This window comes from Hymenobacter sediminicola (assembly GCF_014250515.1).
Lineage (GTDB): Bacteria > Bacteroidota > Bacteroidia > Cytophagales > Hymenobacteraceae > Hymenobacter > Hymenobacter sediminicola.
On the sequence record NZ_CP060202.1, the window covers coordinates 245,001 to 475,686 of the forward strand.

The following is a 230,686-nucleotide window of genomic DNA, read 5'->3' on the forward strand; positions in this document are numbered from 1 at the left end:
GGGCTTTTGTGGCCTGATAGCGTGCCTTTTGCATAATGAGCCTACGAGTTACTCCTCTCTGGCAAGGTTAAATGACTCAAGTCATGGAGCCGCAGCGAAAGCGAGTCTGAATAGGGCGCAGAGTCAGAGGGGGTAGACGCGAAACTTTGTGATCTACCCTTGGGCAGGTTGAAGGTTGGGTAACACCAACTGGAGGACCGAACCAGTTTCCGTTGAAAAGGATTTGGATGACCTGAGGGTAGGGGTGAAAGGCCAATCAAACTGAGAAATAGCTCGTACTCCCCGAAATGTATTTAGGTACAGCGTCGGCGTTGAGTTATGTGGAGGTAGAGCTACCGATAGGACTAGGGGGTGTCACAGCCTACCGAATCCTGACGAACTCCGAATGCCACATAATATAGCCGGCAGTGAGGCTTGGGGTGCTAAGGTCCCAGGCCGAGAGGGAAAGAACCCAGACCATCTGCTAAGGTCCCTAAATTCGGACTAAGTTGAACAAAGGAGGTCCACTTGCTTTGACAGCCAGGAGGTTGGCTTGGAAGCAGCCATTCCTTTAAAGAGTGCGTAACAGCTCACTGGTCGAGCGAGAGGGCATCGATAATACGCGGGCATCAAGTCCGGTACCGAAGCAATGGATTTAGTCGTATGACTAAGTGGTAGGGGAGCATTCTAGCAGCGGTGAAGGTGCGTCGTCAGGCGAGCTGGAGCGGCTAGAAAAGCAAATGTAGGCATGAGTAACGATAAGGCGGGTGAGAAACCCGCCCCCCGATAGACTAAGGTTTCCTGCTCAACGCTAATCGGAGCAGGGTTAGTCGGGACCTAAGGCTACGCCGAGAGGCTACGTCGATGGACAGCTGGTTGATATTCCAGCACCTAGGATTTGGAGTGATGCAGTGACGCAGTAGTGAAAGCAACGCGGGCGGACGGAAGTGCCCGTTAAAGTGCGTAGGTATAGGAACGGTAGTTAAGTACGCCGATCTTGCTGAACCATGATAGTACTCTACGGCCTCGGCCACGGAGATAGTTTGCCTAATCAGACTGCCAAGAAAACCTGCTAAGCGTTTACTGAATTCTAGCCCGTACCGCAAACCGACACAGGTAGTCAAGGAGAGTATCCTGAGGGGCTCGAGTGAATCATGGCCAAGGAACTCGGCAAAATGGTCCTGTAACTTCGGGAGAAGGGACGCTTCCTTGCAGCAATGCAAGAAGCCGCAGTGAAAAGGCCCAGGCGACTGTTTAACAAAAACACATGGCTTTGCGAACGCGCAAGCGGAAGTATAAGGCCTGACACCTGCCCGGTGCCGGAAGGTTAAGAGGGGAACTTAGTCGCAAGGCGAAGGTTTGAATCGAAGCCCCGGTAAACGGCGGCCGTAACTATAACGGTCCTAAGGTAGCGAAATTCCTTGTCGGGTAAGTTCCGACCTGCACGAATGGTGTAACGATCTGGGCGCTGTCTCAGCCATGAGCTCGGTGAAATTGTAGTCTCGGTGAAGATGCCGAGTACCCGCCACGGGACGGAAAGACCCCGTGCACCTTTACTATAGGTTGACATTGACGCTGGGTAACACATGTGTAGCATAGGTGGGAGACGTTGAACCAGGGCCGCTAGGTTTTGGGGAGTCGCCGTTGAAATACCACCCTTGTGTTGCTTGGTGCCTAATCTGGCAACGGAGACAGTGTCTGCTGGGTAGTTTGACTGGGGTGGTCGCCTCCAAAAGAGTATCGGAGGCTTTCAAAGGTCCGCTCAGTACGCTTGGTAACCGTACGCAGAGCGCAATAGCAGAAGCGGGCTTGACTGTGAGGCCTACAAGCCGAGCAGGGTCGAAAGACGGATATAGTGATCCGGTGGTTCCGCATGGAAGGGCCATCGCTCAAAGGATAAAAGGTACGCCGGGGATAACAGGCTGATCTCCCCCAAGAGCTCATATCGACGGGGAGGTTTGGCACCTCGATGTCGGCTCGTCACGTCCTGGGGCTGGAGAAGGTCCCAAGGGTTCGGCTGTTCGCCGATTAAAGTGGCACGCGAGCTGGGTTCAGAACGTCGTGAGACAGTTCGGTCCCTATCTGTGGTGGGCGTTGGATATTTGACAGGACCTGACTTTAGTACGAGAGGACCGAGTTGGACCAGCCGCTCGTGCACCGGTTGTATCGCCAGATGCAGCGCCGGGTAGCGACGCTGGGATGAGATAAGCGCTGAAAGCATCTAAGTGCGAAACTCACCTGAAGATGAGATATCCGTTAATAAGAGTCGTCGGAGACCACGACGTTGATAGGTCCTAGGTGTAGAGTCCGAAATGGCACAGCCGAGGGATACTAATGACTCGAACGCTTCTGTAGTACACCGCTCACGCTTACCCGTTTTCTTTCTTGTCCTTGCGTCAACGTTTTACAGTCGCGCTGCTGCCTGCGGGTAGTGGCTGTGGACTGCACCAGTAATGGTGGCTTTAGCCCGGGTGTTCACCTCTTCCCATTCCGAACAGAGTCGTTAAGCCCCGGAGCGCCTATGGTACTGCCTTCATCGGTGGGAGAGTCGGTCGCCGCCAACCTTACTGTATTTGCCCGTCGCCCCTGGCTGCACGCGTCCCCTTCCGGATGCCGCGGCCAGGGGCGACGTCCGTTTGTTTCTATATACCTGAAGAAAGGGAGCGAGCCGGGGATATGCTAGGGGCTATTATCGAACCATTATACAGTTGTGGAATGAAACTACGACAGGTTCATGCTTCAGCGTGTGTTCTTCTTAGCTGACACAATAAAACAGGAGGGCCCTTGCCGAATTTAATGGCGAGGGCCCTCCTGTTTTATTGTGTCAGATCTAGTATATACTGCGTGTAATGCCCATTTCCAAGCCCCGTAGTTCGGCCAGCCCGCGGAGGCGGCCGATGGCCGAGTAACCGGGATTGGTACGTTTGTGCAGGTCGTCTAGCATCTGGTGGCCATGGTCGGGGCGCATGGGCAGGCTGGTGCGGCGCTGGCGCATAGCTTGCACCAGTTCACGCATTACGGCGTACATGTCTACGTCGCCTTCCAGATGATTGGCCTCGTAGAAATTGCCGGCCGCGTCGCGCTGAGTGCTGCGTAGGTGGATGAAGTGGATGCGTTCGGCAAACTGCCGGACCATCTGCGGCAAGTCGTTGTCGGGGCGTACGCCGAACGAGCCGGTGCAGAAGCACAGGCCATTGCGGACGGATGGTACGGCATCCGCTAGGGCCTGCACGTCGGCGGCGGTGCTCACCACGCGGGGGAGCCCCAAGATGGAGTAAGGTGGATCATCGGGGTGAATTGCAAGGTTGATGCCGACTTCTTCCGCCACCGGCACTATTTCCTGCAGGAACAGCACCAGATGCTCGCGCAGTTTCGTGGCGTCTATGCCGGCGTAGGTGTCTAGGGCCTGTTGGAACTGCTGGAGCGTGAAGCTTTCCTCGGAGCCTGGCAACCCGGCAATGATGTTGCGCTGGAGTTGCTGCTTTTCGTCGTCGCTCATAACAGCCAGCCTAGCTTCCGCCTGAGCCAGTTCCTGAAAAGAATACTCTGCGCGGGCACGGGGGCGCTGTAGCAGCAGCGCGTCGAAGGCCACGAAGGCAGCGCGCTCGAAGCGTAGGGCCCGGGAACCATCCTCCACTTCGTAGGCCAGATCGGTACGGGTCCAGTCGAGCACCGGCATGAAGTTGTAGGTGACGGTGTGGATGCCGCACTCAGCCAAGTGGCGCAACGTCTGCTGGTAGTTGCGGATGTGGCGTTGGAAGTCACCAGTACGAGTTTTGATATGCTCATGGACTGGCACGCTCTCTACCACGCTCCAAGTCAAACCGGCCGCGGCAACTTCTTGCTGACGTTGCTGAATTTCGGCTATTGGCCACACTTCACCATTGGGAATGTGGTGCAGGGCCGACACTACATCAGTAGCACCCGCTTGGCGGATATCAGAGAGACTTACGGGGTCTTGGGGGCCGTACCAGCGCCAGCTTTGGATTAAGGGCATTGTATTGAGCGGTTATTAAGGACTACTAGAGTTTGCCATGCACAGAGCAGAGCGAGGCATGGCATTCATCTTACCCACACATGAAATTACACGCCACTGTAGGCATTGAAGCCGCCGTCGACCATTACTGTTTCGCCGGTGACGAAGCGGGAGGCGTCGCTGAGCAAGTAGATGAGGGTACCGGTGAGCTCCTCGGGCTGGCCGAAGCGTTGGTAAGGTGTGGCGGCAATGAACTTGCGGGCGCGGTCGGTGTGGCTACCGTCGGGCTGGACGAGGAGGGAGCGGTTCTGCTCGGTTAGGAACACGCCGGGGGCTATGGCGTTCATGCGCAGGCCGCCACCGTAGCGTAGGCCCAGTTCCACAGCCATCCACTGCGTGTAGGCTTCCACGGCTTTTTTGGCCATGGTGTAACCCAGCACCCGCGTTAAGGGGCGTTGCGCGGTTAGACTCGACACGTTTACGATTGAACCCTTGCCCTGCTCAGCCATTACGCGGCCAAACACGGTGGTAGGTATCACGGTGCCGAACAAGTTGAGGTCTACGGCGCGACGAGTGTCCTCGATGCCAAGGTCAAATATGTCTTGGTCGGGGCCGATGGTAGCACCAGGCATATTGCCGCCCGCCGCATTCACCAGCCCGTCGATGCTGCCCCAGGCCTGTACGATTTCGTCGCAGGCGGCTTGCATCTGGTCTTTATCCAGCACATCGGCCAGCACCGCCATGGCTTCGCCGCCCACAGCCTCGATGGCGGCTACCCGCTCGGCGGCTCGGCCAGCATTGCGGCCCAGAATGGCCACACGAGCCCCTGCTTCGGCTACGGCCAACGACAGCGCCTTACCCAGCACACCGGTAGCCCCGGTGATGACGATGACTTTTCCGTGAAGTGAAAACTGGTCGAGAGCAGACATTGAGCGAGGAGTAGAAATAGGTGCACTAGCAGTAGCTGGCCCAGAAGAAATTGGTGTCATAAATACGTTAGGGAAGGAGCGTGAGCTTGCTTTCGAGGCGGATATCATCGGAGGCTGACCCTAGCATCAGCTGGAAGTCGCCGGGCTCGGCCTGCCATTGCAGCTGGCGGTTGTAGAAGGCCAGCTTGTCGGGGGTAATTGTGAAGGTGACCGTTCGGGTTTCGCCAGGCTTGAGCATGATTTTCTGGAAATCCTTCAGCTCTTTGAGGGGCCGTGCTACCGAGGCCACTAAGTCGCGCAGGTAGAGTTGCACCACTTCTTCGCCAGTGGCTTTTCCGGTATTCGTGATGGTGCATTGCAGCGTTGCAGTCTGGCCAGCCGCTAGACTCGGTTGGCTGAGCTTGAGGTTGTCGTACTTGAACGTGGTGTAGCTCAGGCCGTGCCCGAAAGCATAACGCGGCGTGTTGGGCGCGTCGATGTAGGCTGATTTGTAGCGGATGTCGCCAGGCTTCGTGACGGGTCGGCCAGTATTGTACTGCTGGTAGCTGATTGGAATCTGGCCCACCGCGCGCGGAAAGGTGCTGGGCAGCTTGCCGCCAGGGTTGTAGTCGCCATACAGTACATCGGCGAGGGCTGTGCCACCTTCCGAGCCCGGAAACCAGCCGTAGAGCACAGCATCGGCTTGGTCGGCAATGGTGTTGAAGATGAGGGGCCGGCCGGCCATCAGCACCACTACCACAGGCTTGCCGGTGGCTTTAAGCGCCTGAAATAGCTCTTCCTGCACACCGGGCAGCCGGATGTCGGTGCGGGATTTGGCTTCTCCACTCATGTCCCAGGTTTCGCCCACGGCCAATACCACAACATCAGCGGCTTTGGCGGTTTCTACTGCCTGTGCGAAGCCGGCGCGCGAGTCGCCCTGTACTTCGCAGCCTTTCGCATAGCGGATTTGGGTGTTTTTGCCGGCACGTTTAGCGAGGCCGTCGTGCAGGGATGTAATCTGGGTGGTGTCGGCCAGCACAATCCAACTGCCGGCCAGGTCGCGCTTGGCTTTAGCCAGCGGCCCGATTACGGCAATAGTACGCTGCTGCGCGAGCGGCAACGTGTTGTTCCGGTTTTCGAGTAACACGACCGACTTGCGGGCTGCGTCGCGGGCCGCTAAGCGGTGCTGCGGGTCGTTGAGGACTTTCTTTTCGCGTTTCAGGTCCGAGAAGCGGTACGGGTCATCGAACAGGCCCAGTTCGAACTTCTTGCGCAGAATGCGGCGCACGGCATCGTCCACAAGCTTTATATCGGCTTTGCCTTCTTTCACCAGTTGGGCCAGTGTGGTGTGGTACGCGTCGCTTTCCATATCCATGTCGGAGCCAGCGGCTAGGGCTTTCTGAGCGGCTTCGGACTTACTTTGAGCGTAGCCCCACGGTACCATCTCGGCAATGCTGCCCCAGTCCGATACCACAAAACCCTGGTAATTCCACTGGCCTTTCAGAATGTCGCGCTGCAGGTAGTTGCTGCCGGTGGCGGGCACACCGTTCAGGGTGTTGAACGAGTTCATGAAGGTAGCCGCACCGGCATCGGCGGCAGCTTTGAACGGGGGCAAATACACTTCCCACAGCTGCTGCTCGCTCATGTCCACGGCGTTGTAGTCGCGGCCGGCGAGAGCGGCACCGTAGGCGGCAAAATGTTTGGCGCAGGCCATGATGGCATCGGTACCGCCCAGTTTTTCGCCCTGGAAGCCCAGCACCCGGGCCCGCGCAATCTGGGAACCGAGGTAGGTGTCTTCGCCGGCGCCTTCCATCACCCGGCCCCAGCGCGGGTCGCGCCCGATGTCTACCATGGGCGCAAACGTCCAGTGGATGCCGGAGGCGGCAGCTTCCCGCGCCGCTACGTGTGCCGACTCGCGAATAGCGGCTAAGTCCCAAGAGGCGGCTTCGCCCAGCGGAATCGGGAAAACGGTCTGGTAGCCATGAATTACGTCGAGCGAAAACAGCAGCGGAATCTTCAGCCGCGACTTCAGCGCCTCGGCCTGAATAGTGCGGGTGTCAGCTACGCCTTTTACGTTCAGCATAGAGCCCACCTGCCCGTTGCGGATGCTGTTGAGCAGGTCGTTTTTGCGGTTGCTGGCTGGCCCCGTCACCTCGCGCCCGGAATACTGATTTAGCTGACCGATTTTCTCCTCCAGCGTCATTTGCTGGAGCAAGGCATCGATGCGCTGCTCGATGGAAGCAGCGGTTGGCAGCTTGGCTTTCTGAGCTGTGGCGGGGCTGCCGGCCGTGAGCAGCAACGCAGCGAGGAAGAGAGACTTGGTGGTAGAAGAAAGCATTCGGAAGAAGTCGAAGAGCGGGTAATGGCAGTCTGGAGTAGGATAAGTGTAGCGCGGTTGTCATCCCCCCTTTCCACAAGCGCAGCATTCCCACAGGCTGGCTTGCAATTCGGAGACATCCGGCTACACTTTCCTTTTTCCAGGCTGATACTGTTTGAACGTCACGCCTGGCTTTGGCTCACTGCAGACCTTCCACGATGCCGTCGTAGGCCGGTTTGCGTTGGTAGTTATCGTCGAAGGGGAGGGGCCATTCGGGGCAGCTGCAGTCGCCACGCTTCCAAGTGTCGGCGTCGGCCACGTTCCAGGTAGTGATGCCGTAACGCTGAGCAGCCGGTAGCGCCTTGAAGGTTTGGGTGAGGGCCTTGTACTTTACTTTTTGGGCGGCGGCCAGTGCGTCGGTGAAGATGGCGGTAGCCGTACGGCTGGGGTTCATCGAAATGTCCAGCTCGGCTACGTGCACTTTCAGGCCGGTAGCGGCGGCAGTAGTAATGGCTTCGGCAATACGCGAATCGGAAATGTTGCTGCTGGTGTGCATCTGCAACCCGATGCCGTGGATGGGCACGCCGCGGTTTTTGAGAGTATTAACCAGGTTTAGGATGCCGGTACGGCGGGTGGTGCTATACTCGTTGCCATAGTCGTTATAGAATAGTAAGGCGGCAGGGTCGGCGGCGGCGGCGTACTGGAAGGCCCGGTCGATGTACCGGTCGCCGAGGTGCTGACGCCACACGCTGTTGCGCAGGTTGCCGGCATCATCAATGGCCTCATTCACCACGTCCCAGGAAGCTACCTTGCCGCGGTAGCGCGTCACCACGGTTTGGATGTGAGTGCGCATCAGGTTTTCCCAGGCCGCGGAGTCGCCCTGAAAGTTCGTTACCCAGCTTGGCAACGAGTTGTACCACAGCAGCGTGTGGCCGTGTACGCGCATGCCGTTCTGCTGCGCGAAATCCACGAGGTAGTCGGCATCAGTCCAATTATACGTGGTAGCTGACGGGTGTAGCGCACCGAACTTCATGGCGTTTTCGGCCGTGATGCTGTTGTATTCGGTCGTCATTACCTGTCGGTAAGCAAGGCGGTTTTTCAGCAGATTGATATTCACGGCTGCTCCTACCGGAAATGGCGCCACTGACTTCAAGCTGGCTACAGGCTGCGGCGGTTCAGGCGCTGTACTGCCCGCTTCTTTTTTGCCACATTGTGTCAGTAAAGTCAGGCAACAGGCACTCAGCAGGATAGCAGCTTTCATAGGTGGGTGACAGTTGGCAGCGGAATGACAATTACTGAGCAGAGCGTTTCCGGGAATTCTGGAGGCGCAGCATGGCCGCAGCGTAACGTTGGCCCATGAGCCGGGCCGACGCGGCATCGAAGTGCGTTTGGTCGCCGATGTGGTGGGTGCCCACGGCTGACACGTAAGCGTAGTGCGGAACCGTGCGGCCCAGCTTAGCTACCGTGGCGTTGATGCGGCGGGCCGCTGCGTTGGATCGTGGACGGTTGGCGCTGTCCAGCTTTAGAATCTGAAATTTGGGGAGTTGCCCCGCCACAAACGGCACGTTCGGCGCCTGCAAATCCTGGCGGAAACGGGTAATGAGAGCCGTTAGATTTTGCCCGTAGGCCGCGCTGCTGGCCGGGTTGCTATCCGATTCGCCTTGGTGCCAGATAACGCCGGCCAGCGTACCGCTCTGTATGGCGGTGCGGGCGCGCCGGATGGCATCATCGTAGGGGTTTGTTTTGGTGGCCGGGTAGAACGCGCCCGGCTGCCAGTAGCTGATGGCCGAGCCGCCCACCGCGCACGGAATTAGCCCAATAACCACGCTTGTATCCTGCGCTGCCAGCATCCGGCCAAACGTCAGGCCCGGCCCTACGCCTGCCACGCTCTTGTCGAAATGCATCGGGTCTTTAGCTACTTCCCAGTGGCCAGCCGGGTTCAGGCGCAGCACGTGGCCATTTGGCACTGTGTCCTGCGCCTCCACTGTACCCCGTCCCGCCATATTCGACTGGCCCACCAGCAGATACAGCCGGAACTTCTCCTTGCGTACTGGCGGCGCCACCTGCTCCCGCGTTTTCGGCCGCAAACTTTGCGCCCCCGCTGAACCAGTCAGCAGCGTTGTAAGGCTTAGAAGCAGGAGGGTGAGGCTGTTCATATGAAACTGTAGAGACGCGACACTTCGCGTCTCGGCGTTGCTGATGTTGTTTACTCTGGTGAGCCCAGCGGCACGGACGCCGAGACGCGGGTACGCTTCTCTACATTGCGCTACCGTACCGTGGGTTGGCGTTTGTCGAAGTAGTCGGCCAGTGGGTACATCTGCTGGTTTAGCTCGCGCATCTTGTCGAGCAGGGGCGTGTAGGGCTCCAGATAGTTGTCCACGATGCCCTTGTTGGCGTTGGTGTTGGACGGTTCCGCGCCTACGATGGTCGGGTCGTTATCCTGGTATTTGAACCAGTGCCAGCCCACGCAATTCTTCGATTCCAGCAAGCCCAGCGTGAAATTCTGGTAGAATAGGCCCCGGTCGGCCTGGGTGCGTACCACCCAGCCCGCGCCGGCCGTGTTGGCCAGGCCCGGCGCGTCTTCGCCCTTCACGTACCACTCCGTCACGATAAATGGCTTGCCCGCTGCCTGCTCCCACTCGCGCACCCAGCGGGGCTCGGGCGTCCAGTTGTTGTAGTAGTTGATGCTCACCGCATCAAGGTATTTGCCGGCCACACGCATCAGCTCGGGGTAGTAACGCTGAGCCCCGTGGAAGCGGCAGCCGAGGTACATGTGGTTGGGGTCATACTTCTTCATGGCCTTGGCCACGATGCTGAAGTAGCGGTCTGCCACGTAGGTCAGGAAATCCTGGCGGTGCTGGTCGGTGATGGTTTCGAGGGTAATGCCTCGTTCATCGGCCCACTTTTTGGCCGCCTGGTAGCCGGGCTCTGTTGGGGGAAGTTTCAGGTAGCCGTCCAGGTTTTTGCGCAGCAGGGGCATCTCATTGTCGGAGAAATAGCCGAACAGGTTCTTGTCGTTGCGGTACTGGGCCAGTTGCTTGGCGTGCCCCTCGGCAAAGGTTTCAAAGCCGGGGTCGAAGGCGAAAATCACGTCGTTGGGGTAGCCTTTGTGGCCGGGCTGCACGTAGGTGCCGCCGCGCTTATCCCCGTACTTGCTCATGAAATCCAGGTTGATGGTGTAGGCCAGCGGCTTGTCGGCCCGGGCATTTTCTGCCTGAATATCCTTGGTGGCCGACCATGCCCCGGTGCCGTTGAAACCGTTTTCGAGCAGAAACTCGCGGGTACCGGCCATCCAGCCGGCTTGGTCACCGAACTTCTGTTTCAGCGCCTGTTGGGTGCGCTCCGAGCGGCCAGCCTGCACGTCGTTGGGGGCGTTGTGCAGGTAGTAGTAGCCCTCGGGGTCCACGGCCCACCAACGGCCGTTCAGCTTCTCCACATGAAAGAAGCCCGTAGCCTTGGTGCGCTTGTCCAGCCGCCCGCCGTACTTGCTCAGCTTCACCGTACCCGGCCGGAAGCCGGGCAGCTGGGCAATGGTGCGCGTGGGGTAGCTTTTGTACGCCGAAAAGCCGGCCTTGCCGTCAAGCTGGGAGTTGTTGATGGTCTTTTTCGCATCCACGCGCAACGTGTACTCAGTGGTGTCGAGCTGCTGGGCGTGGGTGGTTTGGGCGAAGGCGAGAAGTACAGCGGCTAGTACAGAACTCGTCAATCGAACGTCATGCAGAGCAGAGCGAAGCATCTCGTATGCTGACGTTGAGTTAGTAGTGCAATGACCGCACGCGAGATGCTTCGCTCTGCTCTGCATGACGTTCTTTCTTATAGGTAGCATGATTATTTTCCGTCGTACTTCTGGGCCATTTGGCGGTAGAAATCCTGCAGCACATAGAAGGCTTTTTTCTTGACGCCGGTGCTGGAAATCAGGCCTTTGCGGTTGAAGCCGTTCTGGTACACCGGGTGCTGGCGGCGGGTGGCGCGGAAGTCGGCCAGAATCCAGGGAGTCATGCCGCGCAGGTTCTTGATGGTACTCAGCATCTTGAGTTGGTTCACGTACAGCGCCTCCTGGTATTCCTCGCTCCAGCGTGTGTCGGCGTCGCCGTGGTAGCCGGCCAGGGCGTCGCCGCCAAACTCACTAATGGTGACGGGCTTGTTGTACTTGATGTCGAAGGTGTATTTGGTGATTTCGCTGGGCTTGCCGCCCCAGTACCAGCCGGCGTACTCGTTGATGCTGGTCAAATCCAAGAACTCGCCCAGCGGGTCGTCCACGTGAATTACGTTGTCGGGGGTACGGTGCAGTTCCAGGGCGGCCGAAATCAGGCGGGTATCGTCCAGGGAGCGGGCTTTCTGGGCCAGGCTGCTCATGAATTTCAGCCGCGGCTCACCCAGCGGCGTTTCGTTACCCACGCTCCACACCACCACGCTGGCGCGGTTCTTCCCCATAGCAATCAGGTCGGAGAGCTGCTGCTCGGCGTTCTGGTAGGTGGCGGGGTTTTCCCAGGCAATGGTCCAGTACACCGGCACTTCGGCCCACACCAGCAAGCCCATTTCGTCGGCTAGCTTGAGCATGGTTTCGTTGTGCGGGTAGTGGGCCAGGCGCACGTAGTTGCAGCCCAGCTCCTTGGCCCAGGTAAGCAGCATGCGCAAGTCCCCCTCGCCCCGGGCCCGGCCCGGAATCAGTGGGTTTTCATCGTGCATGCTGATGCCGCGCATGTAAATGCTCTTGCCGTTGAGCAGGATATCCGCGCCCTTGGTTTGAATCGTGCGGAAGCCAATCCGGTCCTGCACCGCGTCCGAGCCGCTCGTGAGGCGCACGGCGTACAGCTTCGGGCTCAGCGGCGACCAGCGGGCCAGCTTTTTGGCCGGCAGGCTGAACGTGGCGCGGCCTTCGCCATCGGTTTTCACGGTGTGCTTAATACCCGCTTCACTGATGTTCAATGTCACCGATTGACCGGCCTTGCCCGCGCCGGCCAGCTGCACGTAGCCCGCCAGCGTGTTTGGGTCGTTTTTGGCCAGCTGCACTTTGTAGTCGCTGATGTAGGTGTCGGGGGTTTCGGCAATGAACACGTCGCGCGTGATGCCGCCGTAGTTCCACCAGTCGGTGTTGATGGTGGGTACTTCGTTGGGGCGGCGCGTGTTGTCGGCCTTCACCACCACGAAGTTCTCGCCGGTGCCGCTGAGCTGGTCGGTGATGTCATACTGAATCGGAGTGAAGCCGCCCTTGTGCATGCCCAGCTTCTTGCCGTTCAGGTACATGTGCGACTCGTAATTAATAGCCCCGAAGTACAGGAAATACCGTTTGCCGGGCTTGGGTGCCAGCGTGAAGCTTTTCTTGTACCAGATGGTACCCTCGTAGTACAGCAGCTCCGGCCGCTGCGAGTTCCAGTCGCCCGGAATCTGCATGGCCTGCGACTTGTCGAAGTCGTACTCAATCAGCTCGGCCTCTTGCTTGCTGCTCGGCTTGGCGTTGTCGTAGTAGCCGCCCTTGCCGCTCTTCGACTGGTCGAAAGCCTCCCGGCGGTAGTCGTAGAAGCCGTTTTCGTAGGGGTCGATGATGTAGTTCCAGCTGCCGTTCAAGCTTAGCACCTGCCGGCCCGGCATGTTCTGAATCAGGATGGACTGGGCCTGCAGCGGCCGGCTGCTGAACGCGCCCACGAGCAGCAACGCAGCCGCCATTAGCGTTTTCATCAGGGTGGGTGAAGTCATAATAGAGTGGAAAGGGTGCAGTAGAAGAGGACCGAAAACGTGCGCCAACGCAGCCCGACCCTTGCAGTGGCCTGGCTGCGTTTTGCTCACACTTTTTCACTCACTCTCACTAGTTGTAGCCCGGGTTCTGGGTCAGAATAGGATTGGTCTGGATTTCCTGAATCGGAACCGGGAACAGCAGGTCGTTCTGGTCGATGCGGGTAGCAACATTGGCGCGTGTGAAGAAGGCGTTCATCACCGGAATGGCGCGGTCGGTACGCACCAGATCAAACCAGCGGTGGCCTTCGAAGCTTAGCTCCAAGCGGCGCTCCAGCTCCAGACGGGTGCGCAGTGTGCCTTGCGTAGTGCCGGCCGGCAGGTCGACGGTGGCGTTGGCAGTGCCCACAGGCAGGTTGCGCGAGCGGCGGATTACCTGGTTTACGGCCGTCAGGGCGGCAGCGGTAGGGCCGCCCTGCTCATTTACGGCTTCGGCGTACATCAGCAGTACATCGGCGTGGCGCAGCACAATCCAGTCGTTGTCGGCGTCGGTGGCACTGGTGGGCGTATCGATGTACTTCTTGGTGTAGTATTGGCTGGTAGCTACCGGATTGATAGGCAGTGTGTAGGACGTAGCCGCGCGCACATCGGTCGTGCCGCTGGCCGTGAAGGCCGCTACCAAATCCGTATCCACGGTGTTGAACTGCTGCCCGGTAAACGATGCCCCAATCAGGGCCGTGGTTTGCGCAGCCGTGTAGGCCGGCATAAACCAGGTGGTGAAGGCACTGCCCACGCCCAGCGCCCCTTTGGTATAGCGCACGGCGAAGATGATTTCGTTATTCACCTCGTTGGTGGTAGCGAAAACGTTGGCGTAGACGGGCAACAGCGTGTAGGTGGAGCCCGTGGCCAGCGGCTGTAGCTTGTCGGCGGCCTGCTGGTATTTCTTCTGAGTGAGCAGCACCTTGCCCAGCAGCGCCGTAGCGGCGCCTTTGGTGGCGCGGCCCAGGTTTACACCGGTCTGGGTAACGGGCAGGTTCTGTTCGGCAAATGCCAGATCCTGCTCAATCTGAGCGTATACTTCCGTTACCGGGCGGCGGCCAAACTGATAGGCATCGGGGATGGTTTCGATTTCCTGAGTCACCAGGGGTACCTCGCCCCAGATGCGCACCGCGTTGAAATAGGCCAGCGCCCGGATAAAGCGCACCTCGGCGTAGTAGCGGTTGCGGGTGGCATCGGTGAGCTTGATGGCGCCGGCCCGGCCCAGCACAATGTTGCAGCGGGCAATGGCGCGGTACGTCGACAGCCAATAGCTCTGTACGTTGTTGTTGTCGCTGATCAGGGTGAAGTCGTTAAACTCGTTGAGTCGTTCGCCCGAGGTAACGGTGAAGCTGTTGTCCGACGGAATTTCGCCGAACACAAAAATGCCGCGGCTGCCACCTGCGCGGCCATACAAATCCTGCAGCGACGAGTATGCCGCCGTCACGCCGTTGAAAATGCTCAGCGAATCGGTGTAGCCTTCGGTGGTAGGCAGGCGCGTGGGGTCGTTCAGTTCGATGAAGTCCTTGTCGCAGGAAGAAGTGCCCAGCGCCAGGCCCAGCAGTGCCGCAGCACCGGCCCCTTTGAAAATATGTTTGAAGTCGATAGTCATGGTGGGAAAGGGAAGTGAGTTGTTGAGGATAGGCTGTCAGGCGTCGGATTATTCGGCTTCAATAGCCTGCTACCCAACGATTGGCAACCGCCAACTCAGAGTTAGAAACCAACTTGGATGCCCAGCGTGAGGGTGCGGTTCATGGGGTAAGAGCCCTGATCCACGCCGTAAGTGGGGTTGGTGGTGTTGCCGTAGTTGTTGGCTTCGGGGTTGTAGCCCACATACTTCGTGAAGGTGTACAGGTTCTGCACCGAGGTATAGATGCTGGCGTTCTGCAGACTGGCCTTTTTGGCCCATTCAACGGGCAGGTTGTAGCGCAACGTCACGTTGCGCACCCGCAGAAACGAGCCGTCGTGGATGAAGTAGGAGTTGAAAACCGTGCGCAGTGAGCCGGATGAAGTAGCGCGCGGTGTTTTGCCGTCGCCGGGGTCTTCGGGGCTGCGCCAGCGGTTCACCAGCTCGGCGCGGGCGTTGGTCTGGCCCGGCGAGTTGAAGGTGTACCGGTCGCCGCCGTACAGCACGTCGTTGCCCTGCGAGCCTTGCAGCGTAACGGCCAAGGACAATGCCTTGTAGCCAAACGTGTTCTGCAGGCCGTAAGTGAAGTCGGGGAACGGGTTGCCGATAACGCCTACGTCCTGGGTGTTGATCTGGCCGTCGCCGTTTTTGTCTTTGAATTTGAAGTCACCGGGCACAACAGCTTGGTTGCTGGCTGTCCATCTGGGGCTACTGTCCACATCGGCCTGGTCGCGGTACACGCCCTCCTGCTCGTAGCCGTAGAACACGCCCAGCGGCTGGCCCGGCACCACCCGAATCGAACCAGTGTAGCCGAATACAGCATCGAAGGTGATTTGCTCATTGGCCCCAGCTAAGGCAATGACTTCGTTGCGGTTCAGGGAGAGGTTGGCCGCCGTGCTCCAAGTAAAGTCGCCTTCCAGGATGTTGGCCGTATTCAGTTGGAACTCCAGGCCGCGGTTGCGCACCTCGCCCACATTAGCCAACGCCCGCGACGAATAGCCCAGCAACGACGGAATGTTGCGGTTCAACAGCAAGTCGGTGGTATTGCGCTGGTAGGCAGCCACGGTCAGGTAAATCCGGTCGCGGAACAAGCCCAGGTCGAAGCCGGCATCAACCTGTGTATTGGTTTCCCAGCCTAGGTCCCGGATGGCGACGCCGTTGGGCGAGAAGCCGTAGAAGCGCGTGCCGGCGCCAGCGCCAAACACATAGTTGGCGGCCGTCTGGTAGCTCTGGTAGTTGTAGTCGCCGATGTTGTTGTTGCCGGTCACGCCGTAGGAGGCGCGCAGCTTCAGCTCCGAAATGGCTGGAACAGCTTTGATGAAGTTCTCTTCTCCCACGCGCCAGGCCAGTGCCACCGAGGGGAACGTAGCGTAACGATTGTCGGGGCCGAAGCGCGAAGAGCCGTCGGTGCGGAGGGCCGCCGTCAGGATGTAGCGCTCCTTGAAGGCGTAGTCGAGGCGGCCAAATACGGACGTCAGCGAGTTGGCCGAGTAGTTGGCCTGTCCGAACAACTGCCCGGCAGCCGTGGCGTACTCAATGTTGGTGTTGGTGTAGGTGCCGGTCTGGCCCAGGACGGTGCTGCCCTCGTTGGTGTTGCGCTGCGCCGAATAGCCGGCCAGCAGCGTCACGTTGTGGTTCACGCCCAGCGTCCGGTTGTAGGTGGCTGTGTTTTCCCACACCCAGTTCAGGTTGGTGGAGTTGCCCTGCCGCGCATCAATGTTGTTGAGCACGGGGTTGCTGATGTTGGCCGCCTGGTTGCTGTTGGTGGGCAGCGTGGCCGGCACATAGATGGCCCGGCGGTTGCTGAGCAGTTCGGCCCCGAAGTTGGTGCGCAGGTTCAGCCCCTTGATAATTTCAAAGTCCAGGAAAGTTGAACCCAACGCCCGCACGGCGCTGGTGCGGTCCTGATACAGGTCGATGGTAGCTACCGGATTGAGCAGGTCGCCGGGGGTAGTCAGGCCAGAGCCCGAGTTGCGGATGGCGCCGTAGTCGCCGTTGGGCAGGAATACCGGAATAACGGGCGGCAGAATAAGGGCCGAGGTGACGATGGCCGTTTCGCCGCCGGGGCCGCCGCCCTGAATGTTGCCGCCGTTGTAGCTGCCCGAAATTGGCAGTACGTCGGTGCGCGAGAAGTTAGGGGCCAGGCTCAGACCCAGTTTCAGCTTCTTGCTCAGCTGCGCATCGTAGTTGGCGCGCAGGGCAAACCGGTCGAAGCCGGTGTTCTTTACCACGCCGGTCTGCTTAAAATAGCTGCCCGAAATGTAGAAACGCGAGAGGCTAGTGCCGCCCGAGGCCGACAGCTGGTATTGCTGCTGCATGCCCGTGCGGAATATTTCGTCCTGCCAGTCGGTGTTGGGCAGCTCGGGGGCTCCGGCCTGCAGCGTGGCCGGAATGGCACGGTTGCCGTTGGTGAACGACTCACGCAGATAGTCCAGGTACTCGTCGCGGTCCATCAGGTCTACGCGCTTAGCCACCTGCACAACACCGGTGTTGGCCGTGAAGTTGAAGCGCGTTTTGCCGTCGTTGCGTCCGCGCTTGGTGGTCACAATCACAATGCCGTTGCCACCGCGCGAGCCGTAGATAGCCGAGGCCGCCGCATCCTTCAAAATCTGAATGCTCTGAATGTCGCCGGGCGGAATCTGGTTGTAGCTGTCGGCACTGTTCAGAGGGTATCCGTCCACCACGTACAGTGGCGAGTTGCCGGCCGAAATAGAACCTAGCCCGCGAATCCGGATAACGGCCCCGGCGCCCGGCTCGCCCGAAGGCTCCGTAATCTGGGCACCAGCCACCAAGCCCACCAACGCCTCGTTGGGCGAGGCCACCGGTATCAGTTCTACTTGTTTGGCCGAAACAGTGGCAATAGAAGTGCTCAGTAGCTTTTTCTCCTGCACCCCATAGCCCACCACCACTACCTCACTCAGCGTTTTGTTGTCGGGAGCAAGCGAGATATTAACCGTGCTGCGTCCTCCTACGGCCGTTTCCTGGGGCAGGTAGCCAATAAAGCTGAAGACCAGCGTGGCATCGTCGGCGGCCGTGATGGAGTAACGGCCGTCCGTGTCGGTTTGGGTACCGTTGCTGGTGCCGCGTACCACCACGTTCACGCCGGGTAATCCGGCTCCTTTTTCGTCCACTACTCGGCCTTTCACGGTGATGTCGGCTGCGGGCATGCTGCTTGTGAGTGAGTACTCAATAGGCGTATGCACTGCAGCCAAGGCCGTGCTGTACAGAAACCCTGATGCCGGCAGCAGCAGCAAGGGCCGGGCCAGCTGCCGAAAACGCGAGTGAGGTAGAGAAGAGGGCATAGAAAGGGAATTTAGGTGTGGGTTTTTATCGAAGGCGGGTGCCAAAGCCAGCCGGAAGTAGGCTCGCAAAAGGGCAGCCGAAGGCAGAGCCTACCGTGCAGATGGCTTTTTGAGCGTATAAACTGGATGTGGCAATTCGGCAACAGGGCCGGAATGTATTCCGAAAGCGGCGTCCTGCTAGTAGCTATGCTTTTCTAATCGTTGCGAAGAAAGCAGGCTAAGTCTGGACAAGGACATCAGGCCACGCTACGGACGGACAGCAAGGTTCCGGGAACGGCAACCAAGCGGAAGAAGGGGTGGGACATTGCTAGTGAGTAAGCACTTGTGGGGAGGACTGGGACCGAAAATACAGCACTCACCAGCCGATAGGTTAGGACGGGGCCGTGTTTATTTACGAAAACGTTTGCGGGATTCTGTTGAATTTTCCGGTGAGCATCTTGCCTCGCTGGCAACTAAGACTTGGCTATTTAGCCCGAAAACCTGCCTGACGCCCCCGGAATGCCTGCCGCGCGTGAAGTAAATCCGGGATTAGGTTGTTACTTTATTGACAGAATGCTGCTTCCGCCGCACATGGCCGGGCGCATGAGCCGGAACCTCTCCAGCTTGATAACCCGCCGCTTACCGCATGAAATCAACCAACCTGAAAAGGCTGGCGCAGGAGTTGAACCTGTCCATCTCCACCGTATCGAGGGCGCTGAACGACAGCTACGAAATTGCGCCTGAAACCAAAGCCCGCGTGAAGGCGCTGGCCCAACTGCTCAATTATGAGCCGAACCCGTATGCCAGCAGCCTGCGCAAGCAGAAAAGCCAGACCATTGGCCTGATTCTGCCGGAGGTAGCCAATAACTTTTTCTCGCTGGCCATTGATGGTATCGAGGAAATAGCCCGGGCCAACGACTACCATGTGCTGGTCTACCTCACGCACGAAAGCCACAGCCGGGAAGCCGCCATAGTGCAGCACTTGGCCAGTGGCCGAGCCGATGGTATTCTGGTATCGGTGGCTAGTGAAAGCCCTGACTTCACGCATTTTGACCTGCTCACGGAGCGCGGTATCCCAACCGTGTTCTTCGACCGGGTGCGCGACGAGGAAACCATTACCAAAGTAACGACCGACGACAGCACTAGTGGCTACAAGGCCACCAAGCACCTGATAGATGCGGGCTGCCAGCGTATTGCGTATCTGCTCGTGTCCGATACGCTTTCCATTGGCCTGCGGCGGCAGCAGGGCTACGAGGATGCCCTGCGTGATGCCGGCTTGGCGTACGACCCGGAACTAGTTCTGCTGGGCCATCCTGACCGCGAAGAGAATATCATTCTGATTCGGGAGTTGCTACAGAAGCACCCGGATATTGACGGTATTTTCGCCTCCGTAGAAAGCCTGGCTATGTGTAGCTACGAAGTCTGCCAGGAGCTGGGGAGGCGCATTCCGGAGGACGTGAAGGTTATCAGCTTCTCGAATATGGCCGTCGCGTCACTACTGTCTCCGGCCCTCACAACTATCACTCAGCCCGCCTACGAAATGGGTCGGGAAGCAGCCCGGATCCTGTTTCGGTCCATCAGCAAGAACAAACCGGTGCTGCCCAGCCAGAGCATGGAGCTTCAGTCGCAACTGGTAGTGCGCCGGTCTACGCAGGCAAGCTGAACAACGCAAAAGGGCCGCATACGCGGCCCTTGTTGCTGGAGATAGTGGCGGAAAAAATTGCTAGAATGGGTAGCCGATGGCAATATTCAGGCGGGGGGCTTTGTCGTCGGGCGTGCCGTAGGGGGCACGTATTGGCATGGCCGCATCGAAGCGGATAACAAAGAACTGCACATCAATCCGGATGCCGGCGCCGGCCCCAATAGCCAGCTGGTTCAGGAATTTTGACGGCTCGAATTTCCCTCCTACGCGGGCTGGGTCTTCGTTTACCAGCCAGATGTTGCCGGCATCCACAAACAAAGCTCCCTTCACATACGGAAACAAGTCCTGGCGGTATTCGGCGTTGGCTTCGAAGCGCAGGTCGCCTACCTGGTCATAGAAATTGGTCTGCTTCTCCGTATCGGGCTTGTAAGTGCCTGGGCCAATACCACGTGCGGCATAGGCCCGCACACTGTTGGGGCCACCAATGCCGTACTGCTTGAGGTAAGGCAGCACGCGCGAGTTCTGATAGGGTAGGCCCGCCCCAATCAGGAGGCGAGTGGCAATTTTGTTGCCACTGGTGGGGTCGGCGGAGATGCGGAAGTAGTTGCGGAATTCTAGGTCTACTTTGGTGTATTGCGAAAACTGCTGGCCGATGAGCGTGTAGGCCGTGCTGCCGTCGGGGTTGGTTTCTTTGGGCTGGCTAGTCAGGTTACTGAACAGGTAAGCCAGATTGCCGGACAACTCTACCCCACCGCTGAAATACATCTGGTTGCGGCGCTGTTCCAACGCCTGCTGGTTGTAGGTGTAGCGGTAGCTGCTACCCAGAATAAACTGCTGGCGGAAGCTGTTGGCCAGGAAGGCATTGTCATCAAGCAGCTTCTGAAAAACATCCGACACGGTTCCCAGTCGCAGGTATTGCAGGTCAATGGGCCGTAGCTCCTGCTCGTTGGTGATTTTGGTTTTCCAGGTGTAGCCGTAGTTCAGGCTGAACGCGTCCTGCCGGAAAGCGTCTAGGCGCTGCACGTATTTATAGCCGGCTCCAAAGGTAGTGCGCGGCTGAAAGTCGGAGTTGCGCAGCTGGATATCAAAGGGCGGCGTGATGAGACGCGGCACAATAAGCTGCGCGTCGGCGCCCAGCTCGTAGGATGTGAGGCCAATGGCGTTGGTGCCGGTGCGGGTTTGGTTCTCAAAGGCTCCCGTTACGTTCACCAGCAACTGTTCGGCGCCGCGCAGGGCCGAGCGGTTGCGGAACTGAATGCGGAAGCCCGGCCCCACAAAGCCATTGGACTTGCTCACCAGCAGCACTTCCGCCCGCAGGCTCTTTTTGGGCACCTGGGTCATGCGCACAAACGCATTCAGGTGGCCGTATTCGGCGGAGTCGGGCTGATTGCGGGCGGGTCGGAACCGGATATCCACGAACTTGAACGTACCCAGGCTCATAAGGCGGCTCAGGGTCTGGTCGGCGCGGCGGCGGCGGTACAGGCTGTCGGGGTAGAGAAAGGTGGCGTTGGTAATGGCCTTCGCCTTAAACATTTTCTCATCCGGGTAGTAGCGGTACTTGTTGTAGATGATGGGTTGGCGGCCTGCCGAAGCTGTGTCCGATAGTGAGTAGTCAGTGTTCAGGCTTACGCGGTTGAGCACATACGGCTGGGCCGCGCGCTTCGGAATCGAGCCTTTCACCTTCAGGTACACATTCACCTGGTTGTCGAGGGTACTATCTACCTGATACAGTAGGTAGTCGGGCGTGAAGTAGTAGTAGCCCTGGTTTTTGAGCACGCCATCAATACGGATTCGTTCGTTGATAAGCGTCTGTAGATTGTAGGGGTCACCTACTTTTAGCAGCGACGCCGACTCAGTGGCCCGAATGGCGCGGTCAAGCAACGTGTCACGCTCCGGATAGCGAATTTCCTTGATCAGGTAAGGCTTTCCTACCCGCGCCAGATAATCGACGGTGGCCGTCTGGCCCTTTTCCTTCACCTTACTGTGGACCACCGGCTTGAAATAGCCGTTGTTGTTGAGACGGTTGGCCATCAGGTTTTTCACCCGTTGGGTGTCTACCTCGCTCAGCAGCACCGGTTTTTCACCGTACTTGTCGGCCAGCCACTTACCCAGCCCTTTGGTTTTGCCTTCGCCCAGGCTCCAGAAGTAGAGTTTGGGCCGCATGCCCAAGATAGAGGCATTGGGCTTTGGCGCAATAACCGATTCCAACTCCGTCGTCAAGGCGCTTTCGTTTGGGACCGGCGCTTCCGACTGCACTTTCACAGTGCTTCCGGTGTAGAGCTTGCTGCCTTCCGGAATGTATTTGGTGCCCGAGCAAGCCGCCGACAGTGCCAGCATGCTCAGGGCGGCCCACTTTCGCAGCCATGGCCCCGCGGCCTTTCCTGGCAGGAGCCGGCGTGCTGCCGGACGACTTTCGGAACGGGAGGAAGAGCTAAAAGGCATGAACAGAGCTGGTTTCTGGAAAAGGATACTGGAAAGAAGTGCCGGCGGACACCACGCCTGAAACGGGAAGGCTTGCTAGCGGCCGGAAGTGGTGGGGCGCCCGGCTACACGCGTGGTGTCGCGCCGCTGGTCCGAGGCCAGGGTCTGCGTCGAGTCCTGGGCCGCTTTCTTTTCGCGGCGCTGCTGGCGGCGGTTCTGCTTCACTTCTTCCTTCACCACGTCGTCAATACCCTTGAACAGGTCGGCCAGGTCGCGGTAGTCGCGCTGGAAGATGAGCGAAGCACCGGTGCGCACAAACTGCCCGTCGATGTCGCCATAAGCATTGTTGCGGAAGGCCCGCAACCGGATTCGACCATTGGCCAGCACGTTGTATTCCACGCTCACATCACCCGCAAACGAGCTGATACCGGCCTGATTCTGTCCCTGGCTAGCCTGGTTGCCGCCACCCAGCGGCACATCGGTGCCGAGGCGCACGGTAAGACGGTTATTGAGCAGCTGGCGGCGCACGGCCACGTTCAGGTCGGTACGGGTTTTCTCGGCGCCGCTGCTGTAGTCGGCATAGGAGTTCACGCCTAGCTCCACGCCCAGGTTGGACAGGTAGGAGCCAGTGAGGTTATTGAGCTGCTGCGTAAGCACTTGGCTGGCCGAGCCGCGCAACTGGTCGGCTACGATGTTGCCGCCGCTGCTCTTGAACGGGTCATCGGTCATGAAGCGGTTCAGGACCAGCAGCGAGAATACCTGCTTGTTCAGCTCCGAAACCTCACTGGGCTGGCGCAATTGGGCTAGGCGGGCCTCAATTGGGCCGCGCAACTCCGAGCGGCTTTCCTCTGGCAGCTTGATATCGAAACCAATAATAGGCTTGAGCAGCTCGCCGGTCACGTTCAGGAACACCTGGAACGGCAACTGGTTGCGGCCCACAGCGTTCAGGGTTTCGTCGGCGAGGCCCTGCGAGGCCAGCAGCTCGGCTGGGGCGGCCTTCACGTTGTAGATAGCCGCAATGTTTAGCTGCGCGTTGTACGGGTCACCGCTCCATATAATAGAGCTGCCCTGCCCAATGTCGAACTTGCGCGACGCCAGATCATAGAGCGACATATTGTAGGTGCCGTCTGTCACGTCGAGGCGGCCGGTAAGGGTAATGGTACCCGCTGGGTCAATGGCCGTATTGAGGGTGCCGGCTGCCCGCACTTTCAGGTTGTCGCCGGAAATTGGGTCGATAACAAGTGTGAAGGGTGTGTTGTCGTTGACGGTGACGCGGGCTGTGATGTCGAAGCCGGCGGCGGTTTTGGCCGAATCCAGGGCTACCTGGCGCGCCAGCATCGTATCGAGTGGGGCGCTTTTATCTACCCACTCCACTATGCCGTCGGTGGCTACCAGGCCGGCCTCATCGTTGGGCACCACAATGGTCAGGTCGGAGCCTTCCACCACTACCACGCGCGTGTTCACCACCGGCAGGTTCATGTTGCCGCTGATACGGGTATCGGAGTCCAGCACCAGCTTGCCATAAAACAGCTCGTTGTCGGTGGCGCGGCTGTTCACGGCCAGGAACCGGTCGGTGGTGGCGTTCAGGTTGAAGCGGTAGGTGTTGACGTCGGCCAGATTAGGCATCAGAATGCGGCCGTCTACCACCGCTTTGTTGTTGAGCGAATCGAGGATGGTGAAGTTGTCGAAGCGCATGCCCTGCGGATCGAAGCTGATGGTCTGGCCGGGCATCCGGAAGTCGGAGCCCAGCTGCGTAAGTGTCAGGCCGGCATCCTGGGTAGTCGTGAGCGTGCCGTTCATGATGGGCTTACTTGCCGTGCCCGTCACGACCATGTTGCCCGTAATTCCGCCCGTGGCTTCGCGTAGCTGCCCGACCGAGAAAGGCTCGGCAGCCTTCAAATCGAAGCGGTTTACGGTTATATCGAACCGGATGGGGTCGGGCGGAGTAGCCAGGTAGTAACCTACGGCCCGTACGTCGGTGCCCTGCTGGTTGGTGAGGCGTACATCTACATTGTAGCGGTCGGGGGTAGGGTTGGTAGCTTTGAGCGTCACGTCGCCTACTACCGTCTTATTATACACCAGATTGCTCAGCACAGCATCGGCCGTAAAGGCCTGCCGGGGCTGGCCCAGGCTCAGGGCCAGTGCCTGACCGTTCAGAGTGCCGGCTACCAACGAATCCTGCATGCCAGCAGCGCGGGCCAGGCTGTTTAGCTCCAGGTTCTGCATGTTTAGCTGCAGCGGATACTGCGCACCGGGCAGGGTCTGCAGCTTCAAGGAGCGGTTGTTGCGGCTGAACTCCACATTATTGGCGAAAATGGCGCCTGTGGCAGTAGTATAGCGCAACTCATTGCCAGGTGTTACGGCCCATTCCACACGGTCCAGCATCAGCTTGGGGTCGAAGCTGAACGCATAGGCGTCGCCACTGTTAAGTACTCGCAGCACACCGGCCATATTCAGCCGCTCGGCGCTATCTGACTCCGCAATGCGCAGGCGGGTGCCAATCTGGTTGTTCTGGATGCTGCCAGCCAGCGTAGGGTTCGGGATGCGCAGGGTGGTGTCCTGGCTGATCTGACGCAGACCCAGTCCGTAGTCCAGCTTTTGCGGATCAGACTGCACGTTGAATTTCAGCGAGTCCAGCGCATAGCCCATGTACACGATGCGTGGAATGCGGGTGTTCATCGTGAGGTTGGCGGCGCGGCTGTCGAAGGAGCCCGTAAGTTTGAACGGTGTGAGCTGCTTGAGGTCGGGCACCAGTTTCTGCAGGGCTGCCGTGTTTTTCACGTTGGCATCGAAGGTGAAGCGGCGGTCGGCCTTAGAGGGGCGGTATTGCACGTCCGGTAGGTCAAAATATCGGTCGATGTGCTCCTGCAGGGCCGTGGCAATGTCGCCGAGGCGGGTGTTGCCGTTCAGGTTCAGATCTACAATGTTGGAGTTGAACACAACTTCGGTACGGCCCGGTACCTGCACAATGCTGCCCCGCACCGAGTCCAGCGCAAATGGCTGGTTGTCGCGCACGATGATGATGTTGTTGCCGGAGAACGTGCCGTTTATGGTGTTTAGGTCGGAGCCGCGCAGTTTGGCGGTCAGGTCGCCCTGCACGCGCAGGTCGCCGCCGGTGTAGAAGCCCAGGGCCGTAAGGTTGGCGCCGCGCAGGTTGAGGCGGTCCACGGTGTAGCTCGGGTTGTTGGCGTCGCGCAGGTTCACGGTGGCCAGCAGGTCCAGGTTCAGGTTGGGGTCTTCTGTGCTGCGGGCATCCACCACGTACAGGTTCCGGTCAATGTCCACGTTGGCTGTGATGCCGCGGTAGGTATAGCCGTTGTAGGTGGCGCGCTGCACGTTGGCCGTCAGCTTGCCGCGCAGCATATTCGGGTCGAGGCCGCCGCGGCCGTTCAGGCGGCCGTTGGCTGTCACCTTGCCAATGGTCGGGTCGCGCAGGATTTTGCCCACGTCCAGGTTTTGGGTGCTGAAGGTGGCAGCAATAGGCTCCTGGCCTTTCGGACCGGCGCCCAAATCCACCTTCGCTGCTACATTCCCGAAAGTGGTGGTAGCACGCAGGTCAGCATCAAACAGCATAGCTGTAGGGCGGCCCCGGAACGTGCCGGCCACCGTCATGCGCGGCGAAATGCGGTACTCATTCGGAATCGTGCCCTTAGGCACCAGGCTGCGGATATCGGCCTCAGTAGTCGTGAACTGCTGAATGTTGAGGTCGGTGTAGAGGCGGCGGTCTGTTTCGGGCAGGCCCTGAATCCGGCCGCTGGCCTTCACGATGGTGTTGCGGAAGCCCACAAACTCCAGCCCTTGAATCCGCATATCGCCCACGCGCCCACTCACGCGCCCACTCAGCAGGATAGACTGGTTGGGACCCGTATTGAACGGCGGCGTGCCGGCTAGGTCGGGGGCCAGATATAAAATGTCGCGGAAGCCGAGGCGCACATTGCGCAGGTCGCCCTCAATACCGAGGTTGGGCAACTGCTTCATATCGGCCAGCGCATCGAGGCTCTTGTAGCGCATGCCCAGCGTCTGGCGGATGCGGGTGTGCGGCGTAACCAGGTCGAGGTTGGTCAAGCGCGTCTGCACCGAGTCAAATACCACATCAGCCTTCGCCGACTGCACCTGGAAGCCGCTTTTCTCCTTACCGGCCAGTTGGTTGATGCGGCCGGTGGTGCTGTTTTCGGAGTAGCGCAGGCTCTCCAGGTTCAGCGTCAGGTCCGTAAACTTGAGGTGGTTGTAGTCCATGGCCGGCACGCGGGTGCGCTGCGTCGGCTCGTTAAAGTTGTCGAAGGCCACGTCCACACCGCTGATGTCGGAGCGGTTCAGGGTCACTACCCAGTTGGCGGGCTGGCCGGTGGCGCCTTCCACGGCATCGTTCAGGTCGCGCACCACTTCGGCCGGATTCACGAGGCGCTTTTCTACCGGTACGTTTTCGTTCTGGGCGTAGGCAATGCTGGTGTTGCGTAGCTTCACCGTGTTCAGGGCTACCCGCGAGTTGATCAGGTCGATGTTGTCGGCCGTAATTTCGGCCTCGCCCACGCGGGTGCTGATGAACTGCGCCGACGGGTCGTTCTTATACGTGAGGCTGACGTTGCTCAGGTTCGCCCGGTTCAGTCCGAACGTCAGGGCCAGTGGTTCCGCTACGGCCGTGTCCGGCGGCGCAGTTTTGGTTTGGGCAATGCTGATGCTAGTGTTGCGCAACGTGGCTTCGTCCACCTTATAAATAGACTGGTCCACGTCCACAGCATCCATGGCTACGGCCAGCTCGCCTACTTTCGTGCGCAGGTTCATACCCTCCACCTGGTCGTCGTAGGTGAGGTGAATGTTGGTCAGGCGCAGGTCGCCGATGTCGTATTTGAAGCCTGAGCCGGTCGTGTCGGCCGGCGTGGTTGTGGTGGTGTCGCCGGCCGCAAAGGCATTCACGATGAAGTCGTAGTTCGATACGCTGTCGGGCTCGGTGCGCTTGATGGCCAGCCGCCCGTCGTTCAGCTCCAAGGACTTCAGGTTGATTTCTGATTTGGTGAGGCCCCACAGGTCCAGGTCGACGCCCAAGTGGCCCACCGACAGCAGTGTATCGCCTTGCTGATCTTCGATATACACGCCGTCGAGACTGAGAGCGTGCTTGAAATCGGTGCGAAACTTGGCTATCCGGACTTCCGTGCCAATTTTATCTTGTAGGTAGCCAGCCGCTTTGCGGGCCGCATAGTCCTGCACCGACGGAAATTGTAAGGCAACTACAATCCCGACGACTAGCAGCAGCACAAAAGCCACAAGCCCAAGGATAGTATACAGCGCACGACGAGCGTAAGTAGGCAGAGTAGTAATAACCAGACACAGTTAGGGTTCAATGAAAACCAAACGGTAGAAATGGCCCTGGGGTTGGGAAAAAGCGTGCTAAGTCGTTGTAGCGCTACACTCATGGCACCCGATGGTGGTTTGACCGGGTAGCGCCGGCACCAGCCAGATTATGGCCAATAGCGCACAATACCGCGGCAGCTACTTATCTTTCGGACTTATTCTTTTCGCCCCATGATTCTCCGTTTTTCCCTGCCCTACCGCACCGCGTGGGGCCAGCGGCTGGTAGTGTGCGGTTCTGAGCCAAGCCTTGGCCAATGGAACCTCGACCACGCACTCTCACTGCAATACAACCCTGAGCTTGGCCGCTGGAGCCACGAAATCAGCCTGCCTGATGACGTAGTCGGCACCGTGGAATATAAGTACATCCTGCTCGACGACCAGGATGGTGGCAAACACTGGGAATGGGGCCCCAACCGCAGCGTCCGGCACGACGGCAGCCAGTTCAGCCGCATCGTGCTGGAAGACTTTTGGCGTGCCCCGGCCCAGCCCGAAAACGAATTGTTTACGTCGGCCTTCACAGAAGCACTGCTCCGCCGGCCGGCCGCTGCCAAAGCGGCTAAGCCAGCCAAAGCCGCCCGCGTTGCCGATGCGGTAGTGCGGTTTCAGCTGGCTGCCCCGCGCGTAGAGCCTGGCCACCAGCTGTGCGTGCTGGGTTCCGATGCCGCCCTCGGTGCCTGGGATGCCCGCAAAGCCGTGCTGCTTTCTGATGCTGACTACCCCACATGGACTGCCGAAGTGGCCCTGGAACAGCCCGACCGGGCTGTGCAGTATAAGTATGGTATTTGGGACCCGACGGAGAAGAAAATCGTGCTGCTGGAAACCGGCGACGACCGGATTCTGCCGCCTTCCCAGGACCGCAGTACCCTGCGCGTGCGCGCCGATGAAGGCTTCCGCTACCCCAGCACCTGGCGCGGCACCGGCGTAGCGCTACCCGTGTTTTCACTGCGGAGCCAGCGCGGCCTGGGCGTGGGTGAGTTTCCCGACCTGAAGCTGCTTGTAGATTGGGCCGTGGCTACTGGCATGAAGCTGGTGCAAATTCTGCCCATCAACGACACCGTAGCCACGCACACCTGGGTCGATTCGTATCCGTACGCGGCCATTTCGGTGTTTGCGCTGCATCCGCAATACCTCCACCTTGAAGGTATTGCGCCGCTCAAGGATAAAAACGCGCAAAAGGAACTAGATCAGCTGCGCGAACAGCTGAATGCCAAAGACTTCGTGGACTATGAGCCGGTGATGCAGGCGAAGTGGAAGTTTGCGCGGTTGCTGTATCAGCAGGAGAAAAAGCAGTTCCTCGCCGACCCGGCCTTCCTGGCGTTCCGGGAGGCGCAGAAGTCGTGGCTGGAGCCGTACGCAGTATTCTCCGCGCTGCGGGACCAGTTCGGCACCGCCGACTTCCAGCAGTGGCCCGGAGAGTACCGGACTCCGGCAAAAGTAGCGGAGCTGATCCGGGAAGATGCGCCCAACTTCGATGAAGTAGCGCTACACTTCTTCACCCAGTTCCACCTCGACAAGCAGCTGCTTGATGCCGTCGAGTACGGCCGCCAGCACGGGGTGGTGCTCAAAGGTGACTTACCCATTGGTATCTACCGCCATTCCGTAGACGCCTGGACCCAGCCCGAGCTCTACCACATGCACCAGCAGGCCGGTGCCCCACCCGACGACTTCTCTACGACTGGCCAGAACTGGCGCTTCCCAACCTACAACTGGGAACGAATGGCCGAGGATGGCTACGCGTGGTGGAAGCAGCGCATGAGCACCTTGGCCCGCTACTTCGATGCCCTGCGCATCGACCATATTCTGGGCTTCTTCCGCATCTGGGAAATTCCAGGGCATTCGGTGGAAGGCCTGTTGGGCCATTTCTCCCCGGCTCTGCCGCTGCATCAGCATGAAATAGAGCAGCGCCTTGGCTGGTTCAACTATGGTCGCCTCTGCGAGCCGTATATCCGCTGGCATATTGTGCAGCAGCTCTTTCACGGGCAGGCGCAGGTCGTGTTCGACGAGTTTATGGAAGACGCCGGCTACGGCGCCATCCGGCTGAAGGAGCACGTGCGTACCCAGCGCCAGATGGAAGCCGTGTTTGAGCAGAAAATAGCCGCGGACCCCGCCAACACCGACCACTACAAATGGCTGCGCACCGGCCTCTATAGCCTTGCCAATGAAGTACTGTTCGTGCCCGACGACCTGCGGCCCGACCACTATCATCCGCGCATCACGGTAGACAAATCGGTATCGTTCCGGGAGTTGAATGGGGAGGATCAGCACCGTCTGCGCGACATCTACAACGACTTCTTCTTCCGGCGCCACGAGAACTTCTGGCGGGAGCAGGGCCTTACCAAGCTGCCGCCCGTGCGCTACGCCACCAACATGCTCATTTGCGGCGAAGATCTGGGCATGGTGCCGGCCTCGGTACCGGGCGTAATGAAGGCGCTGGGCATGCTGGGTCTCAACATTCAGCGCATGCCTTCCGACCCGAAAGTAGAGTTTGGCCACCCCGATGCGGCTCCTTATCTGTCGGTGGTGAGTCCTGGTTCGCACGACATGAGCACGCTGCGCGGCTGGTGGGAAGAAGACCACGCTACCACCCAGCGTTTCTTCGAAACCATATTGGGCCACTGGGGCGAGCAGGCCCCGTACCAGTGCGAGCCATGGGTAGCCCGCGAAATCATTGTGCAGCATCTGCACTCGCCAGCTATGTGGGCCATTTTCCCGCTACAGGACCTGCTGGCTACGGATGCTACCTTACGTCGGGCTGATTCGCACGAAGAGCAGATCAATGTGCCGGCTAATCCGACCCATTTCTGGAAATACCGGCTACACCTCCCCTTAGAAGAGCTGTTGAAAAAATCTGTGTTTAGTAATGAAATTTTAGGACTAAACACGTCAAGCGGTAGGGTGAAGTCTTACTGAGTGTTGTAGCATTTCTGGCCCCTATTCATTAAAAAAGAGCCCTGTCGCATCGACAGGGCTCTTTTTATTTTTTTTCATAGTGGTAAATCCACCCGGTTGAGGAAAATCGTATGGCTCCCGGATTTTGTATGAATCTCCTAAGGCCATCGACTTAAAGTGGGACTTTTCTTGATTCCCGCGGTGGGAATGATGGTTCATCCTGTAAAAAGCAGTGTTGGGCGAAAACCTCCCGCACGTGCCTCCAGTGCCATCTAATTTTGGTGACAGGTAGCATACTGCCAAGGCGCTACTTCGCACTTACACCTCCTGATACAAACACTTTTGTTTTTCTATGAGAACAACCTTACAACTTGCAGTGATGCTACTGGTTGGGCTGGCCTTGCGGCAGACAGATGCCCAAGCTCAGCAGCCCGCCAGCAGGATATCGGCAGCCCGAACACCAGTTCAGGATGTGCTGTTTTTTCCTGGTGCCCGGGCTACCTCTTCCACTACAGCCAACCGAGTAGCGGCCCGCACCTGTAGCGACGTGAATTCGGCTGATTTTTCTGGTCGCACCATTGGTGAAGACTGGAAAGTGAGCCGCACGTTGACCACCGAAGGGACTAGCGTCAGTTCCGCTGGCTACACATCCAACCCGACCAACGCCACGTCGGCGCTGGCTGTGCAGGATGTGGTGTATGGCCGAGTGCTGTATTGGACACAGGACTTTTCCAGCAACGGAACTCTCGCCACAACCAACACGAATGTCAACCGGACGACTCTGACCCTCAATCTAAACCGCAGTGTTAGTGGTTTTGCGCTGACTATCAACGATATTGATAGGGTGGTAGGCAACCAGACCAACAACGGTTGGACTGACTTGGTGCAGTTTGATGGCTACGCTACGGCTACCTCTACTACCCCCATCACGCTGACTGCGGCCGATGTGACGCTGGGTACGAACAACACGAATGCCTGGAATGGCAACAACCAGGTAATCGGCACCAACAACAACGGAACGGTAGATGGCAACGTGACGGTGCTGTTTCCGTCGGCCGTAACGAAGGTGGTTATTACCTATAAAAACGCGCAGACAACTTATGCGGACCCCGGTTCGCAGATTATCGGTATTGCCGACTTTAGCTGGTGCGCCTCGGCTGATGCCTACACCACCCTGACCGGGCCAGGCTCCCTTAGTGCTGGCGTGGTTTCGGGCAACTACACTGCTACGTTCGGTAACAACGGCCCTGATAACCTGGCGACCCAAACGCGGGTAGTTTCGGTTCCAGCCAATACGGCTTCCGCCGTGTCGGCTCCGGGCGCTACGGTAACTGGCAGCCAGGCAACTGGCTGGACACTAACCTACCCTGCGGCTACCGGCGTAGCAGCAGCTACCTCTACCAGCTACAACTTCACGATCAGGCCGCTACCGGGCACCGGCAACATTGCCGTTACCAGCACGACGACCACCACGACCAACCAAACCAGCACGACCAACGACCAGGCCACAGTTACTTATCCCGTAACGCAGATAGCGGACCTGACTACTACACTGACAGGCCCGGGTTCATTAGCGGCTCTTCCGACGGCAACTCTGCCATCTGGCAACTACACCGTCACGTACACCAACAATGGTCCGTCGATAGCGGCCAGCGTAACGCGCACGGTAACTATCCCAACTGCTTACGTTTCGGCAGTAACACCCTCGGCAGGTTCTGTTGCTACCGTAGGCAGCAATTTCGTGATTACCTTCCCAGCGGCTACCAACGTGGCCTCTGGCAACACGGTGTCGTACACGTTCACGGTTACACCGAAAAACTCTGGCACTAGCGCCGGGCAGACTATTACGGCTACCAGTACCACTGCAGTAGGCACTGGCGGCACCAGCCAAGGTGCCAACACTGCCCCTGACCAGGCCAGCGTATCGTACATTGTAAACAACACGGCCGATATTTCGGCTGCGTTTACCAGCCCTACAGCTGCCAGCACTACTGCCACTGCGGGTACTACCGTTAACTACACGGTGCAGTACACCAACGCTGGCCCGGCCACCGCCAACAGCGTAACCCGTACTGTAAGCATTCCTGCCGGCGTACCAGGCGTGACGGCTCCGGGCGGCACAGTAACCGGTGACCAAACCAATGGCTGGACTATCACCTATCCCGGCGGTAACTTCTCGACAGGCAACTCGGTTTCGTACAGCTTCAGCATCGTAGCGCCGGCCACCGGCCCGATTACGCTGACGGCCAACACAACTACGACTTCCGGCCAGACGAACACCGGCAATAACTCCTCAACGCGCACCCTGAACGTCACCCCAATTGTACTGAGCGGCACTATTTTCGATGACGTGAACTACGGTGGCGGCGCCGGGCGCGACTACGCTACGGCCAATACTTCGGCCCGAAATTCCGCCTTCGCGGACGGCGCCATTCGTCGGCCAGGTGCTACCGTAGAACTCTACGATGCTGCTGGCGACTATGTAGCTTCGACTACTACCAACGCTGCCGGTCTGTACTCGTTCAACGTGCCTTCGGCCGCTACTTACCGGGTGCGGGTGGTGAATTCCACCGTAACATCAGTGCGAGCCAGCACGGCCACTGGCCTGCTGGGCACCCAGACGTACGTATATAACGACGTAAACCGGGTGGGCGGCGAAGAGCCCGCGTTGCTGGATGCTCCAGCCAATACCACCGATGCCAACCTGTCCTCGCTCACGGCTGGCACAGGTATTACCGCCACCACGGCTCAGTCCATCAAGCAGGTGGTTGTGCCTACCGCTGGCCTGACTACGGTTGACTTCGGGTTCAACTTTGATGTAATTACCAACACGCGTGATTCTGGTGCTGGCTCGTTGCGTCAGTTCATCACGAATGCCCGTGCACTGTCCAACACCAACCTGGCTCAGGTAGGCCAGACGGCAGGAGTAGAAGCCTCTATTTTCATGATCAGCAACGGCAGCACCACTACGGTGCCGGCCGGTATGCGCAGCGGCGTAAGCGGCGGTGCTGCGTCCAATGGCGTAGCAACTATCACGCTGGCCTCGGCATTGCCTTCTATTACGGGCGCCAACGCCGGAGCTACTACGCTCACCGGCTTGACGCAGTCTGGACTGTACGGCAACCAGAGCCAGCCAGTATCCGAGCAGACGACGGGCCCTGAGGTTATTGTGGACTTCAATGGCGCTAATGGTTTCGGTATCTCGGCCGCTAATGCCCGCGTTATCAGCATGGGTTTCACGGGTGCCAACCCAACGGGCGGTTCTACCACGGCGGCCATCAGCATCACGGCCGGTGCCACAAGCGCACTGCTACAGGACAACACGTTCTACAACAACGGTTCTAACCTGCGCATCAATGGCGTAGGCGGCGCTACCATCACCGGCAACATCTCCCGGAATGCGCTGGCCAACAACTCGGACGGTATTGAAGTAACCGGCTCGTCGTCGAACACCATTACCAACAACCAGTTCATCAACAACGCAGGTTACGGTATCGACTTCATTGGCGGCACCAGCACCGGCAATACCATCACCGGCAACCTCTTTAAGAGCAACGGCCAGACGACCAGTGACGGCCAGACGGCAGGTATTGGTATCCGGAGCACCGGCGCTGCCAGCAACAACATCATCGGCAACACCTTCACAGCAAACGTCGGCGATGGTATTTCGTCGAGAGGTGGTTCGAACAACATTTTCTCGCAAAACAGCTTCTACGCCAACGGCGACTTGGGCATTGACCTGACGGCCACGACCAACAACGACGGCGACGGCGTAACGCTGAACGAAACCGACGACGTAGATGGCACCACGACGGCCAACGGCCTGATTAACTTCCCGGTTATTACGGCCGCCACCATCCGCAACGGCAACCTGATTGTGCAGGGCTTTGCCCGGCCGGGTGTCACGGTAGAACTGTACGTAGCTGCTCCTGATGGTACCGGCTTCGGCGAAGGCCAGACGTATTTCCGCACGTTTGTGGAAGGTTCTGTAGATGATAAGGATGCCGGCACGAGTACCTATGCCGGTCTGATTAACGACATCGACCAGGGCACGGACAACACCAACCGCTTCACGGTATCTATTCCGCTGGCCTCCCTCACGGCAGACCAGCGCACGGCCCTGACGGCCAATAACGCGCAGCTGACGGCTCTAGCTACCCTGGCGACTAACACGGCCAACAACTACGGCACGTCGGAATTCTCGGGTACGGCTCCAGTATTCCAGGCTCCCGTTGCCAACAACGATGCTGATAGTACGACCCCCGGCACGGCCATTACGCTGACGGTAACGAGCAACGACCAGTATAGCATCGACCCCGCAACGGTAGCCCTAAACGGGCTGGCCGCTGGCAACACCACGGCTGTAGCCGTAACGGGCGGCACGTTCCAGTTTCTGAGCAGCGGGCAGGTGCAGTTCACGCCGGCTGCCGGTTTCACGGGCATTGCGACGGTTCCTTACACGGTTAACAATACCTCGGGCACGGTTTCGAACACGGCGTACATTTCGGTGGAAGTCCGCAACCCCGCCATTGATCTGGCCACGACTATTTCGGCTCCGGCTAACAACACGGCCATCAACGGCGGCACAGCCCTTACTTACACGGTAGCCGCCACCAACAACAGCGGCACGGCCGTAAGCGGCGTAGTAGAAACCCTGCAACTGCCGGCTGGCCTGACCACAGGCGGTGCTACCGTAGCCATTGCGGGCGGTGCCAATGCCGCTTCGGCCACTTACGACAATGCTACCGGCCTGGTAAGCATTCCAGTAGGCACGCTAGCAGCTTCCAGTACGCAGACCTACAGTGTGGCGGTATCGGCTATGCCGGGCAGCGGCCCGATAACGGCTACGGCCAACATCAGCGGCAGCGGCACCGAAACCAATACGGCCAACAACACGGCTGCCACGACGGTAACCATCAACCCGCGCTATGATGTGGCTACGACCCTCAGCGGTCCGGCTACGGGCGTGGTGCGCGGCAACGAGGTGACGTACAGCGTGACGACCAGCAACCTAAGCACTACCGCCGGCTCGGTGTCGGTGGCTCCGAACGTTATTCAGACGGTACAGCTGCCAATGGGCCTGACGGGAGTATATGCTTCTAATGGCGGTACGTACAACTCCGGCAACGGTGTGGTGACGTTCCCGGCTATTGCGGCGCTGCCAGTAGGCCAGACGGTGGTGAATTCCATCAGCTTTGTGGCACCTTCGGCCAACTTCGCGGCTCTCACGGCCACGGTAACCGCCGGTGCCAGCAGCAACAACGCCGGTGACATCAACTCACCTACCAGCGGCACCACGAACAACAACGCGGCTAATCTGAACAACTCTACTGCCGCTGTTGCAACGGTAGCAGGCAGCAGCGCCGTGAACGTGTATACCACCATCAGCTCGTCGGCTTCAGTTGTGGCGCCAAGCGGCTCCGTAACCTTGACTGTAGTAACCGGTAACGCTGGTCCTGCCTCAGCCGCTGGCGTGATTGAAACCCTGCAACTCCCAGCCGGCCTGACGGCTAATGGTGCCGTGACGGTTTCGAACGGTGGCTCCTACAACAACACGACGGGCCTCGTGACCTTCGCCTCTATCGGGACGCTGGCTTCGGGCGCTACCAATCCGGTAGCTCAAACGGTAACTTTTGTGGCCCCAACGCAGGGCTTCGTGCTGGCTACGGCCACGGCCTACACCACCTCCGCCGACGTATTGCCTGCTGACAACCTCGCGCAGACCAAAGTGGAAATCACGCCCCGCGCCGACGTAGCAACTACGCTGGCGGGTCCGGCCACGGTGGTTCCCGGCCAGGTTGTGACCTACACCGTCACGACCACCAGCAACGCGGAAGGCACGGCCTCCGGCGTAGTGCAGCGCGTGCTGCTGCCGGCCGGTCTGACCGGCGTGACCGTATCGAACGGCTCGTATGATGCCGCTACCGGTATTGTAACTATTAGCTTCCCGAATGCGCTGGCCAAAGGCTTCACGCAGACCAACTCCATTTCCTACACCGTGCCGGCAGGTGCCACCAGCTACGTAGCCACGGCCAACGTAAGCAGCAGCACTCCGGAAACGGTTCTGACCAACAACTCGGCTGCTGTAACGACGACGGTACAAGCCGCTGTTGATGTGCAGGTGGCCGTGAGCGGTCCGGCTTCGGCCCCTGCGGGTAGCCCCGTAACCTACGTGGTAACTTCTACCAACAACGGCCCGTCGGTGGCCACCGGTGTAGCTACTACGCTGCAGCTGCCGGCCGGCCTGACTGTCGGCGGTACCGTAACGGTAACGGGCGGTGGTAGCTACGATAACGCCACTGGTCTGGTGAGCTTCACGTCGGTGAGCGTACTGGCCAATGGCGGTAGCTACTCTAACTCTGTAACGGTGGTAATGCCCGACGCCAGCCAGCTCAGCGGCGTAGCCCGCGTAAGCTCGACTACGGCAGAAACTAACCTGGACAACAACGTGGCCTCGGTGGCTACAACCGGGACTACGCCTACGGGCACTACTGCTGCTACCACGGCCAACCTGGCGACTACCATCACGGCTTCGGCTACGTCGGTAGCCCCTGGTGCTTCGGTAACCGTAACGGCTAACTTCTCGAACGTAGCTGGTTCGGCTACGGCCAGCACCGTAACCCCGAGCATTGCCTTGCCTGCTGGGCTGAGTGCTTTTGGTACCGTAACGGTAGCTGGTGGCACGGGCGGCAGCTACGACAACACAACGGGTCTGGTGACCTGGAACAGCGTAGGTACGCTGGCCGGCGGTGCTTCCCTGCCTGCCAACAAGTATAAAGTGACCTTCAATGCGCCGCGGAACGGTGCAGTAACGGCTACGTCGGTCGTGGCATCAGCTACGTCGGATATCGTGCCGGACAACAACGTACAGTCGACAACGATTAACGTAACGGCTACCGCCGACCCGGCAACCAGCATCAGCGGCCCGGTTTCGGTGCAGCCCGGTGCTACGGTTTCCTATGCCGTCATGACGCTGAATAACGGTGTCTCGCTGGCTTCTTCGACCCAGGCGGTGACTATTCCGAGTGGTGCTACCAACATCACTTACTCGGGAGCTACTGGCCCGGTAGCCGTTGCCAACGGCACCACGCTCATCACCTTCCCAGCCATCAGCAACCAGGTAGCAGGCCTCGCTGGCGAAATCACGAATTACGTGACCTTCACGGCTCCCGCCGCCAACTACACCGTGACGGCCACCCTGACGCCGGCCAGCGCCACTGGCGACGTAACCGGTAACAACACAGCTGCGGTTGCAACGGCCATCAACCGTACTCCGGTAGCGTACAATGTGGTGAACTCGCTGCAGACACCGGAGGCTAACACGGCTGGTTCGTTGCTCATCTCGCCGCTGGCAGCTACCGATGCGGATGCCACTCAGACGCTGACCTACGCCATTACGTCGCTGCCAGTCGCCACGTCCGGCGACCTGTACCTGGGTACCACCAAAGTAACGGCCCTCAGCCAGGTAGCCAGCCTCTCTACGGCTCAGATCAGCACGCTACGCTTCGACCCGGCAGCTGGCTTTATCGGCAACGCCTTCTTCACGTACACGGCTACCGATAATGCTACTACTGCTACTGGTACTTCCATTGCAGCCACTTCCAACACAGCTACCTACACTATTGCGGTAGGGCAAGATGTGACTTCGGTATACACCAGCACGCCGCTGAAAGGAGGCGCAAACCCCTACCAGAACAACGATGTTATTGCGTATGTGACGGACACTAATGGGGCCCGCTACACCAGCGCTGGTGTTGTGTATAACGCCACAACGGGCATTCTGGAAAGTGGTGCCAGCAATGGCCTGCCTACTACCGGCAACAACGTTTCGACGGACGCCGCTGGTACTGCACTGCTGGCGAGCCTGGGCCTGGGCCTGAACACAACGACCGGCCAGATCTACGTGGTAGACCGCACGAAACTACGGACGTCTGGCTCGTACACCATTTCGTTGACGACGGTGGACGTGAATGGTGGTACCAACACGCAGACCATAGGCTTCAGCATCGGTACTCGTCCGCTGCCCGTAGAGCTGAAAGCCTTCGACGTAACGGCCCAGAACTACGACGCCAAACTGGCCTGGAGCACGGCTTCAGAAAAAGACAACGACCACTTCGATGTGGAGCGCAGCTTCGATGGCCGCACGTTCGAGCGTATCACGCAGGTGCGCGGCCAGGGTACTACCTCGCAGACTACTACCTATGCCTTCACCGATGCCAACGTCGGCAGCAAGCACCAGGGCCTGATATACTACCGCCTGCAGCAGGTAGATACGGATGGCACGGCAGTCTACAGCCCGGTTCGCACGGTGAGCTTCTCGGCTCGCACGGCCACCGAAGTGAAGCTGAGTGTGTTCCCGAACCCGGCTACCAGCCAAGACCGCACTGCTACACTGGACCTGTCTACGCTGCCAACCGGCGCTTACCAGGCTACCTTGCTCGATGCCACTGGCCGGAGCATGGGCACTTACCAAGTACAGGGCGGCGTGAATAAGGCGCTGGATGTCCAGAGCCTGCCCAGCGGCACCTACATCGTGCTGGTACGCGGCAACAACCTGAATCTGAACGTGCGCCTGATCAAGGAATAACCCCCTTCCAGACGCAACATGTGAAAAGCCCTGCCGGTATCCGGCAGGGCTTTTTTGTGGCTCCAGGTGTAAGAGCAGCTGCAAAGCAGGCCAACTTAACCTATGTGCCCATCATTCGGTATATGTAGGCTGTTTTCCTTCGTCTGCTACCTATTGCCCTATGTCTGATTCCGCTATTCTGCCCCCGTCCGCTGCTGCCCGTCCCCGCCGTCATCGGCCCCCGGCCACTCCGCTGCTCGATTTTGATGTGGTGATTATAGGCGCGGGCAGTGCCGGGCTTAGCGCGGCCTTGGTGCTGGGCCGTAGCCTGCGCCGAGTGCTGGTCTGCGACGGAGGAGCCCCGCGCAACGTTTCTTCGCCGGGTGTACACGGCTTCCTCACCCGCGACGGCGCCAAGCCTGCCGACTTGCTGCGCTTGGGCCGTGAACAGTTGCAGCCCTACACTACCGTTGAACTCCGACCGGCGCGCGTGCTGGCTGTTGCGCCAATGGCGGTAGGATTTGAGTTGACGCTGGAAGGCGAAACCGGCCGGAATAGCACCTGCACGGCCCGCAAAATATTGCTGGCTACCGGCGTAGAAGATGAGTTGCCGGTAGTGGAAGGCATGCGCGAATTTTGGGGTACTGGCGTGCTACATTGCCCGTACTGCCACGGCTGGGAAGTGCGCGACCAGCCTCTGGCCGTGTACGGCCGCGGCAAAACCGTCACCGGCCTGGCGCTGCTGGTCAGCCGCTGGAGCAAAGATGTGGTGGTATGTACCGATGGACCCGGTGGCCTCACTGACAATGCCCGTCGTCGTTTGCGTCGGCAGGGCATTCAGGTGCGAGAGGAGGAAATTCGGCAGCTGGCCGGAACCGGTCGGGGCGAGTTGCGGCACATCGTGTTCCAGAACGGCGAAAAGCTGCCCCGAACAGCTGTCTTCATTCATGCCCACCAGCATCAGCGCGCCCAACTGGCGGAGCAACTGGGCTGCCGGTTCACTAAGAAAGGCAGCGTGTGGGTCGATAAGAATGCCCAGACGACGCTGCCCGGCCTCTACGCTGCCGGCGACAACACGCCCGGCACCCAACAGGCGTTGCTGGCCGCCGCCAAAGGCAGCCAAGCTGCTATTTGCATCAACGAGCAACTCACCCGCGAGGAGTGCCCCAAATAGAGAGGCTGGGAATTGTTGAGCCGGCTACGGAGCTGAAGCGCAACCCGCATGAACACAGATAAGCCCTTACTACACACATTGTAGTAAGGGCTTATCTGTTTTAAAACCGGCCTATTATAGCAGGTAGCCCGTTTTCGCTTGTGCGAAAACGAGCTATTCCACTACCACGCGGCGGCTGGTGGTCTGGCCCTCAGTGCTGAGGCGGAGCAGATAGATGCCAGGTGCCAGGTTGCTCGTGGAAAGCTCCGTGCGTGAGGTACCGAGGCTGTGGCGCGCCTGCTGGTGATGCACCGGGCGGCCCAAGGCATCCAGCACCTCTACCTCCAGCACACGGGCCGGACCGGTAATTTCCAGCGTTAGCGGGCGGGTGGCCGAGGCCGGGTTGGGGAAGAGGCTCAGGCTCAGGTCGCGCAGAGCGGCCACCGTAGACTGCGGCTGCCGGATAGTGAGCGTGACGGTAGTGGCGCTGCTCACGCAGGTATTCACCGAATCAACCACATAATAGGTGTAGACTCCCACGGCCGTGCGGCCCGTGGCATACGAGTCTCCGGCGAATAGGCGCTGCGTGAGGGCGGCATTGCCGTACCACACCCGCGTGCCCGCGCTGCCAGTGCTGGCCGTAGCCGTAAGTGGTGGTACCACCTGGCCGAAGTCGATGACTTGGTTGGCGGCGGTGGGGGCGGGCAGGGCCGTGGGCGTGAATTCCAGCGCTCCAATGTCCGGCGTGGTAGCGTTTCGGGTAGAGCCCATGAAATCAACCGGGAAGTTCGGAATCGGTCGGGCCCGGCCGTTCAAGTCGCAGCTGCGGTTAAACACCGGGTTGATGGAGCCCGGTATGTTGCTTGCCAGATACACACGCGTAGCCACACTGGCTTGGTCTTGGCCGGTAGCCGTGCGCAGGGCCGTCAGTGTAGGGCGGGCGGCGCCATTCACGTACGCCAGCGTGCTGTTTGGCCCCACTGCCGAGTAGGCGTTGTTGTCGATGACGCTGAAGGGCGAGGCCGCAGAAGCCGAGTAGAGGGCGTAGGTCTTGCCGGCAGTGGCGGTGGTCGTTTGCTCGTTGGCGAGGATGTTGTTGAGCATTTTTACACCCGTTACGCCCGTGTTCAGGGCTACGGCCGCCGTAATGGGAGTAGCGCCGTTGGGCAGGTTGCCGGTCATCCAGATGGTGTTGTAATAGAGCTCGTAGCCTCCACCCGACGCTGCATAAATACCATGCGGCGTGAACGTGAAGCTTTCATCCCCGTTGCTCTGAATGCCCGAAATCATGTTGTTCAGTACCGTGATATTGGCCGCCGTGCCTGTTGCTGCCAGCCGGATGCCATAGGCCCCGTAGGTGTCGAGCGTCGCGGTACCGGTCTGGGTGATGTCGGAAATGCTGTTGGCCGCAACGATGCCGTTGCTGCTGGTGGTGCCCACCACAATACCGGCGGTAGAGCCGCCGCTGGCCCGCGTGATGCCGGCAATGGTGTTGTTGAACAGCTCAAAGCCGGTGGTAGCTAGCACCACTATGCCGCTGGCACCCACTTTGTCGGCCGCTACCGTGGAGCCGATGAGGTTGTTGTTCGCAATGAAAATAGTGCTGTTGCCCTGGGCCTGAATGGCCGTGGCCGTCCGGCTGATGGCCGAACGCCGGATTCGGCTGCTGGCCGTGCCGTTGAACGCCACGCCATACGCCGTAGTTGGGCTGGCTGCTTTCAGGTTCAAGTGGCTCAGCAGCACGTTGCTGCCCGACACGAACAGCACACCGCTGCTGGCCGCCATACCATTGTTGGTGAAGGAAAGCCACCGGCTGCTGGAACTGCCCGCATCTTCCCCCGTAATCGTCACGTAGCTGGCATCCACGATGAGCAGCGGTGTAGTGGTGGTGGCCGGCGCTGTAAACGAGGTGGCCGACAGCCCGGCCCGCCACGAGAGGATGGTGACGGTATTGACCCCACTGGAACCCGGGTTGGGGTTGATGGTGATGGGGTAAGTTTCGTTGGGGTAGATGGCATCGAGCAGGCGCAACGTCAGGGCCCCGCCGAGTTGTGCGTTGTTCAGAGCCGCTACAGCGGCCGTCAGCGTGGGGTAGTCGGCGGTAGGATCAGTGCCGACGGTCTTCACGCCGCTCAGCAGGCCCAGGATCTTGTAGAAGTTCGGCCGAGTGGGCGCGCTGCTGATACTGGCCACCGAGGTAGCTGCAAAGCCCGCGCCGGGCGAGGCACTCACGTTGGCCGGCACGCTCAGGTCCTGCGCCGTCACGAAATACTGAATCGTGTCGCCGATGACGGGGGCCGAGCGGAGCTTGTTCACCTCAATCGTAAAGCTGTAGCCGGGGCCGGGAGGCGCACTTGGGCCCGCATTCACCCATTTCCAGCCGTTGCCGGTGGCATCGTTCGGGGCCGTGAAGACGTTGGCATCGGTGCTCTTCTTATAATAAAGACGTGGGCCGGTAGCCGCCGAAACGTCCACACCCGATGGGTCCTGGATGGCTACGTTGCCCAGGGCGCGGTTGCCGGTGGTGGCGCTATTGCCCAGTGGCTGATACGCAATGGTGGGGCCACTAATATCCACGGCCACGAAGGTGCCTTCATCGGCACCCAGGTCGGGGCGGGCAATGGTGCGGGCGTCGCCGTCGATGTCCGTCGGGACGGGTAGGGACGAGGCTGCCAGTGAGCTGCCGCCGCCTTCCACCTGCGTAGTAGCGCCGGGCTGGATGTGTGGGTCAGTAGCAGGATTCACGAACGGTACGTTTTCCGTAACGGAGCCTTGCTCGGCCGGAGCGGCCCGCAGCTTGTACTGCGCCAGCGTCTGGTCGACGGCGGGCGTGGTAGCTACGCCATAGAATATCGGTTTCTCAGCCGATGGTGGGCCGGCGTAATACAGGTTGTTGCCGGAAGTAGCAGCCAGATTGGTGACTACAGCCGTGCTTTTGAAGAAAGCCGCCGCTACCCCGCCGCCGCCAGCCGGCAGCCCGGTCACGAGGTTCACGAAGATGTTGTTGCGCAGGTCTACCGGTGGCGTGCCCGAGATGTAGAAAGCGCCGCTTTTGTTGCTCGCCACTGTGGCGGCGTAGGTCAGCACTACCGTGTTGTGGTAGCAGTAGTTGTTGGTGCCGCCCCGGAAGCTCAGGGCCCGTACCGAGGTGCCCGCCGTGCTGCCCGGCGCCTTCACATCGTACACGAAATTGTTGAAAATGTAGTTAGTGGTGCCGCCGTTAATGTCCATGCCCGAAGCAAAGCCGTTGGCCCCACTCGAGAGAATGTCATAGGTGCGGTTGCGGCCCACGCGGTGCAGCACGCCGCTGTTCACGAAAATGGCCTGCGCCGCCGAGGTACTGCCGGTGCCTACCAGAGCATGTACCCGGTTGTCGAGAATGTCGGCCGTGTTGCTGGTGCCCGTCGAGTAGATACCATACACCGCGCTGGCCCCGTTGAGCGTGCTTATTTCGGTGTTGGAAACCTGCGCGTTGGTCTGGGAACGAAGGTAGATGCCGTACACCACGCCTGTCGCGCCGCCCGTCGTCGCCGCTCCAATGTTGAGCACCCGGCTGGGCGCGCCGCCCGGCAACTGGCCCACTTCGTTGCCATCGTCGGAGCTGCTGGTAGTGGCATCGAGGTTGTAGCCGTAGTAGCAGTCCTGCACCGTGTTGGACAGGAAGCGGTTTTGGTTGTTGCCGCCGTCCTGCACGTTGATGCCGTAGGTGCGGGTAGTGTTAGCGCGGTTCAGGTCCACGGTAGCATTCTGGACCGTATTGTTGGTAGCGCCGTTTTTCAGCCAGAAGCCGTATTCCAGCTGCTGCGCGGCTGTGGTGTTGGCCGCTGCATCATTCACATCAATGCCGTCGAAGGTCACATAGTCGGCGCCGTCCAGCGTCACGGCTGCATCGGTGGTGCCGGTGCCGGTGCCTTCCAGCTTCGGATTGGCCAGCGTGCCGTCTTTGCGGAAAAGGATAGGATTAGTCGCCGTGCCGCTGGCCGTAATAGCCGGCACCAATTCCGGAAACGTGACGCCGCTTTTCACTAGAAACGTGACGCCGCCCGCGCCCACACCCTGCGTGTTCAGGGCCGCTACGGCCGCCCCGAATGTGGCGTAGTTGCTGCTGCCGCTGCCGCCGGGGTCAATGGTGCGGGTACCCGTAAGCTGGGCCATGGCCGCCGGGCTAATGCCCAACGCCAGAAGTGCGTAAAGGAGTTTTTTCATACAGGCAAATAGAGTAGGTGGTGTAGAAGGAAAGGTAGAAAAAACTGGCTAATACAGATTGCTAATAAACCGCAAGCAAACCTAGACGCAGCCGTGCCGGACATTTTTGCGTAAGCCAAAGTCCACTTTGTACATCCTGCTATGGCCGCCAAAAAAGCTACCACCCCTTCTAAAACTGCTGCCGCGTCTAAACCGGCCGCTGCTGCGCCCGCCAAGAAATCTGCTGCTACTCCCGCCGCCAAGAAGGCCGCCAAATCGGCTGCTGTGGCTCCTGTACCCGTGAAGAGGCCCACAGCCAAAGACATGAAGCAGCACGCGCAGAAGCTGCCGTATCCGGCCAAACAGGCTGATATGAAGCTACAGCCGGGTATGGCGTTCAGCACCTACCGCCCCGCCGGCAAGCTCCAGGACAAAATTGCCCTCATCACCGGCGCCGACTCCGGCATCGGGCGGGCCGTGGCGGTGGCCTTTGCTATGGAAGGGGCCCACGTGGCCGTGCTTTTCAACGAAAACGTGGTGGACGCTGAAGAAACCAAGCGGCTGATAGAAGCGCAGCAGCGCAAGTGCATTCTGCTGCAGCTGGATGTCCGGGACCCGGAGCAGTGCCGGCAGGCTGTGCGCCGTACCCGCGCCGAGCTGGGCGGCCTCAACATCCTCGTCAACAATGCCGCCTTTCAGATGAGCCAGGAGAAATTCGAGGACATTCCGGAAGAGCAGATCCGCCGCACTTTCGATACCAATATCCTGGGCTATATCTGGATGGCACAAGCCGCCGTGCCGCACCTCAAAAAAGACGACTGCATCATCAACACGGGCAGCATCGTGGGCCTGACGGGTATCCCGATTCTGATTGACTACGCCTGCACCAAGTCCGCCATCCATGCCCTCACCAAGAGCCTGGCCACCCATCTCGGCGAGCGGGGCATCCGGGTGAACTGCGTGGTGCCCGGCCCGGTCTGGACGCCCAATATTCCCGGTACCATGCCGCGCGAGGAAATCGAGAAGTTCGGCTACGAAGTGGCCCTGGCCCGCCCCGGCCAGCCTGAGGAACTGGCCCCGGCTTACGTGCTGCTAGCCTCGCAGGACGGCTCATTCATGACCGGCTCACTCGTGCATGTCACGGGGGGCAAAATGAGCAGCGACCAATAGAACAGCCCTGTTTCCTATCGGCGCCTTAGGTGCCAGCAGAAGTGCTTTCCCAGCTTTGGGAAAGCACTTCTTTTTGTCATTGAATAACTTTTTCCGGCACGGACTGGTACTGACGTAAGCTCCGCTGTACAGTTGTTCTGTTTTTTTATGCCGCACTATCCTGAAGGCACCGTCCGCACGCTACTACAAACCGACCTTGTAACGCCCGCCACACGCGCTGCGCTGAATGCCCGGCTGGATGCGCCGGCGCACTACGAGCCGCAGTTTTTCGATGCCGATACCTATGCACTGCTTCGCGCCGTGGCGGCCCGCATCTTCCCGCAGCCCGACCGAGAAACTCCCATCGAGTTAGCTCCCGGCATCGACAAGCGGCTGCTGGCTGGCACCGCCGATGGCTGGCGCTACGACGCTATGCCGCCCGACCGGGAGGCGTACCGGCTGGGGCTGGGCGGCATCAACCAGGCAGCAGAAGTACAATTCAACCAGCTGTTTGTGGAGCTGGATACGGCCAAGCAGGATGCTGTTCTGGAGCTGCTGGCTGCCGGCAAAGCACCCGGAGAAAACTGGGTTCAATTGCCGCAGAACCGGTTTTTTGAGGAAATGCTGGCCGAAATGGCAGAAGGATATTACGCTCATCCGCTGGCCCAGGAGGAAATTGGGTATGTAGGAATGGCCGATGTGCCCGGTTGGCAGCGCATAGGCCTGAATGAGCACGAAGAACGAGAGCCGGAAGAAAGGGCAGCGGGTGATAAATAACACATGATTGGTTTACGAGCCTATCCGTCCCACGTACCTGTTGCATCTTACCTGTCACATGCCACCACGAAAATGCCCGACGAAGAACTACTGGAAGAAGGCGTACTGAATCCGGTTCAACCCGAAATACAGGACCCGCTGCTCAAAAGCCTGCTGGCTGAAAGTGAAGCCACTGCTGCGCCCACCGAGCAGGAGCAGACCGCCCCACTTCCTGGCCCGACCGATGAGGTAGACTGCGTGGTGATTGGTACCGGTGCAGGCGGAGCGCCTTTGCTGGCACGCTTGGCCATGGCTGGCCTGAAGGTAGTGGCCCTCGAGGCCGGCCCCCGCCGCGACCCGAAAACTGAGTATGCCACCGATGAAAAAGCCCAGAACTTCCTGTTTTGGAACGATGAGCGACTTTCAGCGGGCCAAAACCCGGTGGCTTTCGGCAAGAACAATTCCGGCACCGGCGTTGGAGGCTCCACGCTGCATTATACTGCCTACACCCCCCGTGCCCACCGCGGCGACCTACAACTGTTCACCGACTTCGGCAAAGGCGTCGACTGGCCTTTCGGGATGGAGGAGCTGGAGCCGTATTACGAGGAGCTGGAGCATTTTCTGGGTATTTCGGGCCCCACGCCTTACCCCTGGGACCCTACGCGCCGCAAAGGCTACCCATTGGCGCCGCTGCCGCTGAATGGCGCCGCCCAGCTTATGCAGCGCGCCTGCCAGCAACTCGGTATCCAGACGTCGCCGGCGGCTAACGCAGCACTGTCGGCACGCTACTACCAGGAGGGCATTGGCTGGCGAGAGGCCTGCACCAACCGGGGCTTCTGCCAGGCCGGCTGCAACCGCGGCGCCAAGGCTAGTATGGACGTCACATTTCTGCCACTGGCCGAAAGCTACGGCGCCGAAATCAGGGCCGATGCGTTTGTGACGGAGATTGAGCGTGATGCCCAGGGCCGCGTGACAGGCGTAGTATACGAGCAGCACGGCCAGACCGTGCGCCAGCGCTGCCGGCACCTGTTTTTGTGTGCCGGAGCTGTAGAAACGCCGCGCCTGCTGCTGCTCAACGAGCTGGCTCTCACCAGCGGGCAGGTTGGCAAACACTTTATGGCTCATCCGGGCATGCAGGTCTGGGGTACGTTCGAGGAAGACATTCGGCCCTATAAAGGCATTCCGGGTGGGCTGATTTCCGAAGACACGCACCGCCCCAAAGACGCCGACTTCGCTGGCGGCTACCTGCTGCAAAGCATCGGCGTGATGCCCGTTACGTTTGCCACCCAAATGGTGCGCCAGCGCAAGCTCTGGGGCCAGCCGTTGCGCGACTACATGCGCCAGTACAACCATGTGGCCGGCATCAACATTCTGGGCGACTGTCTGCCGCACGCCGACAATTTCCTGGAGCTAAGCGACGAGAAAGATGCCCGCGGCCTGCCCAAGCCGCGCCTGCACTTCACAGCCCAGGAAAACGAGCAGCGCATGAACCGCCACGCCGAAGCACTAATGCGCCAGATCTGGGAGGCCGCCGGCGCGAAGGATATCTGGGCCTTCGAGCGGTATGCCCACGTCATCGGGACGGCGCGTATGGGCCTGAGTGGCGACGACGCCGTAGTGAATGCCGACGGACGCGCCTTCGATGTGCCCAACCTCTACATCTGCGACAACTCGTTGTTTCCCAGCGCCCTCAGCGTGAATCCGGCCCTTACCATCATGGCCCTGAGCCTGCGCACCGCCGACAAGTTTTTGGCGTCGTTGCGGTAGGAAACGGGGGATGCCCGCTTCCTGCTTTTCACTATAAAGCTAGCAGCCAACAGCTATTAGCTCTAAACCCGGCTAACAGCTCAACAATGAAGTCTTTCCTCAGTCATATCAAGGAGAATTTTGGCGACGGCCATTACGAAGGTGACCAATTCGGTGGGGCCGGTGGGCATGACGGAACAGGCCTGCCCACCGGCACGGCCGGCAACTTTATGTTTGCTACTGGCATCGAGTGTTCCTATCCAACCATTGCCAATGGCACCATCCGGCGTGATTTGCTGGCCGAAACCGACCACTACAACCGCTACAAGGAAGATCTGGGACTGGTGAAGGAGCTGGGCCTGAAAGTGCTGCGCTACAACCTGCCCTACTACCTCATCCACAAAGGTCCCGGCCAGTTCGATTGGGAGTTTGCGGATCTGGCCATGGCCGAAATCCGGCGCCTCGGCATCACCCCCATCATCGACCTGATGCATTTCGGCGTGCCCGACTGGGTGGGCAACTTCCAGAACCCTGAGCTGCCGGTGCACTTCGCCGAGTACTGCGGGGCAGTAGCCCAGCGCTATCCGTGGGTGCGGTTTTATACGCCCGTGAACGAGATATACGTCACAGCCCGCGCTTCTGCCAAAGACGGTATCTGGAACGAGCAGCTCAAAGACGACCGGGCCTTTATTACGGCCATGAAGCACATTACGGCTGCCAGCATCATGGGCAACCAGCAGATTGCCAAGTACCGGCCCGACTGCATCATTGTGCAAAGCGAGTCGGCGGAGTACATCCATGAAATGCGCGCCGTGGAAAGCGACGCAGTGCGCCTTACCAACAAACTGCGCTTTCTGTCACTGGACCTGCTTTACGCCCATACCATTGATGCCGAAGTGCTGCTCTACTGCCTCGACAACGGCATGACCCGCGAAGAACTAAAGTGGTTCATGGCCGGTGAGCCACCTGGCTACCAGATCATGGGCAACGATTACTACGGCCGCAACGAGCGGATTATCAAGCCCGATGGTAGCTGGTGCGCGGCGGAAGATGTGCTGGGCTGGTACACCATGACCCGCCAGTACTACGAGCGGTACCGCAAGCCCGTGATGCACACCGAAACGAACACCTTCAACGCCAAAGATGCCGAATGCTGGCTCTGGAAGCAGTGGGTGAACGTGCAGCGCATCCGTCAGGATGGAGTGCCCGTTGTGGGATTCACTTGGTACAGCCTGCTCGATCAGCTCGACTGGGACATCAGCCTCGCCGAAAAGCGCCTGTCCGTGAATGCCTGTGGCTTGTATGATCTGGACCGGAAAATTCGGCCGGTGGGGGAGAGCTACAAAATGATGATCCGGGAATTTGGCCAGATTACCGTCATGCCCCACGGCGAGATTTTTGAATTCACCACCCGCCCCGCCATGCTGAAGGTGGAAAAGTAACCCTCGGCGCTTCAGTAGGCAAATGAACTAACAGTAGCTCTTGTCTACCATCAGGCAAGTAGCAGAACATGGTTGGCATCCAGGGAAAGGTGCCGCGTACAATCCTTTTGGGCTGAAGATCAGAACCGTTGGGCTATATGTGGTTTCGCTAATTCTTTCCGCAGGATTGTGTAGGTTGGAAGCGTTTTCCGCTATTCTTCAACTCTACGCAATCTTAGTTATGAAAAAACGTGTTTCCCACGGCCGGCATCTGGCGTGGGTAGCTGGCCTGCTCGCCTTGGGTGCCTGCAGCCCCAAAGCGGCTTCCGTCGCGACGACCAGCACCACGCCGCCACCTACCGCTGAGGTGGCTCCGCAGCCTGCCGCTTCCAGTTTTCAGATTCCAGTGGAGTACTACACGCTGCCCAACGGCCTGAAAGTGGTGCTCTCGCCCGACCACACGGCGCCTACGGCCACGGTTGCAGCCTACTACAACGTCGGCTTCCGCAACGAGCCCCGCGACCGGACCGGCTACGCCCATCTGTTTGAACACCTGATGTTTCAGGGCTCGCAGAACCTGGGTAAGATGGAGTTTATCCAGCTGATTCAGAAGAACGGCGGCGTACTCAACGGCTCCACGCGCTTCGATTTTACCAACTACTTCGAAGTGGTGCCCTCGCACAAGCTCGAAACCATGCTCTGGGCCGAAGCTGACCGGATGCGCGGCCTCGCCATCACGCAGGCCAACCTGACCAACCAGCAGGGTGTGGTGAAAAATGAGGTGCGCGTAAACGTGCTCAACCAGCCTTACGGCGGCTTTCCGTGGCTGGACATGCCGCAGTTCGCCAACAAAAACTGGAACAACGCCCACAACTTCTACGGCGACCTGAAGGACCTCGACGCCGCCACGCTCGCCGATGCGCAGCAGTTCTTCAAGACCTTCTATGCACCCAACAACGCGGCCCTGGCCGTAGTCGGCGACTTTGAGCCGGCGGAAGCCAAGGCCTGGATTGAGAAATATTTTGCGAACATCCCGGCTGCCACGCAGCCGCCCAAGCCCGATGTGAAGGAGCCGCGCCAGGAGCAGGAGCAGCGCTTCACCAAGGACGACAAGCTGGCCACCAAGCCCGCGCTGGCCTTCGCCTACCACATGCCCGACCGCAACACGCCGGAGTACTACGCTCTTATCCTGCTCGACCAGATTCTGCTGCAGGGCAAAGACAGCCGCCTGTATCAGGCTATGGTGCAGAAGCGCGGCCTCACCGACAACGTGAATGGCGGCATCAACTACCTCGGCAACGCCTTCAACTACGCCGGCCCTATGCTCTGGATGGGCGACCTGATCTATGACCAGTCTGTGAAGTCTGATTCCGTGGTGAGCGTGCTTGATCAGGAAATCAGCCGCCTCGCCAAAGGCGGCATCGACCAGAGCACGCTGGATCTGGCAGTAGTAAAGCTGCGCTCCAGTCTCTACGACCAGCTCTCCGGCTCCGACAATTTCGGGCGGGCCGATATGCTGGCCTCGTTTGCGCTGTTCGACAACAATCCGGCCCGCATCAACGAGCTGGAAAACGAATTCCGGAAGGTGACGCCTGCCATTATGCAGCGCACCATTCAGGAGTATCTGCGGCCCACCAACCGGACCATTCTCATTGTCAATCCGCTGGCTAAAAGCTAACTTATCATATGAAAACGCTTTATTATGGGCTGCTCAGCGCAGCTCTGTTGACTGCCGGACCGGTAGCCGAGGCCCAAAAAGCACCGGCTAAAACACCCGCCAAGAAACCAGCCACTTCTGCCGCCGCTGCGGCCCCTACTACGCCCAAAGAAACTCCGCCGCCCGGTGGTACGCCCCGCGACTTTACGCTGCCGGCCAAAGAGGAATTTACGCTCAGCAACGGCCTCAAAGCGCAGCTGGTGCCCTACGGCGAAGTACCCAAAGTCACGATGATGGTGGCCATTCAGGCCGGCAACGTGCATGAGGCGGCCAACGAAGTAGGTGCTGCCGACTTGTTAGCTCGGCTGCTGCGTGAAGGCACGCCCACACTGTCGGCCACACAACTAGCCGACAAGATTGCCCGCATGGGTGGCTCCCTCGATATTTCGGCCGGCGCCGACCAGACCAACTTGTGGGCTTCCTGCCTGAGTGAGTATGCGCCGGAACTGGCCGCGGTGCTGGCCGATGTAGTGCAGCACTCCACACTGCCCGAAAGTGAGTTGCCCCGCATCAAAGCCGATTTTAAACGCCAGATGAACCTGGCCCGGGCCCAGCCCGGCACGCAGGCCCGCCAGAAGTTCTCGGCGGCGCTCTACGGCAGCCACCCCTACGGCCGCCCCCTGCCCACCGACGCCGAAATTGATGCCCTAACTATGGCGCAGGTAAAGGCCTTCTATCAGAACCAATATGGCGCCCAGCGCACCGCCATTTTTGTGGCCGGTAAGTTCGATAAAGTCGCCCTGCGCGACGCCATTACCAAAGCCTGGGCTGAGATGCCGCAAGGTCCGGCGCCGCGCATTGAAGTAGCCAAATCCCAGATCCGGCCCGACGTGACCACGCTGGACCGGCCCGGTGCGCCGCAGTCTACCATCGTCATCGGCATGCCCGTCGTGGATCCGTCGCACCCCGACTACATGCGCGTGCGGGTGATGAATTCGCTGCTGGGCGGCTCGTTTGGCTCGCGCATCACGCGCAACATCCGCGAAGATAAAGGCTACACCTACTCGCCCTACAGCTACCTCGAAACGCACTACCGCACCGGTAACTGGAGCCAGAACGCCGACGTGACGACGCAGGAAACCGGCAATTCGCTCAAGGAAATCATGTATGAGATTGAGCGCCTACAGAAAACCCCGCCCACGGCCGAGGAACTGAAAGGTATCCAGAACTACGAGTCGGGCCTGTTTGTGCTGCGCAACTCTACCCCCAGCGGCATAATCGGCCAGCTTAATAGTCTGAACCTGCACGGCCTCCCCGACAGCTACCTCACCGAGCAGGTCAAGAATATCAACGCCGTGACGCCACAGCAGGTGAGCGAAACTGCCCGCAAATACGTCCGTCCCGAGGCCATGACGATTGTGGTTGTCGGGGATAAGAAGATTATTGATCCGCAGATCAAGAAGTTTCAGGCAAGCCGGAAGAAGGCTCTATAAACGGCCCTTTTACGCCGACGAAAAAGGCCGTTCCGGATATCCGGAACGGCCTTTTTATTTCTGTGGCAGCAGGCCTTATACAGCCGCCGCGGGAGCGTGTTCCATCGGAATTTCAGCGTCGACGCCCAAGCCTTTGGCAATGGCCATGCCCAGGCGGATATCAGCCCGAAACCAGTGGCACAGCTGGCGCTGCGTGATGAGGTCTTTCTTCGGGCCTTCGATGCCGCTCATGGCGCCCACCACGTTGTTGATGAGGTTCTGCTGCGCCTGTTTGTCCAGGAGGCGGAACAGGTTGCCGGCCTGCGTATAGTGGTCATCGTTGCCGGGGCCTTCGTTCCGGTCGTAGCGCGCGGCAAAGCCGTCGAGTTCCTGCGCCGGTTCGCCCTGCGTCTTGTCCTCAACTGGGCCATCGAAGGAGTTGGGGAAGTAGTTGGGGCCGGGGCCGCCATTGTCGCCAAGGGCCATGCGGCCGTCGCGCTGGTAATTGCTGAAGCCGAACGGGCAGGCATTCACAGGCAGGTGCTCGTAGTTGGCTCCCAGGCGGTAACGGTGCGCGTCGGGGTAGCTCAGGATACGGCCCTGCAGCATTTTATCAGGCGAGTAGCCTATGCCGTCTACCACGTGCGCCGGCGCAAAGGCAGCCTGCTCCACGTGTGCGTGGTAGTTTACGGGCACTTCATTCAGCTCCATCACGCCTACCTCCTGCAGCGGAAACTCGCCCTGAGGCCACACTTTGGTTAGGTCGAAGGGGTTCCAGCGGAAGTCACGGGCCTGCTCCTCGGTCATGGTCTGGATGAACATCGTCCAGCGCGGGAAGTTGCCGTTGTCGATGGCGTCTACCAAGTCGTGCTGGGCGAAATCGGCATCCTTGGCCTTCATCAGCTTAGCTTCCTCGTCTGAGAAGTTCTTGATGCCCTGCTGGGTGCGGAAATGGAATTTCACCCACGTCCGCTCGTTGGCAGCATTGATCAGCGAGAAAGTATGTGAGCCATAGCCGTGCATGTGGCGGTAGCCGTAAGGGGTGCCGCGGTCTGACATCAGAATCGTGACTTGGTGCAAGCTCTCCGGATTCAGGCTCCAATAGTCCCACATCATCGTGGGGCTCTTGCGGTTGCTGCGGGCTTCGCGCTTCTGGGTATGAATGAAGTCAGTGAACTTCAGCGGGTCCTTCACGAAGAATACCGGCGTGTTGTTGCCTACCAGGTCCCAGTTGCCGTCTTCGGTGTAGAATTTCAGCGCAAAGCCCCGGGGGTCACGCTCCGTATCGGCCGAGCCTTTCTCGCCACCTACCGTGCTGAAGCGGGCAAACATCTTGCACTCGTTGCCGACTTTGCTGAACAGCTTGGCACGGGTCAGATGAGTGATGTCATGCGTCACGGTGAATTTGCCGTAAGCCCCGCTGCCCTTGGCGTGCACTACCCGCTCCGGAATCCGCTCCCGGTTGAAATGGGCGGATTTCTCATGCAGGAAATAATCCTGGAGCATCAGTGGGCCACGCGGGCCTGCCGACTGAGAGTTCTGGTTGTCGAAGATTGGTCGGCCGGAAGCGGTGGTCAGCTTCTTAGGTTGGGTTGATTCTTCCATTGGAGTGTCGGTTGGAATGAAAAGGCCAGTCGCTTATCCGCTAACGGTGCAGTTAACGGTTGAGCTGATACGAGTCCAAAGGTTGAGCTTAATATCTTATAATGAAAATCGATATTTCTGATACCTATATAGGTTGTAGTGATAAACACGGCACAACGCCCCGCCCATGCTGCATGCAGGCTGAGCGGGGCGTTGTTGCTGAGTGCCAGCAACCCTATTGGCCTTGGGCCCGGAATAAGTAGATAGTGGCTTGGCCCGACTTTTTGCCGGCTTCAGTAGCTACATACAAGTCGCCGCCGGGAGTGAAGGCTAAGCCTTCTGCTTGCGGAAACAAATCGGCGGGTAGGGGTTGGGCGGCCACCAATTGCCCGCGCTGGTCGAGCTCCACGATACCGTTTTGCTTGGCCGACAATACGAAAACATGCTGAGTGAGAGGGTGCACGGCTATGGCCGAAGGAGAGAAGTTTTTGCTGGAATCCTTCTTCTTTCCCTTTTTGCCCGATTTGCCCGACTTCTCAAGTTGGCCTTCCGTGGTTGGCGACGAGGCGTGAATGGCGGCTACATCCAGCACGTAGACAGGCTGGGCTTCGGCTCGGAAAGTGCCGGGCTGCAGACGGTAGATGGCCCGCTGCCCACCCGACAGGCCCGCACCCGGCTCCCCTTTGCAGGCCACTAGCAGGGTTTTGGAAGCCGCGTCGTACGTCAGGCCCTCGGTTTCGTTGGCGAAGCTCAGGCCGGTTTCAAACTCCTCGGTTTTGCCACCGGAGTAGCGGAACAGTTTTCCGTCGCTACGCATAATAAACCAGTCGGAGCCTACTCGGGCCACGTCTTCGTAGTCGCCGCTACCGCCGAAGGGAATGACTCGGTCAACTTTTTTGGTGCTGAGATTATAGTCGTAGAGGTTGCCGGTTTCGTCTTCGATACCGGTAATGTGGGTGGGGCCGGCCAACGCAATACCCGACAGCTCGGCTAGTTCGGCGGGCATAGGGTAGGTGGCGGCGGGCCGGGCAAAATCATAGGCCATAGACGTGCCACGGGCCGGCGGGGCAGACTTTTGACTTGCAGCGTGCACAGGTAGCTCGGGGCCCGACGCGACGGAGTTGGCGGCCGGAACGCTGCACCAAGCAGGCAGCACGAGCAGGGACAACAGCAGGTTTTTCATGGGAATAGGGGCAGAGGTGAAGAACGAATTGAGTTACTGGCTGACAACCTGATGCAGTACCGGAGCCACCGCGCGGCCTTGACACTCGGCCAGTTGCCGACGCGTCTGACGCAGCTCTTCGCTCAGGGCCACCCAGGAGGCATCGTCCTCCTCGTTGGAATCATCGTCATCATCGTTGTCGTCGGGAGCAGAAGTGCTGACCATGCGGGTAGTACCAACGGAGACTGATTGCCTAGGAGCGGCAGGCGCTACCAGCAGGTACACGTTGAGCCCTACTGATAGCAGCAGCGCCACTATCCAGGCCATTACTGGGGGAGAGGCATTCGGAATGGAGTCCATAGGGTGCTTAGCGTAAGTACCCAGCAAAGGACCGGCCCCGACATTAACGTCGTCTGACTACCACATTAAAACAACATGAACGGGCCCGGCTGGCTAGGCGGCGGGCAGCAGCACTGTAACCTGGGTACCCTCCCCCAGACGCGAATGGAGCCGGAGCTGGCCCGTGTGCACCTGAATAATTTTCTGGGTGATGGCCAAGCCCAGACCATAGCCGGGTTTGTCGTGGCCGTTGTGGCCCCGGAAGAGCGGCTCTAGGGCGCGGGCGGCTTCCTCGGGTGGCAGGCCTGGCCCGGTGTCGGCTACGGTGAGGCGCAATGTGTGGCGCGACTCGTAGGCTAGTTCCACGCGCACGGCCTGCTCGGAGTATTTGCAGGCGTTGTCGAGTAGGTTTAATACCGCCGTTTGCAGTAACTGAGCGTTACCGCGCATCCCGAATACTTCTTCCACCGACGCGGGCCAAGCGCCAAAATCGACTTGGATGGTGCGACCAGGGTAGCGCAGCTTGCAGGCGTCCACGGCTTGCAGCACCACGTCATCGAGCGAAACAGGGGAGCGAGCAAAGGAAGTATCGTCGGCTTTAGCCAGGGTCAGCAGGCCGTTGGTCAGGTCAATTATTTTCTGGATTTCCTCCACTGCCGAGTCAATGCTGCGCTTGGCAGCGGGCAGCTCCGTGTCGTAAGCCGAGGCCGTTTCCAAGGTGCCCAGTACGTTGGCCAGTGGGGTGCGCAGCTCGTGGGAGGCGTGCGACAAAAAGCTCCTCTGGTTTTCGAACGCCTGCTCTAAGCCGCTGAGCATCTGGTTAAACGTCATGGCTAACTGAGCAATTTCGTCTCGCTGGTTGCCCTCATCTACCCGCCGTCGCAGGTTGGAAGCCGTGATGCCCTTCACTTCGGCTACCATGCGCTGCAAGGGGCGCAATGAGCGGACGGCAAACAGCCAAGCTGCCCCGATGATGAGCACCAGCGCCCCTAGGTTGCCCCAGAGTAGAATCGAAGTCAGCGTGTCGAACTCTCGCCCCCCGAACTGGTCACGCCCGGCCACGAACACCCGGTACTCGCGCTTGTGGTGGCGGTACAGAATACCCAGCGTTTCGACCTTGCCTTCACGGAATCGGGCTGGCTTCTTACGAGTAATCTGGTCGAAGTACTCTAGGTCGCGGGGCGAGGCGGGCTCGTCTTCCTGAGCCAAGTGAAATACCAGCCGCCGCTGCGCATCATAGATGCTGATCCGCTCATTGTGCATGGTCAGCAGGTCCTTCTTGCGGAAGCCACGCAGTACGTCGGGGTCGAGGTCGAGGCGGTGAATCAGCAGGTTGGCGGTCTGCTCGGCCTTGCCCTCCAGGCGGTGATAAAAGCGCAATTCCCGCGCCCGGGCACTGTAGTAATAGATAAACCCTGTGAGACACAGCTGAATGGCAAACACCAGCACCATGAACCGCAGAATAAGCTTATTGCGAATCAGCATGTATTTAGTGCGCTAATGTGGGTTTACTGTGCTGATATGCTAACTTCTTGCTATTGGTAGTGCGCATCGTGTTGTATTGCCTAGCACATCAGGCCCACTGGAAAAATTATTCTTCCCGCATCACATAGCCCATGCCAACTACGGTGTGGATGAGCTTGGGCTCGAAGCCTTTGTCGAGCTTGCGCCGCAGATGACTGATGTACACATCAATGACGTTGGTGCTGGTGTCGAAGTCCAGTTCCCAGACCCGCTCGGTGATATCGACGCGGGAAATGATTTTGCCCCGGTTCAGCAGCAGGTATTCGAGCAGGGAGTATTCCTTGGCGGTCAGGTCGATGCGCTGGCCGTTGCGGGTCACGGTTTTGCTTTCCAAGTTCAGCTCCAGGTCGGCCATGAGCAGGGTACGCTTCACGGCGGCTTCGGTGGCATTGCGCTTGGTTAGGGCCCGGGCCCGTAGCAGCAGTTCCTGAAACTTGAAGGGCTTGACCAAGTAATCATCCGCTCCGGCCTCGAAGCCGGCGGTTTTGTCATCGAGGCTGTCGAGGGCCGTGAGCATAAGCACGGGCACACGGGCATTGTCGGCCCGGATAAGCTGGCAGAGCGCAAAGCCGTTGATGTGGGGTAGGTTCACATCAAGTACAATCAGGTCGTAGGCATTCTGGCGATACAACGACAGGCCCATTTGCCCGTCGAATGCCACGTCTAGCTCATATCCTTCGTTTTGAAAGCCCTTTTGAATAAACGAAGCCAGCTTGGGCTCATCCTCGACCAGTAATAGTTTCATGCGGCTACAGTGCAGTAATACCCAAACTACGGTTGGGTTGCGGGGTTGTTGTATAAGAAACGCTGATAGATTTTCCGTACAGCATAAGCATCCTTTATTTTCGCGTCATGACTGTACAGCAGCTTGAGTACCTCGTAGCCCTCGATACGCACCGGCAGTTTGTGCTGGCTGCCGAGAAGTGCCACGTCACGCAGCCTACCCTAAGTATGCAGCTACAGAAGCTGGAGGAGGAGCTAGGCGTGCTGCTCTTCGACCGGAACACTAAAGGTGTACGCCCCACCGCAGTAGGCGCCAAAGTGGTGCAGCAGGCTCGCCAGGTATTGCGCGAAGTGCAGCAGTTGCGCGACGTGGTGCAACTAGAGAAGAATGAGTTGGTTGGAGAACTTCGGCTGGGCATCATCCCAACGCTGGCGCCCTACCTGGTGCCCTTGTTTCTGGTAGAGCTGGTGCAGCGCTATCCGCAGCTGCAGGTGCAGGTAGAGGAGTTGCAGTCGGCCCAGATTATGCAGCGCCTCAAGGATAACCAACTGGATGTAGGCCTGCTCGTGACGCCTCTCGACGACCGGCAACTGCACGAAGTTCCGGTGCTGGAAGAGCCCTTTCTTGGCTACATCTCCCAAGACCACTCCTTATACGGCCGCACCACTATCAGCCCGCAGGACATGGGCGAGCCAGGGTTGTGGCTCTTGCAGCAGGGGCACTGTTTCCGGCATCAGGTTCTTAATATCTGCGCGCCCGCTCCGGCGCATACCAACCGGCCCTTCACCTACGAAAGCGGCTCGATAGAAACGCTGAAAGAGCTGGTGCGCCACAACCATGGCTACACGCTGGTGCCGGAGTTGTCGGTGCTGCAGGAGCTGGACAACCCCATGGTGAAACGGTTTTCCGCGCCCGAACCGGTGCGCGAAGTGAGCCTGGTCGTGCACCAGGGCTTTGTGCGGCTGCCGCTGCTGCACACCCTCCGCGACAGTATTCTGCGCAAGGTACCGGAGCGGCTATGGGCGGGAAAGGCCGGACAGAAAATCCGGTGGCGGTAGTCAAAAGCCTTGGGTGAGAACGGCAGCGAGGCCAATATTTTTTACTACACGCTTAAATAAAGAAAAAACAGCTATACAGCACCTATAGTGGGGTTTTTCTGCGCGAGACCTATGGTAGTGTCTATATAGAAAATATTGTGTTTCTTAGAGAAGGTATTACCTTAAAACTGTGTTAGCCACCCTGGTAGGGTGGTGCCTACTTTTATTCCCTTCTCTTTTCACCCTTTTCATCAGTTGCATGATAACAAACCTCTACTCTTCCGCTTCCTGGACATCCGGCAGACTGCGGACACGGCTGACAGCGCTGGCCGCTGCGCTGCTATTGGCTCCGGCTGCGTGGGCCCAGGCCCCGGCCAATGACAACTGTACGGGAGCCATAGCCCTGACTCCCGGCGCAACCTGCACGGTAGTGACCGGCACCAACGAAAATGCCACGGCCAGTACGGCTCCTGTTCCCTCGTGCGGTGGCACTACCACCACGGGCAGCAACGACGTGTGGTACAGCGTAATAGTGCCGGCCGGCGGCGCCGTAACCGTAACTACCAGCTCTATCACTGGCAGCCCCTTCGTCGATTCGGTAATAGAGCTGTACTCTGGTACCTGCGCCAGCCCTACCTACTTGACTTGCAACGATGATGCTACCGGCCTGTTTTCCAGTGCTACAGCTACCGGCCTCACGGCTGGCAGCACCGTGTATGCCCGGGTAATGAGCTACGGCACTTCCCCTACAGGGCAGTTTGGTGTTTGCGCTACTATTCCGGCCGCCGTTCCGGCCAACGACAACCCAACGGGCGCCGTTGCCCTAACGGTTGCAGCTACCTGTACTCCGGTGAATGGCACGAACACCGCTGCTACCACCACTACAGCTAATGGCTACGCCAACCCTGGTGCTGCGCCTTACAGCTGCGGTATTGCCGTGACGCCTAAAGATGTTTGGTACCGCTTCACGACGGCGGCCAGCGGAGCCGGCAGCACGTCGGTGAGCATCCAGGTAACGGGTAACCCGGCCGGGTATCTGCGGGCCTTCTCGGCTGCTAGCGCGGCCGGTCCGTTCACGGAAATTGGTTGTGCTTCAGGCGGTGCCAACAATGTGGTATCAACTCCCCTGAACCTGTCCGGTCTGACGCCCAGCACTACCTACTATGTGTCGGTAGCAGGGTACGGCTCCGCCGATACGCAGGGTGCCTTCACCATCTGCGCCAGCAGCACAATAGCAGCCGTTTGCGCCGCTCCTACAGCCATATCCATAGGCAGCATCACGACCACCTCGGCTAGCTTGGTTTTCACGCCCGGTAGCGGCAACACCAGCTACACCGTAACCTACTACCCTACGGCCACTCCAACCGCCGTTACTACCGTAACTCCTACGCCTACTGCATCGCCGGTAGCTATTACCGGGCTCACGGCCGGCACTGCTTACACAGTTACGTTGCAGGCTATCTGCGCAGGTGGCGGTACTACAGGCCTGATTACGCGTACGTTCACGAGCAGCGCACTGCCTCCTGCCAACAATGAGTGCGCCACTGCCGTAACCCTGACGCCCAGCGCGGCGGGCGGTGCCTGCACAGCCACAAACGGTACGGTAGCCGGCGCTACGCAAAGCAATGCTCCTATTCTCTGCAACGGCTTCACGGCCACTGCTGCCCAGGATGTGTGGTATAGCTTCGTGGCCACTGCTACGTCGCATACCGTTACGGTTACCGGCAACTTCGATGGCGTTCTGGAAGTGCTGAGCGGTGCCTGCGGTGCCCTCACCAACGTAGGGTGCGCCGATGCTACCGGCACCAGCGAAACCCTGAATTTGACGGCGTTGACTGTAGGTACTACCTACCGCATGCGCTACTACCCTTACACGTCTAACCCTGCCAACGGTGCTTTCACCATCTGCGTGACAACTCCGGTTCCGCTGCCAGCCAACGACGCCGCCGTGCAAACTGTTTATACGGTAGGAAAAGCGCCTGTTTCGGCTCCGCAGGTAGTACAAGCGGTAGTCCGCAATACCGGCTCGGCCGCGCTGCCTGCTTTCCCGCTCAACCTGAGCGTGGCTGGTGCCAACACCTTCACCGATGCCAAGATTGTGCCGGCACTGGCAGTAGGCGCTTCTACTACCATCACATTTGCCGCCTACACGCCTACTGCCATCGGCACCAATACGGTAACCGTAACGGCTCCGGCTGACGGACTGGCCTCCAACAACACCTTGGTGTACACGCAGGCGGTAACGGCAAACAACCTCTCGTACATCGACGACAGCCAACCCCTGAATGCAACCGGCATCGGCGTTTCTGGCACCACGCCGAATGGCATTTTGGCTTCTCGGTTCACCATCAACACCGCTGCCGTTATTGGCGAAGTACGTGTGAACCTAGCCCCGGTGACTACTACCACCTCCACGTACCAGGTCGTAGTGCTGAATGCGGCTGGCACGGGAGGGCAGCCCGGAACAATTCTGTTCACGTCGCCTACGCAAACCCGCACGGCCGCCGGCGGTGTAACCACCGTTCCTGTAACGGGCAACATCTCGGTAAACGGGACTTTCTACGTTGGGGTGAAAGAAATTTCCGGCAACGTGCAGCTCGCTTATCAGGTTGAGTCACCGTTGCGCCCAGGCACACACTACTTCCAGGGCGGAGGCACTACCACGTGGACGGACGTAAGCACAGTGAACATCGGCACTCCGCCTGCTCCGGCCGCTACCCGTTTGGCTATCGAAGTAGGTTTCAGCTCCCGTACGCTGTCTACTAACAGCGCGGCGCTATCGAAAGCCATTTCGATGTTCCCGAACCCGAGCAACGGCCACGTAACGCTGGATATTCAGGGGGCACAGGCAAAAGGCTCGATGCAGGTAGAAATCATCAACATGCTCGGCCAGGTTGTGCATACTTCTGCTGTAAGAGACAATGCGCAGAATAAGCTGGACCTTTCAAGCCTGTCGAACGGCATGTACACGGTTCGGATAAAGTCTGGCTCGGAGTACACTATTCGTCAGCTGGCCCTGACGAAATAAGCACTACGTAGCTCCGCTACAACACAAAAAGCCCTGCCTCTTTAGGCAGGGCTTTTTTATGCTACTACCCCAAAAGTAGAGTGGTCATCTCAACCGGATTTTCAATGGCAACAGGGTGTTGCTATGCTGCCAACGCGCAGGCTGGTATTGCCGTTAAGGAACGAATCTGATTTGTGTTCCCTTGCCCTGATGCCCGATAGTAACCCACTTACCTTTGTTTGCCTGCATTATTGGGCCGGAGCCGGCCACGAGTTCCAGGCCATAGCCGACTTGCTGACGCCAGAATACCGGCTGGTATCACCTAACCTGGGCGGTTTCGGAGGCGCACCTGGCCCGTTGGGAGGCTACTCCGTGGATGCATACGCTGATGAGGTAGCGGCTTTCATTCAGACTCAGGGACTACACCGCTATGTGCTGGTCGGCCACAGCATGGGCGGCAAAATTGCGTTGGCCCTGGCGGCTCGTCAGCCGAAAGGGCTGCGCGGCCTAGTGTTGCTGAGCCCTTCGCCACCCTCGCCAGAGCCCATGACCGACGAAGACCGCAAAGCTAGCCAGCAGGCCTGGGGGCAGCGTATCCGGGCCGAGAAAACCCAGCAGAAAATTACGGCCCGTTCACTTCCTGAACCAGTGCAGCAGCGCATTGTGGAGGATAATCTGAGCAGTTCCAAAGCCGCCTGGGATGCCTGGCTGCTACACGGCAGCCGCGAAAACCTGGCCGCCCGTATGTGCGAGGTACGGGTGCCTTGCGCCATCGTGGCCGGCGACCAGGACGCAGTAATGTCGCCCTCGGTACACGGATTGGAAACGCTGCCCCTGCTGCCCGAAGGCACACCCCTAGAAATAGTGCCCGGCGCGGGCCACTTGCTGCCCTACGAAGCTCCAGAAGAGGTAGCAGCGCTCCTACGGGCGTTTGCTGAGAAGATTCACTAATCTTTAGGTATCAGTATTGCAATACCGGTTCAGGTAGAGAGTGTGCCGCCTACTCACTAATTACGGCATACTCACTATGCAACCAAAAAGAGGGTGAGGTTCCGACAGCGCTGTGCGTGTAGTCGGAACCTCACCCTCTTTTTGATTTTAATCGGCCGGTTGCTTAGTCCAGGGCCCTCTCACGGAACAGTACGTAGCCAATGTGGGCAAACACGCCGAACTGGTGGTCAGGGTCATCGTAGTGAATGAACTGCAGGGCAGCCGGCCCAACGGGAGTTTGGTACACGAGGCCGGTCATGGCCGTTAGGTAAGGACGGCTGACGGTGGGGCCACGCCGGGGCAGCAATGGATTGTCATTTTCCCGTTCCCAGGGCCGAAACAAGGTGTGTACGTAGGCCTCAGTGCGCCATTCCAGAGAGCCCACAATGGCCTTGATGTACTTCAGCCCCACTGCAGCATAGGCTGTGCCGCGGTAGCGGTCCAGGAACTGCGTGCGCGAATCGGGTAGGGGCAAAAACGCCGGTGCTGACGTCAGGGACGAGCGGTAGGTGGCAAAGCTGCCCTGCGTGGTGGCTACCGCATCAATGGTGTAGCCCCAGGCATGCACCCGCCGGCCCACCGAATCGACCTTGTGAAAAGTGAAATACTGCTCGGTATACGCCCGGGCCTGCACCCATTTGTGGTCTTTGGTGCGGCCATTCAAGCCATTTGCTGTAGAGCCCGGTGAGTAGTCTTCCTCGGCCAATATACCTCGGAAGGAAAAATCAGCCCGGCGTCCGCTCACGGCGTATTGGCGGCGGTTCAGAGAGTTGCGCTGGAACTGCAGGGCGGCCGTGAGACCATCCAGCCGGTTCTGGTCCAGTTCGGCGCCAGAGCTTATTTCGTTGGTATTGGCAAACCGGTCGCGGCTCGTAAACACGCCCCCGCTCAAGATGTAGCGGCTACGGTAGTTGGGGCTATAACCAATCTGCAGGTAGGTTTTTAGGTCGCGCTGCTGCAGCTGCGTGTTCTGGGCCGTGCTACCCAGCAGGCCACCAGTGTCTTGGTAGTTGAAATTATTGAACGTGACGGTGGGCTCGAAATAGAGCGGTGCCCGGCCCGGCACACTCACCCGAAACGACCCTTGGGCCCCGTTGTAGAAGCGCCCAATAGTTGCATTGGCCTTGATGGTATAGAGGTAGCGGTTGAGGTAGCGGTAGGCGCCGCCCAGGTAGAAATTGCTCATGGACCGCGACGACAGCAGCACGCCCAGATCAGTCGTTAGGTTAGAGTTCTGGCGGGCATCCAGGTTGAGTTCGTAGCCTTCCAGCTTGCTGTCGTAGCGCACCCGTGGGTACACGTTGTTGAAGAAGTCGTTGTTGACGAGGCGGTAGTAGCCCTCTTCCACATCACCTGGCGAGTAGGAAGAGCCAGTGCGCTGGAAGAAGCGCCGTACGAATTCCTGCTGTTGCTTCGGCACGCCCTGCACCGTAATCTGCTTGAAATCGGGCTTAGGGGCACGCTCCTGAAACGCCCGGCGCCGCTGCTGCAATGCCAGCGTGTCTTCGCGCCGCTCAATACGAGTCAGCAGTAGTTCTAGCTTGCGCTCAGTGGCTTGCTGCCCCAGGTTTACCAGTTGCTTTACCTTGTTGAAGTCAGCCGCTGTGATACCCTCCAGGTTGGGTTGTATGAAGATACCGTTGCGGCCTACTGAAGCAGTATCGGCCACGTTGGAACCCAGAAACAGCAGAGTGCTGGTGAGAAGCGCATCGTCTTTGCCCTTGGGATATTTATTGAAGGCCACGTCGCCTACGTTCACCCCAATCATGATATCGGGCTTGAATTCCTCGCGCATCACGCCAGTCGGGAAGTTGTCCACCACGGCGCCGTCGAAGAGGTAGCGGCCATCTTGCTGCCGGATCGGGCGGAAAGCCAGCGGAAAAGCCATGGAGTTGCGCACCGCATCGGAGAGTGAGCCGCTGCGCTGCACTACCCGCTCCCGCGTAAACACCTCGGAGGCCACACTACGGTAGGGCACCAGCAGTTTGTTGAAATCGTAGCCGGAGATGGCGCCGGCCGGGGCCAGCATAGTGGCCAGTACGTAGTTGAGCGTGACGTCATCTACGAGTTTAGGCGTTACGCGCGCTTTCAGGGTCGAGTCGATGGCCAGGCGCAGGTGCAAGGCGGCGGGGTTGTAGTCGCCGTCGTAATAGTTGTACACCTTGCCTTCCAGTGGCTCGCCCGAAACCCAGTTCTGAAACTCGGGCTTGAGCACAATTTCCTCAATCTCGCGGGGCGAATAGCCAGCCGCATACATGGCTCCCACAATTGCGCCCATACTCGTGCCCACAATGTAGTCGATGGGGATGCGGTTCTTCTCCAGCACCTTCAGCACTCCCACGTGGGCCAGGCCCTTAGCCCCACCTCCCGATAGTACCAGACCTACCTTTTGTGCCTGCACCGTTGGCACGGCCAGCAACAGACTTATCAGAAAAAACTGTAGAAAGCAGTACGTTTTACGCATATAACGGAAGCAAAAGCCCCACAGTGGGGCGTGGCCTTCCTACGCAATGATTGGGGAGTGGTTGCCGGGTCCGGCAGGGGCGAGGTGGTTATTTATATAGATATGAAAATATAAAGCGCTGCAACCCTTCTGACGCGCCATATGTGGCTGTTCAATGGCATAAGCAAAGGGCTGTTTTTCGGCAACCAAAAGCATCACCGAAGCTGCCAACAGGGTTTCTGGTTGCAGTGATAAACCACAACCGGATTAGGGTGCCAGCCAAGCGCCAAGCGGGCCAGGTAGGTTGCGCAAAATGCAGAAGGCAGTAGCCATTGCTATTATTCCCCAGCCAAGCGCCGGGCTATACAAGAAGGTCAGGCGCCGGGGCGTGCCGGCCAAGTAGCCGCGAGCCTCTTCCAGCAACCCTAGCATCACTACCGGCGACAGCAGTGCCGCCAGCAGATTGAATCCTGCCGCCTGCACCACGTGCCCGTGCAACAGGGCATGCAATGCCCGTTGCGTGCCGCAACCGGGGCAGTGCAGCCCCGTCAGCCAGTGCACCGGGCAGCGCGGAAAAGGGTAGTGCGCTGGGTCGAGGCGAAAATAAAGAACGGCCAGCGCCAGCCCGGCCAGCAGGCCGAAAGCAGTGGCACCAGCCGTTCTTCGGGTCAGTAGCATTGGTACTACAGCAACGAGTTGTTTAGTCGTTGAAAGCGCCTAACAGGCCGCCGCCAATGCCCATAATCACAACCAGCAGAATGTAAAGGCCAAAGAGGACAGCCGAGCTGATCAGCGCGTATTTCACCCATTTGCCAGCATTGCGGGATGCCTCTTGGGCACCGGCGTAGTCGCCTACTGATAGGCGGGAGTTAACGTTGGCTGCGTTGATAATAGCCACGATACCAAAGGGCAAGCAGCAGAAAATAGTCACCAGAATAGATTCAACGAGCCAGTTTTTGGGCGGAGGACCACCAACTGGGGGCACACCGGTAGGCGAAGCGTAAGGTTGTTCCATGCAGGAAAAGAGGAGATTAAGTGAATTGGATGGCGGAAAGTAAATATTCCTTTTTCAATCCCCAACTTCTGCACTAGCAAGTCACTATTTCTTAAAGAGGACAATACACAGCTGCTACCTAATAGCCTGTCATCCTTCCTGCCTACAGAAAGCGAGAATACGTCAACGACAGATCAGACTGTTGTAACTTGTATTGAGTCCGCTCAGTTGGGCTTCCTATGTTCATGCTCTGCATATGAATTCCTAAATCCAGTAGACCGATGGCAGTTCTATAGGTAATTCCGCCACCACCACGCACCAATACATGCCACTTATCCATTCCCAAATCATAGGCACTCGGTTTATCATAGGTGGCTTCTGGAATGGCCTGGTACCATGCCCGTGAGCTCAGCAGGTAACTGATTCCACCACCACCTTCTATATAGGGGTGTACCCGCCGCTCATTGCGCCCCACCTGCCAACGCAGCATAAGAGGAAGTTGCAGCAGTTCTGCTTTGAGGTCCGCACTCCGGACAAAATAGTTTACAGCTGCTGTTGGTTGGTCTCGCACCACCACGTAGGAGTGCGCTTTGGTATAGATGCCCTCCACTACAGCCCGCAGGCTGCCACCAATTGGAAGTACGAGTTGTATGGCTGCTGTGAGGTTCGTATTCGAAGCAGGTCTCCGAAAGCCGAAGTCATGGTTGTTGTCCAGATACCATAGTTGACTGCGCTGTAACCCAGCCCGAATTCCTATGGCTACGGGTTGGCCAACTCCCGGATAGTACCGCTTCGGTACAGTAGTGGGCTGACAATCATTATACTGATTAACAACTTTTGCCAGAGGAACCCGGGCATATAGCAGCCGTTGTTTGCTACGGTCTGCCACGACAAGGCTAGGGCACTGCGCAACTACGTTTTGCAGCATCGGCTCAAATTGGGTGCGGGCCAGCGGCAATACGTTGCCACCAGCCTGCTCCAGCATAAAATCAACGGCCGGGAGCGGCGAGTAGCCAGTGTATAAGCTAAGTGGCCCGCTGCTGATAACTTCCAGAATGCGTAGGCTGTCACCGGTTATCATTCGGGTGCGAAATGCCTGACGCCCATCGGTGGTGCCTGCGGCACTTAGCTGCGCTGCCCGAAGAGTTTCTGTCGAGGCATTGGGAGTTGCACGGAAACGAACCTGGCCCAACAGGCGGGTGGCACGCAAAACATCAACATAGCCGCGTACTGTGTCGGTAGGAGCGGTTCGGCGCACGATGTAGCCGGGTTGGAAAACAGACTGTTGAGCAGTTGTCAGGAGCGGTAGTAAGCTCAAGACGCCCAAGCATAGGAAACGACGCATGTTTTGAGGAAGTATAATTTCTCAAAACTACCGAATTAGTCTGCCCGCCTTACCATTTCTTGAAGATGACATATACAGCTGCTACCAGCAAGCCGAAGCCCAGCAAGTGGTTCCAGGCCAGTTTGTCGGTTTTGAACACATACACGGCGCACAGTGTGAAAACCGTCAGGGATACTACTTCCTGAATGACCTTGAGCTGAAACAGGCTGAACGGCCCACCGTTTTCCTCGAACCCAATGCGGTTGGCCGGCACCTGAAACACATACTCGAAGAAAGCCAGGCCCCAGCTCACCAGTATCACGCCCACCAGACCCAGCCCGTGCAGCCACGAAATCTTTTTGAACTGCAAATGCCCGTACCAGGCAAACGTCATGAACAGGTTGGAAATGGTAAGCAGCACAATGGTGGTCAGGCTTTTCATGAGAGTAGGCAGATAATGGGAGTGCAAAGCACGGTATCTGCTGCCAGCTTGCCTAGCGCGGGCCGGTTAGTCTTCGTGGCCGGGTATGGCGGCTTGGGGCGCGGCCTGTTGCAGCTCTTTGGCTTCGCGGGCGAGGCGTAGCTTTTCTTTCTCTGAGGGCTGCTTAGGCAAGGCGTCCAGGTCGGGCTGGCCAGCATCTACCCAGCAGGTGTACCAGAAAGCCCCAATCAGGCGCTGGGCCAGGCGCATCTGCCGCTCCACCTGCCCCGTGAGCCGCTGGTGGTACTCGCGGCTGAACTCGCGCGAGTACACACGCACGGTCTGGTTGCCGCGCTCCTCAAACCCAAACTTCTTGTCCTCGGGCATCTTGGCTGTCAGGTCCCGCTCAAACGTCAGCACCGAATCGACGGCGGCATTGGAACGGGCCACGGCCGCCCAGATGGTTTCGGAGGGCCGCTCGATGTACGGGGCCGGACCGGTAAAAAAATCGTAGTTGGCGGCCAGTATTTCGGGCAGCCGAGACTCCCAGAGGCCATGAATGCCACGCTGGCCTGTGAGTTGGCCATTGTAGTTGTGGGTAGTGTGCAGTGGCACGCAGGCATCAGCAATGTAGTGACCCATGTCGGCAGAGAGGCTCAGAATCCGGTCGGCGTCGCGCTGGCGGAAGGCCTCCGTAAGCTGGCCTTTCATGCGTATCACTTGCCAGGGCACAATGCCGTGCTTCATCAGCGAGTCTTCCCCGAATTTGGCCACTGCATCGGCGTAGGAGCGGGGCAGCCGGGCCAGGGCCGAGTCTCCATATACATCTACGTCAAGAAAGTGGCGGGCCGCCTCACCAGGCACCACCGAGCGTCGCGAGTCGGGCCGGGTGGCATTTTCGGTCAGGTATTCGATGTTGGTTTTGTAGAAGCCCATCATGTCGGGCGGCAGCGTAAACACGGCCAGCCGATTGATAAGCCGGTGCCCGAAAAATCCCCACGCCTGGGGCCGCTGCGGCAGCAACAATAAAAAGGCTAAAAGCAGCAGTATACGAGGCATAGCGTCTGGAACACAACGGATAGAGGCGAGGAAGATACACGGAGTTATTGAGCCAGACAACATCCCAACTCCCGAACGGCTCAGGCCCGGTCGCGCACCACCTGATACAAGGCTTCGCGGTAGGTTTCGCCCACCGGAATGGCCTTGTCGCCTACATACACCGTGTTGCCGTCTACCATACTGATTTTGTCCAGGGAGATGATAAACGACTTGTGCACCCGCAAAAACGGCGGCTGCGGCAACTGCTCGGCCAGTTCCTTGAGCGTCTGGTAGGTCACGAGGCGCTGGCCCGGAAGTACCAGCGTGAGGTAGTTGCCCAACGCTTCGGCGTAGAGAATATCGGCGTGGTTGACCCGCAGAAACTTGTTCTTGCTTTCGCCTTTTACAAACAGGTGGCTGACTGCTGTAGCACTGGCTGGGGCGGCAGTTGAGCCGGCAGCAGGAGCCGGCACTGCCGGCACTGGCTGGGCTTTTTGGGCGGCGCGCAAAAACCGGTCGAAGGCAATGGGCTTGAGCAGGTAATCAACTACATCATATTCGTAGCCTTCCAGCGCATACTCGGGGTAGGCGGTAGTCAGGATGACTTTGCAACGGCCGCCGCAGAGCTTCAGGAACTGCAGACCGGTTAGCTCGGGCATCTGAATATCCAGAAAAACCAGGTCGGCGCGGCCTTCCTGCACCCATAGCAGCGCCTCAATGGGGTTGGTAGTGAGGCCCGCCAGCGTCAGAAACGGAATTTTCTCGATGTAGCTGGCCAGCAGCCGGCCGGCGTAGGCTTCATCATCCACCACAAGGCAGCGCAGCATAACAACAGCAGTAAGTAAAACAGGAAATACACGGCCCGTAAAGCTGCAGAATCCGCCGCAAACCGCCGCCCGGTTCTCTACAGCTCCAGGTCCAGGGTTGTGTGGTAGACCCCGGCCGCCTGCTGCACCCGCAGCTGATGCCGGCCCGGATACAGCAGTTCCAGCCGCCGCCGGATATTGGCCAGCCCGATTCCGGTAGTGTGGTCTTTCTGGTTCTGGCTGATGTAGTTGTGCACCTCAAACCGCAGCCGCGTCGGGGCGGGCAGCGTTAGGCGGATAGCAACCGGCTGCTCTGCGCGGTTCACGACACCGTGCTTCAGCGCATTTTCCACGAACGGAATCAGCAGCAAAGACGCCACCCGTTGTCCGTTGAGGCCAGCCGGCGTCTCAAAAGTCACAAAGAAGTTGTCTTCGAAGCGCAGCCGGTGTAGCGCCAGAAAATTCTCCAGGTACTCCACTTCCCGGCGCAGCTCCACTTTGCCGTCGGGGCTTTCGTGCAGCATGTAGCGCATCAGGTCTGAGAGGCGCAGCGTAGCCTCAGCCAGCGGCTCCGAAACTAAGTAAGCCTGCGCGTAGAGGTAGTTGAGCGTGTTGTAGAGGAAATGCGGATTGATCTGGGTTTTGAGAAAGGCCAGCTCCGCCTGCGTTTTTTCCTGCTGCAGCTGTTGGGTTTCGCGCTGCTTTTCCCGCAAGAAAGCATCCTGCACGCCCCAGGCGGCGGCGGCCACCATCATCATGGGCAGGCCCCGCTCGGCATTGTCGCGGAAATACGCCAGCAGATCTACCTCGCCGGTGTAGTTGCTGAAGCCAAACAGCAGCGGCAGCAGCACCTGTTCCAGCGCGTAGCGGGTAGCCGTAAACACCACCGGCGCCAGCGCCAGCCCCAGCAGTAGTTGCGGAATGCGGGTTTTGCGCAGATAACGCGGAAATAGTACCAGAAAGCAGTAGTAGAAGATGCTCATCATGCTGAGCCGAAACGTGAACTGCAACACCAGCAGCACGCCTTGGTTAGGCAGATGCTGCCCATAGATGCCCACAAAGTCGTAGGCCAGCAGCAACGCCCAGCCCAACCCATGAAACAGCCGCATTTGTCGGTTCATCATCCGCCAAAACTAGCTGCTTAGGGTGGCATTATGCGCTATTTTATGGCAACCTACCGGTTGCTTATGTCAAGCCATGCATTCGGCTGATAACCTAGCTATCTGGCCGCGCGCCGTGGGTTGGCATCAGGATTTGAGGGGTTGGCATAATAAAGTTTGGGCTGCAGGTCAAGACTAGCACTTTTGGGTATTCCTCCACGTAGCTGCTCGTCATGTCTGTTTCTCGTCTGTTTTTGTCTGTTCTGCTGAAGCGGCTGTTGGGGCTGTTTCTGGCCGTTGCTGTGCTGCCCGCCGCCGCACAGGCTCCGCTGGAAGTGCTGGTGGTGGCATCGTCGCACGTCAATGGCAGCCCGGCCGAAGAATACCGCCCCATCATCGACAAGCTGAAAGCCTACAAGCCCGACATGGTCTTCAGCGAAAATGTGTCGGCGGCCGAAATGCAGCAGCTTCCCACAGATGGCTACTCCCGGCAGATGTTCGGGCCGCGCTATCAGTATGTGCAGCGCCTCAGCCCCCGTGCTAAGCCGTTGTCAGATAAGGCCGTGGCCAAAACGGAAAAAGCCCTAGTTGGCTTTCCGTACTACCACAACGCCCGCACCGACCTGGCCCGCCACTATGTATTGAACTACGACCGGTCGGGCGCTGAATACCAGCTTTACGTGCTGGAAACGCACATGAAGCCCCGGTTTGGCAAACAGGAGCTGGCCTACTACACCACCGTTTTTGGCAGCTCAGATTCGTTGCGCGCTAAGAAGCTGATCCGTCCTACCAGTGAATATCAGACAATCTATTTTCCGCTGGTCTATGAGCTGAACCACCCCCGGATTTACCCCATGGACTGCCAGCTCTACGACGAGCCCTGGAGCCTGGCCTGGCAGCGTACGCAGAAAAGTGTGGAAGCCCTGCTGGCCCGTGCCAAAGCCGACTCAACGCTGCCCGAAGCCGCAACGGCGCGGAAAATAGCCGCCTCGAAAAAAGCCTACAGCCACTTCTGGAACGACATCAACACCAGCCTGGATGCCTATCTGGCCATGAGCACGCCCCGCTACGATGCGCTGGATGAGGCCTTCAACTTCTACGGTGGCGAAGCTCTGTACGGCGCTCCAGGTTTCCCTACTGAAGAGGTGAAAGCCATGAAAGCCCAATGGCTGCTGCGCAACCAGGGCATGTGCGCCAACATTGTGCGACAGGCGCGTGCCCAAGGCGCCCGCCGTGTAGTGGTGGCCGTGGGAGCTTCGCACGGTCAAATCCTGCGGGAGTTGCTGGCTCAGGTGCCGGGCGTGAAAGCCATCCGCTTCACCGAGCTGCCCTAACGCCCTTTGCATTATCAATGTGAGCTATACGAGTGCAGATGAGCACGTGACCAATACCTTGTGCCGATAAAAAGGCCTGCTGCAGTAGCTACTGCAGCAGGCCTTTCCTTTTTCAGAAGCTGCGGTACGTGCTACCGCCGGCCCTGGCCCGCGAAACGCATACGGTAGTCAGCATTCACGTCGCCCTTACTGATACGCGTAAGCTTGCCTTTGATGAGCTGCTTTTTGAAGCCCGAAATCTTGTCGGTAAACAGCACGCCTTCCAGGTGGTCATACTCGTGCTGAATCACGCGGGCTGTCATGCCCGAGAACGTGTCTTCATGCACCTGGCGCTGCTCGTCTTCGTAGCGAATGACAATGGTTTCGGGGCGGTACACCATTTCGCGCACACCCGGGATGCTCAGGCAGCCTTCTTCAAAGCCCCACTCCTCGCCGGTTTCGCTCACCATCTGGGGGTTAATGAAAACGCGCTTCACACCTTGCTCAGCATCGGGCAGCGGTTCGCCGGTTTCTTCGTCTTCTGAGTCAATCATTGGCTCCGAGTCGATGACGAACAGGCGTATGCTTTTGCCCACCTGTGGAGCAGCCAGCCCTACGCCGTGTGCGTGGTACATGGTATCGTACATGTCCTGCACAATCTGCTTCAGGTCGGCCGCCGGAAAGTCTTGCGGAATATCTTTGGCGCGGGCTTTCAGTACTGGGTCACCGAAAGCAACTATGGGGTAAATCATCGGGATTCGAGGAAAGATTGCAGAATAAGGGTCGCCGACACCCGGTCGACGGTGGCTTTGTCGCGGCGGTCCTTTTTGCTGAGGCCGCCGGCCAGCATGGCGGCGTGTGCCATGCGTGAGGTATACCGCTCGTCTATCTCATGTACCGGCACCTCCGGAAACTGCTTCCGCAGGCTGCGTATCAGGCCTACTACGGCGCTGGTACTGTCAGTGGCTTCGTTGAGCAAAGTGCGCGGCATTCCCACAACCAGTGCGTCTAAAGGCTCGCGCTGGTGATAGGCTTTCACAAAGGCCAGCACATCTTTGCTGTGCACGGTGTCAAGAGGGGTGGCAATAAGCTGGAGCGGATCCGTAACTGCCAGCCCCACACGCTTGTGGCCATAGTCGATAGCAAGAACACGGCCCATTGCGGAACAGGATGAGGAGTAAGCAGAGTGCAGCCGGTACGGCCGCCGCCCCAAAGATACGACGCCCTGCCAGAACCGGTAGTAGCCAGCTAGCAGTCTGCCGATTGAGCAATCCGGCTCACCGAGGATTTCGTACACTTCACCGAAGTGTTTTAATCTTCATATAATCATAAACATACCTTTGTTTTGGCTGCCGGAGAGTTTACGCAGATTTGCACTCAATTCGACCCAAAATGGGAATATATTGGGCTAAAGAAAGATGAAATTGCATTGTTATCGGATAATTCATATTGCCTAATAGATGCCTTGATTTTCTTGGAAAAGTTTCAATAGATTTGAAATTCTGTGCATCTCCTCAAGTTTCTTTTATAGCCCAAACCACTACTCTCTCAGTATCTTATGGCAGTCGAGTTTAAGCCTCAGCCGATGGTTTCTGTGGAGCCCGAGCCGCGCAATGCGCGGCGTCGGGTGCAGCAGCCGTTGTTGTTGGCATTAGTGCTGGCATGTGGGGTACTGCTGGGAGCCAACCCCTTCCGGCCGTCTGACCAGAATCCGAATGGCACGGCTCGGGGCTACCTGAAGTTCAAGGAGATTCTAAGCTACGTAGACCGCGACTATGTAGACTCCGTGGATGCCGAGGCACTGTCTGACTATGCCATCGGGCGTATGCTGGAGCGGCTCGATCCGCACTCGGTGTTCATTCCGGCCAAGCAGCAGCAGCAGGCCTCCGCTTTTCTACAGAGTGATTTTGACGGGGTAGGGGTGGAGTTCAACATCTTCCGCGACACCGTGACGGTGGTAGCACCGCTCAGCGGCGGCCCCGCCGAACTGTCGGGCCTGCAGCCCGGCGACCGTATTCTGGCCGTAAACAACGAGCGGGTTTCCGGCAAGCAGCTGTCTACGGAACAAGTGTTTGGCAAGCTGCGTGGTCCGCGCGGCTCCAAGGTGCTGCTGCAACTGCTGCGCCGCGGCCAGGCCAAGCCTCTGAACGTCATGTTGACCCGCAACCGCATCCCCAACAACTCGGTGGATGTGGCTTACCTGCTCGACGCGCAAACGGGCTACATCAAAATCAGCCGTTTCGCCAGTGGCACCTACGACGAGTTCAAGCAGGCGCTTGGCGACCTGCGCCGCCAGGGCATGACCAGTCTCGTGTTGGATTTGCGCGGCAACCCCGGTGGCTACCTCGACCGCGCCACTAAGCTGGCCGATGAGTTCATTGGGGGCACGCGCAAAATTGTATACACCGACGGCAAAGGCGACCAGTACGACACCCAGACCTATTCGCGGGTGCTCGGCGAGTTTGAGGAAGGCCCGCTGGTAGTGTTAGTAGACGAAGGGTCAGCCTCAGCAGCCGAAGTGGTGGCCGGCGCCCTGCAGGACCATGACCGCGCGCTAGTGGTTGGCCGCCGCACCTTCGGGAAAGGACTTGTGCAGCAGCCCATTGCCCTCAACGATGGTTCGGAGCTGCGCCTGACTATTGCCCGCTACTATACGCCTTCGGGCCGGAGCATCCAGAAATCATATAGCCACGGCCTGGCGGCCTACGAGCAGGACCTGCAGAACCGGCTGCGCCACGGTGAGTTGTTCCACGCCGATAGCATCCATTTCGCCGATTCGTTGCGCTACCAGACGGTGCACGGGCGCACAGTGTATGGTGGGGGCGGCATTATGCCCGACCTGTTTGTGCCGCGCGACAGTTCAGCTTACTCTGCGTACTACACGCGGCTGCAGAGCCATAATCTGGTGCGCGAATTCGCTATCAACTACTTCCAGAGCCACCGCCCCGAACTGGAGGCGTTGCGCCCGGAGCAGTTTCTGAGCACCTTCCGTATTTCGGATGCGCAACTGCAGGAACTGGCTGAAATTGCGGCTCGCGACGGTATGCCAGCTAACCCTTCGCATCTGCGCCGCTGCGCCAACCTCCTCCGTAATCAACTCAAAGCGTATATTGCACGTAGTGCCTACGGCAAACCGACGTATTACGCGGTGCTGAAGGAGCAGGACGCCGAGTTAAAGCTGGCCCTACAGGCCGTTGCCGACGGATCGGCTAATCCCATGCAAAAGCTGTCAATGAAATAATAGTAGTTAGAATTAGGGGAAAACTATACTGCAGAACGGCCGGGGTGGGGACTCCGGCCGTTTTTGATTTTAACAACTGTTACTGCCCCAGATCCTGATACCGAAACTCCCGCGTCACACCATCGAATGGCTTGCCATCTACTTCGGCGTAGGGGTAAATGAAATAGTTGAGCGGCTGGCCTTGCTGAGACGGCCTAAGAGGTACATCGCGGCCTCGGGTGAATTCGACGCGGTTTTCGTCGTGGGCGCCGAAGAAGTAGGCGCGGCGGCTGGGGTCTTTGGCCGCTTCCGAGGCATCGACGGGTACCCAGCCAGTTTGCTTGGTGTAAAACTCAGCCCAGCAATGGTAGCCTTTGATTTCGCCTGCGCCACGCTCCGCAGGTAGCGGAAACCCTATGCTGAAACGCGCCGGGATACCCAGAGCACGGCAGTAGCCAATGAACACAGCGTGAAAATCGGTGCAGTTGCCGCGGCGGGCGTCGCAGGCATAGTAAATGTCGCCGCGGCCCCAGCCTTGGCCGGTTTTGTCGTACGTGACGGTGCTGACGACGTGCTCATAAATGGCGCGTGCCTTTTCGAGGTCGGTTTTGGCCCCAGCTTTGGCCACCACTTCCTGCGCCCAGGTTTTGATTTTGGCATCCAGCGGCACCAGTCGGTCGGGGGCCAGCCAGCGGGCCATGTCGGGATCCGTAGGTTCGATGGAGCGGGTGTTGCGGACCTTCGCCTCTTTCGACGGTGAGAGGAACGGGTTCAGATGTTCGCGCCGTGTAGCCTCAAAACGCATAGCAACGCGCAGATTGGCAGCCTGAGAAGCCGATACTTTTAGGTGCAGCACCTGGTTGCCGTAGGGGGCTGCAGCAAGCTTGTAGGGCGCCGAGGCCGTGATTTTCAGGTTTCGGATGTCCTGCGAAGCGTCGGGGTGAGGCACCGGCAGCCACAGCTCCAGCGAGTCGGCTCCGGCTGGCAGGGCGGGGACGGTGGCCGCGTAGTCGAAGGTGAAAACGCGGGTGCGCGGTGCCGGGGAGGGCGCGGCGGCCAGCAGTGCAAAACCAACCGGCAGCAGGCTACGAAAACGAACAGGGCGCATAAGACAGTGAAACAGCGAAGGCCAACAAGCAAGCCATAGCTACCCAAGACGCAAAAGAGGGTAGTTACGTTCCGGTACTGCCGGCCCTGCTGCGCCATGGCGGAGCAGGAGCGTGGGCTTCTGCCAAACTTCTTACCTTCACGCTACAGACTCCGTACCTCATTTCCCACCCGCAACGCTCGTTTTCCGCATGGCTTACTACCACCGCCTCGGCCAGATTCCGCGCAAGCGCCACACCCAGTTTCGCCAACCCGACGGCTCGCTGTATGCCGAGCAGCTGGTAGGCACGCTGGGTTTTCATGGTGTGTCGTCTTTGCTCTATCATAAGCATCTGCCCACCGAAATCCGCACGGTAGGCACGCCTGAACCGTATAGCCCCAAGTTGCTGAAAGACCGGCCGCTGGAGCCAGCTCACCTGCGCACCTTGTCCCAGACTACCACCGGTGGCGACTATCTGCAGGCCCGCCAGACCATGCTCGGCAACGCCGACGTAACGCTGAGCATCTGCAACCCCACGGAAAAGCGGATGCAGTACTATTACAAAAACGCGCTGGCCGATGAGGTGATTTTCGTGCACGAAGGCCGGGGCGAGCTGTGGAGCCAGATGGGCAAAGTGGCCTTCGAGCCCGGCGACTATATCGTTATTCCGCGCACCATCATCCACCAGCTGCACTTCGAGGACGGGCCCGTGCGCCTACTCATCATCGAGTCGTTTAGCCCGGTGGAAACCTGCCGCCGCTACCGCAACCATTTCGGGCAGCTGCTGGAACACTCGCCTTACTGCGAGCGGGACATTCGGCCGCCCCACGAGCTGGTGACGGAAGACGTGCAGGAGTCGGGCGAGTACTTGGTTAAGATAAAGAAGGAAGGCCAACTGCACCACCTCACCTACGGCCATTCGCCGTTTGATGTGGTAGGCTGGGACGGCTATTTCTACCCCTACGCTACCAGCATCCACGATTTTGAGCCCATTACGGGCCGCCTGCACCAGCCACCACCCGTGCACCAGCATTTCGAGGCCAACAACTTCGTCATCTGTTCGTTCGTGCCGCGCCTCTTCGATTACCACCCGCTGAGCATTCCGGCTCCTTACAACCACTCCAACGTCGATTCAGACGAAGTGCTGTACTATGTGGCCGGCAACTTTATGTCGCGCAAGGGCGTGGATCTGGCCTCATTTACGTGGCATCCCAGCGGCATTCCACACGGGCCACACCCCGGCACCGTAGAGGCCAGCATCGGCAAGAAGGAAACCCACGAGTTGGCTGTAATGGTGGATACATTCCGGCCGCTCTACCTGACCGAAGCGGCGTTGCCTTACATAGACCCGCGCTACCCCATGAGCTGGCAGCCCGGCTTCGTTCCCGACCCGCCGCGCTCCGCCGACATGATGGATTAGCAGTTGAGCAACATTGAGTTGTACGGCTTCCTGAATTTTTTCGGGAGGCCGTTTTATTTGCCGAAACCGCCAAACCACCCAGCGGTGTGGCGCGTATTTTCGGGGCAAAATTCAACTGCCATGAAAAAAATACTGTTTGTTCTGCCGCTGCTGGCCTTGGTGCTGGCAGTGGGCTGCAAGAAGATTGATAAGCTGCTGACCTTCTACATCGAGGACTCGCAGAATATCCGCATTGCCAGCAACTTTCCCCTTGGTACGCTCGTCCCGCTGACGCCTATTTCAGTGCCTACCAAGTCTGAAGAGCGGTTTAGCAATGAGGGCACCCGCGCCGACCTGGTTAAAAACGTGAGCCTCAACCGCCTCACGCTTACCATCACTGACCCCAGCAGCGAGAACTTCGACTTTCTGCGCCGCATCGAAATCTACATCAGCACCGACCAGAACGACCAGGTGCTGCTGGCCTCGCTGGCGCAGGTACCTGCCGGCCAAACCAGCATCGAGCTGACGCCCACCAACGCCGTGCTCGACAAGTATATCAAGGCTAGCAGCTACACGCTCACGACCAAAGCCGAAATTGCCCGGCCCATTTCCCGCGACATTACCGTGCGCTCCGATTCTCGCTTCAAAGTCACGGCTGACCCGCTGTAAGCTCATCCCCACCACAATAAAAAGCCCCGACCATGAAGATGGTCGGGGCTTTTTATTGTGGTGGCCTATTCTATCGGGTCGTCGCTGGCAATAGTGTTGTATAGCTCTACCATTTTTACCACGTCTTCCAGCTTATCGTAGCGCCAGCCCATAGCTTTAATCTGCTGCTCCATTTCCGACGCATGCTTTTTAAAGAGCCGCATGATGGATCGGTCAGGCGTCAGCTCAACAGCTACATCTGGTTTTTCGGGCTGTATGGCATACAGGGTAGTAGTCTGGGTCTGGTATGCCGGGCGCATTTCGGTGTTGAGCGCCAGGTTCATCTGGGGGCCGTGCTCCACATACACATGGCGCGCCAACAGATGGATTGCCCCGGTTGTGTTGAGAACCTGCAGCATACCGCGGCCGCTGCCTGACCGCAATGAGCGGTACTTGACCTCCCGAAACTGCAGTGGCACCTGTCCGGCCGCCGGAATCAGCGTAAAGCCTTTCAGAGTGCCACCTGTATAGACCTTTATTCCGTCTGGCGCTGCTGCATCCTGCGCCTCCAGCCATTGCAGCTTCAGGTTGTAGCGCAACCCCGACACCGGGCTGGTTTGCCCGTCAAGCTGCTGGATGGTTCCGGCATGCCAGCTTTGTTTCTGGCCATAGTAGCCTAGCACCGGTGTGCCCGCAATGGCGGCTGCTCTGTCGCTGCTACGCTGGTTCAGGTTTTGGGTAGAAACGGTACGGCCACTCACAATGTCGGCCATATCCAGGGCATTCAGACCATTTTGGGCAACAGAAGTAGTGGGATGCACAAGGCAGATGGCCAACGCCAAGCCAGGCACCAGAATACGTTTAGCTGTCATAGAAGCTGAAGTTGAAAAGAACTACTTCGCCGGTGCAGCCGGCAGAGTGTTGTAGTAGTCCACCATCTTCAGCACGTCGTTCAGCTTGGCGTAGTCGAGGTTATTGGTTTTGGCGTAGGCGTCCATCTCGCCGGCACGGGCCTTGAACACGCGCATGATGCCGCGGCGGTCTAGCGTCAGCTCGGCGGCAAAATCGGGCTTGGCCGACTGGGTGTAGAACAGGCTCGTGACGTGCAACTGCTGCGCTGGGCGCACCACTGTATTCAGGGCCGGGTTGATTTCGGCAGCGCGCTCCTCGAACGTATGGCGGACCAGCAAGCGCACGTCGCCGGTGCGGTTCAGCTCTTCCATATAGCCGCGACCCGAGCCGGTGCGCGTAGAACTGTACTTGTACTCGCGGAACAGGTGCGGTGCCTGGCCAGCGGCCGGTACCAGCGTAAAGCTTTTGAGAGTACCCGATGGATACACCCGGATGCCGCCCGGTACAGTAGCATCCTGCGCCTCCAGCCATTGTAGCTTCAGGTTGTAGCGCAACCCCGAAACCGAGCCATTTTCTCCGTCGAGCGGCTGCACAGTGCCTGCGTTCCAACCTTGGTTGTAGTAGCCCAGCGCCGGCGTACCCGCAATGGCCGCCTCCTTGTCGGCGGTGCTCATATTGAGGTTGCGGGTGGAAGTTGGCCGGCCGCGTGTGATATCGGCCATATCGTAGGAACTCATGCCAGCCTGCGCCATAGCCGAAGTGGCCGCAAAAGTCAGTGCAAACAAGACCGGGATAATAGGTTTCATACAGCTAAAATGATTGAAATACAGACGGTAAATATACGGCTTTCCCAGGCTCATAAGTTCCTGGCAATGGCATAAGTCGGGCCTATAAAACGTTCGTCCGGGCGGAAGCGGAATCTAGGTGCTGGCACCCGATTCTACTCCCGCCCGGACGGTTCTGTTTGTCTGCAAGGTTACTTCCGCTACCGGTTGCGGCCGTACTGCTCGTGGCTACTCACCCAGTCGGAGCTGCTGATGGCGGCGCCCAGGCTCAACTCACCGGCCAGCACTACACCGGCCACTATTTCCGCAAACTTATTCACGGTGCCGCGGCCCACGCAGCCCAGCATCCGCAGGCACTCGTTCTGGGTGGCTAGGCCGGTGCCGCCGCCGTGCGTGGCCACTATCAGACTCGGGATGGTAATGCTGATGTACAGGTCGCCTTCGGGCGTGATTTCCGAGTATAGCACGCCCGCCGACGACTCCGATACGTTGGCTACATCCTGGCCGGTGGCAATGAACAGGGCCGTAATGCCATTGGCCGAGTGTGCCCCGTTGTTGTTGGCGCCGCTCAGAAACGCACCCACATTGCTCACCTGCCCGTGGTAAGCCAACTGCTCGGGCGTCACGCGCATACGCTGCTGCAGAATGTCGCGCTTGATGACGGCCTCCGCTACTACCCGCTTGCCCCGGGTGCGCATCACGTTGATCTGAGACGCCTTTTTATCAGTGGCGAAGTTCGATTCGAGGTAGAAGTGGCGAATGGGTACGCCTTTGTAGTTCTCCAGAATCCAGGAGCAGGCCGCGAAGGTGGCACGGCCCACCATGTTCTGGCCGGCCGCGTCGCCGGTGCTGTAGTTGAAGCGCAGAAAGGCAAACTTGTTGCTCAGATACGTATCAATGTACTGCAGCTTGGCCACGCGGGAGGTGCTCTCGGCCTCGGGCCGGATCTGGTCGATATTCTCCTCTACCCAGCGGCCAAAATCTCGCGCCCCCCGTGCATCGTCAAACACAAATACCGGGGCCCGCTGCATGGCGTCGCCGATGACGGTGCACTTAGCCCCTCCGCAGAGGTTGAGGAGCTGAATACCGCGGTTGTAGCTGGCCACCAGCGTGCCTTCGGTGGTGGCCATCGGAATCAGGAAGTCGCCGTCGGCGTGCTCCCCGTTCACGCGTAGCGGCCCAGCCAACCCTACCGGAATCTGGGCCACGCCCGTGAAATGCTCACAATTGCCCTGCAGGTCGTGGGCATCGAAGGAGTAGTGCTTGAGGTGCTTGAACTCCTGCCCCGAAAACTCCTCGGCGAAGCGCTGCCGGGCCTGAATAGCCGCGTCGGAGTAGTCGTCTTGGTCTTGGCGCGGAATGCGGTTTTTGTTTTCCTGCTGCTGCGCAATGGCGTCTTCCACCTCCACGGTCAGGTCGCCGAACGGGTCGGCGGCAAACTGTACCTGCACCGTATGAATACCTTCCTTGAGGTGCTCGGTGGCCAGATGGAACGTGGCCGCCTGGCCCACCGGCAGCGTGAAGCCGGCGCTGTCGGCGTTGAAGGTAGTGGCGGGCCGTACGTCGCCCTCGCCCAGGTCCAGTGCAATCTGCTCCACGCCAATCTTCACGCCGTCAATCTGCACATGGTCGATGCGCGTGATGCGCACCGTATCGAGGCGGTTCTTGATGCTAAAGGCTACGCCTTCGGGCGTGTTGTGCAGGCTGCCGCGGGTGTAGAGCAGCTTGAGGAGCATAGGGCTGGGCGTGAAGACCATGGGAATTGCGCTTAGGACGATGAACGGGTAAAGTGCGAATTTTTCCCGGAATAGCGGAGTTCCACAAGAGGGTATATGAAGCGCTGCCTACTTCAGAGAATAGCCAATGGTATTGCCAAGGTAACGTAGGCATCGAGAGGCTGGCCGTTGTAAGTAGCAGGTTTGAAGTGACCATTTAGTAGTTTAACTACCCGTATTACTTCCTCATCCCAGGCTAGGACAAAGCTCTTTTGTGTCGTTGGGTTGCGAATCATTCCCTGCGTATCGATGATGAACCGCACCGTGGTGATGCCCTCATTATATGACCTGAGAAAAAGGCGAGGATACTGTAAATGCTGTATGAAAAACTGCTGCAGCCCTGCACTGCCGCCCTGTTTAAAGCAAGGCAGTTCTTGCCTTATCGGGAAGCAATGATTAGCTACAGTTGCTCCAGCCATTCCCACTGTCGCAGGCTTGGACGATAAGCCAACCGTGTCAGCATCCGCAATGAAGGCAGTCTGAAAAGGATGCTGGGCGGCAGCAGTCTGGCCAAAAAAAACCGGCAGGGCGAATAGCGGCAACAGGAGCAGCACTTTCATGTCTACTTATGACTGAAGGTAATGGGCAGTGTAAAGCTCACCTCCATCGGGCGCTGCCGGGGTGGATGCACCCAGCGGGGCATTTTTCGCACTACCCGCAATGCTTCAGCATCCAGAGTTGGGTTGATTCCTTTCAACACTTTGACCTGTGTGATGTGCCCGGTTTTCGTGATAATAAAGCCAAGGAACACTTTCCCTTCGGCTGTAGTGGAGGCCGGGTAGCGCAGTTCTCTTTTGAGATAAGCTACCAATGAATCCTGCCCGCCCGGGAAAGAGGGCATGATTTCAGGTGTGATAAATCCGACTACAAGATTCTCCTGCCGCTGAGGAATGGATGGCGCAGCGTCTAAACCTAGTGCTGACGCTGATGCATCAGAAATAGTCCTAGACTCAGTAATGACCTGTTTCGTGCAGGAAAAAAATTGCCCTACTGCCTCCTGGCTCGTCAGCCCCAGCCCGCACACTAGCACCAGCGCCACCAGAAACTGGCGCAGTTTCGGACGCAGGCGGGGCGGGCGGGCCAGCTGCTCCGTCCGGAATCGACCACACATCCGGCCATCGGGAGAGTCGGCGCGGACGGCCTCGAGGTCTGATTGGGTAGCATGGGTGAAGTCCACGACGGTGCGCTGGCAACTGGCGCAGTAGTGGCCCTGCGCCACAGGTGTCATCTGCTGCCAGTCTTCATGGCAGGGCTGCAGGTGCACATTGAGGATAGGAAGGTCGAGCATAGTAGATGCTGTTACTTCGTGACGAACGGTACGGCCAGCGTGTAGTACACCGGCACCGCCCAGCCATTCTGGTGGCCCGGCAGAAACTGCCCGTCCAGCAGATGAATTACGCGTAGCGCTTCGGCATCGAGGGTGGGGTTGAGGCCCTTCACCACTTCAGCACCGCGCACCGCACCCGTATCCGTCACGATGAAGCGCACGAATACCTGGCCCTGCGTTTTCCATTGCTCCCGCGCAAACTTGCGGTTGCGCTCCACAAACTGGGCCAGCGCCGCACTGCGGCCGTGGCGGTAGGTAGGCATTTGCTCCACATAGGAATACACCGTAGGTGTGGCCGGTGCGGCTGGTTCCTGAGCGAAAGCGGGACAGGATAGGAGCCACAGCGAAACAAGCAGCACTAGGGGCTTGCGGGGGGCAGGTGCAACTGGCAGCAGCGGAGCCAAAACCAGTTGGCGAAACAGTGGGAAGGAAAGCAGCATCGTATTGGGCAGCAGGGTAGCAGATGGAACAGGGGGTAGCCTGTCCGGGGTAAGATACATACTACGCCCTGTGCCCGATAATAGTGCCTAGCGCTCCGGCATCTTTATCAGGCTCAATCTTTCCAGAACTCCCGCCCTTTGCTGTTGATGTAGCCTGTTTGGCCGGTGCTGGTGGTTACGCGGGCCACGTCGGCCACAAACGGCTCGGCGGCGGCGTATTTCACGTCAGTCAGCAGCTTGCCCTCGTGGCTGAGGTAGCCGAGGCGGCCAGCCTGCTCCACTATCGGATACAGAAACCCGTTGGCGGCCGTGGCCCGAATGGCGTCATACTCCAGCGGCAGCACGAGGCGGCCTTTGGCGTTGAGCACGCCCCATTTGTTGCCCTGGCGCACCAGCAGCAGGCCACTGTGATGCAGGTCCCGGACTTCGTCGTACTCGGCGGGTACCACGGTGCTGGAGCCGCTCGTGAACCGGAAGCCGACTTTACCCTGGCGGCGCAGCAGGTCGCCCTGCTCCAAGTAGTCGGTTTCGGGTTCCGGTTCGGCGGGCGTGGTCAGGCGGTGGCCCGTTGGCCCGATGGCAAAGGTGTCGCCGCGCAGCACCACGGTGGCGCGGCCGGTAGGGCTGAAGTTGCCAGCGTAGCTGTACTGGGCCGGTATCAGAGCATTACCATTGCCATCGATGTAGCCGTAGAGCGGGCCCTGCCGCACCCAGGCCAGCTCCTGCACAAAGGGGCCAGCCTCATCATAGGCCAGCGGCAGCACAAGACGACGGTTTTGGTCGGCGTAGCCCCAGCGGCTGCCATTGCGAAAGGGCACGAGGCGGCTACCCGCCGTTTGGGCCGGGGCAGGCTCGGGAAGCAGCAGGCTCAGGGCACATGGCACCAGCAGCAGCCAGCCCGGCCGCAGCAAACGAAACCGGAAACCAGACATTGCGGCTAAGGTACGAGGGCCGGCCAAAACCTGTGTGCCGGTTCCTGGGTTTCATCAGTTCTTCACAGCAGCACGTGCAGCTTGCTGCCTTTTCCGCGGCCGGATTGCAACCCGACGCATGGGGCGGCGCCCTCCTACCTTGTATCTTTGCGCCTGCGGGCGTACTTCCGGCCGCTACGGCTACTATGGCTTCTCTACCACTACCCTATCCGCGCTTTACTCTCGGTTCTGCCCTCACTACCGAACAACTGGACTTCTTCCGGCGCTACGGCTTCCTCCATTTTCGCGCTTTCGCTGGTTTCGAGCAGGTGCAGGTACTACTGCGGGCCACGGAGGCCGTGCAGCAGCAGTGGCTAGCCGAGGGCGTGCAGAAAGTAAACGGCGTGCCCATCAAATATGGCAAAGATGTGGATGGCTCGCCTCTTGTGCAGCGTTTCGCCTTTGCCTCGCACTACAGCCCCGTGCTGGCCGAGTTTCTGCAGGATGCCCGCTTTCGGGCCCTGTTTCCGCTACTCGAAGCCCCCGGCGGCCGGGTGGGTATCAACGAAAAGGATGGCCTCGTCATCAACCACTACGTAAACGTGCCGGGCTCGGAGTTTTCGCAGATGGGCTGGCACACCGACTCGCTCCGGGACGTGTTTTACGGCAAGCGCATCGGCCCCATGCTCAACGTAGGCTTCCACCTGGACGGTACGCCCGCCACCAACGGCGGCCTACGTCTGATTCCAGGCACCCACCACCAGCCGCTGCGCGAAATGCTGTTTCGTAAGAAATACTACAAGGACGTCAGCGCCGACGACCACGAAATAGCCGTGGAAACTGAACCCGGCGACCTAACCGTGCACGATGGCCGCATGTGGCACCGCGTGGCGCAGTCGCCGTTGGTGGGGGAGGCCTCGCGCCGCCGCGTGATGTACGTGCCCATCTTGGCTGGCAAGTATCAGCCCAAGCACGAAAACAGTCCTACGCCGTTCTACCTGCGGTTCCTGCACTTAGTAAAGTAGCAGAGCTAAGGCTTACATGAAGTTCCGTCATCCTGAGCGGAGCGAAGGACCTTATCACGTTGAACAGAGTCGGTCTGCGGTGGTAAGGTCCTTCGCTCTGCTCAGGATAACAGACATTATACAAACCCAACCAACATGCCTACTGCCCTCATTACTGGTGCTTCCCGCGGAATCGGGCGGGCTTTTGCCGCCGAGCTGGCTCGCCGGGGCTACAACCTGCTGCTGGTGGCGCGCTCCAAAGACCAGCTAGAGCAGGCCGCCACTGAACTGCGTGCGCAGTCGGGCGTGGAGGTGGCCGTGCTGGCGCAGGATCTGGCCGCCCCCAATGCTGTGGAGCAGGTGGCCGAGTGGGCCAACAGCCAGACGCAGGAACTGGCGGTGCTGGTGAATAATGCGGGCTACGGCATGTGGGGCCGGTTTGAGGAGCTGGGGCTAGCCGAGCAGCAGAGCATGCTGCAGCTGAACATGCATGTGCCGGTAGCCCTCACGCACCGGCTGCTGCCCACGCTCCGGCAGCAGGGCAAGTCCTTTATCCTGAACGTGTCGAGCACGGCGGCCTACCAGGCGGTGCCCACGCTCACGCTGTATGCGGCCAGCAAAGCATTTCTGCTCAGCTTCTCGCGCGGGCTGCGCTACGAGCTACGCGGCTCCGGCGTGTCGGTCACCTGCCTCAGCCCCGGTGCCACCACCACTGACTTCGCCGACCGGGCCGGCATGAGCGCCGGCTTGCAGGAAACCGCCAACAAAGTATCCATGACGCCCGAGCAGGTGGCCCAGGCCGGTATTGCGGCCATGCTGGCCGGTGAGGCCGAGCTGATTCCAGGTGCTCTAAATAAAGTGTCGGCCCACCTGACCGGCCTCGTGCCCAAGTCCCTGACCGAGAAAATAGCAGCCGGCATCTACGAGAAGCACCTGAAGTAGCAGGGTTACAGCGCCGGCGCCGCGTGCTTTCCTGATGTTATTCGGCCAGCCAGCCAGAAGCAGAAAGCGGCAAAGAGCGGGGCGGCCAGCACGTCGTAGGTGTAGTGCGCGTGTTGCACCAGCACCAGCAACCCCACCGCCACGGCGCCCAGCACCAGCCAGCGGCGCAGCCGAACCGGCCCTACCGCCAGCGCCAGCAGCGCTACGGTGGCGGTGTGGCCCGAGAAAAACAAGTCTTTGGTGATGGGAGCCGGGGCAGCGTAAATGAGAGAGTCTACCAGCGGGTCGCGCAGCAGCACCAGGCCCACCGGAGGCTCCAGCGGCAGCAGCCACAGCAGCAGACAGCGGCACAGGTGCAGCAGCCAGTAGGCCCACAACGCCCGCAGCAGTAGCGCCGGCCGCGGCAGCAGATACACCACACACGCCCCAATGCTCAGGTAGATAACCGCAAATGTGGGCCCCGACACATCGTGCGCGGGCAGCAGCGCCAGCAGCGGGTCGGGCAATACCACGCCGTGCCGGGCCTGAATGAAGGCGAAAAAGCGCGGTAGCAACGTCACAAGCCCCAGCAGCAACACCAGTACGCCCAGCAGCCGCACCCGAAAGCTCGTATTGCGCCACGCAGCAGGCCAGCGCAGCGGCGCAGAGGCAACAGGGGTAGCAGTGACGGTGGTGAATGACATGCGGCAAAGGTAAGGCCGCGCCGCCTGGCACCGCACTGCCGTTTCGCACCTAGGTAACGTTTCGCAGCTGAGGCGCCGGATGACTGTGAAAGCCGTTGCGGCACCGTCTGCTGGCGAACCGGCGCGGGCGTTGTACCTTTTGGGGCCACTTTCTACGTCTGCTGCATGAAGCGTCTGCTCCTGTTACTTCCCCTGGCTTTCTCCCTCACCCGTCCGGCCGCTGCCCAGAATGCCGCCCTCAATGCCCGCATTGCCAAGCTCTCGGCGCAACAGGAAACCCAGGTAATTGCCTGGCGGCGCGACATTCATGAGCACCCGGAACTGGGCAACATGGAAACCCGCACGGCTGGCATTATTGCAGCGGAGCTGAAGCGGCTGGGACTGGAAGTGCAAACCGGCGTGGCCCGTACCGGCGTGGTGGGTATCCTGCGCGGCGGCAAGCCCGGCCCCGTGGTGGCCCTGCGCGCCGACATGGACGGCCTGCCCGTCACGGAAAGTCCAACGCTGCCTTTCGCCTCCAAAGCCCGCGCCCAGTACAACGGCCAGGAAGTAGGCGTGATGCACGCCTGCGGCCACGACACCCACGTGGCCATGCTGCTGGGCGCGGCCAACGTGCTGAGCCAGGTGAAAAAAGACCTGCCTGGCACCGTGAAGTTCATCTTCCAGCCCGCTGAGGAAGGCTCGCTGCCCGGCGTGACGGGCGGGGCCAAGCTGATGGTGCAGGAAGGCGTACTCAGCAACCCCAACGTCGATGCTATTTTCGGGGTGCACATCAACGCCCAGACCGAGGTAGGCACCCTTCGCTACCGTCCTGAGGGCGAAATGGCTTCGTCGGATGTCTTCACTATCAAGGTGAAAGGTAAGTCGGCGCATGGTGCTTACCCATGGCTGGCCGTGGACCCGGTGGTAGCCGCCGCCCAGATTATTATGGGCCTGCAGACCATCGTGAGCCGGCAGGTGCAGCTGACCGAAGATGCCGCCGTACTGACCGTGGGCATGGTGCACGGCGGGGTGCGCAACAATATCATTCCGGAGCAAGTGGAGTTGACCGGCACTATCCGCACGCTCAACAAGGAGATGCAGCAGCAAATCTGGACCGCCGTGCGCCGCACTGCTACCAACATTGCGGAAAGCACCGGCGCCACCGCCGAAGTAGACATCGTGAACTATGCGCCCGTGACCTACAACGAGCCGCGCCTCACCGAGCAGATGCTGCCTACGCTGCGCCGCGTAGCCGGCCCCGAGCATGTAGAGCTGCAGAAGGCCGTAACCGGGGCCGAGGACTTTGCCTATTTCCAGGAGAAAGTGCCGGGCGTGTTCCTATTTGTGGGCGGCATGCCCAAAGGAAAGAAGACCGCCGATACGGCCCCGCACCATACAGCCGGCTTTTTCGTAGACGAAAGTGGCCTGACGCTGGGCGTGCAGACCCTCGCCACGCTGGCCGCCGATTATCTGACTATGAAAAAGTGAGCCGTGATGAGGTGATGGAGTAATGAGGTGACGAGTGCTCGGAACACATCCGCGACTTCGCACGGCCTTGCCTCATTGCTTCAGCGCCTCCTTACTCTACTACCCCCGTACTGTATGAATATTGCGCTTGTAACCTGCGAAACGCTGGCCCAATACGCCGCGCCCAACGTCGATGATGAGGACAACCTGCTCACGCGCCACCTGCGCCAGCAGGGCCACCATGTTGAGCCGCGCATCTGGAGCAACCCGGCCGTTGACTGGCTGAGCTACGATGTGGTGGTGCTGAAGTCGCCCTGGGATTACTTCGATAGGGTGCAGGAATTCTACGCCTGGCTTGATAGGATAGAGGTTCAGGGCGTGCGCCTGCTCAACCCCGTGAAAACCGTGCGCTGGAACGCCGACAAGAAGTATCTGCGCGACATGGAGCAGGCCGGCGTGCGTATTGTACCCACGCGCTGGCTGGTGCAGGGCAGCGCTTTTCAGGCCGATGAGCTGTTTGAAACGCTTGGCTGTGAACGGCTGGTGATGAAGCCCTCCGTGAGCGGCGGGGCAAAAAACACCTTCGAACTGACCCGCACCGAAGCCGTCCGCCGTACCCCAGAACTGACGGAGCTACTGCGCCACGAGGATTTTCTGGTGCAGCCGTTTCAGCCCCAGATTCAGGAGCAGGGCGAATGGTCGCTCATCTATCTGGGTGGCGAGTACAGCCACTGCGTGCTGAAAACGCCTAAGCCCGGTGACTTCCGGGTGCAACACTACCTCGGTGGCGGCATTGCAGCCCGCGAGGCACCCGACTACCTGCGCCGCGCCGCCGACCGTATTGTGCACGACTTTGCCCAAGGCTGCCTCTATGCCCGCGTAGACGGAGTAGAGGCCGACGGCGAGCTGCTGCTCATGGAGCTTGAGCTGATTGAGCCTTTCCTCTACCTCGCCTCCGCCGAAGGCTCCTTAGTCCGCTACGAACAGGCGCTGACCCGGCTGTAAGCCGATTTTAAGGCGGTGATGTACGATTATCACGCCGCTACATCAGTCATGCTACACCCCAAGCGAGACTTGCCGCCCGGCAAGTCTCGCTTGGGGTGTAGTTGTCCGAAAACTCCTGGAAATCCAGCGAAAATCAGGGCTCAGAAGCCATTTACGGAGAAGCCGCCGTCTACACTCAGGCACTGGCCGGTGATGTAGCTGGCGGCGGGTAGACACAGAAACGCCACGGCGGCGCCCACTTCTTCTGGCTCGCCTACCCGGCCCTGAGGCGTGCGGCTCACCACCTGCTCCAGGTATTCGGGGTTGCGCAGCACGGTTTCGGCCAGTGGCGTGCGGATATACCACGGCGCCACAGCATTCACCCGGATGCCAGCCGGTGCCCATTCTGCGGCCAGGTTGCGACTGAGCTGAATGAGAGCCGCTTTGGTCATGCCGTAGATGGAGCCGGTGCGCACATGCTGCAGCCCCGCCACCGACGACACATTGACGATACTAGCCGCCCCGGCCGCTTTCAGCATAGGATATGCACCCTGGCACAACCCAAACGTCGATTCCAGGTTGGTAGCCAGCAGGTGCTGATACTCGGTGGGGCTGTAGTCGGTGGTGGGCTTGCGGATGTTGGTGCCCACGTTATTGACCAGAATATGCAGCACGTTGCCATGTGCAGCTACTGCATCAAGTACCTGCCGGCGGCCGGTTTCGGTGCTTACATCGGCCATCACGGCGTGCGCATCTAGGCCCTGCGCCCGCCACGCGGCTACCTGTGCTTCCAGTTCGGGCGCCTGCCGCGCCACGGCCAGCACTGTCGCGCCAAAGCCGAGTAGCTCGGTAGCTACTGCCGCGCCGATGCCTTTGGAAGCGCCCGTCACGACGGCAAGCTGCTGCGCAAGGCTCCAACGGTTACCCAATTGAGAAGAAGAATCATCCATTTCAGAGGCAGATCAATGTGTAAGATTTTGTCGGTGTGATACGCTGGAAATTTGATTTTGGAGATATAATAAGCCGTGTTTTGGTATTAAATACCGGATAAGTTGCATTCAGTTTATATTGTAAAATGTTGTGATAGTTGCAATAATACAGGGGCATGGGAAATAAATTTTCAATAAAATGCTGTTGGTTTTGGAAATACTATAAATTGACGGCCTGTTTGATGGAAATCATACAGTCCGATCTTTCCTCACTCCTACAACCACACAACATGCTCAACAAGTACTCTGCGGCAGCGCTGATGCTGCTCGGTGGCCTAAGCTCAACCGGCTTGGCCCAGGACCTTTCTCGGGTGCAAAGCAAAGACCTCAACGACAACGGCACCCCTTATTTGGTGCAGTTCAAAGCCGATGTGGCCGCCTACCAGCTCAACCAGGCTAGCCAACTGCTGCGCGACCAGTTGCAACTTACTACCGACGACCAGCTGCTTCCCCTCAAATCGGAAGCCGACGAGCTGGGCTTTGCGCACGAGAAGTTTCAGCAGTATTACAAAGGCATTAAGGTAGAGCATGCTACCTACTCAGTGCACGCCCGCGGTGGTAAAGTGCAGAGCATCAGCGGACAGTTTGAGCGGGTGCGTGGCCTCAACCCGACTCCCTCACTTTCCTCAGACGCTGCATTGCAGCGCGCTATGTCGTTTGTGGGAGCTCGCAAATACATGTGGCAAGACGACCGGGAAGAAGCCAGCCTGAAGCAGCTTGAAAACAACCCCAACGCCACCTACCGCCCGCAGGGTGAGCTGGTGGTGGTGCGTAATATGCGCACCACCAATGCCGCGCTGGCCGGCAAACCCACGCTGGCCTGGAAGTTTAACGTTTATGCGCAGGCTCCTATCAGCCGTGCTTACATCTACGTAGACGCGCATTCCGGCGAAGTAGTAGGCCAGGACAACATCATTAAGCATGCGGCGGCTACGGCCACATTTGCCACGGCCTACAGTGGCACCCGCGCGTTGGCCAACGGCACCGCTACCGGCGGCTACAACCTGCGTGAAGTCACGCGCGGTCTGGGCATCGAAACCTACAACTGCAAACGCAGTAACAGCTACACTGGCGCCGCCGACTTTGTGGATGCCGACAACAACTGGACGGCCGCCGAGTACAACAACACCAACTTCGATAACGTGGCCGGCGATGCGCACTTCGGCGCGCAGGCTACCTACGACTACTGGAAGCTGGTGCACAACCGGAATTCCTACGACAATGCCGGAGCCAAAATCAAAAGCTACGTGCATTTTGATGATGTGCCAGGTGGAGCCGGCTACGAAAACGCCTTCTGGGATGGAGTGCGCATGACCTACGGCGACGGGGCCAGCACCTTCAAGCCCCTGACGGCCATGGACGTATGCGGCCACGAAATCGGGCACGCTGTCTGCGAAAAAACGGCCAACCTGACCTACCAGAACGAGTCGGGCGCTATGAACGAAGGCTTCTCCGACATCTGGGGCGCTTGCGTGGAAGCCCGCGCTGTAAGCACCTATGGTCTCACCGGCAAGAGCACCTGGCTCATCGGCGAAGAAATCATGAAGGCTGGCGGCGCGCTGCGCTCCATGAGCAGCCCCAACACCTACGGCCAGCCCGATACTTACAAAGGCACTTACTGGAGAGCTACTACTACCAGCCCTACGCAGTCGAATGATTACGGCGGAGTGCACACCAACTCGGGCGTGCTCAACTACTGGTTCTATCTGCTGAGCCAGGGTGGTTCGGGCACCAACGACATCGGGAGTGCCTACACGGTGGCAGGCATAGGCTTAGATGATGCCGCCAAAATTGCCTACCGTGCCGAAGCAGTATACCTGTCGGCTTCTTCTACTTATGCCAATGCCCGCACGGCCGCTATTTCGGCCGCTACGGACTTATATGGTGCCGGCTCGGCGCAGGTGACAGCCGTTACGAATGCGTGGTACGCCGTGGGTGTAGGTGCCGCCGCAGGTGGCGGTGGTACGCCCACAACGCCTGTTTATTGTGCCAGCAAAGGCACGAACGTGTCGTACGAGTGGATTGATCTGGTGAGCCTGGGCAGCATCACCCGCAGCTCGGCCAGCAACGCCGGCTACTACGACGGCACGGCCCTGACCACGACCGTGACGGCCGGCTCCTCGCAGACGATCAGCTACAGCGCCGGCTTCGCCTCCACGGCCTACACCGAGTACTGGAAAGTGTACATCGACTACAACCAGGATGGTGACTTTCTGGACAGCGGCGAGACGGTAGTCAACCGGGCGGGCACGAGCAGCGCCACGACGCTGAGCAGCACGTTCACGGTGCCGGCCACGGCCAAGAACGGCAAGACCCGCCTGCGGGTGGTGATGAGCGACGCCTCGGCCACGAGCAGCTGCGGCAGCTTCAGCTACGGCGAAACCGAGGACTATTCCATCACCATCTCCGGCGGCGCGGCTATTGCCGGCAACATGGGCAGCAACGCCAGCATGGGCATTACCCAGAGCGTTTCGCGCAGCCTCGAGCTGTACCCGAACCCCGCTACCGATGTCGTGAACATTATCATGCCCGACAACGCCCCCGTAGTATCCGTGACGCTCACGGACTTGCGTGGTGCCAAGGTAACCGGCCTGCGTATCAGCGGCGACCAGCTGAACGTGTCGGCTTTGGCCAAAGGCATCTACACTCTCACCGTCAGCGACGGGCAGAAAGTGTTCCATCAGCGTTTCGTGAAGCAATAGTGTCTGCTTCACGCTAGCAAAAAAGGCCCGTCGAGCGACGGGCCTTTTTTATTGTTGCTTGTAGCTGTTTGCAGTATTCTGGCAACTGCCATCAGCCGGCTACCGGCCCCAGGGAGCGTATTCCAGCTTCAACTCTACCAGGCCGTAGCCGTCGTTGAGGCTGGAGCTGGAGCGGCCGCTCACCGGGCTAACGTCGTCGAGCTGGTCGGTGGTGGTGAAGAAGTAGGCTGCTTCGGCCGTGGCATTGAGCTGCGGGGTGAGCCGGAATACGATGCCGAAGCCCACTGGTGCCGTAATGGCTAGGGCCGGATAGTCGTTGCGCTCCGGCGCCAGGAAGCTGGTTCGGTCGTCTGGTCGCAGTGTACCGAGATACGACTTGGGATTGTAGAGTAGGAAGCCGGCTCCAGCCTTCACAAACGGTTTGATAAGGGCAGCCGGGCGCTTCGGGCTGGCAAACTCGCTTTCGTCGCGCAGCAGCTCGTAGCGCAGAAACGTGATGCCACTCACATTTCGCCCCCGAAATGCCAAACCCCGCTCAACCAACTGGTCTTTGGCCCCGAGCTGGAAATACGTGGCCTCGCCGCCAATAACCAGTCGTGGCCGCACTAGATACAGAATGCCCAGGCTGCCGCTGCCGCCGGGTAGGTTGTTGCCCAGGTCGCCGGCCAAGTCGCCGTTGTAGAGGGCCACGCCCCCGCCTGCCGTAAACCGAACCGGGCCCCGATAGTACGCCCGAGCCTGGCTGCTGTAGTGGCGGCGGCGACGCTCCGGCCCTTCCTGAGCCGCAACAGAGTGCGCCAGCATAATACTGGCCGCGAAAGAAGAAATCAGCAGAACGTGCTTCACGCAGGGACGAGGTTAGGTGAGGTAGTAGATAGTTGAGTAGAGAATGGAAATAAAGAGGGTATAGCAGGCAGGCAAAAGTGCGAAACGCGTGGTACGCGGGAAATAGGTAGGGGTTGCAGTGGCCGGCACAAGGCCGGCTCCTGGCCTCACCTAGCTTATTTGAACTTGCCTTCCGGATCGGGCATCTTTGCCATCAGGTCGCTGAGGAAGTTGAAATCGATGCTGGTCATGTTGATGTTCTGGCCCTTATGGACCGCCTCCCAGGCTTTCGTGTAGTCTTCCTGTAAGTAATGAGCCAGCGCCATTTGCTGCCAAGCAATGGCATTGTTGGGGTCGGTGGCAAGGGCGCGCTGCAGGTAGCTGATGCCGGTTGTCAGATCTTTTTTCTTTTTGGTCTGCTCGTACCGAATCAGGTAGCTGGACCCCAAGTCGGAGAGCATCAGGGCGTTTTCGGGTGCCAAGGCTAAGCCCTTCATGAGCAGGTCGATGGCCTGATCGGGGGCAGGGTTCTTACTGGCCACAATGCCCAGGCCGCGGTAGACCTCCGGGTTTTTGGCATCGAGCAGCCACGCCAGGTTGAAGCGGGTAACGGCTGTATCGGCCTGCCCTTCGCTGATGTACTCATAGCCTTTGCTGGAAAAGAAACGGCTGGCCTCGGCCCGGGAGCTGAAGCTGGCGGCCACTTTTTCTACGTAGCCGGGAGCCAGCAGACCTTCAGCCTGCGCTGCCGCAATACCTCCGAACAGCGGCTGCAGGCGGCTGGCGGCTGTTACGGCCTCATCCTTGGTTTTGATTTTGGTTTTGCGTTGCGCCTGCGCTGGCAGAGCCAACAGCCCAGCAAAGCCCAGAGCTACGAAAAAGGGGTATTTCATGTAAAAGCAAGTCGAAAATAACTTCTGCAGCGGGCCTCCGCTGTCGGTTTCAGACAAATATAACGCTCCGGGCGGCGGGGTTCGTGCGTGTAGCAAGCCATTATGTGTGGGTGCCCCTCCCATCCGGCCGCCGCATGCGTGCGTAGGTGCAGGGCGCAGTCAGTTTCCGTGCTGCCTATTTTTGGTTTGCTTCTATGTCTATTTCCCGCCATTGGCTCTGTCTGCCGGCCCTGTTATTGTTGCCATTGCTACTAGGCCTCGCCAATGAGTATGCTGTGGCCCGGCCCAGTCGGCGCACCCAAGACCTAGCCTATGTGCCGGCCAACGACCCCACCTATGATGCCGAACGACACCGCCTTGATGTGTATGCGCCCAAAGAAGCCTCGGTCGCACTGCATCCGGTAGTGGTATTCATTCATGGCGGTAGCTGGAACAGTGGCAGCAAGGGCTTTTACTCGTTCATTGGGCGGCGCCTGGCCAAGCAGGGGGTAGTGGCCGTTATTCTCAACTACCGGCTGGCTCCGCAGGTGGAGGTGCCTGCCATGGCCGACGACTGCGCCCGGGCCGTCATCTGGACTACCCAGCACATTGCTGACTATGGCGGCGACCCGCAACGCGTCTTTGTTATGGGGCACTCAGCTGGTGGCGGCCTGGCGGCGCTGCTCACCGCCGACAACCGCCTGTTTCAGCGCCATGGGCTAGCTCGCAACCCCATCAGAGGCGCTATTCTGGACGACCCGGCCGGATTGGATATGTATGACTATCTGCAGAAGATGGAGTATCCCAATGATGCGCAGTATTTGGTGCCGTTTGGGAAGCAGCCAGAAACATGGCGCGAGGTATCGGCTATGTACCACGTTACGGCTACTACACCACCGTTTCTGATTTTTGTGGGTGGCAAAACGTATCCGTCTATCAGCGGGAGTAGCCGAAAGTTTCGGGAGAAGCTAACGGCGCTGGGGCGGCCTCCCCAGTTTGCAGTGCTGCCCGGCAAGCACCACATTCCGATGGTATTGCAGCTCTACTGGCAGCACAATGTGCTATATCAGCAGCTACTGAAGTTTGTGGGAGTATAAAATAAGAGCGGTGCTACCCGCAGCGGCACATGCTGTTTCAAAACAAGGAGGCCTGCACAGACGGCTGCTCAAACTCCAGTAGCCACTTCTTGCGCGGCAGTCCGCCAGCGTAGCCGGTCAGTTGGCCGCTAGCCCCGATGATGCGGTGGCAGGGCCACACAATGGCCAGCGGATTCTGCCCGTTAGCCGCGCCCACAGCCCGCACTGCGGCCGGGTTGCCCAGCTGCCGGGCCAGGTCGAGGTAAGAAGCAGTGCGGCCGAACCCCACATCCGTCAGCGCAGTCCAGACACGGCGCTGAAACTCCGTGCCCTGCTGCACATCGTAGGTCAGCGTGAAGTCACGAAGTTCCCGCCCAAAGTAGGCGCGCAGCTGCCGGTATGCTTCCTGCAGGCTTTCCGGCACTTGGTGGGGAGGCGTTTGGGCATGCACATCATCGTTGAGAAACTCCACGGCTGCTAGGCCCGCATCGGTGCCGCGCAGGCGTAGCAGCCCAACCGGCGAGGAGAGAAAAGCAACAGTTTCAGACATACAGATAGACGAAGGCCGCAAAAATGCAAAAAAGCTGCCCGACAAGTTGTGAAGCGTAATTTTAGAACAACAATATACTATACAAAGGAAAAAATTGGAAATGAACAAGTTGACGGGTAATGCACGAGGCTGGTCGTGAAAGAATGCTTTATATTGCTTCAGCCTCGCTTAAGGAGGAGGTTAGAATAGTACTTCCCTAAGAAGCTTTTGCTGCTTACTGCTTCATTTCATCCGTTCATCTCTAGACCTAACGCATTGTGCGACACCTACTGTTCTGTTTTGTAGCCGGGTTGCTCTCTACCGGCTCTGCGCTGGGCGGACTGCCTGCCTCGGGCCCCGCCACACAACCAGGTACGCAGGCTGCTACTACCCTCGGACCGGGCGAAGGCACCGGCCTGACGGGCTCCTATTTCAACAACGGCACCCTGGCCGGTACACCGCTGCTGCGTCGCGTCGATGCTGTTGTCGATTTTGAGTGGAAAATGGGTATTCCGGCCCCTGGCCTGCGTAGTGACAACTTTTCGGTGCGCTGGGAAGGACAGATTGAAGCCCCCGCCACAGGCCGCTACAAGTTCATTACCAAATCCAATGATGGGGTGCGGCTGTGGATAAACGGCAAGCAGATTCTCGACAACTGGAACGGACAGGGCAGCACCACTACTTCTACCAGTGCCGAGGTAAGCCTGGCCGCCGGTGAGCGAACCACCATCAAAGTGGAATACTATGACCAGGATGGAGACGCCAACGTGCGCCTGCAGTGGGTACGCCCAGGGCAAGGGGCACAAACCGTTCCTTCTGTATACCTCTACCCGCTGGAAGGCCCCGGCATGCCGGTAGCAGAGGCGCCCACTGTACTTACTGTTGCGCCTGCGCCGGAACCCGCTGCAAAACCGGCCAAAGCCACGGCCGCTGCTAAAACCCCAGCAACGCCCAAAGCAGCTCCTGCTGCCAAAGTAGCTGTAGCTGCAAAACCAGCGGCCCCCAAACCAGCTCCGGCTCCGAAGCCTGCAAAACAGGCCGCTCCTACGTCTGCCGAAATTGCCAAGGCGCTCAGCATTCCTGGCGTGTTTACGCTTATGGCCCGCTCCGACGGAAAACCGTTGGAAGTACAGGGCGACGCCCCGGTGTCGAAAGAGCCAGGCCTGGCAACGGCACCTACCGGAGCGCCCCAGTGGGAAATTGAGGAAGCAGGTAGTGGTTACTACAAGCTCACAGTGCAGGGCGGACGCAAGGTGCTGGAAGTGCTAGGCAGCGAAACCTCTAATGGCGCGGCCCTGAGCCTCTGGCCTTACTATAGCGGAAACAACCAGCTCTGGAAAATAGAGGAAGCCGGCGAAGGCTATTACAAACTCACAGCCAAGCACAGCAACAAAGCCCTGACTGCCGGCACCGAGGAAGAAGGCGGCCTGCAGCAGCGCCGCTACGCTAGCCGCCCCACGCAACAATGGAAGCTGGAAGCTGCAGCCCCAAAAGATGCCCAGCTGGCCGGCCCGATAGCCGCCAACGTGCCCGTAACTGGTTCCAACCGCTTGGCAGTATATCCCAATCCCTCCAACGGGGTGGTGCAGATGGCATACCAACTGGGAGAAGCGCAGCCGATGGGCTGGGTACTCTATGACCAGCGGGGCTCGGCAGTTCGCGTATCGGACTACCGCCGCCAGAACGCCGGCCCTCACCACCAGACTCTCGACTTCACGGGCCTTCCCGCCGGCGACTATAACCTAAACCTAACCGTAGGCGCCACCACCACTAGGCAGCTGGTGAGCATCCGCCGGCCAGGTGCCGCCACCGCTGAACCCGCTGCTGAGGCCGCTAAATAGTCTCATCTAGTAACTCTTTATAATAGAAAAGCGCCGCCTGTTCTGTAAGAGCAGGTGGCGCTTTTCTATTATAAAGAGTGCGTTTCAGCCTCCGAAAGGCTCCAGGGAGTCCCAGAGCCGCCCGAATTCCTGGTTGTAGCGCCGCACAATAGCCTCGTCTTCTGTGATGAGCAGATTCTCAAGATTCAGCTCCGCCGCCGACCGGGTCCAGTTGTAGGAACCGGTTAGCACGGTCCGGCTGTCGGCCACGGCAAACTTGTGGTGCATATGGTCGGTGGTACGGTCGACGTGCACGGGCAGGCCAGCCGCGTGCAGTTGGCGCACATCGGAGCCTCGGTCAAAGAGCTTGTCGTTATCGGTAAGCAGGCGTACCCGCACCCCGCGTTTGTGCGCGGCCAGTACAGCGTCGGTCAATCGGTCATCAGCAATTGTGAACACACAGATATCGAGGGTATGCGCGGCCTCGCCTAAAAAGCGCCGGATGGCGGCCACGCAGTCGTCGTTGGGGCTGAAGAACACCTCGGAACGGGCGGCGCGAGCCGGTGGGCCAGCCGGAGGCAACAGCAAGGCACTGGCTGCTTCCAGCCATTCTATCACGGCCTTGTCCTGAAAACTGTTGAATCGGTCACGAGCCATCCCAAACAGGCGGTGGCGCAACTCGTGCAGGCCTTCGCCATGCTGGCCATGCTCTGCCAGCCGCTGGCGCAACAGGCGGGCTTCATCCAGCGAGAGAGTAGAATCAGCGAAGGCGCGTTTGAAGTGATGCAGCAGGTCGGTGGTATCGGCGGGTGGTCGGTTCATGCTGGCTAAGATAAAGAAAGCGCCAGTGAACTGACGAGCTCCGGAGCTATGGCCTCAGCCACCAGCTGCTGGCCTGCCAGCAGCGCATCGGCGTAGGGCTGGTGCAACACGCGCAATGGCGGCTCGTTGGGCCGTAGCACAGCATCCCAAAGACCTGAGCGGTGCCATTCCTGGTCCAGGAAATCCCAGTCTGGCCGGTCGAGGATGGGGTAGAGGCACACGCCCCACAGCGGCACGCCTTGGCGCAGGGCTTCGGCAGATTCTTCAGCTACCATGCGCATCCAGTGTGGCCGGTCGAGGCCGGGGTGGCTGGTTTCGCTCACCACAATCGGGCGGCCGTACCGTTCGTAGGCCTGGCGTAGCAGGTGGTGTAGTGGGCGCCAGCGCGGGTCGTAGGGCTCGTTCACCCAAGGCAGGCGGTGGTGTGTGTGAATTTCCCACTGGTTGTTGTAGTAGTAGTTCACCCCCATGATGTCGAAAAACTCCGGCCGGCCACCCAGCTCGGGGCAGAGCCGGCCGCAGAGCATATCCACACTCTGATACTGGTTATCGGTCCATTCGCGGGCCTGTTTTTTCTGGGCCTTGGTGGCGTTCAGCGGCGGCACGATATGGATGAGGGGCTCGGTGGTCAGAATACGGATGTTCGGGTCCAGCTCGCGCATGGCTGCTACGCCCTCGATGTAGGCGCGCATCAGTCCGTACTTCACCTCCCAGCCCTGCCCCACGCAATAGGGCGAAGTCCCGCGCGCGTCGCCGCCCAGCCAGCTCATAAAGCTTACCTCGTTAATAGGGGTTACAATCAACTCGCCCTCGGGGCGTATTTCCCGGTACATGAGCACGAAAGCCCGGCACAGCGCCGCAAACCGGCGCGCAAACAGCGGGTGTAGCGGTGTTAGGTCGTCGGGGTAGCCGAAGTGGCACAGGTCCCAGACCTGCTGAATGCCGTGGTGCTGACCGGCAGCCAGCATGGTGCGCACCGTAGTCCAGTCGTACTGATAAGGCGCTTTTTCGATCTGGCTCCAGCGGATACCTTCGCGCACGGTGCCTAGGCTATACTGCTGGAGTCCTTGGTAATCGTCGTCGAGGAGTTGCAAGTGGCCTGTCAGCGGCAAAAAATCAACCCGGTTGCCGAAGCAGTTGAGCTGGTCGGTACACTCATAGCCGGCCATCCAGAACGATTGAAACGGGTTAGAGCGGGTAGCAACAGGGACCATAAACGCAGATATTGGTGAACAAAAAAGCACAGTAGTGCGGCCCCATCGGCGCCGCACTACTGTGCCGTGTACCGCCAAACTGCACCTTAGGTTAAGGTGGAGCTTGCCGCGCTGGTCAGATTTGGGGCGAAATGGGAGGTTGCAGAGCCGTTTCGCGCTGCTTGCCGGCCAGTCCTTTGGCCTCGATAAAAATGCGCTTGAACTCCGGATGCTTGGCCCGGATGGCATCCTGCAACTCATCTACAGCGTGCTCCACTTCTACCGCCGACAAGTGGTCATGAAACTCCACGTCAAGCGCCAGCACCACATCCTGCGGGCCCATGTACATGGTGAGCGGGCGGCGCACCTGCTCTACACCGCGCTGCTGCCGCGCAATAACTTCCAGCGAGTCGAGGGTTTCGTCGTCCACCCCTTCGCCTACCAGCAGCCCTTTGGTCTTGTAAATCAGAAAAATAGCTACCGATACCAGCAGTATGCCAATGCAGATGGAGGCGCCGCCATCGAAGTACGGATTGTTGAGCGCATGCCCGAAGTACACGCCGGCCAGCGCTATGCCCAGGCCTAAAAGTGCGGCCAGGTCTTCCATGAGAATTGCGAAAACCGAAGGGTCTTTGCTGCGGCTCAGTGTAACCCAGAAGCCCAAGTCGCCACGGCCTTTGTTGAATTCGCGGAAGGCCAGGAAGCAGGAAATTCCTTCGAATATCAGCGAGAGGCCCAGTACCCAATAGTTCCAGGTGGGGTCGGTGATGGGAGCTGGGTGTTTGAGGTGCTCAATGCCTTCGTAGAACGACATGCCGCCACCGACCGAAAACACCAGCACGGCCACAATCAGGGACCAGAAATACAGCTCCTTGCTGCGCCCGAAGGGGTGGCGGGCATCAGCGGGATTCTCGGACTGCTTCACGCCGTAGAGAATCAGCAGGCCATTGCCACTGTCCACGAGCGAGTGAATGCCTTCGGAAAGCATAGCTGAGCTGCCCGTGAAGAAAGCGGCTACAAACTTGGAAGCGGCAATAGCAATATTGGCCCCAATGGCCCCGTAGATGGCAATTTTGGATGAACCGGCGGACATAAAGAAGACGAACGTGTGCCACTCGTACGCGCCCCGGGTTCCGGGGGTTGGCAAAGCCGGACGAAGGCCAACTAGCTAGCGGGCAGTACAGCCGAAAAAGCATCTGGGCCTACGGAAAGCAGAAGTAAGGCCCGAATCTGAACATTCGGTATTTCTACGACTTTTACAGCTCTAGCTCTCTGTATGGCCCACCTCGACTCCGCCGATTCTTCTGCCACCACCGCTCCATTGCGCCGCCGTTTGGGGCTGGTGCAAGCCACGGCGCTCAACATGATAGACATGGTGGGCATTGGGCCCTTCGTGACGCTGCCGCTGGTCATGGGCTTTATGGGGCCGAATTTCCTGCTGGCTTGGGTGGTAGGAGCTGCTCTGAGCTTGTTCGATGGCCTAATCTGGAGCGAGCTGGGAGCCGCGCACCCGGAAGCCGGCGGCTCCTACCGCTTCCTCAAGCTGGCTTACGGCGAGCATACCTGGGGCCGGCTGCTGTCGTTTCTGTATGTGTGGCAAACGCTGGTGCAGGCGCCACTGGTGGTGGCTTCGGGCGCCATTGGGTTTGCGCAGTACTTCGGCTACCTCGTGCCCCTCACAGAATGGTGGCAGTCCAAACTGGTATCAGGCGTGGTGGTGTTGCTGCTTATTGCGCTGCTCTACCGCCGCATCGAGGACATTGGGCGGCTTGGCGTGCTGCTCTGGATGGGCGTGCTGGGCCTGATGGGCTGGCTGATTTTTGGGGGCGTGACGCACGCTACCCATGAGGTTGCGTGGCTGCCGGCCGGCGGTTTTTCGGAGCTGCCGGGCGTGCTACTCTCGGCCGCTATGGGGCAGGCTACCGTCAAAACCATCTATAGCTACCTCGGCTACTACAATGTGTGCCATCTGGGTGGCGAAATCAAGGAGCCGCAGCGCGTGATTCCGCGCAGTATTTTCCTGAGCATTCTGGGCATCATGGCTTTGTATCTGCTGTTGAACTGGAGCGTGGGCACCGTCATTCCGTGGCAGGAAGCGCAACACTCGGAGTTCATTGTCAGCACGTTTGTAGAGCGGCTGTACGGGGCCGGGGCCGCCAAGGCTGCTACGGCGCTGGTGCTGTGGGTGGCGTTTGCCTCGCTGTTTGCGGTGCTGCTCGGCTACTCGCGCATCCCGTACGCCGCTGCCGCCGATGGCGAGTTTCTGCCGGTGTTTGCCAAAACCCACCCCACTAAGCATTTTCCGCACGTGTCGCTGCTGGTGCTGGGCGGCGCGGGTTTCGTATTCAGTCTGCTGTTCCGGCTTGGCGAAGTCATTTCGGCCATCTTGGCCATGCGGATTCTGGTGCAGTTTGTGGGGCAGGCCGTAGGGCTGGTGCTGCTTCGGCGGCGGCGCGGTGCACAGGGGCTGCCCTTCCGGATGCCGCTGTATCCGCTACCCGTCATCATTGTTATTGTGGTGTGGTTGTGGGTGTTCTGGAGCATCAAAGACGGCATCAGCTTCTCGCTACAGTCGGGCAGCTTCTTCCTCTCGTTTCAGGTAGCAGCCCTGCTGATGATGGCCGTGGGCACCGGCGTATTTCTGCTCTGGAGCCGCCGGCTGGGCCGCTGGCCTTTCGGGCAAAACCGGGCCTAACGCCGACGGCTAGTCCAGCCGCTTCTCGTAGCAGAAAAACCGCAGGCCCGGCCGAAACGCCAGCGTGATTTCGCCCGCAAACCGGTAGCCCAGTTTCGGAAACAGACGCTGTGTAGCAGCGTTTTCGGAGTTGGTGTCCACACGGAGTGTGCGCAGGCCCTGCGCGGCGGCCAGCGTTTCGGCGTGGCGGAGCAGGGCTTCGGCCAGACCATGCCCCTGAGCCGCCGGATCTACGACGAGGCGGTGCGTCACGAGGGCCGGCTCCGCAAAATCCCAGTCGGCTTGGGCATATTCGGGGTCCTGGTCGTTGTGGGTAAGGGCTGCCACGGCGGCTACCTCTTCGTTCAGTTCGGCTACCCACAGGTGCCCCTTTTTTATATCACGCCGAAACACGTCCTCGTTCGGGTACTCGGTGGTCCATTGCCAGTTGCCGGCAGCATTCATTAGCGGCACCACCCGGCGCACAATGTGCAGGATGGCAGGCAGGTCGGGGAAGGTGGCGAGGCGAATGATGGGCATGGGCAGAACTAGCAGCAGTGGCAGATGCGCAAAAAAAGAACGCGCCGAAGCGCGTTCCTAATTTTCGGGTTGAAAGTAGGCCCCAGACTTACCCGCGGCGCAGCACTTCGGCTGCTTCCTTGGCGAAGTAGGTCAGGATGGCGTCGGCACCGGCGCGCTTGATGCTGGTCAGCACCTCCATCATAGTTTTCTCGCCATCGAGCCAGCCGTTCTGGGCGGCAGCTTTCACCATGGCGTACTCGCCCGACACGTTGTAGGCCGTTACGGGCAGGTGCGTGTTGTCCTTCACCGACTGAATCACATCGAGGTAGCTCAGGGCCGGTTTAATCATCACCATGTCAGCGCCTTCGGCCTCATCGAGGGCCAGCTCACGCAGTGCCTCCCGCTTGTTGGCCGGGTTCATCTGGTAGCTTTTCTTGTCGCCTTTTTTAGGCGCCGAGTCCAGCGCATCGCGGAAGGGGCCGTAGAAAGCCGAGGCGTATTTGGCCGTGTAGCTCATGATGCTCACGTGTGAAAACGCATTCTGGTCGAGCACTTCCCGGATCCAGGCTACGCGGCCATCCATCATGTCCGAGGGGCCGATAATATCGGCGCCGGCGCGGGCCTGCGCCAGGGCCATCTGGCCCAGCACTTCCAGCGAGGCATCGTTGAGAATCTCGCCCGACTCCACGTCCACTACACCGTCGTGGCCGTCAGAAGAGTAGGGGTCCATGGCTACATCGGTCATCAGCACCACCTCCGGAAACTGACGCTTGATATCGGCTATAGTCTTAAGGTATAAGCCTTCAGGGTTAGCCGATTCGCGGGCTAGCCGGTCTTTCAGCGCATCATTGATAGCCGGAAACGGAGCAAACGTGTTGATGCCCAACTCCACGCAGCGCCCAATTTCGTCGATAATCCGGTCGGCAGAGAAGCGGTGAATACCGGGCATCGAGTGGATTTCCAGCTGCTGGTTCTGGCCTTCAATCAGGAAGAGCGGGTAGATAAAATCGTGGGTAGTAAGGCGGGTTTCCTGCACCATGTCGCGGATAACCTGAGACTTGCGGTTGCGGCGCGGGCGGTGCGTGGGGACGTTGGGCATTGTTGCTTTCAATTGGTAAGACGAAATAGAACAGCTGCCGCAAAGGTAAGGTTGCGGGCGGGAGTGCATTTGCCGCTACGGATGGCTGCCGTAGGCTTTGCTCGCCAGCAGATAGCCTATCCCGAATAGAAGCAGTGCGAGCAGCAACCCGCTACTGCCGCCAATGGATATTCCGATAATCAGGCCTGCTAGCACCAAGGCAGCTCCACTAAAAAACAATACATCATTGGCCCCATCTACCGGCTGCCGACAGATCAAAAGTTGATGTTCGGCTGCAGTTGGCTTTTCTGAAACTGAAGTGTTTCCAGACTTCCTCCCCTGCTGCTCACTTAAGTGAATAGTTTGTACAGCGTGGCGATACTGCGGCTGGCTATTCCGGATTATTCGTTTAGCACTAGCTATGGTGGGTACTGGCTGTATCAAACTGCCGCTTGGGACTGTGTAATAGCTGGCTGACGCTATTCGCGTGGCTGTGGTTTCTGCCCGCACTATGTTCAAAATCGGTTGAGCCGGCCGAAACTGAAACGCCATCTTTTCGCTGCGGCAACTGGCCAGCAACCCGAAAAGCATTAGCTGAAGCCAAAGTCGCCGTAGCATTTCTACATGTTAAAAAATTCCTGGAACACCTCTAGCCACGCGTGCTTTCCCCCAATGCCCACGCCTACAAAGTAGTAGCCTAGTAAAACTACTAAGGCGCCCACACCCAGGCCCAGCCAGCCGCCTAGCAGAATACCACCTACCACGCCGCCGGCTATCAGCGCTGCGCCTAGCACGAAAGCCGCCGTGTGTTCCAGTTGCGGCTGCTGCGGCCTCTCGCCCAAGTGCTTGGCAGCAGCGTACGGTCTCGCAACGGTTGCGCGGGCCGCCGTCTGATAGAGTGCTGGCCGACGTATGAGCAGTAAGCGGCGTATTCCGGCAGGCCTTGTGCGAGAAGCTGGCGCGGCCGGTGTGGCGTAGGTCGCCGCTACTACAGTGGGAAGTGGCGTGGGGGCAACAGCAGGTACAGATAACGCCGGGGTAGCCACCTTGCCCGTTGCGGGCTGAAACTGAAATGCCACTTCCTGGCTACGGCAGCTGGCTAGTAACAGGAGCAGCAGGCTGCTCAAGAGGGTAATAGATTTCACAAACAACCACGAAAAGTAAGTCGCCCAAGATAGGCAGGGACCGGGAGTTCGAGCCGACAAACGGTTCGGAACGCCGCGCCGATGATGCTCGCAATGCTACGTCAGCAGGGCGTACAGTGGCGAGTGAACGTATAGAATGGCTCCGGCTCCCGAAAAACGGTGCCTTACAGGGTGTCAGGAGCACCATTGCTTTATCTGGGAAGCTTACGTAACACGTTTTTACCTGCCGCAACAGAATGTTGTGTATAGTAAGTGGCAGATTATATGGGTGTTATATTCTGGTGTGCGCGTTGAGTCGCCATAACACCATGCCTATTCTGTACAGCTAGATAACAACTCGGCAACTGGCGGCTCAATAGCGGTACAATTTGTTGCCTGCGTGCCCAACGGTAGACACAGAACGATGCCGATGCCTTGGAATAAGAAAAATTGCGACAGAAAACAGATACTGTCTGCGTTGTGTGTGCTAGAATAGTATAATTTTATATCTATTTTTTGCTTATTATATGCGTCATGTGTTTGATAAATTATAAAATGAGTCCTGTAAGGTGAGCTGCTGCTGTCATAAATTTTCAGAGTAAGCTGCACATTCGTTTCTCACTCAAGTCAAAGGTTTTGTAGTATTGCGTACCGACAAAAACGGATGCAGCCCGTGGCAGAAACCCGTTTTTCCAGCGCTGTATAGTTCACTCTCCGGACACAGAACAGCCCCGGTTCGGCTCTTTAGTGGCATTTTGATGCGCTGAGCCTCTGATAAGCACTGCTCCAGCCCCGTAAAGGCCAGCCATACGCCTTTCCTGCCAAAACTGCCCTTGTACCTCGCGTTTTACCATGCGTGCATGTTGGGGAAGCTGACACGGTCTATTGGGCCTGCTATATTTTTCCGGGTTGCTGTGCCTCAGTCGTTTGCTCAGAGTGGCAGCTTTGCAGAATACGCCATTTAATCGGCCTGAAGCGTAACGCTTGGGTTTCGCTTTGTCTATTCCATCCTCTCTTTCAATTCCCGCATGAAACGAGTTTTCACAACTGCCCTGCTCATGGCGCTGGGCTTGCTCACTCCGCAACTGCAGGCTCAGAAGTCAGCCGCACCTGCTCCCGCATCCGCCAGCGCCCCAGACCCGAAGATGATCAAGTTCATCGACGACCTGATGCAAAAGATGACCCTGGAAGAGAAAATCGGCCAGCTGAACATGATAACGGTCGGGTTTGATGTGACGGGGCCCGTGGTGAGCAAGGACGTGGACGCGCATATCCGCAAAGGCAATGTTGGCTCGGTACTGAATACGTATACGCCAGTAGCGGCCCGCAAACTCCAGGAAATGGCTGTGAAAGATTCGCGTCTGCACATCCCGCTGTTTTTCGGCTACGATGTTATTCACGGTCACCGCACCATATTCCCTATTGCATTGGGGCTGGCTTCCAGCTGGGACCTGACGGCCATTGAGCGCAGCGCCCGTATTGCGGCCGAAGAAGCTTCCGCGGACGGCATCAACTGGGTGTACTCGCCCATGGTAGACCTGGCTCGGGACCCGCGCTGGGGCCGCATTTCGGAAGGCTCCGGTGAAGACCCATACCTCGGCTCCCAGATTGCCCGCGCTATGGTGCGCGGCTACCAGGGCGACGACCTGAGCCGCAACAACACAGTAATGGCCTGCGTGAAACACTTTGCGCTATATGGTGCCGCCGAAGCCGGCCGCGACTACAACACCACCGACATGAGCCTGGTGCGCATGTACAACGAGTATCTGCCTCCCTACAAAGCCGCTGTAGAAGCAGGCGCAGGCTCCATGATGTCGTCGTTCAACGATATCAACGGTGTGCCGGCTACCGGCAATAAGTGGCTGATGACCGAGCTGCTGCGCAACCAGTGGGGATTCAACGGCTTCGTGGCCACCGACTATACTGCCATCAACGAAATGACGGCCCACGGCATGGGCAACGATGCGCAGGTTTCGGCCTTGGCGCTGAATGCGGGCATCGACCAGGATATGGTAGGGGAGATTTTCCTGAAGAATCTGGCCCAGAATCTGAAGGATGGCACCGTGAAACAGGAGCAGATTGATGTAGCCTGCCGCCGCATTCTGGAAGCCAAATGGAAGCTGGGTTTGTTCAAAGACCCCTACCTCTACACCAACGAGAAGCGGGCCAAGGCAACCATGATGAAGAAGGAATTCATTGCCGAGGCCCGCGACATAGCCCGCAAAAGCATGGTGCTGCTCAAAAACAGCAACAATACCTTGCCGCTCAAGAAAACGGGTACTATTGCCCTCATCGGTCCGCTGGCCACCCGCCAGCACGACATGCTCGGGAGCTGGAGTGCTGCCGGCGACTGGAAACAGGCTGTTTCGCTGGAGCAGGGCCTGAAGAATGCGGTGGGCAATTCCGTTCGACTCGTGACGGCACAGGGTGCCAATTTTACCGACGACCAGCAACTCGTTGACCGTCTCAATGCCTACAACGGCGAGATAAAGCCGGACGCGCGTACCTCTGAGGCTCTCATTCAGGAAGCGGTGCAGCTAGCGCAGGGCGCCGATGTGATTGTGGCCGCCGTGGGCGAGTCGCAGGGAATGTCGGGGGAAGCGGCCAGCCGCGCGGATATTGGGTTGCCGGGCCAGCAACTAGAGCTGCTGAAGGCGCTGAAAAAAACCGGCAAGCCCTTGGTAGTGGTGCTGATGAGCGGCCGCCCTCTAACGCTGCCGTGGGAAGACAAAAACGCCGATGCTATTTTGGAAACCTGGTTTGCGGGCAGCCAGGCTGGCAACGCCATTGCCGACGTGCTGTTCGGGGCCTACAATCCGTCGGGCAAGCTCACGGCTACTTTCCCGCAGTCGGTGGGCCAAATTCCGCTCTACTACAATCACAAGATGACTGGCCGGCCCTACGTCGGGAAGCAGCTAGATAAGTACAAGTCGCGCTACCTAGACATATCAAACGAGCCGCTTTATCCTTTCGGCTACGGCCTGAGCTACACTACGTTTCAGTACGGCAAGCCTGAGCTAAGTGCTGCCACGCTGCCCATGAATGGCACGCTGGAAGTGAAAGTGACGGTGCAGAATACCGGGAGCTACGATGGCGAAGAAGTTGCCCAGCTCTACATCCGCGACGTAGTGGGCTCCATTTCCCGGCCTGTAAAGGAGCTGAAAGGCTTCCAGAAGGTGCTGCTGAAAAAGGGGGAAAGCCGTACGCTTACGTTCCGGCTAACGCCCGAGGATCTGAAGTTCTACAACGCCGACCTGAAGTTTGTGGCCGAGCCCGGTGACTTCCAGGTATTCGTGGGCGGCAATTCCCGCGACGTACAGATGGCCGCTTTCACGCTGGCCCAGAACTAAGCGGCGAAATACAAGTGCACAGAAAAGCCCGCCATGCTCAGCACGGTGGGCTTTTCTGGTAAAAAGGTTTCCGTTTTAGAACTCCAGAATTACCTGCTCAATGATGTCGCAGGCCTCGTGCAGTTGTTCTTCGTTGATGACCAGCGGCGGGGCAAACCGGATAATGTCGCCGTGGGTGGGCTTGGCTAGTACGCCGCGCTCCATCAGAGTCACGCATACGTCCCAGGCCGTGCGGCCATCGGCGTGCGGCTTAATAACCACGGCGTTCAGCAGGCCTTTGCCGCGCACTAGCTCTACCACTTCCGGGCGCTTGGCCTGCACGCGGCGCATCCGCTCCCGGAATACCTCGCCCAGCGCACGGGCATTCTCCGTGAGCTTTTCGTCCAGCAGTACATCCAGCGCCGCCCGCATCACCACTGCCGCCAGTGGGTTGCCCCCAAACGTGGAGCCATGCTGACCGGGCTGAATGGTGAGCATGATTTCGTTGCGGGCCAGCACTGCCGATACCGGCAGCACGCCGCCGCTTAGCGCCTTGCCCAGAATCAGAATATCGGCATGCACGGCTTCGTAGCACACGGCCAGTAACTCGCCGGTGCGGCCCAAGCCCGTCTGAATTTCGTCGGCAATAAACAGCACGTGGTGGGCTTTGCAGATAGCCGCGGCCTTCGTCAGATAGCCTTCCGACGGTACCATTACGCCGGCCTCACCCTGAATCGGCTCCACCAGAAAAGCACATACATGCGGCTCTTTCACGGCTTCTTCCAGGGCCTCCAAGTCATCATAAGGTACTACCTGGTAGCCGGGTGTATAAGGCCCGAAGCCACCTGTCGAGTCAGGGTCAGTGCTGAAGGAGATGATGCCAGTAGTACGCCCGTGGAAGTTGTGCTCGGCCACGATGATGCGGGCCTGGTTTGGAGCAATGCCTTTCTCCTGGTAGCCCCATTTGCGTGCCAGCTTGAGGGCCGTTTCCACGGCTTCAGCTCCCGAGTTCATCAGCAGGGCCTTATCATAGCCAAATAACTCGCAGAGCTGTTTTTCGGCTGCGCCGAGCTGGTCGTTGAAGAAGGCCCGGCTGGTCAGTGTCAGCTTTTGCGCCTGCTCCGTAAGCGCCCCGATAATGCGCGGGTGGCAGTGGCCCTGGTTTACGGCCGAATAGGCGGAGAGGAAATCATAGTAGTGCTTGCCTTCCACGTCCCATAGATGCACGCCTTCGCCGCGGCTCAACACCACAGGCAGCGGGTGGTAGTTGTGGGCACCGTACTGGTCTTCGAGAGCCATCAGCTCCTGGCTGCGGCTGGTATGCGTGGTGGGAATGGTTTGCATAGGACAGAAAAGGTTGGTAGCTCAAAAATACGCAAAACCCCATGGTACGGCCAGCCAGCAGCTTTGGAAATAGCCCGGTTTCGAGGACGGGTAGTAGTTTTAGCATCCGTGCATGCCGCTTGTCTCTGATTTTATGCCCTATTCCTTACCCTTTCCACGATTCCGCCAGACGTTGGGGCCATTACTGCTGGCTATAGCCACGGTGTTATGCCTGCTGCCTTTTGTGGCGCTGTGCTGGTACGCCCACCCCTCCGCCGACGATTTTCTACAGGCCACCGATGTGCATAAGCATGGCCGCTGGGGCTACATGCCACATATGTACCTGACCTGGACAGGCCGCTACACTTCCATTGTGCTGTGGGCGCTGCTGAACCCGGTGCAATATGGCGGCAATATCACGGGAGGCTATGGCGCCATTTGTCTGCTGCTGCTGCTGGCGCTTCCGGTGGCGTTATACGTGTTGCTACGCACCCTGCTGGCTGACGAGTTTCAGCGCCGCACGCTTTGGCTGAGCAGCGGCGTCCTGATCAGTCTGCTGCTATGGCAATTGCCAAGCCCGGCCGAGGCTTTTTACTGGATTGTAAGCGGCTACAACTATCTGCTGCCGGCACTGCTCACACTGCTGTGGCTGGCGGCGCTGGTGCGGTATGCTGGGGCTACTAACCCGGCTGCAAGGCGCAAGTGGCTGGGGCTGGCTGGAGTATTGGCCGTTGTAATTATCGGGTGCAACGAAACCAATGCCGTGCCTATAGCTGTCGGCGTTGCGGGCTATACGGCCGTACGCTTTCTGCAGCGGCGGCGCATCGAGTGGGCGTATGTGTGGCTGAGTGCTGTAGTAGGCGTGGCGTGCGTCGCCACGTTTCTGGCACCTGGTAACTTTGCTCGGGTAGGGCCGGCCCATGAATATTCCATCGTGGAGTCGCTAAGCAAAGCCGCCCTTTCAGCCTACCGCTATGTTTGCAACTGGCTCGGCAACGGCGTACTGCCAGCACTTACGCTGCTTTTGCTGCCAGTCAGCTACCGGCTGCGGCGTTTGCCAAATCTGCCATTGAACCGCTTGGCTCAAAACCCATTGTTTATTACGCTGCTGATGGCCGTAAGTCTGGTATTGGTAACGTTTATGGGCTGGCGCTTCAACAACCAGGCGCTGCCGTTTCGCTCCCGCAATATTTTGTATCTGTTTTTCCTGGTTGGCTGGTTTCTGAACGCCCACGCTTGGGCACAGTACCTATGGCGCCGTACGGAGCGGCCCACGTTTGCACTACCTCTCCTCGTGCGGACCGGGCTGGTGCTCTGGATACTAGGCGCTTTCATAGGCGGACATACATTGACGCTACGGGGCCACGAGACCACCGACAACTACAACAACGTGCTGATAGCCTACCAGGATTGGCTGGGCGGTGCCGCTGCCCGCTACGATGCGCAGCTTACAACCCGCTACTATGCCCTGCAGCAACCCGGCTGGTTCCCCGATGAAACGGTGGTAGAACCCCTACAGGAGCCGCCTTACACCATCCTCTTCGGCGACATTACCCCCGATGTCTTCGACTGGTCAAACCAGGCATATGCCGAATATTTTGGCAAGAAGACTATCCGCACTAATTAGCGGCCGGCGCTATGCTTAGCGGGGACCAGTCAGGCTGCCCAGCCGTTCCTCCAGGTCCAGAAATTTACCTACGTAATTGCCTTCTTCTGCCCCATCCTGGTGCAAAATCATCCAGTCAACTATTTCACTTTCGTCAAATTCTTCCTTGTTATTGCCATCCGGCAGGTTAGAGCCCACTAAGCGGCCCATCAAGCGGCCATCCTGCCAGGTTTGTACCTGCACAAGCTGCGGTACGCGGTTCGCGGCGTCGTTGAGAAGAGTGGCCGCTATATACAGCGTCTCTCCCGGATTCAGGCCCCGATTGAAGCGCTGCCGGGCTTGGGCAAGCGTACGTCGGGCCTCCTTTAGCGGAGCAGGTGGTATTGTTTCCAGCGTAGTCAGTTGCAACGCCAGCCGCACAGCCGGAACGGCTATTTCGGGCTGTTGCGCCTGCGCTGCTGGTAGCCCGGCCACCCCAGTGCCCAGTAGCATTAACGTCAACATCCAGTACCGCATCTGCCAGCGAAAGAAAAAGTGTAAAGCGAAAAGTCTAATTTGGTAATGGAAAGATACTAAAAATATATAGTATACGTAGTCTTTGTGGGAGCCGACGTACATTGCAGAGCATTTCTATCTATTTGTGTCTTCCTTCTCAGCCCAACCGCTCCAGCCCGGCGACTTTTACTTCACTCCCGAAGGCCTTATGGTTTTTACGGAGCAGTATCACCGCCGGCGCGGTAGTTGCTGTGGCAGCGGCTGCCGGCATTGTCCTTGGCGCTTGGGCAAACCCAAAAAGTAATCGGCCTGCAGAGGGCTCCGGAGCCATAACGGCTTATTTTTCAGCCTTCCGGTTTGCTTCTGTCAAACTTATGCCGATATTTGCGTCCCTTTTTCCAGCATTGAAACCTTTAAGTTCCTGATACCATGGCCCGAGTTTGTGATCTGACCGGCAAGCGTACCCGTGTAGGCAACAACGTGTCGCACGCCAACAACAAGACCAAGCGCAAGTTCTACCCGAACCTGCAGAAAAAGCGCTTCTACATCCCCGAGGAGGATGCTTGGGTAACGCTGAAAGTAGCGACCAGCACCATCCGTACCATCAACAAGAACGGCATCATGTCGGTCCTGAAGAAGGCGAAGGAGCAGGGCTTCATCGTTTACTAACGAGCCAACGGCCGTTCTTCGGCACGAATTTATTTCAGACGCGTACCCGCCTCGAAAAGCAATTTTTGGGAGCGGGTACGCGTCTTTGTTGTATTCACCTTCTCCCTGCTATTATGTATCTGACTTCTGCTCTTCGTGTGATGCGGTGCGTGCTGCTGGCGCTTAGTCTGGCACCAGCTGCCCAGGCCCAGCGAGCCGCTGGCCCTGGCCGCCCCGCCGATTTTCTGGACCCAGCTTTCCATCGGAGCCGCCGCGAGCTATTGCGCCAGGCACTGCCGGCTGGCTCAGCAGCGGTACTGTTTGCCAACCCGGTCCGCAACCGCGCCAATGACGTCAACTATATCTTTCATCAGCATCCGGACTTATACTATCTCACCGGCTACGATGAGCCGGATGCGGTGCTGGTGCTGTTCAAGGAGCCCCAGACGGTAGGAGGACAGGCTGGCATCACGGAAGCGCTGTTTGTACAGCCTCGCGACCCAAAAGCCGAACAATGGACTGGCCGTCGCCTCGGTACCGAAGGCACCCGGCAACAGTTGAAACTGCAGTACGTGGCCGATAACAAGGATTTCGCTGGAGCCGGCATCCGCTGGGCTGATTTCAAGCACATCCATTTCCTGGAACTCCCAACAGATGTTCGTGACGACAGCCGCAACCCTGCTGACCTGTTTGATCTGGTCGCTACGTTTCGTCGGCAAGCGGCTATTCCGGCCGACTACGACGCCCGCCGCGATGCACTCTATACCACTGTGCAGCGCTACGGAATGGTGAATGCCGCCGGCATAAAGAGCTATGTAGAAGGCTTGGCGAAGAACCAGCCAGCATTAGCAACGGATGCTTATCTGCAAGGCTACCTCAAGGCCACCACCGATGCTGAACGGCAACAGGCCGTGGCCGCCCGTCCTGTCAGCCGCTTTGAGGTAGGCTCCCTCAACGATGCACTAGACGAGTTGCGGGCCGTGAAGACTCCCGAAGAACTGAAGCTGCTGCGCCAAGCCGTGCGAATTAGTGCCGTGGGCCAGCAGGAGGTGATGAAGGCGCTGAAACCCGATATGGGTGAAATGGAAGTGCAGGGCCTACACGAGTATGTATACAAGAAATACGGAGCCGAATTTGAAGGCTATCCTAGCATTGTAGGTGCCGGCAGCAACGGTTGCATTCTGCACTACGAAACCAACGACAAGCCTCGCCTTGGCAACGACTTGATTCTGATGGACTGCGGGGCTGAGTACCACGGCTACACCGCCGATGTCACCCGGACTGCGCCGCCTTCCGGCAAGTTCAGCCCCGCCCAGCGCCAGATTTACGAGTTGGTGCTTGCCGCACAGGATGCCGGCATCCAGGCGTGCAAAGCCGGCAACGAGTTTCAGGCTCCCAACAAAGCTGCGCAGAAAGTGGTAGCGGAAGGCCTCATTAAGCTTGGCATTATCCAGACACCCGAGGAAATGCGCAAGTACTTCCCGCATGGCACCAGCCACTACCTCGGCCTCGACGTGCACGACCGGGGCAATTACAAGCCGCTGCAGGCTGGCAACGTCATCACGGTAGAGCCCGGCATCTATATTCCGGAAGGTAGCCCCTGCGATAAAAAGTGGTGGAACATTGGGGTGCGTATCGAAGATGATATCCTGATTACGGCTGACGCGCCCGAAAACCTCTCAAAAGAAGCGCCCCGCACCGTGGCCGAGGTAGAAGCCATGATGGCTAAATCCAGCGCACTCGACAATTTCAAACTGCCTGCCCTGAAGTAACACACCTAGCATTTGTCTGAGGCGGCTTTACGTTCTCCTCGTTGAACGCAGTTCTGAAGCGGAGGAGTGCGCAGTGAAAATGTGGGGCACAAAGCCCTGTTATTTGAGCGGACTGCACCTGTAGTCGGGACCATTACTGAAGCTTTCTTCGGCAGTGGCCCCGCTTATGTGTATATTTGAGCGGTATATATCGAAGGGCCGAAGCCCTGAATATCAAATTGATATTTGCCCGCGGATTATTCGCCTGACTGTTTGTCTATTCCGAAAAGACGCGTACCTTTGCAGTCCTTAATCCCAAAAACCCCGTCGAGATGGCTAAGAAAGGCAATCGGGTGCAGGTGATCCTTGAATGCACTGAGCATAAAAACTCGGGGCAGCCCGGCACCTCGCGCTACATCACCACCAAGAACCGCAAGAACACTCCTGAGCGCATTGAGTTGAAGAAGTTCAACAACGTGCTCAAGAAGATGACCGTTCACAAGGAAATCAAGTAATTGAGCAATGGCTAAGAAAGTAGTAGCAACCCTGAAAACTCCAGGCGGCAAGGACTGGGCTAAAGTCATTCGTGCCGTGAAATCGGAGAAAACCGGTGCCTATACCTTCCGCGAGGAGATGGTGCCCGTTGACAAAGTACAGGATTACCTCGCCACCGGCGTTAAGTAATTCGGTGCCCCCTGTGGCAATCTGAATAAGTGAAGAAGTCCCGCCATCGTGGGACTTTTTTGCGTTGTAGCACGAAGCTCCAGCTTGGTGCCCTGTTGAGTGGCTGGCCTACTGCCCGTAATACGCCATCTGCTTTACCTCAGCAACGACGCGCGAAGCTGGAGCTTCGCGCAACATCCTGACCGAATGGGACTTTTCGATTTTTTCAAGAAGGATAAGGAAAGCAAGGAGCAGCAGCAGGCTCTTGATGAGGGACTGCAGAAAACCAAAACCAACTTCTTCGACCAACTCAGCAAAGCGGTAGTAGGCAAGAACACGGTAGACGAAGCGGTGCTCGATGACCTCGAAACGCTGCTCGTGCACGCCGATGTGGGCATCGACACAACGGTGAAGGTCATTGACCGGATTGAGAAGCGCGTGGCCCGCGACAAGTATGTGAATACGTCGGAGCTGGACCGCATTCTGCGTGAGGAAATCGTGGAGCTGCTGGACCGCAACAGCGCCGCTACCGGTTCTCGCGCCATTCTGGACCGCCCCGACAACACCGGTTCGCCGTTTGTGATAATGGTAGTGGGTGTGAATGGCGTGGGCAAAACCACCACCATTGGGAAGCTGGCGCACCGTTTCCACTCAGCGGGTAAGAAAGTAGTACTAGGCGCTGCTGATACCTTCCGAGCTGCAGCCGTAGACCAGCTTATCATCTGGGGCCAGCGGGTGGGCGTGCCGGTTATTTCGCATGGCATGAACACCGACCCGGCCTCGGTGGCCTACGATGCGGTGCAGAAAGGGGTGGAAATGGGCGCCGACGTGGTAATTATTGACACGGCCGGCCGCCTGCACAACAAGGTGAACCTGATGAACGAGCTGAGTAAAATCAAGCGCGTGATGCAGAAGGTAATTCCCGATGCGCCCCATGAGGTGCTGCTAGTACTTGATGGGAGCACCGGCCAGAATGCTTTCCTGCAAGCCAAGGAATTTACCAAGGCAACGGAGGTGTCGGCCCTGGCCATCACCAAACTCGACGGCACGGCCAAAGGCGGCGTGGTTATCGGCATCAGTGACCAGCTCCAGGTGCCTGTGCGCTATATTGGAGTGGGAGAGAAGATGACCGACCTGCAGCTATTCGACCGGCATACGTTCGTGAATTCGCTGTTTAAGAAATAAGGATTACTAAAACGGTCATTCCGCGCGAAGTGAGGAAGTAGGGTACATCGTTAAGCGGTAACCCCCGATTCCTCGTTTCGCGCGGAATAACCATTTATACCTGCCTCAACCTACCCATTGCCATGCGCCTACCCGCTGCCCTAGTCCTGTTGTTCTGGATGCTACAGTTTTCCTTGCAAGCCCAGACGATGCAGCAAAAAACCGTGGCTGGTCGCATTGAGCACATCGAGAGCTTCGCATCCAAACTGGTAGAGCCACGGACCGTGGATGTGTGGCTGCCAGCCAACTACGACGGGAAACGACGTTTTGCGGTGCTGTACATGCACGACGGGCAGATGCTGTTCGACAGTACCACCACCTGGAACCACCAAGCCTGGAACGTGGACGACGTGGTAACCCAACTGCAACGGGACGGGCAGCTGCAGGACGTGCTGGTGGTAGGCGTCTGGAATGCCGGGGCCCGTCGCCACGCCAACTATTTTCCCCAGAAGCCTTTTGAACAACTGACTACAGCGGAGCGCGACACCGTGGTTCAGCAACTGCGCCAGTCGGGCCGTAGTACCGAGCAGTTTCAGCCCAATTCCGACGCCTACCTCCGCTTTCTGGTAACGGAACTCAAGCCTTTTATCGACCGCAAATACCGTGTGTACTCCGACCGTCAGCATACGTTTGTGGCCGGCAGCAGCATGGGCGGGCTGATTTCGATGTATGCCCTGTGTGAGTACCCGGCCGTGTTTGGTGGGGCGGCCTGCCTCTCCACGCACTGGCCCGGGACATTCACGGTGCGCAACAACCCCATGCCCGCTGCCTTTCTGCGTTACCTGCGTACCGCCCTGCCTGACCCGCGCACGCACAAGCTCTACTTCGATTGTGGCGACCAGACTTTGGATGCGCTGTATCCGGCCATTCAACGTGAGGTAGATGCCGTAGTACAGGCCCGGGGCTATACACCAACCTCTTGGCAGACGCGCTACGTGCCGGGGCAAAACCACAGCGAAAAAGCCTGGAACCAACGACTTGATAAGCCGCTGCTGTTTCTGCTGGGTAAATAAACCAGCCAGATACTATTGCTACAGAGGTGCTCTGCGCAGACGTTAAGCGCATCCGTTGCCGCTCCAGAAAAGGAGGCGAAAACTACAGGGCCCGGCGCACAAAGAAACTTCCTCAGTAGGAAAAGGCGTTGCCTACTGCGTACCTTTGCGGTCCGATTTTCGTCGCGGGCCGTCGCGGGCAACTTTCTCACTGATAAGAAATTGCCCGGCCGCCCGCCTACCCAATCCAGCATGAAAGTAAGAAGCCAGCAGGCCAATAAAGTCAACGTCATCACCCTCGGCTGCTCCAAGAACATCGTGGACTCGGAGGTGCTTATGGGCCAGCTTCGCGCCAACCAGTTTGAGGTGACGCACGAAGCCGAACAGAGCGACGCCAACATCGTCATCATCAACACCTGCGGCTTTATCGACAATGCCAAGCAGGAAAGCATTGATACCATCCTGCGCTACGCCGACGAGAAGGAAGCCGGCAAACTGGACAAGCTTTACGTGACGGGCTGCCTCTCCCAGCGCTATAAGGACGACCTGGAGGTGGAAATTCCGCAGGTAGATGCTTTCTTCGGCACCTTGGAGCTGCCGCAGCTGATGAAGACGCTGGAGGCCAACTACATGCACGAGCTGGTGGGCGAGCGGCTGCTGACCACGCCCAAGCACTACGCCTACTTCAAGATTGCCGAGGGCTGCAACCGGCCCTGCTCGTTCTGCGCCATCCCGTTGATGCGCGGTAAGCACATGGACCGCCCCATCGAGGACTTGGTGAAGGAAGCCAACCGCCTCGCCTCCATGGGAACCAAGGAGTTGATTCTTATTGCCCAGGATCTGACCTATTACGGCCTGCAGCACTATGGCGAGCGGAAGCTGGCCGACCTGCTCCGCAACCTGTCCGACGTGAACGGCATCGACTGGATCCGGCTGCAGTATGCCTACCCCTCGCAATTCCCGATGGATGCCCTGGACGTGATGAACGAGCGGGACAACATCTGCAAATACCTGGATATGCCGCTGCAGCATATTTCCGATAACATGCTGAAAACCATGCGCCGCGGCATTAGCAAGCGTCGCACCGTGGAGCTGGTGGATACCATCCGGCAGCGGGTGCCCGACATTGCGCTCCGTACCACACTCATTGCGGGCCACCCCGGCGAGACCCAGCAGGATTTCGAGGAACTGTACCGCTTCGTAGAGGAAACTCGCTTCGACCGGTTGGGCATCTTCAACTATTCGCACGAAGACAATACGCACTCCTACACGCTCGAAGACGACGTGCCGGCCGAGGTGAAGCAGGACCGCGCCGACCAAATTATGGAGCTGCAGCAGGGTATTTCGATGGAGCTGAACGAGGAGCGCGTGGGCCAGACCCATAAGGTGCTGTTCGACCGCAAGGAAAGCGGCTACTTTGTGGGCCGCACTCAGTACGACTCGCCGGAAGTAGACAACGAAGTGCTGGTGCCTGCCACCAAAGACACCTACGTGCGTCTCGGCGACTTCGCACAGGTGCAGATTACGGAGGCCTCGGACTTCGATTTGTACGGCAAGCTGGTATAAGGTTCGGCTTGCCAGCTGCCAGGCGGACATACCAAGTGAATGAGCTTGTAGTAGCTCCCGGTGCCCCAAGTGCCGGGAGCTATTATTTTGTAACGCTTTGACTAGTAGATGGAAAATGCCAATCAGCAACCCCAACTAAAAATACCCAGTTACTTTGTGGCAGCTGGCTGGTTATAGCCCGATTATCCCTCTCTCGTATGTCCGTCACGACTCTCTCGTACGCCGAAACCGGCGCATTTTCTTCCCTGCTCACCGATTACCTGGCCCGTCACGAAGGCTTAGCTCCTTTCTATCATCGGTTCCCGACGCTAGAAGCATTTGGTGAGCAACTGCAGGAAAAACAGACGCACTACACCCCGGACGCCCGCCAGCGGCTGGTAGCAGCACTCCGGCAGCAGTACGCCACGCTACTGGCCGTGCACCCGGCCGTGCAGGCGAACATCGAGTTGCTTGCCAAGGACACGACGTTCACTATCACCACCGGCCACCAGCTCAATCTGTTTACCGGGCCGCTGTATTTCATCTATAAGATTGTGACGGCAGTAAAGCTGGCTCGCCAGCTGAAGGAGCACTATCCGCAGTACGATTTTGTGCCAGTGTACTGGATGGCTACCGAAGACCACGACTTCGCGGAAATCAACCACTTCAACCTGTTCGGCAAGAAATACGAGTGGAACGCCGCCGAAATAGGAGGCCCTGTAGGCCGCCTGCCGCTGGCCGGATTGAAAGAGGATTTATTGGACCAACTGCCTAGTGACATTCCAGCTCTGTTCCGGCAGGCGTATGAAGAATCGGGTACGCTGGCGGCCGCCACCCGCCGCCTCACCCACGACCTGTTCGGGGAGCTGGGTTTGGTAAGCCTTGATGCTGATGCTCCCGAGCTCAAGCAGGCACTGGTACCGGTGCTTAGAACCGAAATTCAGGAGCAGGCGTCCAACAAAGCCGTGCAGGCGGCTAATGCCCGTCTGGAAGCCGCTGGTTATAAGCCACAGGTGTACTCGCGTCCTATCAATCTATTCTTCTTGACCGACGCCGGCAAGCGGGAGCGGCTGGAGTACGATGCGGCCCAGGACTGCGTGCAGATTACGGTGCGCAATACCGGCCGCTGCCATACGCAACAGGAAGTGCTGGAGCTGGCGCAGCAGCATCCCGAGCAGTTTAGCCCGAATGTGGTGCTGCGGCCATTGTATCAGGAGTTGCTGCTGCCCAACCTGTGCTACATCGGGGGTGGGGCAGAAGTGGCATACTGGTTTCAGCTGAAAGGTGTATTTGAAGAAAGCGGGGTGCCTTTCCCGATTCTGCTGCTCCGCAACTCGGCACAGTACATCGGCAAGGCCAATGCGGCCAAGCTGCGCAAGCTGGGCCTGACTTCTCTGGATGTGTTCCGGCCGCTGCCCGAGCTCAAGAAACAGGTAGGTATCACGTTGGGCCAGGAAGAGGTGAGCCTGCAGCAGCAGCAGCAGCAACTGGCAGAAGCTTTCCGGCAGGTAGCCGATCTGGCGCAGCGCCTCGACCCAACGCTGGTGAAGACCGTAGCGGCCGAGCAGCAGAAAGTAGCTGGCATTGTAACGGGCCTCGAAAAGCGCCTGAGCAAAGCCGCTGAAGCCAAGCATGAAACCGCCTACAGCCAGCTCACGGCTCTCAAAGACAAGCTGATGCCGAACGGTCATCTGCAGGAGCGGGAAGACAACGTGTTGAGCATCCTCATCAATAACCCCGACTTCATCAACCAGTTGCTGGATGCCTTCGACCCGCTGGCGCTGGAGTTTACGGTGCTGGAAGAGGAGTAAGTAACAATGAAAGACTACGTGGCTGCGGTATATCCTGACAGTCAGTGGATAACGTGCCAGATGCGGGTGGCGTTTCAAACGTTTGGTATGCTGAAAACCGACTTGCGCCGCGCAGCACTAGCCCGCCGCCGCGCCCTTCCGGAAGAGGAAGTTACCCGTCGCAGTGACGAGCTGCGCAGGCAGCTTTTCCGTCACTTCCCGGTGGCAGAGTGGCAATGGCTCCATTTGTTTCTGCCGATTCCGCACCATAAAGAGCCTGATACCTGGCCCATCGTTATAGAAATCTGGGGTGAAGATCTGCCGGTGCAATTGGCTGTGCCCGTGGTACAGCCTGATGGCCAGACACTGCGCCACTACCACCTCACGCCCGACACCCAGCTTCTCGACAACAAATGGGGAATTCCGGAGCCAGTAAAAGCCCCGGAGGTGCTGCCGACACAGCTGGATGCCGTGCTTATTCCGCTGCTGGCTTTTGATGAACAGGGCCACCGCGTAGGCTATGGCAAAGGATTCTACGACCGATTTCTGGCCGAATGCCGGCCCGATACGCTACGTATCGGGCTGAGCCTAGAGCCACCGGTGCCGCGCATTGTTGATGCCTGGGACGGCGACGTACGCCTGCACGCCTGCATCACGCCAGAGAAAGTGTGGCGGTTCTGAGACGTGCGGACTATGCAATAAGCCGGAGCGCCAAGCCGTTGAGTGAATATCAATTCACTATATACCATTTGTGTCATGGCTGAAATCCAATCCTCCGCGCCGGCTGCTCGTGGCCACAAGCCTCGCATCAAGAAGAAAGCTTTCCGCCTCGACATGACACCAATGGTGGACCTGGCGTTTCTGCTGCTAACGTTCTTCATGCTGACCACAACGTTCAGTAAGCCCACCACCATGGACCTCACGATGCCGACGAAAGGGCCGGTTTCAGATGTGCCGGATAAAAACGCCCTGACATTGATTCTGGGCAAAGACAGCAAAGTGCACTACTTCTTCGGGCTGAACCGCGCCGACGTGGAGCAGCCCGAACTTCGTACGACCACCTTCAGCGCCGAAGGGTTGCGACAGGTGCTGCTCCGGCGCCAACGGCAGCAGCCGGCTCCTTTTGTGCTCATCAAAGCTGGCCCTGATGCAAAATACCGCGACCTGGTAGATGTACTGGATGAAATGAACATCACCGACCAAGGCAAATACGCGCTGGTAGACTTCACCTCTGCTGATCAGGAGCTACTGGATAGTAATTCCCTATAAAGCGCTGTTTGTAATGTAAGCGTTTGTCAATCAGATGAATGGATGTGAATCTGCGCCATTTGTCTGACTTGCTATTCCTTAGCTACTTAGGGCGCAAAGCTGGCAGCACCTCTACCTGCGAAATGCGGGCCTGCCCCCACGGGGCCACACTAATGTGTACTTGTAGCGGCTGCTGGCGCCGAAGCTTGCGTCGGGTTTCTTCAGGCACGTAGTAGCGTTCCAGACCGTAGCGCAGGCGCATACTGCGGCGCCACGTATCGGCCACCCAGCCGCGCAATACCGTTTGGCCCGGTGCCGTTTCTGGCCGCTCCGGATATACTGCCACAGCTTCGAACACCCCGGCACGGGGCTCCAAAACTACATACACGGGGTCTTTGCGGCGGGGCAGCGTGCTACCTTTCCACAGATGACCCGGCAGCAGACTAATGGTATAGTTCAGCTCTACATAGTCGCTGAAGCGCAGGTCGCGCGGGTCAACGGGTGTGGTGCGCAACAGCACCACGCTCCCGAAACGGCCGGTAGCGTAGCCGGCCGCTGCTACCGCTAGCACAAACAGTAACTGCGCGCCCACTAGCCACAGCAGCCACCGCTGCCGGTGCGGTTTGGGGAGCGGAGGGTGGCGTACGGCTACTGTGTCGTTGTTCGGCGCCATGGGGAGAGGTGTGCTCATGGCTGGCCGGGAGTTTCGGGAGAGGAAAATGTGTGCGCGGCGCGCCGGCGCAGAAACCAGCTTAGGCCCAACAGCAGCGAGCCGCCCAGCAGGAAAAACAGCGACTTATCCATGAAGCCCCAAGTGAGCTTGAAGTAAGCTACAGCCGTCGTCAGGATGAACAGCACCGTGCCCAGCGTCACCCGGTCCTGGTTGCGCTCCTGGTGGGCGCGCCACAGCACGGCCCCCGAATAGGCATAGAGCACCACCAGCGTGGCTATGGCCAGTGGCAGCCCACCCGGTAGGTAGAAACCTGGCAGTAGCAGCAGCCAGTCGGTGGCACTGCCCAGGCGGCCGCGGCGCTGCTTACCCCAAAGTGAAAGCGCCAGCACCGCGCCCAACACCCCCAGATACGCCAGCAGCGGCGGCCGCAACTCTCCGGTATAAGTATCCGACTCGCCGAACAGTGCCAAGCCTAACGTAAACAGGAAGGCCGCTACCAGCGGCGGACCCTGCATAGCACGGCCGGCGGGCCGGTCTTCCTGCCAGTCGCCGAGGGCGTAAATCAGCATGGCCGGGCCGAAGAACCAGGTGATTTTAATGTGCAGGAGGCTGACCAGCAGTGCGGTTTGCCAGAGCAGGCCGGTAGCCAGCACCGCGCCCAGCAGCGAGTCGGGGCGTCGCCACCAGTAGTAGCCCAGTCCGCCCGCCGTGAGCACCGCCGTCAGGTAGCTGAACGCGCCCAACTGGCCTGTGTTATAGCCTTGCACGATACCGCCAATAGCCACTGTCAGGATGAACAGAAAGCGGCTGCGGTACACCCATGTCAGGGCCACGCCAGCCACGGCCCAAGCTACCAGCCCCGTTAGGTCGTAGCCGATGAGCTGATACATCTGGCTGGTCAGAATAATGCTGATGCCGAACAGCAGCAGCCCCAGCCCCACCAGTCCCATGCCCAGCGACTCATACTGGCGGCGCAGGAAGTACTCGGCCCCGGCGTAGGTGCCGGCCAGTGAGCCCAGCAGGAGTCCCAGCCGCACTGCTTCGGGCAAGCTTTGCCAGTTGGCTGCTACCAGGCTTAGCGCACTCAGTAGAATCAGGAGGCTTCCGAGTAGCGGCAGCAGCCCGATAGCCGGGCGCTCCTCGGGATACAGCGCCAGCAGCTGCGCCCGCTGCGCCTCCGTCACGATGCCCTGCTGCACCCATTCCAGCCCGTCTGTTTCCAGTAGTTTACGACTCATAACTGCTGCAACTTACGGAGGATGGTGCAATGTGGGAGGTTAAGGTCGAGTTACAGCAGGTAGGCGCTTCAGGTCGTGGCTGGCCAAAGAAGCATCGGTTTTTAGCTGATGGTTTTGGAAAAAGGTGTGCAGAGCCAGTAGTCGTTGACGGTTGTTGTAGCGGCATGTCCAATAGAGCTTGGTCTGGCATTCGGAGCAAAGGCGGTTTGGTGTACCGTCAGTTTCCGCTAGACTATTGGTGCCGTTCATGGCGCAGCGCGCGAAGGTGCAGTGGCGCAGGGAAAACATGTGTCCCAGCTCGTGGGAGGAAAGGTTGAGCAGGCGGGTTAGGCAGCGGGTGTAGTTGGCCGCTGTCAACCGGGTATCCTGCAGCCGATACAATGAGGTAACTCCCACACGGTCTGGGTACGAGGCCAGCCCGAATACGTAGTTCCACTCAGGCTTCGGATATAGGTCTCGGGGGCTAAGAGCCATTAGTGCCAAGCCATCGGGCGGTAGCTTTCCGGCGAGGTGGTGCGTGAGGATGTAGGGAGCCAGAAGTTGCTCCTGCCCCTCAACTCCCCGGCGCCGGGCCACCTTCGGCACAAACGTATCCGGTACCGCCGCCAGCAGTGTCACCGGCAGCTGAAAGAAGTGCTGCAGATACTGCCGAGTAGCCTCCAGCACCTGCTTCTGCAGCGGTGAAAAGTGTCCAATCGGCAGCAGATACAACGTCCGATGTACCGAATCTGGTCGGGTAATAGCCAAATCTTGGTACTGCTCCAGCGTTTGGCCCGGCTCGTGGTTCTCATGTCGCCACTCACCGGGCCGAGGCGTTTTCAACGGCTGGTCATTGGCTTTGATAGCATCGAAATACGCTCGCGCTTCTGCCGAAAATTCTGGGTAACTGGGCCAACCACACGCCAGTGCTAAGCTGATGCCTACCAGACCTACTACTCCCCAAACCAGCCGAAGAAGTCGACGGAATACTAAGAAGCCAGACACTATATTCTACCCCCGTTTCCAGGCGCGCGTCATTTCGCGCTTGCCTACCGGGCCGGGCACCTTTTCAACCAGCCAGCCGGCAGCTTTCAGGCTGCGCCGAAACGAGCCTTTGGCGCAGTAACTCACTAGGCAGCCACCGGGCGCAGTAGCCGCATACAACTGGGCAAATACTTCATCGGTCCACATGTCGGGCTGCTTCTCCGGCGCAAAAGCATCAAAGTAAATAACCTGATAGGTGTCCTCAGCCAGCAGCGTATCCTGCAGGGCGCCGGCCATTTTCAGCAGCGCAAACTGCGGTGTGAGAGCTACCGGTGTACCCCACGAGGCGGCATGAATCTGCTGATGGTAGTCGAGTAAGTCGGGGTTCAGCAGGTAGCGTTCCGCGCCTAGTTGCTCAATAATGGCTTCCGAAAGCGGGTATTTCTCGATAGTGTCATAGAAGATGGGCTGGGCACTGTCTAAGCTGCGCTCCAGCGTAAGCAGCGCATTCAGGCCCGTCCCGAAACCCACTTCCAGCACCCAAACCATGCTCGTTGCTTTCGAGAGAACCGGCTCTAGGCCGGCCGCCAGATACACGTGCTGGGCTTCCTGTACCGCACCATGCGTGGAATGGTAGTGCTCATCCAGGGCTGGCACATATAGCGTGCTTGAGCCGTCGGCGGTAGTGCGGACTTCTACTTTAGGGTTGGACATTGGGGGAAGCGTGGAAATGGGGGAGTGGAAGCGGGTACGGCGCGGCGCCCGGAAAAGATGTTGCAAAAGGAAGCAAGAAGAAGCTACTGAACCGCCCAGCCTGCAAGCTGTGCGTATGTATGCCATCCGCTTTTCTTTTGCCCCAGATACATGGCTCGCGTTAAAGTAAATCTACCGGAAACTTTCCTGTTTTCCATCGAAATGCCCGTCCGGATTACGGACCTCAACTACGGCGGCCACCTCGGCAACGATGCGCTGCTCAGCTTGCTGCACGAAGCCCGTGTGCAGTTTCTGCGTCACGTGGGCCTTACCGAGTTCGACCCTGCCACCGGGCGCGGCACCATCATGGCCGATGTGGCCATTGAGTACAAAGGCGAGGGGTTCTACGGCGACGTGCTGCACATCCAGATGGCCGCCGATGACCTCTCGAAATACGGTTTCGACGTGGTGTACCGGGTGCGCACGCAAGCTGGCCGCGAAATAGCCCGCGCCAAAACCGGCATGCTCATGTTCGACTACAAAGCCCGCAAACTGCAGCTGCTCGGCGAGGAAGTTGCCGGTCGGCTGCGCGGTGAAGCAGGTTAGCGCTGGCGGGTGGTTTTCGGGGTTACATTAGCCCGAATGAAACGACGTGCTTTTCTGCTCTGCTTATTGTTCTTGTTTGCAGGGCGGCGAGTCTTCGGGGAGGCATTCAAGAATGGTACGGTAGAAGACTTTCTGGGGGCGGCCCTGCTGCTTATGTTCGGTGCTCCGGTTGCCATCGGGCTGGGCGTGTACGGGCTGTTGCGCCTGACCGACTACGAGCACACCGCCAATCTGGTGATAACAGTGTTTCTGGCCTGTTTGGCGTGGTGGTTTGGGCTGTTTATCTTGTTTGATATGCCCGCCAATCCGGGCCGCTTCTGGTTTATAGAGCTGTGCATGAGTGCAGGAGCCGCGGCCGCCGGCTACTACGGAAGCCGGGAGGAGAAATCTGATGCGTAACGCCCTTTGTAGCACCCGGAAACTGTGGGCGCTGGGCCTGGAAGCAGAAAGCAGCTTGCGCGGCGAATAGCAGCTATTTGCGGAGAAGCACAACGGCTGCCTCACTTCTACAGCACGTGCTGGCTGACCGCGTACCCGAGAATAGCAAAAACCGGGAACCCAACTGCCTCTGGCGTTGTATCTTTGCGCTATGATGATTGAACTGCCCGTAGTTTCCAAGCGCGACATCCGCAAACTCACCCCCGACGAGCTCAAGACCTTTATGGTGGAGCACGGCGAGAAGCCGTTCCGTGCTAAGCAGGTGAGCGAGTGGCTCTGGAAGAACACGGCTGGCTCGTTTGAGGAGATGAACAACATCTCGCTGGCCACGCGCGAGTTGCTAGCCCAGCACTTTGTCATCAATGGCGTGCAGGTGCAAAACCAGCAGCTCAGCAACGACGGCACCATCAAATCGGCATTCCGGCTCTACGACGGCAACATCGTGGAAGGCGTACTGATTCCGCACGATACGCGCATGACGGCCTGCATCAGCTCGCAGGTGGGCTGCTCACTTACGTGCAAGTTCTGCGCAACCGGCTACATGGAGCGCAAGCGCAACCTCGACGCCGCCGAAATCTACGACCAAGTGGTGCGCATCAAGGAGCAGTGCGAAGCCCAGTACGGCACGCCGCTCACCAACATCGTGTACATGGGCATGGGCGAGCCGCTGCTCAACTACGCCAACGTGGTGAAAAGCATCGAGCGGATTACGGCGCCCGACGGCCTGAACATGGCGCCGCGCCGCATCACGGTCAGCACTGCCGGCATTGCCAAGATGATCAAGAAGCTGGCCGACGACGGCGTGAAGGCCAATCTGGCCCTTTCGCTGCACGCGCCCAACGACACGAAGCGCAACGAAATCATGCCCATCAACGAAGCCAACTCGCTGGCCTCGCTGAAGGACGCGCTGAAGCATTACCACCAGGTAACGGGCCGCAAAGTCACCTACGAGTACATCGTATTCGAAAGCTTCAACGACACGCTAGAGGACGCCGAGGAGCTGTTCCAGATTTCGAAATGGATTCCCTGCAAAGTGAATCTCATTGAGTACAACCCCATCGAAAACGCCGACTACAAAAACACCGGCGAAGTGAAGCTGATGGCGTTTCTGAAGTATCTGGCCGACCGGGGCGTGCAAACCAACCTGCGTCGCTCGCGTGGCAAAGACATTGACGCTGCCTGCGGACAGCTGGCCGTGAAAGAGAAGCCGGAAGTAGCGGCCTAATTTTCCGTCACTTCATCCAGGCCCATCTGCATCAGATAGTTGGGGCACTGGTCGGCCAACAGCAGGCCTATTTTGCGCCCCACGGTTTCCATGTGGCTGTTGTTCTGGATCTGCTTCAGGCCATAGTAGTTGGATAAGGCTTCCAGATGCTTGAGCATAGCGCCCTGCATGGCGTTTTCGATGACTTGCTTCCGCTCGGTCTTAGGGCGGCTGGAAATGGCCGATTTTGCGTTTTCGGTATCCAGCCGCTGGCAGATTTCAGCAGAAACGAGCATCAGCACCGGCTTCTCTTCCGGCGCAATCGTCGGCTTATCCTTCATGGCCGATACGCCCACCGACGCGAACAACTGCTGACTAAGCGGGCAGTTTTGCAATAGCACCACTACCACTTCGCGCCCCACCATTTCCCCGAACTTGCGCGGCTTACTTACTTTATTGGCCTTCATGATAGCCGCCATTTCATCAATATGGTCCTGCATGCTGGTTTGCAGTACATCCGTGAGCAGGGCCTGGCCTTCCTCGGGAGAGAGTTTATTGAGCGGCTTCTTTTTCTCTTCTTCGTTGAGCTTGTTGCAGACTGACTGCGAAACGTGCTGAATAAATAGCTTCTGGCCTTTCAGCGTATCGGCGGCTGTGGGAGTAGCATAAATGCGCCCCGAGAGGAGAAGTAAGGCGGATAACAGCAGAGTAGATAGTGTTTTCATCCTTGCAAGATAGCGCACCGAAACGAACCCGCCCGCGCTTTGCAACTGCTTGGATAAATTTTTTTGACCGTTGCCGACGGGGCAGTACCAGCCTATGCTGGCTCGGAAAACGGCGCAACGAATGTGGCTTACTTTGTTGCTATTGCCTGCTCGCTAGTTCTTCCAGCGTCCTTCGGAGCGGGGGCGGCCCGTCGTAATTTCCTCCTTTGATTCGCCCTCCGGTACTTCGCGGGTTTCGATGCGGACGGCGTGGGCCTTTGGCTGCACTTTCTGCCCGAAACCGTCGGCAAACTCCTGGGTGAATTCGGCCCCGAAAAAGATAATGAGCGACGAGTAGTTCACCCACAGCAGCAGCAGAATGGCCGAGCCCGCTGCCCCGAAAGCCGAGCCCGGATTGGCATAGGCTATGTAAGCCGCAATCAGGTACTTGCCCAGCATAAAGAGCAGCGCCGTAATGAACGCCCCGATGCCCACGTCGCGCCATCGGATGATGGCATCGGGCAGGAACCGGTAGATGAGGGCAAACAGCAGCGAGGTGATGAAGAGCGACAAACTGAAGTCAATCAGCCGGATCAGGATAATCGTAACTTCGGGCAGCAGCCGTTGCAGATAGTCGGTGAAGACGGAGAGCATGGCGCTGATAACGAATGAAATAAGCAGTAGTAGAGCCACGCTCAGAATCAGGCCAAACGAGAGCAACCGGTCCCGCACGAACTGCCAGATACCGTTGCGGGGCTTCACTTTCAGATTCCAGATGTCGTTGATGCTTTCCTGCAGCGTCACGAAGAAGGTAGTGGCGGCGAAAATGAGGGTGCCGATGCCGATGATGGCCGCCGCACCGCCTTTCTGCTGCTTGGTAAACTCGGCAATGGAATCCTGCAGAAACTTGGCCGAATCGGCCCCGACGAAGCCTCGTAACTGTCCGTAGACCTGGCCGGTTACGGCTTCGCCGCCATACATGGAGCTGGCCACCGTAATGACGATGAGCAGCAGTGGCGGCAATGAGAAAATGGTGTAGTAGGAGAGGGCCGCCGCATGGCGAAACGAGTTATTGACCATGAACTCGGCAGCGGTAGTTTTGAAGATATTGACGATATCAGAGAAGCGGTAGTGCGTGGCCATAAAGCAGAAAAATCAGGAGCAGAAGCTCTGGTAGTACGGCCGGATGGCAAAGGCGTTCGGTTGAGCTGGCCGAATCGGGCACTTATGCGTAGAACAGACGGCTTCATCCGATTCTCAAAACCTGCTGCTTATGCCTCGTTCTACTCGCTCTTTTTCCACTAGCCGATTCCTGTTTTTGCTTATTCCAGCAGCGCTGCTGGCGGGCCTGAGCGGCTGCAACCCAACTGCCGACAAGCCGGCAGCGGCTACCACAGAAGTGGCTGCCGCCGATAGCACGGCCTCGTATCCGGCCGCCGACGGCTTCGACCGGGTAGGCTCCGATGATCAGGCGCTGGCCCTGGCCGACCGGGTGATGCAACACATGGGCGGCTATCCGGCCTGGCAGCAGACTCGCCTGCTGGGCTGGGACTTTCTGGATGGCTCCTACCAGCTCTGGGACAAGCAAACCGGCGACTTCCGTTGGCAGAAAGACAGCTTGGTGGCGCTCTATAACTTAGGCACTAAGCAAGGGCGTGTATACCGGAGCGGCGAGGATATTTCGGCTACGCCCGACGGCCGGAAGCTGCTGGAAAACATGTACCCGATTTGGGTGAACAACTCGTGGTGGCTGCTGATGCCCTTCAAGCTGAAAGACTCCGGCGTTACGCTCACTTACCAGGGAGCCGGCAAATTCATGGATAGTACCGCCGCCGAAGTGCTCAATATGAGCTTCCGCAACGTAGGCGTGACGCCTGACAACCGGTACCAGCTATTCGTGAACCCCAAAACCAGCCTCGTGGAAGAGTGGGCCTACTACAAAGAAGCCAACGACTCGCTGCCCGCCTTCCGCCGCCGCTGGTCCGACTACCGCCGCTACGGCAAACTGCTGCTTGCCTCCGACCGCACCGATGGCAAAGACGGCCGCCACCTCGACCACATTGTGGCCCTGGACTCTGTGCCGGCCGGCATCATGACGAATCCAAAGCTGATACAACCTCTATAGTCCCTAAATGGCTACGGCTGTGCGCTGAACTGCCACGTCAGGGTTTCGATGGGTGCCTTGCGTAGCGCGGTGGCCAGTTCCCCATCGTCCTGGAACTGGAGCTGCCGTACCTGCAGGGCCTCCACACTCACGTCAAACTGTTTGTCCCGGAACGGCCAGGGGTGCACCGTTACGGGGCCATCAGGCTGAGGCTGCTGCACCTCATAGCGCTGCCCGTTGGGGCCGGTATATATTTCGAGGGCGCGGCCCATTTCCGGTAGTTCGTGCCGGCATAGAATCAGGCTGAGCCGGTCGCACCAGTGTAGCAGGTCGTAGGCCTGGCGGGCTTCGGCCTTCGTGACTTTTAGCTCCCGCAGCCATTTTTTCTGCTGCGCCTGCTGCTCATCCAGAAAAGAGGCCAGCTCCTTTTTTTCGTCGCGCAGGTCTTCGTAGAGGGTGCTCAGGTGCATGCTGGTGAGCAGGCTGCGCCAGCGCCCCTGGAAGCGGGCGGCCTGCATCAGGCGTGTGGCCTGTTCCAGCGAAAAGTCCTTCATCGTGAAGTTGGCGGGTGCGCCCGCCGCCGTAATGCCGTAGTGTCCGTCCCAGTGCTGCTGCTCATCGTCGTGCTGAGCGGTGGCCGCCAGCAGACCCACCCATCGGTCGGGCGGGCCCAGCGGCGGCCATTGCCAAGCCAGCTGGCTTGCTAGCAGCGCATGCATCTGCTGGTAGATGATCTGCCAGCCATCGGGCGTATGATTGACTATCATGGCGGTGGTGATGAGGGAGTGAGGTAGCCGATAACAGGAACGCACCAATTGCCGGCAGGTTTACTACGGATGCGCCGAAAACGAAAACGCCCCACCGGCTAGGGTGAGGCGTTGTGCTTATGAAGTGGAAGGCTGTTACTTCAGCACCAGCGCTTCTTTCAGGTGTAGCAGCATGTCGTCGGTCATGCGGTTCAGGTCGAAGCCGGGCTGCCAGTTCCAGTCTTGGCGGGCTTGGCTGTCGTCGATGCTGGCGGGCCAGGAGTCAGCAATCTGCTGGCGTGAGTCGGGCTGGTACGTCACCCGGAAATCGGGGTAGTGGCGCTGAATGCTGGCCGTAATTTCAGCCGGCGAGAAACTCATGGCACCTAAGTTGTAGCTGCTGCGCACCTTGATGTTCTCGGTCGGTGCATGCATCAGGTCCAGGGTAGCTTTCAGCGCGTCGGGCATGTACATCATCGGCAAGTAAGTGTCCTCTTTCAGGAAGCACTCGTAGGCCTCGCCGGCCACGGCCTTGTGGTAGATGTCCACGGCATAGTCGGTGGTGCCGCCGCCGGGCAGGCTCTTGTAGCCGATCAGGCCGGGGTAGCGCAGGCTGCGCACGTCCAGGCCATGCTTGCGGAAATACCACTCGCACCACTGTTCGCCAGCTAGTTTGCTGATGCCGTACACCGTGTTCGGGTTCATGACGGTAAGCTGGGGCGTATTTTGGCGAGGTGTATCGGGGCCAAACACGGCAATACTGCTGGGCCAGTACACCTGCTGCACGCCTAGGTCCACGGCTGCATCCAGCACATGAAATAGGCCATCCATGTTCAGCTGCCACCCGAATTTTGGGTTCTTCTCGGCCGTAGCCGACAGCAGCGCGGCCAGATGGTACACTTGCTTGGGCTTATACTGGCGTACTACTTCTTCCAGGCGGGACTTATCCAGTACGTCCAGCAGCTCGAAGGGGCCGGCTTCCAGGGTTTCGGCGTCTTTGGGCGCGCGTACGTCGGCGGCTACCACGTTGGAGGCGCCATAGATCTGACGCAGCTCGTGGGTGAGTTCTAAGCCAAGCTGACCGCCGGCGCCAATAACAAGAACGGTGTCGCCGGGGGTGGTGGGAGAGGTGCTGGAAGTTGCCATGGGCAGAAGTAGGGGGGGAAGTAGGTGGTGGGGCCCGCAAAGATACGGGAGCCGCTGCTTTTGGTGACGGTGCCGCGCTTCTATCGGCCGCGCGGTTCGGCGCGCCCTGCAACCCTGGCCAGCCCTTGTGCTATCTTGGCGCTACCATATCGTTTGCTTTATGCGCACCATCTTTTTTCTATTCCTGTCTCTTCAGCTGGCCGTAAAGGGCACTGCCCAACCAGCTTCAGCAACCCCACCCGTCTACCGCAACCTAGTGATGGAAGGCGGGGGCATCCGGGGCATAGCCTACGGCGGGGCACTAGCCGAGCTGGAGCAGCGGGGCGTGCTGGCCGGTATCCGGCGGGTAGGTGGCACTTCGGCCGGGGCCATTCAGGCGGCGCTGCTGGCCGTAGGGTACTCGCCCAAGGAGATTATCGAGGTAATGAACAACACGCCGGTACAGCGGCTTAATGATGGCCGGCTTATCTTCTTCGGCGGCAGCACCCGCCTCATTAAGCAATATGGCTGGTACCGCGGCGACCAGTTTACGCAGTACCTAAGCGAGCTGGTGGCGCGCAAAACCCACGACCCGAACCTTACGCTGGGCCAGCTCCACACCCTGGTTCGGCAGGACTCGCTGCACTACCGCGACCTATATACCACCGGCACCAACCTCACTACGCAACGGGTGCAGGTGTTCAGCCACGAAACTCACCCCGATATGCGCGTAGCCGACGCTGTGCGCATCAGCATGAGCATTCCGCTGTATTTCCGGGCCGTATTGCTCGATAAGCAGGGCCACGTGGTGCGGCAGCCCGCCAAAGGGCAGGCTGTGGAAGTGCTGGTAGATGGCGGGCTGCTGGCGAATTTTCCCATCGATTTGTTCGACGACGCGCGTTACCTGAGTGCTTTGGCATCGGACACGCTGCCGGCAGCCGGCCCGTTCGCCAACCCCGAAACCCTGGGCCTGCGCCTCGACCGGCCCGAGCAGCTACCTTATGACCGCCAGCCCGGCGGCCGGCAGCAGCTCGCGCCCTACGCCATTCAGGATTTCGGCTCGTATATGGGCGCGCTCTACAACGTGGCTATCGAAAACCTGAATCCGGCCCGGCCCGGGGACTGGGTCCGCACCATCAGCATTAGTACGGCTGGCTTCAACCCCAAGATAAAGCGGATGTCGGCGGAGCAGAAGCAGCAGCTCATGGACAGCGGACAAGCGGGCGTGCAGGCATTTTTTGCGCGGTAATCTTGTTGGTCGTTCTGCGCTCCGCTCAGGATAGCAGATAGTATCTTTGCCCAACTTCCTCCCACTCACCGAATCACTAGTTTACCACGCAGTCTATGTACACCACCCTCCAGCCCGACCTCACCCAGCAGCTTCAGGAAATCAAGGATGCCGGCCTTTACAAGAAGGAGCGCATCATCACAAGCCCACAGGGTGCGGAAATTGAAACGCAGGAGGCAGGCGAGGTGCTGAACTTCTGCGCCAATAACTACCTGGGCCTGTCGTCGCACCCCGAGGTGGTGAAGGCCGCCAAGGAAGCTATTGATACGCACGGCTACGGCATGTCGTCGGTGCGCTTCATCTGCGGTACCCAGGATATTCATAAGCAACTGGAAGCCAAATTGGCCGAGTTTCTGGGCACTGAGGACACCATTCTGTATGCCGCTGCCTTCGATGCCAACGGCGGGGTGTTCGAGCCGCTCTTCAACGAGCAGGATGCTATTATTTCGGATGCCCTGAACCATGCTTCCATCATTGATGGGGTGCGGTTGTGCAAGGCCCAGCGCTACCGCTACGCGCACAACGATATGCAGGACCTAGAGCAGCAGCTGCAGGATGCCGTAGCGAAGGGCACGCGCCACCGCATTATCGTTACGGACGGGTCTTTCTCCATGGACGGCACCATCGCGCAGCTCGACAAAATCTGCGACCTGGCCGACAAGTACGAGGCGCTGGTAATGATTGACGAGTGCCACTCAATGGGTTTCCTGGGCAAAACCGGCCGCGGCACGCACGAGTACCGCAATGTGCTCGGCCGCGTCGATATCATCACGGGCACGCTCGGCAAGGCGCTGGGCGGAGCCATGGGCGGCTTTACGTCGGGCCGCAAGGAAATCATTGACATGCTGCGTCAGCGCAGCCGCCCCTACCTGTTCTCGAACACGCTGGCCCCGGCCATTGTAGGGGCCAGCCTGCGGGTGTTGGAGTTGCTCACCGAAAGCACCGAGCTGCGCGACCGGCTGGAAGAAAATACGAAGTACTTCCGCGAGAAGATGACAGCGGCCGGCTTCGACATCAAGCCCGGTGAGCACCCGATTGTGCCCGTTATGCTGTATGACGCCAAGCTAAGCCAGGATTTCGCGGCCAAGATGCTGGAAAAAGGTATTTACGTGGTGGGGTTCTACTTCCCGGTAGTGCCTAAAGGTCAGGCCCGCATCCGGGTGCAGCTCAGCGCCGCCCACACCCGCGCCCACCTCGACAAGGCCATTGCCGCCTTTATTGAAGTAGGCAAGGAGCTGGAAGTGCTGAAATAGCCCCGCCGTGGCGCTGATGCCCCGCACCGGAAATGCCCGCGCGACACGCGTGGACGCTTCCGGTGCGGGGCATCATTGTGTAGTTACGGCTGGCGAAGTGCCAATACCTGTTGTTCGGTAAGCTGAGCCGTGAAAACCGGCGACTCTACTACATGGGAGCCTAGTTTGGCCACTGCTTTACAAGGTGTTGGAATGGAACCCCGAAAGAAGGTGTACACATCTATATCCATTGCCATGTAGGAGCGCGGAGGCAGTGTGTCCTGCCAAAAACTGTTACCACAGACGCTGAAAGGCAGTGTTTTGAAAGATTTCCACTGGCCGTCCGACTGAAAGAGCAGGGTTATACCGGTTACGGTATCGTCGGAACGTTCAATCTCAATAGGCGCAGGGTCCGGATTGACCAAGTAAATGCGCGCATACTGCACGCCGAACCGCCCCTGAACCAGCAAATCGGGCAGTGTTCTTAGTTGAATCCCATCCGACGCCTGTACTGCAAGCGCCTCGCGTAGTTGCGGCGTTAGAGCACCCTGCTCCTTGAACCAAGCGCTGTGCCCCAACTCATAATACGGCTTCTGAGAAACTACCGCAGAAGGTGCAGCAGATGCTGCCGTATTCGACTGGGCAAACACCGGTGGGAGTGTGCTACATAGAATAGCGGATAGTAGAGGTAGGAGCTTATAAAACATATAGTTATAGCATTGCGGATTGCTACGCCGCTACTTCTGCTGCCGAGGAAGTCGGGGAGGAAGCGGCTGGCTTGGGCGCGGCATCAAACAGGAACTCATTGAGGCGGGCACGCAGGTCGGCGGGCGCCAGGTTGCGGAACACTTCACCACCGCGCACCAAGGAAATCTGGCCGGTTTCCTCGCTCACTACCAGCACCACCGCATCAGTTACTTCTGTGAGGCCGATGGCCGCGCGGTGACGCAGCCCCAAGGCCGCCGGAACGTCAGGGTTTTCGCTCACGGGCAGAATGCAGCGCGCTGCTTTGATGCGGCCCCGGCTGATAATAACTGCCCCATCATGCAGTGGGGAGCTTTTATTGAAAATGCTCAGCAGCAGGCGTTTGCTTACGGCAGCGTCAATTAGGTCGCCCGTGTCGCCGAAGGGCTTGAGGTCGGAAGCCAGGCTGAAAGCAATGAGCGCGCCGGTCTGCTTACCGGCCAGACTTTTAGCGGCTTCCACGAAGGGTGTCACGCTGAGCCGCTCGGCCGCCTCGGTGTCGCGGCGCCACGGAAACACGCGCATCCGCTCAAAGGCCGTGGCCTTACCGATATTGAGCAGAAACCGCCTGATTTCCTGCTGAAACAAAATGATGCCAGCCAATACGCCCACACTCATAAACTGCCCCAGAATGCTAGTCAGCAGCTCCATGCCGGCAGCTTTTACTACCAGATAGAACAGGTAGATGGACATAAAGCCCAGGAAAATCTTCAGCGCCACGCTCCCTGTTAGCAGCTTATACAGCTGATAAAACAGCACCGTGACCAGCAGAACGTCCACGACGTCTATCCAGCCAATGCGCAGGAAGCCGATGGAGAAGGAGCCAATCACGACGAGAGCTGCGGGTAAGTGGTGGAAACAAGCTGCACGGTTTGCACGGCTTCCGCCACATCATGTACGCGCAGCAGCCGCGCCCCGTTGAGCAGCGCCAGCGCATTGACGGCAATAGTACCCGTAAGGGCTGCATCGGGCGAGAGGCCAAGCGGCTTGTACACGAGTGTTTTCCGCGAAAGGCCCGCCAGAATGGGCAGCCCCAGCACCCGCAGCTCTGGCAGCCGCCGCAGCAGTTCGTGGCTTTGAACTGGCGTTTTAGCAAACCCGAAGCCAGGATCCAGCACTACATCTGTAACGCCAGCAGCGCGCAGTATGGCCAGCTTGTCGCGGAAGTAGCGCACCATTTCCAGCACAATGTCGCCCTCGTAATGGGTCTGCTGGGCCATAGTCTGGGGGGTGCCACGCATGTGCATAAGGATGTAAGGCACGCCCAGGCGGCCGGCCGTGGGCAGCATCTCCGGGTCCAGCTCACCGCCGCTGATGTCGTTGAGAATGTCGGCGCCGGCCGCCACTGCTTCTGAGGCCACGCCGGACCGAAACGTATCGGCGGAGAGAATTGCTTCCGGGAAAGCGCGGCGCACGGCTTCTACAGCGGGCAGCAGGCGGCGCTTCTCCTCGTCTTCCGAAATATCCTCGGCGCCAGGTCGGGAAGAGTAGCCGCCCAGGTCGAGCACAGCGGCACCAGCCTGTAGCATGGCTTCGGCCCGACGCAAGAGTTCATCTGTGCTGCCAATCCGGTTGCCCTCGAAGAACGAGTCTGGCGTCAGATTCAGGATGCCCATCACCTGCGGCCGGCGCAAATCGAGCACTCGTCCGCCGGGGCAGCGCAGGGTTTGCGCAGCCGGGAAACACGTATCTTGCACGGCCTGGAGCATGGTTTCGGGCGGAAAGGAACGTTGGGCAGCGCGGAGCATTCCGCTGGCTAACGTTGCAGTGGTACTTACATTACTTACGAGCGAGATACTTCGCTACGCTCAGCACGACGGGCGGTGCGGTTTCTCAACAAAATAGGCTGAAAAACTTGGAGAATCAAACCCAGCACGACTACGACCGGATAATAGCGCAGTGCCGCACCCTGTTTCTGGCTAAAACCCACGACTACGGCACGGCTTGGCGCATTATGCGGCTGCCGAGCATCACCGACCAGATTTACATCAAGGCCCAGCGCATCCGCAGCATCCAGGAAAAGGGCACGCAACTGGTGGCCGACGACGTGGATGGCGAGTTCGTGGCCATCATCAACTACTGCGTTATTGCCTTGATGCAGCTGCGCCTGCCCGCTGATGCGCCGTTGGACCTGGCCCCGGAAGAAGTAGCAGCGGCCTATGAGGAGGAAGCGGCCGAAAACCGCCGTCTGCTGTTCGCCAAAAACCACGACTACGGCGAAGCCTGGCGGCAAATGCGGATTGAAAGTATCACCGACATCATTCTGATGAAGCTGCATCGCACCAAGCAGATTGAGGACCTGGCCGGCGCCACCCGCGTATCGGAAGGGGTGGAGGCCAACTACCGCGACATGCTCAACTACGCCGTGTTTGTGCTCATTAAGCGGGGCTGGGCCAGCGCTGCACCCGTTCCGCCAGCCGCAAGCAGCCACTAGCCCCAGCGCTGCGTATTTGATGCGTGGCCGGAAACAGTGCTTTGGCAGTGCTGTTTACTGGCGGGTTTGCAGTTTCTTTGCTTTACTTACCCGCGGCAACCGCCTGTTGCAGAGCCGTGCCCGCTCCATCTGTTCGTTACTCCGTCACCTCACACCGTCAATGAAACTATTCACGAAAGTCTGCTGGCTGCTGCTGGGGGCGCTGTTTATCTTCTCCGGCCTGATTAAGCTGAACGACCCGGTGGGCACGGCCCTGAAGCTGGAGGAATATTTTGAAGTATTTGCCGTCGACTTCGGTAGCTTTTTTCTGATTTTCAAGGACTATGCCCGCACCATCAGCATCTTCCTCAGCTCGCTGGAAGTAGTGCTGGGTGTGGCGCTGCTGCTGCGCTGGATGCTGCGCCAGACGATGTGGGTGTTGCTGGGCCTGCTCCTCTTCTTCGCCTTCCTGACCTTCTACTCGGCCGCCTTCAACAAGGTGACGGATTGCGGCTGCTTCGGTGACTTTATCAAGCTGACCCCTTGGCAGTCGTTTGCCAAGGATATGGTGCTGCTGGGCATGTGGCTGGTGGTGTTTTTCAACTACCGCTACCTGCGCTACAGCTTTGCCAAAGGCCAGTTGGGCGTGGTGTATATCACGCTGGCTTGGGCCGTAGCCATTGGCATTGGGGTACGCGCATTGGGCCACTTGCCCTATTTTGATTTCCTGCCTTATAAAGTCGGCAACGACATTGGCAAGCTGATGAAGCCCTTGGAGCAGGCCCGCTACCAGTATGTAATGGAGCGCAACGGCGAAACCAAGACCTTCGACCAGTACCCCACCGACTCGACGTGGAAATACAAGAGCATGGAAGTGCTGAACCCCGAGAAATCCAAGCCGCTCATTACCGATTTTGAGGTGTCGGATGTGGATGGCAACTCCTTTACGCAGGAGCTGCTGACCGGCAATAAGCTGGTGCTCATTGTGCAGAACACCAACAAGACCGACCGGGAGCGGTTCAAGGTCATCAATACGCTGCTAGCAGAAGCGGCGAAGTCGCGGCGCAAGATTCAGGTCCTGACCATCACCAGCACCAGCCCCGCCAAGTTCGATACGTTCCGCCACGATGTGAACCTGGCCACGCCCTACTACTTCGCCGACGCCACCGTGCTTAAGTCCATGATTCGCTCGAACCCCGGCCTGATGGTGCTACAGGACGGTAAAGTGCTGGCCAAATACCACTACCACGACATTCCGGCGTTGTTCAACGTCGAGAAGTTGTTTTAGGGAAGGAGGCAGATAGGGTAGTATCACTACCTGTTTGCTTCATCACCATTCACCCCTTCCAATGCTCTCCTTCGTTCTGCGCCGGCTCGGACATGGCCTGCTGATTCTGGCGGGCGTAGCTCTCACGGTATTCTTCCTATTTCAGGTGTTGCCCGGCGACCCGGTGGCCCTGCTGGCCGGCCAGCGTTCTGACGCGGCCACTCGCGCCGCCATTGCCGCCGACCTTGGACTCGACCAGCCCATGCCCGCGCAGCTGCTCGGCTACCTCAACGATGTGTCGCCGCTGGGCGTGCACCCGCGCGACTCGGCTGGTACTGCCAAATACGGCGGCTTCACGCTGCTCCCGCTCGGCGACAACGCTGTGGTGCTGAAAACGCCCTACCTGCGCCGCTCTTTCCAGAGCAACAAAGAAGTACTGACCATTCTGCTCGACCATTTTACGGGCACGCTATGGCTGGCACTGGCCGCCATGCTGCTGGCCGCCGTGCTCGGCATTACGTTCGGCATAGTGGCAGCCCTCAAGCCGCATTCCTGGCTCGATAGAGCGTTGATTACGACTTCAGTGCTCGGAATTTCGGTTCCTTCATTTGTAGCGGGCATCCTGATTGCCATTACGTTTGGGTTCTACTGGAGCCACTGGACCGGCCTCAACCTGACCGGGCAGCTATTTGAGAATGATGCTTTCACGGGCCGCCACTTGGTGCTGCGCAATCTGCTGCTGCCGGCCTTTGCGCTGGGTATCCGGCCGCTAGCCGTCATCACGCAGCTTACCCGTTCCTCTATGCTCGATGTGCTGGGCCAGGACTACATCCGCACGGCACGGGCCAAAGGACTTTCCAGCTACCAAACGGTAGTGGGCCACGCCCTGAAAAATGCGCTGAACCCTGTCGTAACCGCTGTATCGGGCTGGCTGGCTTCGCTGATGGCGGGGGCATTCTTCATTGAGTACATTTTCAACTGGAAGGGCTTGGGTACGGTTACGCTGCGGGCCGTCGAGAACCTCGATTTTCCGGTCGTGATGGGCGCTACCATATTCATTGCCGCACTGTTTGTGCTGGTCAATATTGCCGTAGACGTGCTCTATGCTGTCCTCGACCCGCGCGTCCGGCTTTCCTGATTGCACATGCGTCCTGTTCCTCCCTTTCACCAACTCCACCTGATTGGCATGCCTGGCGCCGGCAAAACCACGCTGGGCCGGGCGCTGGCTGTGGCTTACGAAGTGCCGTTTCTGGACCTCGACGAAGAAATAACTCGTCGGGAAGGCCGAAGTGTAGTCGATATTTTTGCGGTAGAAGGCGAGGCGTATTTCCGGGAGCGGGAGGCTGCGGTACTGCGGGAAGTGTTGCAACAGCCGGGTAGCTTCGTGCTGGCCACGGGCGGCGGTACACCCTGTTTCCACCAAAACCTGGAAGCACTGCTGAAGAAGGGGCTGGTGCTGTATCTGGAGGTGCCGGTGCCCGAATTGGTACGGCGCATTCTGCACACGGACGCTACCCGACCATTGCTGGCAGCGGCCCCTACGGCCGAGGCGCTGAGTAGGCGCTTAGATGAAACCTTGCGGGCCCGAAAACAGTTTTACGCCCGTGCACCGTTGTGCTGCACAGCGCCATCCTGCACCTTAGAAGATGTGCGGCGCCTGCTCAGCGCTTATCAGACAACGGGCTGATTTCCTCTTTGCGCCACGGGTTTACGCAATGCTGCGTACTTTTGGCCCTTGAATCAGATACTTGCTTCCATGAACCAGACTGCTTCCGCTGCTCCTCCCTCTGACACGAAACCCCGGCCAGCTGCTGCTGCGGGCCCGGTGAAACCGAAACATAAAGGTTCGGCCCAGCTGTTCGAGAATCCGACGCTGGAGCGGCTCACGCACACGCATATTGCCGCTCCGCTCAGCATCTTTTTCGCGGTGGCGGCCGTGAGCCTCTACTACAGCCTAAGCCGAGGACTACTAACCGGCTTGGCCGCTTTCGGGCTGTTTCTGGCCGGGTGGTTCCTCTTCACGCTGGTCGAGTACCTGATGCACCGCTACGTGTACCATATCAAGGCTGATACGCCGGGTAAGGCGAAGTTTCAGTATACCATGCACGGTGTCCATCATGAGTATCCGAAGGACAAAACCCGCCTTGCCATGCCGCCTATCCTGACGGTATTCGTGGCGTCATTGCTGTTCTTTATCTTCTACTTCACATTCGGTAATGCAGGCTTTGGTTTGCTGGCAGGTTTCGTGTTCGGGTATGCGCTGTACCTGTTCGTGCACTATGCCATTCACGTTTATTCACCGCCGAAGAACTTCCTAAAAGTGTGGTGGCACCACCACGCCCAGCACCACTACCGCCAAGACGAAATTGCTTTTGGTGTAAGCACCACACTCTGGGACCATATAGTAGGTACCATGCCAGATAAAAAGAGCTAAGTACCTAGAACCTCCAAATGCACAAAACGCCTGCCGTCTTCACGGCAGGCGTTTTGTGTTTTATGACTGGTATACCGGCTATAGCCTACTCAATGGCCGGTGATGTAGTGGTAAAAGACGCCTTCGTCCTCAACAGGACTGGTGTGCTCCTTGGCAACTACGGCTTGGATATGCAGCGTGATGCAGTCATAACTGGCTACTCGTCGACGGATTTTGTAGTTACTAACAGAACCGGGAACTGCGGCAGTTAGTGAAGAGCAATGCCAGTACTGTCATTTTCACAGTTGGCTCGTCTACCAGTTATATGCCGGCCTTGCTGCAACAACCTGCCAGCACTATGGCCCGCAACGAAGAGGTATTTTCTGTGCTATTGTAGCTAGCGCCGTATGCGGCTTATCACGAGCCAGAGCAGCAGCACTACCAGAAACACACCAATAATGCCCGTCCAAGCACCGGCTTTGAAGATAGTACCAATGGCGTCGCAGCTGCTTAGAGAAAAGGTGAGCAGCACCAGCAGGGCCAAAAAGAGAGGAAATCGAGTGCGCAACATGGCAGGGAGAGGAGAAGTGAGGTAAAAGGCGGCCGCAACAACTGGCAGCGCTATACAGGCATACTACGCTATTCTCAAAAAGGTTAGCACAGCCCTAGCCAAGCTTGAAAAGGAGGCGGCAAAATGCTGGAAGCGGAATGCCGGATTGGCGGCTCAAGCCTAATGATTCACCCACTGCCAAGTAGTGACACGATGCTCCAAGTGGTTCGGTCTGCCATTTCCGGGCGTTAGTCGAGTCCATAGCGGGCAGCAGGTAAGCCTGAGCTAACTAGCTACCGCGCAGAAGAAAGCTCCTGTCGCCACCACGCCTGTCATATCCCGATTCGCTATGAAAACCATTGCCGAAGGCGCGCTGCTGTACGAAAACAGCCTCGGCCGTATTACGCACGAGCCGTTGGGCTACCTGCGCCTGCATTGGCAGGAAGGCTTGCGCGGCTCCGAGTCAGTCCGGGCGCTGTTTGCCCAATTGCTACGGGCGCAACTACGTACCGGCTGCCGCCACCTGCTGATTGATGAGCGGCTGGCAGCGCCTTTTCAGGAAGCTGATAAGGTATGGCTGGCGGGGTATTGGCTGCCAGAATGGGTACAGCAGGTGGGCTGCCATCATGCGGCTCATCTGGCGGCCACCGACGTATTTGCCCGGTTGTCCAGCGTCGGGATACTGGCAAAGGCTCGTAGCATGGCGCTCAGCCAGCGCTCCTTCACTACCGAAACGGAAGCGCTACAATGGCTCCTGAGCCAGCCGGTATCTGCCGTATCAGGGCCCAAAAACGCCTTAATGCGGTAGTTTTTCGCGCAGCGCGCTATAAGTCCAGGTCCCCGCCAAAGCCGACACAATTAGAATGGCAGCAGCGGCCGTGCCGCTGCCTAACTGCGCAAACAAGGGGCCAGGGCACGCCCCGGTGATGGCCCAGCCCACTCCGAAGATGATGCCGCCCAGCCAGGTGCCGTGCGTGTACTGCTTATCGGCAATCCGGATTTCTTCGCCACTCAGGCTCCGTAGCCGGTAGTGCTTGATAAGCTGGATGGATAGGAGCCCTACCACAATGGCTGAGCCGATGATGCCATACATGTGAAACGACTGAAAACGGAACATCTCCTGAATCCGGAACCAGCTAATGACCTCACTCTTGGTCAGGATGATGCCGAACAACGTGCCCAACACCAGATACTTGATGTATTTCATCTGTAGAAGCAACAGTTAGAACAGCAGCGGATAGATTACCCACGTCATGAACAGGCCACCCACAAAAAAGCCGATGACGGCCACCAGGGACACCCATTGCAGATTAGAGAGACCTGAAATAGCATGGCCTGAGGTGCAGCCGCCAGCATACCGTGTACCGAAGCCCACCAGAAACCCGCCGAGCACTATAAATACCCAGCCTTTCCAGTTGCTCAGGTTTTCAAGTGCAAACAGCTCTTTGGGCAGCAGGCCGGAGAAGTCAGTGAGGCCCATTTGCGCCTGCAGGTCCTGTACCGTCTCAGCAGAAATGGCCGCGGTATCTGGGTGGCCCAGTACTCGGTAGCCAATAAACCCGCCGATGGTAATGCCCAGCACGAAGAACAGGTTCCAGATTTCAGCCCGCCAGTTATAGGTCAGGAAGGGGATGCCAGCGGGCACACAGGCAGCGCATATATGCCGAAGCGCGCTACTGATGCCCAGTACTTTGTTGCCGAGTAGCAGCAACGCGGGAACTGTCAGCCCAATTAAAGGACCGGCTACATACCAGGGCCAGGGTTGGCGAAGAAAGTCAAGCATGAATAAAAATGGTAGAAGCAGGAAGACACAGGCCCCAAACTGCCAGGACTAACGAAGCCCTGGCAGCCTGGCCTATCACTAGCGTGCCAGCTGACTAGGCCAATCCAGCAAGCCGCCGGCCAGATTGAATACCTGCTCGAAGCCAACTGTACCCAGTTGTTTGGCCGCCGTAGCCGAGCGGGCACCGCTGCGGCAATACACATACACGGCGCGCGTGTTGTCGAGGGCCGCTATCCGCTTGGCGAAATCGGTGTGTGTGATATCAATATTGCGGGCACTAGGCAAGTGGCCGGCCGCAAATTCATCGGGGCGGCGCACGTCAATGAGCAGAGCACCGGGCAGGCGCATGCCGGCCGCAAACTGAGTAGGGGTGAGGTTTTGGTAGGCGTGTGAAGCAGTTTCGAAGATGCTAAGCATGGTACAAGGAAAAAGATGAAGAAACAGAAATACGGCTTGCCACCAAAACGGCGGTAAGTCAGAAAATTTAATGAGTAATGGCCGCCAGTTGAAAGGATTTCACCGCCTCCCCCAGGTCGAAGACCGGTGTGCCTGCCAGCGCCGCTGCCAGAATGCTGCTGCCGGCCGCCGAACGATAGCCACCCGCGCAATGCACCACTACCGGCCGGCCACCAGGAACCTCCTGCGCCCGCTCACGCAGCTCAGGTAGCGGAATAGATAAAGCTCCGTCGAACAAAGGAGCAGTGGCTGCCTCTGATACGTTGCGGATGTCTACAATGGTGTAGTTATCCAAGTGGGCGCGGAAGTTTTCCACATTCAGGGCAGGCAGCTTTTGTGTCCACGAGGGTGAGCCTGCCAGCGTGCCCTTGATATGCGTTTCATACCCGATTTTGGCGGTCTTTTGCAGAACGTCTGCCAAGGCAGCTTCATCCTCAGCCACCAGATAGAATGGCTCCTCTGGTCCCACGATAGAGCCCAGCCAAGTTTCAAATTTGCCACCCTGCTGAATGTTCAGCGCACCTGGTATGTGGCCCTGCTTAAACGTGGCCTCAGGACGGGTATCCACCACCAACACGCCCACTTCCAGAGAAGTGCCAACGGCCAGCCGCGGCACCTGCTGCACGCTCGGTGCGTAGGATAACGCACCCGCTTTATTCAGGGCCACATCGTACCCAAAGTATTTCGGGATGAACGGCTGGTCGGCTAGCAGTTCCTGTATAAAGTCTGCCTCGCTTAGTGGGCGCAGGGCATAATTGTCGCGCATCTCGGCGCCTATTGTACTGCTCTTTGCTCCGCTTAGGGCTTTGCCGCAGAGGCTGCCCGCGCCGTGTGCCGGATACACTGCCACGTCATCGGCAAGCGTCATGAGCTTGTCGCGGAGGGAGTGATACAGTTGCCGGGCTAGCTCCTCACGTTTGGCCGTGAGGTTGCCAGCCGTCTCGCGCAGGTCGGGCCGCCCCACGTCGCCGATGAACAGCGTATCGCCGGTAAACACGGCTACATCGTGGCCTTCACGGCTCAGCACAATGCTAATCGAGTCGGGTGAGTGGCCGGGCGTATTGAGGGCCCGGAAGGTGAGCTTGCCGATCGTAAACGAGCCGCCGTCATCAAACGCCTCATGCGTATAATCGGCCCCCAGCAGCTTGCTCACCCGGACAACTGCCCCGGTTGCCTGCGCAATTTCCAGGTGCGAGGATACAAAGTCAGCGTGAGGGTGCGTCTCAATAACCGCCACAATGGTAGCGGCATGGTCCCGGGCAAAGTCATAATAAGGCTGCGGGTTGCGGGCCGGGTCGATGAGTACAATCTGGCGGGTGCACTCGCTCAGGACAGCGTAGGAGAAATGAGCCAGACCTTTGTCTTCAAACTGTTCGATTTTCATACAGGGAGCCGAATGGAAGGTGGGTAGTAACAGACCGAAAGCAAGGGGAGAAACACGGGGAGCAGTGTCGGCGTCAGTGGCTGAAAACCAACTCGCGCAGCAGAATGAAAGAGCCCATGGCCAGCGTGAACCAGCCAAAAGCAGGTTTCAGCCGGGCACCAGGAATGAACCGCGCCAAGTAAGTGCCCAGCACAATGCCAGCCAGCGCAAAAGCCAGAAACCCGAGCAGGAAGCCCCACGCAATGGGCGTACCGGCACTCAGGTCGCCGACGAAGCCAATCAGGGAGTTCAGTGCAATAATGGCCAGCGAAGTGCCTACGGCCAGTTTCATGGGTAAGCGGGCTCCCAGCACCAGAGCCGGGATAATAAGAAAGCCACCACCTGCACCCACGAAACCAGTGAGCGTGCCAACCAGCACACCGATGCCCAGAATTAGCGGGTAGTTGAAGGGCTGGTCCCGCTCCGTTTCAGGTACATCTTCAGTTTGTTTGTTCCGAATCATGGCGGTAGCGGCCACCACCATAAGCACCGCAAATGCCACCAATACAAGCAGGTCCTTGGTGAACAGGAAGCCGCCGATGATAAACAGCTCGTGCGGGATGGCCGGTAGCAGCGCCGTACGAACCAGAAAAACGGCTGCCAGCGAAGGAATCAGAAAAACAACTGCCGTACGCAGAGAAACCAGCCCTTTGCGCAAGTACCCCGAAGCGCCCACCACCGAGGTAGAGCCCACCACAAAGAGCGAGTAAGCCGTGCTAAGTACCGGACTGACCCCCATCAGATACACCAGCACCGGCACCGTAAGAATAGAGCCGCCCCCACCCAGAATGCCCAGTGCAAGACCGATGAAAATGGCGGCGAAGTAGCCGGCGTATGAAAGCATGGATAAATAGTTGAACGTATGTAATTATGAATGACTGTTCATGTGTTGGGGCAAAAAAAAGGGCCGACGCTACAAAAAAGTGCAGGCCGCCAGACACTGAATCACGTCAACCACTTCGCGCATTTTCAGCGAGTAGAACACATTTTTTCCTTCGCGGTGGCTATTGAGAATCCCCTTGAGCTTCATGCCCGAAAGATGGTGCGACGCCAGACTCTGCTCTACCCGCAGCCGCTCACTGATATCGTTGACGGACATGCTTTCCTGTGCCGCTAGTAGCTGCACAATAGCAATGCGCGTAGGATGGGCCGTCGTCTTCAGGATGAAGGCCACTTTTTCCATCTTTTCGATGGAGAGGTTCATGTCGACGGTAGCAGAAGTTGTGCTCATAATCTGCTGCAAATATATGAACATTTGTTCATGTGTGCAAGTGTTGGTGCTGCCAAGTCGGAGTGCTGGCCGAATCAGGGGTGCAGTAGAGTCGGTAGGAGGGGGGCTGGCAATACTTGCTACTGGCTGCGTGGCGGGTGGAGTCAGAACTCCCGCCGTTTCTTAGTCGAGTTGCCGGGCCACGAAAAAGGCCGCCGCCGCCGCCAGCGCGCCGGTGCCCGCCATTTTCAGTGCGCCCCAAACGGGCGGCTGGCCGGTCATGCGGCTCTTGAAGTAGCCAAAAACCAGCAGGCAAAGCAGCGTAACCACCGCCGACCACAACAAGCCCTGCGCCGGCGAATCGGTTACAAAGTAGGCGCTAAGCGGAATCAGGCCCCCAATGGCATACGCTATGCTGATGGTGGCGGCGCTTTTGGGTGCCTGTTTCGGGTCGGGCTTCTCCAGGCCCAGTTCATACTTCATCATGAAGTGTACCCACTGCTCCGGGTTAGCAGTCAGCTCCCGCACAGCAGCGGCGCGAGTTTCTGCGGAAAGCCCCATTTCGGCCAGTAGCTCGTCTACTTCCGCGCGCTCAGTCTCAGGTACTTCTTGCACTTCGCGGTGCTCCCGCTCCAGCTCAGACGCGTAGTGCTCAATTTCTGTACGCCCAGCCAGGTAGCCACCCAAGCCCATGGCAATGGAGCCCGCTACCACCTCCGCCAGCCCCGCCGTGATGACCAGGTCCGAAGACTGCACCGCGCCGCTCAGACCCGCAGCCAGGGCAAATGGCACCGTCAGGCCATCAGAAAGCCCAATCACAATGTCCTGCAGCATGGCAGAGCTGGTCAGGTGGTCTTCGGGATGTGGATGCGGATGCACGTGCGGAACGGCCATAGCAATACAGGTAAGAAGAAAGAGCCCCAGTAGCCAGATTTACCCTACAACAGATAGCGCCCCTGAAAGTACTGGCATCTTGCTTACGGCAGCGTAAACGACAAGTCGGCGCTGACGAGGCTGGCCGTGAGGCCGCTGCTCTGGCGGTAATAGGCATAGCGCAGATCCAGGGCCTTAAATTTAGCCACACGCCCTCCGAAAGGTGTTTTGAACCGCCCGATGCCGTACACTGGCGAGTAGCGCAGCCCCAATCCTACCTTATGGGCAGAGAAATCAGCCAGGTCGTAGTCGGAAGTGTAGTACTGCTCGCTGATGGAATGCTGCAGATAAGGCGCGAAGTAGTCGGCGGCGGTTTGGGTGTGGTAGCGGTAGAAGGGGTAAAGCACGAAGAAGGGCGTCACCTTCACGGGCGTTTCCAGTTCCAACGTATGCGCACTGATGCCGAAGTTGTCGTTGTAGAAACGGTAGAAGCCGCGCAGCTGCACCAGGTCGGTAGCGTAATAGGTAAGGCGCAGGCCCACGGGGTATTTGTAGCGCCGGCGCGGTAGTACTTCCGTCCGGGCCGTGCCTAGCGCACCGCCGGTTTCCTTGAAGTATACTCGGTGGAACGGGGTGCTTAACAGCCCGTTCTGGGCCACCAGTTCGGTGCTTACGGCCAGTTGCAGGCGTTGTGTGAGCACCTGCGAGTACACAATATTCAGGTTGTAGCTCTGGCGGGTATTGTCGCCATCTTCGGGCACAATGCCGCGCAGTTCCTCCGGCCGGATAATGGTGGCGCGGTCAAGAAATACTTGGCCAGCTACACTTAGTTCGCGGTTGCCATCCTGCGAGGCCCGAGCCCAGGAGGCCGTGGCATTCACGGAGAAGTAGTCGTACTCCGAGGATACTCCCGCCCCCAGCCCCACCACGGTGCGCTTATCGGCTAGTTGGCGCGAGTATCCTAAATCGGCGTGGAAGCGGGTGTCGCTGGAGGAAGGCGACGAGTTGACTTGGTTGATTCGGTCGGTAGAGGCAGACGCATAGTAATCCATGCCCAGATTGGCCGAGAGGCGGGTAACCGAATCCAGCGGCACGTTCAGGATGATGGTTGGCGTGAGGTCGGTCAGGTGCTGGGTACCAATGCCTCCCTCCACGGCTCCGTGGTTGCCATCCTGCTCGTAGTAGCTCATCAAAATGTTGAGCTCCGTTTCGCCGTGGTTGCTTGGGTTGCCAGGGCTTGGAGCAGTAGTAGCGGGGGCACCGTAGCCATCTACCCGGTTAGGGGTGGGCGTAGCCTGTGCCCAAGCCAATGCTGGCAGGAGCGCCAGCACTAGTAGAGCGGCAACTGTGCGGTAAGCGGCCGGGAAGAAAGAGAAGTGCATCAGCGGGAAGTTCAGCTACAGAGAAAGAGAAGAAAAAGGCGTTTGCGGAGTGGCCCGCACCGGGCAACTGTCCACTAGTTGCAGCCGCAGCCGCCGCCTACTTTGCCGCCATTGGCTCCGCCAGCGCCCTCACGGTAGCTTTCAAAATTGGTTTCGTACACTTCTACCCGCTTGTTGGCCAGCTTCATATCCTCGTCGTTGAGGTACGCTTTCTGATACGCCGCCACCGATACGCAACTCGTAAGGGTACTGCTGGCCAGCAATACCGCCCCGCCCAGCAACCACTGCATCTGACGAAAATTCTTTCGGGAAAAGGTCATGGTTTTGGGGCTGGATTCGGTTGCTGAGTGGAATAATAGCGCAGGGCCATGCCTTTGGAAGCAAGCGTACGGCCATCGTTGGTAATCAGGGTGCAGTCAACGCCCTTCAGGCCGTTGATGAAGGCCAGCCCGGCTTCTTGGCCCTTCACAAACACCACTTCATCGAGGCCGTCGGCCAGTTCTACATCGGGGCAGATGATGGTGACGGAGCGCAGCCCCGTGGCCGGATAGCCGGTAGCCGGGTTGATGATGTGGCCGTAGTAGTTGCCCTGCACCATAAAGTATTGCTCGTAGTTGCCAGCCGTCACTACCGCCATGTCCGTTACCGTCAGCCACGACGATACCGACTGCGGAAAGGCCGGGTCACCGATGGCAATGCGCCAGAGCGAGCCATCGGCCTGCCGCCCCCAGCACGATACGTCACCAGACCCGTTGATAAGGCCACCTTGAATGCCCATCTGCCGCATCAGGGCCTGTGCGCGGCGCACGCCGTAGCCCTGCAGAATACCCGCCAGATTCAGGCGCATACCTTTTTCTGTTAGCATTACGGAACGCTGGGCGGGGTCCAGCACCACGTTGCGGTAGTTGATGCGGCGCACAGAGGCCCGCACCGTAGCCGAGTCAGGAAGAGCAGAATGCTCTTTCTTGTCAAACCTATAGATCTTTTCGCCGCCTGCGAAGGTGATATCAAATGCCCCGCCACTCAGGGCCGAGAGCTTGAGCGTACGCTGAATCAGGTCATATACTTCCTGGTCCACTACGGTCGGGCGCAGGCCGGCGGCGCGGTTTATCTGCGTAATCTGAGAAGCAGAGTCCCAATAGGAGCACAGCCGGTCGATGCGTTGCGCCTCCCGAATGCCCGCCCGAATAGCCCGCCACGCCAGAGAATCGTTGCCGGAAACGGCCGTAAATGTGAAGTGCGAGCCCATTAGGTGGGCGCTGCGCGTGAAGTTTCGGGCTTTGGCCGCCGGTTGGCCGGCAACTGTGAGGCTACATGCCAACAGGCCGCTGAAAAACAGCGGCCGGAGTAACCAACGCATAGACAGACGGGAGCAATTCGGCAGACGGCGCATAACGGCTATTTCTTCGCCAGCAGTTGGGTGAGGTAGGCATCGTAGGCGGCCACACCACCGGGGCGGTAGCCGGTTTTGGCCAGCACCTTGCCTTCCGGCGACAACAGCACAACAAGCGGAAAGGCCCCTTCCTTGTTGAGCTGCGCAGCGGCCTGCTCATTCACCTTAGTCTGTTCGGCCGAGAGCTTGTTCTTCTTGCTGCGCGGAAAGTCGAAGCGAGCCAGCACAAACCGGTCTTGGGCATACTGTGCAAACTCAGGCTGGTCAAATACTTCCTGTTTGAGCATGATACAGGGCTTACACCAGTCAGAACCCGAAAACACGGCTAGCACAGGTTTTTGGGTGGCTTTGGCTTGTTGCAACGCAGACCCCAAGTCTGTGTTCCAGGAAATACCGGCCGGTATCTGCGCCCGGACACCAGTACATGACAACAGAAAAAACAGGCAGAGAGCAAGGAGCCGCATAGAAGGGAAATTAAAATTAGATTAAATTCTAGTGGTTGCAATCATACGAAGAATGCAGTAGTATGATTCCATTGGGAGCGTTTTATCAGTTTGCAGCTAGTATAAATGGATGTATGTTGTTTATAGATAGAGACTTATAGAGTAGTATAAAGGTGATGCAAATAGGTGGAAAAGGCCTGATTAAAGGAGGTAGCAATACCAGGATAAGCACCATCTACTGTTCTGCTTCTAACCGGCTCCGGCCACTACAAGGATACAGTGCAAACACTAGCGCAGAACTGATGCTACTCAGCTAATAGGCTGATTTTCATCATGCGGCCAGCCATTTCAGTTTCTGTATTTTGCTCCTGCTTTTCTTCCTCAACTCGCTTGTCGTATGGCTACTTCCCTACTGATTCTCACCGATTTTTTTCAGGCCTCTAACCGCGCCCTCGATTATGCCACCAATCTGGCCGGGCCGCTAGGGGCGCGTCTGGTACTGCTGCACGTGCGCCGCGACTCCATTATTGATCCTGAAATGTTCACCGGTGAGCTATCGAACCTGAGCAAGGAGGCCATTGCATTAGCGCTGAGCACTGTTTCGGGCAACCTCTCGGTGCCGGTAGTAGCCGAAGTAGGCCATGGCCGCGTAGCGTCTGCCGTAGCCGATGCCGTAAGCCGCCACCATCCTGCCCTAATCGTGCTGGGACGCCCCGACTACACCGATACTCCCGACGAATTGGTGCAGACCACGGCTCTGGATATTCTCCGGACGACACCTTATCCCATGCTGGTCGTACCGCATGGTGTGGCCACCGTGTCGCCGCCCCGGCGGGTGCTGCTAGCTGTTGATGGGGAGCCGTTTACCTTAGGCGACTATGCCGGCGTAGCGCGGCACCTGCTCACAGACCTAGGGGCCGAACTGACCGTTCTGCACGTAGCCAAAGATGCTTCCGATGCCGACGCCGTACTGGATACAGTGCTACGCACAGGCCTCACGACTGATTTGCAGGCGGTGGTACGTACCCGCACAGTAGCCGCAGCCAGCCCTGCTATAGGCATTCTTCAGGCAGCTGCCGCCGCCTATTTCGACCTAGTAGTATTGATTGCCCGCCAGCGTAGTTTCCTCGGCAACTTATTTCATCGCAGCGTGACAGCACACGTGCTTCTGCACAGCTCACTTCCAGTGCTGGTGCTGCCAGCAAAGTAACTACACGTGCCGCACCAGCCTATAAACGAAAAATGCCCGCCGATAAAGGCGGGCATCTTTTGCTCAAGGCGCTCCCTCCTGGGCTCGAACCAGGGACCCTCTGATTAACAGTCAGATGCTCTAACCGGCTGAGCTAAGGAAGCGGTTATGGCGGCATTTTTTGCCGTTGCTGGTGCAATATTACTTCAAATTGAAACCTGGTGCAAACAATGCCTAGAAAAAATATTTGCTAAAAACCGCTAATTCGTGATTGTCAGCAAGTTTCCGGATAGGGAAGTATTGTACTGGCGAAGCGCACGACTGGCTGGCCCTTGTTGGACGCGGCCCTGCAAGTCAAACTGGGAACCGCAGCAAGGGTCCTTAAGAAACAGTCGAGACGGATCAATCTGAACACGGGCACAGGTGTCGTTGGCGCGGTATGGACAATTGCGCTCAAAGGCATAGTACGTACTCGAGTTCTGGCGCACAACGATTAAGCCACGTACTCCGCCCGTAACATAGGTTGCCCCGTTGTCAGAGCGTAGGTTCACGTATTGCTGATTGGTAATGTTGATGCTCTCTGAAAAAGCTACTAAAGGAATCTGCGGCTCAACCGCACCACCTGAGTCCGAGCCGCACGCAGACAAGGCCAACTGGCTACCAAAAAATAGCACGCCCAGCAACGTCTTTCTTGCGCTGTACAACGAGGGAATACTAGTGAGCAGTGTAGCCATGTACAACTAGAAAGTAGGATAGGCAGAAAGTGGCCCCCTGCTTGAGGCAAAAGACAAATCAACAACTCCCAGAATACGGATTCGCTCTACGAACCGATTTTCCGGGAGCCATTAAAACGAGGAAAGCACCTGCAGAGTATGGCGTGCCTACTGAAGGTTACTGCACGCTCTCAAACTGGCGCAGAAAACGCATATCGTTTTCTGTAAACAGGCGCAGGTCCTTGATCTGGTATTTAAGCATAGAAATCCGCTCAATGCCCATGCCCCAGGCATAGCCAGAATAGCGTTCCGGGTCGATACCGGACTGCTCCAATACAGCCGGATCTACCATACCGCAGCCGCCAATTTCTACCCAACCCGTGTGTTTGCAGATGTTGCAGCCCTTGCCTTTGCAGATCAGGCAGGTAATGTCTATTTCGGCGCTGGGCTCAGTGAAAGGGAAGAAGGAAGGGCGGAACCGCACCTGCACATCAGCCCCAAACAGCTCCTGCACAAAGTAATAGACCGTCTGTTTCAGGTCGGCGAAGCTCACGTTTTCATCCACAAACAATGCCTCTACCTGATGGAACATCATGTGGGCGCGGGCCGAAATGGCTTCGTTGCGGTACACGCGGCCGGGCATGATGCTTCGGATAGGTGGTTTCTGGGTCTGCATGACGCGCACCTGCACAGGGCTGGTATGCGTGCGCAATACCCATTCTGGCTCGCCCGGTGTGCGGTGCACGAAAAACGTATCCTGCATGTCGCGGGCCGGGTGGTTTTCTGGGAAGTTCAGGGCCGTAAAATTGTGCCAGTCGTCCTCAATTTCGGGGCCTTCGGCCACATTGAAGCCGATACGTGCCAGCACCCGCACTATTTCCTCCCGAACTAAGCTCAAGGGGTGGCGCGTGCCCAGCGCATTCGGAATGGTAGGCAGCGTATAGTCGAATGTAGGGTCGGCGGGGGCATTGGCGGCGGCGGCCTCTTGTTCCTGCCGGCGCGCATCAAAGCGAGTCTGGGCCAGCTGCTTCAACTGGTTCAGGTCTTGGCCCACCGCGCGGCGCTGCTCCTGCGGCACCGTTTTGAGCTGGTCGAACAGATCAGCAAGCTGGCCTTTTCGGCCGGTGTACGCAATGCGGAACTGGTCGAGCTGCTCGGGAGTGCTCAGGTCGTAGGCTTCAATTTCGGCGCGCAGCCGGCTAATGGTTTCCTGCATAATGCTACAAAGGTAAGTTGATTGCTGCTTGTTGAATGCGGATTGTTCAGCAGCGAAATTTTATTGCTGAATTTCAATTTGTTACGAGGTGCCAGTGCTTTTTTCTTGTGCTGATGACCTGCTTTGCCACCCATTGTTCTGAAAGTTGGTACGGTTGCTGCAAAAGGGCTTCTTACCAACGGCCAGCAGCCGGAACGCGGGGCGCCACCCGTTCTGTAGCAGAGGCTTACGGGCAGTAGCCCGCTTCTTTTTACTTCGACTTTCCACTGCTATGAAATCCTTTTTCTTCTCCGCCTTCCTGCTGGTTGCTTCTGCCAGCGCTTCCTTAGCTCAAAGCCAGTACCCTGTTGCAGATGACTCGTGGCTGGATGAGCCTACTACCACTTTGGCCGCTGATGAAGTAATGCCTGCCACCGAAGATGCTCCGCGCTACAACATGGGCTGGAATACAGCTCCTGGCCAAAGCCTGAGCCTGCACGACCGTCCTAGCACCGATTACTGGGGCCGCCCGCTGAAGAAAAAAGCCTCGAACCTCACTACCGCGGCCACCAAGGATGTGGCTTCGGCGGAAGAAGAAGTAAGCACCGACCCCATGATGCATTCGTCGGGGGTGATGGTGGCACCCGGCATGAGTTCGTCGCCTTACCGCCGCGTAAGTACCGACTACTGGGGTCGCCCGCTGAAGCAAAAGTCGAAAGGTGCTTCTACGCTAGCTAAGAAGGTTGAAAAGTCGTCGCCGGTAGCGGCTACCACTGCCGGTAACTGGTAAGTTGTCCGAAGCCGCGACGATTCCGTAGGAGGAAAATCCGCTCACCTTTTTGCCTTTCCGCCATGCGTACTTCTGCTCTTTTCGTTGCCGTGCTGACCATAGCTGGTGCTGTACTGGCTGGTTCCGCCCAAGCCCAGCAAGTCACTCGCCCTGCGGGCACCAAAAAAGCCGCTAACGGCTACCACCGGACCTCAAACACGAAAACCAAGGCCCGGTCCGGAGCATATGCCCGCTACGACCGGTCGAACCGGCGCGACGAGGAGAACCTGAAGCTGGCTCCCGGCCTCCGACTGAATATGCCCAGCCCGCCTACCACCGACTATATGGGCCGCCCCCTGAAAAAGAAGACGCCCAAGCCTGCTACCACCGGAGCCACCTCTATTTCTTCTGAGAAGCAGGCGGCTCCCGCAAAAAAAACCAGCGTAAAGCGCCGGTAACCGTTACTCTTCTTTTCTGATTTACGCAGCAAAAGCCCGGTTGATGCAGCCGGGCTTTTGCGTGTGAGTGTACCAGCTACGTGGCCGGAAGTGCGACAAATAATGCGTAACTTATTATATGTCAAACCATCCAATCCTATGTCATGGCACGTTCCTCTCTGTTACTCGCTCTGGCCGGTAGTCTACTGGCCCTGACAACCCAGGCACAGCCCGCATTCAAAACCAAACAGGCCCCAGCGGCAACTCCGGCTGTGCAGCCCTTTACTCCGGCTCCCGCTACTGAAGCAGCAGATGTAGCGGCACCAGCACAGGATGCTTCCAAAACAGCTGACACCCAGAACCGGCCCGAAGCAACTAAACCGGCTGCCGATGCTATGCCAACCGAACCCGCTAAGCCAGCGACGCGGCCCGGCAAACAGCGGTAAGAGCCAAATTGTTATAATTATTGCTCTGGCAGGAACTTCCACGAGGGCGTTGCGTTTGCGAAAAGCGTACAAAGGGTTTCTTGCCACTGTGCGAAGCTGTATCTTGCAGAACCTTTTAATATCTTATTCTGATGACTCGTTTCGCCTTTCCGTTGCTGCTGGCCGGCACGTTTCTGATGCTTGCGCCGGCGCAGGCACAATCCAAAAAAGCCAAGTCTGACGGTTGGGGTTCTTCTGATGGCTGGGGCGCTCCTGCTCCGGCAGCTAAGAAAGCCGCTCCGGCCAAGAAGACAGCTACTGCTCCGGCTGCAGCTGCGGTAGAAGAAACAGCACCTGTTGCTGAACCGGCTGCAGCTCCGGCTGATGGCGGCGTATCCAGCAAAGCTGGTTTTGGTGGCGGCGGTGCTGACGCCGTAGGCGGTGGGTCATCGGCGCAGCCGGGCGGCTCAGTAGTAGCCCCGGGTTTCACAGCGGCACCTTCACACCGTGTTACTACCGACTACCGTGGCCGGCCGCTGGCTCCTTACGTGAAGCGTAGTGTTCGGCGTCCTGATCCGGTAGTAGCTACTCCGGCTCCTGAGCCCGAACCCGAGCCGATAGCAGTGGCCCCAGAGCCTGCTCCAGCCCCGGTTGCTGCTTCAGCTACTGCTACCAAAGCATCGGGCGGTGCTACAGCAACCAAGAAAGCAGCAGCTCCTGCCAAGAAAGCCGCGGCACCCGCTAAGAAAAAAGACGACGGCTGGGGATCAGGCGGTAGTGGCTGGTAAGCCACAGCGCCTCCCTCTATAGTTTGGTTTATCAACAAGAAAGGCCCGGTCGACGAATGTCGGCCGGGCCTTTCTCTTATCAGGTAGTCTAGGTTAGCGTATGTCGTCCGCTGCAGCTTCGGCCATGACGGGCACGGCTTCGCGTGGCTGCGCACGGTAGTAGAGCGTACTGCAATTGTCGGGGCGAAGTACCTCGCGGGCGGCTGCCTGAATGGCGGCCGGTGTCACGGCCTGTAGGCGGGCACTTTCCTCGTTTACTAGGTTTGCGTCGCCCATTAGTTTGCTGTAGGCTAAGTTCATGGCACGATTCAGTAGCTCGATTTCGCCAAACACAATGCTGGCTTCTGCCTGGTTTTTTACTTTCTCCAGCTCTTCGGTGGATACTTCGGTGGTGTGCAGCGAGGCCAGCACCGCTTCCACCGCCGCATCGGCCGCTTCCAGTGCCACACCAGCGTTCAGCTTGCCGCTTACCACCAGCAAACCGGGTTCCAGCGACCCCATCACGGAGGCCGAAATAGAGTTGAACAAGGCCTGCTCTTTCACTAGCTGCTGATAGAGTCGGCTCGATTTTCCGCGGCCCAGCAGGTCGCTGAGCAAGTCTACAGCATAATAGTCATCGGCACTACGGGCGGGCATGTGGTATACCTTATACAGGGCGCTCAGCGGTACATCGGCGGCTATCTCCAGGAACCGGGCCTCAGTCTGGCGCGGCTCGGCAGGAAGCTGGCGCTCATATACCGGGCCTCCTGGAATTGGCTCGAACCACTTCTCGGCCAAGCGTCGGGCATCGGCCACCGATACGGCGCCGGCTACAACCAGAATGGCGTTTTGTGGGGCATAATGCTTCTTGAAAAAAGCCCGGACATCGTCCATCACCGCGTTTTCGATGTGGCTGACCTCCTTGCCGATGGTAGCCCACTGATAGGGGTGGCGAGTGTAGGCCAAGGGCCGCAGTTTCAGCCATACGTCGCCGTAGGGCTGGTTGAGGTAGTTCTGCTTGAACTCCTCTACCACCACTTTGCGCTGCACTTCCAGCCCGTTTTCAGAGAAAGCCAGATTCAGCATCCGGTCCGATTCCAGCCAGAAGCCGGTTTCGATATTGGCTGCCGGCAACGTGAGGTAGTAGTTGGTGATGTCGGGAGACGTAAAGGCATTGTTTTCGCCGCCTACGCGCTGCAACGGCTCATCGTAGCTCGGAATATTAGCCGAGCCAGAGAACATGAGGTGTTCAAACAAATGAGCAAAGCCCGTGTGAGACGCCTCTTCGTCGCGGGAACCCACATTGTAGAGCACGTTGAGCACGGCCATGGGCGTGGTGTGGTCTTCGTGTACAATACAGCGCAGGCCGTTAGCTAGCGTGAATTCTTCGAAATGAATCATACAAGTCAGAGTTTACAGATCAATAGCCCGCCACTGCGGCCGGGCAGGTAGCGCACACAAGTATGGCTACCGGCGCGCTTCTAGGCGAAGCGTTACGCACGAATCGGTTTTAAGGATGAGGCTCGTGCGGTACCACTTTTCCCAGAAGAACCGTGGTTTGGCCCCACAGATAACTACTAACTGGCCAGCGGAAGTTTCGTTTACTTTCCAGGGTGGCACCCGCACGATGCGGTGGCTATGCTGCATAGCCATAGCGGTGCGGTAAAACGCCGGGCTATCGTTGAACTGCCCATCGTCGCCGTGGTAATAGTCGCGCAGGGTGGGCTCCAGCTCCAGCTGGTGGCGCAGGTGAAAGCCCAGCTGAAGCGACGGTACTTTATAACGATCATCGTAGATGCGTACCAGGGTACGGCACTGGGCCCAGTAGGGAAGGCAGACAATAAGGAATATCCCGCCCAGACGGGCTGCCGGGCTGGGGCGCCAGTGCTGTTGTGAGGCCACGGCCCGGCCCATCTGTAGTAGGCCGCTGGCTGCCAGCAGCGCCAGCAGCGGGAACATGGGCGCGTTGTACCAGTGCAGTTTCGTCTGGGTAAGAGCCAGGGTCAGCATGAACAGGCCTACTACGCACAACACAAACCGCACGAGCCACCATCCCGGACTGCCTTTAGGAAGCCGCCAGCCTAGTAATGCTCCTAATACGGCTGGCACTAGCCAGAACGTAAATTCAGATTCCATCAGGTTGGTTAGGTACCAGTAGAACTCATAGTGGTGTCCTTCCATCTGGGTAGTAGCCGGCCCACCTAGCTCATATTCCCATACGGCGGCCAGGTAGCCAGGAGCCGCACTTTCGCGCACGATGTACCACGTGGCCATTCCGGCGAACAAGGCCAGCAGGGCCAGCCACGGAGCCGGCCGCCGCAGCCGCTGCATCTGGCCTGTGGCTAGAGTAGCCAACAGCAGTCCGGGCCCGAACATGAGCCCGGCTACACCTTTGGTAAAAGCTGCCAGAAAAAAGAACAGCCCCGTCAGCCACGCCGAGCGGTTGCGGCCTTCCTGCAGATAGCGCAGCCAGTTGAGCGCGCCCAACGTGGTCCAGAGAGTGAGAAACGTGTCGTAGTCGCCGGTACGGGTGATGTGCGTGTTGATGTAGCCGCCCGAGGTGAGCAGAATCAGTGCAGCCAGCAGGCCTCCTTCCTTAGTGCCCAGCCACCGTCGGCCAGCCTGGTACACTACCAGCGTAGTGGCCAGTGCTGCCAGCGCTACTGGCAGGCGCAGGCCCAGTTCTGAGAGGCCCACCAGCTTGAAGCTAAGCGCCAGCACCCAGGGCCAGAGTGGCGGCTTACAATTCCACAGGTCGGGCCGCATATCGGCGTCACGCAGCACCAGCCACTCGTTGTTGCGCAATATGTTCAGGCCGTTGATGCCGGTGCGGGCCTCGTCGAACTGCTGAACTGGATGGCTGTCGAGAAGCCAGAAAAGAGGAAGAAACGAAAGCGCAATCAGCAGCAGCACGAACCCGATACGCCACCACTGGGCACGGGAGAGAGAGAAACGGGAAAGCGGAGGCACGAAGGGGAACGGGAGAGGTACTAAAAAACAGAGCCCTTCGAATAGAAGAGCTTCTGCTAGCAAGATAGAAAGAAGCTCATCCCTCTGCAAGCCAGTAGGAGGCCGGGAAGCTGAATGTTATGGGTGCCTGTTTTATGCTGCCACGCCCACTAGAACGAACCCCGCACGCCTACTTGCCATACCCGGGCTACCGGATACACGCTGGCGTCGCGGCCGGCCAGCAACGGGGAGGCGCCTCCACTGCTCACGTTGGGGTCGTAGCCACGGTAGCTGCCTGTCACAAGTAGATTCTGGCCACCTACCCACACGCTGGCGCGGCGCTGGTCTTTGTTTAGCACTTCGTAGCTGAGGCTGAGCTGCGAGAGGCGCACATGGTTGCCGCTTTCCAGGTTCTGGTCGGTGAGCTGGTAAACTGAACCAAACACCTCCGCACCGGGGCGCGGCACCGACGTGTTCTGATTGGCCGGCGTCCAGTAATTCAGTGCCCGGACGGAGTTGTTGATGGTGCCGGTGGGAGCATCAAGGAAAACGAGTGTGGAATTCAGCAACTGGTAGCCGAACAACCCATCGAACTGCGCTTCCAGCTGCCACCGTTTCAGGCGCACTTGCTGATACAGGTTGAGGGTGTAGCGGGGCAGCCCCGAGCCCTGGTAGCGTGCATCGTCGGCATTTAGCCGGCCGTCGCTGTTGGTGTCGCGGAGGCGCACCTGCCCGGCCTGCGGCGAGCTAGCGGGGTAGGTGCCGTCCTGCTCATATACCAGAAAACGCCCTAATGGCTGCCCTTCTTCCAAGCCCTGATAATAGCGGCCGGAAGTGACGGTGCTTGCCGGCATACGCGTTATCAGGTTGCGGTTGGTAGCGGCAGCCAGCGTGCTCAAGGCTTGCACCTGCCCCACCTGCCAATTGCTATTCAAGGTCAACTCCAGGCCCCGGTTGCGCAGGTCCAGTTCAGGGAACACATTTTGATAGCTGAAGCCGCTGGAAGTAGGCACAGGCACTAGCACACCAGACTGTGCGCGGGTAGTTCGGCGCTCATACACAGTGGCATCCAGCGAAAACCGGCTACTCGCTTCGCCCAGATGCAGGCCCGCATCGAAATGAGTGGTACGGTCGGGGGTAAAGTAGCTGCTGGTGCGTCCAGCACCGGCTCGCAACGAGAGAGATTTAAGCGCCGAAACATCTCGCAGAAAAGCCTCCTTACCTGCGTGCCAACGCACCTCGCCGCCCGGGAACAGGTGGTACGCTTCTTCCGGAGAAGCCAACGAAACAACCCCGCTCGAAAAAACCGGCTGGCCCGGTGCATCCACCACTTTATCGGCGCGTACGGATGCCTGCACCTCGTAGCGGCCGGCATACACGTAGCTAAAGCTCGCCGACGGACTGTGCGACGGGTTGGTATACAGGCGGGTGCTGGCTTCACTACCTCCTACGGCCGAAGAGCTTTGGTCGGAAAATTCCTGCCGCATGGCGCGGTTAGTGGACTGTTTGTACTGTTGGTGCAGGTAGCCAAGGCTGGCTCCGAAGGCGTGGCGTTCCTGCAGGGTGCGCTGGTAGCGTATCTCGGCTCCAGCTACCTGGCTGGTTAGGTCTACGGCCGCCGTTTCCTGCCGCTGATAGCGCGAAGTGCCAAACGATGTAGCTGTGGTGTAGTCGGTGCGGTACTCGTCGTCGGTGGCGTTGCGCTCCAGGCCCACAAATGCGCGCAGCGTGAGAGCAGGCGTGACTTGATAGCGAGCCTGCAGTTGCGCCAGTAGCCGACGCGTACGGGGCGTGTGGCCCTCCTCCAGCAGGCGGCCCGGCAGCCCCGATTCGAAGATGGGCACAGGCGTAGCCCAGCGGCCGGGCACGGCGGGCGGGGCCAGCAGAAACTGCCGCAGTAGCGGCCCCGCGTCCGGCTCGTAGCCCGGCTGGCGCTGGTCGAGCTGGCTGCCGGCCAGGTTTAGAGACACTGTAAGCTGCGAATTCAACTGCTTCTCCAGGTTGGTGCGCAAGCTGTAGCGGCTCAGGCGCGAGTTGTGTACCACGCCGGTCTGGCGCAGATAGTCGGCGGCCACATAGTAACGGGTGTTGTTTGTCGTCAGACCATCCAGACTCAGGTTGTGGCTCTGCATGCCTGCCACCCGGAATACTTCATCCTGCCGGTCTGCTTCCCCCAGCGTGGCCAGGTCAGCGGCAGAGTACGGGGCCGGCTGATTGTTGTTGGTGGCGGCCACGTTTACCAAGTCGGCGTACTGGCGGGCATTCAGCAGCTCGTAGCGCTGGCGCACATGCTGCACTCCGGCCCAGCCGGCGTAGCGCACCCGTGGCTTCCGAGCCGCTTGTTCACCGTCGACCCCGCGCTGGGTACTGATGCGGATAACTCCGTTGGTACCCTGGGCTCCGTATTGTGCGGTGGCTGCAGCACCTTTCACCACTTCTATCTGCGCAATGTCTTCCACCGGCATAGCCAGCAACGGATTGCTGACCGGCGAAAAAGGCGTGGTAGGTCCCGGGATGGCAGTATTAGGTAGATCCGAAGGGTAGTTCGGTCCTGTCCAGCGCTCCGGTGTGGCATCCAGATTATACACCGGTATTCCATCTACCACATACAGCGGCTGGCTGCTACCTGTGGCATTGGCTACTCCCCGGATCCGCACCGTGCTCCACGCCCCAGGCGCCCCCGAATACGGCGTCACCTGTACGCCGGCCACCCGGCTCAGAGCAGGCTGCAGCGTGGTGAGGGCTGGCAGAGTGAAGGGGGTTATGGGTATGCCAGGTGCAGTACAATGAAGCGTAGTAAGAAGGCTGTCTGGAGCAGACAAGCTGATATTATCTAGCAAAGGATACTGATTGTCAATAGAAATTGATTTTTGCGCCTGCACGGTAGAACTAGCAGTCAGCAAAAAGATACCAGTAGGAAGAAGTCGGAGCATAGAAAGATATAGGGAAAGAAGGGCCTTCGAAGATAGATGTCGACGGGTAACTCAATTCACAAAAGCAGATAGATAAATTTCCATCCAACCCAAACCCGTACTTTTGGCCCCGATATTCTCCCACCCGCTTCTGCCCCATGAACTTCGACCGAAAGGACTACTCCAACGACACCCTACTTCACCTCTACCAAGCGCTGCTAAAGCCCCGCATGATTGAGGAAAAAATGCTGATTTTGCTACGCCAAGGCAAAGTGAGCAAGTGGTTTTCGGGAATAGGGCAGGAGGCCATTTCGGTGGGCAGCACGCTGGCCCTGGAGCCCGACGAGTACATTCTGCCGCTGCACCGCAACCTAGGCGTATTCACGGGCCGCGACATTCCGCTGGACCGGCTGTTTGCGCAGTGGCAAGGCAAAACCACCGGCTACACCAAGGGCCGCGACCGGAGCTTTCACTTCGGCACTAACGAGCACCACATCGTGGGTATGATTTCGCACCTGGGGCCGCAGCTGGCGGTAGCCGGAGGCATTGCCCTGGCTGATAAGCTCGAAGACCGCCCCAAAGTAACCGTGACCTACAGTGGCGACGGCGGCGCCTCCGAAGGCGACTTCCACGAGGCCCTGAACGTAGCGGCCGTGTGGCAGCTGCCGGTCATCTTCATCATCGAAAACAATGGCTACGGCCTGAGCACGCCCAGCCGGGAGCAGTTCCGCTTCAACTATTTCATCGACAAAGGTCCTGCCTACGGCATGGACGCCGTGCAGGTAGACGGCAACAACGTGCTGGAAGTCTACGATACCGTGCGCCGCCTTGCCGAAGACTTGCGCCAAAACCCGCGCCCCGTGCTGCTGGAGGCTCTCACGTTCCGAATGCGCGGCCACGAGGAAGCTAGCGGCACCAAGTACGTGCCCCAAGAGCTGTTTGAGGAGTGGGCCCAGAAAGACCCGGTGGAGAACTACGAAAAGTGGCTGCTACAGGAAGGTATTCTGGACGAGGAAGCCCGCATGCGCTACCGCGAAACCATTAAGCGCGAGATAGAAGAAGGCCTGAAAGTGGCCGACGCCGTGCCCATGCCCACCGCAAGCCTCGAAGAGGAAATTGGGGACATGTACCGCAGCTTCCAGCCCGATGCAGCCCTGAATCTAACCACCGGCAACCAACAGCCGACCACCGATAAGCGCTATGTAGACGCCATTTCGGACGGGCTGCGCCAGAGCATGGAGCGCCACCCCGACTTGGTGCTGATGGGCCAGGACATTGCCGATTACGGCGGAGTATTCAAGATTACGGATGGCTTTGTGGGGCAGTTTGGCAAGGGCCGGGTACGCAACACGCCTTTGTGCGAGTCGGCCATTGTGGGCGCGGCGCTGGGCCTGAGCATCAAGGGCAAGAAGGCTATGGTGGAAATGCAGTTCGCCGATTTCGTGAGCTGCGGCTTCAACCAAATTGTGAATAACCTCGCCAAAAGCCACTACCGCTGGGGCCAGAACGCCGACGTAGTGGTGCGCATGCCTACCGGTGCGGGCACGGCCGCTGGTCCGTTTCATAGCCAAAGCAATGAGGCCTGGTTTACGCACACGCCCGGTCTGAAAGTAGTGTACCCTAGCAACCCCGTAGACGCCAAGGGCCTGCTCTGCGCCGCTTTCGAGGACCCCAACCCAGTCATGTACTTTGAGCACAAGCTGCTGTACCGCAGCATTTCGGCGCCAGTGCCGGACGCCTACTACACCACGCCCATCGGGAAGGCCGCGCTGGTGCGCGAGGGCGAAACGCTCAGCATCATCACCTACGGCGCGGGTGTGCACTGGGCGCTTGCGCTGGCTGAGGAGCTGAACCTGGACGCCGATATCCTCGACCTGCGCACCCTACTGCCCTGGGATGAGGAGGCCGTGCGCAAAACCGTGGAGAAAAATGGCCGTGTGCTGCTGCTCCACGAAGATACCCTCACGGGCGGCTTGGGCGGCGAAATCGGGGCCTGGATTGCCGAACACTGCTTCCAGCACCTCGATGCGCCGCTGGTGCGCGTGGCCTCACTCGATACGGCCATTCCATTTTCCCCCAGCCTCGAAAAGCAGTTTCTGCCCCAGCACCGCCTGCGGCTGGCCGTGGAAAAGCTGCTGAACTACTAAACGCCGGAGCAGGACGGCTTTCATTCCAAAAAGGCCACCCTATTGCGCGAAGCTGAAGCAACTGTATGGTTGTTCGGCTGAATCTTAAGAGAATAAAGCGCTTAAAACGGCGCTCCGCTGAACATGGCGGCTAAGTACCTTACCACTACTATGAAGCGAATCGGAATCTTATGGCTGCTTGCACTGACGCTGCTGGCTGCCTGCCAAAGCCACCGCTACGCGTTGCCTAGCCCCAAAGGTCCGCCCCAGCCCAAGGTAAAAAAGGCAGCCAAGGGAGCCGACGATGCCAATGCTGACGGCACCAGCACCAGCGCCGAGCCGGTGGAAGTGAAAATTCAAAAGAACAGTTATACCAAAGATGGGTTGCTGAAAAAGCCCAAATACGAGCGCCGCAAGCTGAAAAAGAAAGTTGGCCAGCGCAAGTTTCTGGGTATCACGCTGCCCTTCTAGCTTCGCCGCAGCCCGGCATGGATTGATTATTGTGCTGGTTTTGCCTTCTGTCCCGTTTGCCTCCTCCCGTTCCCACTCCCGATGCGTTTCCTGCTCCTGCTTCTCGGCCTGTTCTGTTTCTCTGCTGCTGACGTGTCGGCGCAGATTGTGAAGACCAACCAAAAGGTCCAGAACCGCCGCGCCCTGCGCGACGCCCGCAAGTACCCGGCGCCGTACAAGGACTCGCACCTGGCCGTGAACAAGGACGACCTAAAACGGGAAGGCGGGGGCCGCTCTGTAGAGGCCGAAGACGACCGGGATAGTTATAAGTTCGACAATACCGGGGCTGCCCGCGTAAGTGAACCAAGCTACCCTGCTTTACGTCTTCGGAAGAAGAAAAAAGACAACGCGGCTACCAACTAACCACTCTTGGCTATGACTCCCTGGCTCCCCCTGACCCAACCCGAACAACTCCTGGATATCGTGCGCGAGTCGCAGGAAGCACCAGTTATCATCTTTAAGCACAGCACTTCCTGCTCCATCAGCGCTGCGGCCAAAGGCAAGCTGGAGCGCCAATGGGCCGATGCTGGGCTGGATGACACCAAGATATACTACCTGGATTTGCTGCGTTTCCGCCCTATCTCCAACGAAATAGCACAGAAATTTGGCGTGCAGCATGAGTCTCCGCAACTACTCCTGATTCAGGACGGAGAGTGCCGCTACGATGCCTCGCACATGGGCATCCGGCTGAGCGACGTAAAGCAAGCAGTCAAATAGACCGTTATCGGCTAAAAAAAGAACGCCCTGCAGTAGCGGGGCGTTCTTTTTTGGCTGTTGAATTGGCCCACGTTAGCCAGCGTACTCAAACTGAACCTCCTGCTGGATTTCCGGGTTGAGGCTAAGAGCCACCGGACAGGTGCGGGCAGCATTTTCGAGCAGCACACGCTCCTTTTCTGTGAGCGAGGCCGGTAGCCGAAAATGCACGTCAATCTGCCGGATACGCCGCGGCTCGGTAGCCATGTGCTTAGTCACGTCGTACGTGACACCAGTCAGATCCAGGTTGTGGCGTTCGGCCACAATTCCCATAATGGTCATCATGCAGGAGCCCAGCGCGGCACTAACCAAGTCGGTTGGTGAAAACGCTTCGCCCCGGCCGTGGTTATCCACGGGAGCATCGGTCAGAATGGTGCTGCCGGAGGCGGAATGGGTGGCTTCGGTGCGCAAGTGGCCGGCGTAGCGGGCGGTGGCAGTGCTCATAGTTGAATCAGGTAGGAAGTAAGTTCGCAACAAGATGATGCTCGCAAATTTACGTACTTTCGACAGGCTGCCCGCCGGGCACCCCGGTCGGTCCGTCTTTCCATACGTCCTAGCCCCTTTGCGTCCCGTGCGACATATACTCTCTCTTGCCAGCCTGCTGGCGCTGCTTAGTCCGCTTGCTGCTCAGGCGCAGGGTGCGGCCGCTGCCCCCAACGACGACCCCTCTTACCGCAAGGAATTTGTATACGGCCTCAACTTCAACACGCGAGGTGGTCTGATTGGCGGCCTTTCGGTGCGCTCTTCGCGGGTTCTTAACGAGAAATGGTCGCGCTACTGGAGCATTGAGGGCGTAGAGGTGAAGCACCCGAAAGAGCGTCGGCTGCCCAGCTACAACGGTGGCTCTTTTGTGCGCGACAAGGCCAACTACATGTTTGTGCTACGGCCCACGGTAGGAGTGCAGCGCGTGATTTTTCGCAAGGCACCTGAGTCTGGTGTGCAGGTGAACGGGTTGTTTGGCGCCGGCCCATCCATTGGGTTGTTGATGCCTTATTATGTGTACTACGACTACACGGACCGCAATAGCCAAGGCCAGGCCACTGGCCCCGACGACATCCGCGCCGAAGCCTACGACCCACAGAAACATTCCAATATCAACCTGATTTTCGACCGGGCCCCGCTCTTTTCGGGCATCAATGAGGTAAAGCCCTATGTAGGTGCCCACGTTCGGGGGGCGCTTAGCTTTGAGTATGGCCGCTACCGCGACGCCGTGGCGGGCATCGAAACCGGATTTCTACTAGAGCTTTATGCTAAGCGGCCGTCCATTATCCGCTCCCTCAACGTGGATGACAACACCATCAACAACCGGTTCTACCCATCTGTGTACCTCACCATTTATTTAGGCTCGAGAAGCTGATTTTCTGGGAGTGGCCGTCTTCATCAGCAAATGAGACTTGATTTGTCCGGCTCCACAGGGCTGTGGCAAACAAAGTCTCATTTTTTGTGTCTCACTAGCTGGCATCCGCCCCGCATTCCTACTTACCCCCTTACCTTTGTAGCATGGAAGATTTGCTGCTGACCTTGCCTATCATACAGCCCGAACCCGTAGCGCCCGCTAAGGCGCGCAAGCCAGACTGGTTGCGGGTGAAGCTGCCTGTAGGCCCTGAATACGCGGCTGTTCGCCGCTTAGTGGATGAACATAAGCTGCACACCATTTGTGAAAGCGGCAACTGCCCCAACATGGGGGAGTGCTGGGGTGCCGGCACCGCCACTTTTATGATTCTGGGCAACGTGTGCACACGCTCCTGCTCGTTTTGCGCAGTAGCCACCGGCCGCCCTACCGAATATGACCTCGACGAACCCCGCCGTGTGGCTGAAGCCATTCAGCTGATGGGGGTGAAGCATGCTGTCATCACATCCGTAAACCGCGACGAACTCAAGGACCGGGGCGCCAGCGTGTGGTACGAAACAGTGGTGCAAACCAAGCGCCTCTCGCCCGAAACCACCATCGAAACGCTGATTCCAGACGTGAAAGCCAACTGGGACGCCTTAGATACGATGATTGCCGGCGGCCAAGAAGTGGTGTCGCACAATATGGAAACCGTAGGTAGCCTCTACCGGCTCGTACGCCCGCAAGGCAAGTACGACCGGAGCTTGGAGCAGATTCGCCGGACCAAAGAGGTTGGGCGGCGCACCAAGTCGGGTATCATGCTAGGGCTGGGCGAAACCAAAGATGAGATGTACAAGGCAATGGATGACCTGGTAGCCAATGGCCTCGACATCCTGACGCTGGGCCAATACCTGCAGCCCACCAAGCGCCACTTGGAAGTCGCCGAATTTATCCACCCTGACCTGTTTGCGCACTACCGCGAGGAAGGCTTGGCTCGCGGCCTGAAATACGTAGAGAGCGGCCCATTGGTGCGCAGCTCCTACCACGCCGAGCGCCACGTAAATGTGCCGATTTAGTCGGCGCCTGATTTCTAATCGAAAAAAGCCCCGTCTGACTTCAGATGGGGCTTTTTGCTTTCCTTATTTTCGGCGAGCGGCGTCGCGCCGGTCCTGCTGCTCGTAAACATACGCTTGCAAATTGTCGTTGCTGACAAATAGTAGTCGTACTGACTGACCCTGCGCCAGCATCCCATTGCGCTTAGTTGCTTCTATCAGACGGCGGCTCTGGCGGCCCATGAAGCGGCTCCATTGCACTACTACCGTATAGTCGGTGGCGGGCTGAGGTGGCAAAAGATGGCCTTCGGGAGTGCGCAGATAGCTCAAATAGGTAGTCAATGGCAGAATAGTATCGAGGGGAGCCTGTGGGGCAGGCGGAAATTGGTTCAGGCCGCCCTGATAGTTCCAGTTGATATTCGGGAAACCACCCCCAGCATAACAATTGACGTAGAAACAGCGCAGTTGGCCTGTGGCGTCGTAGTAGGAGACTTGTAAGGGCTGGTAATGATTCTTGACTGCCACCGAGTCGCGGTTGTACTGGCGCGCCAGAAACTGCCGGTAGCTGGTGTCAAGCTGTACCAGTTGCGCTTGTTCGATGCCGTAGCGTTTAGCTAGTTGGCGCAACTCCGGGCCCGGCACCTGCCGCAACCCTCTGATACCGTAGATGCTTTGGAACACAGTCTGGCATCCTGTTAGTAAACCGAACAAGCCTGTACCTACCGCTAAGGCAATAATTCTTACGTATTGGTGCATAAAAAAGCCTCTTTCCGAATGAAGAGGCTTTTCTAGAATCAACGGTTGCAATTCCTTGCTTTTAATTAGCGGCGCACATTAGCATCCTGGGGTGGGAATGTGCCTAGAATGCTGTTGACGATGCGGTATACTTCGGGTTCCGAAATGGTCTGCTTGTCCACTTGGGCCTGTCCTTGTCCGCGCCATGCCAGTTCCTTGCGGCGAGAATCCACGAAGTCGATAATGACCGTGCCAGCCTTGTAGTTCGTAACGTAACCGCTATTATACAAGCCCCCATAACGGTATCCATACGGGTAGCCGTAAGGACCAAAACCACCATAATTGGCCTGCTGCTTATCTTCTACTTTGGCCGAGTAGGCCACGTACAGGTCGCCACCCTTCTCAGTATAGGAAATGCCCTTGGAGGTCATCTCCCGCTCAATGGCAGTTCGGATGCGTTTATCTAAAAACGACTGGTAGCCCTGAGCCGGACCACCTTCCGTGTCATTGGTCTGTGTAGGGTACCACGACCAGGTTTTGAAAGCTTGGAAATTGACAGAATGGTCGAAATCAGAAGTGACGCCAACCCGGGAAGAGGCCGCGCAACCAGCTGTTCCGAACAGTATGGCTGTACTCACAGCCAGTAATGTGGCAGTACGGCCAAAAAAACGAGTGAAACGAGTCATATGGAAAGCAAGTAAGAGGAAAACACTAGATGCCTAGAAACACTCTGCTAAGGGCAGAATAAGGCTTTTGGTTTGTATTATGTCAACATAGCCGTGCCAGCCAACGTTCCACGAAACCTATGTTGAAGCGTCGCAGCCGGGAAAATTATTGCGGGCAAATTTCAATTCATTTTAGGAATATATCTATCTTACCCAACCCTAAACACTTGCTATGAACCGAACCTTACTCTTTCTTTTCAGTTCGCTGAGCCTTTTTGCCTGTACTACTACCAAAGAGGATACTAGCGGCTCCCGTACAAGCAAAACTCCTGTTGCCCACAATACAGTGGTAGAATGTATTCTGTATGATGGAATGAAAAAGACTTCTCCTCAGCTGGTTACTATTACGGCTGGCACCGAAGTACAGGTTACAGATACCGTGGACTACTATTTTATGAAAGCCCGCGTAACCAAAGATGGTAAGACCTACGATGGCTACATGCAGCGGCAGTGCTTCGGCAACCGCAACTAGTACCCGGCAAGCATATCCCTAAGCAAAAGCCCCCGCAACTACAGTTGCGGGGGCTTTTGCTTAGGGGCTTCTACGTCAGAAAGACTTAGTACGAGGGGCCTTTATCGGTTTCTACCAGCTTTTCCTCGGCATCCGTGTACTGTTCAATAGGTGTGCAAGAGCAAATCAGGTTCCGGTCGCCATAGGCCGAGTCAATGCGCGACACGGCGGGCCAGAACTTGTAAGCGCGGGAATACTCGGTGGGGTACACCGCTTCCTCACGAGTGTAAGGGCGCGTCCAGTCGTGGGTTAGCACAGTGGCGGCAGTGTGTGGGGCATGCTTGAGCACGTTGTCCTTGGCATCGGCGCGGCCAGCTTCTACCTCCGCAATTTCCTTCCGGATGCTGATCATGGCCTCAATGAAGCGGTCCAGCTCTTCCTTGCTTTCCGATTCGGTGGGCTCAATCATCAGTGTGCCAGCCACTGGGAAGGACACCGTGGGCGCGTGGAAACCGTAGTCCATCAGGCGCTTGGCAATGTCTTCCACCTCGATGCCGGCCTTTTTGAAGTGGCGGCATTCCAGAATCATCTCGTGGGCGCAGCGGCCGTTCGAGCCGGTGTAAAGCACAGGGTAGTGCTCTTCCAAACGCGCCTTGATGTAGTTGGCGTTTAGGATGGCGATGCGCGTGGCCTGCGTCAGTCCTTCGCCGCCCATCATATTGATGTAGGCGTAAGAAATCGGCAGGATGCTGGCCGAGCCCCAGGGCGCCGACGTTACGGCACCGGCCGTGCGGCCGTCCGCGTCTACCAGCACGTGGCCCGATAGGTATGGAGCCAGATCAGCTACTACGCCGATGGGTCCGACGCCGGGTCCGCCGCCGCCGTGCGGGATGCAGAACGTTTTGTGCAGGTTCAGATGGCATACGTCGGCCCCGATGGTAGCGGGCGAGGTGAGGCCCACCTGGGCGTTCATGTTGGCGCCGTCCATGTACACGCGGCCGCCGTGCTGGTGAATGGTGGCGCAGATGTCGATGATGGTTTCCTCATACACGCCGTGCGTGCTTGGGTAGGTCACCATCAGGCAGCTCAGCTTGTCAGCGTACTGGGCCGCTTTAGCTTTGAGGTCGGCCACGTCGATGTTGCCTTCCTCGGTGCTTTTCACCACTACCACCGTCATGCCGGCCATAACGGCCGAGGCGGGGTTGGTGCCGTGGGCCGAAGCCGGAATCAGGGCCACGTTGCGGTGCTGGTCGCCGCGGGCATCGTGGTAGCCTTTGATGGCCAGCAGGCCGGCGTACTCGCCCTGTGCGCCCGAGTTGGGCTGCAACGATACAGCATCGAAACCCGTCACCTCGCACAGCCACTTCTCTAGGTCGTGGAAGATTTCGGTATAGCCGGCGGCCTGCTCACGCGGCGCAAACGGGTGCAAACCACCGATTTCCGGCCAGGTCACCGGAATCATCTCGGCGGTGGCGTTGAGCTTCATGGTGCACGAGCCGAGCGAAATCATGGAGTGAGCCAGGCTCAAATCCTTGTTTTCCAGCTGCTTCATGTAGCGCAGCATCTCGTGCTCGGAGTGGTGCGAGTTGAAGATGGGGTGCGTGAGGTACTCGCTCTTACGGATCAGGTTGTCGGTCCAGGTCACCTCCACCTCGTCGGCCTGAGCTACCTGGCGCACGTCGCGGCCCAGCACTTTGCTGAACACGGCCACAATGTCCTGCACGTCCTCAATTTCGGTGTTCTGGTTGAGCGAGATGCCTACGTGGGCCGTGCCGTCCTGCTCGAAGTAGCGGAAGTTGATGCCTGCCGACTCGGCTTCCTGACGGATGGCGGTCTGCAGCTCCTTGCTTTCTAGCTGGATATCGAGGGTGTCGAAGTAGAACTCGTTGCCTTGCTCCAGACCCAAGGCGTGCAACTCGGTGTCGAGGGTACGGGTGAGGGCGTGGACGTTCGAGGCGAACTGGCGGATGCGCTGCGGGCCGTGGTACACGGCGTACATGCCGGCCAGCACCGACAGCAGCACCTGGGCGGTGCAGATGTTGCTGGTGGCTTTTTCGCGGCGGATGTGCTGCTCGCGGGTTTGCAGCGCCATGCGGTAGGCCTTGTTGCCGGCCGCGTCGATGCTCTGGCCGATGATGCGACCGGGAATCACGCGCTTGAAAGCGTCTTTGGTGGCCAGGAAGCCGGCGTGCGGGCCGCCATAGCCCATCGGCACGCCGAAGCGCTGGGAGTTGCCTACCACGGCGTCGGCGCCCATCTCGCCGGGAGGCGTGAGCAGGGTCAGGGACAGCAAATCGGCCGCTACGGTCACGAACAGGTTGTTGTCGTGGGCTTTTGAGATGAAGTCGGTATAGTCGTACACGGCGCCGTCGGCGGCGGGGTACTGCAGCAGCGCGCCGAACAGGGTGTCGTCGGTGAGGTCTACAGTGCGGTGGTCACCTACTACCAGCTCAATGCCTAGGGGCGTGGCGCGGGTGCGCACCACGTCGATGGTCTGGGGCAGCACCTGCTCCGACACGAAGTAGCGGGTGGCGTTTTTCTTCTTGCTGAGCGAGTGGAACATGTGCAGCGTTTCGGCGGCGGCAGTTCCTTCGTCGAGCAGCGAGGCGTTGGCAATTTCCAGGCCCGTGAGGTCAATTACCATTGTCTGGTAGTTGATGAGGGCTTCGAGGCGGCCCTGGGCAATTTCGGCCTGGTAGGGCGTGTAGGCCGTGTACCAGCCCGGGTTTTCCAGAATGTTACGCTGAATGACGGCCGGCAGCTGGGTGTCGTGGTAGCCCAGGCCGATGTAGTTTTTGAACAGCTTATTCTTGCCGGCAATGCCTTTGAACTTCGCCAAAAAAGCCCGCTCCGTGAGGGCAGCGGGCAGGTTCAGCGGCTTTTTCAGGCGGATGGCGGCCGGCACGGTTTCGTCGATGAGCTGGTCAATCGACTCCACGCCGATTACGCGCAGCATCTCGGCTACGGCAGCTTCGTCGGGGCCGTTGTGACGGTCCACGAACACATCGGCGGGCTTGGTCTTCAGCAACATAAAAACAGGAGTGAGGGTGGCAACAAGTAGCTCCGGGAAAGAGCCCAGACAAAGGTAGCGCGAAAAGGCTTCACCCTTAAACCGATAAGTGGGCAAATGTTTCGCATCTGTCCTCCTGAACGCAGCAAAGGACCTTTTCACACGGGAACGGCACCGTTTCAGACGCAACCCCCGGCGTAACAAGGTGCTTCGCCCCGCTCAGCAGGACAAGGAGGACGCAGGATGGCTGAGGGACGCGGCAGTGACAGATCAACAATTTTCCGCAGATTTATCCCCCGAACTTCCCATTCCCCCCTCATGCGCCCTATTACTATTGGCCTGATCCGTGAAGGCAAAACCCCGCCCGACAAGCGTGTGCCACTCACGCCCAAGAAATGCACCGAAGCTGAAGCTCGCTTCCCCGGCCTCACCATCGTTGCGCAGGAAAGTCCCATCCGTTGCTTCTCCGACGACGAATACCGCGCTGCTGGCATTGACGTGCGCCCTGATGTAGCTGATTGCGACATTCTGATGGGCGTGAAAGAAGTGCCTGTAGCACAGCTCATTACCAACAAAACCTATCTGTTTTTCTCACACACCGTGAAAAAGCAGCCCGCCAACCGCGAGCTGTTGCGGCAGGTGCTAGCCAAGAATATCACCCTGATTGATTACGAGATGCTTACCAACGAAAACGGGGAGCGAATTGTGGCTTTCGGACGCTGGGCCGGCATTGTGGGAGCCTACAATGGACTACTCACCTATGGCCGCAAGCACGGACTGTACGAGCTGAAACCCGCCTACGAGTGCGTGGACATGGAGGACATGCAGGAAGAGTTCTTCAAAGTGAAAAAGCTGCCGTCCATCAAGATGGTGGTGACGGGCTCGGGCCGTGTGGCCCAGGGGGCAGTGGAGGTGCTGGATTTGATGGGTATCCGGCGCGTGAGCGTGTACGACTACCTCTACCTCGATTTCAACGAGCCGGTATACACCCAGCTCCGGAGCTCCGACTATAACCGCCGCCGCGACGGCCGGGTATGGGACACGCCCGATTTCCACCGCCACCCCGAGGAGTACGAAAGCACATTCCGCAACTTTCTGCCCGTTACCAATCTGCTCATTGCCTGCGCATACTGGCACCCGTCCGCTCCACGTCTGTTTGAGGAGGAAGACACGCGCCGCGCCCATTTCCGCATCGATACCATTGCCGATGTGACCTGCGACGTGGACGGCTCCATCCCAACCACCAAGCGCAGCAGTACCATTCAGGAGCCGGCCTTCGACTACAACCCCGCTACCGGCGAGTTAGAGCCAGCTTATTCCAGCGCTGGCAACATCACGGTGATGGCCGTAGACAATCTGCCTTGTGAACTGCCTCGCAATGCTTCTCGTGACTTTGGGCGGCAGCTCATTGACAACGTGCTACCTCATTTGGTGCATGAAGGCAGTGACGAGGTAGTGGAACGCGCCACCATTGCCCGCAACGGTCAGCTAACAGCGCGGTATCAGTACCTTGCCGACTATGTAGCGGAACAGGCGCTGCGGTAATTCCGAAGAAGCAGAAAGGCTGGCTATAATGGCCAGCCTTTCTGCTTTTCGGAACTGAAACCAATCAGATACGCAACACCGGGTAACGGGCCTGGACCAACATGTACAAACCGTAAGCCATTAATCCGACAGCTACAATACCCAGCACCGCCGGACCCATACTGGCGAGCAGGTCGAAGGCCTCGTCGGTGGTGCCTACCGCCGCCGCGCGCGACTGGCGGCCTGCCTGCACAAAGAAGTAGCCAATAATGCCCATTACAATGCCCCGCGCCGTGTAACCAATTTGACCGGTACGATACACCAGATTTTGCTGGTTTGCTGGCAGGTCGCTGGCGTTTACGTGCTTATGAAAGGAACCAGAGTAGGCTCTGTAAATCTGGTAAAGGCCACTGCCAATAATGATGACACCTGCTGCCATAATAATCCATTCGCCGGCCGGCCAGCTCAGTACTTTGGCCGTGAGGGTCTGTTGGCCATTGGAGCTGCCATCAGCAGAGCCACTCCAGGCTAGCTGGGCAGCATACCATGCTAAACTGGCGTAGAGCAGGCCACTGCCAGCGTAGCCCAGGCGTCGGCCAATGCCTTTGGCGTCGGAGCCCTTATCCTCCGTGTCTACTACGGCCTGCGTGAAGCGCCACACAATGTAGCCGAGCAGCCCAAATGCAACTAGACCCAAAAGCAGCGAGCCTCCCGGCAGGCTTTGCAAGGTCTGTACCGCTTGCTTTTTGTCGGCTGTCTGCCCTCCCTGTTGTCCGGTGGCGGCCAGAAGTGCCAGTAGCCCTAGCAGGACATAGACTATTCCTTTAGCTGCGAAACCGAAACGTGCCAGCGTCTTAAGACCGGAAGAAGGGGAGGAAGGAACAACCGAAAACAACTTTTCAGTAGCTGACATAGCGCCGAATGTAACGTGAAACATTCGGCGTTTACGCAGAATACGGCACAGTGGCTATGTTGTGAAATTTGCGGGCTAACGGCGAGCTGCTTGCGGCGCAGTGTGCCGGCCTAGTACACCCATGGGCAGCCAGGGACGGATACCTCTTTTTAGCAGCGGCCGATTGAGGGCAATGTTCAGGGTATATACCGGCTTGCCCTGAGCAATAGGATGAGCCAGCAGCTGGTCCAGATTGCCGCCTGGCTGCAGATAGGGAATAAAGAACTCATCGGCGAGGTCGGCGATGAGCAGATTGCGGATTTCGGCCGTCTCTGGCGTGATGGTACGAACCGTGGATTCAAAAGGCGAGAGAAACAATAACCGCCCTGCTTCTATTTCCGGGCCGTATTCCAGCCGTATATTAGCCTGTATACCCCGGCCCAGTGTGTATACAATAGGTTGCCGGGAGCCTTGCAACAGGTAGCGGAAAACAGTCTGCTCCAGCTTGGAGTGAAAACCTGATATAATGCAGCGCTGCATATAGCGCTGCTCTAAAGCCCATAGATACGTAAGGCGCTCTATTTCTGCTGGATACTCGCGTGAGCAGAAGAAAGCGGTTTTGCGTTGACGCAGTAACGCCAGATTACCTGACGAGCGAATTTCCTCCGGGTCGATTTGCATAAAACATAGGGAGGTTAAATTTTTTCAAATATAATAATTTATTTTAACCAATAATTAATATAAATATTCCTAATGGTGAAAATAGATCGAAAAAAGTAAAGGCCTCATCTACAATAGATAAGGCCTTTACTGTGGTTTAGGTTTCAACGGTACTAAAAAGTGCGCTGGAACCAGTTCTTAATATCATCGATGGTCTCGCCGGTCTTCTGCTGCAGGCGGCCATACCATTCGTCCTGTTTGCCTTCTTCGTAATGCATGTCGTCATCGGTCAGGTTGCTCCATTTCTGTTTGGCCTGCCCTTTGATTTCGTTCCAGTTTCCGCGAGCCCGCAGTTCGGTGCTGTCGTCGATGCCGTTGTTGTTAGCGTCCATGGGAATTGAGAAGTTAGGTGGTAAATAGATTCGGCTATACGCCCGCTTCCTGTTCAGGTTCAGCCATGCCCGAATTTTGCGCCTCCCCGGCGGTGGTCAGCTTTAGTCACATCCAGCGGGCGTGTTCCTTGGCTGAACACAGTTGGTTCCTGCAGCAAAACATGCGTCCTTTATTTCGGCATTGTGCAGACAGTAGTTTGCCACCTGATTTATCTACGTATCCTAGTTGCCAGCGCCTTCCATTATGGATGACCTTCGTACTACGTTAGCCACCTTTTCACCCGAAGACCGAAAGGAATTTGTCCGGTTTATTCAGCGGCAGAAGCGCAAGGCCAAAGGCCGCATGGATGTGCAGCTGTGCGAGTTGCTGCTGCATACACGCGAGTACACTACGCCGCAGCTACTCAGCAAACTGTATCCTGATGAGCCGAACCCAACGGCTTACTATGCGCTGCGCAAGCGTCTGTTGCGCCACATCACCGATTATCTGCTGCTCCGTCAGCACCAGCAAGACCCAACCACGGCCTCCTCAGTGCGGGGGCTACTGACGCTGGCGCAGTATCTGTTTGAAGCGGGAATACCCCGGCTGGCCTGGTCGATGCTGCACAAAGCCGAGAAGCTGGCCCGTACCAACGAGCAGTATGAACTACTGAACACCGTCTATAACCTACAGATAGCGCAGGCCGGCAGCGAATACGCCGACGAACTGGAGGACATCATCCGGCGGCGCCACCTCAACAAAAAGGCTGCCGATGAAGAAGAACGCGCCGGCATTGCCGACAGCCTTATTCGGCAGCGCCTGCGGCAGGCCCGCGTGAAAGGGCGCGCCGGTGAGGCCTTCGATGGTATTCTGCAGGATGTGCTGCGCGAGTATGATCTGCAGGAGGCATTTGCCCGCCGCCCGTCTGTGCTATACCGGCTTATGTCTATTGCGCGCAGTGCCATGCTCGTGCGCCGGGATTTTGTGTCGTTTGCGCCGTTTGTACAGCGCTGCTACCATATTATGGAAAAGCGCCACGGGTTCCAGCCTGCGCACCGGTACTACCAGCTGGGGCTATTGTATATGGTGGCACACGCGCAGTACCGTACCCGGCGTTTTCAGGAATCGGTGCAGTATCTGGGGCAGCTGCGGGCCGTGCTGGCCGAAACAGGCGCGCAAGGCTACCACAACGAGTGGCTGCCTCGCTACACGTTTCTGCTGGCCGCCAACTACGCCTTCCTGCGCCGCAACGCCGAGAGCATTCAGTTGCTGGAGCAAGTGCTGCGACAGACTAGTACCAGCCTCTCTACCCGCGACCTGCTCACAGCCCGCTTGGGGCTGGCGTTCCACTACTTTGCCGAAGGCCAGTTTCATAAAACTAATCAAACCCTTATCGGTATTGGCCGCTCCGACCACTGGTGCGAGCAGGAAATGGGGCTGGAATGGACACTAAACAAGAATATGGGCGAAATGCTGGTGCAGTTTGAGCTTGGCAACCCTGATCTGGCCCTGAACCGGCTGCGGGCCATCGAGCGGGTACTACGGGAGCGGTTCACAGCCGATGGCGGCGGCTACGCGGCTATTCTGGGCTATTTGGGACTAGTACGTGAAATCATGGACGACCCAGCAGCGGCGCAACGACCCGGCTTTGCGGAGCGGGTCCGGCAGCTACCGGCCTTTGCGCCGCTGGAGCAGGAAGATTTGCAGGCGTTGAGCTTCTACGGCTGGCTTCATGCCCGCATGAAAGGCCGCCCTTATTACGAAGTGCTTCTGGAACTGTCGGGCGGTGCGGCGGCGGTTGTGTAAGAAGCTGCGAGGCTTCTAATACAGCCTGTTTTGCTGGTTTTAGGCGAAATTTTCAACGTGTATGGCACCTGCCGCGTAGGGCAAGTTCTCTGTATTTCTGCCTTCTCTGATGAATTTGTTTCTGCGCAGCTTGCTCTATCTGCTGCTAGTTTTGCCTGCCACAGTCCTTGCGCAAACCAACGATGGGTTTATCCGGCGCGACGGCACTATGTACGTGCTTCGCAACGGCCAGCCGCGCCCGATGCCGCATGATGTGCACCTGCCCAACGGCCGTACTGTTACGCACGATGGGTTTGTGGTGGAGGCGGGTGGCCAGCGCACAGAACTGCGTGACGGCAGCGGTTGCGACCTTACCGGCAGCACTGCTACGGTTGCCACACAGGCTGGCCAGGTAGTGCTGGCGCCTGTAGCCGTTGGTACCGGGCCTGTGTTCGTGCAGGCCGCAGCGGGCAACAACCTAAGCCGCTGGGCCGGATGGCGCGGCAAAGGCCACTACAAAAAGCGCAAGCACAAAAAGCACGGAAAATAGAGCTGACCAAGCAGGTTGCGAGAAGCCCGGTTCAGTATGTTGTGGACTTTTTGTAAGCTGTTTCTAACGCCGCACCGGTGGCTACTTCACTTCGTCGGCATCGGTGTCGATGAAGAACGTGCGGCCCTGCTGCGTGACGCGGGCCCGACCATCCACAAAATCGGCAGCATTGCTGTACTGCTCGAAAGGCTCCGTGCCACTGGAAGGGTCCTGCAGGAAATCCTCGGTAATAAAGGTGTACTGTCCGTTCCGCTTCACGCGCGCCAAGCCATTTCGGAACGGATACGCTTCCTGAAAAATAACCGGGTTTTCCGGCTGTTCATTGGGGTTGGTAATGTAGAACCAGCCCCGGTGGTCGAGCACAGCCGCCTTCCCGGCACTGAACGGCTGCGCGTTGTAATAGTAAAAGCTGCTCTCCTGTCCGTCCTCGTTCAGAAACGTGTAGAGCTTTCCCACCCGGGCGCGGGCATAACCCTCCGCATAAGGCTGCAGCGCATCATAGGCAGGCGGCACCACTTCCTCGCCCTCCTCATTGATGAATCCGAAACTTCCTTGTTGCTCCACAATGGCGCGTCCATCTTCCTGAAAGCTCTCCGCTGCTGTGTAGCGGGCGGATACCAGCGTGTCGCCGTGGGCCGTGAGGTAGCCCCACTTTCCCTGCTCCTGAAACGGTACTGGTGGTCCTGCTGTGGCGGCCCGCACGGCCCACCATAGTAGGCCCGCCGCCAGTACACCGGCTCCCCCCATAGCAGCCCGGGCCCGATGACGCCGCCATTGCCGCAGGTAATGTTTGGCCTGCCGCCAATTTCTGGGTGTACCAGTTTGAGAGGCGTTGCCAGTGGCTGGCTGTTGCAACTGCAGCATAAGGGCTTCCAGCTGCCTGATGCGGCTATCCAGTGCTTGGTTCCGGTCCTCCAGATCGGTGCGAGATGCTTGCATAGCGGCTTCCAGTCGCTCTTTCTCCTGGTTTTCGGTGGCGAGGCGGGCCTGCAGGTTTTGAGCTTCGGGCGTAACGGGAGGTGCGGCAGCCAGTTGTTCCCGGAGTTGCGCAATACTTTGCTCCCGTTCTTTCTCCCGGGCCTCCAGGGCGCGAAGCTGTTCTCCAAGCTCGGCCTGCATGCTCGCTCGGATGCGTTCCAATTCCTCCTTCTGCTGCTGCGGAGCCGTGGCATAGGTGTCGGCGGGTAGCTGGTCGGGCTCGTCGTGGGCAATGTCCTCTGCCCCCAGCCAGCGCCAGAACCAGCCCGCCGCCCGCCGAATCTGGCTGGCTTCTTCGGAAGGAGCAGCCATTGCTGCTGAGGCAGGCTGAGAGGAGGCATAGGCTGCAGCCTGCGCGGTAAGCGGCCCATCGTCCGTACTGGTGTGTGCAGCCAGTAGCTCTTCCGCCAACTGCGCAATGTCAGTTGGGGTGAGGTCTATTTCTGGGGTGCTAAGCTGGCGCAATCGGCGGGTACAGCGCGCCGGGTCAGGCAACAGGTGGAAACTGCTGCTGGCTGGCACACTGCTCATCCTTTCTTCTACTTCAGGACCCAGCATCACAGGCTCTTCGAACAGTACCAGTCCCGCAATAAAATTCAGGTTGGCGGCTTCAGGAGGCAGTTGGGGGCGGAGCCAAGCGGCCAGAGCTTCCTTTTGCCGGCTGAACTGCTGAAAAAGATTGTCGGCTCCTCCGGAGCCAGTGAGCGGCTGGTTGCCGAGGCGCCAGGCACCGTACCCAAATTCAGGAATATGCAGCGGCCCGCCCCCGGCAACCAATAGTAGCAGCACAATGCTATGCGGCCGAATGAGTACCGCGTCGAGCGTTTCGCCACCCACCCCAGCAAGGGACAGGTTGCCTAGCAGCAAGGTGGCCGGAGCAGTGGCTTCTGCTTGCAGGGCGGCCTGGAGAGCATCAAACTGTTGCTGGCGAGTAGAGTCAGGAAAGGGAACGGGTTGGTAGGTGTGGAGCATAGTAGGGCAAGCGGTGGCACGGCCGCACAGGGGCGGCTGGCTGCCTTGTACGGGTAGGGGGGCGGCAGGATCACCCAACTTTTCCGCTACGGCCTAAGTATAGACAAACACTTTCTTCCGCTTACAACTTTCGCTCATGGACTCCACGGCCTCGACCCCTCAGACACCCCCGATTCCCACCATCCCGCTTGGTGTAACAGACCAGCAAAACACGGCACTGCTGGAAGATACCCTCAATCTGCTCAATGCAGGTATACCCAGTCAGGCCAGCGAGCATGGCTTGGCCGAAATTGAGCGGTGGCAGGAAGTGCTACGAGCATCAGAACGGACCGGCTTAGCCAAAATAATTCAGGAACTCGACACCCTGCGCGAGCAACTGGCTGCCTCCGATACTAAACCTCACGAACTTGCCGAAACGCTGGCTACGCTGGGCGCAGAAACCACAAAAGTAGCTGATGAGGTGCGGGACGACTATTCGGGGCCACTTACGCAACTAGGCAAAGTGCTCATCAAAATAGGGTCTTCGCTTTCCCGCTAACACAAAACGCTTTCCGCCTGCACCAAACAGTTCCGCCCGCCGATCAACTCTATAGAGTTAGCCGGCGGGCGGAACTGTTTGGTAATTGCATAATGATGAAGTGAATAGCAGAAGATGGATGCTAAGAAGGTAAAAGGTGTGAGTGCACAGGTTACTTTTGCCTGACTTCGCGGTTCACACATCTATGTCTAATTTCTCTTCTTCCTCTGCTCTGCCCGACCTCACGCTCTACGACCCGTTCGAGGGCATGCGTTTCGGGCCGCAGCACTGCTTCCTGTGCGGCACTTCCATCACGCCCGGCACAGATACTGTACCCGTCTTTGCTGAGTGGCTGATGTCGCGCTACCAGTTGCATGAGCGGCAGATCAAGCTGCTCGATATGCGCATAGTGGCATACAAAGATTTGCGCATTGCATGCTGCTCTAGCTGCCGTACGCTACATGTAGAGCCGCTGGAAGCGCAAGTGGAAGCTGCCGCTCAGCAGGGGCCACAAGGCATTCGGGCTTTGGAGGAGAAAACCTTGTTCCTGTGGCTGGGTAAAATGTTCTATGGCGTACTCGTCACAGAACTTCTCAACGAGCTCAACCCTTTGGCTCGCCCGCAGTACCCACTAGCTGAAAACGCGCAGATGCTACGCCGGTTTCAGGCCTTCTTTCAAACCTTCCAGGCTCTGCGGGTACCCATTGAGTTTGACGATTTTACACCGGCTTCTGTATTCATACTCGAAACTGATTCTGCTCAAGACGTAGTAGGCTTCGAGTACGACGACGACCTAACAACCTTGGTGTTCAGTATCAAACTAGGGGCAATAGTGCTGACTACCTGTCTGGTAGACAACGGAATTATCAGGCAGGCGATGCGCCGCGTGTACGAAGATGCCCAGCGCCCTCTGCACCCGGTTCAGGTGGCTGAGTTCAAAGCGCGGGTCTACTACGCCGCTTATCTACTGAATGTGGTACCCGACTATTATCCGCGCCCGGTTCACCCTGGCGACGACCATCTGGTATACGACTCAGTTATCGACGACGTAACCGGCGATATATTCAACCCGTGGGAGAATAGTGCTTATGGACAATCGTTGCTGGAAATGTGGAAGCGGTGGCAGATTCCGACGGAGGAAATCATGCGCGACCCACAACAGCCGATAAGCTTCCTCTATGACGAGCTGGGGCAGCCCCGGCAGGTAGAGCGTTATCCGGCGTAGTAGCGGGAAATAGGATAGTTAAGAGGAGGTAGGGCTCAGCTATTAGCTGGCCTGCCACACGGGCTCAAACTTGAATTTGCTGAGCTTGATATTGGTCCAGCGGCCCTCAAGGCCACTTTTGCACTCTTTCTCGTTCACCAGCACGTCCACGCAGTGGCGGTGGCGACGATTCATGGTGTCGTGGATGATGTAGATGCCATCCAAGGCATCTGAAATACCGCTTACACGCACCTTGTCGCCGTAGCTAAAGGGGCCGCCCCACGGAGCAAGTAGGTCGCGGGACACTGCCAGCCAGCGGGTTTTACTGGAGTGACGCTGCGGGATGATGGAACCATCAGCGGTTTCCATCGGAGCTTCGTCCGTCTGGCCCACTTCAGGCCAGTAAGTAGTAGCTGTAACGGTGTACGCTAATGTTTTAGGAGGTAGAATACGCTTGATAGGCGTCACCGGTACCACTACCGATACCGGACGGGGGCTGATGCTGGCTACCGTGGAGGGAAGCGCAAGTGCCGAAACAGGAAAAGTACGAGGGGGAAAGAGGAAAGTCAGTAAGAATAGCGCAATGGACATGACGTTTGGGTTCGTGGACTCTCGCTTATGCCCGGAGAGGATGGACTGCCGGCCCGACTCGGCTACAGGAAAAGCGCCATCTACGTTAGTAGAGAAAAAACGCCTTTTAAAGTATGATAAGCAGCGTTTAGGCCGCGTACATGCATCTTTGAGAGTGAAATAGGGTCTAAATATAGATAATTTCTATAATAAATTGCACTTACAAAATGATGTCATTTTGAAGGTTACAAAGGTAAGAGGTTTTTTTTAAATGGAGGAAAGTGCAATTGCTAATGATATTAGTGTTGTTGTTTGCTTCAATCGTTAATGGTGACGCCCCTTACGAGGTAGGGCCGAGTAGAGTTATGGCGGGCATAATAACCTGCTCCAGTTCAGAGCGTATGCAGTAGGAGGAATGCTGATCGTGGCATACTTCCTATTCTAGCATGTTACTTTCTTTATATGAACCCAGCTTTTCCATTCCGGTTTTGCCTGTTGAACATTGGCTTAGCTGCAGCATTGTTGCCGGGTTGCAACTCGCCTGCTCCTGCCACCGATGTTAACGGCCCCACCGCCACTTCCGATTCCGCGCAAACAGCTGCGCCGGTAGCGCCGGCCAACTCGCCGCTGCAGGTGGTGGCCCAGTTCCGGGAGCCGCAGATGGTAGGCGTGGCCGTGCTACCCGATGGCCGCGTGTTTGCCGACTTCCCCCGCTGGGACAACAACCCCGTGAACCCCGTGGCGGAGGTGATGCCCGACGGCTCCGTGAAAGGCTACCCCGACGCCGACTGGTGCGCCTGGAATGAAACCGTGAAGAACGAGCCCCAGAAGCACTGGATTTGCCCCCAGAGCGTGCATGCTGACAAAACGGGGATGCTGTGGGTGCTCGATCCGGCCTCGCCCGGCATTAAGGGCACCGTGCCCGGCGGCCCCAAGCTGGTTAAGATTGACCCGAAAACCGACAAAGTGGTGCAGAACATCAGCATCCCGGAAAGCGTGGCCTCCCGCAAATCCTACCTCAACGATGTGCGCATCGACACCCAGAACCAGTACGCCTACATCACCGAATCGGGCGTGGGCAGTCTGGTGGTCGTGGATCTGAAATCGGGGAAGGCGCGCAAGCTGCTGGCGGGCCACTCGTCGATGATGGGCGACACCACGCTCAACATCAAAGCTGACGGTAAAGAGCTGATTGACGCCACCGGCAAGCGCGCCCGGTTCAATGCCGATGGCATTGCCTTGAGCCAGGATATGCAGTACCTCTACTGGAAGCCCTTGACCAGCTATACCCTGTTCCGCATCAAGACGGCAGCCCTGCGCAACCCCGCCCTCTCGGATGCTCAGCTGGCCTCGCAGATTGAGGACCTGGGCAAAGTGCCCGCCTCCGACGGCATGGAAATAGACGCGGCCAATAATCTATACTTGAGTGCTTTTGAGGATCATTCTATCAAGCGCCGTACGCCAGCCGGCAAAATCGAAACGGTGGTGCAGGACCCGCGCCTAGAGTGGCCCGATACGTTTGCCTTCTCCGGCGACGGCAAAACGCTGTACGTGACTACCTCAGCCATCCATAAAACGCCCACTTGGAACAAAGGCATCGGCAAGCAGGACCAGCCCTACTATATCTTCAAGATGGCATTGAAGTAGCAATGCATACAGTAGCGCGAACTACAAAGTTCGCGCTACTGTATGCATTGCTACTTCACCGAAAGCCGTTTCTGTTCAATGGGAGCGGCTTTTATATTTATTTGATAGATTGGACATCGGTATCATCGAGAGAAAACAAGATTGAATTATATGCTTGATAATAAGCTTTATTTGAACATGCGAATATCTGTTTTTACTTCCTGATCAGTCTATTTACCTTTACCCCCTGACACTACCAGCTCCCACCGCATGGACGCCAACTCTTATATCGCCAACGCCCACGGCGACTACCTCGACAACCTGTACCAGTCTTACAAGGCCGACCCGCAGTCGGTGGATACGAGCTGGCAGAAATTCTTTGAAGGCTTCGACTTTGCCCAGCAGTACCCCGAAAACGGGATGCCGCAGGCCGACGGCGAAGGTGTGCTGACCACCTCAGCCAGCACCAATCAGGCCGGCGCCGTCCGGGCCGTGGATACGGTAGCGGCCGACAAGGAAACCCAGGTGCGCAACCTCATTCACGCCTACCGCAGCCGCGGCCATCTGGTGGCCAAGACCAACCCGGTGCGCGAGCGGAAGGACCGCAAGGCTCGCCTCAACATTGCCGATTTCGGGTTGAGCGACGCTGACCTTGATACCAAGTTCAAGAACGGTGAAGTGTTGGGTTTGGGCGCGGAAGCCACGCTGCGCGAGATTGTGGCCGCCCTGCAGAAGGTGTACACCCGCACCATCGGCTTCGAGTACATGTACATCCGCGACCCGCAGGTGCTCGATTGGTTCCGCGAGAAAGTGGAGAAGGACTCGCTGAGCTTCAACCCCGGCGTGGAGTACAAAAAGCGTATCCTCAAGAAGCTGAACGAGGCCGTAGTGTTCGAGAACTTCCTGCACACGAAGTTCCTGGGCCAGAAGCGCTTCTCGCTGGAAGGCGGCGAATCGACCATTCCGGCCCTCGACGCTATTGTTAATAAGGCTTCGGAACTAGGCGTGCAGGAGGTGATGATTGGCATGGCCCACCGCGGCCGCCTGAACGTGCTGGCCAACATCATGGGCAAGACCTACGAGCAGATCTTCTCGGAATTTGAGGGCACTGCCGTACCGGACCTGACCATGGGCGACGGCGACGTGAAGTACCACATGGGTTACTCGTCGGAGGTAGAAACCGAAGGAGGCAAGAAAGTTAACCTGAAGCTGGCTCCCAACCCCTCCCACCTGGAGGCGGTGAACCCGGTGGTGGAAGGCTTCGTGCGCGCCAAGATTGAGCACCAGTACGGCGGCGACTACCACCAGATTCTGCCCATCCTCATCCACGGCGACGCGGCGCTGGCCGGCCAGGGCATCGGCTACGAGCTGACCCAGATGTCGTTGCTGGAAGGCTACCGCACTGGCGGCACGCTGCACTTCGTAATTAACAACCAGGTGGGCTTCACCACCGATTTCGAGGACGCCCGCTCCTCGATTTACAGCACCGACCTCGCGAAGATCATCGACGCGCCGGTGCTGCACGTGAACGGTGACGACCCTGAAGCTGTGGTGTTTGCCGTGCGCCTCGCCACCGAGTACCGCCAGCAGTTCCACGCCGATATCTTCATTGATATGGTGTGCTACCGCCGCCACGGCCACAACGAGTCGGACGAGCCCAAGTTCACCCAGCCCACGCTTTACAACCTCATCAGCAAGCACCAGAACCCCCGCGAAGTGTACAACGCCATGCTGGTGCAGCGCGGCGACGTGGACGCGCAGCTGGCCCAGCAGATGGACAAGGAGTTCCGCGACACCTTGCAGGCCCGCCTGGACATGGTGAAGCAGAAGCCGCTGCCCTACAACTACCAGCCCCTCGAAAACGAGTGGCGCACCCTGCGACGCAGCAAGCCCGAAGACTTCGAGAAGTCGCCGGAAACGGGCATCAGTGAGGAAGTGGTAGCCAAAGTAGGCAAGGCCCTGACCACGCTGCCCGAAGGCTTCCGCCCCCTGAAGCAGATTGAAAAGCTGATGGAGGAGCGCAAGAAGATGTTCTTCGAGACGCGCGTGCTGAACTGGGCCGCCGGCGAGCTGCTGGCCTACGGTTCCCTGCTCGATGAGAAGCACATTGTGCGCGTGAGCGGCCAGGACGTGCAGCGCGGCACTTTCTCGCACCGCCACGCTGTGCTGCACGATGCCGAAACCTCGGCCCCATACAACTCGCTGAACTACATTTCGGAGGGCCAGGAAAAGCTGAGCATCTACAACTCGCTGCTGAGCGAATACGCAGTGCTGGGCTTTGAATTCGGCTACGCCATGGCCAACCCCACGGCCCTGGTGATCTGGGAAGCCCAGTTCGGCGACTTCGCCAACGGTGCCCAGACCATGATTGACCAGTTCATCGTGTCGTCGGAAAGCAAGTGGCAGCGCATGAACGGCGTGGTGCTGCAGCTGCCTCACGGCTACGAAGGCCAGGGCCCGGAGCACTCCAACGCCCGGCCCGAGCGGTTCCTGCAGTTGGCCGCCGAAAACAACATCATCGTGGCCAACATGACCACGCCGGCCAACTTCTTCCACGCCCTGCGCCGCCAGCTGACCTGGGAGTTCCGCAAGCCGCTGGTGGTAATGTCGCCGAAGTCGATGCTGCGCCACCCGCTGTGCGTGTCGCCGGTGGAGGAGTTCACCTCCGGCCACTTCCGCGAGGTGCTCGGCGACGTGTACGCCGACGCCAAGAAGGTGAAGCGCGTGCTGCTGTGCTCGGGCAAAGTGTACTTCGACCTCCTGGACGAGCAGCAGCAGTCGGGCCGCACCGACGTGGCCATTGTGCGCCTCGAGCAGCTGCACCCCTTCCCCAAAAAGCAGCTCGACGCCGAGCTGGCCAAGTACCCCAAAGCCAAGCTGTACTGGGTGCAGGAAGAGCCCGAAAACATGGGCTACTGGAACTACCTGCTGCGCTTCATGCGCCGCGAGCTGGAAGATGTGATTTCGCGCAAGCCCTCGGCCTCGCCGGCAACCGGCTACAACAAGGTGCACGTGAAGGAGCAGAAGGACCTCGTGGCCCGCGCCTTTGACAAGCCCAAAGAAGCCGTGGCCGACGACAACATCAAAGCCACCGCCGAAGTAGCCAAGAAGCAGGACTAGTCCTGTGTCATTCCGGGCAGCGCGAGGCATCTGAGTGAAAACGGGCAACGGCTTCACTCAGATGCCTTCTGCATCGGAACGACAACTTCAACGACATTCCCCCACCGAAACTCTTCAAAACTCCCACGTATGGGTCTGGAAATTAAAATCCCCGCCGTTGGTGAATCCATCACCGAGGTTACCATTGCCAAGTGGCTGAAAGCCGACGGTGACACCGTGAAGCGCGACGAGATTCTGGCCGAGCTGGAATCCGACAAAGCCACGTTTGAGCTGCCCGCTGAGGCCGACGGCGTGCTGAAAATCCGCGTAGCCGAGGGCGAAACCATCGGCATCGGTACCACCATTGCCGAAATTGACGGCGACGGTGCTGCCGCCGCGCCGGCTGCTTCGGCTCCGGCCGCTGAGGCTCCGGCGGCTCCTGCTACCGATCCGGTGAGCAAGGGCGAGGAAAACCCCAAAGCCAGTGACCAAGCCGGCTACGGCGGCCAGCCCGAAGGCGGTGCTGCTTCCGGTGCCCCGGCTGCTGCCGCTCCGGCTGCCAGCAACGGCGGCGGTGGAACCGTAGAAATGACGATTCCGGCCGTAGGTGAGAGCATCACCGAAGTAACAGTGGCTAAGTGGCTGAAAGAGGACGGTGCCCAGGTGCAGCGCGACGAAATCATTGCCGAGCTGGAATCGGACAAGGCGACGTTTGAGCTGCCTGCCGAAGGTACCGGCACGCTGCGCCACGCCGCCAAGGAAGGCGAAACCATCGGCATCGGCGCTACTATTGCCCGCATCGAAGGTGGTAGCGGCGCTGCCGCTCCGGCTCCGGCCGCCGCACCAGTTGCTACGCAAACCGCTCCAGCTGCTGCTGCTCCGGCGGCTTCAGCAACCACCAGCTACGCCACCGGCACGCCTTCGCCGGCTGCCGGTAAAATCCTCGGTGAAAAAGGCATCAACCCCGCCGACGTGCAGGGTTCGGGCCGCGACGGCCGCATCACCAAGGACGATGCCCAGAACGCCCAGGCCAAGCCTGCCGCACCGGCTCCGGCCGCTGCTCCGGCTGCTGCCAAACCGGCTGCAGCAACACAGGCTGCTCCGGCCGCTAGCGGAAACCGCAACCAGCGTCGTGAGCGGATGAGCAATCTGCGCAAGACGGTGGCCCGCCGTCTGGTGTCAGTGAAGAACGAAACGGCCATGCTTACCACCTTCAACGAGGTGAACATGCAGCCCATCATGGACCTGCGCAACAAGTTCAAGGACAAGTTCAAGGAGAAGCACAGCGTGGGCCTCGGCTTTATGTCGTTCTTCACCAAGGCCGTGTGCGTGGCCCTGAAAGAGTGGCCCGCCGTGAATGCCCAGATTGATGGCACCGACATCGTGTACAACGACTTCTGCGACATCAGCATTGCCGTATCGGCTCCGAAAGGCCTCGTGGTGCCGGTAATCCGTAACGCCGAGGAGCTGTCGTTCGATGGTATCGAGAAGGAAATCCAGCGCCTTGCTGGCCTGGCCCGCGACAACAAGCTCACCATCGAGCAGATGACCGGCGGCACGTTCACCATTACCAACGGCGGCGTGTTCGGCTCCATGATGAGCACCCCGATTATCAACGCCCCACAGTCGGCCATTCTGGGCATGCACAACATCGTGCAGCGCCCGATTGCCGAAAACGGCCAGGTGGTAATCCGCCCGATGATGTACCTAGCCCTGAGCTACGACCACCGTATCATCGACGGCCGCGAGTCGGTGTCGTTCCTGGTGCGCGTGAAAGAGCTGCTCGAAGACCCGACGCGTCTGCTGCTGGGCGTGTAAATCACAGATTTAGCCGAATTCACCGAATTCCGTGACCAGTAAAACAAAAAGAGGCTTGCCAATCGGCAAGCCTCTTTTTGTTTTATGTTATTAGTCAGTCCTAATGCAAGAAAAGCATGGTTAGCACTGACTACAAGATTCGTGAAATTCGGCTAAATCTGTGATTTAGTCGACTGGCAGTTCGCGGGTGCGGGATGCACTTAGGCGCGTGGCCATCTGTTGAGCTACTTGTTTGGCTTGTTCGGCGCGGGAGCCAGTGAAGTGCTCTTCTACCGTCGACGAGAATAGATTCAGCCAATGCTCGACGTGGGCGCCACTGCGGGGGAGGGCCACCTGCTCAGGAAGAGGCTCACCTTCAGTTGTTCCTTCGCCCAGCAGCGTGCTGCTCCAGTAGCGGTACTGCGACGTGAGGTAGTGGGGCCAATGAATGCGGGCCGCCGCTCCAAAACTGGCTCCTAGGAGCGTGTCCTGCGTAGCCTTATGGCACAGCGTATCGACAAGCGTTTTGATGTCGCCTTCAGTCTGAATGTCGTGGCGCGTGGAAGAGGTTTGCATAGACAAAGGAGGATGACAGGGTGGGCTACCAACTACGTAGCGAATTTACGCAGGTTACGTGTCATTCGCTATAGAATGATAAAGTTTTTATCTTTTCCTGATTATATGCTATTCAAACGCATTTTACCGATGTTATTTTACCCGGGTAATGCGCAGCTGATCTAGCAAGGCCTCATTAACTGCCCCGTTCATATTCTCATTAGCTACTTCTAGGTCAAGAGCAAGTAATGAGCGGCCTTTCGGCAATTGCACTAGAATTGGGTTGGAGTAGCCCCAGTCCGACCACTCGTCCACGCCGCGCTGTGGCAGTACTACCGTACCTACCTGTGTCGCCCCAAGGCGGAGCGTACGAATCGCGCACTTGTTGCTGGTGTTGATAGGACCGTTGCCGTTGGCATAGCGGAAATCAAGCGCATAGAGCCCTGTCGCTAGCACCGATATTGGCACCGTGAGGCGGCGGTTCAGCATCTTGTTGATTTCTACGAAACCCTTGCCCTGATAACCTTTGTACGCTTTAGATGATTTGGGTGTAGCCGCCTCTATTTCCACAAGCTGCGTGTGGCGGGCGGCCTCGGGCACCACTGGCTCACTGGCGAAGCTCTCGAAGCCTTGGGCGTCGATGGCTACCACCTGATATTCGCTGAACGGCTGGCCGGCGGGCACGGCGTAGGTGGATTCGGTGGTGCGAGCCGCAAACTGGCCGTTGCGCAGCACTTGGTAGGCGCGGGCGCTCTCCACGGCAGGCCACGCCAAGGTACCGGCCGCGTAGCGCACGGCAGGCGTGGGCGGCGCTACGTGGTGCGCCACTTTATTCTGTGCTGAGCTTGCCAATGGCGTATTGGGCAGCTCAATCCGGATGTCATGCGTGCCGGTGAGCGTGGCCGGGATGGTGGCGTCGGGTAGCGGCTTACCGTCCAGCGTTATCTGGCGGATGCCCTGGCCGAAGCCGACCATTTCGATGTTGAGCACGGCGCCCCAGTAGCGGAAGTTGGTGAGCTTGCGCGGGCCAGCCAACGCCTGCGGCACGAATGGTTGGAACGTGAGCTGATCGGCCTGGAAGTTCATGCCAAACAAACCTTTGTACACTAGCCCCAGTGCACCCGAGAGGCTCCAGAGCATGTTGCTGCTGTTGATCTGGGTACCGGCGAAGTCGCCGTTGCTGGCCACGAAGTTTTCCTTATTGGTGAGAAACAGCGCCGCGGGCCGCGCCACGGCCATCAGGCTTTCCAGAAAGGCAGTTTCGTTGCCAACTTTGGCCGCCGCCAGTCCCCAGTAGCTCTGCACAAACGGCCACACAGCATTGTTGTGGTAGGGCGGAATGCCGGAAATCTGCGGGTAGATGCACGGCATGCCGTAGTCCATGGCGGGCGTGCGGGCCACCACGGTCTGGGGCCGGCTGCCTTCGGCCACGCCAAACAGTACCGCCAGCGCCTCGCCCAGCGCCTCCGACTTCGGCGATACCTGCTGATGCACGCGGCCGTAGCGGAACTGCCCGTAATAGCCCTTATCCTCCAGCCACAGATGCTGGTTGATGCCCTGTTTGATGCGGGCCGCGCGGGTTTGCGCCTCGCGCGCCACGGCGGTTTCGCCCAGCTTTTCGGCCATCAAACCCAGCACAACGTTGCCTTGATAGTGCGCCGCGTTGGTGCCCAGGTTTTCGCTCTGGTAGATGTCCACGGGCTGCATCCACTTGGAGTAGGTCTGCTCGCGCCAGTCCAGAAACGACGATTCGCCGCGCACGAGGCCGGTTTGCGCATTGTACGCCACCTGCTCGTCGTCCTCGATGGTGTGCTTGATGATGGGGTACACCTGCCGCAGCCAGGCTTCGTCGCCGGTGGCCAGGTAGATTTCCCAGGCGGCCGTAGCCCAGATGATCCGGTCGGTGGAAACGGGGTAGGCGCCGCCGGTGCCGGTGTCCTGGATAATGCGGCCTTCGGGCGTGACCTTGCGCATTAAGCTGATTTTGGCCGCTTCCGGTTGCAGCAGCGCCTGGCTCAGAATGATGCTGTAGCTGATGTCGCGGGTCCAGACGCCGGCCCATTCCTGGCCGGTGCGGAACGTGCCATCAGGCTCCACGGCACGTTTGGCTTCTTCCAGCGCCATATTATACAGCGCATCGAGCAGCGGAAAATCGGAGGTGAGCTGCGGAAACGCCGACACGTCGAGCGTAGCCTGCCAGCGGGCGGCGGTGCTCTTTTGGTCGGAGTGAGCGTTGAGGACCACGGTGGTTTCGTAGATACCGTTGCCGTCGGGGTCTTTCAGCTCCAGCGGCGGCTTGTTAATCAGGTTGTCGAAGTCCCAGCTCAGCGGCGCGGTGTTGCCGGCCACGAATACGTGCATGAAATCGGCTTGGTAGAGCTTCTGGCCATTGTAAAGCGTGTAGTAGCCCTGTTTCCGGAAGGCGGCCAGCATCGGCCGCAGATCCAGCCGAATGGTGAGCGGCGTGTTGGGCGCCAGGTACTGGTTTGCTGGCACCGGCCGCTTGTCCACCGACTGCTGCCCGAACACGATAACCGGGGTTTCGAGAGCCGCACCGCCGACGGCTGGCAAGGCTAGGAACAGGTGGTCCTGGCCGGGCGCCATTTCGTTGTCCTTGCCGTTGACACTGAACTTGAAGCTCACCTGCGGACTCTGAAACGCGTTAGCCGGGCTCTGATAGTTGGAGATCAGCGCCTGGCGGGAGAGGGCCCGCGCCGTGTGCGGACCCTGCACCAGCGAATCACGAAAGACAGTGTAGGCCGCCGATTGCCACACGGGCGTGGCCGGCGCCGTGGCTGGTGGGCCGGTGGTAGGGGAGGAGGTGGGTTTAGCCATCTGGCAGGCAGCAAGGAAACCGAGGCTCAGTAGGAAGCTGGCGGAATAAGAAAGTCGGAGTCGGGACATAGCCTAAAGTAACGGTAGATGTAGTTTCTGATGTCTGACTGAGTTGATGATAAGACCAGTTTAACGATGACGAGACGCGAATACGCGTATCATCATCGTTAAACTGGTCTTTTACTGCGCCACTTGGTGGGTTACTCCTGAACTGGCCGCGTCGGCTGCCGCCCACCCAACACTACCAGCGCCACGGCTACCACAATCAGCGCAGCTCCGCCCAGCATCCCGGTATTCAGCGTTTCGCCTGCAAGAGCCCAGCCCAGGAGCACTGCCACCACCGGATTTACAAAGGCGTAGGTGCCCGCCAGCGCCGGCTCTACCACCCGCAGCAACCAGATGTAAGCCGAAAATGCCACGAACGAGCCGAATGTGACCAGATAGGCGAATGCACCCCACACCTTAAGTGGAACGTGGCTCACCTGAAACGTAGCGGCTTCACCGTGCAGCAGCCCCGCCACCAGCAGAAACGCCCCGCCGCACAGCATCTGCATGCCCACCCCCAGAAACGGGGAACCGCCAATGGGTTTCTGCCGCGAGTAGAGCGAACCAACTGACCACATCAGGGACGCCAGCAGCACCGATACCGTACCGAGCAACGGGTGGCCCGGCAGTAGCACTGGTGCCGTGCTACGGGTGCTCATCAGCAAGCCCAAGCCGCCCATCCCCAGGGCTAGGCCCAGCAGCACTTTGCCGTTGGGGCGCGGTGCGAGGCCCGAGGCCCAGCCCAACAATGCCAGGAACATGGGCACCGTGGCGACCAGCAGCGCTGCCATGCCTGACGGAATGTACTGCTGCGCGAAAGTGGTGCCGCCATTTCCGAAAAGTGGCAAACACAACCCTACCACGGCCGCCCGCAGCCAGTCCTGCCGGCTGGGGGCCGCCGCGCCACTCAGCCGCACGGCGCCGTACATGAGGGCGCCGGCCAGCAGAAAGCGCATAGCCGACAGCAAAAACGGCGGCCAGACGCCCAGCGCTACCTTGGTAGCCAAGTATGTGGAACCCCACACCAGATATAGCGCCAACAGTGCCAGCACAACAAGAAAACGAGGGGCAGTAGGGACGACAGTAGACATGTGGCAAAGGAATAAGCTCACAAACCTAAGGGCGTTTTTCCAACGTTACCTGTACTGCCTGATTCTTCACTGCGCTCTGCATAGCCGTTGCTGCAAAACCCTGCTGAAAACTGATTCCGAAGGCTGCTTGGTTCATAACGGGAAAACTACTTCCAAGACAAAACACGTCAGAGTTTAATGATGAGCTTTTATTTTGTATTAGTCCTATTTTTAGATTTTGGTCTCATATTGGGATAAGGTTGCGAAATGGCTTGCTATTGTCAGTGTAGAGGCAGTACAGCTTGTTTTTAGATTGATAAAAACTGAATTCCACTTGAATATTCATATTTTGTTTTTGTACTTTTGTTTGCAAGGCGTGCTTAGCATTGCTTTGATGTATATCAAAATAATTTAATCATAAGTCAGGCAAACAGTAGAAGGTCTGCCTGGCCAGAGCAAAACTATACGCACAGAATCTGATGGCCCCAGTAGTAGCTGCTCCCCCCACCAACTGCCAGCATTGCCCGCACTTGAACCACTCACTGCTGGGCAAATGCCAGGTAAGCGAGCTAGCTTTGATTTCCGGTAGCAAAGTGTCGCAGCGTTACCAGCGCGGGCAGATTATTTTTCAGGAAGGCAGTCGGCCTGCTGGTTTGCACTGCATTCATCAGGGCCGCGTGAAAGTGTCAAAGGTGAGTGGTGACGGGAAAGAGCAGATTCTGTCGTTGCGCAAGGAGGGAGATGCGCTGGGCTTTCAGGCCTTGTCTGATGGGGGCTGCTACGTTTCTTCGGCTGTGGCCCTCAACGATTGTGTGGTATGCATGGTGCCGCGGCCTGACTTCTACAGCCTGCTGGAGCAGAACACGCAGTTTTCTCATGCTCTCATGAGATTGTTGGCTCAGATGCTGGGCGAAACCCAGAAGCGGGTGCTGCACACGGCCTATAAGCCCGTCCGTGAGCGGCTGGCCGAGGCGCTCCTGCTGCTCTACCGCTTCTTCCAACCCGATACGGGCACCACATTCAGCATTCCTATCTCCCGCGAAGATCTGGCCGCGCTGATGAGTACGGCCAAAGAAACTGCCAGCCGCCTGCTCTCCGAGTTCCGCGACGAGGGCCTGGTGACCACGCAGGGCAGCCGCATCACCGTTCTGGACCTGAAAGGACTGCAAAGAATATCGGCGCTCCACACCTGAGCTGCTTTCTGGAAGTTACCTGACGACACGCCTCCGTTGCAGTAATGCTGCTTCGGGGGCGTAGCTGTTTCAGGAGGCCTCGCTGCGCGATTCCCAAAATGATTCCCAGGCTCGCTATTGTGGGAAAAGTTTAATCACAATCATTTTCTGATTTGATGCCGGTCATTTTTCAAAGGCCCAAAAGAACGGAGCTTTGCATGGTAAGCTGATCTGCTGTCGAGAAGAAAATCAGAGGGTTAGGCTGCTTACGAACGTCTTTCTACTACTTCGGGGCAAGTACGGTATGCTGGTTCACTGCGTGGTTCCACCCCGATGCTTTTGAACGAATGACTGGCACCCGCTCACGGTTTTTTCCTCTTTTCTTTTTCTTTTATAGTACCATGGCTTACTCAGTCAACAACCCCGCCGGCAAAATAGTACAAGACGTCATCACGGACCTGCCAGGTCTGGTGGCTATTGCTGTCGTTGATATCAACTCAGGCATGAGCCTGGCCTCGCACTCCAATTCGCCGGCCCTCAACCCTGACACGGCGGCGGCTTACAACACGGAGGTAGTAAAGCAGAAGCAGAAGGCTATGGCGGCCCTGAAGCTTTCCGGCGAGTCGATTCAGGATATTCTTATCTCCCTGTCGAATCAGCTGCACCTCATCAAGCTCAACGAAAGCGGCACCAAGTTTATCTATCTGGTGGTAAACTCCCGTGACACCAACCTGGCTATTGCCCGCGAAGTGCTGCGTGCCCACGCTGATCAGCTCAACTAAATTCAGCGTATCAGCCTGTCGTATTGCCGTCTGTGCCACTAGATGGGGCGGGCGGCAATATCCGATTCTTTTCTGCGCAGGAACTGCGTGTTTTTTGCCTATTGCCGGGTGCTTGGTTACGGGCGCTGGCACATTGTATAGGCCGCTATGCCGATTCCTTTTCTTCAACGCATACAGGCGCTGGCCGGGTCCGCCGTCAATAAAATAGTGCCTGCCGGCCCTGGGCCGGCTGCGGCCGCCGCTGAGCAACTGCTAAAGCAGCTGCTCAGCGGGTTGCCGGAGCTGCTGGCGGCCGCAGTAGTGGAGGTGGAGTCGGGCCAGCTGCTGGCTTCCTATACTACTTCCCGCGAGTTCAACCTGAGCAAAGCCATTGGCTTCAATGCCGAGGTGATCCGGCAGCAGCGCCGCGCCATGCAGGCTCTGCAGCTGCCGGCCGAGGAGCAGCTGGACGACATTCTGATTACGCTTCAGAACCAGTTGCACCTGCTGCGGCTGCTTTCCGATGGCCGTCGGTTTCTCTACGTCGCTGTTGACTGCCGCGACACCAACTTGGGTATTGCCCGCGCCGTGATGCGCACCTGCCAGGAGTAGGACGCTTGGGTAGCGGCAACGCTTCATTTTACATTTTTCTCACCCTCTATTCTACTACGCGTATGAAATTGACGGCTTCTCCTTTTGATCCGCAAACCGGCGAGCTCCTGCCCGTGTACCGGGATGCTTACCTGAACGGCGACCTGACCCGCACCTCGGCCCAGGCCGTGGAAAGCTACCTGCGCCAGGACGCCGACCAGGCCCACGAAACCCTTAACCGCTGGCAGGAGTTGCAGGCCACAGAGGCTGTAGCAGCTCCTACCTGGGTACAGAAGCAGGTTCAGTACATCCGGGCCGAGCCGGTGCGCTTCCGCCGTCGGGCTACCACAATGGTAGCGTCGGCCGCCCTGCTTGGTACGATGGTATTTGCGGGCACCAAGCTCCCGACGGAGCGCACCCCTACCGACAACCTACCCACGGAAAGCCTGGAGCTGGCTACTGCCGCCGAAGTCAGCGAAGCTGCTGAAGCATCGGTATCCTCTACGGCAGCCGTTGCCCGCATGATTACGGTGCGGGGCCGCATCCTGAATGAGGCCGGCTCGCCGCTGGTAGGCGCTACGGTCCTCAACCCCGGCAGCCGCCACGGCGTGTCGACCAACTCCGAGGGCGAGTATGTGATGCAGGTGCCGGCCGGCACCACCACGCTTAAGTATGGCTACGGCGGCTACCAGGATGAGGAACTGGTGGTGAAGAAAAGCAGCATCACGGACGTGACTCTGCAGCCCCAGGAGCCGCAGCAAAAGCGCCGTTGGTGGCAGTTTTAGGTGCAGCCTGCGCTATTGTTTGAAGTAGCCCTGTTGGCGTGAAACCGAAATCGTACCGTAGAAAAGCACCCCGCCCGACGGAGCCGGCGAAAACCCGGCAGGCCAGCACAGCCGACCCGCTTGCTACGCTGGTAGTGGAGCAGGTGCGGGCCGAGCTGCCGGAGCTGCTGGCTGTAGCGGTGGTCGATGTGGCTTCCGGTACCAGTCTGGCTGCCTACTCCGGCACTGCGGCCATCGACCCCGATACGGCTGCCAGCTTCAATGCCGAAGTGGTAAAGCTCAAGCTGAAGGCCATGACAGCCCTGCAGCTGGCCGATGAGCAACTCGATGATATCCTCATCACGCTTTCCAGTCAGCTGCACCTGCTTCAGCTCAGCCCCGACGGCCGCCGGTTTATTTATCTGGTGGTAGCCGGGCAGAACACCAACCTGGGTATTGCCCGGGCTGTGCTGCGGGGCCAGATCGGCCAGCTGAGCGCTCCGCCGGTTTCCTAGCTGCCCCGAACAGCGGGAGTCATGCAAAGCTCCTTCTCCGACTGCGGGGAAGGAGCTTTTTGCGTGATCTTAAGCCGAAAGGTGCTGTCTTCAGCGCGGAGCAACAGGGACTTGGCTGCCTTGGAGTCAGGGCAGCGGGCCGCTGCCGCACAAGCAGCGCAACGTAGCTTGCGCGGCAGCGTCTATTGGGCGCTTGTATCTGTGTAGTTCCTTTCCCCTTACTATGCCCCGCGTTCTGCTTCTGGTTGCGTTTCTGCTAAGTATCCATTTCCAAACGGCCACCGCCCAACTGCTTCAGCCCCGGCCCGCCTTCACCCGCGCCGACTCGCTGCGGGGCGGCCTCACGCTCCTGCGCACCTGCTACGACATCAACTACTACCACCTCGATGTGAAGCTGGACGTGGCCAACCGGGCCCTGAGCGGCTCCAATCTGTTTCGCTTCACGGCCACCCAGGATTTCACGCGCCTCCAGTTCGATTTGTTTGCCAATCTGAAAGTGGACAAGGTGGAATACCAAGGCAAGTCGGTGCCGTTTACACGGGAAGCCAACGCGGTATTCGTGACGTTCCCGCAACCCATCCAGCAGGGTTCTAAAGATGAGTTCCGGGTGTATTATTCCGGCCAGCCGACGGTGGCGAAGAAAGCGCCCTGGGATGGTGGCCTCGTATTCACGCAGGATGCCCAGGGCAAGCCGTGGGTAGCGTCGGCGTGCCAGGGCGTGGGCGCCAGCATCTGGTGGCCCACTAAAGACCACCAGGCCGACGAGGTAGATTCCATGCTCATCAGCGTATCGGTGCCGAAGGGCCTGAAGGACGTGTCTAATGGGCGGCTTCGCAAAACCACCAAGCTAAAAGGCGGCTACACCCGCTTCGACTGGTTCGTGGGCAACCCTATCAACAACTACGACGTGGCCCTTAACGTGGGCGACTACCAGCACTTCAGCGGCGGCACTTACGCCGGTGAGGCCGGCCCGCTGTCCGTAGACTACTGGGTGCTGCCCGAAAACCTGACCAAAGCCAAAGCGCACTTTGCGGCCAACGTGCCGCCCATGCTTAAGAGCATGGAGCACTGGTTTGGGCCGTATCCGTTCTACAAGGATGGCTACAAGCTGGTGGACGCGCCGCACCTGGGCATGGAGCACCAGAGCGCCGTAGCCTACGGCAACAAGTACCAGAACGGCTATTTGGGCCAGGACCGCTCCAACACCGGCTGGGGCTCGAAGTGGGACTTCATCATCATCCACGAAAGTGGGCACGAGTGGTTCGGCAACAACATCACCAGCAAGGATATTGCTGATATGTGGGTGCACGAAGGCTTCACGTGCTACTCCGAGGCCTTATTTGTGGAAAGCCAGTACGGCAAGCAGGCAGGGCAGGAGTATATCCACGGGCAGCGGCGCAACATCCAGAACAACGGCCCCATCATCGGGACGTACGGTGTAAACCAGGAGGGCTCCGGTGACATGTACGACAAGGGCAGCAACCTGCTTAACATGGTGCGCACCGCCCTCAACGACGATGAGAAATGGCGCCAGATTCTGCGTGGCCTCGGCAGTACGTTCTACCATCAGACCGTCACGACCGAGCAGATTGTCGGATACATCAATCAGCAGAGTGGCCGCGACTTCACGCCCATCTTCGACCAGTACCTGCGCCACCCCGGTCTACCCACATTGGAAATCCGCTTCGAGAAGGAGAAAGTGCTGGCCCGCTGGATTGCCGACGTGCCGGGCTTCAACCTACCCGTACGCCTACGCACCAAAGGCGGCGAATACGTGGCCCTGCCGCTCACCACCAAAATGCAGCCGCTGGCCGTGCCCGGCCTCACCAAGGACAACCTGGAAGTGGACACATTCAACTACTACATCGGGGTGCTGGTGGAGTAGAAGGTGAAATGGTGGGTTTGATATGCCTTACCCGAGGTGCACTCTACAAATAGGCATAGGTCGCTCAAACGTCGTTTCCCGACCACAGAAAAGCGCCTCTTCCATAGTCGGAAGAGGCGCTTTTTCATTCGAAGGTATCAGTCAGTTGATTTGCAACTCTGCTGCTCAACCCAGCAGTAGCACGACCCTACGCTTAGATTTGGGCTGAGCCGCCATCCACGAACAACTCGATGCCGGTGATGAAACTACTTTCATCGGAGGCGAGGAAGGAGGCCACTTTCGCAACTTCGTCGGGGTCGCCGAGGCGGCCGAGGGGGATGAGGCTTACGAGGTGAGCTTTGATTTGCTCTTTCTCTTCGGGCGTGCTGCCGATGCCATCTAGGCCGGGCGTGGCAATGGGGCCAGGGCTCAGGGCATTCACCCGAATCTTACGCTGCTTCAGATCTATTGTCCAGTTGCGGGCGAAGGAGCGGACTGCGGCCTTGGTAGCACTGTACACGCTGAAGGCCTCACTGCCTTTGATGGAAGTAGTGGAGGCATTCAGGATAATGGAGCTACCATCTTTGAGCAGGGGCAACGCTTTCTGCACCGTGAACAGCAGGCCCTTCACGTTGCTGTTGAAGGTTCTATCGAAATGTTCTTCGGTGATGGCGCCCAGAGGTACCAACTCGCCACCGCCGGCGTTGGCAAACACAATGTCCAAGGTGCCTTTCTCGGCTTGTACGGTGGCGAACAGCCGGTCGAGGTCGGCGAGGTTGGCTACGTCGCCTTGTACGCCGGTTACGTTGCGGCCAATCTGCTGCACGGCGGCGTCCAGTTCCTGCTGCCGACGGCCGGTGATGAACACGTAGGCGCCTTCTTCCACAAACCGTTTGGCCGTGGCCAAGCCGATACCGCTGTTTCCGCCCGTGATGACAGCAACTTTTCCTTCTAGTTTTTTCATATGGGTATCCTCCGTGCGGAGGAGTTGATCTGAGAGTGTGGTGGCCTGCGAGCTTAGCTGCCGTCGGCCGATAACTTATGAGTGCTTTTTACAGTCTATCCGAAGTGGGCCGCTGATCAGGTCGGCTTTCTTCGGCAAACGATGCAGGATGTTGCTGACAGCTTTTGTACGTTTGTTACGCAAAGGAACTGTTAATAGTGTGGATTAGTTACTATTGGCAAGTGAATTTGTGAAGAAACTAGTTACCAGCACGTTACTAGTAACCTGGAAGTAACCATCATGAAAACAGATCAACTACTAGCTTCCTCTTGTGCCATGACGCGCACCATGGGCATCCTCGGCGGGAAATGGAAGCCCCTCATTATTTGGGGGATAGGCCAGCGCCGCATTCGGTTTGGGCAACTGGCGGCGCACATGCCGCTCATATCGCGCAAGGTGCTGGCCGAGCAACTGAAGGAACTGGAAGAAGCCGGTCTGATTCTGCGCGAAGCTTTCAATGAGGTGCCGCCCCGCGTGGATTACTCCCTCACCGAAAACGGTCTGCGCCTGCTCCCCATCCTCCAATCCCTCTGCGCCTGGACCAGCAGCTGTGAAGCCGCCGCAACAACTGCTTCCACTTCCTGCCCAGGCTGAGAGAGGCGCACTCCACAGCACTAATGGTGGGTAAGGAAACCAGTTGACCGCCGTTGAAATGGAAAAACTTGCCATTTCCCAAACTCCCCTTCCGTACCTTCGCCCCTAGTTGATTCTCACTGAATTCACCTTCGCATGAACCAATACGACGTTACCGTCATCGGCTCCGGGCCCGGCGGCTATGTGGCGGCCATCCGCTGCTCCCAGTTGGGCCTCAAAACCGCCCTCATCGAGAAATACGACACCCTGGGCGGCACCTGCCTCAACGTGGGCTGCATCCCCAGCAAGGCCCTGCTCGACTCGACGGAGCACTTCCACAATGCCGGCCACACTTTCAAGGAGCACGGCATTGAGCTGAGCGACTTGCAGATCAACATGAACCAGCTCATCGACCGCAAAAACGGGGTGGTGAAGGCCAATACCGACGGGATTCAGTTCCTGATGAAGAAAAACAAAATCGACGTGCTGCACGGCGTCGGTTCATTTGTCGATAAGAACCACATCAGCATTGCGCCCACCGCGGGCGGCGAAGCGCAGCAGATTGAAACCAAGAACGTCATCATTGCCACCGGCTCCAAGCCTACGGTGCTGCCGTTCATTGCCCAGGACAAGGAGCGTATCATCACCAGCACCGAGGCCCTGAACATCCGGGAAGTGCCCAAGCACATGATTGTAATTGGCGGCGGCGTAATCGGGCTGGAAATGGCGTCGGTGTACGCTCGCCTCGGCGCGAAAGTGTCGGTGGTGGAGTTCCTGGACTCCTTGATTCCGACCATGGACCGCGGCCTCGGCAAAGAGCTGAAGCGCATCCTGGGCAAAATCGGCATCGAGTTTTTCCTGAGCCACAAAGTAACCGGCGCTACCCGTGAGGGCGACGCCGTGACCGTAACGGCTACCAACCCGAAAGGCGAGGAAGTGAAGTTTGAAGGCGACTACTGCCTGGTAGCCGTGGGCCGCGTGCCGTACACTGCCGGCTTGAACCTAGAAGCGGCCGGCGTGGAAATGGAAGAGCGTGGCCGCATCAAGGTAGATGCCCACCTGCAAACCAACGTGCCCGGCATCTACGCCATCGGCGACGTGGTGCGCGGCGCTATGCTGGCGCACAAGGCCGAGGAAGAAGGCGTGTTTGTGGCGGAAACCATTGTGGGCCAGAAGCCGCACGTCAACTACCTGCTCATCCCCGGCGTGGTGTACACCTGGCCGGAAGTGGCGGGAGTGGGCTACACCGAGGAGCAGCTGAAGGAGCAGGGCAAGGCCTACAAAACCGGCTCGTTCCCGTTCCGCGCCTCCGGCCGCGCCCGCGCCTCCATGGACCTCGACGGCTTCGTGAAAGTGCTGGCCGACAAGGAAACCGACGAAATCCTGGGCGTGCACATGATTGGCCCGCGCATCGCCGACCTCATTGCCGAAGCCGTAACGGCCATGGAGTTCCGTGCCTCCGCCGAGGACGTCGCCCGCATGAGCCACGCCCACCCCACCTACGCCGAAGCCATGAAGGAAGCGTGCTTGGCCGCTACCGAGAACCGCGCGATTCACATGTAACTCTAAAGTTGAAAGACTAAAAGCAAAAGCGGCGGCAACTCCTGGGAGTTGTCGCCGCTTTTAGTTTCCTCATGATGTCATGGCTGTATTACTTTGTCTGCTGGAAATTCAAGTAATCCAGGATAATCTATTGAATCAAATAATCTTCGACATACATTTTTTAATTCGATTGCCATATCAAACATGCTTGTAATGTCAGGCTCTTTACTATGGCTTACAGCTTCGCCATTAACAAAGTAATAAGTTGTTCCGTGAAAAGAGTATTCTTTGTTATTTCCGTGGTATATGTAGTTTGTGTGAATACAATTTCTATATGTGCCAATGAATTCTAAATATCTTCTGTCGCTTTCAATGTCCCCTGAATGGTTGTGTTTGAAAATTGAATAGATTTTGTTATATTTTCTTGTCACTGGAACATGTGTCAAATGTTTTTTTGAAAAATTCTTCTTTATTTTTGTCAAATGTTGTTCGGATATACTATATGTAGATAATAGTTTCATAAGATCATTAAAATCTTCTTCTAATAATTCATTTTTAATATTTTCGTCAAATAATTGTTCGCAGATATAGGTTAAACTGAATTCGAATGTTGACCATGCCTCTGTTAATAAACTTCGATTAAAGCTATTTCTTGTGCTGTAAAACAAAGTCATGTTTTTTGTAGTGCTTTTAAAATCCTCTACTATTTTCTCCTGTTCTTTGCTAAGATTTTGTTCTGAAACAATTTGTGATGAATAAATAGAACACCAATGTCGGTAGTATATTTCTAAAGACGAATAGGTGAGTTCAAGGTAAGAAGTTCGCCAGTCTTCGCTTTTAAATGGGTAATTTGATATTTCAATTTCTAATTCTTTGAGTGAGTTTTTTATATATTCTAAATGTTTCATGGCTTCCGCTGATTCGTTTTGTGAGTTATTTTGTTGAACAAAGATGAAACTCATTTCCGTATCGCTCAACGCTGCCGAATGAACTTTATGTCCCAGTAGCTACGTGCAGTTGCGCAATAGGCTTGAGTTGTGCGAACGAATTTTAGGCGCAGCCCTTAAGGCATAAGCCTTATGTAGTATAACCCAGAAGAGGCACAAGTACAACCTCATCGCAAGAACACCAAAACCATTCCACCCGCCCACTTCCCCTCAGGAAGTGCCCGGATACGAATACATCCAAGCCCTTCTACTGCGGAAGTACTCCGATGTAATCACATCCGGGCACTTCCGCAGTAGAAGAGAAGGAAAATTTTTACATCCGGGCACTTCCGCACGGTGGGGGCTTGCGGCGGAAATCTTACCTTATCGGCATCATTTACTTTACCCTACTTATCATGTCCGATTCGCTTACTCCGGCTCCGGCCGGCACCCCTAAACCTATCCGCCGCACCAACCAGCTGCCTGCTTCGGAGGTGGCGCTGGCCACGCTGGCTACCACCGTAGCCGGAGCCTGGCAAACCTCGGAGCTACCCGACCTGCTCTGGCTCAGCAAGGAAGACCTGGCCGCCCAGGCCGCCAACTTTGCCCAGCACCGCGACGCCGCCGATGCAGCCGGCGACACCCGCACGCCCCAGGCCAAACGCCTGCAGGCCCTCGATAAGCAGGTGGCCAAGGGCCTGCCCTTCGTGAAAAACTACCTCGCCGAGGAGCACGAGGAAAACGAGGGCCGCGCCTACTACCCCGAGTTCGGGATTGAAAAAGTGGACCGCAAATACACCTTGCCCGCTGCCCGCGCCGAACGGGTAAAGGCCCTGGGCAAGCTGCTGCTGGCCCTCAAAGCCCACGGCTTCGACAAGAAGAAGTACGGCACCGCCTTCTGGCAGCCGCTGGCCACCGAGTACGCCCAGCTGGTGCAGGACAGCACCGCCACGGCCGGCGAGCGGAGCAGCAAAGTCAGCGCCAAGGGCCAGGGCGAGCAGCTGCTGCGCAAGGCGCTGGGGGCCCTCATCCACCACATCAAAGCCAACTACCCCGACACGTTTGCGGCCCAGCTGCGCGCGTTCGGATTTCAGAAGGAAAGCTACTAGCGCGGCTCCGGGCCACCTGAGTAAGGCTATGTTGTAGCAGAAGCGGCTGAACCTGCCAGAGGCTCAGCCGCTTTTTTGTAACTAGCCTGTTCCCGTACCATCCATCTGTCCGCCTGCCTGCATGTCCCGCACTGACACTTACGCCCAAGCCCAGCCCGCTAGCCGCGCCGAGTGGCGGCACTGGCTGGCGGAGCACCACGCCAGCAGCCCCGGTGTGTGGCTGGTATACTTCAAAAAAGCCAGTGGCCAACCCAGCGTGAGCTACGCCGAGGCCGTGGAAGAGGCCCTGTGCTTCGGCTGGATCGACTCGCACCCGCGCAAGCTCGACGCCGACCGGACCCAGCTGCTGTTTACGCCCCGCAAGCCCCGCAGCGGCTGGAGCCGCGTAAACAAGGAGCGGCTGGAACGCCTGGAAGCCACTGGCCAGCTTATGCCCGCCGGTCTGGCCGCCATTGCGCGAGCCAAGCAGAACGGTGCCTGGGAAAGCCTCGATGCTGCCGAAGCTGGCATCGTGCCCGACGACTTAGCCGCCGCCCTGGCCACTGATGCCCAAGCGGCCCGGCACTTCGCCGCCTTCTCACCCTCGGCCCGCAAAATGATTCTGACCTGGGTGCTGGGCGCCAAACAGCCCGAAACCCGCGCCCGGCGCATTGCGGAAACCGTGCGGATGGCGGCCCTGAACAAGCGTGCTAACTTCGACCGGGACTAGGACCCTGTTCTTTGTCATCCTCTATTCCGGCTTCCCCTTATCCAGTTCTATGAAATTCTCTTTTCTCCTGCTGCTGGGGCTGCTGTTTGGCATGGGTGCCGGCTGCTCAAAAGACGAAACGGAGCCAGTCGTCATCGTTGCCGAACCGCCGACGCCCTCCACCGGCTTTGCCTACGGGGCCGACCCCAGTTGGATGACCCAGATGGAAGCCTCGAACTACAAGTTCTACAATAGCAGCGGCGCTGCGCAGGATCTGCTGGCGGTGCTGCGCGGCAAGGGTATTGAGGCCATTCGGCTGCGGGTGTGGGTGAACCCCGCCAATGGCTGGTGCAATACCGCCGACCTGCTGGTGAAGGCACGGCGCGCCAAGGCCGCCGGTATGCGCCTGCTGGTCGATTTCCACTACAGCGACTCCTGGGCCGACCCGGGCCAGCAAACCAAGCCGGCTGGCTGGGCCGGGCAGAACGCCAGCGCCCTGGCCCAATCCGTCTACGACCACACCCTCACGACACTCACTACCCTGAAAGCAGCTGGCGTGCCCGTGGAATGGGTGCAGATCGGCAATGAAATCAGCGACGGGATGCTGTGGCCCGAAGGCCGCCCGTCGCTTTCCGCCGCCAACTTCCAGAACCTGGCGGCCATGATCAACAGCGGCCAGCGTGCTACCGCGGAAGTGTATCCGGCCGCCAAGGTCATCGTGCACGTAGCCAACGGCCAGAACCTGACCAATGCCCGCTGGATTTTCGACGGCCTGCGCGCCCAGGGCGCCCGCTGGGATGTGTGCGGCCTGTCAGTGTACCCCACGGCTACTAACTGGCCTGCTCTGAACCAGCAGGTGCTGGCCACCATGCAGGATGTGGTGTCGCGCTACGGCAAGGAGGTGATGATCTGTGAGGCCGGGATGAGCGTCGCGGATGCCATTCCGTGCCGGGAGTTTCTGCGCGACCTGATAGCTAAAACGCAGGCGGCGCCGGGCGGGCTGGGCGTGTTCTACTGGGAGCCGCAGGCCTATTCCAACTGGCAGGGCTATACCCTGGGCGCCTTCGACTCCAACGGACGCCCTACCGCGGCAATGGATGCCTTCGTGCACTAGCAGGCCGTTGCGGCCCGCCGCCTTTACAAACTGATCTTAACGGTCAGCGACTTGTCGGCGTAGGGTTGCAGGGCGGTGAGGTTCTGAGCAATCTTCTGCTGCCACTGTACCAGCTTGCTCTGGTCTTTGTATACCTCGCTGTCGTAGGCGTCCTGCATGGTTTGGCACTCGGTGAGCACCTGCCGGAACACGGCTTCGTGCTTCTGCTCCAGCTCGCGGCTGGTAGGGGCCTGCTCCTGCAGCAGCCGGGTCAGGAGGCGGGCATGCAGCTCCACAATGTCGAAGTGTACCTGCTCGTGGGCCAGCACCTGCTCGTTCTGGGCGGAGGGTTTGAAGTAGGAATTCCGACAGTCGAAATACGTTTCTACCACTAGCCGCACCTTGCCCAGGCCCTGGCCGGCGTAGCGGTACCGAATGCTGCTGTTGGTGGCGGCCTGAAACGGCCGGTTCTCGGTGCTGGCCTTAAAGTCGGTTTGCTTCAGGCGGCGCGTCGGCGTCCAGACAATCTCCTGTTCATAGGGCGTCAGGTCGGTCAGGCGCATGGCTTTGGCCCGGATCTGGTGGCAGGTGCTGCGCAGGCTGGGCAGGCGGTGCTCATAAATCCAGAGCGTATTGGCGCCCATGCTTTTAGCCCGCTCCACGGCCAGGGCTTCTACCTTGTCGTAGTCGCAGAACAGCGTGAAGCCCGTGTCTTTAATGTGAATATCGCCCAACTCTTCGCCCGGCACATTGAAGCCTTCGCCTTCTTTGATGATGAGAAAGGGCTCCTGTGCCGCCAGGGGCGCCAGCGCCTGCTTCGACTGGATTTTTACGCCCGGCGCACAGGCTGCCATGCCCAAGCACAGCACGGCCATCAAAATACGTTTCATAGCAATAAAGGCAGGTAGTTGGGAGCCGCAGCCCGCCAGATGGAGGCAGGCAGTTTTTAGCCGCTACAAAACTACGTGCTGCGCCCGCAAACGCCAAGCGGCCGAAACTCCGGAGAGCTTCGGCCGCTTGGCGTTTGCGGGCAATAGGCCGCCAGATTATTCGGTGTCCAACTTCACTCCGATGGCGCTTGGACCTTTCTGGCCCATTTCCACTTCGAAGCTCACTTTATCGTTTTCCTTAATCGTCTGCAGCACGTTGTTGGCGTGCACGAAGATGCTCTGCTGGGTCAGCTTATCCTTGATAAAGCCGTAGCCTTTCGAGTCGTTGAAGAACGTAACGGTGCCCTTCCGGATTGGGTCTTCTTCCACCATATCTTCCTGGCGGATGGCACCAATGCGGATGTCCTCGGTCTTGATTTCGCGCTTTTTCTTGGGGTCCGGCGGTGTGGAAGAGATGTTGCCATCCTCATCGACGTAGGCGAGCATTTCTTCCAGATCTTGGCCTTTCTTAGCGTTAGCCTGGCGCTCTTCCTTTTTCTCGGCCTTCTCGTTGCGCTTTTTCAGCCTCTTTTTCTCGTTTTCCTTCTTGCCGAAGGTTGCCTGCGATTTGCCCATGTTGTGTATTTGAGTGATATGTTTGCCGGATGGCGGTGAAGATGCGGTTGGTAAGTGCTTATACGTGCATAGATAAAAACTGATATTCGGTAACGATAGTTCAGTAACCCATAAGGCCCGCCAACCACTGGGGTTGCCGGGAATAGAAAAGGATAAAAACGCCGGGTAGCTGGATACGCCGGAGGGCCTGCTTACTGGCAGACAGCACCCGGCCGAAAGCCAAAGATAAGCAGGACGCCGCAGCTTCGGGCATAACTATATTTCTGCCGCCCTGCTGCTTGGTATAGCACGAAGCGGTAACACAGCATAAGGTAGCCTTTTGCCTGCAAAACAGCTACTCGAACTATTCCAGATTGGTAGCAGCAGAAGCAGTGGTTGCGTTGTCTAAGGGCAGCAGCTCTGCTACTTCGCGCACTTCGCCGGGCTGCAGGCCGCCAAGCTGGATGTGCCCGATGCGCACCCGCACCAGCCGCAAGGTGGGAAAGCCAGCGGCAGCAGTCATTTTGCGCACCTGCCGGTATTTGCCCTCCGTCACGGTAATGCTCACCCAACTTGTCGGCCCGTGCCGGTCGTCGCGGATTTTGCGAGGTCGGGGCGGCAGATCGGGTGGGGCCGGGAGGCGGAAGGCGGCGCAGGGCAGCGTGCGGTAGCGGCCTTCGGGCACGCCTATTTCCACGCCCTGCTGCAGCAGCGCCACCGCTTCGTCGGTGATGAGGCCATCTACCTGCGCGTAGTATTCTTTCTCTACGTCTTTGCGGCGCACCCGCTCACTCACGCGGCCATCGGTGGTGAGCAGTAGCAGTCCTTCACTGTGCTCATCGAGCCGGCCCACAGACATTGTGCCTTCGGGAAAGTCGTGCAGCGCCCCCAGAAACTTCTTCTTGCGGGCCTCGCGGGCATCTTCGCTGACGAACTGACTGAGGTAGCCGAAGGGTTTGAAGAGCAGAAAGTGACGGTGGGGCATTCGGAAGGAAAAGGAGTAATGGGCCGGCCGCGGTAGGGCCAGCGGATGCAAAGCTACAACAGCGCCTGCCGTACGGCGCAGCTGGCAACGATGCCGGCATCGATTGCGCAAAGAAATATCCCTGCGCATGCGGCCCGCGCCCGGCTCCGGGGTTAGTATCAGACTGCCGAAGGCCGCACAGCTTCTATTTGTGCCTAATGCCATTGACCCGCGCTGCCGCTTCCACACCCTACCGTATGTACCGGAAATTCCGCCTTCCTCAATTCTCCCGTATTCTTTCAATTGGTTGCTTTGGTGCGCTGGCAGTGGTGGCCACAGCGGCCTCGCCAGTAGTGGCGCAGCAGCCTGCGTTTCCGGGCGCTGAAGGGGCGGGACGGTTCACGAGTGGCGGGCGCGGCACGGCGGCGGTGCCCACTACGGTGTTCGAAGTCACCAACCTCAACGACGACAACCAGCCTGGCAGCCTGCGCTACGCCCTCACCAAGGCTGCGCCGGCTCGCACGGTAGTGTTTCGGGTATCCGGCACCATTCATTTGCAGTCGCCGCTCACCATCAGCAAGCCCAATACCACCCTAGCGGGCCAGACCGCGCCCGGCGACGGTATCTGCCTCGCTGATTATCCGGTGAGCGTGAAGGCCAACAACGTCATTATCCGGTTCGTCCGCTTCCGGATGGGCGACAAAAACCAGAACAAAGGCCAAGTGGACGGGGGCGGGGGCGACGACGCTTTCGGGGGCGTGCGCAACAGCCGGCTCGTCATCGACCACTGCACCATGAGCTGGAGCACCGACGAGGTGCTGAGTGTGTACGAGGGCGACAGCACGACGCTGCAGTGGAACCTGCTGAGTGAGCCGCTCAACTATTCCTACCACTTCGAAACCGGCGACAAGGATTTTGAGCGGCACGGCTACGGCGGCATCTGGGGCGGGCAGCACGCCACCATGCACCACAACCTGTTTGCGCACTGCAACAGCCGGACGCCGCGCTTCAACGGCAGCCGCTATACACACCCAGCCGGCTTCGAAAACGTGGACTTCCGCAACAACGTCATCTACAACTGGGGCGAAAACAACGTGTACGCCGGCGAGGGCGGCAACTACAACCTCGTGGGCAACTACTACAAACACGGCCCCAGCACCAAGGAAAGCGTGAAGGCGCGCGTCGTGAATCCCTACAAGCTGGACAAGGGCAAAAACCCGCTGCCTTACGGCAAATTCTACCTCAGCGGCAACTACGTAGACGCCAGCGCCGACGTGACCCGCCACAACTGGCGCGGCGTGACCATGCAGGGTGGCACCACCGCCGATACCGTGCTGTCGAAGGTAAACCAGCCGTTTGATCTGGGCCTGGTAGCTACGCAAAGTGCCCCGGATGCCTACGCCGCCGTGCTGCAAAGCGTGGGCGCCAGCCTGCCCCGCCGCGATACCCTCGACCAGCGCATTATCCGGGACGTGACGCAGCGCCGAGGTCGCCTGATTGATGTGCAGGGAGGCTATCCGCACGGCACGCCCTACAGCGTGTCGCAGAAAGCCTGGCCGGAGCTGAAATCCACCCCGGCCCCCACCGACACCGACCACGACGGCATGCCCGACGCCTGGGAAAAAAGCCACGGCCTCAATTCCCAAGACGCTGCTGACCGCGCCAAAACTGGCCCTGACGGCTATACTATGCTGGAAGTGTACCTGAACAGCTTGGCGGTACTGCCTACGGCGCCAAAGGGGAAGTAAGAGCGGATAGACCTGCTGCTTATTCCCGCGTGAATAGGGATTTTCTGCCGCCCTGTTTCAGCGTGAAAGTATGCGTGGCCGCATCGAAGTCCATGATAATGCCAGCCGCATCGAATACGAACTGCGTTTTGGAACGGGCCGTGAGCGGAAACGCACCCTGGCCTGTTGCCTGCGCCATGAGCGTGGCGCCGGAGGCCGTAACGCTGATTTTCAGTGGCATCTGCTGGCTGGCGTAGTTGCCGGTGAATTGGCTGATATCCTGGGCCGTGAGGGAAACGGTAGGTGGGGTCGTAAAATCGGGCAGGCGGTAGGCGCGGCCGAAGTAACTGGATAAAGCGCCAATAGCTAGGTCGTTGCCCGAGAAGCCGTTAGAGCCGTTCGTGCACAAGGCCAGCGTGAGCTTTTCGGTGGGGTAGTAGCCGAGCGAAGACCGGAAATTGTCGATGGCACCGCCGTGGCCGAAGCTTTTGCGCTCGTAGAACGGAATCGTCATCAGGCCAATGCCGTATTTGTCCTGCATAGTCTGCATCTGCTGCAGGGTGGCCGGCTTCACCAGCTTGCCCGCATATAGGCCCTCAATGAAGCGCGCCAAATCCGTGGGCGTCGAGACGATGGCGCCCGCGCCGCCGGGAATGCTCATGTCGGTTTCCGGCTCGGGCTGCCAGGCGGTGCCGCTCCATTTGAACGAGGCCGCCTCGTGCTGTTTGCCGTCGATGCGGCCGCCGTAATAGGTATCCTTCAACTTCAGCTTGCCGGTGATGCGCTTCTGTAGGGCTTTCGCGTAGGGCTGTTTCGTGACCTTCTCCACGAGGTAGCCCAGCAGCACATAATTGGTGTTGCTGTACTCAAACTTTGCGCCCGGCTCGAAATCTACGGCTGGCTTGGCCATGATGGCCAGCAGCTCAGCCTGGGTTTTGGGCTGGGTCATGTACTGCTCGTAGGCCGGGTCGTCGGTGAAGTTGTGCAGGCCGCTGCGGTGGTGCAGTAGCTGATCCACGGTGATTTTGGTGGCGTTGGGCATCATCGGGAACCAAGTGGCAATAGGTGCGTCCAGCTTCAGCTTGCCTTCTTCCACCAGCTGCATCACCATGGTGGCCGTAAACGTTTTGCTGATGCTGCCAATGCGGTAGCGCGTAGCTGGCGTGGCGGGCCCGCCCGGCTGCTCAAGCCCCAAAGCGCGGCTATATATCACCTGCCCGTTCTGCGACAGTACGAGGCTTCCCATCAGCTTGTGGTTGGCTTCGAGGGCCGTAAAGAGGCTATCGAGCTTGGCCTTGTTGAACGGGGCGGCCGCAGCAGTTTGGGGCGGTACTTGGGTTGTTGTTTGAGTGGCGGTTTGGGCCAAAGACGTGCCGGCCAGCAGCAAGGAAAGGGCGAGTAGGGTAAATGTTTTGTGTAGCATGAGGATGGAGATAGGAAAGAGGGGCGAGGAAAGGTATAAGAACTACTTTTTAAAATACAACATCAGGTCCGTCCGGTGTGAGTTGCCGATGGGCAGCAGCGTGTTGTCGTGGAGCAGCACATTATCGGGCTGCAGCATGCGGATGTGAGCGGCGGCCACAATGAAGGAGCGGTGCACCCGCACGAAGGCCGGCCCCAGCACTTCCACCATTTCCTTCATGGTGTGGTGCAGCAGGTAGCTTTTGGTGGCCGTCGTGATTTTCACATAGTCCTTGCAGCCCTCCACATACACAATGTCGCGGTGCGGCACTTTCAGCAACCCCTGGCGCTCCTTCACCAGCAGGTACTTTTCGTCGGCCGTGTCGGTGGGTGGGGCGGGCTGGGTGGCAGGCAGGCGGGCCACGGCTTTCATAAACCGCTCGTAGCTGAAAGGCTTGAGCAGATAGTCGAGCACATCCAGCTCATATCCTTCGTAGGCGTACTCGCGGTAGGCAGTGGTCAGCACGGTTTTGGGCGGGTGCGTGAGGCTTTTCAGGAAGTTCAGGCCCGTCACGAGCGGCATTTCGATATCCAGAAACAGCAGATCCACGGGGTGCTGGGCCAGGTGCTCGTAGGCTTCCATGGCGTTGCGGCACTTGCCCGACAGAGTCAGCCCCGGCGTCTGGCCGATGAACTGAGTGAGCACCTGGTGGGCCAGCGGCTCATCATCCACAATCAGGCAACGAACGGGGGCAGGGGTAGTAGTCATAGCAATTAGTAATGAAGTTATGGGATGATGGAGTAATGAAAGCTCAGCATGCTGAGCGAAGGCGCAGCCTAAGCATCTTTACCGCTTCGTTGCAATGTCATTTAGACGAAGCGGTAGAGATGCTTCGGTAAGCTCAGCATGACGGGCTTTTAACATCACGTTCTGTTACGCAGGCCCGCTACACCCGCAGCATCAGCTCGGCGCGGTAGCGGCCGTCATGCTCGGTGAGGTGCAGCTCGTGGGCGTTGGGGTAATACAGGTTGAGGCGCTGCCGAATGTTCTGGAGGCCGATGCCGCCGCTGCGCTTGGCCGAGGCCGCCGGGGCTTCGGGCAGCATGTCGTTTTCGATGAGGAAGTGCAGCTGGCCGGGCGTGGTGGTGAGGGTGGCTTGCACGGTGGCCGCATCAGAAAAGTGGTGGCGGCCGTGCTTGAAGCTGTTTTCTACTAGCGGCAGCAGTAGTAGCGGCGGCACCTGCACGCCAGCCGTGTCGCCCACTGCCCGGAACTCCACCCGCGCGCCGGCATACTTGCGCTGCTCCAGCTCGAAATAGTTCTCCAGAAACTCCACTTCCTCGGGCAGCCCGATCTGCTGTTTGCCGCTGTCATAGAGCACGTAGCGCATCAGCTCCGAAAGCAGCAGAATGAAGCGCGGCGTTTCCGGCGAGCCAGCCAGACTCAGGCCGTAGATGCTGTTGAGCGTGTTGAACAGAAAGTGCGGCTGCAGCTGGGCCTTCAGTTGCTCCATCTGCAGGGCCAGATGGTCTTTTTCGAGGTGGCGGCGGCGGTATTCGTGCTCGAAGGCAATCCGCACGAACGCCACGCAGCTGAAGGCCAGCAAATCGGTGAACAGCAGGCTGATGTGGTATTGGGCGCGGCCCAGCAGGGTGGCGGCGGCTTCTAGGTATTCTTGCTGGTAGTAGCTCGCCAGCTGGGGCGGGCTGGGTATGTACTGAAACAGGCCGTGGGCCAGCACCAGGTTCAGCTTGATGCCCCACCACGTGTAGAGCAGCGCGCCAATTCCCAGCAGCGCATAGCGCCGGCGGCGCAGCAGCAGTGGCAAAAGCACGCGGTAGTAGGGTACAATGTAGAGCGTCGCCAGCAATGCAAACAGGATGAGCTGAGGGTAGGGGAAGTTGGCGCGCTCCGTGAGGGGCACAAGGCGTCCGGCTTCCTGCATGAAGAAGTTGTACTTGTATAGGCCCACGTACAGCGCCCACACCAGCCCCTCGAACACAAGCGGAAAACGACTGGGGCGGTCGGGGGCAGGAAGAGGGGCGGTGAGCTTTTGCATGGGGCCAAGTTGGCGGATTTTCTGGCCGCCTGCAGCATGCGCAAGGCCGGATTTCGACCAAAGGGGGTGTTTTTTTCGACTAAAAAAACGGGCCGGCTACTTAGTCGTGACGAGGGCAGGAGTGGTCGAAAAACGCGCTGGAAACGCGCCGGGCGGGTGTTGCTTTGCCCTATTCCCAGCCGGTTGGTAGCTGGGTTTTCCTCCGACATCCTCCTCTCTTTCAGCGCCATGAAACATGCTTCCGCCTCCCTGCTCCTCGTCACTGCTCTGGCCGCTGCACCGGCCGTAGCTACCGCCCAAACCGCGCCGGCTTCGGCCGCTCAGCGCGCCACGGCCCCTGCCCTGCGTGGCATCGTCGCCGACAGTGCTTCCCGGCAGGCGCTGGCCTTCGCTACGGTGGTGCTGCAGCCGGCCGCAGCAGCCCTGGTGCTCAGCACCGTCAGCAACGAGCAGGGCGCGTTTCACTTTGAGGCGGTGCCGGCCGGCCGCTACCAGCTGCTGGTGCGCTACATCGGCTACAAAACGCCCGCACCGCTGGCCGTGGAAGTAAGCGCGGGCCAGCCCGTGGCGCTGGCGCCGGTGCTGCTGGCCGCCACCGGGCAGCAGCTGAAAGGCGTGACCGTAACGGCCCGTAAGCCGTTCATTGAGCAGCGCGCCGACAAGCTTATACTGAATGTGGCCGAAAGTCCCATTGCCCAGGGTGGCAACGCTTCCGAAGTGCTGTCCCGCGCTCCGGGCGTGATTGAGCAAGGTGGCCGCTACCTGGTGCGGGGCAAAACGGCGCTGGTGCTCATCGACGGCAAGGCCACCAACCTCGGCGGCAACGACCTGGCCGACCTACTCGCCTCGCTGCCCAGCAATACCCTCGACAAAGTGGAAGTGGTGGCCAACCCCTCGGCCAGATACGACGCCAATGGCGGGGCCGTCATCAACATCCTCACCAAGAAAAACAGCGCTTTCGGGACCAACGGCAACGTGAGTGCCGGCGCAGGGGCCGGCCGCTTCGCTCGCTACAACGGCGGCCTCTTACTGAGCTACCGCCGCGACAAGCTGAACGTGTTCGGGGGGCTCGACTACCAGCGTACTAAACAGTACCGCCGCTTCGACAGCAACCGGGTGCTGAACCAGGAGGCACGTATCGATGAGGCGAGCTACAGCGTGACGGAGCGCAACAGCCAGACGGCCCGCATCAACGTGGACTACGACCTGACCAAACGCAGTTCAGTAGGCCTGCAGATCCGAGGCATAGCCAGCGCCCGCGAAACCAACGGCAATACCCACTCCGCCGTAGCCAACCTGAACGGCCCGATCAGCGCGACCAATGGGCTGCAAACCAACGGCACCGGGCGGGGATTCAACCCAACCATTAGCCTGTACTACCGCACGTTGCTGGATTCGGCCGGCGGCGAGCTGAAACTCAACGCGGATTACCTCACTTTCAACAAGCGCTTCGACGAGCAGTACCACAACGCCGGCTTCAACCTGCAAAGCGAGGACGCCACGGCCAGTGCGCTGCGCACCTACTCGCCGGCCACCAACTCCGTAGCCTCTTTCACCGCCGACTACACGCGCTCCTTCGGCAAAGCCACGGCGCTGGAAGCGGGCCTGAAGTCTTTGCGCACCGTTACTGATAACGACATCCACTGGGAAAACGAAGGCGAAGGTGGCACCTGGCTCAACGACGAGCGGCGCACCAACCACTTCGTGTACCGTGAGTACATCAACGCGGGCTATGCCTCGGTGCGCCAGACGGTGAGCAAGACAGTAGGCGTACAGCTGGGGTTGCGGGCCGAGCACACGCACAGCGAAGGCGAATCGCTGACGCTCAATCAGCAAAACAAGCGCGACTATTTCAACCTGTTTCCGAGCGTGGCGCTGGACTACAGTATGTCGGAGAAGCAGCAGTGGAATTTCAGTTACCAGCGCAAGATTGACCGGTTCCGCTTCGACATCGTTAATCCCTTCCTGACCTACATCAGCCCCTATCTGTACTACCAGGGCAACCCCAACATCCGGCCCTCGTTTTCGCACAACTTCTCCGTTTCGCACAGCTACAACAGCGCAGTGGCTACCTCGCTGAGCTACGGCCGCCACACCAATGCCCTGGCCAGTGTATTCCGCCGCGACCCGGCTACCAGCGTCCTCATTCAGTCCGACGCGAACCTGAGCCGGGCCACCACGCTGGATGCCAACATGAGCCTCACCAAGCAGATTGGTGGCGGCGCAATAACCACGGTGAATTTTGTGGGAGCCACGTACGTCCGTTTCTACTCCCCCACCATGCCCTGGCTGAACCAGTCGAGTGTGGGGGTAATGGCCAGCAGCAACACCACGGTGAACATGCCGAATGGCATGCGGGCCGAGCTCAACCTGTTCTACCGCACGCCGCTCACGTACGGGGCCTACTCGTTCAAAGCCCAGTACAACGGCAGCATTGCGGTATCAAAGCCGGTGCTGAAAGAAAAGGGCACGCTCACGCTGACCGTGCTCGACCCGCTGAATCTGCAGGTAAACCGCTACAACACGCGGGCAGAAGGGGTACAGGCGTACAGCCTCGATAAAACCGAGACCCGCTTCGTGCGGCTGAATTTCAGCTACCGCTTCGGCAACCAGAAAGTGAAGGCCATCAAAACCCGCCGCACGGGCATCGAGAGCGAGAAAATGCGCCTGGAAAACTAGGCCGCCGAAACGGATTTGTGCAGCCACTGCCATGCCCCGGTGCTTCCTTCTACCCGGAGGAGGCGCCGGGGCAGAACGGGTAGAGAGTTGCGTTGAGCGCAAAATTCATAGCCGCAGATTTCGACCAACAGGGGGCATTTCTTCGACCAAAAAACCGGGCCGTCTGATTCGTCGCCTCGTGGCCCGCCGTGGTCTAATAAAGCTTCTTTTCGCCTCGGCAGGGCCATTCCTTTGTGTCGTTGCCAGTCGCTGAACGGCTGGCTTTTCTCTCCCGACACCTCCTTTCCCCGGTCCCATGAAAACCTTGTTCCGCTCCCTGCTCGCCGCCGCTTTGTTCACCGGTGCTTCCTGCACTGCCTCGGCCCAGACGGCTCCCGCTGCCCCGGTAGCGCCTGCCGCCGACACGGCCCGCATCACGCTCAACCCGGCCCTCATCAACGCCGTGAACACCCAAACCTTCGAGCAGTTCCGCGAAACGGTGCGCCCGCTCATCGCCCAGATGGCTGGCAAACGGGTGGTAAGCATGGGCGAAGGCACCCACGGCACGGCCGAGTTCTACAAGCTGCGGTTCTGGCTGACGCGCATCCTGGTGGAAGAGCACGGCTTCGACCGGCTAGCGCTGGAAAATACTTACGGCGACACCCACCTGCTCAACCAAGCCATGCAGCAGCGCACTTCCACCGACCTCAAGCCGCTGATGCAGAAACACCTGCTTGGCATGTGGCAAAACCGCGAAATGGAAGAGCTACTGACTTGGATGCAGACCCATAACCGCTCTAACCGCCGCCAGGTAGAGCTTACCGGTATCGACGTTATGTTCTCTACCGCCGATGCTCAACTGCTTCAGCAGGGCTTGGCCAAAAGCAAAAATTCTGATCTGCAGGCCGCCGTGGCGCAACTCCTGAAAAGCGCCCAATACAACGATGCATACTGGTACAAGATGAGTGACAAGACCTTTAAAAGAAACCGCGAGGAGTGGTTGGCCAACGGTAGTGCAGGGTACAAAGCCGCTGAAAAACTAGTGCAGGCGCTGCCTACCATCAAACTGCCCCGCAAGCAGCAGGAAGTGCTGGCCGGAGCCGCCAAAAATGCCCGTCTGGGGTTCGATGTATTCTATCAGTACGAAGTGTTCAAGCGTGATGCCTCCCGCGACAGTGCCTTCGCCGAAATGACCAAATTTGTAGCTGGTGATAACCACAAGGTGATTATTTGGGCTCATAACGCCCATGTGGGCCGCAAAGCCATTGATGCCAAAAGCAGCAACGGCGGTGGCACCGGCGACTACCTCGAACGGATGTTTCCGGGCCAATATTTCGTGCTAGCTACTGGTACCGGCTCCGGCACTTATGCCGCTACCACGGAGCGCTTCATCTCGCCGGCAAGTGTGATGAGTTCCTATCCGCTGCCTGCCCCCAAAGCCGGCTCTTGGGAAGAAGCTATGAGCCAGGTGAGCAGCCCGGTATACTATTTCAGCACGAATCAGTTGGGCAAGCAGGACCTGGTGCGCCCGCACCGCCTGATTGGGCAGACCGCCGGCGGCGAGAACTACTACAACGATACCAGGCTCAGCGCCGCCTACGACGCGCTGCTGTTTGTGCGCCAAAGCACGGCCGCCACGCCCCTGCGCTAGCTTCTGTTTACGTGTGCTATTGAGGTGAATTTTTCAGGTGAACTACTTAGGTGTACTATACAAAACGGCGGCAGCTCATCAGGAGCTGCCGCCGTTTTCTTATATGATGATATCGGGTGCTGAATAGCGACGTGTGCTACCGCGTCACCCGCGCTTTGCCCTTGTTGCGCACGTCGCTGGCACCGGAGCTGCGCGCCGACAGTTCCTCTTCCACAAAAACGTAGGCATCGGAAGCACCGGAGGCCTGTACATCGGCTTTGCGGCTTTGCAGGTTGGAAGCTTGGTAGTCGCTGCTGCCGCTGATTTGTACCTGCTGGCGCTCTACGTGGCCCGAGAGGCGGACGTCGGAAGCGCCGGATGCCTGCACTGTCAGCCGTTGGGCATCGAGGCGCAGTGTCACATCACTGGCGCCGCTAGCTTTAATGCTGAAATCATCGGCCTTGAATGTAGACTCGCTCTTGATATCGGAAGCGCCGCTGGTTTCCACACCGGTCAGGCGTGGGCAGGTCACGTACACCGTCACCTTTTTGTTGCTGAACAGCTGCATAGGCGCATCCTTGTCGCGGTAAATCATGAGCGTGCCATTCTGTACTTCCGTCCGGATGTACTTCTCCACGTCGCTGTCGGCTTCCACTTTCACCTGCGTAGTCGTGCCTTTGGTCAGCACTACGTTGCAGGCTCCGCTGGTCCTGAGCTTCTGGAAAGCGGCGACCTGCCGGAGTTGCTGCGCCTGCCCGGCAATTACAGAAACGGTGCTGAGCACAGCCGCTACGGCCAGCGACTTGAAGAGGGGAGAAGTACGCATAACAACAAGGCTAAATGAGAGAAAGAACTGGCTTACACTTACATAGATGTAGCTGCCGCTGCCACCGTTGCCCGGCCCGCCAGATTTTTCTCTATCAGCAGTTTTAGGTTGACAAACTAGAGTTCTATCCCCGTCAGCAGTCTGAACACAGTAGGCTCTGTTTGAAAGTTGTGGTAGACAAAGTAACCGCTTAAGCAAGGGCCAATTCCTAACGGTCCGGCTACTGCAGAAGCGGAAGGGCGCAGCGGCTTCCGCAACCTCACCGTAACCTCAGCCGTATCAGCCCCCCGTATAGCCGCCCGGCTATATCCGGTTTCCATTGATTCCAATTTCCATGAATAAGACCCTGTTCCTTGTTTCGGCAGCCGCTACGCTGGTGGCCGCTTCCTGCACTCAAGACAAGCCCGCCGCTGTAGATGCGGCGACTACGCCGGCTGCCGATACGGCGGTGGTAGTTTCGGATGCTAACCTGGCAGATACTGCCGCCTACCGCACCGATGCTGACCAGCTGGCTGCCCGCATTGCCGAAGACCTCAAGCTGACGGATACGGTAGTCGTAACACGTATCGAGAAAACCTATTACACCCGTGGCCGCCGCCTCAACGAAATCGAGACGCGCTATGCTACCGATACTACCGGCCGCTACGCTGCTCTGCGCCAGGTGAACGACGACACGGACCGCGAGGTGAAAACCATCGTAACGGACCCGAACCAGTACAATACGTACTCGTCTAACCGTGGTACCTACTACGATGGTACGCCCTACACTACCGTAACGGTGCGCGACGAGGCTCCTGCAGCCCGTCGGAGCAGTGGCCCAGCCATTGTGAAGTACGACAAGAAGAAGAACGGTGAAACCAAAATTGTATACGCCAACGGCAAGACCGTGAAAGTAGACAAAGACGGCGACCGGAAAGTAGAATACCCCAGCGGCACCAAAGTGAAGCGTGACGCCGACGATGGCAACGTAAAAGTGAAAGACTAGCTTTCAGCTAGATAGTAAGATAAAAGCCCCCGCCCGTTCTCGGTGCGGGGGCTTTTGCGTTATTCGGCATGGTGGGCGCCAGTTACACCATACCGGCGCAGCTCAGCATCAATATGCTGGTTCCAACGCTGCTGCCCGGCCGCGTCGGTGCCGTGGTGAGTTTCAGAATCGTACTGGTCCTGCAAGCGGTTCATTTCGGTGAAGGATTTTAGATACTGCAGCTGCAGGATGCTGTTGTAGTCTTCCACGGTCAGGCTGTCGGCGGTGGCTTTGCGCCGAAACCGTTCGGCCACCAGCTTCACTAGATCAAAGTGGCGCTGCTCGTGATTAAGATGAGACGCTGTCTGCTGGCCCGGCCCCACCCACGACGAACTGCGCACCACGAATACCTGCAGTGTCAGGTCCAGCTCCACTACGCCGTTCTGCACACGCGGCTGCCCCCGGTAGGCGAAGCCGGGAAACACGGTAGCAGCGTAATTACCGGGTCGGGGCCTGCCTGTAAAATCGGACCAGCGTAACGGGCGAGCCGGGTCGTAGAAGAGCGTGTCGGGCTCGGTGCGGCGCAAGTCGTTATGAAACGTAGGATGCACGCTCGCGGCCAGGCGCACATCATGGGCAGTGGCGGCGTTCATCCAGCCGTTCAGGTAGCGTAAGGCATCGGTGAGGGAACGGCGCAACGTGGGCTCCACCAAGCTGTGGTCGGAAGGAAGGCGGCCATAGCGGGCCCCGCCGCGGTACTCGGTCAGCAGGAGCGGAGGCCCCTCAGGACGTTGCCATTCAAACGCCAGCTGCAACGCTATCCGGCCTTCTATCTGTCCTCCTGGTGTTGCTGTTTCCGTCACGCGGCATTCCTTTATCCGAATGATAATCGGGCGCAGAGCGGCATTGTGAGGAAGGCTTTTCCGGAAAAAATGCTGCAAAGCTTCTGTTCCGCCGCCCTGCAAATCAACGGCGACGGGTGCCCCCGGCATAGCACCAGATTTGGCCGGTACCGGCAGCAGCCAAGCCACCGCCGTGCGGTCGGGCCGCTCATCCCGCACTTCCGCAATGGTAAATGTGGTGGGTCGTATATCCAGCGGTAGCACTTGCAGCACTAATGGCTTCAGTGGGCCGGCTGGCACAGCGGCCAGCACTACCAGCAGTAACAGGAGCCAGCCGGCAACTCCCGGCCAATTATTTGGGCGGGTATCAACCATGAAATACGTCGGTGAAGGCAACCATCAGGTGCCATACATCCGGCGGCAGCGGTGCGTTCCGCCCGTTCAGGAAAACCGGCTGGCTACGCCGCAGTGCGCTGCCGGCGGTATTCGGTAGGGCTGTAGCCGGTGTAGCGCCGGAACGTTTTGTTGAAGTGCGACAGGTTGTTGAAGCCGCTGGCGTAGCACACTTCCGTCACCGAGAGGTCATCGTCCAGCAGGCGGCGGCAGGCTTGGCCCACGCGGTATTCCTGCAAAAACTCGGTTAGGGTAAGCCGGGTCATCTTTTTGAAATAGCGGCAGAAAGCCGGCACCGACAGATGCGCCACCTCGGCTACCTGCTGCACCGAGAGGCTAGCCCGGAAATAATGCTGCTCTACAAACTGATACACCCGGCTCAGGCGCTGCTGTTCCTTGCCACTCAGGGCCTGGCTGCCTGCACCAGCGTGTAGCGGTGTATAGTCTTGGGTATCGGCCTGGGCTAGGCGCTGCAGCACCTGCAGAAGCAGCAGCAGGCGTGTGAAAGGCGGGGCCACTAGCAGCTGCCGCAGCAGTTCGCCTACTGCCACTCGTGTGCGGCCTGCAAACGAAAGACCTTCGTGCGAGCGGGACAACAGTTGCCGGATTTCGGCCATTTCCGGGTGCTGCCAGAACTCAGGACCCAGAAAGTCGGACCGCAGCTGCACTACAATTTCCTCAAATGGCGTGCCCGCCGGTAGTCCGTAGCTGAACGTCAGGTGCGGCAAATCGGGCCCTATAAGCACCAACTCCCCCTCCTCAAACCGCGAAATGTGCTGCCCGATGTGGCGCCGGCCGCTGCCCTGCGGAATATACACCAGCTCGTACTCCGGGTGATAGTGCCAGAGCAGCCCGGCACTCTGTACTTCGGTGTAGTGCAGCAGCGTAAAGGAGCTGTCGGCAGTTGGGTGGATGGGCTCAAACTGAAGCTTCATGGCGAGTGATGCCGTAGTGGCTTGTTTTTATTTGCAAGATTAACACATTCGGTCAACACAGCACCCGAATAGGGTAATTAAGGTGTAGTAACCCCCTCATTTGCTGCCGAAATTGTATCAAGCATTCGGCACTACTCTAAGCAGGCTGCTTGGGTAGTTTTGAAAGGCTGTCAACTGTTTGATTTTCAGATTTATATAAAAGAGGTAGGCGCGTTTCGGTTGAAGCGTATTGCTGCTTAAAAACAACAACAACTGGCGCAAGCCAGTCGGTGAGTAGGCCCCTAACCCTGCTCACCACCATCATCCGGCGGCATTGGGTGGGAATTTTGCCGCTGGACCGTTCGTGTCATTTATTGCCGGACGATAAAAAAGCTGAGGCCTCTAGGTCTCAGCTTTTTTCGTTTCCCGGGCCTTCCTCTGTGTCAATGCAGGCAGCATTCTGGAGACAAAAGTCTAAGGATGACCATTAAGAGCAGTTTGCGACTTAGGCGTTTTGGGCGCGCTGAGTAGTTCCAGCGTGTGTGCCAGCAGGTCGTTGCTGCCCCATAGGCCGTGGCCCGGCACTACTATTTCGGCTTTGGGGTAGCGGGCGGCCACTTTGCGCACCGTAGCGGGCCACTGCTTCAGATTCGCCTCATCAATATTTCCGAGGCTGGGTGCCGCCGCTTCTTTCACCAAGCAGCCCCCAAAAAGCACCCGCTGTTTGGGTAGCCACGCCACCAGATTGTCGGGAGCATGGCCTGCACCCGGGGAAAACAGTTCCAGCCGCGTCCGACCCGCCTTAATGACGGTAAAAGGCTTGATAGCCGGCGTAGGGGTGCCGAAACCCAGCTTCATAGCGCGTTTGGCGGTGAGGGGCGTGCTATACACGTTGATGTGGTTGGCGCGCAGAACGGCCAACCCTCCCAGCCGGTCTTCGTGGGCATGCGAGATAATAACGAGCCGTACGCGCTGGTGCAGGCTGTCGGCTACCCAGCGCAGCAGTTCCAGCGTTTGGTCAGGGTCCCAGGCCGTATCCAGCAGCACCGCACCTTTGCTGGTGCTAATGATGAGGCCGTTGGATGGAACTGGCGTTGCCGTGCCAGGGTAGCGGCGGTAAGAGGTGTGCACAAAGATATCCGGTGCTATGCGGCGTACCTGCAGGTGCAATGGGGCCGGTTTTGGGCGGGGCGGCCGCGCCAGTAAGAGCAAAGGAGCGAGCAGAAAAGCGGCCAGTAGCGCCAGCTGGCTTGGGGCACGCAGGCCGCGCAAAAACGAAAAAAACATCAGCAGAGCAATAAACAAGCTCCCCTAACGGCCCGGCTACCGGGATAGTGCCCTAGCTGGCAAAAGTGCCACTCAATCAGGAAATCATCTGCCGGACATGATGCTCCAGATGCACGGTATAGTCTTCTATTAGCCACCCCAGCGTCACGGCGTAGCCGTTATCAAACTCGCAGCAATGCGCCAGTTTATCGGGTGTGAGCTGCACAATAAGGCGAGCTAACTGCTGGTTATGGAGCGTCCAGAGCTGGAGCAGTTCGGTTACGGGAGCGGTGTGATAGGCTCCGCATTCCACCCACCCGTTCTGGTCGTAGGGTACCACTCGGTAAGGAGTCGGCTCCAATTGGCACAGCACAAATCGGCGGTGGTTGTTCACGGCCGAATCAATCAGATGCCCCAGAATCTGGCGGCGCGACCAACCTCCCGGAGTCAGGGGACGGCACAGGTCACTCTCTTCGTAGACCGGTAGCCGCTCGTTCAGCAACGCCAGCATCTGGTGCAGGCGCTGTAGCGGTTCCGTCACTGCAAGCCCCGCAGCTTTCGGCGTATACAATGGTTCAGAAACTGCCATAGCGGCTACCAACGCGGGCACCGCCCGTCTGAAAGAGTACAATAAACCATTCGTAACGCAGCCGATTTGCTGCAAAAGTACTGCGCAATACTGTGACTATTGCCGTAAAAATTAATTATAAGAAGTTGACTAATAGATTTTTATTGGTCGTGGGAGGTATTTGTTCCGTTTAAACCGGAAACGACATCCTGTGTAGTATAGAAAAATATAAATGTATAATGAAGAGTATGAGCAGCTTACCAGGAAACGTGTGGTGCTGCGAATAGCGTGAGGATATGGGTTGCAGCGGCTGGTGTACTTTCTGGCTAAAGCTCCCGAACTTACGTACCCGCATCAGCCTCCTATTTCCCACCGTTTGCCAGCACCCATGAAAACTGTTCCCACTTCTGCTGCTTCTGGGTTGCCGCAACTTTTTGCGCAGCAGCAGGCCCGTTCCGAAGCGTTGCGCCGTGAGGATGCCGCGCCCCGGCTGGCGCGCCTGCGCAAGCTGGCCCGTTGGATAGCTGACAACCGCGCCGCCATTCAACAGGCCCTGTACGCCGATTTCCGCAAGCCCGCCACCGAAACCGACGTCACGGAAATCTGGCCCTCCCAAACGGAAATCAGGCATACCATCCGGCACCTGAAGCAGTGGATGGAGCCGCACCGCGTCGAGACGCCGCTGGCACTAATGGGTGCCCGCGGCTGGGTACAGTACGAGCCCAAGGGCGTCTGCCTCATTATTGCGCCCTGGAACTACCCGTTTTATCTGGCCATTGATCCGCTGATTTCGGCGCTGGCCGCCGGCAACTGCGCTATCATCAAGCCCTCCGAAATGACCCCGACCGTGGCCGCGCTGCTCAGCCGCATGGCCCGCGAAATCTTCGATCCGGCCGAGGTGACGGTGGTGGAAGGCAACAAGGACGTGGCTACGAAGCTACTGGAGCTACCATTCCACCATATCTTCTTCACGGGCAGTCCGCAGGTAGGCAAGGTAGTGATGCGCGCCGCCGCCGAACACCTGAGCAGCGTGACGCTGGAGCTGGGCGGCAAAAGCCCGGCCATTGTGGATGAAACCGCCAATCTGCGCGATGCGGCCGAGAAAATCGTGTGGGGCAAAGGCATCAATGCTGGCCAGACTTGCGTGGCCCCCGATTACCTGCTGGTGCAGGAATCCGTGCAGAGCCAGCTACTGGAAGAAATTGGGAAAGTGGTGCGCCGCCTGTATGATACCGAAGGAAACGGCGTAGCCGCCTCCGATTCGTATGCGCGCATCGTCAATCAGCATCATTTCGAGCGGGTGGCTGGGCTGCTGGAAGATGCGCAGAAGCAAGGAGCCACCGTGGCACTGGGCGGCCATGTAGATGAGCGGCAGCGCTTCATCGAGCCTACCGTGCTGCTCAATGCTCCCTCAGATAGCCGCGTAATGCAGGAAGAAATATTCGGGCCGCTGCTGCCGGTGCGCACCTTCCGCACCCTTATGGAAGCCACTGATGAGGTGAACTCCAGGCCCAGGCCGCTGGCGCTGTATGTGTTCACGCAGAGCCGCGAAAACCAACGCTACCTGCTGCGCAACATCCCGGCGGGCGGGGCGGCCGTCAACGAAACTATCCTGCACCTTGCCCACCCCGACCTGCCCTTCGGTGGTGCTGGCAACAGTGGCCTAGGGCGGGCTCACGGCCACGCTGGCTTTCTGGCGTTCAGCAACGAAAAGTCGGTGCTGCGCCAACGCATAGGCCTTACCGGAATCAAGAGCTTTTACCCGCCCTACACGCCCAAAGTGCAGAAGATGGTGAACCTGCTCCTGCGCTGGCTATAAGCGGCCGCCCACTATCTTTCAATGCAAGGTCCTACAGCAGCCGTTGTAGGACTTTGTTTTGGGATTTAAGTATGCAAGCCGAGTAATTCTGCGGGAAAACTCCGATATTTTCAGAACCGGCCGGCCTAAGTAAGCCGCTGATTCCCGCATTGCTTTCTGAACACGATGACTTTTACCGATGCCCAGCGCGAAACGCTCCGCGCCCTCGCCGATACCTTTATTCCGGCTCTGGATGGCCCGGCCGAACAAGCTGCTTTCTGGCAGCGCCACGGCTCCGAGGGAGTGAACCTGGACCAGATAGGAGAGGTGCTGGAGGAGCAGCCGGCGGCAGCCCGCGCCGAATTTGTGCAGCTGCTACGGCTGCTGAATACGCCCACGCTGGGCCTGACGTGGTTTGGGCCGCTCCGTCCGTTTGCTAGGCTACAGCCCGCTCAGCGCGAAAAGATGCTGCAAAGCTGGGCGCAGAGCAACCTGCCGCAGTTGCGCAAAGGCTTTCATGCGCTGCGCAAGCTGTTCACATTCCTGTACTACGGCGGCTCCACCGCCGAAACCGGCAACCCGGTCTGGGCGGATATGGGCTACCCCGGTCCGCAGCCCGACGCTGTAGTGGATACGCCCCGTCCGATTCGGACGCTGCAGCCCACGCAGGACACTGTATATGAGTGCGAAGTGCTGGTGATTGGCAGCGGCGCGGGCGGTAGCGTGGTGGCCGGCGAGCTGGCTGCCGCCGGCCACGACGTGCTGGTGCTGGAAAAAGGCCCCTACTGCCACGGCTGCGACTTCACGCAGCGCGAAGTGGACATGATGGGCCGCCTCTACGACGCCAAAGGCACGCTCAGCACCCAGGACGGCGGCATCGGGATTCTGGCGGGTTCCTGCCTGGGCGGCGGCACCACCGTCAACTGGGCCGGGGCGTTCCGCACCCCCGACTACGTGCTGGAGGAGTGGGCCCGCGAGCATCAGGCGCCGCATTTTACTTCGCCTGAGTTCAAAGCCAGCCTGGAAGCGGTGAGCCGGGCCCTGAGCGTGAACACCGACTACACGCGCCACAATGGCCAGAACCAGGCGCTATGGGACGGGTCGCGCCGGCTGGGGCAAGAGGTGAAGCTGATTCCGCGCAACGAAAAGGGGCTCAGTGATTCGGAGGAGCATTTCCGGGGCCTCGGGTTCAGCACCATGGGCGACGCCTACGGGATCAAGCAGGGCACGCTGAACACCTATCTGCTGCAGGCCTTTGAGCACGGCGCCCGCCTGCTGGCCGACACGCGCGTGGAGCGGGTCATCATCGAAAATGGCCGCGCGGTGGGAGCCGAAGCCGTGCATACGACTGCTGACGGACGCTCGGTACGCGTGACAGTGCGGGCCAGGCGCGTGGTGGTGGCAGGCGGCGCTATCCAGACGCCGGCCTTACTGCTGCGCAGCGGACTGAAGCATCCGCACATCGGGCGCCACCTCAACCTGCATCCTACGGTGGTGGTTTCGGGGCTGTATGAGCAGGAAATGCACCCGTGGTACGGGCCCAGCATGTCGGTGGTGAACGACACATTTACGCGTATCGGGGGCACCAACTACGGGGCCAAGCTGGAAACGCCGCCCGCCCATGCCGGCCTGATGAGCATGGTGCTGCCCTGGCTGTCGGGGGAACAGCACAAGCGGCTGATGCAGCAGGCGGCGCACCTGGGATCGTTCATCGTACTGACCCGCGACCGGGACGGCGGCCGCGTCAGCATCGACCGGCACGGCCAGGCCCTCATCGACTACAACCTCAGCGACTACGACCGGGCGCACATGCTGGCCGGCATCCGGGCTGCGGCCGAAATTCATGCTGCCGCCGGGGCGCATACCATCTTGCTGCCCCACGGCACGCAGCCTACGCTACGCGTGCAGGATGGCCGGATTCAGAACCCCGAGGTGCTGGAGCGGCTGCCGCACCTGGGCTGGAAGGCCAATCAGTTCGGGCTCTATAGCGCCCACCAGATGAGCACCTGCCGGATGGGCGGCAACCCGGCCACCCATCCCACCAGCCTCACCGGCGAACTGTACGACGTGCAACACCTCTTTGTCGCCGATGCTTCGGCCTTTCCGGCGTGCAGCGGCGTAAATCCAATGCTCACGATTATGGCACTGGCTCACTACACGGCGCAGCAGCTGAAAATCAATCTGACAGAAGGTCAGCATGTGGCCGCTGCGGCTGTTGCGGCAGGTATCTGACGGAATATAGCCACCGCAGAATAGACAAAAGCCGGCGTTTCTGCGTATGCGGGGCACACGCCTGTTTTCGTTCCTGCCGTATGCATCTCTCCCGTCCCTTCCTCACTCTGGCGCTATTGGCCACGCTGGCTGCTGGCTGCGCCCGCCGCAACAAGAGTATCCCCGAAGCCAAATCGGTGTCAACGGCGCCTACCGTGACGGCCACTGCCGCCCGCGACCTGACTGATGTGATGACTGACGAACTAAAGCTGCGCCCCGATCAGCAGCAGAAAGTACGCGCCATCCTCACCACCACTGCTGAGCAGGTGAACACCGCCCGGCAACAGAATGCCAACAATCGTCCGGCCCTAATGGCTGAGCTCAAGCGCATCAATGTCTCTTCCGATAAACAGATGCAGCAGGTGCTAACTTCTACCCAGTACCAGCAGATGAAAGCCAAGCAGCGCCAGATGCAGGCCGAAATGCAGAACCGTAAAGCCGGCCAGTAGCCCGCTGCTTAGGCTCTGGCTAAAACGCCCCGGTCCGCCAGCTTGCTGCTGGTTGGCTGGGGCGTTTGCGTTTGTGTAGTGGCACAGTGTACAGGCAACTGTTGTGAATGGAGTTGCATCTGCCTCTGCAGCCGGAAGTTCCGGTTCGCACAGCACCACCACGCTTCTCAGCCGGCAGCCATGAAACGACACGTACTACTCCTCGGAATATTGCTCCTAGTAAGCAGCGCTGCTACCGCCCAAACTGTTGCGGCAGCCGAAAAACAAGCCCTTGCCAAGCAACTTAATCAGTTGCTGCGCGACCCCGCCAAGCCGAAGCAGGAAGTGAAGCTAGAGCTAGATGGCTGCCATGTGCAGCAAATCATCCGCGACAATGACGCCGATGTGCAGATGTCGCAGCCTGTAAACGTGAGCGTAAGCAAAGGCAGCTCCGACTGGGCCGTGAATGTGAGTAGTGGCCGGTTTGAGATGAAAATGGGGTTCGAGTGGAGTGAGGTCACCGGGCTGAGCTACGCGCCACAAACCGAAGACGGCCAGCATACCTACGAACTCAGCGTGAAACGTCAGAGCAAAAACAGTAACGTCACAACGGAAATGACGCTGTATACCGCCGACGAAGCGGTGGTGAAAGACGTGGTGCGCCGACTGGAAAAAGTGCGTCTGAGCTGCCGGTAGCAGGTCGTTGGCGGCGGCTCACAACCTTCCGCAGCGGGTTTCGTTCGCACGGTGCTGTTCTCTTTCACACCCTACGTATGCGCCGCCAGTCCTACCTGCTTCATTTCAACCCGAAACTCAGCCTGAACGCCGCCGGCAAGCACGTCCGCGACGGGCTTTCCACCGTGCTACGCACCGGCGACAACATCTGGGTAAGCTGCGACGAGCGCACCAGCATTGAGCGGCTGCGCCTGACCGGTACGCATGAGTTCGGGCAGCATTGCCGTTATCAGCTGGCCGATCTGCTGGACCTCACAAACGAGGCGGAAGACGTGGAAATCGACATTGAAGGAATGGGCGAGTGCGGCCACTATCTGTGGATTATTGGTTCGCACAGC

The 230,686-nt window shown here is 58.6% G+C and carries 193 protein-coding genes, 1 tRNA gene and 2 rRNA genes (2 of these 196 only partly in view); 93 read left to right on the forward strand and 103 right to left on the reverse strand.

The annotated features are described in order from the left end of the window. Positions 1 to 2,333 (forward strand): 23S ribosomal RNA (locus tag H4317_RS01120) (it extends 573 nt beyond the left edge of the window). 98 nt (positions 2,334 to 2,431) lie between these two features. Then, a 5S ribosomal RNA gene (gene rrf / locus H4317_RS01125) occupies positions 2,432 to 2,543 on the forward strand. A 266-nt stretch (positions 2,544 to 2,809) separates the two neighbouring features. Here the strand turns inward: rrf and uxuA are convergent. The 9 genes from uxuA to H4317_RS01170 all read right to left on the reverse strand — a co-directional run bounded on the left by uxuA (position 2,810) and on the right by H4317_RS01170 (position 17,818). Further along, entirely contained in the window at positions 2,810 to 3,976 is a 1,167-nt protein-coding gene (uxuA, locus tag H4317_RS01130) for a mannonate dehydratase (protein ID WP_185888368.1), read from the reverse strand. A gap of 86 nt (positions 3,977 to 4,062) precedes the next feature. Further along, positions 4,063 to 4,884, reverse strand: coding sequence for an SDR family oxidoreductase (locus H4317_RS01135; RefSeq protein WP_185888369.1), 822 nt, complete (start codon positions 4,882 to 4,884; stop codon positions 4,063 to 4,065). Positions 4,885 to 4,951: 67 nt separating this feature from the next. After that, entirely contained in the window at positions 4,952 to 7,201 is a 2,250-nt protein-coding gene (gene bglX / locus H4317_RS01140; RefSeq protein WP_185888370.1) for a beta-glucosidase BglX, read from the reverse strand. A gap of 178 nt (positions 7,202 to 7,379) precedes the next feature. After that, positions 7,380 to 8,441 carry an endo-1,4-beta-xylanase gene (locus H4317_RS01145; RefSeq protein ID WP_185888371.1) on the reverse strand — a complete coding sequence of 354 codons (1,062 nt, stop codon included), beginning with the start codon at positions 8,439 to 8,441 and terminating at the stop codon, positions 7,380 to 7,382. Between the two features lie 31 nt (positions 8,442 to 8,472). Further along, on the reverse strand, positions 8,473 to 9,336 hold the full coding sequence (locus H4317_RS01150) for a sialate O-acetylesterase (protein ID WP_185888372.1): 864 nt from the start codon (positions 9,334 to 9,336) through the stop codon (positions 8,473 to 8,475). 110 nt (positions 9,337 to 9,446) lie between these two features. Then, entirely contained in the window at positions 9,447 to 10,916 is a 1,470-nt protein-coding gene (locus tag H4317_RS01155; RefSeq protein ID WP_185888373.1) for an agarase, read from the reverse strand. A gap of 92 nt (positions 10,917 to 11,008) precedes the next feature. Further along, the gene (locus H4317_RS01160) at positions 11,009 to 12,877 is read right to left on the reverse strand and encodes a glycoside hydrolase family 2 protein (protein ID WP_221899176.1); all 1,869 of its coding nucleotides are present in this window, start codon (positions 12,875 to 12,877) and stop codon (positions 11,009 to 11,011) included. A 109-nt stretch (positions 12,878 to 12,986) separates the two neighbouring features. After that, positions 12,987 to 14,501: a RagB/SusD family nutrient uptake outer membrane protein gene (locus tag H4317_RS01165; protein WP_185888374.1), complete on the reverse strand. Its 1,515-nt coding sequence runs from the start codon at positions 14,499 to 14,501 to the stop codon at positions 12,987 to 12,989. Between the two features lie 101 nt (positions 14,502 to 14,602). Beyond that, a complete protein-coding gene (locus tag H4317_RS01170) occupies positions 14,603 to 17,818 on the reverse strand; it encodes a SusC/RagA family TonB-linked outer membrane protein (RefSeq protein WP_185888375.1) in 3,216 nt (1,071 codons plus the stop codon). A 625-nt stretch (positions 17,819 to 18,443) separates the two neighbouring features. On the opposite strand from H4317_RS01170, the gene H4317_RS01175 reads away from it, so the two are divergent. Then, on the forward strand, positions 18,444 to 19,460 hold the full coding sequence (locus tag H4317_RS01175) for a LacI family DNA-binding transcriptional regulator (protein ID WP_185888376.1): 1,017 nt from the start codon (positions 18,444 to 18,446) through the stop codon (positions 19,458 to 19,460). Positions 19,461 to 19,520: 60 nt separating this feature from the next. On the opposite strand, the gene tamL is transcribed toward H4317_RS01175, so the two are convergent. Beyond that, positions 19,521 to 21,881 (reverse strand): translocation and assembly module lipoprotein TamL, encoded by a 2,361-nt coding sequence (gene tamL, locus H4317_RS01180; protein WP_185888377.1) that lies wholly within the window; start codon positions 21,879 to 21,881, stop codon positions 19,521 to 19,523. Between the two features lie 75 nt (positions 21,882 to 21,956). Beyond that, the gene (locus tag H4317_RS01185; protein WP_185888378.1) at positions 21,957 to 27,122 is read right to left on the reverse strand and encodes a translocation/assembly module TamB domain-containing protein; all 5,166 of its coding nucleotides are present in this window, start codon (positions 27,120 to 27,122) and stop codon (positions 21,957 to 21,959) included. A 258-nt stretch (positions 27,123 to 27,380) separates the two neighbouring features. On the opposite strand from H4317_RS01185, the gene H4317_RS01190 reads away from it, so the two are divergent. The 3 genes from H4317_RS01190 to H4317_RS01200 all read left to right on the forward strand — a co-directional run bounded on the left by H4317_RS01190 (position 27,381) and on the right by H4317_RS01200 (position 39,838). Then, a complete protein-coding gene (locus H4317_RS01190; RefSeq protein ID WP_185888379.1) occupies positions 27,381 to 30,119 on the forward strand; it encodes a 4-alpha-glucanotransferase in 2,739 nt (912 codons plus the stop codon). 331 nt (positions 30,120 to 30,450) lie between these two features. Then, positions 30,451 to 38,685 carry a beta strand repeat-containing protein gene (locus H4317_RS01195; RefSeq protein WP_185888380.1) on the forward strand — a complete coding sequence of 2,745 codons (8,235 nt, stop codon included), beginning with the start codon at positions 30,451 to 30,453 and terminating at the stop codon, positions 38,683 to 38,685. Positions 38,686 to 38,845: 160 nt separating this feature from the next. Then, complete coding sequence (locus H4317_RS01200) at positions 38,846 to 39,838, forward strand: NAD(P)/FAD-dependent oxidoreductase (protein ID WP_185888381.1); 993 nt, start codon at positions 38,846 to 38,848, stop codon at positions 39,836 to 39,838. Between the two features lie 153 nt (positions 39,839 to 39,991). Here H4317_RS01200 and H4317_RS19500 read toward each other — a convergent pair whose 3' ends face one another. Continuing rightward, on the reverse strand, positions 39,992 to 41,107 hold the full coding sequence (locus H4317_RS19500; RefSeq protein ID WP_432805910.1) for a T9SS type A sorting domain-containing protein: 1,116 nt from the start codon (positions 41,105 to 41,107) through the stop codon (positions 39,992 to 39,994). 327 nt (positions 41,108 to 41,434) lie between these two features. Between H4317_RS19500 and H4317_RS19505 the strand changes: the two genes are divergently transcribed. From H4317_RS19505 to H4317_RS01235, 7 genes are all read left to right on the forward strand, one after another. Next, on the forward strand, positions 41,435 to 42,478 hold the full coding sequence (locus tag H4317_RS19505) for a hypothetical protein (protein ID WP_432805911.1): 1,044 nt from the start codon (positions 41,435 to 41,437) through the stop codon (positions 42,476 to 42,478). A gap of 1,686 nt (positions 42,479 to 44,164) precedes the next feature. Next, positions 44,165 to 45,172 carry an SDR family oxidoreductase gene (locus H4317_RS01210; protein WP_185888383.1) on the forward strand — a complete coding sequence of 336 codons (1,008 nt, stop codon included), beginning with the start codon at positions 44,165 to 44,167 and terminating at the stop codon, positions 45,170 to 45,172. A 147-nt stretch (positions 45,173 to 45,319) separates the two neighbouring features. Then, positions 45,320 to 45,928, forward strand: a complete 609-nt coding sequence (locus tag H4317_RS01215) for a gluconate 2-dehydrogenase subunit 3 family protein (protein WP_185888384.1) — start codon at positions 45,320 to 45,322, stop codon at positions 45,926 to 45,928. Between the two features lie 72 nt (positions 45,929 to 46,000). Next, complete coding sequence (locus H4317_RS01220; protein WP_185888385.1) at positions 46,001 to 47,674, forward strand: GMC family oxidoreductase; 1,674 nt, start codon at positions 46,001 to 46,003, stop codon at positions 47,672 to 47,674. Positions 47,675 to 47,760: 86 nt separating this feature from the next. Beyond that, positions 47,761 to 49,095 (forward strand): family 1 glycosylhydrolase, encoded by a 1,335-nt coding sequence (locus tag H4317_RS01225; RefSeq protein ID WP_185888386.1) that lies wholly within the window; start codon positions 47,761 to 47,763, stop codon positions 49,093 to 49,095. Between the two features lie 220 nt (positions 49,096 to 49,315). Next, positions 49,316 to 50,752 carry a M16 family metallopeptidase gene (locus H4317_RS01230; RefSeq protein ID WP_185888387.1) on the forward strand — a complete coding sequence of 479 codons (1,437 nt, stop codon included), beginning with the start codon at positions 49,316 to 49,318 and terminating at the stop codon, positions 50,750 to 50,752. Positions 50,753 to 50,760: 8 nt separating this feature from the next. Then, the gene (locus tag H4317_RS01235; RefSeq protein ID WP_185888388.1) at positions 50,761 to 52,224 is read left to right on the forward strand and encodes a M16 family metallopeptidase; all 1,464 of its coding nucleotides are present in this window, start codon (positions 50,761 to 50,763) and stop codon (positions 52,222 to 52,224) included. Positions 52,225 to 52,299: 75 nt separating this feature from the next. Here the strand turns inward: H4317_RS01235 and H4317_RS01240 are convergent, their stop codons facing one another. The 5 genes from H4317_RS01240 to H4317_RS01260 all read right to left on the reverse strand — a co-directional run bounded on the left by H4317_RS01240 (position 52,300) and on the right by H4317_RS01260 (position 57,557). Then, positions 52,300 to 53,808 (reverse strand): catalase, encoded by a 1,509-nt coding sequence (locus H4317_RS01240; protein WP_185888389.1) that lies wholly within the window; start codon positions 53,806 to 53,808, stop codon positions 52,300 to 52,302. Between the two features lie 214 nt (positions 53,809 to 54,022). Continuing rightward, positions 54,023 to 54,970, reverse strand: coding sequence for an SdiA-regulated domain-containing protein (locus H4317_RS01245; RefSeq protein WP_185888390.1), 948 nt, complete (start codon positions 54,968 to 54,970; stop codon positions 54,023 to 54,025). A 33-nt stretch (positions 54,971 to 55,003) separates the two neighbouring features. Next, positions 55,004 to 55,309, reverse strand: coding sequence for a hypothetical protein (locus H4317_RS01250; protein WP_185888391.1), 306 nt, complete (start codon positions 55,307 to 55,309; stop codon positions 55,004 to 55,006). A gap of 93 nt (positions 55,310 to 55,402) precedes the next feature. Continuing rightward, complete coding sequence (locus tag H4317_RS01255) at positions 55,403 to 56,773, reverse strand: sensor histidine kinase (RefSeq protein WP_185888392.1); 1,371 nt, start codon at positions 56,771 to 56,773, stop codon at positions 55,403 to 55,405. Between the two features lie 106 nt (positions 56,774 to 56,879). Further along, positions 56,880 to 57,557, reverse strand: coding sequence for a response regulator transcription factor (locus tag H4317_RS01260; RefSeq protein ID WP_185888393.1), 678 nt, complete (start codon positions 57,555 to 57,557; stop codon positions 56,880 to 56,882). A gap of 107 nt (positions 57,558 to 57,664) precedes the next feature. On the opposite strand from H4317_RS01260, the gene H4317_RS01265 reads away from it, so the two are divergent. The 3 genes from H4317_RS01265 (at position 57,665) to H4317_RS01275 (ending at position 62,531) form a co-directional block, all read left to right on the forward strand. Then, the gene (locus H4317_RS01265; protein ID WP_185888394.1) at positions 57,665 to 58,594 is read left to right on the forward strand and encodes a LysR substrate-binding domain-containing protein; all 930 of its coding nucleotides are present in this window, start codon (positions 57,665 to 57,667) and stop codon (positions 58,592 to 58,594) included. A 238-nt stretch (positions 58,595 to 58,832) separates the two neighbouring features. Further along, positions 58,833 to 61,601 carry a T9SS type A sorting domain-containing protein gene (locus tag H4317_RS01270; protein ID WP_185888395.1) on the forward strand — a complete coding sequence of 923 codons (2,769 nt, stop codon included), beginning with the start codon at positions 58,833 to 58,835 and terminating at the stop codon, positions 61,599 to 61,601. A gap of 189 nt (positions 61,602 to 61,790) precedes the next feature. Beyond that, positions 61,791 to 62,531, forward strand: coding sequence for an alpha/beta fold hydrolase (locus tag H4317_RS01275; RefSeq protein ID WP_185888396.1), 741 nt, complete (start codon positions 61,791 to 61,793; stop codon positions 62,529 to 62,531). Between the two features lie 163 nt (positions 62,532 to 62,694). On the opposite strand, the gene H4317_RS01280 is transcribed toward H4317_RS01275, so the two are convergent. The 8 genes from H4317_RS01280 to H4317_RS01315 form a co-directional block, all read right to left on the reverse strand. Beyond that, a complete protein-coding gene (locus tag H4317_RS01280) occupies positions 62,695 to 65,034 on the reverse strand; it encodes a patatin-like phospholipase family protein (RefSeq protein ID WP_185888397.1) in 2,340 nt (779 codons plus the stop codon). Positions 65,035 to 65,280: 246 nt separating this feature from the next. Further along, positions 65,281 to 65,691, reverse strand: coding sequence for a DUF2752 domain-containing protein (locus H4317_RS01285; RefSeq protein WP_185888398.1), 411 nt, complete (start codon positions 65,689 to 65,691; stop codon positions 65,281 to 65,283). A gap of 22 nt (positions 65,692 to 65,713) precedes the next feature. Then, positions 65,714 to 66,028, reverse strand: a complete 315-nt coding sequence (locus tag H4317_RS01290; RefSeq protein WP_185888399.1) for a CD225/dispanin family protein — start codon at positions 66,026 to 66,028, stop codon at positions 65,714 to 65,716. Positions 66,029 to 66,170: 142 nt separating this feature from the next. Then, on the reverse strand, positions 66,171 to 67,352 hold the full coding sequence (locus tag H4317_RS01295; RefSeq protein ID WP_185888400.1) for a porin family protein: 1,182 nt from the start codon (positions 67,350 to 67,352) through the stop codon (positions 66,171 to 66,173). A 49-nt stretch (positions 67,353 to 67,401) separates the two neighbouring features. Continuing rightward, positions 67,402 to 67,773 carry a DMT family protein gene (locus tag H4317_RS01300; RefSeq protein WP_185888401.1) on the reverse strand — a complete coding sequence of 124 codons (372 nt, stop codon included), beginning with the start codon at positions 67,771 to 67,773 and terminating at the stop codon, positions 67,402 to 67,404. 66 nt (positions 67,774 to 67,839) lie between these two features. Beyond that, positions 67,840 to 68,811, reverse strand: a complete 972-nt coding sequence (locus tag H4317_RS01305; RefSeq protein ID WP_185888402.1) for a zinc dependent phospholipase C family protein — start codon at positions 68,809 to 68,811, stop codon at positions 67,840 to 67,842. Between the two features lie 80 nt (positions 68,812 to 68,891). After that, entirely contained in the window at positions 68,892 to 69,617 is a 726-nt protein-coding gene (locus tag H4317_RS01310) for a LytR/AlgR family response regulator transcription factor (protein WP_185888403.1), read from the reverse strand. Positions 69,618 to 69,694: 77 nt separating this feature from the next. Beyond that, positions 69,695 to 70,720 carry a sensor histidine kinase gene (locus H4317_RS01315; RefSeq protein WP_185888404.1) on the reverse strand — a complete coding sequence of 342 codons (1,026 nt, stop codon included), beginning with the start codon at positions 70,718 to 70,720 and terminating at the stop codon, positions 69,695 to 69,697. 209 nt (positions 70,721 to 70,929) lie between these two features. Here H4317_RS01315 and H4317_RS01320 point away from each other — a divergent pair, with 209 nt between their 5' ends. Then, positions 70,930 to 72,030, forward strand: coding sequence for a DUF5694 domain-containing protein (locus H4317_RS01320; protein WP_185888405.1), 1,101 nt, complete (start codon positions 70,930 to 70,932; stop codon positions 72,028 to 72,030). A 131-nt stretch (positions 72,031 to 72,161) separates the two neighbouring features. Here H4317_RS01320 and def read toward each other — a convergent pair whose 3' ends face one another. Continuing rightward, the gene (def, locus tag H4317_RS01325) at positions 72,162 to 72,761 is read right to left on the reverse strand and encodes a peptide deformylase (RefSeq protein WP_185888406.1); all 600 of its coding nucleotides are present in this window, start codon (positions 72,759 to 72,761) and stop codon (positions 72,162 to 72,164) included. Continuing rightward, on the reverse strand, positions 72,758 to 73,168 hold the full coding sequence (gene ruvX / locus H4317_RS01330; RefSeq protein WP_185888407.1) for a Holliday junction resolvase RuvX: 411 nt from the start codon (positions 73,166 to 73,168) through the stop codon (positions 72,758 to 72,760). Before ruvX ends, def begins: the two co-directional genes overlap by 4 nt. A 399-nt stretch (positions 73,169 to 73,567) precedes the next feature. Between ruvX and H4317_RS01335 the strand changes: the two genes are divergently transcribed. Further along, positions 73,568 to 75,250 (forward strand): S41 family peptidase, encoded by a 1,683-nt coding sequence (locus H4317_RS01335; protein ID WP_185888408.1) that lies wholly within the window; start codon positions 73,568 to 73,570, stop codon positions 75,248 to 75,250. Positions 75,251 to 75,329: 79 nt separating this feature from the next. On the opposite strand, the gene H4317_RS01340 is transcribed toward H4317_RS01335, so the two are convergent. Beyond that, complete coding sequence (locus tag H4317_RS01340) at positions 75,330 to 76,337, reverse strand: transglutaminase-like domain-containing protein (RefSeq protein WP_185888409.1); 1,008 nt, start codon at positions 76,335 to 76,337, stop codon at positions 75,330 to 75,332. 190 nt (positions 76,338 to 76,527) lie between these two features. On the opposite strand from H4317_RS01340, the gene H4317_RS01345 reads away from it, so the two are divergent. Next, on the forward strand, positions 76,528 to 77,736 hold the full coding sequence (locus tag H4317_RS01345; RefSeq protein ID WP_185888410.1) for a homogentisate 1,2-dioxygenase: 1,209 nt from the start codon (positions 76,528 to 76,530) through the stop codon (positions 77,734 to 77,736). A gap of 120 nt (positions 77,737 to 77,856) precedes the next feature. Then, positions 77,857 to 78,384, forward strand: a complete 528-nt coding sequence (locus H4317_RS01350; protein ID WP_185888411.1) for a hypothetical protein — start codon at positions 77,857 to 77,859, stop codon at positions 78,382 to 78,384. Between the two features lie 65 nt (positions 78,385 to 78,449). On the opposite strand, the gene H4317_RS01355 is transcribed toward H4317_RS01350, so the two are convergent. The 7 genes from H4317_RS01355 to H4317_RS01385 form a co-directional block, all read right to left on the reverse strand. After that, a complete protein-coding gene (locus H4317_RS01355) occupies positions 78,450 to 79,235 on the reverse strand; it encodes a hypothetical protein (RefSeq protein WP_185888412.1) in 786 nt (261 codons plus the stop codon). 21 nt (positions 79,236 to 79,256) lie between these two features. Continuing rightward, complete coding sequence (locus H4317_RS01360; protein WP_185888413.1) at positions 79,257 to 80,021, reverse strand: hypothetical protein; 765 nt, start codon at positions 80,019 to 80,021, stop codon at positions 79,257 to 79,259. A 179-nt stretch (positions 80,022 to 80,200) separates the two neighbouring features. Then, a complete protein-coding gene (locus tag H4317_RS01365) occupies positions 80,201 to 81,736 on the reverse strand; it encodes a hydroxymethylglutaryl-CoA reductase (protein ID WP_349772188.1) in 1,536 nt (511 codons plus the stop codon). Positions 81,737 to 81,849: 113 nt separating this feature from the next. Beyond that, the gene (locus H4317_RS01370) at positions 81,850 to 82,335 is read right to left on the reverse strand and encodes an energy transducer TonB (protein WP_185888415.1); all 486 of its coding nucleotides are present in this window, start codon (positions 82,333 to 82,335) and stop codon (positions 81,850 to 81,852) included. Between the two features lie 2 nt (positions 82,336 to 82,337). Then, on the reverse strand, positions 82,338 to 83,063 hold the full coding sequence (locus H4317_RS01375; RefSeq protein ID WP_185888416.1) for an energy transducer TonB: 726 nt from the start codon (positions 83,061 to 83,063) through the stop codon (positions 82,338 to 82,340). A gap of 11 nt (positions 83,064 to 83,074) precedes the next feature. Beyond that, positions 83,075 to 83,542 (reverse strand): energy transducer TonB, encoded by a 468-nt coding sequence (locus tag H4317_RS01380; RefSeq protein WP_185888417.1) that lies wholly within the window; start codon positions 83,540 to 83,542, stop codon positions 83,075 to 83,077. Positions 83,543 to 83,655: 113 nt separating this feature from the next. After that, a complete protein-coding gene (locus H4317_RS01385; RefSeq protein ID WP_185888418.1) occupies positions 83,656 to 84,474 on the reverse strand; it encodes a WG repeat-containing protein in 819 nt (272 codons plus the stop codon). Positions 84,475 to 84,659: 185 nt separating this feature from the next. Here H4317_RS01385 and H4317_RS01390 point away from each other — a divergent pair, with 185 nt between their 5' ends. Continuing rightward, complete coding sequence (locus H4317_RS01390; RefSeq protein WP_185888419.1) at positions 84,660 to 85,478, forward strand: phytanoyl-CoA dioxygenase family protein; 819 nt, start codon at positions 84,660 to 84,662, stop codon at positions 85,476 to 85,478. Positions 85,479 to 85,613: 135 nt separating this feature from the next. After that, complete coding sequence (locus tag H4317_RS01395; RefSeq protein WP_185888420.1) at positions 85,614 to 86,399, forward strand: SDR family NAD(P)-dependent oxidoreductase; 786 nt, start codon at positions 85,614 to 85,616, stop codon at positions 86,397 to 86,399. A 5-nt stretch (positions 86,400 to 86,404) separates the two neighbouring features. Here the strand turns inward: H4317_RS01395 and H4317_RS01400 are convergent, their stop codons facing one another. Continuing rightward, complete coding sequence (locus tag H4317_RS01400) at positions 86,405 to 87,082, reverse strand: phosphatase PAP2-related protein (protein WP_185888421.1); 678 nt, start codon at positions 87,080 to 87,082, stop codon at positions 86,405 to 86,407. 165 nt (positions 87,083 to 87,247) lie between these two features. Here H4317_RS01400 and H4317_RS01405 point away from each other — a divergent pair, with 165 nt between their 5' ends. Together H4317_RS01405 and H4317_RS01410 are read left to right on the forward strand one after the other, a co-directional pair. Further along, positions 87,248 to 88,552, forward strand: coding sequence for an amidohydrolase (locus tag H4317_RS01405; RefSeq protein WP_185888422.1), 1,305 nt, complete (start codon positions 87,248 to 87,250; stop codon positions 88,550 to 88,552). A gap of 114 nt (positions 88,553 to 88,666) precedes the next feature. Next, positions 88,667 to 89,536, forward strand: coding sequence for an ATP-grasp domain-containing protein (locus H4317_RS01410; protein ID WP_185888423.1), 870 nt, complete (start codon positions 88,667 to 88,669; stop codon positions 89,534 to 89,536). A 140-nt stretch (positions 89,537 to 89,676) separates the two neighbouring features. Here the strand turns inward: H4317_RS01410 and H4317_RS01415 are convergent, their stop codons facing one another. Continuing rightward, a complete protein-coding gene (locus H4317_RS01415; RefSeq protein ID WP_185888424.1) occupies positions 89,677 to 90,465 on the reverse strand; it encodes an SDR family oxidoreductase in 789 nt (262 codons plus the stop codon). Between the two features lie 269 nt (positions 90,466 to 90,734). On the opposite strand from H4317_RS01415, the gene H4317_RS01420 reads away from it, so the two are divergent. Then, the gene (locus H4317_RS01420; protein ID WP_185888425.1) at positions 90,735 to 93,206 is read left to right on the forward strand and encodes a M4 family metallopeptidase; all 2,472 of its coding nucleotides are present in this window, start codon (positions 90,735 to 90,737) and stop codon (positions 93,204 to 93,206) included. Between the two features lie 99 nt (positions 93,207 to 93,305). Here the strand turns inward: H4317_RS01420 and H4317_RS01425 are convergent, their stop codons facing one another. Then, positions 93,306 to 94,052 (reverse strand): hypothetical protein, encoded by a 747-nt coding sequence (locus H4317_RS01425; protein WP_185888426.1) that lies wholly within the window; start codon positions 94,050 to 94,052, stop codon positions 93,306 to 93,308. A gap of 155 nt (positions 94,053 to 94,207) precedes the next feature. Then, on the reverse strand, positions 94,208 to 94,924 hold the full coding sequence (locus H4317_RS01430) for a tetratricopeptide repeat protein (RefSeq protein WP_185888427.1): 717 nt from the start codon (positions 94,922 to 94,924) through the stop codon (positions 94,208 to 94,210). 194 nt (positions 94,925 to 95,118) lie between these two features. Here H4317_RS01430 and H4317_RS01435 point away from each other — a divergent pair, with 194 nt between their 5' ends. Beyond that, positions 95,119 to 96,000: an alpha/beta hydrolase gene (locus H4317_RS01435; protein ID WP_185888428.1), complete on the forward strand. Its 882-nt coding sequence runs from the start codon at positions 95,119 to 95,121 to the stop codon at positions 95,998 to 96,000. A gap of 37 nt (positions 96,001 to 96,037) precedes the next feature. Here the strand turns inward: H4317_RS01435 and H4317_RS01440 are convergent, their stop codons facing one another. After that, on the reverse strand, positions 96,038 to 96,529 hold the full coding sequence (locus H4317_RS01440) for a methylated-DNA--[protein]-cysteine S-methyltransferase (protein ID WP_185888429.1): 492 nt from the start codon (positions 96,527 to 96,529) through the stop codon (positions 96,038 to 96,040). A gap of 290 nt (positions 96,530 to 96,819) precedes the next feature. Between H4317_RS01440 and H4317_RS01445 the strand changes: the two genes are divergently transcribed. Further along, positions 96,820 to 98,349: an RICIN domain-containing protein gene (locus H4317_RS01445; protein WP_185888430.1), complete on the forward strand. Its 1,530-nt coding sequence runs from the start codon at positions 96,820 to 96,822 to the stop codon at positions 98,347 to 98,349. An 84-nt stretch (positions 98,350 to 98,433) separates the two neighbouring features. On the opposite strand, the gene H4317_RS01450 is transcribed toward H4317_RS01445, so the two are convergent. From H4317_RS01450 to H4317_RS01460, 3 genes are all read right to left on the reverse strand, one after another. Next, complete coding sequence (locus H4317_RS01450; RefSeq protein WP_185888431.1) at positions 98,434 to 99,150, reverse strand: phospholipase D-like domain-containing protein; 717 nt, start codon at positions 99,148 to 99,150, stop codon at positions 98,434 to 98,436. 5 nt (positions 99,151 to 99,155) lie between these two features. Then, positions 99,156 to 100,364: a glycoside hydrolase family 1 protein gene (locus tag H4317_RS01455; RefSeq protein ID WP_185888432.1), complete on the reverse strand. Its 1,209-nt coding sequence runs from the start codon at positions 100,362 to 100,364 to the stop codon at positions 99,156 to 99,158. 115 nt (positions 100,365 to 100,479) lie between these two features. Then, a complete protein-coding gene (locus H4317_RS01460) occupies positions 100,480 to 101,436 on the reverse strand; it encodes a cation diffusion facilitator family transporter (RefSeq protein ID WP_185888433.1) in 957 nt (318 codons plus the stop codon). 183 nt (positions 101,437 to 101,619) lie between these two features. On the opposite strand from H4317_RS01460, the gene H4317_RS01465 reads away from it, so the two are divergent. After that, on the forward strand, positions 101,620 to 103,038 hold the full coding sequence (locus H4317_RS01465) for an APC family permease (protein ID WP_185888434.1): 1,419 nt from the start codon (positions 101,620 to 101,622) through the stop codon (positions 103,036 to 103,038). Positions 103,039 to 103,047: 9 nt separating this feature from the next. On the opposite strand, the gene H4317_RS01470 is transcribed toward H4317_RS01465, so the two are convergent. The 4 genes from H4317_RS01470 to H4317_RS01485 all read right to left on the reverse strand — a co-directional run bounded on the left by H4317_RS01470 (position 103,048) and on the right by H4317_RS01485 (position 105,762). Beyond that, positions 103,048 to 103,557: a GNAT family N-acetyltransferase gene (locus tag H4317_RS01470; RefSeq protein WP_185888435.1), complete on the reverse strand. Its 510-nt coding sequence runs from the start codon at positions 103,555 to 103,557 to the stop codon at positions 103,048 to 103,050. A gap of 88 nt (positions 103,558 to 103,645) precedes the next feature. Then, complete coding sequence (gene hemB, locus H4317_RS01475) at positions 103,646 to 104,638, reverse strand: porphobilinogen synthase (protein WP_185888436.1); 993 nt, start codon at positions 104,636 to 104,638, stop codon at positions 103,646 to 103,648. Positions 104,639 to 104,713: 75 nt separating this feature from the next. Continuing rightward, complete coding sequence (locus H4317_RS01480; protein ID WP_185888437.1) at positions 104,714 to 105,208, reverse strand: hypothetical protein; 495 nt, start codon at positions 105,206 to 105,208, stop codon at positions 104,714 to 104,716. Between the two features lie 29 nt (positions 105,209 to 105,237). Beyond that, entirely contained in the window at positions 105,238 to 105,762 is a 525-nt protein-coding gene (locus H4317_RS01485; RefSeq protein WP_185888438.1) for a hypothetical protein, read from the reverse strand. 1,007 nt (positions 105,763 to 106,769) lie between these two features. Here H4317_RS01485 and bglX (H4317_RS01490) point away from each other — a divergent pair. Then, positions 106,770 to 109,091, forward strand: a complete 2,322-nt coding sequence (gene bglX / locus H4317_RS01490; RefSeq protein ID WP_185888439.1) for a beta-glucosidase BglX — start codon at positions 106,770 to 106,772, stop codon at positions 109,089 to 109,091. A 75-nt stretch (positions 109,092 to 109,166) separates the two neighbouring features. On the opposite strand, the gene rocD is transcribed toward bglX (H4317_RS01490), so the two are convergent. Continuing rightward, a complete protein-coding gene (gene rocD, locus H4317_RS01495) occupies positions 109,167 to 110,414 on the reverse strand; it encodes an ornithine--oxo-acid transaminase (protein WP_185888440.1) in 1,248 nt (415 codons plus the stop codon). Positions 110,415 to 110,547: 133 nt separating this feature from the next. Between rocD and H4317_RS01500 the strand changes: the two genes are divergently transcribed. Continuing rightward, on the forward strand, positions 110,548 to 112,020 hold the full coding sequence (locus tag H4317_RS01500) for a DUF6056 family protein (RefSeq protein WP_185888441.1): 1,473 nt from the start codon (positions 110,548 to 110,550) through the stop codon (positions 112,018 to 112,020). 15 nt (positions 112,021 to 112,035) lie between these two features. On the opposite strand, the gene H4317_RS01505 is transcribed toward H4317_RS01500, so the two are convergent. Continuing rightward, positions 112,036 to 112,503 (reverse strand): hypothetical protein, encoded by a 468-nt coding sequence (locus tag H4317_RS01505; RefSeq protein ID WP_185888442.1) that lies wholly within the window; start codon positions 112,501 to 112,503, stop codon positions 112,036 to 112,038. A 199-nt stretch (positions 112,504 to 112,702) separates the two neighbouring features. Between H4317_RS01505 and H4317_RS19465 the strand changes: the two genes are divergently transcribed. From H4317_RS19465 to H4317_RS01560, 11 genes are all read left to right on the forward strand, one after another. After that, the gene (locus H4317_RS19465; protein WP_349772194.1) at positions 112,703 to 112,798 is read left to right on the forward strand and encodes a DUF5522 domain-containing protein; all 96 of its coding nucleotides are present in this window, start codon (positions 112,703 to 112,705) and stop codon (positions 112,796 to 112,798) included. Between the two features lie 125 nt (positions 112,799 to 112,923). Further along, a complete protein-coding gene (gene rpmB, locus H4317_RS01515; RefSeq protein WP_044015540.1) occupies positions 112,924 to 113,163 on the forward strand; it encodes a 50S ribosomal protein L28 in 240 nt (79 codons plus the stop codon). 113 nt (positions 113,164 to 113,276) lie between these two features. Beyond that, the gene (locus H4317_RS01520) at positions 113,277 to 114,914 is read left to right on the forward strand and encodes an aminopeptidase P family protein (protein ID WP_260625769.1); all 1,638 of its coding nucleotides are present in this window, start codon (positions 113,277 to 113,279) and stop codon (positions 114,912 to 114,914) included. A gap of 311 nt (positions 114,915 to 115,225) precedes the next feature. After that, the gene (gene rpmG, locus H4317_RS01525; RefSeq protein ID WP_022825071.1) at positions 115,226 to 115,408 is read left to right on the forward strand and encodes a 50S ribosomal protein L33; all 183 of its coding nucleotides are present in this window, start codon (positions 115,226 to 115,228) and stop codon (positions 115,406 to 115,408) included. 7 nt (positions 115,409 to 115,415) lie between these two features. After that, entirely contained in the window at positions 115,416 to 115,577 is a 162-nt protein-coding gene (locus H4317_RS01530) for a DUF4295 domain-containing protein (protein ID WP_071843814.1), read from the forward strand. A gap of 186 nt (positions 115,578 to 115,763) precedes the next feature. Next, positions 115,764 to 116,741: a signal recognition particle-docking protein FtsY gene (gene ftsY, locus H4317_RS01535; RefSeq protein ID WP_185888444.1), complete on the forward strand. Its 978-nt coding sequence runs from the start codon at positions 115,764 to 115,766 to the stop codon at positions 116,739 to 116,741. Between the two features lie 122 nt (positions 116,742 to 116,863). Beyond that, positions 116,864 to 117,793: an alpha/beta hydrolase gene (locus H4317_RS01540; protein WP_185888445.1), complete on the forward strand. Its 930-nt coding sequence runs from the start codon at positions 116,864 to 116,866 to the stop codon at positions 117,791 to 117,793. Between the two features lie 231 nt (positions 117,794 to 118,024). After that, positions 118,025 to 119,338 (forward strand): 30S ribosomal protein S12 methylthiotransferase RimO, encoded by a 1,314-nt coding sequence (gene rimO / locus H4317_RS01545; RefSeq protein WP_185888446.1) that lies wholly within the window; start codon positions 118,025 to 118,027, stop codon positions 119,336 to 119,338. Positions 119,339 to 119,535: 197 nt separating this feature from the next. Next, entirely contained in the window at positions 119,536 to 121,128 is a 1,593-nt protein-coding gene (bshC, locus tag H4317_RS01550; RefSeq protein ID WP_185888447.1) for a bacillithiol biosynthesis cysteine-adding enzyme BshC, read from the forward strand. Between the two features lie 6 nt (positions 121,129 to 121,134). Then, positions 121,135 to 121,788 (forward strand): 5-formyltetrahydrofolate cyclo-ligase, encoded by a 654-nt coding sequence (locus H4317_RS01555; RefSeq protein WP_260625771.1) that lies wholly within the window; start codon positions 121,135 to 121,137, stop codon positions 121,786 to 121,788. 75 nt (positions 121,789 to 121,863) lie between these two features. Further along, positions 121,864 to 122,376 (forward strand): ExbD/TolR family protein, encoded by a 513-nt coding sequence (locus H4317_RS01560; RefSeq protein ID WP_185888448.1) that lies wholly within the window; start codon positions 121,864 to 121,866, stop codon positions 122,374 to 122,376. Between the two features lie 82 nt (positions 122,377 to 122,458). On the opposite strand, the gene H4317_RS01565 is transcribed toward H4317_RS01560, so the two are convergent. From H4317_RS01565 to mnmC2, 4 genes are read right to left on the reverse strand one after another with little or no spacing between them, the layout of a single operon-like run. Then, positions 122,459 to 123,046, reverse strand: coding sequence for a GDYXXLXY domain-containing protein (locus H4317_RS01565; protein ID WP_185888449.1), 588 nt, complete (start codon positions 123,044 to 123,046; stop codon positions 122,459 to 122,461). Beyond that, entirely contained in the window at positions 123,043 to 124,266 is a 1,224-nt protein-coding gene (locus H4317_RS01570; RefSeq protein WP_185888450.1) for a DUF2157 domain-containing protein, read from the reverse strand. Before H4317_RS01570 ends, H4317_RS01565 begins: the two co-directional genes overlap by 4 nt. Positions 124,267 to 124,305: 39 nt before the next feature. Continuing rightward, a complete protein-coding gene (locus H4317_RS01575) occupies positions 124,306 to 125,250 on the reverse strand; it encodes an archaemetzincin (RefSeq protein ID WP_185888451.1) in 945 nt (314 codons plus the stop codon). 6 nt (positions 125,251 to 125,256) lie between these two features. Beyond that, positions 125,257 to 125,943: a tRNA (5-methylaminomethyl-2-thiouridine)(34)-methyltransferase MnmC2 gene (mnmC2, locus tag H4317_RS01580; protein ID WP_185888452.1), complete on the reverse strand. Its 687-nt coding sequence runs from the start codon at positions 125,941 to 125,943 to the stop codon at positions 125,257 to 125,259. Between the two features lie 150 nt (positions 125,944 to 126,093). On the opposite strand from mnmC2, the gene H4317_RS01585 reads away from it, so the two are divergent. From H4317_RS01585 to rlmN, 3 genes are all read left to right on the forward strand, one after another. Next, the gene (locus H4317_RS01585; protein WP_185888453.1) at positions 126,094 to 126,528 is read left to right on the forward strand and encodes a thioesterase family protein; all 435 of its coding nucleotides are present in this window, start codon (positions 126,094 to 126,096) and stop codon (positions 126,526 to 126,528) included. Between the two features lie 36 nt (positions 126,529 to 126,564). Further along, positions 126,565 to 126,927: a hypothetical protein gene (locus H4317_RS01590; protein ID WP_185888454.1), complete on the forward strand. Its 363-nt coding sequence runs from the start codon at positions 126,565 to 126,567 to the stop codon at positions 126,925 to 126,927. 193 nt (positions 126,928 to 127,120) lie between these two features. Continuing rightward, complete coding sequence (gene rlmN / locus H4317_RS01595) at positions 127,121 to 128,191, forward strand: dual-specificity RNA methyltransferase RlmN (protein WP_394368198.1); 1,071 nt, start codon at positions 127,121 to 127,123, stop codon at positions 128,189 to 128,191. On the opposite strand, the gene H4317_RS01600 is transcribed toward rlmN, so the two are convergent. Together H4317_RS01600 and H4317_RS01605 are read right to left on the reverse strand one after the other, a co-directional pair. Next, positions 128,188 to 128,895, reverse strand: coding sequence for a hypothetical protein (locus H4317_RS01600; protein WP_185888456.1), 708 nt, complete (start codon positions 128,893 to 128,895; stop codon positions 128,188 to 128,190). The genes rlmN and H4317_RS01600 overlap by 4 nt on opposite strands. 153 nt (positions 128,896 to 129,048) lie before the next feature. Beyond that, complete coding sequence (locus H4317_RS01605) at positions 129,049 to 130,017, reverse strand: YihY/virulence factor BrkB family protein (RefSeq protein ID WP_185888457.1); 969 nt, start codon at positions 130,015 to 130,017, stop codon at positions 129,049 to 129,051. 130 nt (positions 130,018 to 130,147) lie between these two features. Between H4317_RS01605 and H4317_RS01610 the strand changes: the two genes are divergently transcribed. After that, the gene (locus tag H4317_RS01610; RefSeq protein ID WP_185888458.1) at positions 130,148 to 130,999 is read left to right on the forward strand and encodes a hypothetical protein; all 852 of its coding nucleotides are present in this window, start codon (positions 130,148 to 130,150) and stop codon (positions 130,997 to 130,999) included. A gap of 11 nt (positions 131,000 to 131,010) precedes the next feature. Here H4317_RS01610 and H4317_RS01615 read toward each other — a convergent pair whose 3' ends face one another. Beyond that, positions 131,011 to 131,745 (reverse strand): DUF3891 family protein, encoded by a 735-nt coding sequence (locus tag H4317_RS01615; RefSeq protein WP_185888459.1) that lies wholly within the window; start codon positions 131,743 to 131,745, stop codon positions 131,011 to 131,013. 135 nt (positions 131,746 to 131,880) lie between these two features. Beyond that, the gene (locus H4317_RS01620) at positions 131,881 to 132,870 is read right to left on the reverse strand and encodes an NAD-dependent epimerase/dehydratase family protein (protein WP_185888460.1); all 990 of its coding nucleotides are present in this window, start codon (positions 132,868 to 132,870) and stop codon (positions 131,881 to 131,883) included. Between the two features lie 160 nt (positions 132,871 to 133,030). On the opposite strand from H4317_RS01620, the gene H4317_RS01625 reads away from it, so the two are divergent. After that, positions 133,031 to 134,098 (forward strand): patatin-like phospholipase family protein, encoded by a 1,068-nt coding sequence (locus tag H4317_RS01625; RefSeq protein ID WP_185888461.1) that lies wholly within the window; start codon positions 133,031 to 133,033, stop codon positions 134,096 to 134,098. Positions 134,099 to 134,193: 95 nt separating this feature from the next. After that, positions 134,194 to 135,390, forward strand: a complete 1,197-nt coding sequence (gene kbl, locus H4317_RS01630; RefSeq protein ID WP_185888462.1) for a glycine C-acetyltransferase — start codon at positions 134,194 to 134,196, stop codon at positions 135,388 to 135,390. A gap of 83 nt (positions 135,391 to 135,473) precedes the next feature. Here kbl and H4317_RS01635 read toward each other — a convergent pair whose 3' ends face one another. From H4317_RS01635 to folP, 3 genes are read right to left on the reverse strand one after another with little or no spacing between them, the layout of a single operon-like run. After that, positions 135,474 to 136,076, reverse strand: coding sequence for a hypothetical protein (locus H4317_RS01635; RefSeq protein WP_185888463.1), 603 nt, complete (start codon positions 136,074 to 136,076; stop codon positions 135,474 to 135,476). A gap of 22 nt (positions 136,077 to 136,098) precedes the next feature. Beyond that, positions 136,099 to 136,944, reverse strand: coding sequence for a diadenylate cyclase CdaA (gene cdaA / locus H4317_RS01640; protein WP_185888464.1), 846 nt, complete (start codon positions 136,942 to 136,944; stop codon positions 136,099 to 136,101). Next, a complete protein-coding gene (folP, locus tag H4317_RS01645) occupies positions 136,941 to 137,861 on the reverse strand; it encodes a dihydropteroate synthase (protein ID WP_260625773.1) in 921 nt (306 codons plus the stop codon). Before folP ends, cdaA begins: the two co-directional genes overlap by 4 nt. Before the next feature lie 107 nt (positions 137,862 to 137,968). Here folP and H4317_RS01650 point away from each other — a divergent pair, with 107 nt between their 5' ends. The 5 genes from H4317_RS01650 (at position 137,969) to H4317_RS01670 (ending at position 142,227) form a co-directional block, all read left to right on the forward strand. Further along, positions 137,969 to 138,547: a DUF1599 domain-containing protein gene (locus tag H4317_RS01650; protein ID WP_185888465.1), complete on the forward strand. Its 579-nt coding sequence runs from the start codon at positions 137,969 to 137,971 to the stop codon at positions 138,545 to 138,547. A 160-nt stretch (positions 138,548 to 138,707) separates the two neighbouring features. Next, entirely contained in the window at positions 138,708 to 139,814 is a 1,107-nt protein-coding gene (locus H4317_RS01655; protein WP_185888466.1) for a BT_3928 family protein, read from the forward strand. Between the two features lie 61 nt (positions 139,815 to 139,875). Next, the gene (locus tag H4317_RS01660) at positions 139,876 to 140,931 is read left to right on the forward strand and encodes an ABC transporter permease (protein ID WP_185888467.1); all 1,056 of its coding nucleotides are present in this window, start codon (positions 139,876 to 139,878) and stop codon (positions 140,929 to 140,931) included. Positions 140,932 to 140,937: 6 nt separating this feature from the next. Beyond that, complete coding sequence (locus H4317_RS01665) at positions 140,938 to 141,480, forward strand: shikimate kinase (RefSeq protein ID WP_185888468.1); 543 nt, start codon at positions 140,938 to 140,940, stop codon at positions 141,478 to 141,480. 138 nt (positions 141,481 to 141,618) lie between these two features. Beyond that, positions 141,619 to 142,227, forward strand: a complete 609-nt coding sequence (locus H4317_RS01670; RefSeq protein ID WP_260625774.1) for a sterol desaturase family protein — start codon at positions 141,619 to 141,621, stop codon at positions 142,225 to 142,227. A gap of 376 nt (positions 142,228 to 142,603) precedes the next feature. On the opposite strand, the gene H4317_RS01675 is transcribed toward H4317_RS01670, so the two are convergent. Further along, complete coding sequence (locus tag H4317_RS01675; protein WP_185888470.1) at positions 142,604 to 142,777, reverse strand: hypothetical protein; 174 nt, start codon at positions 142,775 to 142,777, stop codon at positions 142,604 to 142,606. Between the two features lie 328 nt (positions 142,778 to 143,105). Between H4317_RS01675 and H4317_RS01680 the strand changes: the two genes are divergently transcribed. Continuing rightward, positions 143,106 to 143,564, forward strand: a complete 459-nt coding sequence (locus H4317_RS01680) for a hypothetical protein (RefSeq protein WP_185888471.1) — start codon at positions 143,106 to 143,108, stop codon at positions 143,562 to 143,564. On the opposite strand, the gene H4317_RS01685 is transcribed toward H4317_RS01680, so the two are convergent. The 11 genes from H4317_RS01685 to H4317_RS01735 form a co-directional block, all read right to left on the reverse strand. Continuing rightward, the gene (locus tag H4317_RS01685; protein WP_185888472.1) at positions 143,553 to 143,963 is read right to left on the reverse strand and encodes a DUF6691 family protein; all 411 of its coding nucleotides are present in this window, start codon (positions 143,961 to 143,963) and stop codon (positions 143,553 to 143,555) included. The two genes, H4317_RS01680 and H4317_RS01685, sit on opposite strands and share 12 nt — an antisense overlap. Before the next feature lie 15 nt (positions 143,964 to 143,978). Then, on the reverse strand, positions 143,979 to 144,539 hold the full coding sequence (locus H4317_RS01690) for a YeeE/YedE family protein (protein ID WP_185888473.1): 561 nt from the start codon (positions 144,537 to 144,539) through the stop codon (positions 143,979 to 143,981). Between the two features lie 78 nt (positions 144,540 to 144,617). Beyond that, entirely contained in the window at positions 144,618 to 144,956 is a 339-nt protein-coding gene (locus H4317_RS01695; protein ID WP_185888474.1) for a rhodanese-like domain-containing protein, read from the reverse strand. 67 nt (positions 144,957 to 145,023) lie between these two features. Beyond that, positions 145,024 to 146,379 (reverse strand): MBL fold metallo-hydrolase, encoded by a 1,356-nt coding sequence (locus H4317_RS01700; protein ID WP_185888475.1) that lies wholly within the window; start codon positions 146,377 to 146,379, stop codon positions 145,024 to 145,026. 73 nt (positions 146,380 to 146,452) lie between these two features. Continuing rightward, on the reverse strand, positions 146,453 to 147,262 hold the full coding sequence (locus H4317_RS01705) for a sulfite exporter TauE/SafE family protein (RefSeq protein WP_185888476.1): 810 nt from the start codon (positions 147,260 to 147,262) through the stop codon (positions 146,453 to 146,455). Positions 147,263 to 147,331: 69 nt separating this feature from the next. Continuing rightward, a complete protein-coding gene (locus H4317_RS01710) occupies positions 147,332 to 147,649 on the reverse strand; it encodes an ArsR/SmtB family transcription factor (protein WP_260625775.1) in 318 nt (105 codons plus the stop codon). Between the two features lie 162 nt (positions 147,650 to 147,811). Beyond that, entirely contained in the window at positions 147,812 to 148,522 is a 711-nt protein-coding gene (locus H4317_RS01715; RefSeq protein ID WP_185888477.1) for a VIT1/CCC1 transporter family protein, read from the reverse strand. An 83-nt stretch (positions 148,523 to 148,605) separates the two neighbouring features. Continuing rightward, positions 148,606 to 149,883 carry a DUF3570 domain-containing protein gene (locus tag H4317_RS01720; protein ID WP_185888478.1) on the reverse strand — a complete coding sequence of 426 codons (1,278 nt, stop codon included), beginning with the start codon at positions 149,881 to 149,883 and terminating at the stop codon, positions 148,606 to 148,608. A 74-nt stretch (positions 149,884 to 149,957) separates the two neighbouring features. Then, complete coding sequence (locus H4317_RS01725; RefSeq protein ID WP_185889906.1) at positions 149,958 to 150,173, reverse strand: DUF4266 domain-containing protein; 216 nt, start codon at positions 150,171 to 150,173, stop codon at positions 149,958 to 149,960. 26 nt (positions 150,174 to 150,199) lie between these two features. Next, positions 150,200 to 151,243 (reverse strand): FAD:protein FMN transferase, encoded by a 1,044-nt coding sequence (locus H4317_RS01730; RefSeq protein WP_185888479.1) that lies wholly within the window; start codon positions 151,241 to 151,243, stop codon positions 150,200 to 150,202. A gap of 38 nt (positions 151,244 to 151,281) precedes the next feature. Further along, positions 151,282 to 151,740 (reverse strand): thioredoxin family protein, encoded by a 459-nt coding sequence (locus tag H4317_RS01735; RefSeq protein WP_185888480.1) that lies wholly within the window; start codon positions 151,738 to 151,740, stop codon positions 151,282 to 151,284. 376 nt (positions 151,741 to 152,116) lie between these two features. Between H4317_RS01735 and H4317_RS01740 the strand changes: the two genes are divergently transcribed. Then, positions 152,117 to 152,929 carry a universal stress protein gene (locus tag H4317_RS01740; RefSeq protein ID WP_185888481.1) on the forward strand — a complete coding sequence of 271 codons (813 nt, stop codon included), beginning with the start codon at positions 152,117 to 152,119 and terminating at the stop codon, positions 152,927 to 152,929. Positions 152,930 to 152,998: 69 nt separating this feature from the next. On the opposite strand, the gene H4317_RS01745 is transcribed toward H4317_RS01740, so the two are convergent. The 3 genes from H4317_RS01745 to pheS all read right to left on the reverse strand — a co-directional run bounded on the left by H4317_RS01745 (position 152,999) and on the right by pheS (position 154,837). Further along, positions 152,999 to 153,072 (reverse strand) — tRNA-Asn (locus H4317_RS01745). A 96-nt stretch (positions 153,073 to 153,168) separates the two neighbouring features. Continuing rightward, complete coding sequence (locus tag H4317_RS01750) at positions 153,169 to 153,642, reverse strand: Rieske 2Fe-2S domain-containing protein (protein WP_185888482.1); 474 nt, start codon at positions 153,640 to 153,642, stop codon at positions 153,169 to 153,171. Positions 153,643 to 153,799: 157 nt separating this feature from the next. Further along, positions 153,800 to 154,837: a phenylalanine--tRNA ligase subunit alpha gene (pheS, locus tag H4317_RS01755; protein ID WP_185888483.1), complete on the reverse strand. Its 1,038-nt coding sequence runs from the start codon at positions 154,835 to 154,837 to the stop codon at positions 153,800 to 153,802. A gap of 271 nt (positions 154,838 to 155,108) precedes the next feature. Between pheS and H4317_RS01760 the strand changes: the two genes are divergently transcribed. The 4 genes from H4317_RS01760 (at position 155,109) to H4317_RS01775 (ending at position 157,235) form a co-directional block, all read left to right on the forward strand. After that, positions 155,109 to 155,606 (forward strand): hypothetical protein, encoded by a 498-nt coding sequence (locus tag H4317_RS01760; RefSeq protein WP_185888484.1) that lies wholly within the window; start codon positions 155,109 to 155,111, stop codon positions 155,604 to 155,606. 62 nt (positions 155,607 to 155,668) lie between these two features. Then, entirely contained in the window at positions 155,669 to 156,043 is a 375-nt protein-coding gene (locus H4317_RS01765) for a hypothetical protein (protein ID WP_185888485.1), read from the forward strand. A gap of 143 nt (positions 156,044 to 156,186) precedes the next feature. Further along, positions 156,187 to 156,468, forward strand: coding sequence for a hypothetical protein (locus tag H4317_RS01770; protein ID WP_185888486.1), 282 nt, complete (start codon positions 156,187 to 156,189; stop codon positions 156,466 to 156,468). A gap of 131 nt (positions 156,469 to 156,599) precedes the next feature. Beyond that, positions 156,600 to 157,235, forward strand: coding sequence for a hypothetical protein (locus H4317_RS01775; protein ID WP_185888487.1), 636 nt, complete (start codon positions 156,600 to 156,602; stop codon positions 157,233 to 157,235). Positions 157,236 to 157,328: 93 nt separating this feature from the next. Here the strand turns inward: H4317_RS01775 and H4317_RS01780 are convergent, their stop codons facing one another. From H4317_RS01780 to H4317_RS01790, 3 genes are all read right to left on the reverse strand, one after another. After that, a complete protein-coding gene (locus H4317_RS01780; protein ID WP_185888488.1) occupies positions 157,329 to 158,615 on the reverse strand; it encodes a M16 family metallopeptidase in 1,287 nt (428 codons plus the stop codon). Between the two features lie 66 nt (positions 158,616 to 158,681). Beyond that, positions 158,682 to 160,184 carry an ArnT family glycosyltransferase gene (locus H4317_RS01785; RefSeq protein ID WP_185888489.1) on the reverse strand — a complete coding sequence of 501 codons (1,503 nt, stop codon included), beginning with the start codon at positions 160,182 to 160,184 and terminating at the stop codon, positions 158,682 to 158,684. Between the two features lie 149 nt (positions 160,185 to 160,333). After that, entirely contained in the window at positions 160,334 to 163,096 is a 2,763-nt protein-coding gene (locus H4317_RS01790) for a TonB-dependent receptor plug domain-containing protein (RefSeq protein WP_185888490.1), read from the reverse strand. A 137-nt stretch (positions 163,097 to 163,233) separates the two neighbouring features. Between H4317_RS01790 and H4317_RS01795 the strand changes: the two genes are divergently transcribed. The 4 genes from H4317_RS01795 (at position 163,234) to ytxJ (ending at position 166,428) form a co-directional block, all read left to right on the forward strand. Next, entirely contained in the window at positions 163,234 to 165,222 is a 1,989-nt protein-coding gene (locus tag H4317_RS01795) for an alpha-ketoacid dehydrogenase subunit alpha/beta (protein WP_185888491.1), read from the forward strand. Positions 165,223 to 165,372: 150 nt separating this feature from the next. After that, complete coding sequence (locus tag H4317_RS01800; RefSeq protein ID WP_185888492.1) at positions 165,373 to 165,672, forward strand: hypothetical protein; 300 nt, start codon at positions 165,373 to 165,375, stop codon at positions 165,670 to 165,672. Between the two features lie 81 nt (positions 165,673 to 165,753). Continuing rightward, entirely contained in the window at positions 165,754 to 166,074 is a 321-nt protein-coding gene (locus tag H4317_RS01805; RefSeq protein WP_185888493.1) for a hypothetical protein, read from the forward strand. 12 nt (positions 166,075 to 166,086) lie between these two features. After that, the gene (ytxJ, locus tag H4317_RS01810) at positions 166,087 to 166,428 is read left to right on the forward strand and encodes a bacillithiol system redox-active protein YtxJ (protein WP_185888494.1); all 342 of its coding nucleotides are present in this window, start codon (positions 166,087 to 166,089) and stop codon (positions 166,426 to 166,428) included. Between the two features lie 72 nt (positions 166,429 to 166,500). Here the strand turns inward: ytxJ and H4317_RS01815 are convergent, their stop codons facing one another. Further along, positions 166,501 to 166,908, reverse strand: a complete 408-nt coding sequence (locus H4317_RS01815) for an OsmC family protein (RefSeq protein ID WP_185888495.1) — start codon at positions 166,906 to 166,908, stop codon at positions 166,501 to 166,503. Between the two features lie 127 nt (positions 166,909 to 167,035). Here H4317_RS01815 and H4317_RS01820 point away from each other — a divergent pair, with 127 nt between their 5' ends. Together H4317_RS01820 and lipA are read left to right on the forward strand one after the other, a co-directional pair. Continuing rightward, on the forward strand, positions 167,036 to 167,821 hold the full coding sequence (locus tag H4317_RS01820) for a hypothetical protein (RefSeq protein WP_260625777.1): 786 nt from the start codon (positions 167,036 to 167,038) through the stop codon (positions 167,819 to 167,821). A 155-nt stretch (positions 167,822 to 167,976) separates the two neighbouring features. Then, on the forward strand, positions 167,977 to 168,870 hold the full coding sequence (lipA, locus tag H4317_RS01825) for a lipoyl synthase (RefSeq protein WP_394368199.1): 894 nt from the start codon (positions 167,977 to 167,979) through the stop codon (positions 168,868 to 168,870). 63 nt (positions 168,871 to 168,933) lie between these two features. Here the strand turns inward: lipA and H4317_RS01830 are convergent, their stop codons facing one another. Further along, positions 168,934 to 169,527: a hypothetical protein gene (locus H4317_RS01830; RefSeq protein ID WP_185888496.1), complete on the reverse strand. Its 594-nt coding sequence runs from the start codon at positions 169,525 to 169,527 to the stop codon at positions 168,934 to 168,936. A gap of 140 nt (positions 169,528 to 169,667) precedes the next feature. Further along, positions 169,668 to 170,267: a DUF4136 domain-containing protein gene (locus H4317_RS01835; RefSeq protein ID WP_185888497.1), complete on the reverse strand. Its 600-nt coding sequence runs from the start codon at positions 170,265 to 170,267 to the stop codon at positions 169,668 to 169,670. Positions 170,268 to 170,619: 352 nt separating this feature from the next. Between H4317_RS01835 and H4317_RS01840 the strand changes: the two genes are divergently transcribed. Further along, a complete protein-coding gene (locus tag H4317_RS01840) occupies positions 170,620 to 170,778 on the forward strand; it encodes a hypothetical protein (protein WP_185888498.1) in 159 nt (52 codons plus the stop codon). An 85-nt stretch (positions 170,779 to 170,863) separates the two neighbouring features. Here the strand turns inward: H4317_RS01840 and gcvP are convergent, their stop codons facing one another. Then, positions 170,864 to 173,788 (reverse strand): aminomethyl-transferring glycine dehydrogenase, encoded by a 2,925-nt coding sequence (gcvP, locus tag H4317_RS01845; protein ID WP_185888499.1) that lies wholly within the window; start codon positions 173,786 to 173,788, stop codon positions 170,864 to 170,866. A 297-nt stretch (positions 173,789 to 174,085) separates the two neighbouring features. On the opposite strand from gcvP, the gene H4317_RS01850 reads away from it, so the two are divergent. Beyond that, positions 174,086 to 175,312, forward strand: a complete 1,227-nt coding sequence (locus H4317_RS01850) for an NAD(P)-dependent oxidoreductase (protein WP_185888500.1) — start codon at positions 174,086 to 174,088, stop codon at positions 175,310 to 175,312. A 64-nt stretch (positions 175,313 to 175,376) separates the two neighbouring features. On the opposite strand, the gene H4317_RS01855 is transcribed toward H4317_RS01850, so the two are convergent. The 3 genes from H4317_RS01855 to H4317_RS01865 form a co-directional block, all read right to left on the reverse strand. Next, positions 175,377 to 176,204 carry a DUF1206 domain-containing protein gene (locus H4317_RS01855; protein ID WP_185888501.1) on the reverse strand — a complete coding sequence of 276 codons (828 nt, stop codon included), beginning with the start codon at positions 176,202 to 176,204 and terminating at the stop codon, positions 175,377 to 175,379. Positions 176,205 to 176,279: 75 nt separating this feature from the next. Continuing rightward, complete coding sequence (locus tag H4317_RS01860) at positions 176,280 to 176,864, reverse strand: DNA-binding protein (protein WP_185888502.1); 585 nt, start codon at positions 176,862 to 176,864, stop codon at positions 176,280 to 176,282. A 152-nt stretch (positions 176,865 to 177,016) separates the two neighbouring features. Beyond that, entirely contained in the window at positions 177,017 to 177,235 is a 219-nt protein-coding gene (locus H4317_RS01865) for a CsbD family protein (protein ID WP_185888503.1), read from the reverse strand. A 244-nt stretch (positions 177,236 to 177,479) separates the two neighbouring features. Between H4317_RS01865 and H4317_RS01870 the strand changes: the two genes are divergently transcribed. Both H4317_RS01870 and H4317_RS01875 read left to right on the forward strand, forming a co-directional pair. After that, a complete protein-coding gene (locus H4317_RS01870; RefSeq protein ID WP_185888504.1) occupies positions 177,480 to 179,021 on the forward strand; it encodes a hypothetical protein in 1,542 nt (513 codons plus the stop codon). Between the two features lie 109 nt (positions 179,022 to 179,130). Beyond that, the gene (locus H4317_RS01875; RefSeq protein ID WP_185888505.1) at positions 179,131 to 179,550 is read left to right on the forward strand and encodes a DUF6799 domain-containing protein; all 420 of its coding nucleotides are present in this window, start codon (positions 179,131 to 179,133) and stop codon (positions 179,548 to 179,550) included. A gap of 81 nt (positions 179,551 to 179,631) precedes the next feature. Here H4317_RS01875 and H4317_RS01880 read toward each other — a convergent pair whose 3' ends face one another. Further along, on the reverse strand, positions 179,632 to 181,500 hold the full coding sequence (locus tag H4317_RS01880) for a WG repeat-containing protein (protein WP_185888506.1): 1,869 nt from the start codon (positions 181,498 to 181,500) through the stop codon (positions 179,632 to 179,634). Positions 181,501 to 181,636: 136 nt separating this feature from the next. Here H4317_RS01880 and H4317_RS01885 point away from each other — a divergent pair, with 136 nt between their 5' ends. After that, on the forward strand, positions 181,637 to 182,038 hold the full coding sequence (locus H4317_RS01885; RefSeq protein ID WP_185888507.1) for a hypothetical protein: 402 nt from the start codon (positions 181,637 to 181,639) through the stop codon (positions 182,036 to 182,038). A 184-nt stretch (positions 182,039 to 182,222) separates the two neighbouring features. Then, on the forward strand, positions 182,223 to 183,242 hold the full coding sequence (locus H4317_RS01890) for a hypothetical protein (RefSeq protein WP_185888508.1): 1,020 nt from the start codon (positions 182,223 to 182,225) through the stop codon (positions 183,240 to 183,242). A gap of 42 nt (positions 183,243 to 183,284) precedes the next feature. On the opposite strand, the gene H4317_RS01895 is transcribed toward H4317_RS01890, so the two are convergent. After that, a complete protein-coding gene (locus tag H4317_RS01895) occupies positions 183,285 to 183,812 on the reverse strand; it encodes an RlpA-like double-psi beta-barrel domain-containing protein (protein ID WP_185888509.1) in 528 nt (175 codons plus the stop codon). Between the two features lie 441 nt (positions 183,813 to 184,253). Between H4317_RS01895 and H4317_RS01900 the strand changes: the two genes are divergently transcribed. The 3 genes from H4317_RS01900 to odhB all read left to right on the forward strand — a co-directional run bounded on the left by H4317_RS01900 (position 184,254) and on the right by odhB (position 190,334). Further along, a complete protein-coding gene (locus H4317_RS01900) occupies positions 184,254 to 185,438 on the forward strand; it encodes an SMP-30/gluconolactonase/LRE family protein (protein ID WP_185888510.1) in 1,185 nt (394 codons plus the stop codon). Positions 185,439 to 185,687: 249 nt separating this feature from the next. Further along, positions 185,688 to 188,537: a 2-oxoglutarate dehydrogenase E1 component gene (locus H4317_RS01905; RefSeq protein ID WP_185888511.1), complete on the forward strand. Its 2,850-nt coding sequence runs from the start codon at positions 185,688 to 185,690 to the stop codon at positions 188,535 to 188,537. Positions 188,538 to 188,666: 129 nt separating this feature from the next. Then, positions 188,667 to 190,334, forward strand: coding sequence for a 2-oxoglutarate dehydrogenase complex dihydrolipoyllysine-residue succinyltransferase (odhB, locus tag H4317_RS01910; RefSeq protein ID WP_185888512.1), 1,668 nt, complete (start codon positions 188,667 to 188,669; stop codon positions 190,332 to 190,334). 165 nt (positions 190,335 to 190,499) lie between these two features. Here the strand turns inward: odhB and H4317_RS01915 are convergent, their stop codons facing one another. The 3 genes from H4317_RS01915 to H4317_RS01925 all read right to left on the reverse strand — a co-directional run bounded on the left by H4317_RS01915 (position 190,500) and on the right by H4317_RS01925 (position 194,839). Next, positions 190,500 to 190,889, reverse strand: a complete 390-nt coding sequence (locus tag H4317_RS01915) for a group III truncated hemoglobin (RefSeq protein WP_185888513.1) — start codon at positions 190,887 to 190,889, stop codon at positions 190,500 to 190,502. Between the two features lie 132 nt (positions 190,890 to 191,021). Further along, positions 191,022 to 193,703: an alpha-L-rhamnosidase-related protein gene (locus H4317_RS01920; RefSeq protein WP_260625779.1), complete on the reverse strand. Its 2,682-nt coding sequence runs from the start codon at positions 193,701 to 193,703 to the stop codon at positions 191,022 to 191,024. A gap of 200 nt (positions 193,704 to 193,903) precedes the next feature. Then, the gene (locus H4317_RS01925; protein WP_185888515.1) at positions 193,904 to 194,839 is read right to left on the reverse strand and encodes an EamA family transporter; all 936 of its coding nucleotides are present in this window, start codon (positions 194,837 to 194,839) and stop codon (positions 193,904 to 193,906) included. Positions 194,840 to 195,348: 509 nt separating this feature from the next. Here H4317_RS01925 and H4317_RS01930 point away from each other — a divergent pair. From H4317_RS01930 to H4317_RS01955, 6 genes are all read left to right on the forward strand, one after another. After that, entirely contained in the window at positions 195,349 to 196,011 is a 663-nt protein-coding gene (locus H4317_RS01930) for a Crp/Fnr family transcriptional regulator (protein WP_185888516.1), read from the forward strand. Between the two features lie 380 nt (positions 196,012 to 196,391). After that, positions 196,392 to 196,772 carry a hypothetical protein gene (locus H4317_RS01935; RefSeq protein ID WP_185888517.1) on the forward strand — a complete coding sequence of 127 codons (381 nt, stop codon included), beginning with the start codon at positions 196,392 to 196,394 and terminating at the stop codon, positions 196,770 to 196,772. A gap of 147 nt (positions 196,773 to 196,919) precedes the next feature. Further along, complete coding sequence (locus tag H4317_RS01940) at positions 196,920 to 197,363, forward strand: hypothetical protein (RefSeq protein ID WP_185888518.1); 444 nt, start codon at positions 196,920 to 196,922, stop codon at positions 197,361 to 197,363. Positions 197,364 to 197,425: 62 nt separating this feature from the next. Continuing rightward, positions 197,426 to 198,127 (forward strand): carboxypeptidase-like regulatory domain-containing protein, encoded by a 702-nt coding sequence (locus H4317_RS01945; protein WP_185888519.1) that lies wholly within the window; start codon positions 197,426 to 197,428, stop codon positions 198,125 to 198,127. Between the two features lie 38 nt (positions 198,128 to 198,165). Next, a complete protein-coding gene (locus H4317_RS01950; RefSeq protein ID WP_260625780.1) occupies positions 198,166 to 198,621 on the forward strand; it encodes a hypothetical protein in 456 nt (151 codons plus the stop codon). A 223-nt stretch (positions 198,622 to 198,844) separates the two neighbouring features. Continuing rightward, the gene (locus H4317_RS01955) at positions 198,845 to 200,506 is read left to right on the forward strand and encodes a M1 family metallopeptidase (protein WP_185888520.1); all 1,662 of its coding nucleotides are present in this window, start codon (positions 198,845 to 198,847) and stop codon (positions 200,504 to 200,506) included. A 193-nt stretch (positions 200,507 to 200,699) separates the two neighbouring features. On the opposite strand, the gene H4317_RS01960 is transcribed toward H4317_RS01955, so the two are convergent. Then, positions 200,700 to 201,449: an SDR family NAD(P)-dependent oxidoreductase gene (locus H4317_RS01960; protein ID WP_185888521.1), complete on the reverse strand. Its 750-nt coding sequence runs from the start codon at positions 201,447 to 201,449 to the stop codon at positions 200,700 to 200,702. Positions 201,450 to 201,728: 279 nt separating this feature from the next. On the opposite strand from H4317_RS01960, the gene H4317_RS01965 reads away from it, so the two are divergent. Both H4317_RS01965 and lpdA read left to right on the forward strand, forming a co-directional pair. Next, positions 201,729 to 202,082: a winged helix-turn-helix transcriptional regulator gene (locus H4317_RS01965; RefSeq protein WP_221899177.1), complete on the forward strand. Its 354-nt coding sequence runs from the start codon at positions 201,729 to 201,731 to the stop codon at positions 202,080 to 202,082. Between the two features lie 135 nt (positions 202,083 to 202,217). After that, positions 202,218 to 203,624, forward strand: a complete 1,407-nt coding sequence (gene lpdA / locus H4317_RS01970) for a dihydrolipoyl dehydrogenase (protein ID WP_185888522.1) — start codon at positions 202,218 to 202,220, stop codon at positions 203,622 to 203,624. Positions 203,625 to 203,701: 77 nt separating this feature from the next. Here lpdA and H4317_RS01975 read toward each other — a convergent pair whose 3' ends face one another. Further along, positions 203,702 to 204,511: a hypothetical protein gene (locus H4317_RS01975; protein ID WP_185888523.1), complete on the reverse strand. Its 810-nt coding sequence runs from the start codon at positions 204,509 to 204,511 to the stop codon at positions 203,702 to 203,704. Positions 204,512 to 204,945: 434 nt separating this feature from the next. On the opposite strand from H4317_RS01975, the gene H4317_RS01980 reads away from it, so the two are divergent. The 3 genes from H4317_RS01980 (at position 204,946) to H4317_RS01990 (ending at position 207,440) form a co-directional block, all read left to right on the forward strand. Beyond that, positions 204,946 to 205,638 (forward strand): hypothetical protein, encoded by a 693-nt coding sequence (locus H4317_RS01980; protein ID WP_185888524.1) that lies wholly within the window; start codon positions 204,946 to 204,948, stop codon positions 205,636 to 205,638. Between the two features lie 121 nt (positions 205,639 to 205,759). Further along, positions 205,760 to 206,347 (forward strand): YdeI/OmpD-associated family protein, encoded by a 588-nt coding sequence (locus tag H4317_RS01985; RefSeq protein ID WP_185888525.1) that lies wholly within the window; start codon positions 205,760 to 205,762, stop codon positions 206,345 to 206,347. A gap of 49 nt (positions 206,348 to 206,396) precedes the next feature. Beyond that, positions 206,397 to 207,440: a glycoside hydrolase family 53 protein gene (locus H4317_RS01990; protein WP_185888526.1), complete on the forward strand. Its 1,044-nt coding sequence runs from the start codon at positions 206,397 to 206,399 to the stop codon at positions 207,438 to 207,440. 23 nt (positions 207,441 to 207,463) lie between these two features. Here H4317_RS01990 and H4317_RS01995 read toward each other — a convergent pair whose 3' ends face one another. The 3 genes from H4317_RS01995 to H4317_RS02005 all read right to left on the reverse strand — a co-directional run bounded on the left by H4317_RS01995 (position 207,464) and on the right by H4317_RS02005 (position 209,888). Next, complete coding sequence (locus H4317_RS01995; RefSeq protein ID WP_185888527.1) at positions 207,464 to 208,309, reverse strand: DUF922 domain-containing protein; 846 nt, start codon at positions 208,307 to 208,309, stop codon at positions 207,464 to 207,466. Between the two features lie 156 nt (positions 208,310 to 208,465). Further along, a complete protein-coding gene (locus tag H4317_RS02000) occupies positions 208,466 to 208,924 on the reverse strand; it encodes a cold-shock protein (protein ID WP_185888528.1) in 459 nt (152 codons plus the stop codon). Between the two features lie 343 nt (positions 208,925 to 209,267). Further along, positions 209,268 to 209,888, reverse strand: coding sequence for a pseudouridine synthase (locus H4317_RS02005; RefSeq protein WP_185888529.1), 621 nt, complete (start codon positions 209,886 to 209,888; stop codon positions 209,268 to 209,270). A gap of 197 nt (positions 209,889 to 210,085) precedes the next feature. On the opposite strand from H4317_RS02005, the gene H4317_RS02010 reads away from it, so the two are divergent. Continuing rightward, a complete protein-coding gene (locus tag H4317_RS02010; protein WP_260625782.1) occupies positions 210,086 to 211,615 on the forward strand; it encodes a pectate lyase family protein in 1,530 nt (509 codons plus the stop codon). A 19-nt stretch (positions 211,616 to 211,634) separates the two neighbouring features. Here H4317_RS02010 and H4317_RS02015 read toward each other — a convergent pair whose 3' ends face one another. The 3 genes from H4317_RS02015 to H4317_RS02025 form a co-directional block, all read right to left on the reverse strand. Continuing rightward, on the reverse strand, positions 211,635 to 213,017 hold the full coding sequence (locus H4317_RS02015; protein ID WP_185888530.1) for a serine hydrolase domain-containing protein: 1,383 nt from the start codon (positions 213,015 to 213,017) through the stop codon (positions 211,635 to 211,637). A gap of 42 nt (positions 213,018 to 213,059) precedes the next feature. Beyond that, positions 213,060 to 213,764 carry a LytR/AlgR family response regulator transcription factor gene (locus tag H4317_RS02020; protein WP_185888531.1) on the reverse strand — a complete coding sequence of 235 codons (705 nt, stop codon included), beginning with the start codon at positions 213,762 to 213,764 and terminating at the stop codon, positions 213,060 to 213,062. A 178-nt stretch (positions 213,765 to 213,942) separates the two neighbouring features. Continuing rightward, positions 213,943 to 215,055 (reverse strand): sensor histidine kinase, encoded by a 1,113-nt coding sequence (locus tag H4317_RS02025; RefSeq protein ID WP_185888532.1) that lies wholly within the window; start codon positions 215,053 to 215,055, stop codon positions 213,943 to 213,945. Positions 215,056 to 215,283: 228 nt separating this feature from the next. Here H4317_RS02025 and H4317_RS02030 point away from each other — a divergent pair, with 228 nt between their 5' ends. Beyond that, positions 215,284 to 217,734, forward strand: a complete 2,451-nt coding sequence (locus tag H4317_RS02030; RefSeq protein ID WP_185888533.1) for a TonB dependent receptor — start codon at positions 215,284 to 215,286, stop codon at positions 217,732 to 217,734. Between the two features lie 295 nt (positions 217,735 to 218,029). Continuing rightward, a complete protein-coding gene (locus H4317_RS02035) occupies positions 218,030 to 219,364 on the forward strand; it encodes an erythromycin esterase family protein (protein ID WP_185888534.1) in 1,335 nt (444 codons plus the stop codon). A 136-nt stretch (positions 219,365 to 219,500) separates the two neighbouring features. On the opposite strand, the gene H4317_RS02040 is transcribed toward H4317_RS02035, so the two are convergent. After that, positions 219,501 to 220,169 carry a head GIN domain-containing protein gene (locus tag H4317_RS02040; RefSeq protein ID WP_185888535.1) on the reverse strand — a complete coding sequence of 223 codons (669 nt, stop codon included), beginning with the start codon at positions 220,167 to 220,169 and terminating at the stop codon, positions 219,501 to 219,503. 334 nt (positions 220,170 to 220,503) lie between these two features. Here H4317_RS02040 and H4317_RS02045 point away from each other — a divergent pair, with 334 nt between their 5' ends. Beyond that, positions 220,504 to 221,154 carry a T-complex 10 C-terminal domain-containing protein gene (locus H4317_RS02045; protein ID WP_185888536.1) on the forward strand — a complete coding sequence of 217 codons (651 nt, stop codon included), beginning with the start codon at positions 220,504 to 220,506 and terminating at the stop codon, positions 221,152 to 221,154. Positions 221,155 to 221,213: 59 nt separating this feature from the next. On the opposite strand, the gene H4317_RS02050 is transcribed toward H4317_RS02045, so the two are convergent. The 4 genes from H4317_RS02050 to H4317_RS02065 all read right to left on the reverse strand — a co-directional run bounded on the left by H4317_RS02050 (position 221,214) and on the right by H4317_RS02065 (position 225,089). Beyond that, a complete protein-coding gene (locus H4317_RS02050) occupies positions 221,214 to 222,350 on the reverse strand; it encodes a hypothetical protein (protein ID WP_185888537.1) in 1,137 nt (378 codons plus the stop codon). 83 nt (positions 222,351 to 222,433) lie between these two features. Beyond that, complete coding sequence (locus H4317_RS02055; RefSeq protein WP_185888538.1) at positions 222,434 to 223,303, reverse strand: AraC family transcriptional regulator; 870 nt, start codon at positions 223,301 to 223,303, stop codon at positions 222,434 to 222,436. A 453-nt stretch (positions 223,304 to 223,756) separates the two neighbouring features. Beyond that, positions 223,757 to 224,569: a subclass B1 metallo-beta-lactamase gene (gene bla / locus H4317_RS02060; protein ID WP_185888539.1), complete on the reverse strand. Its 813-nt coding sequence runs from the start codon at positions 224,567 to 224,569 to the stop codon at positions 223,757 to 223,759. 76 nt (positions 224,570 to 224,645) lie between these two features. Then, a complete protein-coding gene (locus H4317_RS02065) occupies positions 224,646 to 225,089 on the reverse strand; it encodes a DinB family protein (protein ID WP_185888540.1) in 444 nt (147 codons plus the stop codon). 415 nt (positions 225,090 to 225,504) lie between these two features. On the opposite strand from H4317_RS02065, the gene H4317_RS02070 reads away from it, so the two are divergent. From H4317_RS02070 to H4317_RS02090, 5 genes are all read left to right on the forward strand, one after another. Further along, positions 225,505 to 226,935: an aldehyde dehydrogenase family protein gene (locus H4317_RS02070; RefSeq protein ID WP_185888541.1), complete on the forward strand. Its 1,431-nt coding sequence runs from the start codon at positions 225,505 to 225,507 to the stop codon at positions 226,933 to 226,935. A gap of 165 nt (positions 226,936 to 227,100) precedes the next feature. Continuing rightward, the gene (locus tag H4317_RS02075; protein WP_185888542.1) at positions 227,101 to 229,146 is read left to right on the forward strand and encodes an FAD-dependent oxidoreductase; all 2,046 of its coding nucleotides are present in this window, start codon (positions 227,101 to 227,103) and stop codon (positions 229,144 to 229,146) included. Between the two features lie 80 nt (positions 229,147 to 229,226). Beyond that, complete coding sequence (locus H4317_RS02080; protein ID WP_185888543.1) at positions 229,227 to 229,634, forward strand: hypothetical protein; 408 nt, start codon at positions 229,227 to 229,229, stop codon at positions 229,632 to 229,634. Between the two features lie 180 nt (positions 229,635 to 229,814). Continuing rightward, positions 229,815 to 230,309, forward strand: a complete 495-nt coding sequence (locus tag H4317_RS02085; protein WP_185888544.1) for a hypothetical protein — start codon at positions 229,815 to 229,817, stop codon at positions 230,307 to 230,309. 77 nt (positions 230,310 to 230,386) lie between these two features. Beyond that, a protein-coding gene (locus H4317_RS02090) for a DUF3616 domain-containing protein (RefSeq protein WP_185888545.1) crosses the window boundary here: on the forward strand, positions 230,387 to 230,686 show its start. 807 nt of this gene lie beyond the right edge of the window; the window shows 300 of its 1,107 coding nt (coding positions 1-300); the start codon lies at positions 230,387 to 230,389; its stop codon lies beyond the right edge, outside the window.

Excerpts from the sequence above, each read along its gene's own strand:
- uxuA (WP_185888368.1), bottom strand. The coding sequence starts at position 3,976 with ATGCCCTTAATCCAAAGCTGGCGCTGGTACGGCCCCCAAGACCCCGTA.
- H4317_RS01135 (WP_185888369.1), bottom strand. The coding sequence starts at position 4,884 with ATGTCTGCTCTCGACCAGTTTTCACTTCACGGAAAAGTCATCGTCATC.
- bglX (WP_185888370.1), bottom strand. The coding sequence starts at position 7,201 with ATGCTTTCTTCTACCACCAAGTCTCTCTTCCTCGCTGCGTTGCTGCTC.
- H4317_RS01145 (WP_185888371.1), bottom strand. The coding sequence starts at position 8,441 with ATGAAAGCTGCTATCCTGCTGAGTGCCTGTTGCCTGACTTTACTGACA.
- H4317_RS01150 (WP_185888372.1), bottom strand. The coding sequence starts at position 9,336 with ATGAACAGCCTCACCCTCCTGCTTCTAAGCCTTACAACGCTGCTGACT.
- H4317_RS01155 (WP_185888373.1), bottom strand. The coding sequence starts at position 10,916 with ATGCTTCGCTCTGCTCTGCATGACGTTCGATTGACGAGTTCTGTACTA.
- H4317_RS01160 (WP_221899176.1), bottom strand. The coding sequence starts at position 12,877 with ATGACTTCACCCACCCTGATGAAAACGCTAATGGCGGCTGCGTTGCTG.
- H4317_RS01165 (WP_185888374.1), bottom strand. The coding sequence starts at position 14,501 with ATGACTATCGACTTCAAACATATTTTCAAAGGGGCCGGTGCTGCGGCA.
- H4317_RS01170 (WP_185888375.1), bottom strand. The coding sequence starts at position 17,818 with ATGCCCTCTTCTCTACCTCACTCGCGTTTTCGGCAGCTGGCCCGGCCC.
- H4317_RS01175 (WP_185888376.1), top strand. The coding sequence starts at position 18,444 with ATGAAATCAACCAACCTGAAAAGGCTGGCGCAGGAGTTGAACCTGTCC.
- tamL (WP_185888377.1), bottom strand. The coding sequence starts at position 21,881 with ATGCCTTTTAGCTCTTCCTCCCGTTCCGAAAGTCGTCCGGCAGCACGC.
- H4317_RS01190 (WP_185888379.1), top strand. The coding sequence starts at position 27,381 with ATGATTCTCCGTTTTTCCCTGCCCTACCGCACCGCGTGGGGCCAGCGG.
- H4317_RS01195 (WP_185888380.1), top strand. The coding sequence starts at position 30,451 with ATGAGAACAACCTTACAACTTGCAGTGATGCTACTGGTTGGGCTGGCC.
- H4317_RS01200 (WP_185888381.1), top strand. The coding sequence starts at position 38,846 with ATGTCTGATTCCGCTATTCTGCCCCCGTCCGCTGCTGCCCGTCCCCGC.
- H4317_RS19500 (WP_432805910.1), bottom strand. The coding sequence starts at position 41,107 with ATGATTTCGGGCATTCAGAGCAACGGGGATGAAAGCTTCACGTTCACG.
- H4317_RS01210 (WP_185888383.1), top strand. The coding sequence starts at position 44,165 with ATGGCCGCCAAAAAAGCTACCACCCCTTCTAAAACTGCTGCCGCGTCT.
- H4317_RS01215 (WP_185888384.1), top strand. The coding sequence starts at position 45,320 with ATGCCGCACTATCCTGAAGGCACCGTCCGCACGCTACTACAAACCGAC.
- H4317_RS01220 (WP_185888385.1), top strand. The coding sequence starts at position 46,001 with ATGCCCGACGAAGAACTACTGGAAGAAGGCGTACTGAATCCGGTTCAA.
- H4317_RS01225 (WP_185888386.1), top strand. The coding sequence starts at position 47,761 with ATGAAGTCTTTCCTCAGTCATATCAAGGAGAATTTTGGCGACGGCCAT.
- H4317_RS01230 (WP_185888387.1), top strand. The coding sequence starts at position 49,316 with ATGAAAAAACGTGTTTCCCACGGCCGGCATCTGGCGTGGGTAGCTGGC.
- H4317_RS01235 (WP_185888388.1), top strand. The coding sequence starts at position 50,761 with ATGAAAACGCTTTATTATGGGCTGCTCAGCGCAGCTCTGTTGACTGCC.
- H4317_RS01240 (WP_185888389.1), bottom strand. The coding sequence starts at position 53,808 with ATGGAAGAATCAACCCAACCTAAGAAGCTGACCACCGCTTCCGGCCGA.
- H4317_RS01245 (WP_185888390.1), bottom strand. The coding sequence starts at position 54,970 with ATGAAAAACCTGCTGTTGTCCCTGCTCGTGCTGCCTGCTTGGTGCAGC.
- H4317_RS01250 (WP_185888391.1), bottom strand. The coding sequence starts at position 55,309 with ATGGACTCCATTCCGAATGCCTCTCCCCCAGTAATGGCCTGGATAGTG.
- H4317_RS01255 (WP_185888392.1), bottom strand. The coding sequence starts at position 56,773 with ATGCTGATTCGCAATAAGCTTATTCTGCGGTTCATGGTGCTGGTGTTT.
- H4317_RS01260 (WP_185888393.1), bottom strand. The coding sequence starts at position 57,557 with ATGAAACTATTACTGGTCGAGGATGAGCCCAAGCTGGCTTCGTTTATT.
- H4317_RS01265 (WP_185888394.1), top strand. The coding sequence starts at position 57,665 with ATGACTGTACAGCAGCTTGAGTACCTCGTAGCCCTCGATACGCACCGG.
- H4317_RS01270 (WP_185888395.1), top strand. The coding sequence starts at position 58,833 with ATGATAACAAACCTCTACTCTTCCGCTTCCTGGACATCCGGCAGACTG.
- H4317_RS01275 (WP_185888396.1), top strand. The coding sequence starts at position 61,791 with ATGCCCGATAGTAACCCACTTACCTTTGTTTGCCTGCATTATTGGGCC.
- H4317_RS01280 (WP_185888397.1), bottom strand. The coding sequence starts at position 65,034 with ATGCGTAAAACGTACTGCTTTCTACAGTTTTTTCTGATAAGTCTGTTG.
- H4317_RS01285 (WP_185888398.1), bottom strand. The coding sequence starts at position 65,691 with ATGCTACTGACCCGAAGAACGGCTGGTGCCACTGCTTTCGGCCTGCTG.
- H4317_RS01290 (WP_185888399.1), bottom strand. The coding sequence starts at position 66,028 with ATGGAACAACCTTACGCTTCGCCTACCGGTGTGCCCCCAGTTGGTGGT.
- H4317_RS01295 (WP_185888400.1), bottom strand. The coding sequence starts at position 67,352 with ATGCGTCGTTTCCTATGCTTGGGCGTCTTGAGCTTACTACCGCTCCTG.
- H4317_RS01300 (WP_185888401.1), bottom strand. The coding sequence starts at position 67,773 with ATGAAAAGCCTGACCACCATTGTGCTGCTTACCATTTCCAACCTGTTC.
- H4317_RS01305 (WP_185888402.1), bottom strand. The coding sequence starts at position 68,811 with ATGCCTCGTATACTGCTGCTTTTAGCCTTTTTATTGTTGCTGCCGCAG.
- H4317_RS01310 (WP_185888403.1), bottom strand. The coding sequence starts at position 69,617 with ATGCTGCGCTGCCTTGTGGTGGATGATGAAGCCTACGCCGGCCGGCTG.
- H4317_RS01315 (WP_185888404.1), bottom strand. The coding sequence starts at position 70,720 with ATGATGAACCGACAAATGCGGCTGTTTCATGGGTTGGGCTGGGCGTTG.
- H4317_RS01320 (WP_185888405.1), top strand. The coding sequence starts at position 70,930 with ATGTCTGTTTCTCGTCTGTTTTTGTCTGTTCTGCTGAAGCGGCTGTTG.
- def (WP_185888406.1), bottom strand. The coding sequence starts at position 72,761 with ATGATTTACCCCATAGTTGCTTTCGGTGACCCAGTACTGAAAGCCCGC.
- ruvX (WP_185888407.1), bottom strand. The coding sequence starts at position 73,168 with ATGGGCCGTGTTCTTGCTATCGACTATGGCCACAAGCGTGTGGGGCTG.
- H4317_RS01335 (WP_185888408.1), top strand. The coding sequence starts at position 73,568 with ATGGCAGTCGAGTTTAAGCCTCAGCCGATGGTTTCTGTGGAGCCCGAG.
- H4317_RS01340 (WP_185888409.1), bottom strand. The coding sequence starts at position 76,337 with ATGCGCCCTGTTCGTTTTCGTAGCCTGCTGCCGGTTGGTTTTGCACTG.
- H4317_RS01345 (WP_185888410.1), top strand. The coding sequence starts at position 76,528 with ATGGCTTACTACCACCGCCTCGGCCAGATTCCGCGCAAGCGCCACACC.
- H4317_RS01350 (WP_185888411.1), top strand. The coding sequence starts at position 77,857 with ATGAAAAAAATACTGTTTGTTCTGCCGCTGCTGGCCTTGGTGCTGGCA.
- H4317_RS01355 (WP_185888412.1), bottom strand. The coding sequence starts at position 79,235 with ATGACAGCTAAACGTATTCTGGTGCCTGGCTTGGCGTTGGCCATCTGC.
- H4317_RS01360 (WP_185888413.1), bottom strand. The coding sequence starts at position 80,021 with ATGAAACCTATTATCCCGGTCTTGTTTGCACTGACTTTTGCGGCCACT.
- H4317_RS01365 (WP_349772188.1), bottom strand. The coding sequence starts at position 81,736 with ATGCTCCTCAAGCTGCTCTACACCCGCGGCAGCCTGCACAACACGCCC.
- H4317_RS01370 (WP_185888415.1), bottom strand. The coding sequence starts at position 82,335 with ATGAAAGTGCTGCTCCTGTTGCCGCTATTCGCCCTGCCGGTTTTTTTT.
- H4317_RS01375 (WP_185888416.1), bottom strand. The coding sequence starts at position 83,063 with ATGCTCGACCTTCCTATCCTCAATGTGCACCTGCAGCCCTGCCATGAA.
- H4317_RS01380 (WP_185888417.1), bottom strand. The coding sequence starts at position 83,542 with ATGCTGCTTTCCTTCCCACTGTTTCGCCAACTGGTTTTGGCTCCGCTG.
- H4317_RS01385 (WP_185888418.1), bottom strand. The coding sequence starts at position 84,474 with ATGTCTGGTTTCCGGTTTCGTTTGCTGCGGCCGGGCTGGCTGCTGCTG.
- H4317_RS01390 (WP_185888419.1), top strand. The coding sequence starts at position 84,660 with ATGGCTTCTCTACCACTACCCTATCCGCGCTTTACTCTCGGTTCTGCC.
- H4317_RS01395 (WP_185888420.1), top strand. The coding sequence starts at position 85,614 with ATGCCTACTGCCCTCATTACTGGTGCTTCCCGCGGAATCGGGCGGGCT.
- H4317_RS01400 (WP_185888421.1), bottom strand. The coding sequence starts at position 87,082 with ATGTCATTCACCACCGTCACTGCTACCCCTGTTGCCTCTGCGCCGCTG.
- H4317_RS01405 (WP_185888422.1), top strand. The coding sequence starts at position 87,248 with ATGAAGCGTCTGCTCCTGTTACTTCCCCTGGCTTTCTCCCTCACCCGT.
- H4317_RS01410 (WP_185888423.1), top strand. The coding sequence starts at position 88,667 with ATGAATATTGCGCTTGTAACCTGCGAAACGCTGGCCCAATACGCCGCG.
- H4317_RS01415 (WP_185888424.1), bottom strand. The coding sequence starts at position 90,465 with ATGGATGATTCTTCTTCTCAATTGGGTAACCGTTGGAGCCTTGCGCAG.
- H4317_RS01420 (WP_185888425.1), top strand. The coding sequence starts at position 90,735 with ATGCTCAACAAGTACTCTGCGGCAGCGCTGATGCTGCTCGGTGGCCTA.
- H4317_RS01430 (WP_185888427.1), bottom strand. The coding sequence starts at position 94,924 with ATGAAATACCCCTTTTTCGTAGCTCTGGGCTTTGCTGGGCTGTTGGCT.
- H4317_RS01435 (WP_185888428.1), top strand. The coding sequence starts at position 95,119 with ATGTCTATTTCCCGCCATTGGCTCTGTCTGCCGGCCCTGTTATTGTTG.
- H4317_RS01440 (WP_185888429.1), bottom strand. The coding sequence starts at position 96,529 with ATGTCTGAAACTGTTGCTTTTCTCTCCTCGCCGGTTGGGCTGCTACGC.
- H4317_RS01450 (WP_185888431.1), bottom strand. The coding sequence starts at position 99,150 with ATGAACCGACCACCCGCCGATACCACCGACCTGCTGCATCACTTCAAA.
- H4317_RS01455 (WP_185888432.1), bottom strand. The coding sequence starts at position 100,364 with ATGGTCCCTGTTGCTACCCGCTCTAACCCGTTTCAATCGTTCTGGATG.
- H4317_RS01460 (WP_185888433.1), bottom strand. The coding sequence starts at position 101,436 with ATGTCCGCCGGTTCATCCAAAATTGCCATCTACGGGGCCATTGGGGCC.
- H4317_RS01465 (WP_185888434.1), top strand. The coding sequence starts at position 101,620 with ATGGCCCACCTCGACTCCGCCGATTCTTCTGCCACCACCGCTCCATTG.
- H4317_RS01470 (WP_185888435.1), bottom strand. The coding sequence starts at position 103,557 with ATGCCCATCATTCGCCTCGCCACCTTCCCCGACCTGCCTGCCATCCTG.
- hemB (WP_185888436.1), bottom strand. The coding sequence starts at position 104,638 with ATGCCCAACGTCCCCACGCACCGCCCGCGCCGCAACCGCAAGTCTCAG.
- H4317_RS01480 (WP_185888437.1), bottom strand. The coding sequence starts at position 105,208 with ATGCTTTTCGGGTTGCTGGCCAGTTGCCGCAGCGAAAAGATGGCGTTT.
- bglX (WP_185888439.1), top strand. The coding sequence starts at position 106,770 with ATGAAACGAGTTTTCACAACTGCCCTGCTCATGGCGCTGGGCTTGCTC.
- rocD (WP_185888440.1), bottom strand. The coding sequence starts at position 110,414 with ATGCAAACCATTCCCACCACGCATACCAGCCGCAGCCAGGAGCTGATG.
- H4317_RS01500 (WP_185888441.1), top strand. The coding sequence starts at position 110,548 with ATGCCCTATTCCTTACCCTTTCCACGATTCCGCCAGACGTTGGGGCCA.
- H4317_RS01505 (WP_185888442.1), bottom strand. The coding sequence starts at position 112,503 with ATGTTGACGTTAATGCTACTGGGCACTGGGGTGGCCGGGCTACCAGCA.
- H4317_RS19465 (WP_349772194.1), top strand. The coding sequence starts at position 112,703 with ATGGTTTTTACGGAGCAGTATCACCGCCGGCGCGGTAGTTGCTGTGGC.
- rpmB (WP_044015540.1), top strand. The coding sequence starts at position 112,924 with ATGGCCCGAGTTTGTGATCTGACCGGCAAGCGTACCCGTGTAGGCAAC.
- H4317_RS01520 (WP_260625769.1), top strand. The coding sequence starts at position 113,277 with ATGTATCTGACTTCTGCTCTTCGTGTGATGCGGTGCGTGCTGCTGGCG.
- rpmG (WP_022825071.1), top strand. The coding sequence starts at position 115,226 with ATGGCTAAGAAAGGCAATCGGGTGCAGGTGATCCTTGAATGCACTGAG.
- H4317_RS01530 (WP_071843814.1), top strand. The coding sequence starts at position 115,416 with ATGGCTAAGAAAGTAGTAGCAACCCTGAAAACTCCAGGCGGCAAGGAC.
- ftsY (WP_185888444.1), top strand. The coding sequence starts at position 115,764 with ATGGGACTTTTCGATTTTTTCAAGAAGGATAAGGAAAGCAAGGAGCAG.
- H4317_RS01540 (WP_185888445.1), top strand. The coding sequence starts at position 116,864 with ATGCGCCTACCCGCTGCCCTAGTCCTGTTGTTCTGGATGCTACAGTTT.
- rimO (WP_185888446.1), top strand. The coding sequence starts at position 118,025 with ATGAAAGTAAGAAGCCAGCAGGCCAATAAAGTCAACGTCATCACCCTC.
- bshC (WP_185888447.1), top strand. The coding sequence starts at position 119,536 with ATGTCCGTCACGACTCTCTCGTACGCCGAAACCGGCGCATTTTCTTCC.
- H4317_RS01555 (WP_260625771.1), top strand. The coding sequence starts at position 121,135 with ATGAAAGACTACGTGGCTGCGGTATATCCTGACAGTCAGTGGATAACG.
- H4317_RS01560 (WP_185888448.1), top strand. The coding sequence starts at position 121,864 with ATGGCTGAAATCCAATCCTCCGCGCCGGCTGCTCGTGGCCACAAGCCT.
- H4317_RS01565 (WP_185888449.1), bottom strand. The coding sequence starts at position 123,046 with ATGAGCACACCTCTCCCCATGGCGCCGAACAACGACACAGTAGCCGTA.
- H4317_RS01570 (WP_185888450.1), bottom strand. The coding sequence starts at position 124,266 with ATGAGTCGTAAACTACTGGAAACAGACGGGCTGGAATGGGTGCAGCAG.
- mnmC2 (WP_185888452.1), bottom strand. The coding sequence starts at position 125,943 with ATGTCCAACCCTAAAGTAGAAGTCCGCACTACCGCCGACGGCTCAAGC.
- H4317_RS01585 (WP_185888453.1), top strand. The coding sequence starts at position 126,094 with ATGGCTCGCGTTAAAGTAAATCTACCGGAAACTTTCCTGTTTTCCATC.
- H4317_RS01590 (WP_185888454.1), top strand. The coding sequence starts at position 126,565 with ATGAAACGACGTGCTTTTCTGCTCTGCTTATTGTTCTTGTTTGCAGGG.
- rlmN (WP_394368198.1), top strand. The coding sequence starts at position 127,121 with ATGATTGAACTGCCCGTAGTTTCCAAGCGCGACATCCGCAAACTCACC.
- H4317_RS01600 (WP_185888456.1), bottom strand. The coding sequence starts at position 128,895 with ATGAAAACACTATCTACTCTGCTGTTATCCGCCTTACTTCTCCTCTCG.
- H4317_RS01605 (WP_185888457.1), bottom strand. The coding sequence starts at position 130,017 with ATGGCCACGCACTACCGCTTCTCTGATATCGTCAATATCTTCAAAACT.
- H4317_RS01610 (WP_185888458.1), top strand. The coding sequence starts at position 130,148 with ATGCCTCGTTCTACTCGCTCTTTTTCCACTAGCCGATTCCTGTTTTTG.
- H4317_RS01615 (WP_185888459.1), bottom strand. The coding sequence starts at position 131,745 with ATGATAGTCAATCATACGCCCGATGGCTGGCAGATCATCTACCAGCAG.
- H4317_RS01620 (WP_185888460.1), bottom strand. The coding sequence starts at position 132,870 with ATGGCAACTTCCAGCACCTCTCCCACCACCCCCGGCGACACCGTTCTT.
- H4317_RS01625 (WP_185888461.1), top strand. The coding sequence starts at position 133,031 with ATGCGCACCATCTTTTTTCTATTCCTGTCTCTTCAGCTGGCCGTAAAG.
- kbl (WP_185888462.1), top strand. The coding sequence starts at position 134,194 with ATGTACACCACCCTCCAGCCCGACCTCACCCAGCAGCTTCAGGAAATC.
- H4317_RS01635 (WP_185888463.1), bottom strand. The coding sequence starts at position 136,076 with ATGTTTTATAAGCTCCTACCTCTACTATCCGCTATTCTATGTAGCACA.
- folP (WP_260625773.1), bottom strand. The coding sequence starts at position 137,861 with ATGCTCCGCGCTGCCCAACGTTCCTTTCCGCCCGAAACCATGCTCCAG.
- H4317_RS01655 (WP_185888466.1), top strand. The coding sequence starts at position 138,708 with ATGAAACTATTCACGAAAGTCTGCTGGCTGCTGCTGGGGGCGCTGTTT.
- H4317_RS01660 (WP_185888467.1), top strand. The coding sequence starts at position 139,876 with ATGCTCTCCTTCGTTCTGCGCCGGCTCGGACATGGCCTGCTGATTCTG.
- H4317_RS01665 (WP_185888468.1), top strand. The coding sequence starts at position 140,938 with ATGCGTCCTGTTCCTCCCTTTCACCAACTCCACCTGATTGGCATGCCT.
- H4317_RS01675 (WP_185888470.1), bottom strand. The coding sequence starts at position 142,777 with ATGTTGCGCACTCGATTTCCTCTCTTTTTGGCCCTGCTGGTGCTGCTC.
- H4317_RS01680 (WP_185888471.1), top strand. The coding sequence starts at position 143,106 with ATGAAAACCATTGCCGAAGGCGCGCTGCTGTACGAAAACAGCCTCGGC.
- H4317_RS01685 (WP_185888472.1), bottom strand. The coding sequence starts at position 143,963 with ATGAAATACATCAAGTATCTGGTGTTGGGCACGTTGTTCGGCATCATC.
- H4317_RS01690 (WP_185888473.1), bottom strand. The coding sequence starts at position 144,539 with ATGCTTGACTTTCTTCGCCAACCCTGGCCCTGGTATGTAGCCGGTCCT.
- H4317_RS01695 (WP_185888474.1), bottom strand. The coding sequence starts at position 144,956 with ATGCTTAGCATCTTCGAAACTGCTTCACACGCCTACCAAAACCTCACC.
- H4317_RS01700 (WP_185888475.1), bottom strand. The coding sequence starts at position 146,379 with ATGAAAATCGAACAGTTTGAAGACAAAGGTCTGGCTCATTTCTCCTAC.
- H4317_RS01705 (WP_185888476.1), bottom strand. The coding sequence starts at position 147,262 with ATGCTTTCATACGCCGGCTACTTCGCCGCCATTTTCATCGGTCTTGCA.
- H4317_RS01710 (WP_260625775.1), bottom strand. The coding sequence starts at position 147,649 with ATGAGCACAACTTCTGCTACCGTCGACATGAACCTCTCCATCGAAAAG.
- H4317_RS01715 (WP_185888477.1), bottom strand. The coding sequence starts at position 148,522 with ATGGCCGTTCCGCACGTGCATCCGCATCCACATCCCGAAGACCACCTG.
- H4317_RS01720 (WP_185888478.1), bottom strand. The coding sequence starts at position 149,883 with ATGCACTTCTCTTTCTTCCCGGCCGCTTACCGCACAGTTGCCGCTCTA.
- H4317_RS01725 (WP_185889906.1), bottom strand. The coding sequence starts at position 150,173 with ATGCAGTGGTTGCTGGGCGGGGCGGTATTGCTGGCCAGCAGTACCCTT.
- H4317_RS01730 (WP_185888479.1), bottom strand. The coding sequence starts at position 151,243 with ATGCGTTGGTTACTCCGGCCGCTGTTTTTCAGCGGCCTGTTGGCATGT.
- H4317_RS01735 (WP_185888480.1), bottom strand. The coding sequence starts at position 151,740 with ATGCGGCTCCTTGCTCTCTGCCTGTTTTTTCTGTTGTCATGTACTGGT.
- H4317_RS01740 (WP_185888481.1), top strand. The coding sequence starts at position 152,117 with ATGGCTACTTCCCTACTGATTCTCACCGATTTTTTTCAGGCCTCTAAC.
- H4317_RS01750 (WP_185888482.1), bottom strand. The coding sequence starts at position 153,642 with ATGGCTACACTGCTCACTAGTATTCCCTCGTTGTACAGCGCAAGAAAG.
- pheS (WP_185888483.1), bottom strand. The coding sequence starts at position 154,837 with ATGCAGGAAACCATTAGCCGGCTGCGCGCCGAAATTGAAGCCTACGAC.
- H4317_RS01760 (WP_185888484.1), top strand. The coding sequence starts at position 155,109 with ATGAAATCCTTTTTCTTCTCCGCCTTCCTGCTGGTTGCTTCTGCCAGC.
- H4317_RS01765 (WP_185888485.1), top strand. The coding sequence starts at position 155,669 with ATGCGTACTTCTGCTCTTTTCGTTGCCGTGCTGACCATAGCTGGTGCT.
- H4317_RS01770 (WP_185888486.1), top strand. The coding sequence starts at position 156,187 with ATGGCACGTTCCTCTCTGTTACTCGCTCTGGCCGGTAGTCTACTGGCC.
- H4317_RS01775 (WP_185888487.1), top strand. The coding sequence starts at position 156,600 with ATGACTCGTTTCGCCTTTCCGTTGCTGCTGGCCGGCACGTTTCTGATG.
- H4317_RS01780 (WP_185888488.1), bottom strand. The coding sequence starts at position 158,615 with ATGATTCATTTCGAAGAATTCACGCTAGCTAACGGCCTGCGCTGTATT.
- H4317_RS01790 (WP_185888490.1), bottom strand. The coding sequence starts at position 163,096 with ATGCTCCGACTTCTTCCTACTGGTATCTTTTTGCTGACTGCTAGTTCT.
- H4317_RS01795 (WP_185888491.1), top strand. The coding sequence starts at position 163,234 with ATGAACTTCGACCGAAAGGACTACTCCAACGACACCCTACTTCACCTC.
- H4317_RS01800 (WP_185888492.1), top strand. The coding sequence starts at position 165,373 with ATGAAGCGAATCGGAATCTTATGGCTGCTTGCACTGACGCTGCTGGCT.
- H4317_RS01805 (WP_185888493.1), top strand. The coding sequence starts at position 165,754 with ATGCGTTTCCTGCTCCTGCTTCTCGGCCTGTTCTGTTTCTCTGCTGCT.
- ytxJ (WP_185888494.1), top strand. The coding sequence starts at position 166,087 with ATGACTCCCTGGCTCCCCCTGACCCAACCCGAACAACTCCTGGATATC.
- H4317_RS01815 (WP_185888495.1), bottom strand. The coding sequence starts at position 166,908 with ATGAGCACTGCCACCGCCCGCTACGCCGGCCACTTGCGCACCGAAGCC.
- H4317_RS01835 (WP_185888497.1), bottom strand. The coding sequence starts at position 170,267 with ATGACTCGTTTCACTCGTTTTTTTGGCCGTACTGCCACATTACTGGCT.
- H4317_RS01840 (WP_185888498.1), top strand. The coding sequence starts at position 170,620 with ATGAAAAAGACTTCTCCTCAGCTGGTTACTATTACGGCTGGCACCGAA.
- gcvP (WP_185888499.1), bottom strand. The coding sequence starts at position 173,788 with ATGTTGCTGAAGACCAAGCCCGCCGATGTGTTCGTGGACCGTCACAAC.
- H4317_RS01850 (WP_185888500.1), top strand. The coding sequence starts at position 174,086 with ATGCGCCCTATTACTATTGGCCTGATCCGTGAAGGCAAAACCCCGCCC.
- H4317_RS01855 (WP_185888501.1), bottom strand. The coding sequence starts at position 176,204 with ATGTCAGCTACTGAAAAGTTGTTTTCGGTTGTTCCTTCCTCCCCTTCT.
- H4317_RS01860 (WP_185888502.1), bottom strand. The coding sequence starts at position 176,864 with ATGCAAATCGACCCGGAGGAAATTCGCTCGTCAGGTAATCTGGCGTTA.
- H4317_RS01865 (WP_185888503.1), bottom strand. The coding sequence starts at position 177,235 with ATGGACGCTAACAACAACGGCATCGACGACAGCACCGAACTGCGGGCT.
- H4317_RS01870 (WP_185888504.1), top strand. The coding sequence starts at position 177,480 with ATGGATGACCTTCGTACTACGTTAGCCACCTTTTCACCCGAAGACCGA.
- H4317_RS01875 (WP_185888505.1), top strand. The coding sequence starts at position 179,131 with ATGAATTTGTTTCTGCGCAGCTTGCTCTATCTGCTGCTAGTTTTGCCT.
- H4317_RS01880 (WP_185888506.1), bottom strand. The coding sequence starts at position 181,500 with ATGCTCCACACCTACCAACCCGTTCCCTTTCCTGACTCTACTCGCCAG.
- H4317_RS01885 (WP_185888507.1), top strand. The coding sequence starts at position 181,637 with ATGGACTCCACGGCCTCGACCCCTCAGACACCCCCGATTCCCACCATC.
- H4317_RS01890 (WP_185888508.1), top strand. The coding sequence starts at position 182,223 with ATGTCTAATTTCTCTTCTTCCTCTGCTCTGCCCGACCTCACGCTCTAC.
- H4317_RS01895 (WP_185888509.1), bottom strand. The coding sequence starts at position 183,812 with ATGTCCATTGCGCTATTCTTACTGACTTTCCTCTTTCCCCCTCGTACT.
- H4317_RS01900 (WP_185888510.1), top strand. The coding sequence starts at position 184,254 with ATGAACCCAGCTTTTCCATTCCGGTTTTGCCTGTTGAACATTGGCTTA.
- H4317_RS01905 (WP_185888511.1), top strand. The coding sequence starts at position 185,688 with ATGGACGCCAACTCTTATATCGCCAACGCCCACGGCGACTACCTCGAC.
- odhB (WP_185888512.1), top strand. The coding sequence starts at position 188,667 with ATGGGTCTGGAAATTAAAATCCCCGCCGTTGGTGAATCCATCACCGAG.
- H4317_RS01915 (WP_185888513.1), bottom strand. The coding sequence starts at position 190,889 with ATGCAAACCTCTTCCACGCGCCACGACATTCAGACTGAAGGCGACATC.
- H4317_RS01920 (WP_260625779.1), bottom strand. The coding sequence starts at position 193,703 with ATGGCTAAACCCACCTCCTCCCCTACCACCGGCCCACCAGCCACGGCG.
- H4317_RS01925 (WP_185888515.1), bottom strand. The coding sequence starts at position 194,839 with ATGTCTACTGTCGTCCCTACTGCCCCTCGTTTTCTTGTTGTGCTGGCA.
- H4317_RS01935 (WP_185888517.1), top strand. The coding sequence starts at position 196,392 with ATGGCTTACTCAGTCAACAACCCCGCCGGCAAAATAGTACAAGACGTC.
- H4317_RS01940 (WP_185888518.1), top strand. The coding sequence starts at position 196,920 with ATGCCGATTCCTTTTCTTCAACGCATACAGGCGCTGGCCGGGTCCGCC.
- H4317_RS01945 (WP_185888519.1), top strand. The coding sequence starts at position 197,426 with ATGAAATTGACGGCTTCTCCTTTTGATCCGCAAACCGGCGAGCTCCTG.
- H4317_RS01955 (WP_185888520.1), top strand. The coding sequence starts at position 198,845 with ATGCCCCGCGTTCTGCTTCTGGTTGCGTTTCTGCTAAGTATCCATTTC.
- H4317_RS01960 (WP_185888521.1), bottom strand. The coding sequence starts at position 201,449 with ATGAAAAAACTAGAAGGAAAAGTTGCTGTCATCACGGGCGGAAACAGC.
- H4317_RS01965 (WP_221899177.1), top strand. The coding sequence starts at position 201,729 with ATGAAAACAGATCAACTACTAGCTTCCTCTTGTGCCATGACGCGCACC.
- lpdA (WP_185888522.1), top strand. The coding sequence starts at position 202,218 with ATGAACCAATACGACGTTACCGTCATCGGCTCCGGGCCCGGCGGCTAT.
- H4317_RS01975 (WP_185888523.1), bottom strand. The coding sequence starts at position 204,511 with ATGAAACATTTAGAATATATAAAAAACTCACTCAAAGAATTAGAAATT.
- H4317_RS01980 (WP_185888524.1), top strand. The coding sequence starts at position 204,946 with ATGTCCGATTCGCTTACTCCGGCTCCGGCCGGCACCCCTAAACCTATC.
- H4317_RS01985 (WP_185888525.1), top strand. The coding sequence starts at position 205,760 with ATGTCCCGCACTGACACTTACGCCCAAGCCCAGCCCGCTAGCCGCGCC.
- H4317_RS01990 (WP_185888526.1), top strand. The coding sequence starts at position 206,397 with ATGAAATTCTCTTTTCTCCTGCTGCTGGGGCTGCTGTTTGGCATGGGT.
- H4317_RS01995 (WP_185888527.1), bottom strand. The coding sequence starts at position 208,309 with ATGAAACGTATTTTGATGGCCGTGCTGTGCTTGGGCATGGCAGCCTGT.
- H4317_RS02000 (WP_185888528.1), bottom strand. The coding sequence starts at position 208,924 with ATGGGCAAATCGCAGGCAACCTTCGGCAAGAAGGAAAACGAGAAAAAG.
- H4317_RS02005 (WP_185888529.1), bottom strand. The coding sequence starts at position 209,888 with ATGCCCCACCGTCACTTTCTGCTCTTCAAACCCTTCGGCTACCTCAGT.
- H4317_RS02010 (WP_260625782.1), top strand. The coding sequence starts at position 210,086 with ATGCCATTGACCCGCGCTGCCGCTTCCACACCCTACCGTATGTACCGG.
- H4317_RS02015 (WP_185888530.1), bottom strand. The coding sequence starts at position 213,017 with ATGCTACACAAAACATTTACCCTACTCGCCCTTTCCTTGCTGCTGGCC.
- H4317_RS02020 (WP_185888531.1), bottom strand. The coding sequence starts at position 213,764 with ATGACTACTACCCCTGCCCCCGTTCGTTGCCTGATTGTGGATGATGAG.
- H4317_RS02025 (WP_185888532.1), bottom strand. The coding sequence starts at position 215,055 with ATGCAAAAGCTCACCGCCCCTCTTCCTGCCCCCGACCGCCCCAGTCGT.
- H4317_RS02030 (WP_185888533.1), top strand. The coding sequence starts at position 215,284 with ATGAAACATGCTTCCGCCTCCCTGCTCCTCGTCACTGCTCTGGCCGCT.
- H4317_RS02035 (WP_185888534.1), top strand. The coding sequence starts at position 218,030 with ATGAAAACCTTGTTCCGCTCCCTGCTCGCCGCCGCTTTGTTCACCGGT.
- H4317_RS02040 (WP_185888535.1), bottom strand. The coding sequence starts at position 220,169 with ATGCGTACTTCTCCCCTCTTCAAGTCGCTGGCCGTAGCGGCTGTGCTC.
- H4317_RS02045 (WP_185888536.1), top strand. The coding sequence starts at position 220,504 with ATGAATAAGACCCTGTTCCTTGTTTCGGCAGCCGCTACGCTGGTGGCC.
- H4317_RS02050 (WP_185888537.1), bottom strand. The coding sequence starts at position 222,350 with ATGGTTGATACCCGCCCAAATAATTGGCCGGGAGTTGCCGGCTGGCTC.
- H4317_RS02055 (WP_185888538.1), bottom strand. The coding sequence starts at position 223,303 with ATGAAGCTTCAGTTTGAGCCCATCCACCCAACTGCCGACAGCTCCTTT.
- bla (WP_185888539.1), bottom strand. The coding sequence starts at position 224,569 with ATGTTTTTTTCGTTTTTGCGCGGCCTGCGTGCCCCAAGCCAGCTGGCG.
- H4317_RS02070 (WP_185888541.1), top strand. The coding sequence starts at position 225,505 with ATGAAAACTGTTCCCACTTCTGCTGCTTCTGGGTTGCCGCAACTTTTT.
- H4317_RS02075 (WP_185888542.1), top strand. The coding sequence starts at position 227,101 with ATGACTTTTACCGATGCCCAGCGCGAAACGCTCCGCGCCCTCGCCGAT.
- H4317_RS02080 (WP_185888543.1), top strand. The coding sequence starts at position 229,227 with ATGCATCTCTCCCGTCCCTTCCTCACTCTGGCGCTATTGGCCACGCTG.
- H4317_RS02085 (WP_185888544.1), top strand. The coding sequence starts at position 229,815 with ATGAAACGACACGTACTACTCCTCGGAATATTGCTCCTAGTAAGCAGC.